Annotated in this window: 250 protein-coding genes, 1 tRNA gene, 4 pseudogenes and 3 riboswitches; of the genes and pseudogenes, 207 read left to right on the forward strand and 48 right to left on the reverse strand. The window is 43.9% G+C overall.

Annotated elements, in window-relative coordinates:
• Positions 1-144: 144 nt before the first annotated feature.
• From rpoD to BV11031_RS05350, 4 genes are all read left to right on the forward strand, one after another.
• Entirely contained in the window at positions 145-1260 is a 1116-nt protein-coding gene (gene rpoD / locus BV11031_RS05330; RefSeq protein WP_010330690.1) for an RNA polymerase sigma factor RpoD, read from the forward strand.
• A 327-nt stretch (positions 1261-1587) separates the two neighbouring features.
• A complete protein-coding gene (gene cccA, locus BV11031_RS05340) occupies positions 1588-1950 on the forward strand; it encodes a cytochrome c550 (protein ID WP_010330689.1) in 363 nt (120 codons plus the stop codon).
• Positions 1951-2194: 244 nt separating this feature from the next.
• Positions 2195-2845, forward strand: coding sequence for a tRNA (adenine(22)-N(1))-methyltransferase TrmK (gene trmK, locus BV11031_RS05345; RefSeq protein ID WP_010330688.1), 651 nt, complete (start codon positions 2195-2197; stop codon positions 2843-2845).
• Complete coding sequence (locus BV11031_RS05350) at positions 2838-3959, forward strand: Nif3-like dinuclear metal center hexameric protein (protein WP_010330686.1); 1122 nt, start codon at positions 2838-2840, stop codon at positions 3957-3959. The genes trmK and BV11031_RS05350 overlap by 8 nt, the downstream gene beginning before the upstream one ends.
• 22 nt (positions 3960-3981) lie before the next feature.
• Here the strand turns inward: BV11031_RS05350 and BV11031_RS05355 are convergent, their stop codons facing one another.
• Both BV11031_RS05355 and BV11031_RS05360 read right to left on the reverse strand, forming a co-directional pair.
• Entirely contained in the window at positions 3982-4926 is a 945-nt protein-coding gene (locus BV11031_RS05355; RefSeq protein ID WP_010330685.1) for a 4-hydroxy-3-methylbut-2-enyl diphosphate reductase, read from the reverse strand.
• Between the two features lie 122 nt (positions 4927-5048).
• Positions 5049-5774, reverse strand: a complete 726-nt coding sequence (locus tag BV11031_RS05360; protein WP_010330684.1) for a YqfQ family protein — start codon at positions 5772-5774, stop codon at positions 5049-5051.
• Between the two features lie 167 nt (positions 5775-5941).
• Here BV11031_RS05360 and cshB point away from each other — a divergent pair, with 167 nt between their 5' ends.
• A complete protein-coding gene (gene cshB, locus BV11031_RS05365; protein WP_010330683.1) occupies positions 5942-7258 on the forward strand; it encodes a DEAD-box ATP-dependent RNA helicase CshB in 1317 nt (438 codons plus the stop codon).
• A 9-nt stretch (positions 7259-7267) separates the two neighbouring features.
• Entirely contained in the window at positions 7268-8161 is an 894-nt protein-coding gene (locus BV11031_RS05370; protein WP_010330681.1) for a deoxyribonuclease IV, read from the forward strand.
• Between the two features lie 26 nt (positions 8162-8187).
• Here BV11031_RS05370 and BV11031_RS05375 read toward each other — a convergent pair whose 3' ends face one another.
• A complete protein-coding gene (locus BV11031_RS05375; RefSeq protein ID WP_010330680.1) occupies positions 8188-8442 on the reverse strand; it encodes a DUF2624 domain-containing protein in 255 nt (84 codons plus the stop codon).
• 113 nt (positions 8443-8555) lie between these two features.
• On the opposite strand from BV11031_RS05375, the gene BV11031_RS05380 reads away from it, so the two are divergent.
• On the forward strand, positions 8556-9359 hold the full coding sequence (locus tag BV11031_RS05380; RefSeq protein WP_010330679.1) for a YitT family protein: 804 nt from the start codon (positions 8556-8558) through the stop codon (positions 9357-9359).
• Between the two features lie 135 nt (positions 9360-9494).
• The gene (gene zur, locus BV11031_RS05385; protein WP_010330678.1) at positions 9495-9932 is read left to right on the forward strand and encodes a zinc uptake transcriptional repressor Zur; all 438 of its coding nucleotides are present in this window, start codon (positions 9495-9497) and stop codon (positions 9930-9932) included.
• A gap of 38 nt (positions 9933-9970) precedes the next feature.
• Here the strand turns inward: zur and BV11031_RS05390 are convergent, their stop codons facing one another.
• Positions 9971-10552: a nucleotidase gene (locus BV11031_RS05390; RefSeq protein WP_010330677.1), complete on the reverse strand. Its 582-nt coding sequence runs from the start codon at positions 10550-10552 to the stop codon at positions 9971-9973.
• A 132-nt stretch (positions 10553-10684) separates the two neighbouring features.
• Here BV11031_RS05390 and BV11031_RS05395 point away from each other — a divergent pair, with 132 nt between their 5' ends.
• Entirely contained in the window at positions 10685-11071 is a 387-nt protein-coding gene (locus BV11031_RS05395) for a DUF308 domain-containing protein (protein ID WP_121642917.1), read from the forward strand.
• A 24-nt stretch (positions 11072-11095) separates the two neighbouring features.
• Here the strand turns inward: BV11031_RS05395 and ispG are convergent, their stop codons facing one another.
• From ispG to BV11031_RS05410, 3 genes are all read right to left on the reverse strand, one after another.
• Positions 11096-12229 carry a flavodoxin-dependent (E)-4-hydroxy-3-methylbut-2-enyl-diphosphate synthase gene (gene ispG, locus BV11031_RS05400; RefSeq protein WP_129550695.1) on the reverse strand — a complete coding sequence of 378 codons (1134 nt, stop codon included), beginning with the start codon at positions 12227-12229 and terminating at the stop codon, positions 11096-11098.
• A 121-nt stretch (positions 12230-12350) separates the two neighbouring features.
• Positions 12351-12650 (reverse strand): LysM peptidoglycan-binding domain-containing protein, encoded by a 300-nt coding sequence (locus BV11031_RS05405; protein ID WP_010328214.1) that lies wholly within the window; start codon positions 12648-12650, stop codon positions 12351-12353.
• Between the two features lie 94 nt (positions 12651-12744).
• Positions 12745-13506: a DUF1189 domain-containing protein gene (locus BV11031_RS05410; RefSeq protein WP_010328215.1), complete on the reverse strand. Its 762-nt coding sequence runs from the start codon at positions 13504-13506 to the stop codon at positions 12745-12747.
• Positions 13507-13615: 109 nt separating this feature from the next.
• Between BV11031_RS05410 and BV11031_RS05415 the strand changes: the two genes are divergently transcribed.
• The 9 genes from BV11031_RS05415 (at position 13616) to pstB (BV11031_RS05455) (ending at position 23102) form a co-directional block, all read left to right on the forward strand.
• A complete protein-coding gene (locus BV11031_RS05415; protein WP_010328216.1) occupies positions 13616-14098 on the forward strand; it encodes a DUF456 domain-containing protein in 483 nt (160 codons plus the stop codon).
• A 180-nt stretch (positions 14099-14278) separates the two neighbouring features.
• The gene (gene sodA / locus BV11031_RS05420) at positions 14279-14887 is read left to right on the forward strand and encodes a superoxide dismutase SodA (RefSeq protein WP_010328217.1); all 609 of its coding nucleotides are present in this window, start codon (positions 14279-14281) and stop codon (positions 14885-14887) included.
• Between the two features lie 106 nt (positions 14888-14993).
• A complete protein-coding gene (locus BV11031_RS05425; protein WP_121642915.1) occupies positions 14994-16286 on the forward strand; it encodes an MFS transporter in 1293 nt (430 codons plus the stop codon).
• 113 nt (positions 16287-16399) lie between these two features.
• Positions 16400-18541, forward strand: coding sequence for a penicillin-binding protein 2A (pbpA, locus tag BV11031_RS05430; protein WP_010328218.1), 2142 nt, complete (start codon positions 16400-16402; stop codon positions 18539-18541).
• Between the two features lie 153 nt (positions 18542-18694).
• Positions 18695-19597, forward strand: a complete 903-nt coding sequence (locus BV11031_RS05435; protein ID WP_010328219.1) for a phosphate ABC transporter substrate-binding protein — start codon at positions 18695-18697, stop codon at positions 19595-19597.
• Between the two features lie 68 nt (positions 19598-19665).
• Positions 19666-20595 carry a phosphate ABC transporter permease subunit PstC gene (gene pstC / locus BV11031_RS05440; RefSeq protein WP_010328220.1) on the forward strand — a complete coding sequence of 310 codons (930 nt, stop codon included), beginning with the start codon at positions 19666-19668 and terminating at the stop codon, positions 20593-20595.
• A complete protein-coding gene (pstA, locus tag BV11031_RS05445) occupies positions 20595-21479 on the forward strand; it encodes a phosphate ABC transporter permease PstA (protein WP_010328221.1) in 885 nt (294 codons plus the stop codon). The genes pstC and pstA overlap by 1 nt, the downstream gene beginning before the upstream one ends.
• A gap of 20 nt (positions 21480-21499) precedes the next feature.
• Positions 21500-22309: a phosphate ABC transporter ATP-binding protein PstB gene (gene pstB, locus BV11031_RS05450; protein WP_129550696.1), complete on the forward strand. Its 810-nt coding sequence runs from the start codon at positions 21500-21502 to the stop codon at positions 22307-22309.
• 10 nt (positions 22310-22319) lie between these two features.
• Positions 22320-23102 carry a phosphate ABC transporter ATP-binding protein PstB gene (pstB, locus tag BV11031_RS05455; protein ID WP_026014432.1) on the forward strand — a complete coding sequence of 261 codons (783 nt, stop codon included), beginning with the start codon at positions 22320-22322 and terminating at the stop codon, positions 23100-23102.
• 29 nt (positions 23103-23131) lie between these two features.
• Here the strand turns inward: pstB (BV11031_RS05455) and BV11031_RS05460 are convergent, their stop codons facing one another.
• Together BV11031_RS05460 and BV11031_RS05465 are read right to left on the reverse strand one after the other, a co-directional pair.
• Positions 23132-23596, reverse strand: a complete 465-nt coding sequence (locus tag BV11031_RS05460) for an MltG/YceG/YrrL family protein (RefSeq protein WP_010328225.1) — start codon at positions 23594-23596, stop codon at positions 23132-23134.
• A complete protein-coding gene (locus BV11031_RS05465; RefSeq protein ID WP_003226272.1) occupies positions 23593-23946 on the reverse strand; it encodes a hypothetical protein in 354 nt (117 codons plus the stop codon). Before BV11031_RS05465 ends, BV11031_RS05460 begins: the two co-directional genes overlap by 4 nt.
• A 179-nt stretch (positions 23947-24125) precedes the next feature.
• On the opposite strand from BV11031_RS05465, the gene BV11031_RS05470 reads away from it, so the two are divergent.
• The 12 genes and pseudogenes from BV11031_RS05470 (at position 24126) to BV11031_RS05525 (ending at position 34388) form a co-directional block, all read left to right on the forward strand.
• On the forward strand, positions 24126-24596 hold the full coding sequence (locus tag BV11031_RS05470; protein ID WP_010328226.1) for a hypothetical protein: 471 nt from the start codon (positions 24126-24128) through the stop codon (positions 24594-24596).
• Positions 24593-25672 carry a glycosyltransferase family 4 protein gene (locus BV11031_RS05475; RefSeq protein WP_010328227.1) on the forward strand — a complete coding sequence of 360 codons (1080 nt, stop codon included), beginning with the start codon at positions 24593-24595 and terminating at the stop codon, positions 25670-25672. Before BV11031_RS05470 ends, BV11031_RS05475 begins: the two co-directional genes overlap by 4 nt.
• Before the next feature lie 83 nt (positions 25673-25755).
• On the forward strand, positions 25756-25905 hold the full coding sequence (gene rpmG / locus BV11031_RS05480) for a 50S ribosomal protein L33 (protein WP_003153056.1): 150 nt from the start codon (positions 25756-25758) through the stop codon (positions 25903-25905).
• A gap of 84 nt (positions 25906-25989) precedes the next feature.
• The gene (locus tag BV11031_RS05485; RefSeq protein WP_010328228.1) at positions 25990-26553 is read left to right on the forward strand and encodes a 5-formyltetrahydrofolate cyclo-ligase; all 564 of its coding nucleotides are present in this window, start codon (positions 25990-25992) and stop codon (positions 26551-26553) included.
• Between the two features lie 66 nt (positions 26554-26619).
• On the forward strand, positions 26620-26793 hold the full coding sequence (locus BV11031_RS05490) for a hypothetical protein (protein WP_010328229.1): 174 nt from the start codon (positions 26620-26622) through the stop codon (positions 26791-26793).
• A gap of 89 nt (positions 26794-26882) precedes the next feature.
• Positions 26883-28406: a rhomboid protease YqgP gene (gene yqgP / locus BV11031_RS05495; protein WP_010328230.1), complete on the forward strand. Its 1524-nt coding sequence runs from the start codon at positions 26883-26885 to the stop codon at positions 28404-28406.
• 108 nt (positions 28407-28514) lie between these two features.
• Positions 28515-28728 (forward strand): annotated as a pseudogene (locus BV11031_RS05500) (YqgQ family protein).
• A 10-nt stretch (positions 28729-28738) separates the two neighbouring features.
• The gene (gene glcK, locus BV11031_RS05505) at positions 28739-29704 is read left to right on the forward strand and encodes a glucose kinase GlcK (RefSeq protein WP_010328232.1); all 966 of its coding nucleotides are present in this window, start codon (positions 28739-28741) and stop codon (positions 29702-29704) included.
• Positions 29705-29818: 114 nt separating this feature from the next.
• Positions 29819-31735 carry an LTA synthase family protein gene (locus BV11031_RS05510; RefSeq protein ID WP_010328233.1) on the forward strand — a complete coding sequence of 639 codons (1917 nt, stop codon included), beginning with the start codon at positions 29819-29821 and terminating at the stop codon, positions 31733-31735.
• Between the two features lie 81 nt (positions 31736-31816).
• Positions 31817-32947, forward strand: coding sequence for a M14 family metallopeptidase (locus tag BV11031_RS05515; RefSeq protein WP_082246284.1), 1131 nt, complete (start codon positions 31817-31819; stop codon positions 32945-32947).
• 68 nt (positions 32948-33015) lie between these two features.
• On the forward strand, positions 33016-34071 hold the full coding sequence (locus tag BV11031_RS05520; RefSeq protein WP_010328235.1) for a YqgU-like beta propeller domain-containing protein: 1056 nt from the start codon (positions 33016-33018) through the stop codon (positions 34069-34071).
• A gap of 2 nt (positions 34072-34073) precedes the next feature.
• Complete coding sequence (locus tag BV11031_RS05525; protein WP_010328236.1) at positions 34074-34388, forward strand: MTH1187 family thiamine-binding protein; 315 nt, start codon at positions 34074-34076, stop codon at positions 34386-34388.
• A 31-nt stretch (positions 34389-34419) separates the two neighbouring features.
• Here the strand turns inward: BV11031_RS05525 and BV11031_RS05530 are convergent, their stop codons facing one another.
• On the reverse strand, positions 34420-34593 hold the full coding sequence (locus BV11031_RS05530) for a DUF2759 domain-containing protein (RefSeq protein WP_010328237.1): 174 nt from the start codon (positions 34591-34593) through the stop codon (positions 34420-34422).
• 156 nt (positions 34594-34749) lie between these two features.
• Here BV11031_RS05530 and BV11031_RS05535 point away from each other — a divergent pair, with 156 nt between their 5' ends.
• On the forward strand, positions 34750-35385 hold the full coding sequence (locus BV11031_RS05535) for an MBL fold metallo-hydrolase (RefSeq protein WP_010328238.1): 636 nt from the start codon (positions 34750-34752) through the stop codon (positions 35383-35385).
• Between the two features lie 36 nt (positions 35386-35421).
• Here the strand turns inward: BV11031_RS05535 and BV11031_RS05540 are convergent, their stop codons facing one another.
• Positions 35422-35667, reverse strand: a complete 246-nt coding sequence (locus BV11031_RS05540) for a DUF2626 domain-containing protein (protein WP_003226300.1) — start codon at positions 35665-35667, stop codon at positions 35422-35424.
• 229 nt (positions 35668-35896) lie between these two features.
• Between BV11031_RS05540 and mgsR the strand changes: the two genes are divergently transcribed.
• A complete protein-coding gene (gene mgsR, locus BV11031_RS05545) occupies positions 35897-36274 on the forward strand; it encodes a transcriptional regulator MgsR (RefSeq protein WP_010328239.1) in 378 nt (125 codons plus the stop codon).
• A gap of 66 nt (positions 36275-36340) precedes the next feature.
• Here the strand turns inward: mgsR and BV11031_RS05550 are convergent.
• A tRNA-Gln gene (locus BV11031_RS05550) sits at positions 36341-36411 on the reverse strand.
• Between the two features lie 89 nt (positions 36412-36500).
• Here BV11031_RS05550 and BV11031_RS05555 point away from each other — a divergent pair.
• Positions 36501-37337 carry an STAS domain-containing protein gene (locus BV11031_RS05555; RefSeq protein ID WP_010328240.1) on the forward strand — a complete coding sequence of 279 codons (837 nt, stop codon included), beginning with the start codon at positions 36501-36503 and terminating at the stop codon, positions 37335-37337.
• 58 nt (positions 37338-37395) lie between these two features.
• Here BV11031_RS05555 and BV11031_RS05560 read toward each other — a convergent pair whose 3' ends face one another.
• Positions 37396-38724 carry a hemolysin family protein gene (locus BV11031_RS05560; RefSeq protein WP_026014433.1) on the reverse strand — a complete coding sequence of 443 codons (1329 nt, stop codon included), beginning with the start codon at positions 38722-38724 and terminating at the stop codon, positions 37396-37398.
• 145 nt (positions 38725-38869) lie between these two features.
• Here BV11031_RS05560 and BV11031_RS05565 point away from each other — a divergent pair, with 145 nt between their 5' ends.
• Together BV11031_RS05565 and BV11031_RS05570 are read left to right on the forward strand one after the other, a co-directional pair.
• Entirely contained in the window at positions 38870-39823 is a 954-nt protein-coding gene (locus BV11031_RS05565) for a magnesium transporter CorA (RefSeq protein ID WP_010328242.1), read from the forward strand.
• A gap of 64 nt (positions 39824-39887) precedes the next feature.
• Complete coding sequence (locus BV11031_RS05570) at positions 39888-40298, forward strand: CBS domain-containing protein (protein WP_010328018.1); 411 nt, start codon at positions 39888-39890, stop codon at positions 40296-40298.
• Positions 40299-40442: 144 nt separating this feature from the next.
• Here the strand turns inward: BV11031_RS05570 and BV11031_RS05575 are convergent, their stop codons facing one another.
• On the reverse strand, positions 40443-41795 hold the full coding sequence (locus tag BV11031_RS05575) for an IS1182 family transposase (RefSeq protein WP_129550697.1): 1353 nt from the start codon (positions 41793-41795) through the stop codon (positions 40443-40445).
• A gap of 296 nt (positions 41796-42091) precedes the next feature.
• Here BV11031_RS05575 and comGA point away from each other — a divergent pair, with 296 nt between their 5' ends.
• From comGA to BV11031_RS05620, 8 genes are all read left to right on the forward strand, one after another.
• The gene (gene comGA, locus BV11031_RS05585) at positions 42092-43162 is read left to right on the forward strand and encodes a competence protein ComGA (RefSeq protein ID WP_010328244.1); all 1071 of its coding nucleotides are present in this window, start codon (positions 42092-42094) and stop codon (positions 43160-43162) included.
• Positions 43149-44186, forward strand: coding sequence for a competence type IV pilus assembly protein ComGB (gene comGB, locus BV11031_RS05590; RefSeq protein WP_010328245.1), 1038 nt, complete (start codon positions 43149-43151; stop codon positions 44184-44186). The genes comGA and comGB overlap by 14 nt, the downstream gene beginning before the upstream one ends.
• Positions 44187-44199: 13 nt before the next feature.
• Positions 44200-44496 (forward strand): comG operon protein ComGC, encoded by a 297-nt coding sequence (gene comGC, locus BV11031_RS05595; RefSeq protein WP_010328246.1) that lies wholly within the window; start codon positions 44200-44202, stop codon positions 44494-44496.
• Positions 44486-44914: a competence type IV pilus minor pilin ComGD gene (gene comGD / locus BV11031_RS05600; RefSeq protein ID WP_010328247.1), complete on the forward strand. Its 429-nt coding sequence runs from the start codon at positions 44486-44488 to the stop codon at positions 44912-44914. The genes comGC and comGD overlap by 11 nt, the downstream gene beginning before the upstream one ends.
• Positions 44898-45245 (forward strand): competence type IV pilus minor pilin ComGE, encoded by a 348-nt coding sequence (comGE, locus tag BV11031_RS05605; protein WP_010328248.1) that lies wholly within the window; start codon positions 44898-44900, stop codon positions 45243-45245. The genes comGD and comGE overlap by 17 nt, the downstream gene beginning before the upstream one ends.
• 25 nt (positions 45246-45270) lie before the next feature.
• Positions 45271-45654, forward strand: coding sequence for a competence type IV pilus minor pilin ComGF (gene comGF / locus BV11031_RS05610; protein WP_026014434.1), 384 nt, complete (start codon positions 45271-45273; stop codon positions 45652-45654).
• Positions 45655-46029 (forward strand): competence type IV pilus minor pilin ComGG, encoded by a 375-nt coding sequence (gene comGG, locus BV11031_RS05615; protein ID WP_010328250.1) that lies wholly within the window; start codon positions 45655-45657, stop codon positions 46027-46029. It begins immediately after the preceding gene.
• 71 nt (positions 46030-46100) lie between these two features.
• Positions 46101-46280: a YqzE family protein gene (locus tag BV11031_RS05620; RefSeq protein ID WP_010328251.1), complete on the forward strand. Its 180-nt coding sequence runs from the start codon at positions 46101-46103 to the stop codon at positions 46278-46280.
• A 43-nt stretch (positions 46281-46323) separates the two neighbouring features.
• On the opposite strand, the gene BV11031_RS05625 is transcribed toward BV11031_RS05620, so the two are convergent.
• Complete coding sequence (locus BV11031_RS05625) at positions 46324-46650, reverse strand: YqzG/YhdC family protein (RefSeq protein ID WP_026014435.1); 327 nt, start codon at positions 46648-46650, stop codon at positions 46324-46326.
• A 268-nt stretch (positions 46651-46918) separates the two neighbouring features.
• Here BV11031_RS05625 and tapA point away from each other — a divergent pair, with 268 nt between their 5' ends.
• The 4 genes from tapA to BV11031_RS05645 all read left to right on the forward strand — a co-directional run bounded on the left by tapA (position 46919) and on the right by BV11031_RS05645 (position 50578).
• On the forward strand, positions 46919-47683 hold the full coding sequence (gene tapA, locus BV11031_RS05630) for an amyloid fiber anchoring/assembly protein TapA (RefSeq protein WP_010328253.1): 765 nt from the start codon (positions 46919-46921) through the stop codon (positions 47681-47683).
• Positions 47667-48239 carry a signal peptidase I SipW gene (sipW, locus tag BV11031_RS05635; RefSeq protein WP_082246288.1) on the forward strand — a complete coding sequence of 191 codons (573 nt, stop codon included), beginning with the start codon at positions 47667-47669 and terminating at the stop codon, positions 48237-48239. The genes tapA and sipW overlap by 17 nt, the downstream gene beginning before the upstream one ends.
• 62 nt (positions 48240-48301) lie before the next feature.
• Positions 48302-49087 (forward strand): biofilm matrix protein TasA, encoded by a 786-nt coding sequence (gene tasA / locus BV11031_RS05640; protein WP_010328256.1) that lies wholly within the window; start codon positions 48302-48304, stop codon positions 49085-49087.
• A gap of 138 nt (positions 49088-49225) precedes the next feature.
• Positions 49226-50578, forward strand: a complete 1353-nt coding sequence (locus BV11031_RS05645; RefSeq protein ID WP_129550698.1) for an IS1182 family transposase — start codon at positions 49226-49228, stop codon at positions 50576-50578.
• A gap of 179 nt (positions 50579-50757) precedes the next feature.
• On the opposite strand, the gene sinR is transcribed toward BV11031_RS05645, so the two are convergent.
• From sinR to BV11031_RS05665, 4 genes are all read right to left on the reverse strand, one after another.
• Entirely contained in the window at positions 50758-51093 is a 336-nt protein-coding gene (sinR, locus tag BV11031_RS05650) for a transcriptional regulator SinR (RefSeq protein ID WP_003226345.1), read from the reverse strand.
• A gap of 33 nt (positions 51094-51126) precedes the next feature.
• The gene (sinI, locus tag BV11031_RS05655; protein ID WP_010328257.1) at positions 51127-51300 is read right to left on the reverse strand and encodes an anti-repressor SinI; all 174 of its coding nucleotides are present in this window, start codon (positions 51298-51300) and stop codon (positions 51127-51129) included.
• A 182-nt stretch (positions 51301-51482) separates the two neighbouring features.
• The gene (locus BV11031_RS05660; protein ID WP_010328258.1) at positions 51483-52277 is read right to left on the reverse strand and encodes a YqhG family protein; all 795 of its coding nucleotides are present in this window, start codon (positions 52275-52277) and stop codon (positions 51483-51485) included.
• Between the two features lie 20 nt (positions 52278-52297).
• Positions 52298-53971: a DEAD/DEAH box helicase gene (locus BV11031_RS05665; protein ID WP_010328259.1), complete on the reverse strand. Its 1674-nt coding sequence runs from the start codon at positions 53969-53971 to the stop codon at positions 52298-52300.
• A 168-nt stretch (positions 53972-54139) separates the two neighbouring features.
• A riboswitch (glycine riboswitch) is annotated at positions 54140-54241 on the forward strand.
• A 172-nt stretch (positions 54242-54413) separates the two neighbouring features.
• Here BV11031_RS05665 and gcvT point away from each other — a divergent pair.
• The 3 genes from gcvT to gcvPB are packed head-to-tail and all read left to right on the forward strand — an operon-like array spanning position 54414 to position 58338.
• Positions 54414-55502 (forward strand): glycine cleavage system aminomethyltransferase GcvT, encoded by a 1089-nt coding sequence (gcvT, locus tag BV11031_RS05670; protein ID WP_010328260.1) that lies wholly within the window; start codon positions 54414-54416, stop codon positions 55500-55502.
• A gap of 30 nt (positions 55503-55532) precedes the next feature.
• Positions 55533-56879 carry an aminomethyl-transferring glycine dehydrogenase subunit GcvPA gene (gcvPA, locus tag BV11031_RS05675; protein ID WP_010328261.1) on the forward strand — a complete coding sequence of 449 codons (1347 nt, stop codon included), beginning with the start codon at positions 55533-55535 and terminating at the stop codon, positions 56877-56879.
• The gene (gene gcvPB / locus BV11031_RS05680; protein ID WP_010328262.1) at positions 56872-58338 is read left to right on the forward strand and encodes an aminomethyl-transferring glycine dehydrogenase subunit GcvPB; all 1467 of its coding nucleotides are present in this window, start codon (positions 56872-56874) and stop codon (positions 58336-58338) included. The genes gcvPA and gcvPB overlap by 8 nt, the downstream gene beginning before the upstream one ends.
• A 423-nt stretch (positions 58339-58761) precedes the next feature.
• Here the strand turns inward: gcvPB and ntdR are convergent, their stop codons facing one another.
• Positions 58762-59751 carry an NTD biosynthesis operon transcriptional regulator NtdR gene (ntdR, locus tag BV11031_RS05685; protein WP_010328263.1) on the reverse strand — a complete coding sequence of 330 codons (990 nt, stop codon included), beginning with the start codon at positions 59749-59751 and terminating at the stop codon, positions 58762-58764.
• Positions 59752-59854: 103 nt separating this feature from the next.
• On the opposite strand from ntdR, the gene ntdA reads away from it, so the two are divergent.
• The 4 genes from ntdA to BV11031_RS05705 all read left to right on the forward strand — a co-directional run bounded on the left by ntdA (position 59855) and on the right by BV11031_RS05705 (position 64342).
• Positions 59855-61180, forward strand: coding sequence for a 3-dehydro-glucose-6-phosphate--glutamate transaminase (gene ntdA / locus BV11031_RS05690; protein ID WP_010328264.1), 1326 nt, complete (start codon positions 59855-59857; stop codon positions 61178-61180).
• A complete protein-coding gene (gene ntdB, locus BV11031_RS05695; protein ID WP_010328265.1) occupies positions 61152-61997 on the forward strand; it encodes a kanosamine-6-phosphate phosphatase in 846 nt (281 codons plus the stop codon). Before ntdA ends, ntdB begins: the two co-directional genes overlap by 29 nt.
• A 16-nt stretch (positions 61998-62013) precedes the next feature.
• Entirely contained in the window at positions 62014-63054 is a 1041-nt protein-coding gene (ntdC, locus tag BV11031_RS05700; RefSeq protein WP_010328266.1) for a glucose-6-phosphate 3-dehydrogenase NdtC, read from the forward strand.
• A gap of 82 nt (positions 63055-63136) precedes the next feature.
• On the forward strand, positions 63137-64342 hold the full coding sequence (locus tag BV11031_RS05705; protein WP_010328267.1) for an MFS transporter: 1206 nt from the start codon (positions 63137-63139) through the stop codon (positions 64340-64342).
• Positions 64343-64787: 445 nt separating this feature from the next.
• Here the strand turns inward: BV11031_RS05705 and BV11031_RS05710 are convergent, their stop codons facing one another.
• Complete coding sequence (locus tag BV11031_RS05710; RefSeq protein WP_010328268.1) at positions 64788-65168, reverse strand: rhodanese-like domain-containing protein; 381 nt, start codon at positions 65166-65168, stop codon at positions 64788-64790.
• A 189-nt stretch (positions 65169-65357) separates the two neighbouring features.
• Between BV11031_RS05710 and lipM the strand changes: the two genes are divergently transcribed.
• The 3 genes from lipM to BV11031_RS05725 all read left to right on the forward strand — a co-directional run bounded on the left by lipM (position 65358) and on the right by BV11031_RS05725 (position 67723).
• The gene (gene lipM / locus BV11031_RS05715; protein ID WP_010328269.1) at positions 65358-66194 is read left to right on the forward strand and encodes an octanoyltransferase LipM; all 837 of its coding nucleotides are present in this window, start codon (positions 65358-65360) and stop codon (positions 66192-66194) included.
• A gap of 99 nt (positions 66195-66293) precedes the next feature.
• A complete protein-coding gene (mntR, locus tag BV11031_RS05720; protein ID WP_010328270.1) occupies positions 66294-66722 on the forward strand; it encodes a transcriptional regulator MntR in 429 nt (142 codons plus the stop codon).
• A gap of 125 nt (positions 66723-66847) precedes the next feature.
• Positions 66848-67723, forward strand: a complete 876-nt coding sequence (locus BV11031_RS05725) for a patatin-like phospholipase family protein (RefSeq protein ID WP_010328271.1) — start codon at positions 66848-66850, stop codon at positions 67721-67723.
• On the opposite strand, the gene BV11031_RS05730 is transcribed toward BV11031_RS05725, so the two are convergent.
• Positions 67720-68115, reverse strand: coding sequence for an SA1362 family protein (locus BV11031_RS05730; RefSeq protein ID WP_100740138.1), 396 nt, complete (start codon positions 68113-68115; stop codon positions 67720-67722). The two genes, BV11031_RS05725 and BV11031_RS05730, sit on opposite strands and share 4 nt — an antisense overlap.
• 39 nt (positions 68116-68154) lie before the next feature.
• Positions 68155-69111: a DUF1385 domain-containing protein gene (locus tag BV11031_RS05735; RefSeq protein ID WP_010328273.1), complete on the reverse strand. Its 957-nt coding sequence runs from the start codon at positions 69109-69111 to the stop codon at positions 68155-68157.
• A gap of 224 nt (positions 69112-69335) precedes the next feature.
• Between BV11031_RS05735 and BV11031_RS05740 the strand changes: the two genes are divergently transcribed.
• From BV11031_RS05740 to spo0A, 27 genes are all read left to right on the forward strand, one after another.
• Complete coding sequence (locus BV11031_RS05740; protein WP_082022592.1) at positions 69336-69875, forward strand: YqhR family membrane protein; 540 nt, start codon at positions 69336-69338, stop codon at positions 69873-69875.
• Positions 69876-69963: 88 nt separating this feature from the next.
• Entirely contained in the window at positions 69964-70404 is a 441-nt protein-coding gene (gene aroQ, locus BV11031_RS05745; protein ID WP_010328275.1) for a type II 3-dehydroquinate dehydratase, read from the forward strand.
• A 2-nt stretch (positions 70405-70406) separates the two neighbouring features.
• The gene (gene papA / locus BV11031_RS05750; RefSeq protein WP_010328276.1) at positions 70407-71468 is read left to right on the forward strand and encodes an aminopeptidase PapA; all 1062 of its coding nucleotides are present in this window, start codon (positions 70407-70409) and stop codon (positions 71466-71468) included.
• Between the two features lie 24 nt (positions 71469-71492).
• Complete coding sequence (gene efp / locus BV11031_RS05755; protein ID WP_010328277.1) at positions 71493-72050, forward strand: elongation factor P; 558 nt, start codon at positions 71493-71495, stop codon at positions 72048-72050.
• A gap of 144 nt (positions 72051-72194) precedes the next feature.
• A complete protein-coding gene (locus BV11031_RS05760; RefSeq protein WP_010328278.1) occupies positions 72195-72476 on the forward strand; it encodes a YqhV family protein in 282 nt (93 codons plus the stop codon).
• Between the two features lie 75 nt (positions 72477-72551).
• Positions 72552-73475, forward strand: coding sequence for a stage III sporulation protein AA (gene spoIIIAA / locus BV11031_RS05765; RefSeq protein WP_010328279.1), 924 nt, complete (start codon positions 72552-72554; stop codon positions 73473-73475).
• Positions 73469-73984 (forward strand): stage III sporulation protein SpoIIIAB, encoded by a 516-nt coding sequence (gene spoIIIAB / locus BV11031_RS05770; RefSeq protein ID WP_129550699.1) that lies wholly within the window; start codon positions 73469-73471, stop codon positions 73982-73984. The genes spoIIIAA and spoIIIAB overlap by 7 nt, the downstream gene beginning before the upstream one ends.
• A gap of 22 nt (positions 73985-74006) precedes the next feature.
• The gene (gene spoIIIAC / locus BV11031_RS05775) at positions 74007-74213 is read left to right on the forward strand and encodes a stage III sporulation protein AC (protein WP_003153142.1); all 207 of its coding nucleotides are present in this window, start codon (positions 74007-74009) and stop codon (positions 74211-74213) included.
• Positions 74214-74219: 6 nt separating this feature from the next.
• Positions 74220-74621, forward strand: coding sequence for a stage III sporulation protein AD (gene spoIIIAD, locus BV11031_RS05780; RefSeq protein ID WP_003230228.1), 402 nt, complete (start codon positions 74220-74222; stop codon positions 74619-74621).
• 18 nt (positions 74622-74639) lie between these two features.
• Entirely contained in the window at positions 74640-75839 is a 1200-nt protein-coding gene (spoIIIAE, locus tag BV11031_RS05785; protein ID WP_010328280.1) for a stage III sporulation protein AE, read from the forward strand.
• A gap of 13 nt (positions 75840-75852) precedes the next feature.
• Positions 75853-76473, forward strand: a complete 621-nt coding sequence (gene spoIIIAF, locus BV11031_RS05790) for a stage III sporulation protein AF (RefSeq protein ID WP_010328281.1) — start codon at positions 75853-75855, stop codon at positions 76471-76473.
• The gene (spoIIIAG, locus tag BV11031_RS05795) at positions 76466-77155 is read left to right on the forward strand and encodes a stage III sporulation protein AG (protein WP_010328282.1); all 690 of its coding nucleotides are present in this window, start codon (positions 76466-76468) and stop codon (positions 77153-77155) included. Before spoIIIAF ends, spoIIIAG begins: the two co-directional genes overlap by 8 nt.
• Positions 77156-77818 (forward strand): stage III sporulation ratchet engulfment protein SpoIIIAH, encoded by a 663-nt coding sequence (gene spoIIIAH, locus BV11031_RS05800; protein ID WP_010328283.1) that lies wholly within the window; start codon positions 77156-77158, stop codon positions 77816-77818.
• 155 nt (positions 77819-77973) lie between these two features.
• On the forward strand, positions 77974-78456 hold the full coding sequence (accB, locus tag BV11031_RS05805; protein WP_010328284.1) for an acetyl-CoA carboxylase biotin carboxyl carrier protein: 483 nt from the start codon (positions 77974-77976) through the stop codon (positions 78454-78456).
• A gap of 11 nt (positions 78457-78467) precedes the next feature.
• The gene (gene accC, locus BV11031_RS05810) at positions 78468-79820 is read left to right on the forward strand and encodes an acetyl-CoA carboxylase biotin carboxylase subunit (RefSeq protein WP_010328285.1); all 1353 of its coding nucleotides are present in this window, start codon (positions 78468-78470) and stop codon (positions 79818-79820) included.
• Between the two features lie 20 nt (positions 79821-79840).
• A complete protein-coding gene (yqhY, locus tag BV11031_RS05815) occupies positions 79841-80248 on the forward strand; it encodes a fatty acid biosynthesis protein YqhY (protein WP_010328286.1) in 408 nt (135 codons plus the stop codon).
• Between the two features lie 263 nt (positions 80249-80511).
• Positions 80512-80907, forward strand: a complete 396-nt coding sequence (nusB, locus tag BV11031_RS05820; protein ID WP_010328288.1) for a transcription antitermination factor NusB — start codon at positions 80512-80514, stop codon at positions 80905-80907.
• 11 nt (positions 80908-80918) lie between these two features.
• The gene (gene folD, locus BV11031_RS05825; protein ID WP_010328289.1) at positions 80919-81770 is read left to right on the forward strand and encodes a bifunctional methylenetetrahydrofolate dehydrogenase/methenyltetrahydrofolate cyclohydrolase FolD; all 852 of its coding nucleotides are present in this window, start codon (positions 80919-80921) and stop codon (positions 81768-81770) included.
• A gap of 137 nt (positions 81771-81907) precedes the next feature.
• Complete coding sequence (xseA, locus tag BV11031_RS05830; RefSeq protein ID WP_129550700.1) at positions 81908-83254, forward strand: exodeoxyribonuclease VII large subunit; 1347 nt, start codon at positions 81908-81910, stop codon at positions 83252-83254.
• Complete coding sequence (locus tag BV11031_RS05835; RefSeq protein WP_003226409.1) at positions 83251-83505, forward strand: exodeoxyribonuclease VII small subunit; 255 nt, start codon at positions 83251-83253, stop codon at positions 83503-83505. Before xseA ends, BV11031_RS05835 begins: the two co-directional genes overlap by 4 nt.
• Positions 83495-84385, forward strand: coding sequence for a polyprenyl synthetase family protein (locus BV11031_RS05840; RefSeq protein ID WP_010328291.1), 891 nt, complete (start codon positions 83495-83497; stop codon positions 84383-84385). The genes BV11031_RS05835 and BV11031_RS05840 overlap by 11 nt, the downstream gene beginning before the upstream one ends.
• Before the next feature lie 180 nt (positions 84386-84565).
• Positions 84566-86467 (forward strand): 1-deoxy-D-xylulose-5-phosphate synthase, encoded by a 1902-nt coding sequence (dxs, locus tag BV11031_RS05845; RefSeq protein WP_010328292.1) that lies wholly within the window; start codon positions 84566-84568, stop codon positions 86465-86467.
• Positions 86464-87309 carry a TlyA family RNA methyltransferase gene (locus BV11031_RS05850; protein WP_010328293.1) on the forward strand — a complete coding sequence of 282 codons (846 nt, stop codon included), beginning with the start codon at positions 86464-86466 and terminating at the stop codon, positions 87307-87309. The genes dxs and BV11031_RS05850 overlap by 4 nt, the downstream gene beginning before the upstream one ends.
• 96 nt (positions 87310-87405) lie before the next feature.
• Positions 87406-87855 carry an arginine repressor ArgR gene (gene argR / locus BV11031_RS05855; RefSeq protein ID WP_010328294.1) on the forward strand — a complete coding sequence of 150 codons (450 nt, stop codon included), beginning with the start codon at positions 87406-87408 and terminating at the stop codon, positions 87853-87855.
• 34 nt (positions 87856-87889) lie between these two features.
• Complete coding sequence (recN, locus tag BV11031_RS05860; protein WP_010328295.1) at positions 87890-89620, forward strand: DNA repair protein RecN; 1731 nt, start codon at positions 87890-87892, stop codon at positions 89618-89620.
• 174 nt (positions 89621-89794) lie between these two features.
• Positions 89795-91075 carry a SpoIVB peptidase gene (gene spoIVB / locus BV11031_RS05865; RefSeq protein WP_010328296.1) on the forward strand — a complete coding sequence of 427 codons (1281 nt, stop codon included), beginning with the start codon at positions 89795-89797 and terminating at the stop codon, positions 91073-91075.
• Between the two features lie 274 nt (positions 91076-91349).
• Positions 91350-92153, forward strand: coding sequence for a sporulation transcription factor Spo0A (spo0A, locus tag BV11031_RS05870; protein ID WP_010328297.1), 804 nt, complete (start codon positions 91350-91352; stop codon positions 92151-92153).
• A gap of 529 nt (positions 92154-92682) precedes the next feature.
• Here spo0A and BV11031_RS05880 read toward each other — a convergent pair.
• The gene (locus BV11031_RS05880; protein ID WP_010328300.1) at positions 92683-93801 is read right to left on the reverse strand and encodes an NADH-dependent flavin oxidoreductase; all 1119 of its coding nucleotides are present in this window, start codon (positions 93799-93801) and stop codon (positions 92683-92685) included.
• A gap of 467 nt (positions 93802-94268) precedes the next feature.
• Here BV11031_RS05880 and BV11031_RS05885 point away from each other — a divergent pair, with 467 nt between their 5' ends.
• From BV11031_RS05885 to prpB, 7 genes are all read left to right on the forward strand, one after another.
• Positions 94269-95000: a glycerophosphodiester phosphodiesterase gene (locus BV11031_RS05885; protein ID WP_010328301.1), complete on the forward strand. Its 732-nt coding sequence runs from the start codon at positions 94269-94271 to the stop codon at positions 94998-95000.
• A 128-nt stretch (positions 95001-95128) separates the two neighbouring features.
• Positions 95129-96310, forward strand: a complete 1182-nt coding sequence (locus tag BV11031_RS05890; RefSeq protein WP_010328302.1) for an acetyl-CoA C-acetyltransferase — start codon at positions 95129-95131, stop codon at positions 96308-96310.
• Positions 96311-96335: 25 nt separating this feature from the next.
• Positions 96336-97196, forward strand: a complete 861-nt coding sequence (locus BV11031_RS05895) for a 3-hydroxybutyryl-CoA dehydrogenase (protein WP_010328303.1) — start codon at positions 96336-96338, stop codon at positions 97194-97196.
• Positions 97197-97223: 27 nt separating this feature from the next.
• On the forward strand, positions 97224-98363 hold the full coding sequence (locus BV11031_RS05900; RefSeq protein WP_010328304.1) for an acyl-CoA dehydrogenase: 1140 nt from the start codon (positions 97224-97226) through the stop codon (positions 98361-98363).
• 35 nt (positions 98364-98398) lie between these two features.
• Entirely contained in the window at positions 98399-99517 is a 1119-nt protein-coding gene (gene mmgD / locus BV11031_RS05905) for a citrate synthase (protein ID WP_010328305.1), read from the forward strand.
• 21 nt (positions 99518-99538) lie between these two features.
• Positions 99539-100957 carry a bifunctional 2-methylcitrate dehydratase/aconitate hydratase gene (locus BV11031_RS05910; RefSeq protein WP_082246285.1) on the forward strand — a complete coding sequence of 473 codons (1419 nt, stop codon included), beginning with the start codon at positions 99539-99541 and terminating at the stop codon, positions 100955-100957.
• Positions 100958-100972: 15 nt separating this feature from the next.
• Positions 100973-101878 (forward strand): methylisocitrate lyase, encoded by a 906-nt coding sequence (gene prpB / locus BV11031_RS05915; protein WP_010328307.1) that lies wholly within the window; start codon positions 100973-100975, stop codon positions 101876-101878.
• Between the two features lie 46 nt (positions 101879-101924).
• On the opposite strand, the gene BV11031_RS05920 is transcribed toward prpB, so the two are convergent.
• A complete protein-coding gene (locus tag BV11031_RS05920; RefSeq protein ID WP_010328308.1) occupies positions 101925-102158 on the reverse strand; it encodes a DUF2627 domain-containing protein in 234 nt (77 codons plus the stop codon).
• A gap of 151 nt (positions 102159-102309) precedes the next feature.
• Here BV11031_RS05920 and BV11031_RS05925 point away from each other — a divergent pair, with 151 nt between their 5' ends.
• The 8 genes from BV11031_RS05925 (at position 102310) to BV11031_RS05960 (ending at position 112383) form a co-directional block, all read left to right on the forward strand.
• Positions 102310-104388, forward strand: a complete 2079-nt coding sequence (locus tag BV11031_RS05925) for a sigma-54 interaction domain-containing protein (RefSeq protein WP_010328309.1) — start codon at positions 102310-102312, stop codon at positions 104386-104388.
• Positions 104389-104512: 124 nt separating this feature from the next.
• Positions 104513-105412, forward strand: coding sequence for a phosphate butyryltransferase (gene yqiS / locus BV11031_RS05930; RefSeq protein WP_010328310.1), 900 nt, complete (start codon positions 104513-104515; stop codon positions 105410-105412).
• A gap of 11 nt (positions 105413-105423) precedes the next feature.
• Entirely contained in the window at positions 105424-106518 is a 1095-nt protein-coding gene (gene bcd, locus BV11031_RS05935; RefSeq protein WP_010328311.1) for a branched-chain amino acid dehydrogenase, read from the forward strand.
• An 18-nt stretch (positions 106519-106536) separates the two neighbouring features.
• Entirely contained in the window at positions 106537-107628 is a 1092-nt protein-coding gene (gene buk, locus BV11031_RS05940; RefSeq protein ID WP_026014438.1) for a butyrate kinase, read from the forward strand.
• Positions 107629-107648: 20 nt separating this feature from the next.
• The gene (gene lpdA / locus BV11031_RS05945) at positions 107649-109073 is read left to right on the forward strand and encodes a dihydrolipoyl dehydrogenase (RefSeq protein ID WP_010328313.1); all 1425 of its coding nucleotides are present in this window, start codon (positions 107649-107651) and stop codon (positions 109071-109073) included.
• A 21-nt stretch (positions 109074-109094) separates the two neighbouring features.
• On the forward strand, positions 109095-110087 hold the full coding sequence (gene bfmBAA, locus BV11031_RS05950; RefSeq protein ID WP_010328314.1) for a 3-methyl-2-oxobutanoate dehydrogenase subunit alpha: 993 nt from the start codon (positions 109095-109097) through the stop codon (positions 110085-110087).
• 13 nt (positions 110088-110100) lie between these two features.
• Positions 110101-111084, forward strand: coding sequence for a 3-methyl-2-oxobutanoate dehydrogenase subunit beta (gene bfmBAB, locus BV11031_RS05955; protein WP_010328315.1), 984 nt, complete (start codon positions 110101-110103; stop codon positions 111082-111084).
• A 21-nt stretch (positions 111085-111105) separates the two neighbouring features.
• Complete coding sequence (locus BV11031_RS05960; protein WP_129550701.1) at positions 111106-112383, forward strand: dihydrolipoamide acetyltransferase family protein; 1278 nt, start codon at positions 111106-111108, stop codon at positions 112381-112383.
• 57 nt (positions 112384-112440) lie between these two features.
• On the opposite strand, the gene BV11031_RS05965 is transcribed toward BV11031_RS05960, so the two are convergent.
• From BV11031_RS05965 to BV11031_RS05975, 3 genes are all read right to left on the reverse strand, one after another.
• Entirely contained in the window at positions 112441-113280 is an 840-nt protein-coding gene (locus tag BV11031_RS05965) for a MerR family transcriptional regulator (RefSeq protein WP_010328316.1), read from the reverse strand.
• A 72-nt stretch (positions 113281-113352) separates the two neighbouring features.
• Positions 113353-114522, reverse strand: coding sequence for a multidrug efflux MFS transporter Bmr (gene bmr, locus BV11031_RS05970; protein ID WP_010328317.1), 1170 nt, complete (start codon positions 114520-114522; stop codon positions 113353-113355).
• A gap of 101 nt (positions 114523-114623) precedes the next feature.
• The gene (locus BV11031_RS05975) at positions 114624-115517 is read right to left on the reverse strand and encodes a YegS/Rv2252/BmrU family lipid kinase (protein WP_010328318.1); all 894 of its coding nucleotides are present in this window, start codon (positions 115515-115517) and stop codon (positions 114624-114626) included.
• A gap of 159 nt (positions 115518-115676) precedes the next feature.
• Here BV11031_RS05975 and brxB point away from each other — a divergent pair, with 159 nt between their 5' ends.
• The 6 genes from brxB to BV11031_RS06005 all read left to right on the forward strand — a co-directional run bounded on the left by brxB (position 115677) and on the right by BV11031_RS06005 (position 120226).
• Positions 115677-116114, forward strand: coding sequence for a bacilliredoxin BrxB (gene brxB / locus BV11031_RS05980; protein WP_010328319.1), 438 nt, complete (start codon positions 115677-115679; stop codon positions 116112-116114).
• A 267-nt stretch (positions 116115-116381) separates the two neighbouring features.
• Positions 116382-117149 (forward strand): arginine ABC transporter substrate-binding protein ArtP, encoded by a 768-nt coding sequence (gene artP / locus BV11031_RS05985; protein WP_010328320.1) that lies wholly within the window; start codon positions 116382-116384, stop codon positions 117147-117149.
• Positions 117150-117227: 78 nt separating this feature from the next.
• Positions 117228-117887, forward strand: coding sequence for an arginine ABC transporter permease ArtQ (gene artQ, locus BV11031_RS05990; RefSeq protein ID WP_010328321.1), 660 nt, complete (start codon positions 117228-117230; stop codon positions 117885-117887).
• Positions 117880-118602, forward strand: coding sequence for an arginine ABC transporter ATP-binding protein ArtM (gene artM, locus BV11031_RS05995; RefSeq protein ID WP_010328322.1), 723 nt, complete (start codon positions 117880-117882; stop codon positions 118600-118602). The genes artQ and artM overlap by 8 nt, the downstream gene beginning before the upstream one ends.
• A gap of 73 nt (positions 118603-118675) precedes the next feature.
• On the forward strand, positions 118676-119644 hold the full coding sequence (locus BV11031_RS06000; protein ID WP_010328323.1) for an aromatic acid exporter family protein: 969 nt from the start codon (positions 118676-118678) through the stop codon (positions 119642-119644).
• 51 nt (positions 119645-119695) lie between these two features.
• Complete coding sequence (locus BV11031_RS06005) at positions 119696-120226, forward strand: L,D-transpeptidase (RefSeq protein WP_010328324.1); 531 nt, start codon at positions 119696-119698, stop codon at positions 120224-120226.
• Between the two features lie 20 nt (positions 120227-120246).
• On the opposite strand, the gene prli42 is transcribed toward BV11031_RS06005, so the two are convergent.
• A complete protein-coding gene (prli42, locus tag BV11031_RS22640; protein ID WP_003226489.1) occupies positions 120247-120339 on the reverse strand; it encodes a stressosome-associated protein Prli42 in 93 nt (30 codons plus the stop codon).
• A gap of 89 nt (positions 120340-120428) precedes the next feature.
• On the opposite strand from prli42, the gene mce reads away from it, so the two are divergent.
• Genes mce through BV11031_RS06020 form a run of 3 tightly spaced genes read left to right on the forward strand, consistent with a single transcriptional unit; the run spans position 120429 to position 123500 of the window.
• On the forward strand, positions 120429-120851 hold the full coding sequence (gene mce, locus BV11031_RS06010; protein ID WP_026014439.1) for a methylmalonyl-CoA epimerase: 423 nt from the start codon (positions 120429-120431) through the stop codon (positions 120849-120851).
• Entirely contained in the window at positions 120844-122367 is a 1524-nt protein-coding gene (locus BV11031_RS06015) for an acyl-CoA carboxylase subunit beta (RefSeq protein WP_082246289.1), read from the forward strand. The genes mce and BV11031_RS06015 overlap by 8 nt, the downstream gene beginning before the upstream one ends.
• A gap of 17 nt (positions 122368-122384) precedes the next feature.
• Positions 122385-123500 carry a tripeptidase T gene (locus BV11031_RS06020; protein ID WP_010328327.1) on the forward strand — a complete coding sequence of 372 codons (1116 nt, stop codon included), beginning with the start codon at positions 122385-122387 and terminating at the stop codon, positions 123498-123500.
• Between the two features lie 50 nt (positions 123501-123550).
• Here BV11031_RS06020 and BV11031_RS06025 read toward each other — a convergent pair whose 3' ends face one another.
• From BV11031_RS06025 to mifM, 3 genes are all read right to left on the reverse strand, one after another.
• Complete coding sequence (locus BV11031_RS06025) at positions 123551-124279, reverse strand: YqjF family protein (RefSeq protein ID WP_010328328.1); 729 nt, start codon at positions 124277-124279, stop codon at positions 123551-123553.
• 161 nt (positions 124280-124440) lie between these two features.
• Complete coding sequence (locus tag BV11031_RS06030; protein WP_010328329.1) at positions 124441-125268, reverse strand: membrane protein insertase YidC; 828 nt, start codon at positions 125266-125268, stop codon at positions 124441-124443.
• 29 nt (positions 125269-125297) lie between these two features.
• Positions 125298-125585: a membrane protein insertion/folding monitor MifM gene (gene mifM, locus BV11031_RS06035; protein WP_082022602.1), complete on the reverse strand. Its 288-nt coding sequence runs from the start codon at positions 125583-125585 to the stop codon at positions 125298-125300.
• A gap of 72 nt (positions 125586-125657) precedes the next feature.
• On the opposite strand from mifM, the gene BV11031_RS06040 reads away from it, so the two are divergent.
• Together BV11031_RS06040 and gndA are read left to right on the forward strand one after the other, a co-directional pair.
• Positions 125658-126902: a DNA polymerase IV gene (locus tag BV11031_RS06040; RefSeq protein WP_010328331.1), complete on the forward strand. Its 1245-nt coding sequence runs from the start codon at positions 125658-125660 to the stop codon at positions 126900-126902.
• A gap of 109 nt (positions 126903-127011) precedes the next feature.
• Positions 127012-128421 (forward strand): NADP-dependent phosphogluconate dehydrogenase, encoded by a 1410-nt coding sequence (gndA, locus tag BV11031_RS06045; RefSeq protein ID WP_010328332.1) that lies wholly within the window; start codon positions 127012-127014, stop codon positions 128419-128421.
• 108 nt (positions 128422-128529) lie between these two features.
• On the opposite strand, the gene zwf is transcribed toward gndA, so the two are convergent.
• Positions 128530-129999, reverse strand: a complete 1470-nt coding sequence (gene zwf / locus BV11031_RS06050) for a glucose-6-phosphate dehydrogenase (protein ID WP_010328333.1) — start codon at positions 129997-129999, stop codon at positions 128530-128532.
• Between the two features lie 224 nt (positions 130000-130223).
• Between zwf and rnz the strand changes: the two genes are divergently transcribed.
• A complete protein-coding gene (gene rnz / locus BV11031_RS06055) occupies positions 130224-131147 on the forward strand; it encodes a ribonuclease Z (RefSeq protein WP_010328334.1) in 924 nt (307 codons plus the stop codon).
• Positions 131148-131228: 81 nt separating this feature from the next.
• A complete protein-coding gene (rpmG, locus tag BV11031_RS06060; protein ID WP_003226511.1) occupies positions 131229-131378 on the forward strand; it encodes a 50S ribosomal protein L33 in 150 nt (49 codons plus the stop codon).
• A gap of 45 nt (positions 131379-131423) precedes the next feature.
• Here rpmG (BV11031_RS06060) and BV11031_RS06065 read toward each other — a convergent pair whose 3' ends face one another.
• Together BV11031_RS06065 and namA are read right to left on the reverse strand one after the other, a co-directional pair.
• On the reverse strand, positions 131424-132185 hold the full coding sequence (locus tag BV11031_RS06065) for an alpha/beta fold hydrolase (RefSeq protein ID WP_010328335.1): 762 nt from the start codon (positions 132183-132185) through the stop codon (positions 131424-131426).
• 110 nt (positions 132186-132295) lie between these two features.
• A complete protein-coding gene (gene namA, locus BV11031_RS06070) occupies positions 132296-133312 on the reverse strand; it encodes an NADPH dehydrogenase NamA (RefSeq protein ID WP_010328336.1) in 1017 nt (338 codons plus the stop codon).
• A 171-nt stretch (positions 133313-133483) separates the two neighbouring features.
• Here namA and BV11031_RS06075 point away from each other — a divergent pair, with 171 nt between their 5' ends.
• Positions 133484-135112 (forward strand): M20/M25/M40 family metallo-hydrolase, encoded by a 1629-nt coding sequence (locus BV11031_RS06075; protein WP_010328337.1) that lies wholly within the window; start codon positions 133484-133486, stop codon positions 135110-135112.
• Between the two features lie 274 nt (positions 135113-135386).
• On the opposite strand, the gene proC is transcribed toward BV11031_RS06075, so the two are convergent.
• On the reverse strand, positions 135387-136217 hold the full coding sequence (gene proC, locus BV11031_RS06080; protein ID WP_010328338.1) for a pyrroline-5-carboxylate reductase: 831 nt from the start codon (positions 136215-136217) through the stop codon (positions 135387-135389).
• Between the two features lie 403 nt (positions 136218-136620).
• Between proC and BV11031_RS06085 the strand changes: the two genes are divergently transcribed.
• From BV11031_RS06085 to BV11031_RS06105, 5 genes are all read left to right on the forward strand, one after another.
• Positions 136621-137580 carry an MBL fold metallo-hydrolase gene (locus tag BV11031_RS06085; protein ID WP_010328339.1) on the forward strand — a complete coding sequence of 320 codons (960 nt, stop codon included), beginning with the start codon at positions 136621-136623 and terminating at the stop codon, positions 137578-137580.
• Between the two features lie 5 nt (positions 137581-137585).
• Complete coding sequence (locus BV11031_RS06090; RefSeq protein ID WP_010328340.1) at positions 137586-138365, forward strand: SDR family NAD(P)-dependent oxidoreductase; 780 nt, start codon at positions 137586-137588, stop codon at positions 138363-138365.
• A gap of 76 nt (positions 138366-138441) precedes the next feature.
• Positions 138442-139776: a D-serine ammonia-lyase gene (gene dsdA / locus BV11031_RS06095; RefSeq protein ID WP_010328341.1), complete on the forward strand. Its 1335-nt coding sequence runs from the start codon at positions 138442-138444 to the stop codon at positions 139774-139776.
• A 71-nt stretch (positions 139777-139847) separates the two neighbouring features.
• Positions 139848-140807: a type I pantothenate kinase gene (coaA, locus tag BV11031_RS06100; protein WP_010328342.1), complete on the forward strand. Its 960-nt coding sequence runs from the start codon at positions 139848-139850 to the stop codon at positions 140805-140807.
• 4 nt (positions 140808-140811) lie between these two features.
• Positions 140812-141204 carry a VOC family protein gene (locus tag BV11031_RS06105; protein WP_010328343.1) on the forward strand — a complete coding sequence of 131 codons (393 nt, stop codon included), beginning with the start codon at positions 140812-140814 and terminating at the stop codon, positions 141202-141204.
• 173 nt (positions 141205-141377) lie between these two features.
• Here BV11031_RS06105 and BV11031_RS06110 read toward each other — a convergent pair whose 3' ends face one another.
• Both BV11031_RS06110 and BV11031_RS06115 read right to left on the reverse strand, forming a co-directional pair.
• Positions 141378-142610 (reverse strand): MDR family MFS transporter, encoded by a 1233-nt coding sequence (locus BV11031_RS06110; protein WP_129550702.1) that lies wholly within the window; start codon positions 142608-142610, stop codon positions 141378-141380.
• Positions 142611-143068: 458 nt separating this feature from the next.
• On the reverse strand, positions 143069-143275 hold the full coding sequence (locus BV11031_RS06115) for a YqzH family protein (RefSeq protein ID WP_010328593.1): 207 nt from the start codon (positions 143273-143275) through the stop codon (positions 143069-143071).
• A gap of 168 nt (positions 143276-143443) precedes the next feature.
• Between BV11031_RS06115 and BV11031_RS06120 the strand changes: the two genes are divergently transcribed.
• The 10 genes and pseudogenes from BV11031_RS06120 to ftsW all read left to right on the forward strand — a co-directional run bounded on the left by BV11031_RS06120 (position 143444) and on the right by ftsW (position 150994).
• Positions 143444-144682: a DNA polymerase IV gene (locus tag BV11031_RS06120; RefSeq protein ID WP_082246300.1), complete on the forward strand. Its 1239-nt coding sequence runs from the start codon at positions 143444-143446 to the stop codon at positions 144680-144682.
• Positions 144679-145017, forward strand: coding sequence for a YolD-like family protein (locus tag BV11031_RS06125; protein WP_010328591.1), 339 nt, complete (start codon positions 144679-144681; stop codon positions 145015-145017). The genes BV11031_RS06120 and BV11031_RS06125 overlap by 4 nt, the downstream gene beginning before the upstream one ends.
• 144 nt (positions 145018-145161) lie before the next feature.
• Entirely contained in the window at positions 145162-145632 is a 471-nt protein-coding gene (locus tag BV11031_RS06130; RefSeq protein WP_121642839.1) for a GNAT family N-acetyltransferase, read from the forward strand.
• Between the two features lie 12 nt (positions 145633-145644).
• Positions 145645-145987: pseudogene (locus BV11031_RS06135) on the forward strand (antibiotic biosynthesis monooxygenase family protein).
• A complete protein-coding gene (locus BV11031_RS06140) occupies positions 145980-147011 on the forward strand; it encodes a bifunctional GNAT family N-acetyltransferase/GrpB family protein (RefSeq protein WP_010328206.1) in 1032 nt (343 codons plus the stop codon). Before BV11031_RS06135 ends, BV11031_RS06140 begins: the two are co-directional and overlap by 8 nt.
• On the forward strand, positions 147008-147331 hold the full coding sequence (locus BV11031_RS06145; RefSeq protein WP_129550703.1) for an iron-sulfur cluster biosynthesis family protein: 324 nt from the start codon (positions 147008-147010) through the stop codon (positions 147329-147331). The genes BV11031_RS06140 and BV11031_RS06145 overlap by 4 nt, the downstream gene beginning before the upstream one ends.
• A gap of 13 nt (positions 147332-147344) precedes the next feature.
• Positions 147345-147584, forward strand: coding sequence for a YqkC family protein (locus BV11031_RS06150; RefSeq protein WP_003236767.1), 240 nt, complete (start codon positions 147345-147347; stop codon positions 147582-147584).
• A gap of 453 nt (positions 147585-148037) precedes the next feature.
• Entirely contained in the window at positions 148038-148682 is a 645-nt protein-coding gene (locus BV11031_RS06155; RefSeq protein ID WP_010328205.1) for a helix-turn-helix domain-containing protein, read from the forward strand.
• A 15-nt stretch (positions 148683-148697) separates the two neighbouring features.
• A complete protein-coding gene (gene rodA / locus BV11031_RS06160; protein WP_010328204.1) occupies positions 148698-149855 on the forward strand; it encodes a rod shape-determining protein RodA in 1158 nt (385 codons plus the stop codon).
• Positions 149856-149857: 2 nt separating this feature from the next.
• On the forward strand, positions 149858-150994 hold the full coding sequence (ftsW, locus tag BV11031_RS06165; protein WP_010328203.1) for a putative lipid II flippase FtsW: 1137 nt from the start codon (positions 149858-149860) through the stop codon (positions 150992-150994).
• A gap of 36 nt (positions 150995-151030) precedes the next feature.
• On the opposite strand, the gene BV11031_RS06170 is transcribed toward ftsW, so the two are convergent.
• Positions 151031-151948: an alpha/beta hydrolase gene (locus tag BV11031_RS06170; RefSeq protein ID WP_010328202.1), complete on the reverse strand. Its 918-nt coding sequence runs from the start codon at positions 151946-151948 to the stop codon at positions 151031-151033.
• A 164-nt stretch (positions 151949-152112) separates the two neighbouring features.
• Between BV11031_RS06170 and BV11031_RS06175 the strand changes: the two genes are divergently transcribed.
• Entirely contained in the window at positions 152113-152337 is a 225-nt protein-coding gene (locus BV11031_RS06175) for a YqkE family protein (RefSeq protein ID WP_010328201.1), read from the forward strand.
• A 35-nt stretch (positions 152338-152372) separates the two neighbouring features.
• Here the strand turns inward: BV11031_RS06175 and BV11031_RS06180 are convergent, their stop codons facing one another.
• Together BV11031_RS06180 and mciZ are read right to left on the reverse strand one after the other, a co-directional pair.
• A complete protein-coding gene (locus BV11031_RS06180) occupies positions 152373-153290 on the reverse strand; it encodes an aldo/keto reductase (RefSeq protein ID WP_010328200.1) in 918 nt (305 codons plus the stop codon).
• Positions 153291-153352: 62 nt separating this feature from the next.
• Positions 153353-153475, reverse strand: a complete 123-nt coding sequence (gene mciZ, locus BV11031_RS06185) for a Z-ring formation inhibitor MciZ (RefSeq protein WP_010328199.1) — start codon at positions 153473-153475, stop codon at positions 153353-153355.
• 73 nt (positions 153476-153548) lie between these two features.
• Between mciZ and nudF the strand changes: the two genes are divergently transcribed.
• Both nudF and BV11031_RS06195 read left to right on the forward strand, forming a co-directional pair.
• On the forward strand, positions 153549-154106 hold the full coding sequence (gene nudF, locus BV11031_RS06190) for an ADP-ribose pyrophosphatase (protein WP_010328198.1): 558 nt from the start codon (positions 153549-153551) through the stop codon (positions 154104-154106).
• Positions 154103-155266 carry a TIGR00375 family protein gene (locus BV11031_RS06195; RefSeq protein ID WP_010328197.1) on the forward strand — a complete coding sequence of 388 codons (1164 nt, stop codon included), beginning with the start codon at positions 154103-154105 and terminating at the stop codon, positions 155264-155266. Before nudF ends, BV11031_RS06195 begins: the two co-directional genes overlap by 4 nt.
• Before the next feature lie 8 nt (positions 155267-155274).
• Here BV11031_RS06195 and ansR read toward each other — a convergent pair whose 3' ends face one another.
• On the reverse strand, positions 155275-155625 hold the full coding sequence (gene ansR / locus BV11031_RS06200) for an HTH-type transcriptional regulator AnsR (protein ID WP_010328196.1): 351 nt from the start codon (positions 155623-155625) through the stop codon (positions 155275-155277).
• Positions 155626-155806: 181 nt separating this feature from the next.
• Here ansR and ansA point away from each other — a divergent pair, with 181 nt between their 5' ends.
• The 23 genes from ansA (at position 155807) to lysA (ending at position 175674) form a co-directional block, all read left to right on the forward strand.
• Positions 155807-156799 carry an asparaginase gene (ansA, locus tag BV11031_RS06205; RefSeq protein WP_010328195.1) on the forward strand — a complete coding sequence of 331 codons (993 nt, stop codon included), beginning with the start codon at positions 155807-155809 and terminating at the stop codon, positions 156797-156799.
• A 44-nt stretch (positions 156800-156843) separates the two neighbouring features.
• Entirely contained in the window at positions 156844-158271 is a 1428-nt protein-coding gene (aspA, locus tag BV11031_RS06210) for an aspartate ammonia-lyase (protein ID WP_010328194.1), read from the forward strand.
• A gap of 143 nt (positions 158272-158414) precedes the next feature.
• Positions 158415-159821 (forward strand): Na+/H+ antiporter NhaC, encoded by a 1407-nt coding sequence (gene nhaC / locus BV11031_RS06215; RefSeq protein ID WP_010328193.1) that lies wholly within the window; start codon positions 158415-158417, stop codon positions 159819-159821.
• A gap of 17 nt (positions 159822-159838) precedes the next feature.
• On the forward strand, positions 159839-161167 hold the full coding sequence (locus BV11031_RS06220) for an NAD-dependent malic enzyme (RefSeq protein ID WP_010328192.1): 1329 nt from the start codon (positions 159839-159841) through the stop codon (positions 161165-161167).
• Positions 161168-161260: 93 nt separating this feature from the next.
• Entirely contained in the window at positions 161261-161473 is a 213-nt protein-coding gene (locus BV11031_RS06225; protein WP_010328191.1) for a hypothetical protein, read from the forward strand.
• A gap of 101 nt (positions 161474-161574) precedes the next feature.
• Entirely contained in the window at positions 161575-162219 is a 645-nt protein-coding gene (gene spoIIM / locus BV11031_RS06230) for a stage II sporulation protein M (RefSeq protein WP_010328190.1), read from the forward strand.
• A 112-nt stretch (positions 162220-162331) separates the two neighbouring features.
• Entirely contained in the window at positions 162332-162781 is a 450-nt protein-coding gene (gene fur / locus BV11031_RS06235) for a ferric iron uptake transcriptional regulator (RefSeq protein WP_010328189.1), read from the forward strand.
• A gap of 123 nt (positions 162782-162904) precedes the next feature.
• Positions 162905-163132 (forward strand): YqzK family protein, encoded by a 228-nt coding sequence (locus BV11031_RS06240; RefSeq protein WP_003223970.1) that lies wholly within the window; start codon positions 162905-162907, stop codon positions 163130-163132.
• Between the two features lie 7 nt (positions 163133-163139).
• Entirely contained in the window at positions 163140-164030 is an 891-nt protein-coding gene (xerD, locus tag BV11031_RS06245; protein WP_010328187.1) for a site-specific tyrosine recombinase XerD, read from the forward strand.
• A 160-nt stretch (positions 164031-164190) separates the two neighbouring features.
• Complete coding sequence (gene deoB, locus BV11031_RS06250; protein WP_010328186.1) at positions 164191-165375, forward strand: phosphopentomutase; 1185 nt, start codon at positions 164191-164193, stop codon at positions 165373-165375.
• Between the two features lie 12 nt (positions 165376-165387).
• Positions 165388-166203 carry a purine nucleoside phosphorylase I, inosine and guanosine-specific gene (locus BV11031_RS06255; RefSeq protein ID WP_010328185.1) on the forward strand — a complete coding sequence of 272 codons (816 nt, stop codon included), beginning with the start codon at positions 165388-165390 and terminating at the stop codon, positions 166201-166203.
• Positions 166204-166354: 151 nt separating this feature from the next.
• Positions 166355-167524, forward strand: a complete 1170-nt coding sequence (dacF, locus tag BV11031_RS06260; RefSeq protein ID WP_010328184.1) for a D-alanyl-D-alanine carboxypeptidase DacF — start codon at positions 166355-166357, stop codon at positions 167522-167524.
• 95 nt (positions 167525-167619) lie between these two features.
• Entirely contained in the window at positions 167620-167973 is a 354-nt protein-coding gene (spoIIAA, locus tag BV11031_RS06265) for an anti-sigma F factor antagonist (RefSeq protein ID WP_010328183.1), read from the forward strand.
• The gene (gene spoIIAB, locus BV11031_RS06270; protein ID WP_010328182.1) at positions 167970-168410 is read left to right on the forward strand and encodes an anti-sigma F factor; all 441 of its coding nucleotides are present in this window, start codon (positions 167970-167972) and stop codon (positions 168408-168410) included. Before spoIIAA ends, spoIIAB begins: the two co-directional genes overlap by 4 nt.
• Before the next feature lie 11 nt (positions 168411-168421).
• Complete coding sequence (gene sigF / locus BV11031_RS06275; protein WP_010328181.1) at positions 168422-169189, forward strand: RNA polymerase sporulation sigma factor SigF; 768 nt, start codon at positions 168422-168424, stop codon at positions 169187-169189.
• Positions 169190-169315: 126 nt separating this feature from the next.
• On the forward strand, positions 169316-169936 hold the full coding sequence (gene spoVAA, locus BV11031_RS06280) for a stage V sporulation protein SpoVAA (protein ID WP_010328180.1): 621 nt from the start codon (positions 169316-169318) through the stop codon (positions 169934-169936).
• The gene (gene spoVAB / locus BV11031_RS06285; RefSeq protein WP_003223948.1) at positions 169926-170351 is read left to right on the forward strand and encodes a stage V sporulation protein SpoVAB; all 426 of its coding nucleotides are present in this window, start codon (positions 169926-169928) and stop codon (positions 170349-170351) included. Before spoVAA ends, spoVAB begins: the two co-directional genes overlap by 11 nt.
• A 12-nt stretch (positions 170352-170363) precedes the next feature.
• Positions 170364-170816, forward strand: coding sequence for a stage V sporulation protein AC (spoVAC, locus tag BV11031_RS06290; protein WP_014114265.1), 453 nt, complete (start codon positions 170364-170366; stop codon positions 170814-170816).
• Between the two features lie 12 nt (positions 170817-170828).
• Complete coding sequence (spoVAD, locus tag BV11031_RS06295) at positions 170829-171845, forward strand: stage V sporulation protein AD (protein ID WP_010328178.1); 1017 nt, start codon at positions 170829-170831, stop codon at positions 171843-171845.
• Position 171846: 1 nt separating this feature from the next.
• Entirely contained in the window at positions 171847-172197 is a 351-nt protein-coding gene (gene spoVAE / locus BV11031_RS06300) for a stage V sporulation protein AE (protein ID WP_010328177.1), read from the forward strand.
• A 7-nt stretch (positions 172198-172204) separates the two neighbouring features.
• Positions 172205-172822, forward strand: a complete 618-nt coding sequence (gene spoVAEA / locus BV11031_RS06305) for a stage V sporulation protein SpoVABEA (RefSeq protein WP_010328176.1) — start codon at positions 172205-172207, stop codon at positions 172820-172822.
• Positions 172767-174248 carry a spore germination protein gene (locus tag BV11031_RS06310; RefSeq protein ID WP_010328175.1) on the forward strand — a complete coding sequence of 494 codons (1482 nt, stop codon included), beginning with the start codon at positions 172767-172769 and terminating at the stop codon, positions 174246-174248. Before spoVAEA ends, BV11031_RS06310 begins: the two co-directional genes overlap by 56 nt.
• A 106-nt stretch (positions 174249-174354) precedes the next feature.
• Entirely contained in the window at positions 174355-175674 is a 1320-nt protein-coding gene (lysA, locus tag BV11031_RS06315) for a diaminopimelate decarboxylase (protein WP_010328174.1), read from the forward strand.
• Between the two features lie 158 nt (positions 175675-175832).
• On the opposite strand, the gene BV11031_RS06320 is transcribed toward lysA, so the two are convergent.
• Positions 175833-176705: a DUF1002 domain-containing protein gene (locus BV11031_RS06320; protein ID WP_010328173.1), complete on the reverse strand. Its 873-nt coding sequence runs from the start codon at positions 176703-176705 to the stop codon at positions 175833-175835.
• A gap of 257 nt (positions 176706-176962) precedes the next feature.
• Here BV11031_RS06320 and BV11031_RS06330 point away from each other — a divergent pair, with 257 nt between their 5' ends.
• Both BV11031_RS06330 and BV11031_RS22880 read left to right on the forward strand, forming a co-directional pair.
• Positions 176963-177394 (forward strand): peptidylprolyl isomerase, encoded by a 432-nt coding sequence (locus tag BV11031_RS06330; protein WP_010328172.1) that lies wholly within the window; start codon positions 176963-176965, stop codon positions 177392-177394.
• Positions 177395-177663: 269 nt separating this feature from the next.
• Positions 177664-177870, forward strand: coding sequence for a zinc ribbon domain-containing protein (locus tag BV11031_RS22880; RefSeq protein WP_010328171.1), 207 nt, complete (start codon positions 177664-177666; stop codon positions 177868-177870).
• Here the strand turns inward: BV11031_RS22880 and BV11031_RS06340 are convergent.
• Positions 177816-178033, reverse strand: a pseudogene (locus tag BV11031_RS06340) (hypothetical protein); the annotation flags it as partial. The gene BV11031_RS22880 and the pseudogene BV11031_RS06340 sit on opposite strands and share 55 nt — an antisense overlap.
• A gap of 369 nt (positions 178034-178402) precedes the next feature.
• Between BV11031_RS06340 and sipS the strand changes: the two are divergent.
• The 7 genes from sipS to ribT all read left to right on the forward strand — a co-directional run bounded on the left by sipS (position 178403) and on the right by ribT (position 183868).
• On the forward strand, positions 178403-178957 hold the full coding sequence (sipS, locus tag BV11031_RS06345) for a signal peptidase I sipS (RefSeq protein WP_010328169.1): 555 nt from the start codon (positions 178403-178405) through the stop codon (positions 178955-178957).
• Between the two features lie 232 nt (positions 178958-179189).
• Positions 179190-179534, forward strand: a complete 345-nt coding sequence (locus tag BV11031_RS06350; RefSeq protein ID WP_010328168.1) for a hypothetical protein — start codon at positions 179190-179192, stop codon at positions 179532-179534.
• Between the two features lie 120 nt (positions 179535-179654).
• Positions 179655-179799, forward strand: a riboswitch (FMN riboswitch).
• A gap of 129 nt (positions 179800-179928) precedes the next feature.
• Positions 179929-181014: a bifunctional diaminohydroxyphosphoribosylaminopyrimidine deaminase/5-amino-6-(5-phosphoribosylamino)uracil reductase RibD gene (ribD, locus tag BV11031_RS06355; protein ID WP_010328167.1), complete on the forward strand. Its 1086-nt coding sequence runs from the start codon at positions 179929-179931 to the stop codon at positions 181012-181014.
• A gap of 10 nt (positions 181015-181024) precedes the next feature.
• Entirely contained in the window at positions 181025-181672 is a 648-nt protein-coding gene (gene ribE, locus BV11031_RS06360) for a riboflavin synthase subunit alpha (RefSeq protein WP_010328166.1), read from the forward strand.
• Between the two features lie 14 nt (positions 181673-181686).
• Complete coding sequence (locus BV11031_RS06365; protein ID WP_010328165.1) at positions 181687-182883, forward strand: bifunctional 3,4-dihydroxy-2-butanone-4-phosphate synthase/GTP cyclohydrolase II; 1197 nt, start codon at positions 181687-181689, stop codon at positions 182881-182883.
• A gap of 32 nt (positions 182884-182915) precedes the next feature.
• Complete coding sequence (gene ribH / locus BV11031_RS06370) at positions 182916-183380, forward strand: 6,7-dimethyl-8-ribityllumazine synthase (protein WP_003223915.1); 465 nt, start codon at positions 182916-182918, stop codon at positions 183378-183380.
• Positions 183381-183493: 113 nt separating this feature from the next.
• On the forward strand, positions 183494-183868 hold the full coding sequence (gene ribT / locus BV11031_RS06375; RefSeq protein ID WP_010328161.1) for a GNAT family N-acetyltransferase RibT: 375 nt from the start codon (positions 183494-183496) through the stop codon (positions 183866-183868).
• 13 nt (positions 183869-183881) lie between these two features.
• Here ribT and BV11031_RS06380 read toward each other — a convergent pair whose 3' ends face one another.
• The gene (locus BV11031_RS06380) at positions 183882-184406 is read right to left on the reverse strand and encodes a DUF309 domain-containing protein (protein ID WP_010328160.1); all 525 of its coding nucleotides are present in this window, start codon (positions 184404-184406) and stop codon (positions 183882-183884) included.
• 264 nt (positions 184407-184670) lie between these two features.
• Here BV11031_RS06380 and scpA point away from each other — a divergent pair, with 264 nt between their 5' ends.
• The 15 genes and pseudogenes from scpA (at position 184671) to aroD (ending at position 198554) form a co-directional block, all read left to right on the forward strand.
• The gene (scpA, locus tag BV11031_RS06385; RefSeq protein WP_010328159.1) at positions 184671-185426 is read left to right on the forward strand and encodes a segregation/condensation protein A; all 756 of its coding nucleotides are present in this window, start codon (positions 184671-184673) and stop codon (positions 185424-185426) included.
• Positions 185416-186009 carry an SMC-Scp complex subunit ScpB gene (gene scpB, locus BV11031_RS06390; RefSeq protein WP_010328158.1) on the forward strand — a complete coding sequence of 198 codons (594 nt, stop codon included), beginning with the start codon at positions 185416-185418 and terminating at the stop codon, positions 186007-186009. Before scpA ends, scpB begins: the two co-directional genes overlap by 11 nt.
• A 55-nt stretch (positions 186010-186064) precedes the next feature.
• Positions 186065-186601 (forward strand): YpuI family protein, encoded by a 537-nt coding sequence (locus BV11031_RS06395; RefSeq protein WP_010328157.1) that lies wholly within the window; start codon positions 186065-186067, stop codon positions 186599-186601.
• A 126-nt stretch (positions 186602-186727) separates the two neighbouring features.
• Positions 186728-187875: pseudogene (locus tag BV11031_RS06400) on the forward strand (D-alanyl-D-alanine carboxypeptidase family protein).
• Positions 187863-188453: a spore maturation protein SpmA gene (gene spmA, locus BV11031_RS06405; protein WP_010328154.1), complete on the forward strand. Its 591-nt coding sequence runs from the start codon at positions 187863-187865 to the stop codon at positions 188451-188453. Before BV11031_RS06400 ends, spmA begins: the two are co-directional and overlap by 13 nt.
• Before the next feature lie 4 nt (positions 188454-188457).
• Entirely contained in the window at positions 188458-188994 is a 537-nt protein-coding gene (spmB, locus tag BV11031_RS06410; RefSeq protein ID WP_010328153.1) for a spore maturation protein SpmB, read from the forward strand.
• A gap of 91 nt (positions 188995-189085) precedes the next feature.
• Positions 189086-189820, forward strand: a complete 735-nt coding sequence (rluB, locus tag BV11031_RS06415) for a 23S rRNA pseudouridine(2605) synthase RluB (protein ID WP_010328152.1) — start codon at positions 189086-189088, stop codon at positions 189818-189820.
• Positions 189821-189913: 93 nt separating this feature from the next.
• Positions 189914-190453 carry a thiol-disulfide oxidoreductase ResA gene (resA, locus tag BV11031_RS06420; protein ID WP_010328151.1) on the forward strand — a complete coding sequence of 180 codons (540 nt, stop codon included), beginning with the start codon at positions 189914-189916 and terminating at the stop codon, positions 190451-190453.
• On the forward strand, positions 190450-192060 hold the full coding sequence (gene resB, locus BV11031_RS06425; RefSeq protein ID WP_129550704.1) for a cytochrome c biogenesis protein ResB: 1611 nt from the start codon (positions 190450-190452) through the stop codon (positions 192058-192060). Before resA ends, resB begins: the two co-directional genes overlap by 4 nt.
• Positions 192061-192097: 37 nt before the next feature.
• A complete protein-coding gene (gene resC / locus BV11031_RS06430; protein ID WP_010328407.1) occupies positions 192098-193273 on the forward strand; it encodes a cytochrome c biogenesis protein ResC in 1176 nt (391 codons plus the stop codon).
• An 81-nt stretch (positions 193274-193354) separates the two neighbouring features.
• On the forward strand, positions 193355-194077 hold the full coding sequence (gene resD, locus BV11031_RS06435) for a DNA-binding response regulator ResD (RefSeq protein WP_010328406.1): 723 nt from the start codon (positions 193355-193357) through the stop codon (positions 194075-194077).
• Positions 194074-195843: a sensor histidine kinase ResE gene (gene resE / locus BV11031_RS06440; RefSeq protein WP_010328405.1), complete on the forward strand. Its 1770-nt coding sequence runs from the start codon at positions 194074-194076 to the stop codon at positions 195841-195843. The genes resD and resE overlap by 4 nt, the downstream gene beginning before the upstream one ends.
• Positions 195844-196047: 204 nt before the next feature.
• Entirely contained in the window at positions 196048-196632 is a 585-nt protein-coding gene (gene sigX, locus BV11031_RS06445) for an RNA polymerase sigma factor SigX (protein WP_010328404.1), read from the forward strand.
• Positions 196568-197674, forward strand: a complete 1107-nt coding sequence (locus BV11031_RS06450; protein WP_010328403.1) for a GerMN domain-containing protein — start codon at positions 196568-196570, stop codon at positions 197672-197674. Before sigX ends, BV11031_RS06450 begins: the two co-directional genes overlap by 65 nt.
• A gap of 112 nt (positions 197675-197786) precedes the next feature.
• Positions 197787-198554, forward strand: coding sequence for a type I 3-dehydroquinate dehydratase (aroD, locus tag BV11031_RS06455; protein WP_010328402.1), 768 nt, complete (start codon positions 197787-197789; stop codon positions 198552-198554).
• A gap of 42 nt (positions 198555-198596) precedes the next feature.
• Here the strand turns inward: aroD and serA are convergent, their stop codons facing one another.
• A complete protein-coding gene (gene serA, locus BV11031_RS06460) occupies positions 198597-200174 on the reverse strand; it encodes a phosphoglycerate dehydrogenase (protein WP_010328401.1) in 1578 nt (525 codons plus the stop codon).
• A 206-nt stretch (positions 200175-200380) separates the two neighbouring features.
• Positions 200381-200514, forward strand: a riboswitch (FMN riboswitch).
• Between the two features lie 152 nt (positions 200515-200666).
• Here serA and fmnP point away from each other — a divergent pair.
• Positions 200667-201239 (forward strand): riboflavin transporter FmnP, encoded by a 573-nt coding sequence (fmnP, locus tag BV11031_RS06465; protein ID WP_010328399.1) that lies wholly within the window; start codon positions 200667-200669, stop codon positions 201237-201239.
• 40 nt (positions 201240-201279) lie between these two features.
• On the opposite strand, the gene BV11031_RS06470 is transcribed toward fmnP, so the two are convergent.
• A complete protein-coding gene (locus tag BV11031_RS06470; protein ID WP_003225461.1) occupies positions 201280-201528 on the reverse strand; it encodes a ferredoxin in 249 nt (82 codons plus the stop codon).
• A 265-nt stretch (positions 201529-201793) separates the two neighbouring features.
• Here BV11031_RS06470 and BV11031_RS06475 point away from each other — a divergent pair, with 265 nt between their 5' ends.
• The 17 genes from BV11031_RS06475 (at position 201794) to fni (ending at position 217672) form a co-directional block, all read left to right on the forward strand.
• On the forward strand, positions 201794-202852 hold the full coding sequence (locus BV11031_RS06475; RefSeq protein ID WP_010328398.1) for a YpbB family protein: 1059 nt from the start codon (positions 201794-201796) through the stop codon (positions 202850-202852).
• Entirely contained in the window at positions 202845-204335 is a 1491-nt protein-coding gene (locus BV11031_RS06480; protein WP_129550705.1) for a RecQ family ATP-dependent DNA helicase, read from the forward strand. The genes BV11031_RS06475 and BV11031_RS06480 overlap by 8 nt, the downstream gene beginning before the upstream one ends.
• Positions 204336-204361: 26 nt before the next feature.
• Positions 204362-204964: a CPBP family intramembrane glutamic endopeptidase gene (locus tag BV11031_RS06485; RefSeq protein ID WP_129550706.1), complete on the forward strand. Its 603-nt coding sequence runs from the start codon at positions 204362-204364 to the stop codon at positions 204962-204964.
• A complete protein-coding gene (locus tag BV11031_RS06490) occupies positions 204915-205643 on the forward strand; it encodes a LysM peptidoglycan-binding domain-containing protein (protein ID WP_129550707.1) in 729 nt (242 codons plus the stop codon). The genes BV11031_RS06485 and BV11031_RS06490 overlap by 50 nt, the downstream gene beginning before the upstream one ends.
• Before the next feature lie 66 nt (positions 205644-205709).
• Positions 205710-206153 (forward strand): YpbF family protein, encoded by a 444-nt coding sequence (locus BV11031_RS06495; RefSeq protein WP_010330483.1) that lies wholly within the window; start codon positions 205710-205712, stop codon positions 206151-206153.
• A gap of 84 nt (positions 206154-206237) precedes the next feature.
• Complete coding sequence (locus tag BV11031_RS06500) at positions 206238-207017, forward strand: metallophosphoesterase (protein WP_010330484.1); 780 nt, start codon at positions 206238-206240, stop codon at positions 207015-207017.
• Between the two features lie 158 nt (positions 207018-207175).
• Positions 207176-207760: a genetic competence negative regulator gene (locus BV11031_RS06505; RefSeq protein WP_010330485.1), complete on the forward strand. Its 585-nt coding sequence runs from the start codon at positions 207176-207178 to the stop codon at positions 207758-207760.
• A gap of 157 nt (positions 207761-207917) precedes the next feature.
• On the forward strand, positions 207918-209192 hold the full coding sequence (gene gudB, locus BV11031_RS06510) for an NAD-specific glutamate dehydrogenase (protein WP_010330486.1): 1275 nt from the start codon (positions 207918-207920) through the stop codon (positions 209190-209192).
• A 109-nt stretch (positions 209193-209301) separates the two neighbouring features.
• Positions 209302-210276, forward strand: a complete 975-nt coding sequence (locus BV11031_RS06515; RefSeq protein ID WP_010330487.1) for a YpdA family putative bacillithiol disulfide reductase — start codon at positions 209302-209304, stop codon at positions 210274-210276.
• Positions 210277-210394: 118 nt separating this feature from the next.
• Positions 210395-211051, forward strand: a complete 657-nt coding sequence (gene prsW, locus BV11031_RS06520; RefSeq protein WP_010330488.1) for a glutamic-type intramembrane protease PrsW — start codon at positions 210395-210397, stop codon at positions 211049-211051.
• Positions 211052-211202: 151 nt separating this feature from the next.
• Positions 211203-212114, forward strand: coding sequence for a spore cortex-lytic enzyme (gene sleB, locus BV11031_RS06525; RefSeq protein ID WP_010330489.1), 912 nt, complete (start codon positions 211203-211205; stop codon positions 212112-212114).
• Between the two features lie 36 nt (positions 212115-212150).
• The gene (gene ypeB, locus BV11031_RS06530; RefSeq protein WP_010330490.1) at positions 212151-213503 is read left to right on the forward strand and encodes a germination protein YpeB; all 1353 of its coding nucleotides are present in this window, start codon (positions 212151-212153) and stop codon (positions 213501-213503) included.
• Between the two features lie 94 nt (positions 213504-213597).
• Entirely contained in the window at positions 213598-214251 is a 654-nt protein-coding gene (locus BV11031_RS06535; RefSeq protein WP_010330491.1) for a cyclic di-GMP receptor DgrA, read from the forward strand.
• A 44-nt stretch (positions 214252-214295) separates the two neighbouring features.
• Positions 214296-214472, forward strand: a complete 177-nt coding sequence (locus BV11031_RS06540; RefSeq protein ID WP_010330492.1) for a YpfB family protein — start codon at positions 214296-214298, stop codon at positions 214470-214472.
• Positions 214473-214551: 79 nt separating this feature from the next.
• The gene (gene cmk, locus BV11031_RS06545; RefSeq protein ID WP_010330493.1) at positions 214552-215229 is read left to right on the forward strand and encodes a (d)CMP kinase; all 678 of its coding nucleotides are present in this window, start codon (positions 214552-214554) and stop codon (positions 215227-215229) included.
• Between the two features lie 232 nt (positions 215230-215461).
• On the forward strand, positions 215462-216610 hold the full coding sequence (gene rpsA, locus BV11031_RS06550; RefSeq protein WP_010330494.1) for a 30S ribosomal protein S1: 1149 nt from the start codon (positions 215462-215464) through the stop codon (positions 216608-216610).
• Positions 216611-216622: 12 nt separating this feature from the next.
• Positions 216623-217672, forward strand: coding sequence for a type 2 isopentenyl-diphosphate Delta-isomerase (fni, locus tag BV11031_RS06555; protein ID WP_010330495.1), 1050 nt, complete (start codon positions 216623-216625; stop codon positions 217670-217672).
• A gap of 42 nt (positions 217673-217714) precedes the next feature.
• Here fni and BV11031_RS06560 read toward each other — a convergent pair whose 3' ends face one another.
• Positions 217715-217846: a YpzI family protein gene (locus BV11031_RS06560; RefSeq protein ID WP_010330496.1), complete on the reverse strand. Its 132-nt coding sequence runs from the start codon at positions 217844-217846 to the stop codon at positions 217715-217717.
• A gap of 77 nt (positions 217847-217923) precedes the next feature.
• Here BV11031_RS06560 and BV11031_RS06565 point away from each other — a divergent pair, with 77 nt between their 5' ends.
• From BV11031_RS06565 to mtrB, 11 genes are all read left to right on the forward strand, one after another.
• Positions 217924-218523 (forward strand): YphA family membrane protein, encoded by a 600-nt coding sequence (locus tag BV11031_RS06565; RefSeq protein ID WP_010330497.1) that lies wholly within the window; start codon positions 217924-217926, stop codon positions 218521-218523.
• The gene (locus BV11031_RS06570) at positions 218520-219413 is read left to right on the forward strand and encodes a YIEGIA family protein (RefSeq protein ID WP_121642802.1); all 894 of its coding nucleotides are present in this window, start codon (positions 218520-218522) and stop codon (positions 219411-219413) included. Before BV11031_RS06565 ends, BV11031_RS06570 begins: the two co-directional genes overlap by 4 nt.
• Entirely contained in the window at positions 219410-219604 is a 195-nt protein-coding gene (locus BV11031_RS06575; RefSeq protein WP_010330498.1) for a capping complex subunit for YIEGIA, read from the forward strand. The genes BV11031_RS06570 and BV11031_RS06575 overlap by 4 nt, the downstream gene beginning before the upstream one ends.
• Before the next feature lie 153 nt (positions 219605-219757).
• Positions 219758-221068 (forward strand): ribosome biogenesis GTPase Der, encoded by a 1311-nt coding sequence (der, locus tag BV11031_RS06580; RefSeq protein WP_010330499.1) that lies wholly within the window; start codon positions 219758-219760, stop codon positions 221066-221068.
• Positions 221069-221085: 17 nt separating this feature from the next.
• On the forward strand, positions 221086-222123 hold the full coding sequence (locus tag BV11031_RS06585) for an NAD(P)H-dependent glycerol-3-phosphate dehydrogenase (protein ID WP_010330500.1): 1038 nt from the start codon (positions 221086-221088) through the stop codon (positions 222121-222123).
• Between the two features lie 338 nt (positions 222124-222461).
• Positions 222462-222665 carry a DUF2768 domain-containing protein gene (locus BV11031_RS06590; RefSeq protein WP_010330501.1) on the forward strand — a complete coding sequence of 68 codons (204 nt, stop codon included), beginning with the start codon at positions 222462-222464 and terminating at the stop codon, positions 222663-222665.
• A 21-nt stretch (positions 222666-222686) separates the two neighbouring features.
• On the forward strand, positions 222687-223421 hold the full coding sequence (locus BV11031_RS06595; RefSeq protein WP_010330502.1) for a YphF family lipoprotein: 735 nt from the start codon (positions 222687-222689) through the stop codon (positions 223419-223421).
• 182 nt (positions 223422-223603) lie between these two features.
• Positions 223604-225082: a stage IV sporulation protein A gene (gene spoIVA, locus BV11031_RS06600; RefSeq protein WP_010330503.1), complete on the forward strand. Its 1479-nt coding sequence runs from the start codon at positions 223604-223606 to the stop codon at positions 225080-225082.
• Positions 225083-225455: 373 nt separating this feature from the next.
• The gene (gene hbs, locus BV11031_RS06605; RefSeq protein ID WP_003153447.1) at positions 225456-225734 is read left to right on the forward strand and encodes a non-specific DNA-binding protein Hbs; all 279 of its coding nucleotides are present in this window, start codon (positions 225456-225458) and stop codon (positions 225732-225734) included.
• A 187-nt stretch (positions 225735-225921) separates the two neighbouring features.
• On the forward strand, positions 225922-226494 hold the full coding sequence (gene folE, locus BV11031_RS06610; protein ID WP_010330504.1) for a GTP cyclohydrolase I FolE: 573 nt from the start codon (positions 225922-225924) through the stop codon (positions 226492-226494).
• 21 nt (positions 226495-226515) lie between these two features.
• Positions 226516-226743: a trp RNA-binding attenuation protein MtrB gene (gene mtrB, locus BV11031_RS06615; protein WP_010330505.1), complete on the forward strand. Its 228-nt coding sequence runs from the start codon at positions 226516-226518 to the stop codon at positions 226741-226743.
• Positions 226744-226862: the final 119 nt, after the last annotated feature.

The raw sequence follows: 226862 nt of genomic DNA on the forward strand, positions 1-226862 counted from the left end.
GAGCAAATAGATCGCTTGACCTCATCATGAATTGTCATTTCATTATTCGCACATTATTAAAGGCAGAGAATACGCCTGAATGGACCGAATAAGAATCATACCGCTTATAGAATTCGTTGCAAGCTTTGGAAGGAGGGATCCATAATGGCTGATAAACAAACCCACGAGACAGAATTAACATTCGATCAAGTAAAAGAGCAATTAACAGAGTCTGGTAAAAAACGTGGCGTTTTGACATATGAAGAAATTGCCGAGCGTATGTCCAGCTTTGAAATTGAATCAGACCAAATGGATGAGTATTATCAATTTTTAGGTGAACAAGGTGTTGAATTAATTAGTGAGAATGAAGAAACAGAAGATCCTAATATTCAGCAGCTTGCCAAAGCCGAAGAAGAATTTGACCTTAATGACCTAAGTGTACCCCCTGGTGTCAAAATCAATGACCCAGTTCGGATGTATCTAAAGGAAATCGGCCGGGTTAACCTTCTATCTGCAAAAGAAGAAATCGCCTTCGCTCAAAAGATTGAAGAGGGTGACGAAGAATCTAAACGCAGATTGGCTGAAGCGAACCTGCGGCTTGTTGTCAGTATCGCAAAACGGTATGTCGGACGCGGAATGCTTTTCCTTGACTTAATTCAGGAAGGCAATATGGGTCTGATGAAAGCCGTTGAAAAATTTGATTACCGCAAAGGTTATAAATTCAGTACGTATGCTACGTGGTGGATCAGACAGGCGATTACACGCGCCATTGCCGACCAGGCGAGAACGATCCGGATTCCCGTTCATATGGTTGAAACCATTAATAAATTAATCCGTGTGCAGCGTCAATTACTGCAAGATTTAGGCAGAGAACCAACACCTGAAGAAATTGCGGAAGATATGGATTTAACACCTGAAAAAGTACGCGAAATCTTAAAGATCGCACAAGAGCCGGTATCGCTGGAAACACCGATCGGTGAAGAGGATGACTCACATCTTGGTGATTTTATTGAAGACCAAGAAGCAACTTCACCTTCAGACCATGCCGCATATGAGCTGTTGAAAGAGCAGCTGGAAGATGTGCTTGATACGTTAACTGATCGTGAAGAAAATGTATTGCGTCTTCGATTCGGTCTTGATGACGGCCGTACAAGAACATTAGAAGAGGTCGGCAAGGTATTTGGAGTAACGAGAGAGCGTATTCGACAAATCGAAGCTAAAGCGTTGCGGAAACTAAGACATCCTAGCAGAAGTAAACGTTTGAAAGATTTCCTCGAATAAGATGGAACGGGTCTTGCAGATCCGTTCTTTTTTTATCAAAAAGATATATGGATAATATGCCTTTATTTTACTGAAAATTGATGTCATTTGCAAATGAACATTGTGAGGAAAAAATTCAAAATATGAATCCATATTTTCTATTGTAAGCGTATACAATAAATTATACAATAGAATAAAAAGGATATCAGAGAAATAGACATGCTTCTATTTAATTTTGTATAAAGTGTGAATTAAAAACTTTTGCAGAGCAATCCATTTACTTTTTGTTAAAATAAGTTAGAATTAGAAGTGTTTACATAGGGGAAGGAACAAAAAGGGGGAAGGGAAATGAAATGGAATCCGCTTATTCCATTTTTACTGATCGCTGTTTTAGGTATTGGTCTGACTTTCTTTTTAGCAGTAAAAGGGCTTGATGATTCCAGAGAGATTGCAAGCGGAGGAGAAAGCAAATCTGCTGAAAAAGAACATGCAAACGCTTCACCTGAGGATATTTACAAGGCAAACTGTATCACGTGCCACGGTGAAAATTATGAAGGTGTTTCAGGCCCGAGCTTAAAAGGGATAGGCGATAAGAAAGATGTCGCTGAGATAAAAACCAAGATCGAAAAAGGCGGTAACGGAATGCCATCCGGTCTTGTTCCGCCCGATAAGCTGGATGATATGGCAGAGTGGGTATCTAAAATTAAATAAAAGATCTATTTTTCTCCTTATAGTTCTCAGGCCGCCGAGATGTTCTCGACAGCCTTTTATTTTTTTATGTGCCGCATCAAAAGAAAACAACTGAAAATCATTCACTCAGCTTGGATTCCGGGCTGATTTTTTATATGATAGAAAAGGAAAAAATGATTGAGAAAAGTTGTGATGACAAGTGAACGAATTAAAATTATCGAAACGATTGCAAACAGTAGCCGAGTACATACCGCATGGGGCGGTGATGGCCGATATCGGGTCTGATCATGCTTACCTTCCTTGTTATGCGGTGCTGAATCATAAAGCCAGCGGGGCAATTGCCGGAGAAATAACAAACGGCCCGTTTTTGTCCGCCAAGCGGCAGGTTGAAAAATCAGGCCTAGCCTCGCACATTTCTGTAAGGCAGGGAGACGGCCTGGAAGTGATTAAAAAAGGTGAAGCCGATGCGATTACGATTGCCGGAATGGGCGGATCTTTGATCGCGCAGATCTTAGAGGCGGGTAAAGACAAATTAACGGGAAAAGAACGGCTTATTTTACAGCCGAATATTCATGCTGTTCATATCAGGGAGTGGCTTTATCAGGAAGGGTATGCGCTGATAGATGAGGTGATCCTTGAAGAAGATGGAAAGTGCTATGAGGTGCTTGTCGCCGATGCGGGTGACCGGGATGCGGCTTATGGCGGTATTTCTTTATCAGCCGGAATGCTCGTCGGCCCTTTCTTGGCTAAAGAAAAGAATGCTGTCTTTTTGAAAAAATGGACACAAGAGCTTCAGCACACACAAGGCATTTATGAGCAGATCAGCCGAGCTGCAGCAACAGAGCAAAATAAACAAAAATTAAAGGAGCTCGCCGATCGAATGGAGCTGCTAAAGGAGGTTATTAATCATGGATAAAACTGTAAATGGGCAGCGGGTCATCCAGCTGTTTGAACAATTTTCCCCGAAAGCCTATGCAGTTGAAGGCGATAAAATCGGCTTGCAAATCGGCACCTTAAACAAACCGATTAAAAATGTGATGGTTACGCTTGATGTGTTGGAGAGCGTTATAAATGAAGCCATTGAAAAAGAGGTTGATTTGATTATTGCTCACCATCCTCCTATTTTCAGGCCGCTAAAACATATATCAACAGACCAGCCGGCCGGAAGGTTAATTGAAAAGTGTTTGAAGCATGATATCGCTGTTTACGCAGCTCATACAAATTTAGACGTTGCGGACGGCGGCGTGAATGATTTGCTTGCTGAAGCATTAGAGCTGAGAGAGACGGAGGTACTGGCGCCTACTTATACTGATCCTCTGAAAAAGCTGGCCGTATATGTGCCGAAGGAATATGAAGAGCAGGTCAGAGCGGCGCTCGGAAACGCGGGAGCCGGCCATATCGGCGAATACAGCCATTGTGCGTTTTCGTCTGAGGGAATCGGCAGCTTTAAGCCATTGGACGGCGCTGAGCCTTTTATCGGTGAGGTAGGAGAGCTTGAGCTTGTTCATGAAGTTAGGCTGGAGACTGTGTTTCCTAAAAGCATCGAAAAAGCTGTTATAAAAGCAATGATAAAAAGCCATCCATATGAAGAAGTCGCTTACGATATCTATCCTGTCGAGCAGTCTCCTGCTGAAAAAGGGCTTGGCCGTGTCGGAACACTTAAAAATGAGATGACGCTTAAGGAATTCGCTTTATTCGTGAAAAACAAGCTTGACGTCAATGGCGTCAGAATGGTGGGTGAAGCGGACAGCATGGTGAAGAAGGTGGCTGTTCTTGGCGGAGATGGCAACAAGTATATTCATCATGCGAAACGAAAGGGCGCCGATGTTTACGTCACAGGAGATTTATACTTCCATGTGGCTCATGATGCGATGATGCTTGGCCTGAATGTTGTTGATCCGGGCCATTACGCGGAAAAAGTTATGAAAGAAGGCGTCACGAGAAAACTAACATCAATGTGCAAAGATCAAAAGCTGAACGTGAATATCTTTGTTTCTGAAACAGATACAAATCCATTTGCATTTCTATAAAAAAACTGAGGCTTATTCAGCCTCAGTTTTTTGCTTTTACTTTCGGGAGTATTTTTTTGAGCGGTATATTGTGTTCAGTTGTCCAAGTTGATGGATCTTCATGATCAAACTGCTCCAGAAAGCGAATGACTTCTTTTGTAATCGGCGTTGGTGTTGAAGCCCCCGCAGTAACGGCGACGGTATGAACGCCTTTCAGCCATTCGAGCTTTAATTCGCTCAAATCGCCGATTCGGTATGCTTTTGTGCCGGCTATTTCCTCCGACACTTGAGCGAGCCTATTTGAATTGTTGCTTTTCGGGTCGCCGACAACGATTGTTAGGTCCGCTTTCTTCGCCTGTTCTGATACAGCTTCCTGCCGCACCTGGGTAGCCAGGCAAATCTCTTGGTGATATTCGACATGAGGATATTTCTCTTTGACAAGCTCCATAATGTCGTGAACATCCCATTGAGACATTGTTGTTTGATTGGTCACGATCAATTTTTCTGCTTGGATATCAAGATTTTTCACATCTTCTTCGGTTTCAACTAAGTGAACGATCTCAGGCGCTACACCAACCGCTCCTTCAGGCTCTGGATGCCCTTTTTTGCCGACATAGATGACGTGATAACCTTTGTCTTTCATATCTAGAATTAAATTGTGGGTTTTCGTCACATCCGGACATGTAGCATCAATTGCGACTAATCCTCTTTCTTCGGCGATTTTTCTGACCTCAGGAGAAACACCGTGAGCAGTGAAAATCACAGTGCCTTTGTCAACCTGTTTCAGGATATCCAGACGATTAGAGCCGTCTAATGTAAAGATTCCTTCCTCTTCAAACGCATCAGTGACGTGTTTATTATGAACAATCATCCCGAGGATATAGATGGGTCTTGGCAAGCTCTTATCAAGTGACGCGTTTTTGGCAATGACCATAGCATCAACAACGCCATAGCAATAGCCGCGCGGTGATATTTTAATTACGTCCATTTTTGGTTATCCTCCAATACTGAAGTGAGTAAAAGCAATATAAAAAGCCGTAATCAAACGGCTCTATTCTTGCATTCTTCTGATCTCATTATAGCCAATCTTACTTCAGATATCAAAGAATGTTAAATATATAATCTCGGCTTTGAACTGCCTGATCTTCTCTTTGAAGAAGGAGGGGCAGTTTTATTTTTCTTCGGGGCAGATGTTTTTGATTCTTGCTCTTCACTGTCAGGTTTTTTAGATTTCATGGGGAGAGAAGAACCTTTTTGCTTTGATTTTTTGTCATCGTCTGAGGTCTTTCCTTCAGCCTTGTTCTCTGTTTCTGAGATATCTTCCGCATCTGTTTGTTTTTCATGATCCTCGTTGCTCTCTGTATCATCACTTTTACTTAATTGGCTGTACAGCTTCATCATTGCCGGCAGGTTACGGACTAACGGGCCGTACTGCTGGATCATAGGGGTGACTTGCTGCGCCATGCCAAGCACTTTTTGCACATTCCCGAGCATACTGGATAAAGATGAAGGGTTGGCGATATTTTGAATCCCTTGGAGACCTGCTCCTCCGCTCGCTGCTGCGCCTGCTCCAGGAACTCCGGCGCTGCCAGCGCCTCCTCCGCCGGGCAAAAACCTTGACAGCATTCCTTTTAAGCCCCCGCCTGCACCTGCACTATTTCTCGTCCCGGCATTTGCCTGAGGAAGAAATGGTCCTGATTGCTGAAAACCTTGCTGCTGTCCAAATGAAGGTCTGCGCATATTAGGCGGTCTCCTGCCCATCATTTGCTGATTTGGCATGGGGCGGGGCGGTCCGGGCTGTTGATAATTTCTCATCGGCTGCTGTGGTGAAAACATACTTGTACCTCCTTTCAGCTCTCTCTGCTATTAGAATATGCATGTGCTTCGGTATTTGCTTAACATAACCGAATAAAACAAAAGCCTTGCAACCGTGGTGTTTTTAAGCGAAATCGGGTATAATGTAATGATGGATACATAATGTCCGCTTTAAGGAGCTGGGAAAAATGAAAGAAACGAAATTTGAACTATATGAATTGAAACCGTTTATTATAGATGCAGTACATCGCCTTGGTTTTTACGAACCGACAGATATTCAGAAAAGGCTGATTCCTGCAGTGTTAAAAAAAGAAAGTGTCATCGGCCAGTCACAGACGGGAACCGGAAAGACGCACGCTTATTTACTGCCTTTATTAAACAAAATCGATCCTGCGAAAGATGTCGTTCAGGTTGTCGTCACCGCTCCGACAAGAGAGCTTGCCAACCAGATTCATCAGGAAGCGCTTAAAATTACCCAAGGTGAAGAAGGCGCCCAGATTCGCTCGAAATGTTTTATCGGAGGCACAGATAAACAGAAATCGATTGATAAACTGAAGACACAGCCGCACCTTGTCGTCGGTACACCCGGCCGGATTGCCGATTTAATCAAAGAACAGGCGTTAAGTGTTCATAAAGCGGAATCGCTCGTCATTGATGAAGCGGATTTGATGCTGGACATGGGGTTCATTGCAGATGTGGATTACATTGGTTCCCGCATGCCTGAGGATTTGCAGATGCTTGTGTTCTCAGCGACCATTCCGGAAAAGCTGAAACCATTTTTGAAAAAGTATATGGAAAATCCGAAATACGCCCACGTGGAGCCAAAACAGGTGACTGCCGCGAAAATCGAGCATATTCTCATTCCCTCGAAACATCGTGACAAGGACAAGCTCCTTTTTGACATCATGTCCCATTTGAATCCTTACCTGGGCATTGTGTTTGCCAATACGAAAAACACGGCTGACCATATTGCTCAATATCTGACTGGCAAGGGCATGAAAATCGGCCTGCTGCATGGCGGATTAACGCCTCGTGAGCGGAAAAAAGTCATGAAACAGATTAATGATTTGGAATTCACTTATGTCATAGCAACTGACCTTGCTGCAAGAGGCATCGATATTAAAGGTGTCAGCCATGTGATCAACTATGAGCTGCCGGAGGACCTTGATTTCTATGTCCACCGTGTGGGCAGAACCGCTCGTGCCGGCTCATCAGGACAAGCGATGACCATTTACGAGATTTCTGATGAGGATGCATTAGCCAGACTTGAGAAAATGGGCATCGAATTTGATTATTTAGAGCTTGAAAAGGGCGAGTGGAAAAAAGGCGATGACCGCCAGCGCCGCAAGAAGCGCAAAAAAACGCCGAACGAAGCGGATGAAATGGCGCAGCGTCTCGTGAAAAAACCGAAGAAGGTAAAGCCTGGATATAAAAAGAAAATGAGCTATGAGATGGAGAAAATCAAGAAAAAACAGAGAAGAAACCAATCTAAAAAAAGAAAGTAGGGGAACCTGTTGTTGAGAATAGGCTCACACGTCTCTATGAGCGGGAAACATATGCTTCTGGCTGCAAGCCAGGAAGCTGCCTCTTATGGGGCGAACACGTTTATGATCTATACTGGCGCACCGCAAAATACGCGCCGAAAGAAAATTGAAGACTTAAATATAGAAGCTGGCCGGGCACACATGCAAGAAAACGGCATTGACGAGATTATCGTACATGCGCCTTATATTATTAATATTGGCAACACGACAAATCCGTCCACTTTTGAGCTGGGTGTCGATTTTCTTCGTTCTGAAATTGAACGGACAGCGGCCATCGGAGCGAAACAGATTGTCCTTCACCCAGGCGCTCACGTAGGAGCGGGAGCTGAGGCAGGCATCAAAAAAATTATTGAAGGATTAAACGAAGTAATTGATCCGAATCAAAATGTCCAGATTGCATTAGAAACAATGGCAGGAAAAGGATCAGAGTGCGGCAGAAGCTTTGAGGAGCTTGCACAGATTATCGATGGCGTTACACACAATGAGCTTCTGTCGGTATGCTTTGACACGTGCCATACACATGATGCCGGATATCAGATTGTTGAAGACTTTGACGGCGTGCTAAATGAGTTCGATAAAATCGTCGGCATTGACCGTATAAAAGTGCTTCATATTAATGACAGCAAAAATGTCAAAGGCGCGAGAAAAGACCGCCATGAAAACATCGGCTTTGGTGAAATCGGATTTGAGGCACTGCAGTATGTGGTTCACCATGAGCAGTTAAAAGACATTCCAAAAATCCTTGAAACACCGTATGTCGGTGAAGATAAAAAGAATAAGAAGCCGCCATACCGCTTTGAGATTGACATGCTGAAAGAAAAACAATTTGATGACAATTTGCTCGAAAAAATTTTACAGCAATAAAAAATGGGGGATAGGTCCCCCATTTTTTAGCTTGTGAATTGTTTGAATAGTTCATTAACGGTTTGAGCTGTTTCTTTTGATGTAATGGCCTCTACCTGTTTCAGCAGCCGCATTCGTTCATTCTCATTAAAAATGTTCACATTTTTCCCGTATAACAGGTTTGCTACTTCAATGGCTTGCGGTCTTGTCAAACTGATTCCGTATTGTTTTGAGTACTTCAGCAAATCGTCAGCAGTAGCCTGATTAAGGCGCTGCAAAATAATTCTTTGAAATAAAATCATCGATCGTTCCACCTCCAGACTTAATGTATGGCCAATCATCAAAATGTGTCAGTGTTTAGTGGTAAAATAGATTTATAATTATTTAATATCATTATTTCAGGAAAGGAGATTTTATGACCCCAACCAAACAACATAAGAGAGAAACATTTTCCCGCTTTATGTTCAGGGTCTTCATGATTCTGGCAGGAGCTGCATCTGCGGCTGTTAGCATTGAATTATTTTTAATCCCCAACAATTTTATTGATGGCGGAATTATTGGTGTATCACTTATTTTAGACTACCTCTTTATGTCAACGCCCGTTCTGAATTTCGCTATATTTGTTGTCATTTTAAATATTCCTTTTATGATCTTCGGGTATAAATATATCGGTAAGACCTTCCTTGTCTCAACGATGATTGGAATTGTCGGGCTTGCCGTTATTGAATCCTCGCTTCACCATGTGGAAGCCATTACAACTCAGCCTATTTTGGCAACTGTGTTCGGAGGTCTTTTACTCGGCTTTGGTGTCGGGCTCGTTATTCGAAACGGAGGTTCAATGGACGGCACAGAAATTCTTGGGATTTTGCTGACGAAAAAACTGCCCTTTTCAGTAGGTGAGTTCGTTATGCTCATCAATGTATTCATTTTCATTTGGGCTGGTTTTGTGTTCGGCCCTGAGCAAGCGATGTACTCTTTCATGACTTACTATATTGCGATGAAAACCATTGATGCCGTGATTCAGGGGCTTGATGAAACAAAAGCTGTCATTATTGTGTCAGATCAGTATGACGAAATTTCCGACGCGATTTTGCACCGTCTTGGTCGAGGAACAACAAAGCTGAAGGCCATTGTGTTTGAAGTAGATCATAACGCCTTCATCACCATTATGAATACTCATGAAACGAGAGGCGGAAAATTCAAAAACGCAATTCACTAGGCTTTCATTTACTTTTATTCATTTTATGGGTATAATTTTATCTGTGGTAAAGAAAATGGCTTGCTGGTCAGACAGCTGCCATTTTCTTTTTCATACATGTGATACGTTCTTAAGCAAAGAAAAGGGGGACCCTTCATGAACGTACAAGAAGCGTTGAACCTACTGAAAGAAAACGGATATAAATATACAAATAAACGGGAAGATATGCTGCAGCTTTTTGCTGATTCAGACAAGTATCTTACCGCTAAAAACGTACTGTCCGCATTAAATGATGATTATCCCGGCTTAAGCTTTGATACAATCTACAGAAATCTTTCTTTATATGAAGAACTAGGTATTTTGGAAACAACTGAGCTGTCCGGTGAAAAGCTCTTCCGATTTAAATGTTCGTTTACCCATCATCACCATCACTTTATTTGTCTTGCCTGCGGCAAAACAAAGGAAATTGAGTCATGTCCAATGGACAAGCTTTATGATGATTTGGATGGCTATCAGGTCAGCGGGCATAAATTTGAGATTTACGGCACCTGCCCTGGTTGTACAGCGGAAAACCAAGAAAACACAACTGTGTAATTGTATAGATATGAAAAAAGGGGCCAAGGGCTCCTTTTTCAGTTATTGACACGTATCAAATGATGCTTGTTTTTGTTTATCCATTGAACGGCTTCTAGCCAGTTGCTCACTCTGATGATATTCGAATCAATGGGAAGCTGATTATAAGGGGAATTGAATAAAATCACCGGAATCCCGGCTTCTTTCGCGATCATCATTGCGTTTCCGTGATGATCCTCAAAAAACAAGTCGATGTTGTGATTTTTGACTGCATCCACTTTATGATGGCCGCCAACGAGTTCGATGTGGTCGTAATGAATGTTTTGTCTGTCAAACCATTCATAGGTAATAGTAGTGAGATGAGTTCGTCTGGCTGTAATAAAAATAAGCTTGTGTTCCTCTTTAAGGAGATCAAGTGACTGTTTTGCGTGCTGCGCAAGCATTGCTTCCTTATATATCATCGCTTCATTGTGATTCATCCAATCCCAAAATTCTTCCTGCGTAATATGTAACAGCTTTGTCAAATCATAATCCGTCATATCGTCTAATGAAATGGAAAGATTAAACGAGCGGTTCAAATAAGGGACGAATGTATCCTGAGCTGTTATTGTGCCGTCAATATCTATTCCTAAGCGTAACATGCCCACACTCCTTCAGTTTCATCCTTTCAAGTGTAACATAAACAATTAACATTACCAGAAAAGTTTAGCAAACATGAAACGGGTAAATTGGTTCAAACTATAAAAGCTCCTTTAATAAAACAGAAGGGGGAATTGAAGGTGGCAGATTACGAAAAACGTGACAACAACAGCTACTATGTTGATCATGGTTCTGAAGGCACAAATATTACCCGCGACAATGATGGTTTTTTTGAGGAAACGGCTGCTGAAATCGCAGAACCTTACCGTGCTAGTGATCGAAACAATGATCGAGACAATAACCGCAGCGGCGGCAATGTTAATGAAGGACGGGGAATGGGATATATTGCGTTAGCCTTGTCCATTATTTCTTTGTTTGTACTGCCTGTTTTATTGGGAGCTGCCGGTATTATTGTCGGCTATATCGCAAGAAGAAGAGGTGCCCAGGGCCTGGGAGCTTGGGCGATGGGTATCGGTGTCGTCTCGTTAGTGCTGGGAATATTTATTATTCCGTTTTTTTAACATAAAAAGCTTGACGGGTTCCCGTCAAGCTTTTTGTGTCTCTTCTTTTAATTTTGCTTTTTCAGCTTTAAGCTTTGCGTAGTGTTCCTCAGCTAGAATGTCGATTTCTTTCTTAAGTTCCTCTACCATTGTTTCCTCTGGAACTTTACGAACAATCTTTCCTTTCCGGAACAACAGCCCTTCTCCGCGTGCGCCGGCAATCCCGATATCGGCTTCTCTTGCTTCACCAGGTCCGTTTACAGCACAGCCCAGAACAGCAACTTTGATCGGTGCTTTAATCTTGGAAATATACTCTTCCACTTCGTTGGCGATGCTGATGAGGTCAATCTCAATACGGCCGCAAGTTGGACATGAAATGAGTGTGGCAGCATTGGAGGCTAAGCCGAAAGATTTCAGAAGCTCCCTTGCTACTTTTACCTCTTCCACAGGATCTGCGCTTAATGAAATACGCAAAGTGTTTCCGATGCCCTTGCTTAAAATTGCGCCGAGTCCTGCTGCGCTCTTTACTGTTCCGGCAAACAGCGTTCCCGATTCGGTAATCCCGAGGTGCAGCGGGTAATCAAATGCTTTTGACGCTTTTTCATAAGCCTCGATCGCAAGGTTGACGTCCGATGCCTTCATGCTGACGATAATATCGTGGAAGTCAAGATCTTCAAGAATTTTAATGTGATGAAGTGCGCTTTCTACCATTCCGTCGGCAGTCGGGTAACCGTATTTTTCTAAAATCCGCTTTTCAAGTGAACCAGCGTTTACTCCGATTCTGATCGGAATCCCTTTTTCTTTCGCCGCTTTAACGACCGCTTCGACTTTTTCACGGCGGCCGATGTTGCCAGGGTTGATTCGGATTTTATCGGCGCCGCCTTCAATGGCTTTTAACGCAAGTTTATAATCGAAATGGATGTCTACAACGAGCGGAATGGTAATCCGTTTTTTAATATCTGCAATGGCGTTTGCCGCCCGTTCATCCGGACATGCTACCCGAACGACTTGGCATCCGGCTTCAGCCAAACGGTTAATCTCCGCAACCGTTGCTTCTACATCATGTGTTTTTGTTGTTGTCATGCTTTGGATGACAACTTCATTGTTGCCGCCTATTGTTAAAGGTCCCACTTTTACGGGACGCGTTTTTGTACGATGTGTGATTTCACTCACTTGCAATCGCTCCTTAATTGTAGTTGCCGCTTCTAGATGTAACAATTCTAGTATGGTGTATGTGAATTTATTTTACAAATTACATTGTAACAGTGTCTTCGCCAAACTGACAAGAAATTAACGTTAATTAAGGGTAGACAGGGAATTTGTACGCTGTTCCGGCTTGAATGGCGTTGGCCCTCACATTCGGATTCAGTGCTTCAAAATCCTTTACAATGTCGTCTGGCGAACCTGCTTGTCCGACAATTGACATAACCGTGTCACCCGGCTGTACCTTAACCGTTTTATAAACGGGTCCTTGTGCAGCCGTTTTTGCTGATGCTTCATAGACAGGAAGGTCCTGAATGGGTATTGTTCCAATTTTAAGATCATAAAAAAGAATAAAAAGGATAAAAACAATGCTGCATACAAAGGTAAGACGCTTCATCACTTTTCCTCCCGCATACGAAATTTTATACCATAGTATGCTTGTCCGTTTAGATTCATGACAAAAGAAAAGAGACTGCGAATGCAGTCTCGGATTATAAAGCAGCTTTTTTGGATGGAATCTCTTTCAATACGAGAAACAGGATGACAAAGTTGACAAACCAGTTCAGTAAAAATTCACTTGGGACGGTCGCTTCTAATGCACGCATGATCGTAAAGAATACGGTCGAAAGGGTGATGGAATAGGCGGAAAGCTTCCAGAGCTGATGGTAGGACAGTTGCTTTCTCTGCGAATTCTTAATGATGACTCCGATAAGCGCCAAGAATGATACTTCAATACATTTTCCTGCGGCAGTTACGAGGAAAATGAGAGCTGAGAGAACAACAACGATCATGGTTTTATTTTGGTTTAAACCTGTAATGACATCTTTCTTCTTTAACTCTGACGGCATCATAGAGTAAGGCATCTCCTGGGCTTGTCCGTCAATGGCCAAAACAAATTTGTTCTGGAGGATGCCGATCGCGTTTTGCTTTGCTTCAATTTGCTTGGTGCCGTAGGCGTCGGTCGGATCAAATACGATAACGAAACCATTTGCCTGTGATTCCGTGGCTTTTTTCGTATCCGTTTGAAGTTTGCCGTTTGAAATTGTGAAATCAGGGAAATCTTTGTTTAACACGGTTTTAAAGGCATTCATTGATTTGACGGTCCCTGAGCTTACATAATAAGCGGTAGGAATTGCAAAAAGGACAGAAAGTAAAAATACATAAAGAATCGCTTTTCCGATTCCTTGAAATCTTGTTTTTGCAATATCACGGGGAGAGTATGTACTTTTGATGAAAAGCTGAAATACATTCACTATCTTCACTTCCTAGCTATACTAATATATGTTGCTTATTGTATCGTTGCCTGCGTGTGAATACAAGGAAGACATAAAGAAGACAGGTGTAAAAGGGAGGAAGGATGCTATGGATATGTTGTATTGGTTGTTGATTGCGGCGGTATTTATCATCGCCTTTATTGGCCTGATGTATCCCATTATTCCGAGTGTCATATTTATCGTTGCCGGATTTGTATTGTATGGATTTTTGTTTTCTTTCAGTCCGTATTCTTATATGTTCTGGCTCGTGGAAGCTGTTTTTGCCGCAGTATTATTCGCCGCGGATTATGTGTCTAATTTGCTTGGAGTAAAAAGATTCGGCGGAAGCAAAGCTGCCATATGGGGAAGCACGATCGGTTTATTAATTGGGCCATTCATCATTCCGGTTGCAGGGATCATATTGGGCCCGTTTATCGGGGCTGTTTGTGCAGAACTTATCGTCCACCAAAAGGACGTCAAGTCAGCGTTTAAAATCGGTCTCGGCTCACTCATCGGCTTTTTAACAGGCGTTATTGCAAAGGGCATGATACAGCTGTTGATGATCGGATATTTTTTATGGACGGTTCTATAAGAATGGCGGGCGGATGTTTAATGGGGCGAATTATCGGTTAAAGTGAAATATATCCGCTGAAATGAGCCAAGATGTGAGCTTTTTCATTGCTTACGCAGCATTCTTTTGTTACATTGAATGAAGAAAGGCTCGCTGTGAAGCGGCATTTCAGTACATATATATATTAAAGGAGGAATTATCATGGCTTACGAACTTCCAGAATTACCTTATGCGTACGATGCTTTAGAACCGCATATCGACAAGGAAACTATGACTATTCACCATACGAAACACCACAACACATACGTTACAAATTTAAACAAAGCGGTTGAAGGAAACACTGCTCTTGCTAACAAATCAGTTGAAGAGCTTGTTGCAGATCTTAATTCTGTTCCTGAAAACATCCGCACTGCAGTCCGCAACAACGGCGGCGGACACGCGAACCACAAATTATTCTGGACACTTTTATCTCCAAACGGCGGAGGCGAGCCGACTGGCGCGCTTGCTGATGAGATCAACAGTGTATTTGGAAGCTTTGACAAATTCAAAGAGCAATTCGCAGCTGCGGCAGCTGGACGCTTCGGTTCTGGCTGGGCATGGCTTGTTATGAACAACGGCAAACTTGAAATCACAAGCACGCCAAACCAAGATTCTCCGCTTTCTGAAGGCAAAACGCCTATCTTAGGCCTTGATGTTTGGGAGCATGCATACTACCTTAACTATCAAAACCGCCGTCCTGATTACATTTCAGCATTCTGGAATGTTGTAAACTGGGACGAAGTGGCTCGTCTATATAGCGAAGCAAAATAATGACACTAGCAAGGTCCTCAATAGAGGGCCTTGTTTTTTTATGTCTTCTTTTTACATATCTCGGTTTGAGAGAGACAGACTAAGGGATAGTAAAGGGGAGTCAGTAATGAGCAAACTAAAAAAAGTGATTGGCGATGTAGACGTAAACAAAGGGTTACTTTTTCTATTGACCATTGGCGGGCTTTACTCACTGGGAATTGCCCTGTCCAATACATTTGTTAATGTGTATCTCTGGAAGCAGTCAGGGAAGTTTATTGATTTGGCGATATATAATTTATCCATTGTGACAATGCAGCCGATAACCTTTTATTTGGCTGGACGGTTAGCCAAAAAAATAGACAGGGTGTTCATTTTAAGATTCGGCGTCATTTTTTTAGCTGCCTTTTATTTAAGTGTGCTTTTAGCCGGAGAAACAGCAGCCAGCCGGCTTGTGCTGATTGGCGCAGTGCTCGGAGTGGGCTATGGCTTTTATTGGCTTGCGTTTAACGTGCTGACCTTTGAAATCACAGAGCCGGATACGCGAGACTTTTTCAACGGATTTATGGGCATTCTGTCTTCCTCTGCAGGAATGATCGGTCCGATTGTAGCGGGATTTGTCATCTCAAGGCTTGAAAATAATACGGGTTACACAGTGATTTTCAGCCTCTCTCTCAGTTTGTTTGCATTGGCTGTTGTGATGAGCTTTTTTTTAAAACGAAGAGAATCAAAGGGCCGATTTATGCTTAGCAAAGTGTTTGGAGAGCGCCATAGCAATATGAATTGGCGCAGAATTACAAATGCGCATTTTTTTCAAGGCTTGAGAGAAGGCATTTTCATTTTTTTAATCAGTGTTTTTGTATTTATTGAAACAAATAGCGAACTGGCCCTTGGCACATTCGGCCTTGTCAACTCAGCTGTCTCTTTCTTTGCCTATTACTTTGCGTCCAGGCTGATTAAGAAAAAGGCCAGGAAAAAATCGATTTTGCTGGGCGGTCTTATTCTGTATGGAGCGCTGTTTTTGATTCTGTTTCATATGAGCTTTACGACATTATTGACATACGGCGTTTTTATTGCGATTGGCTATCCTCTTTTGCTCGTGCCATATGTATCACTTACATATGATGTGATAGGCCGGGCGAGACATGCCAGAAAAGCAAGAATCGAATATATCGTGCTGAGGGAATTGTTTTTAAACGCCGGCAGGATCGTCTCCATTTTATCTTTTCTCCTGATCGTGGCCCTTCTGAAGGAGGACGTGGGAATTCCTTTGTCACTCGCGATCTTGGGCATAGGACATCCGCTGATTTATTATTTTGTCAAGGACATCCGTTTTAAGGATAAAGAAGAGGAAAATCAAACGATGGAAGAAGACGGCCAAAAACGGGTCACGGAACCGAATCTTTTAAAAGGCGAAAGATAATTTTTTGTCAAAAAGGGGTTATCTGTAGAAAAAAGTCGAAAAAACCTTTAAAATGAAAATTGGCACTCTTACTTGAGTGTCTTTTCTTTCTGTAAATAGAAAAAGGTGATGTTATGAGGAGAAATCAACCAAAAAAACAAAATCATAAAGAGAAAAAGAAGTCGCTTCCGATCCGGCTGAATATTTTATTCTTAGCTGCCTTCGTTATCTTTACCTGGATCATTGTGGAACTGGGCATCAAGCAGATCGTGCAAGGCGATGACTACAAAAATCAAGCCAATAAGCAGGAACAAAGTGAAGTCAGCTCGGCGGTGCCGCGCGGGAAAATTTATGATCGCAACTTTAATGCCATCGTGACAAATAAGGCTTTAAATGCAATCACATACACCAGATCTAAATCAACCTCGCAAGAGCAGCGGTTAAAGATCGCAAAAAAGCTGTCCGAGATGATTAAAGTCGATACGAAAAAAGTAACAGAACGGGATAAGAAGGATTATTGGATTTTGACTAGGCCAAATGAAGCCAAAAAGCTGATTACCTCTAAAGAAAGACAGCAGGCAGAAGACAAAAAATTATCCGATGACGATTTATATCAGCTTCAGCTGAAACGGATTACCGATAAGCAGATGAATGACCTGACGGATAAAGACATGCAGATCCTCGCCATCAAAAGACAGATGGATTCAGGATACGCATTGACTCCTCAATATATCAAAAATGAAGATGTGTCAGCGAAGGAAATGGCAGTGGTGAGTGAACATTTAGACGAACTGCCGGGTGTGGATGTCACGTCCGATTGGGAACGTGAATATCCGTATAAAAATCTTCTTCGCTCAGTGCTCGGAAGTGTTTCCAGCTCTGATGAAGGCTTGCCGTCCAACTTGCTCGACCATTACCTGTCGCTTGGCTACAGCCGAAATGACAGAGTCGGGAAAAGCTATTTGGAATACCAATACGAAAGCCTTCTGCAAGGACAAAAAGCTAAAGTCGAAAACATCACAGATGCAAACGGCAATGTCACGGGAACAAAAACCGTTTCTGAAGGCAAAGCCGGTAAGGATCTCGTGCTTACAATTGATATTGATTTGCAAAAATCCGTTGAAAAAATCATTGAGAAGAATTTAAAATCAGCTAAAACAAGAGCAAGCACTCAATTGTTAGACCGCGCTTTCGTTGTCATGATGGATCCAAGAAACGGTGAAGTGCTGACAATGGCGGGCAAGCAGATTAAACAAGAAAATGGAACATACAAGTTTGATGATTATGCTTTGGGAAATATGACTTCATCCTATGCCATGGGGTCAGCTGTTAAAGGTGCAACCGTACTAACGGGTCTTCAAACCGGCGCGATTAACTTAAATACGGTTTTTCAAGATGAGCCGTTATATATCGGTCAAGATAAAAATGGCAAAAAATCATGGAAGAATTTAGGTTCGGTTAATATTCAAAGAGCGTTAGAGCAGTCTTCCAACGTATTTATGTTTAAAACTGCGATCGCAATCGGTAAAGGCGAGTATAAACCGCATCAAGCTTTACCAATAGATACTGCGGCCTTTGATACATTCCGTAATCACTTTAGCCAATTTGGATTGGGTGTCAAAACGGGAATTGATCTTCCGAATGAAATGACGGGCTATAAAGGAACAAACAGACTAACAGGATTCTTGCTTGACTATGCGATCGGCCAGTATGATACGTATACACCGCTGGAACTGGCGCAATACGTATCAACGATTGCAAACGGCGGCTATCGCTTGAAGCCTCAGCTTGTAAAAGAAGTCAGGGAACCCAATGCTGAAAAAGGGATTGGGGCAGTTGTCCAATCTGTTCAGCCTGAAGTGCTGAATAAAATTGACATGAAAAGCGAGTACATTAAAGAGGTACAAGCTGGGTTCAGACGAGTGATGACAAAAGGGACAGCAGCCAGCCAATTTGCTTCAGCATCCTATCAGCCTGCCGGCAAAACAGGAACAGCGCAGTCCTTCTATGATGGGCCTGATAAATCAAAAACAGGTACTGGGACTTATAATACGACACTTGTCGCTTATGCCCCGGCTGATAATCCAGAAATAGCGATCTCTGTCGTAGTGCCTTGGGCTTATATAGATTATGGCGCTAAATATACCATTACAAATGATATCGGCAGAGAAGTATTGGATAAATATTTTGAGCTGAAGTCGAAGCAGGACAAAGAAGATACTCAGCAAAAGAATAAAGACAAAATTGAAGAAAACGCAACGTCTTCTAATCACTAAAAGGAACGCTCACATTCTGTGGGCGTTTTTTTTATACAAAAAAACGCATTGATTTACAAAACCTTAACATTCAATACAAACCCTTTTTACACAGAACCTTTACTCTATACGTGTAGGACAAATTACACATTATACGCAGGGGGAATTCAGGAAATGAAAAAAAACAAATGGGTGCTTATGCTTCTGATGGCTGCTTTTATGATGGTCGCAGCTGCATGCGGAAATGCAGGAGAAAGTGAAAAATCAAATAGCGATTCTTCAAAAGGAGAAGAAAAGGCATCAGGATCTTTAACCATTTCTGGTTCATCGGCTATGCAGCCATTAGTACTCGCTGCCGCAGAAAAGTTTATGGAAGAAAACCCTGATGCAGATATACAAGTACAAGCTGGCGGTTCTGGAACAGGGCTTTCTCAAGTTTCTGAAGGAGCTGTTCAGATCGGAAATTCAGACGTTTTTGCTGAAGAAAAAGAAGGAATCGATGCAAAAGCGCTTGTCGATCATCAAGTCGCAGTAGTTGGTATGGCAGCAGCTGTACACCCTGATGCTGGTGTGAAAGACATTTCAAAGGATGAATTGAAAAAAATCTTCACTGGCAAAATCAAAAACTGGAAAGAGCTTGGCGGCAAAGACCAAAAGATCACACTTGTAAACCGTCCTGATTCTTCTGGTACACGTGCTACATTTGTGAAATATGCGCTTGACGGAGAAGAGCCTGCAGAAGGCATTACTGAAGATTCATCTAACACAGTGAAAAAAATCATTGCTGATACTCCTGGAGCGATTGGGTATCTTGCATTCTCATATTTAACAGATGACAAAGTCACAGCACTATCTATTGACGGCGTAAAACCTGAAGCGAAAAATGTTGCGGCTGGCGAGTATCCGATCTGGGCTTACCAGCATTCTTACACAAAAGGTGAAGCGACAGATTTGGCTAAAGAATTTCTTGATTATTTAAAGAGTGAAGACATTCAAAAAAGCATTGTTACTGACCAAGGGTACATCCCGGTTACTGATATGAAAGTGACACGCGATGCCGAAGGGAAGCAAAGCTGATCTTAATAAAAAGAGGAGTGCGGTGACAGCCGTTTCTCCTCTTAACACATTCATAGGAGTGTAAAACAATGATAAACGATAGAGAAAATATGTCTGTGAGCGAGCGTTTAATCAGCTCAAGGCAAAATCGGCAATTGGATGAAGTTCGGGGAAGAATGATTGTGACAGCTTGTGCCCTTATTATGATTGCGGCATCTGTTGCGATCACCATTTTCCTCGGCGTTAAGGGGCTGCAATCTTTTCTGGTAAATGGTGTAAGCCCAATTGAATTCTTAACGAGCCTAAATTGGAACCCTACGGATACGAATCCGAAATATGGAGTGCTGCCATTTATTTTTGGATCATTTGCAGTAACGATTCTTTCTGCACTCATTGCTGCGCCGCTCGGCATTGCAGGTGCGATTTTTATGACGGAAATTGCGCCGAATTGGGGAAAGAAAGTGCTCCAGCCGGTGATTGAGCTTTTAGTCGGCATTCCATCTGTTGTTTATGGATTCATAGGTCTTACAGTGTTAGTGCCGTTTATCGCTCAGTTCAAATCGAGCGGAACAGGGCACAGTTTATTGGCGGGAACGATTGTCCTTTCGATTATGATTCTGCCGACCATCACATCGATCTCAGCTGATGCGATGGCTTCTCTTCCAAAGAGTTTAAGAGAAGGTTCTTACGCGCTTGGTGCGACAAGATGGCAGACGATCAGAAAAGTACTTGTGCCCGCAGCTTTTCCGACATTAATGACGGCTGTTGTGCTTGGTATGGCACGGGCATTCGGAGAAGCTTTGGCTGTTCAGATGGTCATTGGAAATACAAGAGTATTGCCGGAAAGCCTGTTTGACACTGCAGGAACACTGACAACGATCATCACGTTAAATATGGGCCATACCACGTACGGCAGCGTTGAAAACAATACGCTGTGGTCAATGGGGCTGGTGCTTCTGGCGATGTCATTCTTGTTCATCCTGCTTATTCGCTACTTGTCATCTAGGAGGAAAGTGTAATGAACCGCAAAATAACAGATAAACTGGCTACCGGAATGTTTGGTTTGTGCGCAGCCATTATCACAGCCATTCTAGCAGGCTTGTTTTCCTATATTATTATAAACGGTGTTTCCCAGATCAGCTTTGACTTTATTACGACAAAATCAAGCGCCATAGCAGCTGGAGGAGGAATACGCGACCAGCTGTTTAACTCCTTTTATATTTTGTTTATCACGATGCTGATTACAATCCCGCTCGGTGTGGGCGGCGGAGTGTTCATGGCTGAGTACGCGCCTAATAACAAGGTGACTGATTTTATCAGAACATGTATAGAGGTGCTTTCATCACTTCCGTCAATTGTGATTGGGATGTTTGGATTACTGATGTTTGTTAACTTAACAGGCTGGGGATATACGATCATAGGCGGGGCGCTTGCGTTAACTGTTTTTAACCTTCCTGTCATGGTGCGAGTGACAGAAGACGCAATTCGTTCAGTCCCTAAAGATCTGAAGGAAGCCTCTCTCGCTTTAGGTGTATCACGTTGGCATACCGTAAAAACGGTTTTAATTCCGAGTGCAATCCCTTCTATCATTACAGGAGCGATTTTAGCGTCAGGAAGGGTATTCGGAGAAGCTGCGGCATTATTATTTACAGCCGGTCTGACAACACCGCGCCTTAATTTTACAGAATGGAACCCGTTTTCTGAAACATCGCCATTTAATATTTTCAGGCCCGCTGAAACACTTGCCGTTCACATTTGGAACGTAAATACGCAAGGAATCATTCCGGATGCTGAAGCGATTGCCAACGGAGGTTCTGCGGTGCTGGTCATTTCTGTTCTTGTGTTTAATCTCGCAGCGAGATGGCTTGGCACGATGATCTACAAAAAGCTTACGGCAAATTAGAACGGAAAGAGGCGAAAAACATGTCTGAACAAATGGTAAAAGAAAAGCCTGAACGTGCTGTTTTCGTTCCAAAACAGAACCACGTGATCGAAGTGAAAGATCTGTCTATTTTTTACGGAACGAAACAAGCGGTTCACCATGTGAATATGGATATTGAAAAGCATGCGGTCACCGCTTTGATTGGGCCGTCAGGATGCGGAAAGTCTACTTTTTTGAGAAACATTAACCGAATGAATGACTTAATTCCTTCGGCAAGAGCTGAAGGCGAAATCCTTTATGAAGGATTAAATATACTGGGTGGCAATATTAACGTTGTCAGCTTAAGAAGAGAAATCGGAATGGTTTTTCAAAAACCGAATCCTTTTCCGAAATCGATCTATGCGAATATCACACACGCATTGAAATATGCCGGAGAGCGGAATAAAGCTGTTTTAGATGAGATTGTGGAAGAAAGCTTAACAAAAGCAGCGCTCTGGGATGAGGTGAAGGATCGTTTGCATTCGTCTGCACTCTCATTATCAGGAGGCCAGCAGCAGCGTTTATGTATCGCGAGAACGCTTGCGATGAAGCCGGCTGTTCTTCTGCTGGATGAACCAGCTTCAGCGCTAGATCCGATTTCAAATGCAAAAATAGAAGAATTAATAACACAACTGAAAAGGGAATACTCAATTATTATTGTCACGCACAATATGCAGCAGGCGCTGCGGGTTTCTGACCGGACAGCATTCTTTTTAAACGGAGAGCTTGTCGAATACGGACAGACTGAGCAAATTTTTACTAGTCCGAAGCAGCAAAAGACAGAGGATTATATTAACGGGAAATTCGGATAGGAGGGCGGCAATGAGTATTGCTACCAAAGCTGTAATGAAACAGGAAGTCTATCAAGTCAATGGAATGGACTTATGGTATGGACAGCATCATGCCTTGAAAAATATCAATTTGAGCATTTATGAAAACGAGGTCACGGCGATTATCGGGCCGTCAGGATGCGGGAAATCGACCTTCATTAAAACATTGAATTTGATGATTCAAATGACGCCGAATGTAAAGCTTGCAGGGGAGCTTCATTATAATGGCACCAATATTTTAAAGGATAAAGTGGATATCGTCGATTTACGAAAAAATATCGGCATGGTATTCCAAAAAGGAAACCCGTTTCCGCAATCGATCTTTGATAATGTCGCTTACGGACCGAGAGTCCACGGCACTAAAAATAAAAAGAAGCTTCAAGACATTGTGGAAAAGTCATTAAAAGATGTGGCGTTATGGGATGAGGTGAAGGATCGTTTGCATTCATCTGCACTCTCGTTATCAGGAGGCCAGCAGCAGCGTCTTTGTATCGCCAGAGCGCTTGCGACAAATCCTGATATTTTGCTGATGGATGAACCGACATCTGCATTAGATCCAATTTCAACAAGAAAGATTGAAGAACTCATTCTTGAGCTGAAACATCAATATACCATTGTCATCGTTACGCATAACATGCAGCAGGCAGCAAGGGTTTCTGATCAAACAGCTTTTTTCTATATGGGTGAGCTTGTTGAATGTGACAATACCAATCAAATGTTTTCTAATCCGCAGGATCAAAGAACTTTTGATTACATCACAGGGAAGTTTGGATAAAAAAAACAGGCTGACAGTCAGCCTGTTTTTTATCGTGTTAACGTTTTTACGATCTTTTTGAAACTCATGTCTGATTTCACTTTAAATTCGCCTGCGCGAATTTCTTTGTGATACCCGGCATCAATGACATAGTCGTTAAAATCTTGAGCCGAGGAGATAATGCCTTCTTTTTCAAGAATAGCAGATACATCAGCGGTGCTCATGCCGTCTTTAATGTTGAGCTTGTACGTTTTTACTTTGTTTGTTTTCGTTTCTGGGCTGCTGTCGTCGTTCAAGGATTTCTCTTTTGAATCAAGAAGTTTTTGATATTCATCACGGTTAACAGAAACCATTTTTTTAGAATCAAGGTAATTGTTCACGTCTTGTTCGGTTACTGTTTTATGTTCTTTTACAGCGGCCGCCTGGTCTTCGTCTGTCAGATAAAAAACAGCTGCAAGAACGGCTGTCGCTAAAATAATGCCGCCAGCAAATGCCTGAATGCCCCGTTTTGTCATACGAGCACCTTCTCGTTATCTTTGATAATCGTATTGACGTCTTCCACTGATACATGTTCAGCTTTAGCGATCGCCTCAGCGGACATGCCGTTATTATATTTTGAAAGTATTTGTTTAGCGATCTTTTGATTGATATCGCTATGCTTTGATTTGCGGATGACAAGGTTTGTTTCCAGCAATTCTTCCTCAAGCACTGTCATTTTCTTTTTGAGCTTGTAAATTTCCTGCATCGCAGAAAGCTGCAGTGTTTCGAGCTCTTGCTCTACATCTTTCATCGGATCTCTTTGAGAATATGAGAATGCAATTAGCGCTATACTGACGATAAACAACGCAATAATAGCAATTTCCACGTTTCATCACCTTCTATTCTTTTTTTATCCTTCTTTTTTATACCATAAAACCAATCGTTTCTAAAGGTATTCGCAAAAAAAACGAGATTTTGTCGACAAATCTTTCTTTGCTTCCACTCTATGTAATGGTTTAATAGGAACACCGAGTGAACGAGAGGAAAGGAGAATGTCAGCAGTCCATGGATAAATACCCATTTCCCTATAATATACGACATAAGCTTTCTTTTTTTAGGGACACATTCGACATGACCATTCAAAACGCTCATACCTTGACTGTAAGCTGGGCACTCTCAGAAGAAACAATGCAGCTGGCTGAAGCTGTGCTTTTCGAAAGTCCGCAGGATATGATAAAAGAATTGCGCATCGTTCTCAAAAGGAAAGATATCGAAGCTGTCAGAACAATACGCACAGCGTATCATAAAGGGGAGTGGACGCTTGGACAGGCGGCTGGTGATGCTGTTTATCGGGCTGAGTATAGAATCGTTAACTCAATGAATGTCTCTCTCAAACTCGCCGATACAGGGGACATCTATCTTGCGGAAAATGGAGTTAGTAACCTGAACAGCTTTCAGACTCAGAATGCGGATATCAGGTGGGAGAAGCAATTTTCTGCTTATACCTGTTATGGGAAAGGGGAAGAAGAACAATGAACGTTCTCATGCTGGCTCTCGAACATCCTCAAGAGCCGAAAAGCGGGATTGGTGTCCATTTAAACCGACTCATCTCCTATTTAAAACCGTATATCAACATAACCGTTTGCACGCCAAAAAGGCAGATGTTTTCATATGCGCAGTTTGAAGATTTCATAGCTGATGCGAATTTTACAATGATTCAACATGTGTTATCCTGCAATGAACGTGTCGACTTGATTCATGCCCATGACGACATGACAGCCCCTGCCGCACATGATTTGAAACAACGGCTCGGCCTCCCTCTTGCAGTGACGATCCACGGTCTAGAAAGCGAAAGAAAAAAGGTGTGCCAAGAAGCGCCGCATCCATACAGACTGCAGATCGAACGTCTCCTGATAGAAGCTGCTGATGAACTGATTGTATTGAGCTCTTTTATGAAACGCTCGCTTGATAATGTAACTCGTAAAAAAATAACCGTTATTCCAAGCCCTGCATCTATGGAGGAGGAAAAGGGAGAAATTCAGCGAAGCATGATGAAAGGAAGGTTTTTATTTTCATTTGGCAGGTTTGTTCCAGAAAAAGGATTTGCTCAGCTGTTAAAGGTGTTTGCTCTCCTAAGGCGGCGTCAGCCTGACCTTCATTTGGTGCTGGCTGGGGAGGGGCCGTCTCGCTCCTCCTGTGAAAAATTGGCTTCAGCATTGAACTTGGAACGTGTCCTATTCTTGCCTGTTCTGCACAGAAGAGACATCAGAGCGTTTCTGTCTCACTGTGAAATGGCTGTTTTCCCTAGTGTTTATGAGCCGTTTGGACTTGCCGCACAGGAAAGCATGGAACAAGGTGTGCTGACTGCCGTTTCTCCGTCGGGCGGTTTTTGTGACTTTGCCCTTCACGGCAAAACGGCATACACCATTGATTTCACGCGCACGCAGGAAGCGGCTGACCTGCTGGACAGGTTATTAAAAGACCGGGAAAGAGCCCGCCGGATCAAAGAAGCAGGCAGAGAACAAGTACTCAAACAACACCATCCCCGGCTCCTTATGACATCATATTTACAGCTTTATGAGCGTATCATGAATAATTCAGTAATTCATTGAAAAACAGCCTAGCATTCCGTCCATTATAGTGGTATTATATATAAGTCTGAATAAGTAAATGATTTTAGTTTGGAGGGAAAATAATGCGCGTTAATATTACTTTGGCTTGCACTGAATGTGGTGAGCGTAACTATATTTCTAAAAAGAACAAACGCAACAATCCAGACCGCGTTGAATTTAAAAAATATTGCCCGCGTGATAAAAAATCTACGTTACACCGTGAAACAAAATAACAGCCTAGCTGTTTGAGGTGTGAGAAAAAAGCCAGAGCTTTGAAAAAGGTTCTGGCTTTTTTTCTATTCCGAGGGGGATGAGAGATGAAATCACAATTAAGGAAAAAGACGATAGAGGCACTATCTGCTGTATCAAGTGAAGAACTTATTCAAAAAACAGCACGTATGTACAAGCATTTGTTTTCACTGCCGGAGTGGCAAAATGCCAGCACCATTGCCGTCACCATCTCCAGAGAGCTGGAAATACCGACGCGTCCAGTCATTGAGCAGGCTTGGAAAGAAGGAAAACAAGTTTGTATTCCAAAATGCGACCCTGGTACGAAAAAAATGCAATTCCGCACATATCAGACCGATGATCAGCTCGAAACCGTTTACGCCGGACTTCTTGAGCCGATGATTGAAAAAACAAAAGCAGTGAAACCATCACAAATTGACTTGATAATCGTTCCGGGTGTTTGTTTCGATACTGACGGGTTTAGGATCGGCTTTGGCGGCGGCTATTATGACCGTTTTTTAAGCGATTATAAAGGGAAGACAGTCTCTTTGCTCTTGAAGTGCCAGCTGTTTGCGCATGTTCCCCGTCAACCGCATGACATCCCGGTACATAAGCTGATAACAGAAGATCAGATCATTTCTTGTTTTTCATAACTTTCCTGCTCCTTATTCAAGAATAAATAAGAAAGAATGACAAACCCTATTGGCAGGAGGGATATGATGAAAAAACTTTTGATTTATGCCATTTTCGCTTTTTCAGCTGTCATGTTTTATCAAAACCGCTATCGTCTTATGAATACCGTACTAAGCCAGCCGAGAATCAGGCGGTCTTTTATCCATTTCTTTTTAAGAATTCCGTTTATCCGCAATAAATTTATCCAGCAAGCTTTCTGAAATCCCGTGAAAAACGGGATTTTTTGCTTTCAGTAGGCGTTCGGAGCCGCCAGCTGTTATAATGAAAAAAAACCATTGGAGCGGTACACATGTATTTACTGGAGTATACATATTGGAAAATCGCGGCGCACTTTGTGAAAAACGGGTATGGCGTCATACAAGCCGGTGAGTCAGATGAAATATGGCTGGAAGCACCGGACAAGTCCTCTTATGATCTGGTTCGCCTTTATAAACATGATATTGATTTTCGTGAGGAAATGGCGAGGGACATAGAAGAGCAGGCTGAACGAGTAGAACGAATCAGAACGTCAGTGGGCAAACGTCGGATGAAGCTGCTGAATGTATTTTTTTCAGCGGAAGCCCCTGTCGATGACTGGGAAGAGATCGCCGAAAAGCCTTTTGAGATGGGGCCTGTATCAGTTGAGCCGGCGATCGTGAGGGGAACCATGCTTCGTGATGATCTTCAAGCTGTTTTTCCATCATATCGAGCAGAAGAATATACAGAAGCCCGCGCTTCGTTCGAAGATGCGAAAATGGCGAGAGAGCGTTTTCTTTCGCTGATTCTGAAACAAGAAGAACAAAGAAAAAATGAAGCAGCGGTGTTTCAAAACGGAAAACCGTTCTTTACTTATTTATTCATCGCGCTTCAGGTCTTGATGTTTTTCTTGCTTGAAATAAAGGGAGGCAGCACAAATACAGAGACGCTTGTCGCTTTTGGAGCAAAAGAAAACAGCCTGATTGCAGCGGGTGAATGGTGGCGGCTCTTGACGCCGATTGTGCTTCACATTGGCATTGTGCATTTAGCGTTTAATACGCTGGCTTTATGGTCGGTCGGCACAGAGGTTGAGCGGATGTACGGATCGGGCAGATTTCTCCTGATTTATCTGGCGGCAGGCATTACGGGTTCGATCGCAAGCTTTGTGTTCAGCCCGTATCCTTCCGCTGGCGCTTCAGGAGCCATATTCGGATGCTTAGGAGCACTGCTGTATGTAGCTTTGTCAAATCGGAAAATGTTTTTTAGAACCATTGGAACCAATATTATTGTCATTATTATCATCAATTTGGGCTTTGGTTTTGCGGTTTCTCATATTGACAATTCGGGGCATATCGGCGGCTTGATTGGCGGCTTTTTCGCAGCTGCCGCATTAGGATTGCCCCAAGCCGGAGCATTGGGAAGAAGACTATTGTCAGCGGTTTTCTTGGTTGCTTTGGCGGCTGGGTTTTTATATTACGGATTGCATTCGCCTTCCCATCAGGAGTCAGCGCTGATTCAGCAGGCAAACGAGCTGTATCAGGAAGGGAAGTATAAAGAAGTAACGGAATTGCTGAATGGAGAAGCGGAACAAAAAGATGCCTCGGCCGATTTATTGAAAATTCTGGCTGTTTCTGACATTCATATCGGCGAATATGATCAGGCCACTTCCCTGTTGGAAAGAGCAGTGAAAAAAGAACCTAAAGACCATGCCTCTTATTACTACTTAGCCTTGCTGTATGCGGAAAAAAATGAGCTTGGTCAAGCGGAAAAGGCTATCGAGTCGGCTATAAAACTGAAGCCGAAGGAGCAGCGATACAAAGAGATGCAGCAGCATATTGAGAACAATAAAGTATCATAAGGAATGGCATATATGCCAAAGAGGGAGGCTGGCTCATTGTCAGCGTTTTCTTCTTGACTGGCTCATCTATATGAATACGCTTATGATAGTTAAGAATGGTGAGGAAAAATGAATACATTTTATGATGTGCAGCAGCTGTTAAAAACGTTTGGCCACATTGTTTATTTTGGAGACAGAGAGCTTGAAATAGAGTTTATGCTGGATGAATTAAAGGAATTATACATGAACCACATGATTGAGAAGGAGCAGTGGGCCAAAGCGGCATCTGTCCTTCGAAAAGAATTGGAACAAGCAAAACGGAAAAGATTTATGTAAAGGCTAAGGTGATAAAAATGGACGAGATATGGTTTGCAGGCATTGATCTGGGAGGAACAACAATTAAACTAGCTTTGATTAACCAATATGGTGAAATACAGCATAAGTGGGAAGTCCCGACTGATAAAACCGGTGACACCATAACTGTTACAATTGCAAAAACAATCGACAGCAAGCTGGATGAGCTGCAAAAGCCAAAGCATATCATCAAATACATCGGAATGGGCGCACCAGGTCCTGTAGATATGGCGGCAGGAGTCGTTTATGAAACGGTAAATCTCGGATGGAAAAACTACGCTTTAAAGAACCACCTGGAGACAGAGACCGGTATTCCGGCTGTCATAGAAAATGATGCGAATATTGCTGCGCTCGGGGAAATGTGGAAGGGAGCGGGTGACGGCGCAAAAGACGTCATTCTCGTGACGCTTGGCACAGGAGTTGGCGGCGGCATCATTGTAAATGGTGAAATTGTACATGGCATAAATGGCGCAGGCGGGGAAATCGGTCATATTTGCAGCATTCCTGAAGGCGGAGCGCCTTGCAACTGCGGGAAAATGGGCTGTATCGAAACGATAGCGTCGGCAACCGGGATTGTAAGAATTGCAAAAGAGAAAATAGCAAATGCTAAAAAGACGACACGTTTACAAGCTACTGAACACTTGTCAGCGCGAGATGTATTTGAAGCGGCGGGTGAACATGACGAAATTGCCCTTGAAGTCGTTGAGTATGTAGCCAAGCACCTTGGTTTGGTGCTTGGAAATTTGGCAAGCTCGCTTAATCCATCAAAAATCGTTCTTGGCGGCGGTGTTTCGAGAGCCGGTGAAATGCTGAGGTCAAAAGTCGAGAAAACATTCCGCAAATGTGCGTTTCCACGGGCAGCCGAAGCGGCTGATATTTCTATTGCCACACTTGGGAATGATGCCGGCGTCATCGGCGGGGCTTGGATCGCTAAAAACGAATGGCTGAAACACCAAAATTGTTAAACTTGTGTAAATGAAATTGATTTTTTGTTGTGCTCAGGTTAAGATTTAATTTGATGTGTTAATGAGAATGTTAGGAATAGACTGATTTTTGAGCGTGCTGCATAGGAGGTTGAAATGCGAAAAACGTTTTTTTCGAAGATTTCATTTATGCTGATTGCCATTTTATTGATGTGGCTGAAAACGTATGCTGTTTACAAAACCAGTTTTCATATTAAAATCGACAATCTAACGCAGGAATTTATTCTGTTTATCAATCCATTAAGCTTTTTACTGCTCATTTTTGGCTTCAGCCTGTTTTTAAAAGGTAAAATCAGAAATCGTTACATTATTGCGATGAGCTGTCTTGTCACATTTGTATTGCTGGCGAATATGGTTTTTTACCGTTTTTACAATGATTTCTTAACGATCCCTGTTCTTTTTCAAACGAGCAATATGGGTGATCTCGGAAGCAGCATCGGAACACTTCTAGAGCCGACAGACCTCCTATTGGCGGTAGATATTGCAGTTTTAATATGGCTTCACTCCCGGCAAAAAGCTTTTCGATCGGACATTCCCTCCACGAAAAATGAACGTGCGGCATATTTTCTGTTTGTTGCTTCTGTTTATTTCTTCAATTTGGGCTTGTCTGAAGCGGAAAGACCTCAGCTGTTGACACGTTCATTTGACAGGGAAATGCTTGTTAAAAACATCAGTTTGTTTAACTTTCATGTTTACGACGGTGTTCTTCAATCAAAGCAGTCGGCCCAAAGAGCTTTAGCTGACAGCAACAGCCTCACGGAAATTGAAAACTATGTAACCGCTAATGCGAAAGATGCCAACAAAAGCTTATTCGGCGCTGCAAAAGGAAGGAACGTCATTCTTGTATCCTTAGAATCAACGCAAAGCTTTGTGGTTAATGAAAAGGTGAATGGGCAAGAAATTACCCCTTTTCTGAATGACTTTATCAAACAGAGCTACAACTTTAGTAATGTTTACCACCAAACCGGCCAAGGGAAAACATCGGATTCTGAATTTATCGTGGATAATTCACTGTATCCGCTTGGACGAGGCGCCGTGTTTTTTACAAATGCAGGCAACGAATACAGGGCCGCGCCTGAGATTTTGAAAAACAGCGGTTACTATTCAGCTGTCCTTCACGCTAATAATAAAAGCTTTTGGAATCGGGATTTAATGTACGAATCGCTTGGATATGATTCGTTTTTAGATATCAACTCTTACGATGTGACTGACAAAAATTCAGTTGGCTGGGGACTGAAGGATAAAGAATTTTTTGAGCAGTCTTCAGAGCTGATGAAAAATCTGCCTCAGCCGTTTTATTCGAGGCTGATTACACTGACAAACCACTTCCCGTTTGATCTTGATGAAGAGGACAAATTGATTGATGAATATGATTCAAGCAGCAAGACGCTAAATAAATACTTCCCTACTGTACGTTATCAAGATGAGGCGCTGAAACGGTTTATCGATAAGCTGAAAGAAGACGGGTTATACGACAACTCTATTATTGTATTATACGGTGACCATTACGGAATATCGGAAAACCACAATGAAGCGATGGGGCAATTTTTAGGGAAAGAGATTACACCATTTGAAGAAGTGCAGCTCCAAAAGGTGCCGCTTGTCATTCATATTCCCGGCATTACCGATAAAAAGCCGCAAACCATTGAAACAGTGGGCGGACAGATTGATATCAGGCCGACGCTGATGAATCTTTTAGGGATTGAAACGAAAGATCAAATTCAATTTGGAAACGATTTGCTTTCACAGGAAAAACTGGACTTTACCGTACTCCGAGACGGGAGCTTTATCACGGATCAGGTTGTATACACTGACGGTGTTTGTTATGACAAAGAGACCGGTAAGCCGCTAAAAGAGGCAAAACAGTGTGAAGCATTTGCTGATAAAGCGAAACAGGAGCTATCACTTTCTGATGAAATCATCTATGGGGATTTGTTGCGATTTTACGATCAGAAAAGGCTGTACAATTCGTCAAAACGTAAAGAAAAACAAATGCTTGATCAGGCATCGTAATTACAATGTCTCCCCCATCAAAGTGGCGGGAGGCTTTCTTTTTTTAAATACGCTGTCATATAGTAACAAAAAAGGGGGATGATGATGGCGTTTATTACGGTGAAACCTGAGATCAAGCACAATTTGGCCAGAGTGGCGAGAGAGCTGAAGATAGACGAGGAACTGCTGAAAAGTGCAAATCGTTCCGCACAGAAGCACCAATTGTATTGTCCTGGTTATATAATTCAAGAAAATCACGATAAGGAACTTCAAACCATTCAGGAGATCAAGAACTTTTTACAGCCTCGGCAGCTTGATCTTTCTGATAACTGGATCAAACAAGAAAAAATCTATGATGGTGCAGCGGTTGAAAAGGAAGTAAAGAAGATCATTCATGTGTTTCCTTTTGTTTCGTGCAGGGAAATCGGCCGTTCTGTACTTGGCAGACCAATCTGGGAGCTGAAGGCTGGCGGGGAGCATGCGGAAAAAAAGGTTCATATGAACGCCTCATTTCATGCGAATGAATGGATCACCACATCTGTCCTGCTGAAATGGTTTAAGGAATACTGCATGTCATTATGCTGCAACTCGCCTTTCTTTGGTTTTTCTCCTATGAAGCTGTTCAGCAGCACTTCTTTGTCTCTCGTTCCTCTTGTCAATCCGGATGGCGTTGATTTAGTCTTGAATGGATCAGAAGGCATGGGAACCAGAAAAGAGGAGCTCGAACGGCTAAATGGCCATCGCCCGAATTTTAATGAATGGAAGGCAAACATAAACGGGGTTGATTTAAATAAACAATTTCCGTCATTATGGGAAATTGAGAAACACCGCAAGCCGACAGCACCCAGCTACCGCGATTACCCGGGAACCACTCCGCTTACGGAACCGGAATCCACTGCGATGTACCGTCTGGTAACGGAGAATCCGCCTGACAGACTGCTGGCTCTCCATACTCAGGGAGAAGAAATTTATTGGGGTTACAAAGGCCTTGAGCCTGAAGAATCTGCTGCAGTCATAAAGGATTTTGAGAAGGTAAGCGGGAACATTTATAAAGGGATAAGAGATATAGACAGCTATGCGGGGTTTCGCGATTGGTTTATTCACCATTATTTTAAAGAAGGGTATACGGTGGAACTTGGAAAAGGTCAAAACCCTTTGCCGTTTCAGCAGTTATCACATATTTATCACGCGACAAGCGGCATTTTGTGGAGGTCGCTATGTTTTCATGAATAACTGAAAACTTTTTCTTTTTTCTGCCGCAGCAAATATGCGACAATAAAGATGATCGGAGGGGAAGGCTGATGAGATCAGTTTGTTTCATGCTGCTGTCGGCTTTGCTGTTTAGTTTAATGGCATGCGAACCATCTCATCAGCAGCAAAAACAGGCATCGGCGGCAAAAGATGAGGAAAAAGATATTATTCCGCTTTCCGCGGAAAAAGCGGATGGAGCAGAGGGCTGGCTTACGAACAGCACAATTTTATATACCGCGTCCGATCCGACGAAAACAGAGCTTTTTTCGTACAGCATCTTTACCGGCAAAGAGAAAAAGCTTTATCGGACAGATGGACAAATCGTTGATGTTCAAATAAATTCAAGGAAGCAGATGATTCTTCTCCAAATTACGCACAGCCATAAGACAGCAGTGGTATTGCTTAATGCAAAAGGTGAGACGCTTTACCAAAAAGAATATGAAACATATGAGCTCGAGACTGCTTGGAATCAGTATGATCCATATCAAATGATGATTACGGTATTCTCTGAAAACTGGGACTTTCATACATATCAGGTGAATGCCAAAAAAGACGATTCTACCTTAAGTCCGGTACAGGTTCCGTTTATTCATTGGACATCCAAAAGCACATTTGATTATGTAAGAGAGGGAAGAGACGATAAGTCAGGGTCTTTATACTCGTTTGATACGGCCTCGAAAACGGAACAGAAGCTCGGGGATGACGTTCTTTTCTTTGATTCTTTTCATCAAATGAGTTTTACTGTCAAATCAGCTTCCGGACAAAAAGGGACGTATCATTTTACTACGCCGCAATCAAAATCGCCAGTTACAGTGGAATTGCCGCTTCAAACGAAATATACAAGTTTGGCTCCGATGGAATATGATTATGATGAAACAAAAGGCCTGTTTTATACGTTTAAAAGAAGCGGCGACGCATATAAGCTCGCAGCTGTCAATGTGTCATCAGGAAAGGCAAAAGATATGTTCTCTCTGCAGGAAATGGAGCCGATTCAAATTTCTCCGAATGGAAAATATGCGTTATACGGCTTTCATTTTGAGCAGATCATTTCATTAAAATCACATAAAATGAAGCAACTCATTATTGATCAAAAGGAGATGGAATAACAATGGCTATCGCAGATGTAACCATTATCCCAATCGGAACGGAAACACCTAGTGTGAGTGCTTACGTGGCCGATGTGCAAAAGATTTTAGAAGGATATCAAGCAAAAGGGAAAATCAAATATCAGCTGACACCGATGAATACGCTGATCGAGGGAGAACTTAGTGACCTTTTCACAGTCATTCAGGAAATTCACGAAGCCCCATTTCAAAAAGGGCTGCACAGAGTGGCGACAAACATCCGAATTGATGACAGGCGTGACAAAAAAACAACGCTTGAAAGCAAAATAGAAAGTGTCAATAAACATTTACAGCAATAAAAACAAACCTGTATCCGATTGGATACAGGTTTTAATGTGCTGTTGGATAGCCGCTGTTTATCACGGTCATCACGGTAAACCAACCAAAGACAAATAAGGTGGCTCCGGCCAATAAAAAACCAAGTATGTTTTTATTTTTAACAGAACGCAAGACTCCCCATAAAGCGAAAAGAGTGACAAGGCCGAAAATCACGACTAGTAACATTACGCAGCCCCCTTTTACATTGAAAAACCTGCAATTCTTTCCATTTTTATTCTACCTGTTTTTTATAGGTTTGTCGATAGCGTTTTCATTGCGATTGTTTGAATCTTTTTTCAAAAACCCTCATAATAGGAGCATAAAAAGAAAGAGGTGATGATAGTGAAATGGAGACGAATGCCAGTTGGGCCGATTCAAGCGAACGCATATTTTCTCATCAATGATGATCAATGCCTGATTTTTGATCCGGGCGGCGAAGGAAATAAAATCAATCAATACATAAAAGAAAAAGGGCTGACGCCTTTAGCCATTTTGCTTACACATGCCCATTTTGACCATATTGGGGCGCTTGATGAAGTGAGAGAAAAGTGGAATATTCCTGTATATCTGCATCAAAATGAGAAGAATTGGCTTACGGATGCCTCTTTAAACGGCTCCGGCATGCTGCGGGGAATAGAAGTCACAGCTAAACCTGCAGATCATTTCATTGAAGGGGACGGTGAGCTGAACATCGGGCCGTTTCATTTGGAAACATTATTTACACCGGGACACTCACCAGGCAGTGTTTCTTACTATGCGAAGGATGCTGACTTGGTGATCTCCGGAGATGTCCTGTTTCAAGGCGGGATAGGGCGTACGGATTTAATAGGAGGCGATCAAGAGACGCTGCTGACGTCCATTCATGAAAAACTGCTTACGCTGCCGGAGCACACGCTGGTGTTAAGCGGTCATGGCCCTGAAACAGACGTGCAGACTGAGCAGGATCAAAATCCGTTTTTAAATGGATTTTCATTGTAAAAAAGAGACAAACCGATAAGGTTTGTCTCTTTGCATTTAATGGCCTCCTCCGCCGGGCACCATAATAAAAATCGAGTAATATGTAAAGCCGGCAAAGAAAATCGTTAAATAAGCACCAAAAATATAGATATACATGCGTTCAGTTAAGTTCAGATACGATAGAAATACAAATAAGATCGTCTGTCCAAAAAATAATAGGGAAGCATCTTTCATATCACCCAAATAAAACATGACTGCAAAAATTCCCGTCCAAAATCCTAACACCCGGAACATGCGATTCATTTTTATCCCCTCCCGAATCCCTCTGACTGTTATTATAATAGATCACACCTAGAAATGTAAACATTTTCATTATTGTTATACAAATGGAATTTGTTCCTTTGATTGTGTTTTCTATTATATGAATGGTTTTTAAAAAATAATTCAAAAAAAAGTTCTTTTAATGGTTTAAATAAAAAATGATCCGGGTAGTTATTCTACAAAGAGATGGTTAACTGAGGAGGAAAAAGAAATGGAACAAATCATTTTTTACTCATATCCAAGCTGCACGTCATGCCGAAAAACAAAACATTGGCTTAAAGCACATCAAGTCGAATTTAATGAACGGCACTTATTCAGAGAAACACCGACAGTAGAAGAATTAAAGTACATTTTATCGTTAACGACAGAAGGTATTGATGAAATTTTAGCGACAAGAAGCCAGACCTTCAAAAATTTAAATCTAAACATCGAAGAGATGACCGTAAATGAGGTGCTGGAACTTTTAATCGAGAAGCCGAAGCTTTTGCGACGTCCGATTCTTGTAGACAACAAAAAGCTGGTGATCGGGTATAATCCGGGAGAACTGTTGAAGTTATCGAAGAAGAAAACGGTTCATCAATCTGCATGATGAAAAACCGAAGATCCGCTGATTTATTTGAATCAGCTTATCTTCGGTTTTTCACCTGTTCAGAAACTGGGCTAGCTGGATTCGAACCAACGATCACGGAGTCAAAGTCCATTGCCTTACCGCTTGGCTATAGCCCATCGAATGTAAACATAGTATGTGTAGAGAAAGACGCATTATACATATGAAACATCATTTTTCAAAAAAAAACAGGAGGTAGCTCATTAAGATGATAGCTCTTGATCAGCATGTAACAGAGCACAAAGAAGATATTATCAAACAATGGCTGGAAACTTGCGCATCAAAAGGAAGTTGGCTGCAGTCCGCTAAGGATCAAAAAAAGTTAGAACAAAAGTTAAAAGACCAGCATGAATCATTAGTGACCATCGTGGCGAAATCCCTTAGAAAAGAAGACGTAAAGGATGAGCTCAATCGATGGTCTCTTCAATGCGCCAGAGACCGAGTTGTTCATGAAGTAAGTGTAACAGAAAGTGTCGGCCAGTTTAACGCCTTCAGGCACATCATGTTTGAATGGATCCAGACGTTCAGCGAAGCCTTTTCTCAAGAAATCGGTATTCAGGATATTTATGAGTGGAGCCGGATCTTGAATCAAACCATTGATGAGATCATCGAAGTGTTTACTGGAGAATATTCACAAGTTACAATGATACAATTAAACGCGCAAAAAGAAATGATTAATGAATTGAGTGCGCCGATAATGCCGATCTCTGACGGGATAGGGATTCTTCCGCTTGTCGGTGAAATTGATACGTACAGAGCGAGGACGATTTTGGAGTCGGTGCTGCAGCAATGCTCAGCGTTAAAACTTTCCTATTTATTTTTAGATATTTCGGGCGTTCCCATCGTTGATACAATGGTGGCTTATCAAATTTTCAAAGTGATTGACAGCACCAAACTGCTCGGAATTGAGACGATTATTTCAGGAATCAGGCCGGAGATTGCCCAGACTGTGGTAAAGCTTGGTCTTGATTTTTCGAATGTGAAAACCGAGCAAAGTCTTGCTAAAGCCCTGGCGAATAAAGGATTTAAAATAGAAGAATCATGATGTCCTGAACCATCATGATCATGTTCATTCTGGAAAAAGCTGAACAGCCTCCCTTGGGCTATTCAGCTTTTTTAACTTCTATAAATAAAATGTGATGGTTGTCGATGTCTTTCACCTTAAAAGTGTAGCCATCATATTCAATCACACTTTCAGCCTCGGCGTCTATATTTCGGGTCAGAAACCAGCCGCCCAACGTGTCCACTTCTGCTTCTGATAAATCTGTTCCAAGCAGGTTGTTTACATCGCTGATTAATAATTTTGCATTTAATAAATAGTGATTCTTTCCGAGCTCGCGGATATGAGGCACCTCATCCGCGTCAAATTCATCGCGAATTTCTCCTACAATTTCTTCGATTATGTCCTCGACAGTGACCAAACCGGAAGTCCCGCCGTACTCATCAATAAGAATCGCCATATGGGTGCGTTCCTTTTGCATTTTCAGCAGTAATTTATAAACCGGAATTGTCTCAATAACATGGATAACGGGCTGAATGAAAGGTTCAATTTGCTGCTTGTTGAGTGAAAAATTTGCCGTCAGCATTGTAAACAGCACTTCTTTCATATTGATGACGCCAATGACGTTATCTTTATCCTCTCTTACCACGGGGTACCGTGTATATTTCGTTTCCTTTACTGTTTCTTGCAGACTTGGGATTGCATCTTCATCAAGTGACAAACTAACCATTTCATTTCGCGGAACCATGATTTCCTTTGCCATTCGTTTATCAAAGGTGAAGATGTTATCCACGTATTTTAATTCACTTTTTCTGATTTCGCCGCTTTTATAGCTTTCAGCCAAAAGAACCCGCAGTTCTTCCTCTGTATACGCCAGTTCATGCTCTGATGCCGGCTTCAGCCCAAACAACCCTGTAATCAATCTGGCAGAGTGGTTCAGCAGCCAAATGAATGGAAACATGATTTTATAAAACCAAATCAGCGGTTTGGCGAGCATTAAGGTAATGCTCTCTGCTTTTTGAATGGCGAAACTCTTTGGCGCCAGCTCCCCGATGACGACATTTAAATACGTCACCGCTAAAAAGGCAATGACAAGGGAAAGAAGGTGGGTGAGCGATTCATTTAACCCCGCTTTATGAAAAAGGGGGCGAAGCAGGGTTTGCACGGTCGGTTCCCCCAGCCAACCCAGTCCTAAAGCTGCCACTGTAATGCCCAGCTGGCAGGCAGATAAATATTCATCAAGGTGAGTGATGACGTGCCTTGCCGCTTTAGCACCTTTTTTTCCCTTTGCGACAAGCTGGTCAATTCTGGATCGCCGCACTTTTACAATGGAAAATTCTGCGGCGACAAAAAATCCTGTTAACAAAATGAGAATAGCGACTGCTAGTAAACTGATAAATTCCAAAATAGCTGCCTTCTCTAAGGAAGGCATGCACCTCCCTTTTTCCGATGTCTTTTTAGATCCATACCACCGGAAAATGCACACAAAACATGTGTGTGGAAGCGGCTGACTGGTTTAGTGATGCCTATCTTGGGCAATTAAAGAATAAAAGAATAAAAGTTTGGAGGAGCTTGTCATGAAGGCACATACGGGAAAGGATTGGTTTTGGTACCAAATGGGGCCTCAGGAAAGAGATAAGGCAAGAGATCTGATCCACTTTTCTCACTGGCCTCAATGTGAAAAGTGGTTTGAAAATAATCACCATGTCAACTTTTTGCGCGTAGACACAAATGAAACGGAAAATGAAGCGGTATTTGGCTCAATTGTATATGATCAGGGGGTGGATGAGGAAAACGACCATACCGTTTTTCACTTTTATATTACCAGGCAATATTTTTTTACAATAAACTTTGATTTTTCGATTTTGAAGGGGATTAAGGGAAAACAAGTAGTCCAGCAAATGGAAAGAGCGGACAATGCCATAGAGGGATTTTTAATCCTTCTTGGTGAATTAATGAATGCCTATCTAATCGGTATAGATGAATTTGAAGTAAAGCTGAGAAAGCTTAGATGGCAAATCAAAGACGACAATAGTAAAAGCATTTTAAACCGCGTTCATCTCCTGCACCATGAGCTGATGACCTGGAAAAACTTAATTCTAAGCGCCAAAAAAATCGAAATGGCGTTGAAGGAAACCTTTTTGCCGCATAATAAAGGAGAAAAGGATTATCAGCGGGTACACCTGAAAATTGACAGGGGGGTTACATACATTAGGGAATTTGAAAAGGAGCTTAATAGTTTGCTGCATTCAGAGGAAGTCATTACCTCTCACAGAGGAAATGAAATTGTAAAAGCGCTGACCATCTTTACGACGCTTTTTACGCCGGTTACAGGACTGGGGGCTCTCTGGGGAATGAACTTTTCGGTGATGCCAGAGCTGAATTGGAAGTACGGATATCTTATTTCCCTCCTATTGATTATCACGTCTACGGTCTTGATCTACCTGTATTTGATGAAGAAAGGCTGGACGGGAGATATGCTGCAGGAGGGGAAGAAGAAAAAGAAATCTCGAAAAAGGCGGACATTGTAGGAGATGTTTCATTTTTTGTGCAGCGGATAAACAATAAATAGAACACGGTAAAGGAGGAATGGAAATGAAAATAAGAGACATCATGACAAAGAATGTGGAATGCTGTGAACCAACCGCTTCAATCATGGAACTAGCGAAACAGATGAGAGACTCCAATGTCGGTTCTATTCCAATCTGTGAAAATGGCACACTTAAGGGGATTGTTTCTGATCGCGATATTGTGACGAGATGCTTAGCTGAAAATCAGGTGGATGCAAAAGCGAGTGACATCATGAGCGCTGACACCGTATCCGGCCATCCCGATATGTCTGCTGAAGAAGCGAGTCAGCTTATGGCAGAGCACCAAATCCGCCGTTTACCGATTCTTGAAAACGAACGAATTGCCGGTATTGTGGCATTAGGCGATCTTTCCGTTGAGAAGGATACTGATCAAAAAGCCGGAGAAGCATTAAGTGAAATTTCTAAACCAGCATAACGAAAGATGAAGTGAAGCAGACATGATCACCATGTCTGCTCAGCTTGTAGAGAAAACGACGTTTTTTCTACAAGCTTTTTTGTTTTCTACTGTTTCTTTAGTTGTTCAGCGGATTTCAAAAACTGAAAAAGAGCTCCCACATACCTAGCCCTGCTTGGCTAGGTATGTGGCAATCTTCTTCATGTTCTGGCATGCGGCTGTGAGGAGAACTTGTTCACTCACATTCCGTTTTCCCCTCAACCTGCAATAGCGAAGCCCATGCAGCTGTTTTGAATCTGCAAAGCTTCGCTCTATTTTTTCTTTTCTTTTTTTATAGAGGTTTTTTCCTGAAACAGATAAGCGATTTTGTCTGATCTTTTCTTTGTGGTCCTCCCATACATGCCGGGTGATGACCTTTTGGCGGTTCTTTGATCTTGTGCATTGTTCAAGCAATGGGCACGCGAAACAGGTTTCAGGATTTGATTTATATGACCGGTAGCCTTTTCGGTCAGTTGTTGAGTATGTAAGTGTTTGCTGGTTCGGGCAAATGTATCTGTCTTGTTCACTGTCATAATGAAACTTCCATTTTGGAAACAAGCCTCTAGTAGGGTGATATCGTCTATGCGCAATAACGCCAAAAATATGGCGGTCAGCTAATCCTTTACAGATCGGAGTCGTCAAATAACCAGAATCAAGAGCGACGGCTTCTACTTCAAAATCAAATCGTGCAATTTGGTGATCTAATCGGTCAAGATAGGGCACAGAATCATGGACATTTCCAGGCGTGACATAGGCGTCGGTGATAATGTTATGTTTCATATCCGTTGTTCGGTGATCTAAGTAAAAGAAACCCTCCGGTTTGTTTTCACGATACATATATCCACTTTCAGGGTCAGTTGTACTGTGGCGGATCTCTTTTTCAGCTTTCACCTCCTCTTTGGCTGGTAATGGCTTTTTTCCGTGCTCCTCCCGATCTTCTTGAATGGCTTCATTTAAATCTTTGATATAGTTTTGTGTATCCTGTTCAATCGTTTTTCTTGTGTATTTGTGCTTGTTGGCATTGGCTTTCAGATGAGTTGAATCAGTGAAAAGGACACGTCCGCCCACCATATCATGATTGATGGCCTGAAGAACGATCTCATCAAAAATGTCTTGGAAAATCGTTGTATCTTTAAAGCGTGTGCGTCTGTTCCAGCTGATGGTGGAGTGGTGCGGAACTGGGTCATTGATATTCAGGCCCAAAAACCATCTGTACTTCATATTGTAGTAAATTTCTTTTTCAAGCTGTCTTTCTGAACGGATACCGTAGAGGTAGCCGATAAACATCATTTTGAATAAAATCAGCGGATCGAGTGAGGGGCGGCCTTTGTTTTCGCTGTAGTAAGGCTTAACCTTTTCAATGATAAAAGAGAAGTCTATGTGTTTATCGATTTTTCGAAGCAAATGATCCTCTTCGACGAGTTGGTCAAGCAGAACAAATTCGGCTGCGTTTTGAGAAGAATTTCTTGTGTGGAACATAAGAAAGACACCATCCTTTTTAGTCTTTCTTTTATTTTATTACACGTGAATGGATATTTTAAGGAAAAATAAAGGCTGTCGAGATTTTCTCGACAGCCTGAGCAGACATGATCACCATGTCTGCTTTTTTATTGAGAAAATAATAAAACCAATGCGGTATATTCAGCTGAAACAATCTTTTTTGCCAGCAGGAATTGATTTTTCTACATATAACATCCCGGGAAAATCACTTTTTCTCCATTTGATTACCAGTCTTTATTTTTCTACAATACGCATGGAAAGGAGAGGGAATCAAATTGGATTCAATAGAAATGATAAGCAGAACCTTAATTGAAGAGGCGTATTCAACAAAGGCTTCTGACATTCACATTGTGCCGAGGGAGCGGGACGCCGTCATTCATTTCCGGGTAGATCATGCCTTGTTGAAAAAAAGGAACATGAAAAAAGAAGAGTGTGTAAGACTGATTTCGCATTTTAAATTTCTCTCGGCGATGGACATAGGGGAAAGACGAAAACCGCAAAATGGTTCGCTGACGTTAAAGCTAGAGGAGGGACATGTTCATTTAAGAATGTCGACACTCCCCACAATTAATGAAGAAAGCCTCGTGATCAGAGTGATGCCTCAATACAATATCCCTTCGATCGATAAACTGTCATTATTTCCGAAGACGGGAGCCACTTTACTCTCATTTTTAAAACATTCACACGGCATGCTCATTTTTACAGGGCCAACTGGTTCAGGGAAGACGACAACATTATACTCTCTCGTTCAATATGCAAAAAAACATTTTAATCGAAATATCGTCACACTGGAAGACCCTGTTGAAACAAGGGATGAGGATGTTCTGCAGGTGCAGGTGAATGAAAAAGCGGGTGTGACATATTCGGCAGGTCTGAAGGCTATTTTGCGCCATGACCCGGATATGATTATTTTAGGTGAGATCAGAGACGCGGAAACAGCTGAAATCGCAGTACGGGCAGCGATGACGGGGCATTTGGTGCTGACGAGCCTTCATACGAGAGATGCGAAGGGCGCGATTTACAGGCTGCTTGAATTCGGCATTAATATGAATGAAATCGAACAGACTGTCATTGCGGTAGCGGCTCAGCGTTTGGTTGATTTAACTTGCCCGTTTTGTGAAAACGGATGTTCATCGTTGTATTGCCGCCAGTCACGAAACACCAGAAGAGCAAGCGTTTATGAACTGCTTTACGGAAAAAACCTTCAGCAATGCATTCAGGAGGCAAAAGGAAATCATGCAAATTACCAATATCAAACACTGCGTCAAATTATTAGAAAAGGAATTGCACTCGGCTACTTGACCACAAATAACTATGACCGGTGGGTTTATCATGAAACAGATTAGAAAAACTTGGCCGTTAAAGGATCAAGCCTTGTTATTGAAGCGGCTTGGTGAAATGATGGCGGGCGGATATACGCTTATGGATGGATTACGCCTGATGAAACTTCAGTTGAATAAGAGGCAGGCGGCCGCCTTGGCTGACGTGGTCACTCGTTTGAGGGAAGGGGCTCCGTTTTATCAAGTATTAAAGAGTTTGTCATTTCATAAGGAAGCTATAGGCATTTGTTATTTTGCTGTAACACATGGTGAATTGCCTTCTGCCATGATCCAGAGCGGAGAGCTTCTGGAACGAAAACTGGCACAGGCAGACGAGCTGAAAAGGGTGCTGCGCTATCCGCTTTTCCTCATCTTTACAGTCGCTGTCATGTTTTATATGTTACAGTCCATCATCATTCCTCAGTTTTCCGACATTTATCAATCGATGAATATGAAAACCTCACGTTTTACTGATATGCTTTTCGCTTTTTTTCAGCATATTGATCTGTTGGTCATTCTGACGGCTTTTTTTGCAGCAGGTATCGGGCTTTATTATTGGGTTGTGTTTAAGAAAAAACCGCCTGCTCGGCAAATGCTTATTTGTGTCAGGATCCCTTTCGTTGGAAACCTAATCAGGCTGTTTAACAGCTACTTTTTTTCTTTGCAGCTAAGCAGCCTTTTACAATCAGGCCTCTCCATTTATGACAGCCTAAATGCATTTAAACAACAAACGTTTCTCCCTTTTTACCGCTGCGAGGCTGAGCAAGTGATTGAACGGTTAAAAGCTGGTGAATCAATTGAAGCCGCTATTTGTGACAGCCCTTTTTATGAAAAGGATTTTTCAAAGGTCATATCTCACGGCCAGCTGAGCGGCCGCCTGGATCGGGAGCTTTTCACATACAGCCAGTTCATATTGCAGCGGCTGGAACACAAGGCGCAAAAATGGACAGGCATCCTTCAGCCTGTGATTTATGGGTTTGTTGCTGCGATGATCTTATTTGTGTATTTGTCTATGCTCTTGCCTATGTATCAGATGATGAATCAAATATGAAAGGAAGAGGCCGATGAATGAGAAAGGATTTACACTTGTTGAAATGCTAATTGTGCTCTTTATTATTTCAATCTTGCTTTTAATTACGATACCGAACGTCACGAAACATAATCAAACCATTCAGAAAAAAGGGTGCGAGGGCCTGCAAAATATGATTAAGGCGCAAATGACTGCATTTGAGCTCGACCATGAAGGGCAAACTCCGAGCCTTGTTGATTTACAGTCAGAGGGCTATGTGAAAAAGGATGCAGTTTGTCCAAATGGGAAACACATTATCATCACTGGCGGAGAAGTTAAGGTTGAACATTAAATTAAAGGAGGAGGGATTTACTCTTTTAGAAAGTTTGCTTGTGTTAAGTCTCGCCTCTATCCTCTTAATTGCGGTGTTTACCGCACTTCCTCCTGTTTATGGGAATACAGCCGTTCGTCAGGCGGCATGGCAGCTGAAAAGTGATATTTTGCTTGCGCAGCAGACTGCAATGTCCAGTCATCAAAGAACAAAAATTCTCGTTCACAGAAAAGAGTATCAGTTAGTCACGGATGAAACGGTGATTGAAAGATCCTATCCGACAGGACTTTCTATAGAGCTGCTGACACTCAAAGACCGTTTGGAATTTAATGAGAAAGGGCATCCGAATACAGGCGGGAAATTACGCGTAAAAGGACATGCCGCTTATGACATCACAGTTTATTTAGGGAGCGGAAGAGTTAATGTGGAGAGAAAATAAGGGTTTTTCTACAATAGAAACAATGTCTGCGCTAAGCCTGTGGCTGTTTTTATTGCTGACAGTCGTGCCCTTGTGGAGCAAACTGATAGCTGATGAAGATATGGCGAAATCACGAGAGATCGGGTATCAGATCATGAATGAAAGCATAAGCGAATATATGATGACTGGTGAAGGAACTGCTTCAAAAACAGTTGCGAAACACAATAATATCTATGCGCTGAAGTGGGAGGAGGAGGGGGATTATCAAACCGTATGCATCTCAGCAGCAGCTTATAAAGAAAAACCATTTTGCCTCAGCATTATGCGAACAGACTGGCTTTACGCTTCTTAACGTACTATTTTCGCTTTCCGTCTTTTTGCTCTTATCAGGATCGTTAGCTATGATCTTTCATCTGTTTTTGTTGCGCCAGCAGGAACATGAGGGTTTCACAGAGCAAGAATGGATGATTTCGGTGGAGCAAATGATGAACGAGTGCAAGCAGTCACCCGCAGTCAAGACAGCCGAGCGTGGGAGCGTGTTGATCTGTACCACTTCTTCTGGGCAAGATATCCGTTTTGAAGCCTATCACTCCATGATACGAAAAAGGGTGGATGGCAAAGGGCATGTTCCGATTCTAGATCATATCACAGCGATGAAAGCTGAGATTGAAAACGGGATTGTTTTGATGAAAGTTGAAAGTGAGAATCAAGAAGTGTATCAAACTGCATTTCCCGTTTACCCGTATTTAGGAGGAGGGTGAATGTATCGCACGAGAGGTTTTATATATCCCGCTGTTCTTTTTATATCCGCACTTGTGCTTCTGGTCGTGAACTTTACTGCTGCTCAGTATATTTCGCGCTGCATGTTTGAAAAGGAAACAAAAGAGTTATATATAGGAGAAAATTTACTTCAGAATGGTGCGCTATTGTCCATAAGGCATATCCTTGGGCAACGGAAAGGCCAAAAGGGTTCACAGCAGTTTACATATGGGCAGGTGTCTTATGACATTTATGAGACATCGATAAAAGAGCAAAAAGAAATTAACTTAAAAGCCATGACAGAGTCAGGAACCGAAAGAACTGCACAACTAGTGTTTGATCAAAAACAGAAACAACTGCTGAGCTGGACGGAATGAAGCAAAGAAAGGAGGTATAAAAAAAGTCCTGTGAGCCAACACTCATAATAATTGAATGATGAGGTGATCACGTGAAAACGAATGATTATGTCAAATACATGACTCAACAACTTGTCAAATATATAGATACCCCAAAAGATGAGCGAAAAGAACGAAAAGATGTACGGAAAGAAACAAAAATACCTGCTTCACAGCAGTGGTTCGGTATTTTCCCCTATGGTTTCAAGTTATGGCTAAAGCGAAAAAAATAATTGCACAGATATAGTGAATAAGGTCCTTCTTAAATGGAGGACCTTATTGATATTCTTCTAATATGGCAATTTTATGAACCTTTTGGCTATACGGATTGAATGAAATTGTGACAAATACGCCAAATTCCTTTGATCCTTCCTTTAGGGTTAAATGGTATTGCTTCACTGCCTCATCTTTTCTTTTGCGGTCCCATACTTTTTGTTTGAACAGTACCTGTGCGAGCGGGTACCTTTTTTTTGCTTCTTTCACTGCAAGCTCTTCCCATTTAGATATGTGGCGGGCGGCCATAAGCGGCATTTCTTCTGCGTGAGCGGCAGAGGTGCCGAAAACGAGAAGAGAAAGACAAATCACACACGGTTTGATCATTATGCTGTCACCCTTTCCTTGTTTATGTTTTCCAAATCATAATTGGATATGCATCTGCTTTCTCACAAAGCAATCCCAAAAATTTCAAAAATATAAAAAGATGAGCAATACTGAGTAAGACTTTGTAAGATGGCGAAAATATTCGTTTAAACGAACAAAATGGTCGATTTTGGTGTTTTTCAAACCATTAAACGTTGAATATACTTTATGTATAGTTCTTTAAAAAGAACAAATATCATATTACGTTACAGTGTTCTACAGGAGGTAAGAGATGTTTCGATTGTTCCGCAATCAGCTAAAAGCGATGACGAAACTGAAAGTGCTGCTTTTTTTTCAGCTTTCAGTCATTTTCAGTCTGACTGCCGCGATTTGCTTACAAATTTCCGGTGACACAAGCGCTGCTTTTCATGATACAGAAACATTAAATATGTCACTTCAAACGTGTAAAGACTTTCAGCATACAGATAAAAACTGTCATTACGATAAACGCTGGGACCAAAGTGATTTGCACCTGTCAGATCAAACGAATACGAAAGGCACTGTATGCTCACCTGTCACTTTATTTGCTAAGTTCGAAAATACAGGTGAGAAACTGAAGAAATCAAAATGGAAGTGGGAGCTTCATAAGCTGGAAAACGCCCGCAAGCCATTAAAGGATGGAAACGTGATCGAAAAAGGGTTCATTTCCAAGCAAATTGGCGATTCACTATATAAAATCGAAACGAAGAAAAAAATGAAACCCGGCATGTATGTATTTAAAGTATATAAACCGGCCGGATATCCTGCAGACGGCAGTACTTTTGAGTGGTCGGAGCCAATGACGCTTGCAAGGTGCGATGAAAAACCGACAGTCCCGAAAAAAGAAACGAAGCCTGCCGTCAAAAAGGCGAAGGAAACATCACAAAAGGATATGCAAGAAAAAACAAATGAAGAGGACGGACCTCAAGAAGCGGTAACAACGAAAGATAAAGATACTCAATCAGTTGAGAAGGAAAGCGGGGAAGAGGATGAAAAAAGCAATGAAGATGATCAGTAATATTCTCTACGTGATCATCTTTACTCTCATTATTGTACTTACGCTTGTCGTGATATCAACTCGTTCATCCGGGGGAGAACCGGCAGTGTTTGGATACACGCTGAAATCAGTTCTCTCGGGTTCAATGGAGCCCGAGTTCAACACAGGTTCTTTAATATTGGTCAAAGAAATCACCGATGTGAAAGAGCTTCAAAAGGGTGACGTCATTACATTTATGCAGGATGAACATACGGCGGTCACCCACAGGATTGTTGATGTGACGAAGCAAGGAGACCATTTGTTGTTTAAAACAAAAGGGGACAATAACGCCGCAGCTGATTCAGCGCTTGTATCGGACGAAAATGTCCGAGCGCAATATACGGGTTTTCAGCTCCCATATGCCGGCTATATGCTTCATTTTGCCAGCCAGCCAATCGGAACAGCTGTTTTACTGATTGTTCCCGGCGTGATGCTGCTGGTGTACGCTTTTGTGACGATCACTAGCGCCTTTAGAGAAATTGAAAGAAAGACAAAAGCTTTGGAAACAGATACAAAGGACAGCACGATGTCCACTTAACTTCAGTTGTAAACCTGGAAACAGGTTTCGATATAAATCATTCAATAAAAGGGGAGTTTGCCATGGGCATGAAAAAGAAATTAAGTTTAGGAGTTGCTTCCGCAGCACTAGGATTAGCTTTAGTGGGAGGAGGAACATGGGCAGCTTTTAATGACATTAAATCAACGGATGCTACTTTTGCGTCAGGTACACTTGATTTATCTGCTAAGGAAAATTCAGCAAGTGTCAATTTATCAAATTTAAAGCCGGGAGACAAATTGACGAAAGACTTCCAATTTGAAAATAACGGCACACTTGCGATTAAAGAAGTATTAATGGCGCTGAATTACGGTGAATTTAAAGCAAACGGCGGCAGCAATACATCAGCAGAAGATTTTCTAAGCCAGTTTGAAGTAACAGTATTGACAGTAGGAAAAGAGGGCGGCAATGGATACCCTAAAAATATTATCTTAGATGATGCCAACCTCAAGGACTTGTATTTGATGTCTGCTAAAAATGATGCAAAGGCTGCTGAAAAAATCAAAAAACAAATTGACCCTAAATTTTTACATGCAAGCGGTAAAGTCAATGTAGCCACAATTGACGGTACAACCGCTCCAGAATATGATGGTGTTCCAAAGACACCGATTGATTTTGATCAGGTTCAAATGGAGATCCAATTTAAAGATGATAAAACAAAAGACGAAAACGGCCTAATGGTTCAAAATAAATACCAAGGCAACTCAGTACAGCTTCAATTCTCGTTTGAAGCAACACAGTGGAACGGTTTGACAGTCAAAAAGGAACATACTGAAAAAGACGGTTACATTAAAGAAAATGAAAAAGCGCACAGTGAGGATAAAAATTAATAACATCGTGAAGGCCCAGTATTAATATACTGGGCCTTCAGGCTGTCGAGAAAATCTCGACAGCCTTTATTTTTCCTTAAAATATCCATTCTTCTGTAATAAAATAAAAGAAAGACTAAAAAGGACGGTGTCTTTCTCATGTTCCACACAAGAAATTCTTCTCAAAACGCAGCTGAATTTGTTCTGCTTGACCAACTCGTCGAAGAGGATCACCTGCTTCGAAAAATTGATAAACACATTGACTTCTCTTTTATCATTGAAAAGGTTAAGCCTTACTACAGCGAAAACAAAGGCCGCCCCTCACTCGATCCGCTGATTTTATTCAAAATGATGTTTATCGGCTACCTCTACGGTATCCGTTCAGAAAGACAGCTTGAAAAAGAAATTTATTACAATATGGCGTACAGATGGTTTTTGGGCCTGAATATCAATGACCCAGTTCCGCACCACTCCACCATCAGCTGGAACAGACGCACACGCTTTAAAGATACAACGATTTTCCAAGACATTTTTGATGAGGTCGTTCTTCAGGCCATCAATCATGATATGGTGGGCGGACGTGTCCTTTTCACTGATTCAACTCATCTGAAAGCCAATGCCAACAAGCACAAATACACAAGAAAAACGATTGAACAGGATACACAAAACTATATCAAAGATTTAAATGAAGCCATTCAAGAAGATCGAGAGGAGCACGGAAAAAAGCCATTACCGGCCAAAGAGGAGGTGAAAGCTGAAAAAGAGATCCGCCACAGTACCACTGATCCGGAAAGTGGTTATATGTATCGCGAAAACAAACCGGAGGGTTTCTTTTACTTAGATCACCGAACAACGGATATGAAACATAACATTATCACCGACGCCTATGTTACGCCTGGAAATGTCCATGATTCTGTGCCTTATCTTGACCGATTAGATCACCAAATTGCACGATTTGATTTTGAAGTAGAAGCCGTCGCTCTTGATTCTGGTTATTTGACGACTCCGATCTGTAAAGGGTTAGCTGACCGCCATATTTTTGGCGTTATTGCGCATAGACGATATCACCCTACTAGAGGCTTGTTTCCAAAATGGAAGTTTCATTATGACAGTGAAAAAGACAGATACATTTGCCCGAACCAGCAAACACTTACATACTCAACAACTGACCGAAAAGGCTACCGGTCATATAAATCAAATCCTGAAACCTGTTCCGCGTGCCCATTGCTTGAACAATGCACAAGATCAAAGCACCGCCAAAAGGTCATCACCCGGCATGTATGGGAGGACCACAAAGAAAAGGTCAGACAAAATCGCTTATCTGTTTCAGGAAAAACCCTCTATAAAAAAAGAAAAGAAAAAATAGAGCGAAGCTTTGCAGATTCAAAACAGCTGCATGGGCTTCGCTATTGCAGGTTGAGGGGAAAACGGAATGTGAGTGAACAAGTTCTCCTCACAGCCGCATGCCAGAACATGAAGAAGATTGCCACATACCTAGCTAAGCAGAGCTAGGTATGTGGGAGCTCTTTTTCAGTTTTTGAAATCCGCTGAACAACTAAAGAAACAGCAGAAAACAAAAAAGGCTTGTAGAAAAAACGTCGTTTTCTCTACAAGCTGAAGGCCCAGTATTAATATACTGGGCCTTCTTGATGTGTATTGACAAAAGAGGAGTCAGTGCCTCTGCTCAGGCACTACTCCTCTTTTTGGGATTTTCTCCATTTTTGATAATCTAAAAATTCACGAAATTGTTTTTTCGATACCCCGGATGTCATTGCATCGCGAACTAATTTCTCCCATTCACTATCTAATTGACCATCGTATTCGGTTTCATGTTTCTCATCGAGCAAAGTATGAACCGAGACGTCCAGAACAGCGGAGACTTTTTCGAGAAATTGAATGGAGGGGTTCGTTTGTAGATTTCGTTCTATTGAGCTTAAATAAGACTTCGCTACCCCAGCTTTTTCAGCTAGTTCTGATAGTGAGTAGCCTTTTTCTTTACGGTATTGTTTAATACGCTGGCCAATCAATGTCATCACCTTCCTTGTGATATTATAGCACATTCAGAAAGGATTTATGGTATGACTTCTGGCTGCCGGACCAGGATGAGCAGACTTTTTGTTTAAAAGTAAATATTTTCGTATTTCTTCCGGGCTGATATTTGCCTCTTTGGCTTTCATCATCAATTCAACCCATTCTTGATCTAATTCGAAGTGCTCTTGTTTTGCATTTTTCATGCAGTTTCTCCTCCTAAAATACTTGTTTATGTATTTCAGCCAGCCCGGCCATGACTCTTGTGTGCCTTCAGCGTCTCTGGAAGTCATTTGCCATTGAAATTACCAGAATTTTTTTCCAATACACCTTTATTATAATCGCATTTTTTCAAAAAAAACGAGAACGATGTCGAATGGCAAAAAAGTTAGCTTGAAATATTATTTTGCAAATAAAATAAACCGCCATTTTCAATTTCTATTGATATCTTCGGTTGATACAGGGATTTTAGCGCCTGTTTTTCTAGATGATACTCTTCTGGTTTTTCTTCTGTATGCTCATAAAACTTATCAAGCAATGACAAGTCATTCTCCCACCTGTTCACCGCCTGTTCTGCCCAGTCTGACGGCTCCTGCATAGCGGATTTGGCAATATAGTTTTCCATCCGCTTAAGGCCGCTTGCCGGTTTGATGATAGGTGATATGGTGAAGCAATAGTCACAGATGTGAGACGTCAGTGAAAGCTGTGTGAGCTTGCTTTGAAAATGTTCAATGATGGTTCCAGAGACTAGGTGAAGACCTAGTGACAATAGCTTATCCTTTTTCATGTCGGACTGGTATGAAATCGTGACATTTATACTAAGCCAAGGCTGAAGTGGGACTTTAGCTCCAGCTGACTCAATTTTCTCATACATTCTGGTAAATCTCCCATTTTGTTTAACAGCTTTGAACATTTGAAAAAGGCGGGGGGCCCCAAAATAAATAAATTCGCCATCTAGGTCTTTTGGTGCAGTTTCTTTATCTGTTATAAAAGTGATTTTCATCGGTTTCGGATCGCCGCCTGTCTTCTCGCGCCAGTGCCAGTAGAAAGGGCGGTTCATGATCTGTTTGTCCATTTCAACGGTAAGCTGCACTGTCATATAGCCGGAACCTTGATCGACGATCGGGCAGCTGTTTCCCTGGAAAAAACGAAGCAGAAAATCGTGAACCTCTTGCTGTCTCACTTATAAAACCTCCTTACAGGCTAAGATCCTCTTTTTTCAGCAGGCTGCTGTTTTTTATAAGACAAAAATGAGGTTAAGTTGTCCATTTTGATTTTCATTTCTTCTTCTGTTGCGGAATGGTACAAGATGTCGTGCAGGTGTTCTTCGAAATTGTTTACTTGAATTTTCGTTAATATATCGTCAAGTTCACCGACCACTTTTTCAAATAAATGAATTTTTTCATATAGCAGCTTTAAAATATGTTCTTCCACCGTATGTTTTGTCGCCATGTTGTAAATATGCACGTCACGCTCCTGACCGAGCCTGTGAATTCTTCCGATTCTCTGCTCAAGGCGCATCGGATTCCATGGCAGGTCATAGTTGATCATGTGATTGCAAAATTGCAGGTTAATTCCTTCTCCGCCGGCTTCAGTTGCAATCAGAACCTGGACCTTTCCTCGAAAAAGATCCTTCATCCAGTCTTTTTTCCCGCGCTTAAATCCGCCTCTGAAGGGCACGGAGCTGATGCCGTTTTGCTGAAGGAACCATTGGAGGTAAATCTGGGTTGCCCGATATTCTGTAAAAATAATGACCTTATCGTCTATCTTCTTGATCAGATCAACGACTTGCAGCGCTTTAGAGTTTTGTGTGACTTGGTTGATGCGGTCTATTAAAACCGAAATGGTGTTTTCATCAATCGCCGGTGCTTGTTTTTCTTTTTGATCGAGCATTTTTTTCAGCGTCATATATACCGCTTCTCTGCTTGAACAGCACTCTCTTTGCAATGTCATAATCGAGAACATGCTGGCCGGTTTATTGATGCCCTCCTTCAGACTGGAAATTTCATCGTAAAGCGCTTGTTCTGATGGAGAAAATTCAATCGGCACTGTTTCAACATGCCGCTGTTTCCAAGTCAGTCCAGTATCACGCCGCCTGTTTCGGATCATGACTTTATTTACAAGATCTTTTAAATGCTCATGCGCTTCTAAACTGGATTTCTTATTGGCGAACTCTTCTTGAAAGTGATTTTGACTGCCTAAATGGCCGGGTTTTAATAAGGACACCAAATTGAAAATTTCTTCGATACGGTTTTGAATTGGCGTCGCTGTAAGAAGCAGGCAATATTTTTTTACGAGATTCCGGACAAATTCATAGTTCTTCGTTTTGCTATTTTTCAGTTTGTGTGCCTCGTCAATAATAACGAGATCATATGGAATAGACAGCACGATTTCCCGGTGGGGCGAACGCTTTGCGGTATCGATTGATGAGACGACAATATCGCTCTGCTCCCACACGTAGCTTTTCTTTTGTTCAACGGCTGGGATCAAAAATTTTTCCTGAAGCTCTTTGACCCACTGCGACACAAGGGACGCGGGCACAAGGATCAAAATTTTCTTGGCTAATCCGCGAATCATATATTCTTTTAGAATCAGTCCCGCTTCAACTGTTTTCCCGAGACCCACCTCATCTGCTAAAATCGCTTTTCCGTTCATTTTTTCAACCACTTTTTGCGCAACCTCAAGCTGGTGCGGGAGCGGTGTAAAGGAAGGCAGGTATAAAGGAGCCCGTAAGCCTTTAAATTCAGGTATAGCTAATGTTTCCTGGATTTCTGCAGAGAGCTTGTACAGTTCCCAGTTCGCCCAAGGGCCATCATGTTGAAGCCTTTCCGCGAATTCTTCAGGCCATTTTGTATCGTAGATCAATTCTGCGTCCATTGCTTTGAAACCGCCTTTCTTATTCTTCGATTCTTAAAATGAACAATATCAGAAAAATCTGCCCAAATTGGTGTTGCCCAGCATATAGTGATGGTGGTAGGATATGAGTATGTATTTGATGTAAGATATTGCTATAGTATGTCCATAACAGCATGAAAATATGAGCGAATGACAGCAAGGGGAGAGACCTGACCGAGAATCTCGGGATTCAGGCGCCGAAGGAGCAAACTGCGGAGTGAATCTCTCAGGCAAAAGAACTCTTGCTCGACGCAACTCTGGAGAGTGTTTGCGCAGATACGCAAACCACCAAAGGGGACGTCTTTGCGTATGCAAAGTAAACTTTCAGGTGCCAGGACAGAGAACCTTCATTTTACATGAGGTGTTTCTCTGTCCTTTTTTCTATGTTTTTTTAGCTGCGCCGTTGAAAAAGGGGAGGAATTCGATGCTGAAAAGAACGCCGTTATTTGACCTGTATAAAAAATATGGAGGGAAAACGATTGATTTCGGAGGCTGGGAGCTGCCTGTTCAATTTTCTTCTATCAAAAAGGAACACGAAGCTGTCCGAACTGCAGCCGGGCTGTTTGATGTCTCTCATATGGGAGAAATCGAAGTGTCAGGAAATGACAGTCTGCCTTTTTTGCAAAGGCTGATGACCAATGATATTTCCGCGTTAACACCGGGCCGGGCACAATACACAGCAATGTGCTATTCCGACGGCGGAACCGTCGATGATTTACTTGTCTATCAAAAAGGTGAGAACCATTATTTGCTGGTCATTAATGCTTCTAATATAGATAAAGATTTGGCTTGGATGAAAGAACATGCCGCAGGTGATGTGCAGATTGATCATTTGTCTGATCAGATCGCGCTCTTAGCTCTACAGGGGCCAAAAGCAGAAACAATCTTAAAAACGCTGACGTCTTCAGATTTATCTGCATTACAGCCGTTTGCGTTTATTGATGAGGCTGATATCATCGGCTGCAAAGCGCTTATTTCGCGCACCGGTTATACGGGTGAGGACGGATTTGAAATTTACTGCCGCACGGATGACGCTGTGGAGATATGGGAGAAAATCATTGATGCAGGAGAAGCATACGGACTAATTCCATGCGGTCTGGGCGCACGTGATACGCTCCGGTTTGAAGCGAAGCTCCCCCTTTACGGCCAGGAGCTGACCCGGGATATTACACCGATTGAAGCAGGTATAGGCTTTGCCGTAAAGCACAAAAAACAGTCTGACTTTTTTGGCAAGTCAGTATTGAGTGAACAGAAAGAAAAAGGAGCGAAGCGAAAGCTTGTCGGACTCGAAATGATTGAAAAAGGGATACCGCGGCACGGATATGAAGTGTTCCATAATGGCAAGTCCGTCGGAAAGGTGACAACCGGCACGCAGTCACCGACATTAGGGAAAAACGTCGGCCTTGCCTTAATTGCTGCGGAAGCGAGTGAAATCGGGACTATAGTTGAGGTAGAGATTCGCAAAAAATTAGTGAAAGCAAAGGTTGTTAAAACACCATTTTATAAACGCTAATATTTTTTCTTTGGGGAGAGGAGTCCACACATGAAGCACCGTTATTTGCCCGCAACAGAAAAGGATAAACAGGAAATGCTTGCCGCGATCGGCGTAAGCGGCGTCGATGAACTATTTGCTGATATACCGGAAAACGTCAAATATAAAAAAGAGTATCAAATCAAAAAAGCGAAATCAGAAACCGAGCTCACAAGAGAGCTGGCAAAGCTGGCCTCTAAAAATAGCGATACCGTACAACACGCCTCTTTTTTGGGAGCGGGTGTATATGACCACTATCAGCCTGTGATCGTGGATCATGTTATTTCACGCTCTGAGTTTTATACGGCGTATACGCCGTATCAGCCGGAAATTTCGCAAGGGGAGCTTCAGGCCATTTTCGAATTCCAAACGATGATCTGTGAGCTGACAGGAATGGATATTGCCAACTCCTCTATGTATGACGGCGGAACAGCCTTGGCAGAAGCGGCAATGCTTGCTTCCGGCCATACGAAAAAGAAAAAAATCGTTGTGTCAAAAACCGTGCATCCAGAATCGAGAGAAGTGCTGAAAACGTACGCAAAAGGCCAGTATATTGAAGTTGTTGAAGTTCCCAGTGCGGATGGTGTCACAGATCTTGACGCTTTGCGCCAAACCGTTTGCGAGGATACAGCCGCAGTGATCGTTCAGTACCCGAATTTTTTTGGACGGATCGAGCCATTAAAGGATATTGAGCCTATCGCTCATCAAGGGAAATCCATGTTCATTGTGTCAGCCAACCCGCTTGCGTTAGGCCTCCTCACTCCGCCGGGCAAGTTTCAGGCTGATATTGTCGTCGGCGATGCGCAGCCTTTCGGCATTCCTTCAGCATACGGCGGCCCGCATTGCGGCTTTTTCGCCGTCACGAAAAAGTTAATGAGAAAGGTGCCGGGCCGTCTCGTCGGACAAACGGAAGACGAAAACGGCAAAAGAGGATTTGTGCTTACATTACAAGCCAGAGAACAGCATATCCGCCGGGATAAAGCGACATCAAATATATGCTCGAATCAAGCTTTAAATGCACTGGCAGCTTCTGTCGCCATGACAGCTCTCGGGAAAAACGGCGTAAAAGAAATCGCCCGCCAAAATATCCTAAAAGCCAACTATGCAAAGCAAGAAGCGAAAAAAGCGGGCCTCCTCATTATATTTGACGGCCCGATGTTTAATGAATTTGTCATCAAACTGGATGAACCGGTGAAAGCTGTGAACCAGCGTTTGCTGACAAAAGGCATCATCGGCGGATATGATCTTGGGCTGACGTATTCAGGGATGGACTGTCAAATGCTGATTGCTGTAACGGAGCTGAGAACAAAAGAAGAAATTGACGCACTCATTCAGGAATTGGGGGATCGCCATGAATAATCAGGATCAGGCACTTATTTTTGAGCTTTCCAGAGAAGGCCGTATCGGCTACAGCCTGCCAGAGCTCGATGTACCGGAAATCGAATTGGAGGACCTCTTATCAGACACCTACATCCGTGACGTGGACGCAGAGCTGCCTGAGGTGTCCGAACTGGATATCATGCGCCATTATACAGCGTTGTCCAAACGCAATCACGGGGTGGATTCGGGCTTTTACCCGCTTGGTTCCTGCACAATGAAATACAATCCGAAAATCAATGAAAAGATCGCGCGAATTCCCGGTTTTGCTGCAATTCATCCTCTTCAAGATGAAGATACGGTGCAAGGCGCTTTAGAGCTTTTATATGATTTAAGCGAGCACCTCGAGGACATTACGGGAATGGATGAGGTCACACTTCAGCCCGCTGCCGGGGCGCATGGCGAATGGACGGGGCTGATGATGATCCGCGCCTATCATGAAGCGCGCGGGGATTTCAAGCGGACGAAGGTCATTGTTCCTGATTCCGCGCACGGGACAAATCCTGCTTCAGCGACAGTAGCCGGCTTTGAAACGGTTACGGTGAAATCGAATGAAAATGGGCTTGTCGATCTGGAAGATTTAAAAAGAGCGGTGAATGAAGAAACTGCTGCTCTGATGCTGACGAATCCGAATACGCTTGGCCTGTTTGAGGAGCAGATCACCGAGATGGCGGAAATTGTTCACCAAGCGGGCGGAAAACTGTACTATGACGGCGCCAATTTAAATGCGGTTCTAAGCAAAGCGAGACCGGGAGATATGGGATTTGACGTGGTGCATCTCAACCTGCATAAAACATTCACTGGCCCTCATGGCGGCGGCGGCCCCGGTTCAGGCCCTGTCGGTGTAAAAAAAGAGCTGATTCCTTATTTGCCAAAGCCCGTTTTAATCAAAAAGGAAGGGCGCTTTACATTTGATGATGACCGTCCACACTCGATCGGCCGCGTGAAGCCGTATTACGGCAACTTCGGGATCAATGTCAGAGCTTATACGTATATCCGCTCCATGGGGCCTGACGGCTTACAGGCTGTTACTGAGAACGCCGTGTTAAACGCCAACTATATGATGAGAAAGCTCGCGCCTTATTACGATCTTCCGTTTGACCGTCATTGCAAGCATGAATTTGTATTGTCAGGCAAGCGGCAAAAAAAGCTGGGCGTGCGTACGCTTGACATAGCAAAACGGCTGCTTGACTTCGGCTATCATCCGCCTACGATTTATTTCCCGCTTAATGTTGAAGAATGCATCATGATTGAGCCGACAGAGACGGAATCAAAGGAAACGCTTGATGCGTTTATCGACGCTATGATTCAAATCGCAAGAGAAGCGGAGGAGAATCCTGAGCGCGTTCAAGAGGCGCCGCATACGACAATTGTAAAAAGAATGGATGAAACAAAAGCGGCGAGACACCCGGTGCTCAGGTATGAGGGGGCAAAGAGATAAATAACAACAGCTGCTTAATAGATTGTATGTGGGTTCAATTCGGTCATTAAACTGGTTTTTAAGGTGTTTTTGTATTTCTTCGCCTCTTTTGGCGTGCAACTGGTGAGCATGAAAAATCCTTCATCCGTTCAATGAGAACGTTTGAAGGATTTTTTAATGCAGCTGTCACTCTATCCAAAGGAATCTTTACCAATCCATCGTTAGCCCTCTTAAGAAATTTTTTTGAAAAGGGGTTCATTGCATGAGATTTGAAGTGATGCTGCCAGTGGGCGTAATGAAAGGCGAAGAAATCTTTGCGGCTTTGGTATGGGAGCATGGATAAGAATTCAAAAAAACAGGATTTCTGATTGAAAAAGAGGTTGAGTAGAATAACCTCTTTTTCTAGACAAAAATATAAAATGATAACGAAGCGAAAATCTATCGTTAAGTTGACTCTCTGATCATAAGTTTTGTTGGTAGTTTAATAATTTTTCTGTTTAAAGAAGTGTTACCCGAAATATTCTCGATGAGTTTCAACACAGCCTGTTGACCTAATTCTATTATCGGAATATCAATCGTAGTTATGGTCGGAGTGACGACTTGGCAGATCAGTTGGTTGTCAAAACCAATGACAGCTAAGTCTTCTGGGACATGAAAGCCGCTTTTTATCGCCTGTTTAATAATCCCTGCGGCGACTTGATCATTCCCTGTAAATATTGCTGAGGGCCTGTCTTTTAAATCTTTTATCTTATCAAAAACGCGAAAGCCATCCTCGATATTAAACAATTCGCCGAATATCCATTCATTTTTATGATGTAAATTGTAATCTTGTAGAGCTTTCAAATAACCCTCTTTCCTCTGACGTTGAGCTTCGCTATATGGAGTATCAAAACAAAATCCAATTTTTTTATGTCCTCTTTCAATTAAATGTGCTACTCCCATGTATGCGGCTTCAAATTCATCATACCCAATGATCGTTATGTCCGCGGAGTGATGATACTCATTACATAATAAGATAGGCCCATACTTCAGGAAAGGGGAAATCTTCTCCCATTCATTTTCTAACGTTCCAAGAATAATACCGTCAACTTCTTTGTGTTTCAATAACTCTAATAGCTCTAGTTCTGTCTGTTGGTCATAAAAGGTTTGAAATACAATGACCTTGTAATGTTTAGACAGCGCTTCATGAGAGACCCCTTTTATTAATTGAGTGAAAAATGGATGGTCGATACTCGGAACCGATAAAGCGATCGTTTGCGTCTTATTTCTTCTGAAATTCCGTGCTAAATAATTGGGCGTGTAGTCAAGTTCGTTAATCGTTTTTAAGATCATGTCTCTTTTTTCTTTCGACACATAAGGATGATTATTCAATACTCTAGATACTGTGGTTTTAGACACATTGCACAATTTTGCTATCTCATCGATTGTAGGCATATTTTCCCTTCCTTAAAAAAGTTATTGACATGTTATCGGTTTCAGAAATTAGGATAAATTTGTATCAAATTTTCCAGATTACAAATCATTGGAGGTACTGTTCATGCAAAAACAGGTTAAAGTTACAGGTAAAAGTAAAGAAAACATGTTGCTGCTAAAACATTTAAAAGGTGACGTGCAAGGAAAAGAACTTGTTATTGAAGACAGTATTGTAAACGAGCGCTGGAGACACGTATTAAAAGAAAATACAGATATTGAAAATGATCTTTTCAACTACCAAAAACATCGTGAAATAAGAAATGTCCCTTTTTTGCCTGTTGATAGATTAATAACCAATGATGAAGTGGATGATATTTTAAAAACGTTAACTAAAGTTTTGCCAACTGGAAAATTTACAAGTGGTTCCTATGTAGACCAATTCGAAAAGGTTTTATCTACATATTTACATAAAAGGTATGTAATTGCAACTAGCAGCGGAACCGATGCGATCATGATAGGATTATTGGCTTTAGGGTTAAACCGGGGGGATGAAGTAATCATGCCGGCTAATAGCTTTTCAGCTACTGAAAATGCTGTATTAGCTTTGGGAGGCGTTCCTGTCTATGCGGATATTAACCCGCAAACATTCTGCATCGATCCTAACAAAATTGAGGAAGCAATAACTCCTTATACAAAGTTTATTCTGCCTGTGCACTTATACGGAAAACATTCAGAAATGGAGCATATCCGTCAAATAGCAAATCGTTATCAATTGAAAGTTATTGAGGATGCTTGCCAAGGGATTGGACTGACAGACTTAGGAAAGTATGCAGACATTACTACATTAAGCTTTAATCCATATAAGAATGTTGGTGTATGTGGCAAGGCTGGGGCGATAGCGACTGATAATGAAGAGCTCGCTGAAAAATGCATTCAATTTAGTTATCATGGTTTTGAAGTAAATGTGAAAAATAAGAAAGCCATCAATTTTGGTTTTAATTCAAAAATGGACAATATACAGGCAGCGATTGGTTTAGAGAGAATAAAGTATCTCTCATTAAACAACTTCAAAAGACTATTCTTGGCGGATAGATACATGACTCAATTAGCAGAATTACAGAATAAAGGCCTTATTGAATTGCCCGAATTAAGTGAAGATCATGTGTGGCATCTGTTTCCTATAAAGGTAAGAACAGAAGATAGGACAAACATTATGACTACATTAAATGATGATTTTGGTGTTCAAACAGATGTGTATTATCCAGTACTGTCTCATATGCAAAAAACTCCTTTAGTGCAGGACAAGTATGCAAAACTCCAATTGGTTCATACGGAAAAGGCTCATCGTCAGGTACTGCACTTGCCTTTATATCCGTCATTTACATTAGAAGAACAAGACAGAGTGTTGGAGGGACTGTTTGATGTTATTAAGCAAGAAATCGGAGTATAAAACGTTATCCAAGGTTGAACATCCTAAGTACATTGTTTTTTGTGATTTTGATGAAACGTATTTTCCGCATACAATCGATGAACAGAAACAACAACACATATATGAACTCGAAGACTATCTAGAACAAAAAAGCAAAGATGGAGAACTGTTAATCGGATGGGTTACTGGGAGTAGTATAGAGTCTATTCTCGATAAAATGGGACGGGGAAAATTTAGATATTTCCCGCATTTTATAGCTAGTGATCTGGGTACAGAAATTACGTACTTTTCAGAGCATAACTTCGGACAGCAAGATAATGAGTGGAACAGTCGTATAAATGAATCGTTTAGTAAAGAAAAGATTGAGATGCTTGTGAAACAGTTACGTGAAAATGAGAACATTTTTTTGGATCCACAAACTCAATTAGGAAAGTCACGGTATAAGCATAATTTTTATTATCAGGAACAAGATGAAATAAACGACAAGAAAAACCTGTCGGCCATTGAAAAGATCTGCGAGGAATACGGTGTTTCAGTTAATATAAATCGGTGTAATCCCTTAGCAGGTGATCCTGAAGGCAGCTATGATGTAGATTTTATACCCATGAGAACAGGAAAACACGAGATTGTAAAGTTTATGTTAGAGAAATACAACCTAAATGCCGAAAATGCGATCGCATTTGGAGATAGTGGAAATGACGTTCGTATGCTACAGGCGGTAGGGAATGGCTATCTCTTAAAGAATGCAACACAAGAAGCCAAAAACTTGCACCACCTTATATCTGATAGTGAGTACTCAAAAGGCATTACAAATACCTTGAAAAAATTAATTGGATAATGAGGAGGAAATAGATATGAAGAAGATTGGAATCATAGGTGCAGGTGGTATTGCAAGAGCGCATGCAACGGCTTTATCTACAATAAAAAATGCAGAATTAGCAGGGGTGTATGATATAAATCAACAACAGGCGGCAAGCTTTGTTAAAACGTTCGGTGGGAAGACATATGAACATGTAGATGAACTAATTGATGTCTCAGAAGGTATCATTGTAGCATCCCCAAACTTTTGCCATAAAGAACATGCTTTGCAAGCATTAGCAAAACATAAGCATGTATTGTGTGAAAAGCCTATGGCCATTTCTCTTGAGGAAGCAAGCATAATGAAAGATACTGCTGAAAGGTTAGACGTCAGAGCTTGTATGGGATTTAATTATAGATATTTGCCTTACGTAAATATCTTAAAAAGTTTAATCATCAATAATGAATTAGGCAATATCCTGTCCATAAAAGTACATTTCAAGAAAAATAGTGCAATTAGACGCAAGAAGTTTACTTGGAGAGATGACGCTAATAGTAAGAAGACTAGTGGATCATTGGGGGATCTGGGTATTCATCTTATCGACATGGTATGGTATTTGTTTGAGAGTGATTTCATCCCAGAATCAGTAAGAGCAAAGATGAACACAAATGTAAAAACAAAAGAAGAAAAACAGGTACTTGTAGATGACTATGCGGAAATTTATGGTCAACTGAAAAACAAGGTATTTGTCAATATCATCACATCAAAAAGCTCTGTACCTGAAGACTGTGGTTTTAGCATCGAGGTAGTGGGGCACAAAAAAGAGTTTAAATACCACACAGGTAATCCTCACGTTTACAAGCTCATTGATGGCTTGTACGCGGTAGACTGCCCAGTGCCGCAAAGTTTGTTAAATGATCCGCCAAACGAATTTTATGGTTGGGCTGATTCTTTTAGAAGCGAGTTAATCAATTGGATTGAATCAACTCAGAAAGATTGGGTTGAGATTCCTTCTTTTATCGATGGTTTTAGATCTCAGGAAGTATTGGAAATGTTCTTTGAGAAAGATAGCAACTTTCAAAAAATGTCTGTTTAGCAGTCAATTAGTGATTCAAAAAGGTAAGCTACTAAAAAAGCAGGAATTCATTTTCCTGCTTTTTCATATAGGGGTGTAAGGAATGGTAAGAGGGACATACTTATTTGGATATGCTTTCTTTTTTACAGTGGGCATTATCCATATCTCAACAGGGAGTTTGACACCATTTTTATTAGAGTCTTTTAACAAGACAACAGACGACATTTCGGTCATCATTTTCTTTCAGTTTACCGGTTTCCTAAGCGGCGTATTAATGGCACCGTTAATGATTAAGAAATACAGTCACTTTAGGACACTGACGTTCGCTTTAACCATCATGCTTGTGGCGTTAAGTCTCTTTTTTCTAACCAAAGATTGGTATTATATTGTTGTAATGGCTTTTCTTTTAGGATATGGGGCAGGTACATTAGAAACAACAGTTGGTTCCTTTGTCATTGCTAATTTTGCAAGTAATGCAGAAAAAATGAGTAAGTTGGAAGTCCTTTTCGGATTAGGCGCTTTATCTTTTCCATTATTCATTAATTCCTTCATCAATATTAATAACTGGTATGTACCATATTACTGCATATTCACCTTTTTGTTTGTCCTATTAGCAGGGTGGTTAATGTTCTTATCTAAGAACAGAAAGTACACTAAGAACGCTAACCAGCAAGTGTCCCTGCCAGATGCAGGAGCCTTTCAATACTTTATAGGAGATAGAAAAAAATCAAAGCAGTTAGGCTTTTTTGTATTTTTTGCTTTCCTATATGCTGGAATTGAAACGAATTTTGCCAACTTTTTACCTTCCATCATGATAAACCAAGACAATGCACAAATTAGCCTTATAAGTGTCTCCTTTTTCTGGGTGGGGATCATCATAGGAAGAATCCTGATTGGTTTAGTAAGCAGAAGGCTTGATTTTTCGAAGTATCTTCTATTTAGTTGCAGTTGTTTAATTGTTTTGTTGATTGCCTTCTCTTATATAAGCAACCCAATCATTCAATTGGGTGGTACATTTTTGATTGGTCTGTGTATAGCGGGCATATTTCCCATTGCATTAACACTAGCCTCAATCATGATTCAAAAGTACGTTGACGAAGTGACAAGTTTATTTATTGCTTCGGCAAGTTTCGGAGGAGCGATCATTTCTTTCTTAATCGGATGGAGTTTAAATCAGGATACGATCTTATTAACCATGGGGATATTTACAACGATGGCGATGATTTTAGTAGGCATATCTGTAAAGATTAGGAGAACGAAAAGAGAAGACCCTATTTCAATTGAAAGCAAAGCTTCAAAAACACAGTAACAAACGTGTAAATGAAAGATACCTTCAAAAACACAGTAACAAACGTGTAAATGAAAGATACGAATAGTCCTATCGTAAGTAAGAAGAGGATGTAGTGTCCTCTCTGGCTGTCGAGTGTTTTCTCGGCAGTATGAAATGTATCTAAAAAAAGGCGCTGGAGTTGCTTGAGGGGAATGATCAGCGTTTTTTTGCCATACTTTTTTGTAAAGATCAGGCGAAAAATCTCTGTGATGGCCATTTCTAAAAGGGCACTTAATCGGGATGTAATGGGCAGTGGCAGTGTTAACTAGTGTTCTGTCCTTTGAGTCTTTTCATGTGGGCAGTAAAAAAATCCTTCAAACGTTCTTGTTGAACGAAAGAAGGATTTTTTAATGCTCAGGCGAAAAAAATATAAGAAAAGGAAAAGCGAAAAATACCTTAAAAGCCAATAGGCAGCTGTTTAGCTTTATTTCTTTGCTTTAATCTTTCCGCCCCATTTTTTAAAGCCGCCTTTTAGGTTGTAAATTTCAGTGCAGCCGTTTTTGCGCAGGGTTTGTGCCGCGCGTCCGCTGCGGACGCTGTTTTGGCAGTACAGATAAACAGGCTTGTCCGGACGGATTTCATTTTTTCTCTGTTTCAGCTGGGAGAGCGGAATGTTGCGGGCGCCTAAAATATGCCCGCCCTCAAACTCATTGGGCTCACGAACATCAATCAGCTGCGCTTTTCGGTAACCCGCGCGGAATTCTTCTTCCGTAAGTGTTTTCATAATTCGCTGCTGATAGACATATGAAGCAATCATATACACGAGAAACGCAGCAAAAATAATCAAAACGATCATATTAGACAATGTGGTTCTACTCCTTTAGCATATAAAATCAAAACCCTGTTCATAAAACAAGGTGATAGAGCCGTTTTCGACAAGTTCTATTATAGTAAAGCATAGCGCGATTGTCATCCATAATGGAACGAAAATATTTTTCATTTTCCCGGCAGTTTGATAAACTGATTCTATTAAAACGGTAAGGAAGGTCTCAAAATGGAAAAAGAAACGTGGCGGTTTATAGACTCAGGCAATGCAAATCCTGCATTTAATATGGCGCTTGATGAAGCGCTTTTATATTGGCACAGCGAAAAAAAAATACCCCCGGTTATCCGTTTTTACGGCTGGAATCCGGCGACTCTTTCTGTAGGGTATTTTCAAAATATTAAAAAGGAAATTAATTTTGAAGCAGTACATAAGTATAATCTTGGATTCGTCAGACGCCCAACCGGCGGAAGAGGTGTGCTGCACGATCAAGAATTGACATACAGCGTGATTGTTTCAGAAGAACACCCCGAAATGCCGGCGACGGTCACTGAGGCATACCGAGTCATTTCAGAAGGCATCCTCCAAGGCTTTAGAAATCTCGGTCTGGACGCTTACTTTGCCATCCCGAGAACTGAAAAAGAAAAAGAAAGCTTAAAAAATCCGCGGTCATCTGTTTGTTTTGACGCGCCTTCGTGGTATGAGCTTGTCGTCGAGGGACGCAAGGTGGCGGGAAGCGCGCAAACAAGACAAAAAGGCGTGATCCTTCAGCATGGCTCTATTCTCCTTGATTTGGATGAGGACAAGCTGTTTGATCTGTTTTTGTATCCGAGTGAAAGAGTCAGAGAGCGGATGCAGCGCAATTTCAAAAATAAAGCTGTTGCCATTAACGAACTCACTGAAAAGCGGGTAACGATGGACGAGGCCCGTAAAGCCTTTAAAGAAGGGTTTGAAACAGGCCTTAACATTCATTTGGAGCCATACGAACTGTCTCAGGAAGAGCTTGATTTTGTACAACACTTGGCAGAAACAAAGTACGCTTCAGATGAATGGAATTACAAGCGGTAAACAGGGCTTTTGACCCGCGAAGCGTCCTTGTTTTTTCAAGTTCATTAGTGTAAACTTGTAATGGTTTATAAAGTTAAGGTGCTTTTTGGGAGGGTTTTGATGACAACACCAAGTATGGAAGATTATATTGAACAGATTTATATGCTGATTGAAGAAAAAGGATATGCGCGGGTTTCCGATATTGCGGAAGCATTGGCAGTCCACCCCTCCTCTGTAACGAAAATGGTTCAAAAACTAGATAAAGACGAATATTTAATTTATGAAAAATATCGCGGTCTCGTGTTAACGTCTAAAGGGAAAAAAATAGGCAAACGGCTGGTTTACAGACATGAATTGCTTGAGCAGTTTTTAAGAATCATTGGTGTTGAAGAAGAGAAAATATATAACGATGTCGAAGGAATCGAACATCACTTAAGCTGGAACAGCATTGATCGCATCGGGGATCTTGTTCAATATTTTGAAGAAGATGATGCCCGCAAAAAACATCTGAAATCAATCCAAAAGAAAACAGAAGACCATAATCAGTAAAAAGGCGGCCTCGAAGGAGGCCGTCTTTTTTGATGCGCTGCGCCGCGCGTCATTCGTTGGTCTATTTCTTCGCGTGTTTTCTTAAAATGGTAATAAACGATCGGATGGAGGGGGAGGGAAATGAGATGTATATTGACTGTGTATTTTCCGGCGGAGGAGTAAAAGGCATTGCCCTTGCAGGCGCTTATGAAGCGCTTGAGGAAAAAGGCTTTCGCTTTAAAAGGCTTGCGGGTACAAGCGCGGGCGCAATTATTGCCGCTTTCATTGCATCTGGTTACACCAGTAAGGAAATCAACGCGTTAATTGAAGAAGTGGACGGAGAGAAACTGCTGGATCAGCGGTACTCATTTCTCCCCTTAAAAATGCTCCAATGGGTGTCCATTTACTGGCGCCTTGGCTTATATAAAGGAGATACGTTAGAAAAGTGGATTGCTGATTTGTTAAGAGCGAAAGGCATACGGGTTTTCGGTGATTTGCAGAAAGGGTCTCTTCGCCTTATCGCTTCTGATCTGACAAACGGCACCATGATCATTTTGCCGGACGATTTGGTCCGTTACGGGCTAAATCCCGATATGTTTCCGGTGGCCAGAGCGGTAAGAATGAGCTGCAGCATACCGTATTTTTTTGAGCCGATAAAATTAAAAACGGATACAGACACCGCCACGGTTGTTGACGGAGGGGTGTTAAGCAACTTTCCCATCTGGCTGTTTTCAAAGGAAAGAAAGCGCCCTGTGATTGGTGTAACACTTGCGCCGCGGGAAAGGGAGCGTCCGAGAAAAAATATCCGCAACGCTTTCGAACTGTTCGGCGCCCTGTTTGAAACGATGAAGGATGCGCATGACGCAAGGCACATTGCGTCACGCTATGAACAAAACATCATATTTCTCCCGGTTGACGACGTAATGGCAACCGATTTTCAATTAACACAACAAAAAAAACTAGCCCTGATTGAGCTAGGTAAAAGACGGACAGAGCAGTTTTTAAAACAGTGGACCTACTAAAAAAGCGCTCTGTTTTTCTTTTTGTTTTTTTTCCCTTCTATAACAGTTAGCTGAGTCTGGCTTTTTTTCTTGAGAATCATCGGCTTAGGCTTGCTGGCGCTCGGAACGCTTCGCAGGTGGCTGACACGTCCCTTATGTCCGGCGCGGTGTTTCGCTTTTTGTTCTTTCATCCGGCGCCGGGATTGTTTCGCCGCTTTTTTGAAGGCCGCTCCTTCGCTGCCCGCATTTCGTTTCATTACATATTTTACAATAAAGTAAATAATGATGCCTGCCACGATGATGGTTACCGCCATTTTTGCCATTTCTCCGGGATCGGTTATCAGCACATAGAGAAAACCGAACGCACCCAGCGCAATTAATACAGCAATAATAGGTTGTACACGATGATTCATAACTGTCCACCTCCGAAAGTAATAGCAGGGCAACGGATATTAGATGACGTTGTGAGAAGGCTTTTGATTTTGTTCAGACATTTCTTCGAGTCTGAGAAGCTCGTTAAAGCTTTCGATGGCAACTTCAACCTGGTCATCCGCAGGTTCTTTTGTTGTTAACAGCTGAAGCCAGAGACCCGGGTACCCAAGCCATTTCAGTCCGGCAATATCACGCACTTTGTTTGTCAGCTGCAGAACTTCAAAGGATATGCCGAGTACGACCGGTATCAGTGCGACACGATCTATTACACGCAGCCAAAGCGGATCTGTCGGAACAAGCAAATAGACAAACATGCCGACAATAATTGTAAATAAAATAAAGCTTGATCCGCAGCGGTAATGAAGCCGAGATTGGTTTTGAACATTCTCTACTGTAATTGGCAAATTCTGTTCATAACAGTTTATGACTTTATGTTCGGCTCCATGATATTGAAACACTCTTTTAATGAGCGGTGTCATGGATAAAAAATAAATATAACCGAGCAGCAAAATCAACTTAAACAGGCTTTCAACCGCGATTTGCGCTGTGTCTGATGAAAAAATCGGCCTTGTCAGTTCAGCTAAAAAAACAGGAACCAATGTAAATACGAATTTACTGAACAAAAATGATAAGACGCCGATAACCGCGAGGCTGAGATACATAGACAGCCCGGAGGCTTTTTTTTCTTCCTGCTCAAGTGTCTCGTCTTCAGATGGATCAAGCCCGTAACGTTCGCTAGAAAAATTCAAATGCTTGGTGCCGTTTGCGCTCGCTTCAATAATGGCCGCGATCCCTCGTAAAAACGGAATCTTTTTCACGATGTTCAGTTTCGGGTTGCGTTTGCGGGGAAGCTTAAAAAAGTCGATGCTTCCATCCGTTCTTCTGATTGCTGTAACGTAATGATGCTTTCCGCCAAACATAACGCCTTCTACAACTGCCTGCCCGCCGTAAGCGGGAGGAATTTTATGTTTTGACATATTATCAACCTGCCTATTTCTTTAGGATTGCTAACCATTTCCTTTCACTCTATTGTACAGGAAACAGCGCTAAACCTCTAGATTGACAGGCTGAAAAATTGTCATAGCCATGCTTTTCTACAAGCATTATACCCGTTAATTTCAAATTTTACTCGCAGCTGTTAAAAAGTGTGAGCTTTTTTATTGACATTTCATTTTTTGGGCACACTTTAACTGGAGGTGCCATGATGACAAGCGAAAAAAACACAGAACAACATGAACAATCGAATGAGAAGCAGGGGCCGCCTGTTCCGATGGCCGGAAGGGTGGCGGCAACAGGTTTTTTCGGAGGCGTATTATGGAGTTTTATCGCTTATATTGCGTATTTGTTTCATTTTTCTGAAGTCAGCCCGAATATGATTTTACAGCCGTTTGTACTCGGAGAGTGGAAAAAACATGGACTGGGAACAGTAGTCAGCATCATTTTAATCGGCATTCTATCAATCGGTGCAGCATTTCTATATTTTCTTCTTTTGAAACGGCTGAAAACAATGTGGCCGGGCATTTTATACGGCTTGCTGCTTTGGCTGCTCGTGTTTTTTGTTTTCAATCCCATTTTTCCTGATGTTCGCGCGGTGACCGAACTGAAAGCAGATACAGTTATGACGACCATTTGCATCTATTTGCTTTACGGGCTGTTTGTCGGTTATTCCATCTCATTTGAATACAATGAGCTGAATTCGGAAAAGCTTGCACGTGCGCTGGGAACAGCGCATAGAGAATAGTGTATTATCCCTTTTCATTATGATAAAATGTTCACGAGAAGTGAACATTTTTTTACATGGGAAACCCTCGCGAAAAGGAGAGATTTATGTGCCTCATTTTTTGATTTTAAACGGGCCGAATGTCAATCGGCTGGGGGAGCGTGAGCCGGAGGTATTCGGCCGCCGGACACTGACCGACATTGAAACAGATCTTTTTCGATTTGCTGAAGCTTTACATATCCAGCTCACTTTCTTCCAGTCTAATCACGAAGGTGATTTGATAGATGCCATCCATGAGGCAGCGGAGCAATACGACGGCATTGTTCTGAACTCTGGCGCGCTGTGCCATTACAGCTATGCAATCAGGGATGCTGTCTCGAGCATCGGCCTTCCTGTGGTTGAGGTGCATGTATCAAACTTATATGCAAGGGAGGAATTCAGACATCAGTCGGTCATTGCTCCAGTTGCGAAAGGACAGATTGTCGGACTTGGAGCTGAAGGCTATAAGCTTGCGATTCGCTACTTATTAAGCCAGCAAGGGGGAGAATAAAGATGAAACTAGAGAAATTAAGAGACCAGTTAGGACAGCTCGGGATTGACGGAATGCTGATTACAAGCAGCACGAATGTACGCTATATGACAGGATTTACAGGTTCGGCGGGCCTCGCTGTGATATCAGGTGACAGGGCAGCGTTTATTACGGATTTTCGTTATACAGAGCAGGCGAAGGTTCAGGTAAAGGGCTTTGAAATCATTGAGCATGGCGGAAGCCTGATTCAGACCACCGCCGACACGGTTGAAGCGTTCGGCATCAAGCGCCTTGGCTTTGAGCAAAACAGCATGACATACGGCACATATGCGTCGTACAGCGCGGTTATCAGCGAGGCTGAATTAGTGCCCGTGGCTGAATCTGTGGAAAAGTTGCGCTTGATTAAGTCTAGTGAAGAGATTAAGATATTAGAGGAAGCTGCGAAGATTGCAGATGATGCCTTTAAACATATCTTGACGTTTATGAAACCCGGCATTTCTGAAATCGCTGTTGCCAATGAGCTGGAGTTTTATATGAGAAGCCAGGGAGCTGACAGCTCTTCTTTTGATATGATTGTCGCCTCGGGCCTTCGGTCAAGCCTTCCGCATGGTGTGGCCAGTGACAAACTGATTGAAAGCGGAGACCTTGTTACGCTTGATTTTGGTGCTTATTATAAAGGATATTGTTCTGATATGACCCGAACGGTCGCTGTAGGTCAGCCCAGTGATCGGTTAAAGGAGATTTATCAGGTCGTATTTGATGCTCAGACATTAGGCGTCGCACATATGAAGCCGGGAATGACAGGGAAAGAAGCCGACGCCCTCACAAGGGATCACATTGCGGCAAAAGGCTACGGTAAATATTTCGGCCATTCAACCGGACACGGACTCGGCATGGAAGTGCATGAATCGCCGGGATTGTCCGTCAGATCTTCAGCTATCCTTGAACCGGGCATGGTGGTCACAGTGGAGCCGGGCATTTACATACCAGAAACAGGCGGTGTCCGCATAGAAGATGACATCGTGATTACAGAAAACGGCAACCGGACAATCACCCATTCCCCAAAAGAACTTATTATTTTGTGATTGGAATATAGGAGGACATTAAACATGATTTCAGTTAACGATTTCCGTACAGGATTAACAATCGAAGTAGACGGCGGCATTTGGCGCGTCGTTGACTTCCAGCACGTAAAACCTGGTAAAGGCGCGGCGTTTGTCCGCTCTAAACTCCGCAACCTTCGCACTGGCGCGATTCAGGAAAAAACATTCCGCGCAGGTGAAAAAGTAGCGAAGGCGCAAATTGAAACAAAAACAATGCAATACCTATATGCAAACGGAGATCAGCATGTATTTATGGATACTTCTTCTTATGAGCAGCTTGAACTAAGCGAGACTCAAATCGAAGAGGAATTAAAATACCTGCTTGAAAACATGTCTGTGCATATTATGATGTACCAAGATGAGACGCTCGGTATCGAACTTCCAAACACAGTTGAACTGAAAGTTGTTGAAACTGAACCTGGCATTAAAGGTGATACAGCATCTGGCGGTACAAAACCTGCGAAAACGGAAACCGGCCTTATTGTAAACGTGCCGTTCTTTGTGAATGAAGGCGACACACTTGTTGTCAACACATCTGACGGTTCATACGTTTCAAGAGCATAGACGAAAAAAACGGAGTCTGTTCCCAAATGGGAGCAGGCTTTTTTTGTGCCCAAAAACAGAATCTTTCTTTTATACGAAAATGACAAGACTACTTCCGCAAGCTAGAGCATATCATATAAAAAAATGGGAGGTTGGAAGTGTGCTATGAAATTTTTGCTTGGAAATATCAATTCTACTGTTTTAACAATGGCCGGGTTGCGAGTTTTATCCTCTATGATTGAGCTGACGGCAGCGATTATCATGCTTGTGACAAATGATGTCCGGAAGGCGGTTGTGGTTAACAGCATTCTCGCTATTGTCGGTCCGCTGATTTTTATCATCACTATGACTGTCGGAATCTACCAAATTGCCGGGCAGCTGTCGTATGCAAAGCTGATTCTGATTTTCACCGGTGTGATTTTGATTCTGGCGGGTGTTCATAAATAAAGAGAGGCTTGTCATAAAGTCTGCCTCACATCATACATTTTAAAGAAGCCAATCGGCAGAAAGGAGGAGGCTCTGTTGAATGAAATCGCTGAGGTTCTCCCTGAATCCATGAAAAACGCCCTTTCTGAAATGCCGGAACATCAATGGCTGGAAATCGAAGAAATCAGAATTCGGGTCAACCGCCCTGTTGAATTGATTCGGAAAGGACAACCTGTTTTTTTGTCCTATTCGGGCACGGCTGAGGATGCCCATCTGATCCTCAGCCGGCTTAGCAACTATAGTATGTATACGCTCGAAGAAGAGCTGAAGAAAGGGTATGTCACGATCAGAGGCGGCCACAGAGTCGGATTGGCAGGCAGAGTCATTACGGAAAACGGAGGTGTGAAAGGCCTCCGTGACATCGCATCTTTTAATATACGAATTGCCCGGCAAAAACTGGGGATTGCGGAGCCGCTGCTTCCATACTTATTTCAAGACAGCTGGCTGAATACGCTGATTATCGGTCCGCCGCAAACTGGTAAAACGACACTTCTACGAGATCTTGCGAGACTCTCGAGCACCGGCAAAAACGGCATGTCACCCGCAAAAACAGGAATCGTCGATGAACGTTCAGAAATTGCCGGATGTCTGCGCGGCATTCCCCAGCATCAATTCGGACAGAGGATTGACGTGTTAGACGCCTGTCCAAAGGCTGAGGGTCTGATGATGATGATTCGGTCTATGAGCCCTGAGGTGATCATCGTTGATGAAATTGGACGTATAGAAGATACAGATGCCCTTCTTGAGGCGCTGCATGCAGGGGTTTCAGTCATCGTATCGGCGCATGGCTGGAGTATATCTGATCTGATGAAGCGCCCTTCATTAAAGCGTTTGTGGGAAGAAAGAGCCTTTGACCGCTATTTGGAATTATCGAGAGCGAAGGGGCCGGGCACAATAAGCCGCATTTACGATAAAGATGGGAATGTGCTGTCTGGCACGATGGGCGTGAAGACATGCTGAAGCTGCTGGGCGCTGTATTCATTGTGGTGGCGACAACATGGACAGGTTTTGAGATGGCGAAAATGTATACGGAACGGCCTCGTCAAATCCGCCAGCTGCGTGCGGCGCTCCAATCCCTCGAGGCTGAAATCATGTACGGCCATACGCCGCTTCATCTCGCTTCACAGCAGATTGCCAAGCAGCTGGCACAGCCTGTTTCGGCTCTTTTCACCACATTCAGTAATCAGCTGGACAAGGGAAGCGATTCCGCAAAAATGGCGTGGGAGCAAAGCTTAAAGAAGGTGTGGGACAGCATGTCTTTGAAAAAAAGCGAATATGAAGTGTTGAAGCAATTTGGCGAGACGCTCGGGATTCATGACCAAATCTCGCAGCAAAAGCATATCAAGCTGGCCCTTACACACTTGGAAGCCTCCGAAGCGGATGCTGAGCAGGCACAGGCGAAAAATGAAAAGATGATAAAAAGTTTGGGCTTTTTAGCGGGCTTGTTACTCATTCTTCTATTGATGTAAACGTGAGGGGAGCAAAAATAAAATGGGAGTAGACGTGAATGTGATATTTCAAATCGCCGGAGTGGGAATCGTGGTGGCTTTTTTGCACACGATTTTGGATCAGATGGGCAAAAAAGAATACGCCCAATGGGTGACACTGTTAGGTTTTATCTATATTTTATTTATGGTCGCCACCATTGTAGATGACCTATTTAAAAAGATAAAAGCTGTGTTTTTATTCCAAGGATAGGGGGGCTTGCAGATTGACATCGTTCAAATTGTAGGTTTAGGGCTGATCGCCACCTTCCTTTCTTTGATTGTGAAAGAACAAAAGCCGACTTTTGCGTTTTTAATCGTCGTGTTTGCTGGCTGTGCCATTTTTCTTTATTTGGTAGACCAAATCTACGACATTATTCGAATGATAGAAAAAATTGCAATCAATGCAAACGTCAACATGGTTTATGTTGAAACCATTTTAAAGATTATCGGAATCGCCTATATCGCTGAATTCGGAGCGCAGCTCACAAAAGACGCCGGTCAGGGGGCCATCGCTTCGAAAATAGAATTAGCGGGGAAAATTTTAATTCTTGTGATGGCTGTGCCTATTTTAACCGTCATTATTGAAACGATTCTCGGACTTATACCTTCTATGTCATAACCGAAAGGAGGCGGTAGATTGAAGCGTTTCCACTGGGCTTTGGTTCTGGCCGTGCTGATCATAGCGGGCCGTGCAGAAATGGTACAAGCAGCCGATAATGCTGATCAAGCGGAAGAACATGCTGAAACGGCTGAGCAATTAGCGGAAAGGACAGCGGCTACGCTTGAAACAGACAAGATCGGTGATTTTTGGAATGACATTATGACAGAATATGGCGGACTGCTGCCGGAAAGCCAAAAAGGCAGCTTACTAGAGTTTATCAATGGTGATAAATCATTTTCACCGCAAGAGTGGCTGAAAGCTCTCTTTTCCTATTTGTTTCATGAAGTGCTGGCTAATGGCAAGCTGCTGGGCACATTAATTTTACTCACCATTTTTTGCGTCATCCTGCAGCTTCTGCAAAATGCGTTTCAACAAAGCACCGTCAGCAAGGTCGCCTACTCAATTGTATACATGGTGCTGATTATCCTTGCACTGAACAGTTTTCATGTGGCAATCAATTATGCCACAGAAGCCATTCAGACGATGACGAGCTTTATATTGGCGCTTATTCCGCTCCTCCTGGCGCTTTTGGCTTCCTCAGGCGGAGCTGTATCTGCAGCCTTCTTTCATCCTGTTATCCTTTTTCTAATGAATACGAGCGGTCTATTAATTCAGAATATCGTCATGCCGCTGATTTTCTTATCAGCGATTCTAAGCATTGTCAGTACCATGACTGAACAATACAAAGTTACGCAGCTGGCCAATCTGCTCAGAAATATCGCCATCGGGGCGCTTGCTGTCTTTCTCACCATCTTTCTCGGCGTCATCTCTGTTCAGGGAGCCTCAGCTGCAGTGACAGACGGCATTACACTCAGGACGGCTAAATTTATAACCGGAAACTTTATTCCTGTTCTTGGCCGAATGTTTACAGACGCGACAGATACAGTGATCAGCGCTTCCTTATTGCTGAAAAACACAGTAGGGATTCTCGGTGTTGCTATATTGATTTGTATAGCGGCCTTTCCGGCAATCAAAGTGCTTTCCCTCGCTTTTATTTATAAGCTGGCAGCCGCGATTCTTCAGCCGCTTGGAGGCGGGCCCGTCATTACTTGCCTCGATGTCATCAGCAAAAGCGTCATTTATATTTTTGCAGCTCTCGCCATTGTGTCCCTCATGTTTTTTTTAAGCCTAACGGTCATCATCACAGCCGGAAACCTCACGATGATGATGAAATAAAGGAGGCTGGCGGATGAGTTTTCTAACTGAATGGCTTACCACCATCGTGTTGTTTATCCTATTTGCTATTGTGATTGATATGCTGCTGCCAAGCTCCAGCATGCAAAAGTACGCAAAAATGGTAGTCAGCCTGCTTTTAATTGTCGTCATGCTTACGCCGATCTTTAAGCTTTTCAACACAGATCCTGCAGTCATCTTTGAATACCTCACAAAAAACGGGCAGTCAGAGTCCGCCGACATAAAAAATCAAATCGATTCAAAAAAAATAGAAATACAAGCTTCTCAGCGTGCATATATTTTAGAAGAAATGGCTGTCCAACTAAAAAAGAAAGCGGAGGAGAGATTCAGTCATGATGAATTCAAAGTAGACCACATCAAACTCACGGCAGGAGAAAAGGTAGATTCAGAAGAGGATATTCAAACAATCAGCGTGTATATGGCCCCGTCTTCTGAAAACACGGTCCAAACGGTCGCGCCTGTTCGCATTGACACAGATCATGCGTACGTGACAAAAGAAGCAGCCGAACAAAAAGAAGCAAAACAAATCCAGTCGCAGCTTGCGGACATTTGGGAAATCGGAAGTGAGAAAATTACGGTTCATATGGAAGGCGGGGAGAGTGTCGGCAATGAATAAAAGCGGATTATGGAATGTATTGAAAAAGCAGTTTCTTCCGGGGCAGACGAAGGGCGGCGAAAAGCCGAAGCTGACCAAATATCATTACTTTCTGTTCGTTTTTGTTCTCGGAGTTTCTTTCATGCTCGTCAGCCAGCTGTTTTCTTCGCCGGAGAAAACGGAAAACGCCAAACCGATAACGGCAGTATCATCACAGGATACCGGAGCCGGCAAAGAGAAAGCAGCCGAAGTGTTTAAAGCCTCAAAATCTGATAAACCGAAAGACTCCATCGACGATTATGAAAAAGAATACGAAAATCAGCTGAAAGAAATTCTTGAAACGATCATTGGTGTAGATGATGTCTCGGTTGTTGTGAATGTTGACGCAACGTCGCTGAAAGTATATGAAAAAAACAAATCAAACAAAAATACAACCACTGAAGAAACCGATAAAGAAGGCGGAACAAGAAGCGTCACAGACCAAACATCGGAAGAAGAAATCGTGATGATCAAAAACGGCGATAAAGAAACGCCCGTTGTCGTCCAAACGAAGAAACCTGATATACGCGGTGTACTCGTTGTTGCTCAAGGAGTGGACAACGTTCAAATAAAACAAACGATTATTGAAGCGGTGACACGAGTCCTGGATGTTCCAAGCCACCGGGTTGCGGTTGCCCCTAAAAAAATAAAGGAGGATTCATAAATGCTCAAAAAACAAACGGTTTGGCTATTAACAATGCTCAGTCTTGTCGTGGTGTTAAGCGTCTACTATATCATGTCTCCAGAAAGCAAAAATGCCGTGCAAATGAAAAGTGAACAAAGCGCGTCTGACGCAGGGGAGGTCGCGACTGAAAAAGCGCCTGCCAAGGAAGAAACGAAGGAAAAAAGCGGACCGGAAACTGAAACAGAACCGGATAAAGAAGATGGAACAAAAGGAACGAAAGATTCATCAGCAGACAAGGAAACATCCGCTGAAGCCAGTGAAAAAGGAACTGTTGTAACAGAAACAGCCGATGATGATCTGTTTACTACGTACCGTCTGGATTTAGAAGATGCCAGAAGCAAGGAAAGAGAAGAGCTGAATGCCATTGTGTCAAGCGATGATGCGACAGCAAAGGAAAAGAGCGAAGCCTATGATAAAATGACGGCTCTCAGTGAAGTGGAAGGGACAGAAAAACAGCTGGAAACCCTGATTAAAACACAAGGTTACAAAGACGCGCTCGTCAATGCTGAAGGAGATAAAATCAACATTACAGTCAAATCAGACAAACACTCAAACTCTAAGGCGATCGCCATCATAGACCTTGTGGCAAAAGAAATCAAAACAATGAAAGACGTCGCCGTCACATTCGAGCCATCCAAGTAAATAAGATGAAAAACACGCCCGCTTATCAAGCGGGCTTTTTGTTGCCATTCATATTAGAGTTGAATTCAAAAGTCCGCTCCTGTAAGATAAACATAGTATGTACTTTTAGTAGTAACCTATAAAAAAAGAAATTTCTTACATAGGAGTGCGATTGAATGTTAAATAGTAAAGAAATCCACGAGCTGATTAAAGCGATTGACGAGTCTTCAATTGATGAATTCGTATATGAAAATGAAGGTGTATCTTTAAAACTGAAAAAACATGAAGCGGGCACTGTTCAAGTGATGCAGCAGGCGCCGGCAGCACCAGTGCAGGCACAGGCTCCGCAGGCAGTTCAGCCGCAAGCGCAGCAAGCAGCGCCGGCACCTGCCCAAGAAGCGCCAAAGCAGGATGAAAATCTGCATAAGATCACTTCACCAATGGTAGGAACGTTTTATGCTTCTTCATCACCGGAAGCTGGCCCGTATGTAACGGCTGGTTCAAAAGTAAATGAAGGCACAGTTGTCTGCATTGTAGAAGCGATGAAGCTTTTCAACGAAATCGAAGCGGAAGTAAACGGTGAAATCGTTGAAGTATTAGTAGAAAACGGCCAGCTGGTCGAATACGGACAACCTCTATTTCTTGTAAAAGCAGAGTAAGGAGACATAACATGATTAAAAAGCTATTAATCGCTAACCGAGGAGAAATTGCTGTCAGAATCATCAGAGCCTGCAAAGAGCTTGGAATTGAGACTGTCGCTGTTTATTCAGAAGCTGATAAAGATGCCCTTCATGTTCAAATGGCTGATGAAGCTTTTTGTATTGGACCAAAAGCATCAAAAGACAGCTATTTAAACGTTACAAATATTGTGAGTGTTGCGAAGCTGACAGGCACGGACGCTATTCATCCGGGATATGGATTCTTAGCTGAAAATGCTGATTTCGCTGAATTGTGTGAAGAAGTTAACGTCACATTTGTTGGTCCGAGCGCCGAAGCCATTTCAAAAATGGGAACAAAAGACGTTGCGCGGGAAACGATGAAACAGGCCGGCGTTCCGATCGTACCGGGTTCACAAGGAATTATAGAAAATGTGGAAGAAGCGGTTTCGCTTGCTAATGAAATTGGGTATCCTGTAATTATAAAAGCCACCGCAGGCGGAGGCGGAAAAGGAATCAGGGTTGCCCGCACCGAAGAGGAACTGATCAAAGGCATTAAGATCACACAGCAGGAAGCTGCAACAGCATTTGGAAATCCAGGTGTTTACATCGAAAAATACATAGAAGATTTTCGTCATGTTGAAATCCAAGTGCTTGCCGACAACTATGGAAATACCATCCATTTAGGTGAGCGTGACTGCTCGATTCAAAGACGCCTGCAAAAGCTTTTGGAAGAAACGCCGTCTCCGGCGCTCGATTCAGAAATCAGGGAGCAGATGGGAGATGCAGCGGTTAAGGCTGCAAAAGCAGTTGGCTATACAGGCGCGGGAACAGTTGAATTTATTTATGACTACAACGAACAGCGCTACTACTTCATGGAAATGAACACGAGAATCCAGGTGGAACACCCAGTCACAGAAATGGTGACGGGCACTGACTTGATTAAGGAACAAATCAAAGTGGCATCAGGAATGGAACTGAGCCTCACGCAAGAAGATGTGGAATTTCAAGGCTGGGCGATCGAATGCCGAATCAACGCTGAAAACCCAAGTAAAAATTTCATGCCGTCACCTGGTGAAATTAAAATGTACCTGCCTCCAGGCGGTCTTGGTGTCCGTGTCGATTCAGCTGCTTACCCGGGCTATTCCATCCCTCCGTACTATGACAGCATGATTGCGAAAGTGATCACGTATGGAAAAACGAGAGATGAAGCGATTGCCCGCATGAAGCGCGCATTGAGCGAATTCGTCATCGAAGGCGTTGAGACAACAATCCCGTTCCACTTAAAACTGCTTGAACATGAAACATTTGTTAGCGGAGAGTTTAATACGAAATTTTTAGAAACATATGATGTAATGGGCTCATAATTTTTACGGAGGTGAATTGAATGAAAGACAACAGCTTGCTTAAAATGAATCAAGAAGATACGCATTTGGGTAAGGTTGAGATTGCACCTGAAGTCATCGAGGTCATTGCCGGTATAGCAGCTTCAGAAGTTGACGGTGTTGCCGAAATGCGGGGAAACTTTGCGACAGGTGTCGTCGAACGCTTCGGTAAAGTGAATCATGGCAAAGGTGTCAAAGTCGACTTGGCGGATGACGGCATTACGATCGATGTATATTGCGTCGTCACATTTGGCGTTTCGATTCCGAAAGTTGCAGCGTCCGTTCAGGAAAACATTCGTCAAACCTTATTAAATATGACGTCTCTTTCGATTAACGAAATCAATATTCACATCGTCGGCATTCAATTTGACACAAAAGCCCAGGAAGTCCAAATCGACGAAGAAATGTAAATGGCTTTACAAGAAACCAAGGGGAGGGCGGCCCTTTGGTTTTTTTACACGTTACCCTATATTTCAAAGCATGAAGAAAGCCGGCTCAAGGCAGCCGAGTTTCTTCATGAACGTGAAATCCGAATGATCATATCAAGGTGTGTGAAAATATTCGGCAATAGGGTGAAAAACCTTGATTTCAATATGCGGATACGAAAAAAATATGTTATGATCTCTTTATGGCTTAACGACAAGCGGATAAAGAGGATCAAAGGAGAAAGAAAATGAAAAGAAGAACAGCAAGAGAAAAAGCTTTGCAGGCACTATTTCAAATTGATGTCAGCGATATTGCAGTAAATGAAGCCATAGAACACGCATTGGATGAAGAAAAAACAGATCCTTTCTTTGAACAGCTTGTTCACGGGGTATTGGAACACCAAGTCCAGCTGGATGAAATGATCTCCAAGCATCTGGTGAATTGGAAGCTCGATCGGATTGCCAATGTAGACCGCGCGATTTTGCGCCTGGGAGCATACGAAATGGCATATGCCGAAGACATTCCGGTGAATGTCTCCATGAACGAAGCGATTGAGCTGGCAAAACGGTTTGGTGATGACAAAGCGACAAAGTTTGTAAACGGGGTTCTTTCTAACATTAAATCTGATATTGAACAATCATAGGAGGAAAGAAAATGACTGCAACAATCATCGACGGAAAAGAAACGGCTAGAGAAAAACGCGAACAATTGGCAAAAGAGGTAGAAGAGCTTAAAAAGCAAGGCGTCACTCCTGGGCTGGCGGTTATTTTGATTGGAGATGATCCTGCTTCTCACTCTTACGTGCGCGGAAAGAAAAAAGCAGCTGAAACAATGGGAATGAATTTTAAGCTTGATCAATTTGACAGCAGCCTCACAGAAGCTGAACTGCTTTCCATTATCGATCAATACAATCAAGACCCTGAGTTTCACGGCATTCTCGTTCAGCTTCCGCTTCCAGACCATATTTCTGAAAAAGCGGTGATCGAGCGAATCTCTCCTGATAAAGATGTAGACGGATTCCATCCGTTAAACGTAGGGAAAATGCTGCTTGGCGAAGATACGTTTCTTCCTTGCACGCCTCATGGGATTGTTGAGCTTTTGAAGAAAACCAAAATCGATCTTTCCGGTAAAGAGGTTGTTGTAGTCGGCCGAAGCAATATTGTCGGCAAACCTGTCGGCCAGCTATTATTAAATGAGAACGCGACAGTTACTTACTGTCACTCACGAACAGAAAATATGACCGAACATACGAAAAAAGCGGACATCCTTGTGGTGGCAGTCGGCAGAGCCAATTTCATCAGTGCAGACCAGATCAAAGAGGGCGCTGTTGTCATTGACGTAGGTGTTAACCGTCTGGAAAGCGGCAAGCTTTGCGGAGACGTTGAATTTGAAGGGGCAAAGGAAAAAGCGTCCTTCATCACGCCGGTGCCGGGCGGAGTAGGTCCGATGACCATCACGATGCTAGCACATAATACTGTTAAATCTGCGAAACGTACGTTATCATAGATAATTGGAGATATTCACAGCCGGCAACGTTTGCCCGCCGTGAATATGAGCACGATACCCGCTTCTTCAGGCTCCTAAAGCCAGGGCGGGTTTTCTTTAGTTATGGTGCAGGAATGCTTATGAGAGGAGTTTGAGACATGGGTGAAACAGCGTATGTTACCGTCTCAGCGCTGACAAAGTATATAAAACGAAAATTCGATGTAGATCCTCACCTTGAAAATATTTGGATTAAAGGCGAATTATCGAATGTAAAAATTCACACTAGAGGCCACATTTATTTCACATTGAAAGACGAAAACGCCAGAATGCAGTCGGTGATGTTCGCGAGACAGAGCGAGCGTCTGCCATTTAAACCTGAAAATGGCATGAAGGTGCTGGTCAGAGGGGGAATTTCCGTATATGAACCGAGCGGAAACTACCAATTATATGCAAAAGAAATGCAGCCTGACGGGGTCGGAGCGCTTTATTTAGCGTACGAAGAATTAAAAAAGAAGCTTGCCGGAGAAGGTTTATTTGACGACCGCTACAAAAAACAAATCCCCGCATTTCCAGCCACAATCGGGGTTGTGACATCTCCAACGGGTGCCGCTGTCAGAGACGTTATTACAACTCTAAAAAGAAGATATCCCCTTGTAAAAGTCATTGTTCTTCCAGCGCTCGTACAAGGCGAAAATGCGAGCAGATCCATCGTTACGCGCATTGAAGAGGCAAATGAAAAAGAGGTTTGCGACGTATTAATTGTCGGGAGAGGCGGCGGTTCGATAGAAGAACTGTGGGCGTTTAATGAAGAAATTGTAGCACGCGCGATCTTTGCTTCTAACATTCCGGTTATATCAGCAGTCGGGCATGAAACGGACTTTACGATCAGTGATTTTGTCGCTGATGTCAGAGCCGCAACGCCGACAGGGGCAGCTGAGATTGCCGTCCCGCATACCACTGATTTAATCGAACGCATAAAAACAGCTGAAGTCAGAATGACAAGAGCGATGCAGCAGCATCTCGGCCAGAAAAAAGAACGGATTCAAACGCTGCAATCCTCGTATGCCTTCCGTTTTCCAAAGCGTTTGTATGCGCAAAAAGAGCAGCAGTTTGACCTTGCCTATCAGCAGTTTCAATCACAGCTAACCGCTCTTTTAGATCGAAAAAGCAGACAGCTGGAACGTGAAACATACAGATTAGAGGCACTGCATCCTCATGAACAGCTGAAGCAAGCGAGAACAAAGTATAAGGAACAAACAAATCAGCTGAGAAAAAATATGAATATCCAAATGAATCAGCTGCATTCCCAATTTCAAACTGTACTAGGCAAGCTGAATGCGTTAAGCCCTCTTCAAGTGATGGAAAGAGGATACAGCTTAGCGTATAAAGAAGACGAACTCATTAAAAGTGTCAGTCAGATAGAAGAGAAGGACCAGCTTGAGGTCAAGCTAAAGGATGGCGTGCTGACCTGTGAAGTATTAGAAAAGAGAGGGGAAGAAAAATGACAGACGTGAAAAAAAATGAAAACATGACATTTGAAGAAGCGATGAAAGGGCTTGAGAGCATTGTGTCCAAGCTTGAAGAGGGCGATGTGCCTTTAGAGCAAGCGATTAACTATTTCCAAGAGGGCATGGCTCTTTCAAAAATGTGCCACGAAAAGCTGCAAAAAGTCGAAAAACAGATGGACTTCATTCTAAAAGAAGACGGCGAACTGGCACCTTTTAGTGTTCAGGAGGAAGACGAAGGTGACAAATAAATTAACGAGTTTTCTGGCGGAGCGGAAAAAAACCATTGAAAATCAGCTTTCTGTCTATACAGAAAAGCTCGATATGCCGGACTCATTAAAAAAATCTATGCTGTATTCCCTTGAGGCTGGCGGAAAACGGCTGCGGCCTCTCATTGTACTGGCCGTTTTAAACGCATATGGGAAAAATGAAAAGGACGGCATTCCGGTTGGCTGTGCTGTCGAAATGATTCACACGTATTCGTTAATTCACGATGATCTTCCTTGCATGGATGATGATGATTTGCGCCGCGGGAAGCCGACAAACCATAAAGTGTTCGGAGAAGCGACTGCAGTATTAGCAGGTGACGGGCTGCTCACGGAAAGCTTCAAGCTGATCACCTCCCACGTATCAGACGAGGTGTCAGCAGAAAAGCGTCTTCGGCTTGTGAATGAACTGATTTCAGCGGCGGGCACTGAAGGCATGGTTGGGGGACAAGTAGCTGATATGGAGGCGGAAAACCGCCAAGTCACATTAGAAGAACTTGAATCCATTCATGAGCGGAAAACCGCCAAGCTCCTCGGTTTTTGTGTAACCGCGGGTGCGATTTTGGCGGATGCGCCGGAGGAAGATATTGAAACACTGCGTACCTTCAGCAGTCACATTGGAATCGGTTTTCAAATCAGAGACGATATTTTAGATTTAGAAGGCAGTGAAGAGAAAATCGGCAAACGTGTCGGTTCGGATACAACAAACGAAAAATCGACTTACCCGTCACTTCTGTCATTGGAAGGGGCCAAACATAAATTGGATGTTCACATCAATGAGGCGAAGCGTTTAATCAGTGGACTTTCTCTTCAAAAAGAGCTTTTATTTGAGCTTTGTGATTTAATTGCGGCAAGAGATCACTAAACCGATCCTGATTTGAAGCGGCTGCACGAGATATGGTAAAATGTAAGCAGTTTAAATGAAAAATGAAATGGAAGAGCGCGTTTGTCTTTTTTTATGTTTGAGAACTGGTCATTGTCCGGCTCGGCATGAGGAAGACATGTATCATTGCAGAAATTCATGCTGAAAGTGAGTTGATCCGCTTTGGATCTTTTATCAATACAGGACCCGTCATTTTTAAAAAACAAGTCCATTGATGAATTAGAAAAATTAAGTGATGAAATCCGTCAATTTTTAATTACAACGTTATCCGCTTCCGGCGGTCACATCGGCCCAAACTTAGGTGTCGTAGAACTTACTGTTGCGCTGCATAAAGAATTTAACAGCCCGAAAGATAAATTTTTGTGGGACGTTGGCCATCAGTCGTATGTCCACAAGCTGCTGACGGGGCGCGGAAAAGAATTTGCCACGCTTCGCCAGTACAAAGGGCTCTGCGGATTCCCAAAGCGGAGTGAAAGCGAGCATGATGTTTGGGAAACCGGGCACAGCTCAACCTCCTTGTCAGGGGCGATGGGAATGGCGGCTGCCCGTGATATTAAAGGAACGGATGAATTTATTATTCCGATCATTGGCGACGGCGCACTGACCGGCGGAATGGCGCTTGAAGCGCTGAACCACATCGGCGACGAGAAAAAAGACATGATTGTCATCCTAAATGATAATGAAATGAGTATTGCCCCGAATGTGGGTGCTATTCACTCTATGCTTGGGCGGCTGCGAACTGCTGGTAAATACCAGTGGGTGAAAGATGAGCTCGAATACTTGTTTAAAAAGATTCCGGCAGTTGGGGGCAAACTTGCCGCCACGGCGGAACGAGTGAAAGACAGCCTGAAATACATGCTCGTCTCGGGGATGTTTTTTGAAGAGCTTGGCTTTACGTATTTAGGCCCGGTGGACGGACATTCTTATCATGAGTTGATTGAGAATCTTCAATACGCGAAAAAAACGAAAGGCCCTGTTCTCCTGCATGTCATCACGAAAAAAGGGAAGGGGTACAAACCGGCTGAGACCGATACAATCGGAACATGGCACGGTACCGGCCCATATAAAATCAATACCGGTGACTTTGTAAAACCGAAAGCAGCAGCCCCTTCATGGAGCGGTCTTGTCAGCGGCACTGTACAGCGAATGGCGCGAGAGGACGGACGCATTGTCGCCATTACACCGGCTATGCCTGTTGGCTCAAAGCTTGAAGGTTTCGCAAACGAATTCCCTGATCGCATGTTCGACGTAGGAATCGCCGAACAGCATGCGGCAACGATGGCCGCAGCTATGGCTATGCAGGGGATGAAGCCGTTTTTGGCGATTTATTCAACCTTCCTGCAAAGGGCGTATGACCAAGTGGTTCATGACATATGCCGCCAAAACGCCAATGTGTTTATCGGAATTGACCGAGCAGGGCTTGTGGGTGCTGACGGAGAGACACATCAAGGTGTGTTTGATATTGCGTTTATGCGCCACATTCCAAACATGGTCTTAATGATGCCGAAAGATGAAAATGAAGGACAGCATATGGTTCATACAGCACTCAGCTATGACGAAGGCCCGATTGCGATGCGTTTTCCGCGCGGAAACGGTCTCGGCGTCAAAATGGATGAACAGCTGAAAACGATTCCGATCGGCACGTGGGAAGTGCTGCGACCGGGGAACGATGCCGTCATCTTAACATTTGGAACAACAATCGAAATGGCGCTTGAAGCAGCTGAAGAGCTGCAAAAAGAAGGCCTTTCCGTGCGCGTTGTGAATGCCCGTTATATTAAGCCGATTGATGAAAAGATGATGAAGGATATCCTAAAAGAAGGCTTGCCGATTTTAACGATTGAAGAAGCGGTCTTAGAAGGCGGATTCGGAAGCTCGATTTTAGAATTCGCTCATGATCAAGGTGAATTTCTTACACCGATCGACAGAATGGGTATCCCGGATCGGTTTATTGAACACGGCAGCGTAACTGCGCTTCTTGAAGAAATAGGATTGACAAAACAGCAGGCGGCAAACCGCATTCGATTACTGATGCCGCCGAAGACACACAAAGGAATTGGATCATGACGTCAAAGAAAGAACGATTAGATGTTTTACTAGTAGAAAGAGGGCTGGCGGATACGCGGGAAAAAGCCAAGAGAGCCATTATGGCGGGGATCGTCTATTCAAACGAAAACCGCTTGGACAAGCCGGGAGAAAAAATTGACCGCGATCTTCCGCTAACCGTCAAAGGAAACCCGCTGAAATATGTGAGCAGAGGCGGCTTAAAGCTTGAAAAAGCGCTAAAGGAGTTTCCCGTCTCTGTTAAGGATAAAATCATGATTGATATCGGCTCCTCCACCGGCGGTTTTACGGACTGCGCGTTGCAAAACGGTGCTAAACAGTCATACGCGGTGGATGTAGGCTACAATCAGCTTGCGTGGAAGCTTAGACAGGATGAACGGGTTGTCGTGATGGAACGGACAAACTTCCGTTTCGCCACACCGGCAGACTTTACAAAGGGCATGCCCGAGTTCGCCACGATTGATGTGTCCTTTATTTCACTGCGGCTCATCCTGCCTGTCCTTAAAACATTACTTGTGCCCGGCAGTGACTGCATGGCTCTTGTTAAGCCGCAGTTTGAAGCAGGACGGGAATCCGTCGGCAAAAAAGGGATTGTCAGAGATCCTAAAGTGCATGCTGATGTTCTCAAGCGTATGGTCAGTTTCTCTGCTGCAGAAGGTTATATCTGCAAAGGCCTGTCATTTTCTCCGATCACGGGAGGAGACGGCAACATTGAATTTCTCCTTCATTTGCATTGGCCGGGAGAGGGACAGGAAGGACAGGAGCTGTCAGAAGAGGAGATCAATCGCATTGTAGAAGAGGCACATAAGACGTTAAAAGAAAAAAAAGCAGATGTACCGGAATAATAGGGCGCTATTATTCCTTTTTTCTGCATTCATGTACATTTTGTAGAGAATCATATAACATAAAAGAACAGATAAGCTGGAAATAGAGGTGCTTACATGAACAAAGGCCAGAGGCATATTAAAATCAGAGAGATCATTACAAGCAATGAAATCGAAACGCAGGACGAATTGGTCGACATGCTGAAGCAGGATGGATACAAAGTGACGCAAGCCACGGTTTCACGCGATATTAAAGAGCTTCACCTTGTAAAAGTGCCTACGAACAATGGCACTTACAAATACAGTCTTCCGGCAGACCAGCGGTTTAATCCGCTGTCCAAGCTGAAGCGGGCGCTGATGGACGCATTTGTGAAAATAGACTCAGCAAGCCATATGATCGTGCTGAAAACAATGCCCGGCAACGCCCAGGCAATCGGGGCACTGATGGATAATTTGGACTGGGATGAAATAATGGGAACCATTTGCGGAGATGACACGATTTTAATGATTTGCCGGACTCCTGAAGACACAGACGGCGTAAAAAACAGGCTGCTTGAGCTGCTGTAACAGAAATCTAACAAGATAAGAGGTGTAATGCTGTTTGTTAGCTGAACTATCCATTAAAAACTTTGCCATTATTGAGGAACTGACGGTTTCTTTTGAACGAGGGCTCACGGTTTTAACAGGAGAAACCGGAGCCGGCAAGTCCATCATCATAGATGCCATTTCTCTATTAGTCGGAGGCCGCGGCTCATCTGAATTTGTCAGATATGGAGAGGCAAAAGCCGAGCTTGAAGGCTTGTTTCTATTGGAGAGCGGCCATCCTGTTTTTGAAGTATGCGCTGAGCAGGGAATTGACGTTTCAGACGAAATGATCATCATGAGGAGGGACATCAGCACGAGCGGAAAAAGCGTTTGCCGCATTAATGGCAAGCTTGTTACGATTGCCTCGCTAAGAGAGATCGGCAGGCTTTTATTAGATATTCACGGGCAGCACGATAACCAGCTGTTAATGGAAGACGAAAATCATCTCCAGCTGTTGGACAAGTTTGCCGGAGCCGAAGCGGAAAGCGCGCTTCAAGCGTATCAGGAAGGGTATCAACGATATATGAAGCTGCTTAAAAAGCTAAAGCAGCTTTCTGAAAGCGAACAGGAAATGGCCCACCGTCTTGATCTCATTCAATTTCAGCTTGAAGAAATTGAATCGGCCAAGCTCGAGCTTAATGAAGATGAACAGCTTCAGGAAGAGCGCCAGCAATTTTCAAATTTTGAAAAGATCTATGAATCGCTGCAAAATGCATATAATGCGCTTCGAAGCGAGCAGGGCGGACTGGATTGGGTCGGAATGGCTTCAGCGCAGCTTGAAGATATATCCGATATTAACGAACCGCTGAAAAAGCTGTCTGAAAATGTGTCGAACTCCTACTATCTTTTGGAGGACGCTACATTTCAGATGAGAAATATGCTGGATGAGCTTGAATATGATCCGGAACGCCTGAATGATATTGAGACGCGTCTTAATGAAATCAAACAGCTGAAACGAAAATACGGTGCGTCTGTTGAGGATATTTTGGAATACGCTTCTAAAATTGAAGAAGAGATTGACCAAATAGAAAATAGAGACAGCCACCTTCAAAGTGTGAAGAAGGAGCTTGATTCAGTCGGCAAAGATGTCGCAGTGGAAGCGGAAAATGTTTCAAAAATCCGCAAAACATGGGCGAAAAAGCTGGCTGATGAGATTCATCGGGAATTAAAAAGCCTCTATATGGAAAAAACAACTTTTGATACGGAATTTAAGGTCAGAACAGCGCCCCGAAATGAAGAGGCGCCAATTGTAAACGGCCAGCCTGTCCAACTGACTGAACAAGGGATTGATTTGGTGAAGTTTTTAATTTCAACCAATACAGGCGAACCGCTCAAATCTCTTTCGAAAGTCGCTTCCGGAGGAGAGCTGTCACGAGTGATGCTTGCTATGAAAAGCATTTTTTCCTCCCAACAGGATGTGACGTCGATTATATTCGATGAGGTTGATACCGGAGTAAGCGGCAGAGTCGCACAGGCAATCGCTGAGAAGATCCATAAAGTATCAATAGGCTCGCAAGTGCTGTGCATTACACATTTGCCTCAGGTGGCCGCCATGGCCGATACGCACCTTTATATTGCGAAGGAGTTAAAAGACGGCAGAACGACAACACATGTCAAGCCGCTGTCTAAGCAGGAAAAGGTAACAGAAATCGGACGCATGATTGCCGGCGTCGAAGTAACAGACGTAACGAAACGCCATGCAAAAGAACTTTTAAGACAAGCGGATCAAGTCAAAACAACCGGGTAGGCTGCGCGAAAAGCGCAGCTTATTTTTTTCGAGCACATCCATTCGTTCATCAGTATATCCAATGTTTTTCTTTATATGACAGTTATAAATAAGCCGTCAAAAGGCAAAATTAAATGATGTAGCAGCAAGTCATAAAGAAGGTGTGGGATAGGAGCGAGGAGAGTGAAGTAGTAAATGCCCGATAACATCAGAAAAGCAGTAGGTTTAATTCTCCTTGTTTCGTTATTAAGTGTAGGTTTGTGCAAACCGCTAAAAGAGTATTTACTGATTCCAACGCAAATGAGAGTATTTGAAACCCAAACACAAGCGATTGAAACGGGTTTATCGGTAAACGCTCATTCACAAGAATCTTCAGAAGCGTTTACAGTAAAGAAAGACCCGCATGAAATCAAGGTGACAGGCAAAAAATCAGGTGAATCAGAGTTAGTATACGATCTTGCAGGATTTCCAATCAAAAAAACAAAAGTACAAGTTCTTCCTGATTTAAAAGTCATACCTGGCGGACAATCGATCGGTGTTAAACTTCATTCCGTCGGTGTTCTTGTCGTCGGATTTCATCAAATCAACACGAGTGAAGGCAAAAAATCGCCGGGAGAAACGGCCGGTATTGAAGCGGGCGACATCATTATTGAAATGAATGGACAGAAAATTGAAAAAATGAATGATGTAGCCCCATATATCCAGCATGCCGGAAAAACTGGAGAATCGTTAGATTTGCTCATTAAACGTGATAAACAGAAAATCAAAACAAAGCTCATTCCGGAAAAAGATGATGCAGAAGGTAAGTACAGAATTGGGTTATATATCAGGGATTCTGCCGCTGGCATCGGTACAATGACTTTTTATGAACCAAAGTCAAAAAAATACGGAGCACTTGGCCATGTGATTTCCGATATGGACACAAAGAAACCGATTGTCGTGGAGAATGGAGAAATCGTTAAATCAACTGTAACATCAATTGAAAAAGGGACAGGCGGAAATCCGGGAGAAAAACTGGCGCGATTTTCCTCAGAACGCAAAACGATCGGGGATATTAACAGAAACAGCCCGTTTGGGATATTCGGCACACTTCATCAGCCGATTCAAAACAACATTTCAGATCGAGCACTGCCGGTTGCGTTTTCTACTGAAGTCAAAAAAGGGCCGGCTGAAATTTTAACGGTCATTAATAATGACAAGGTAGAAAAATTTGATATTGAAATCATCAGCACAACCCCGCAAAAATTCCCGGCGACAAAAGGGATGGTCTTAAAAATAACTGATCCAAGGCTGTTGAAAGAAACTGGCGGCATCGTCCAGGGGATGAGCGGAAGCCCGATCATCCAAAATGGAAAAGTAATCGGCGCTGTTACCCATGTGTTTGTAAATGACCCGACAAGCGGATATGGCGTTCATATAGAATGGATGCTGTCAGAAGCAGGAATCGATATTGACGGAAAAGAAAAAGCAAGCTGACTGCCGGAATTCCGGCAGTTTTTTTGTTTTGACCCCTCTTCACTTCTCAGAATACATAAGGTAAAATATACAAAAGAAGATTTTTCGACAAATTCACGTTTCCTTGTTTGTCAAATTTCATTTTTAGTCGAAAAACGGAGAAAAACATAGAATTACAAAGATATGCCACTAATATTGGTGATTATGATTTTTTTAGAGGGTATATAGCGGTTTTGTCGAATGTAAACATGTAGCAAGGGTGAATCCTGTTAACTACATTTGGGGAGGAAGAAACGTGGAGAAAATTAAAGTTTGTGTTGCTGACGATAATCGAGAGCTGGTAAGCCTGTTGAGTGAATATATAGAAGGACAGGAAGACATGGAAGTCATCGGTGTTGCTTATAACGGACAGGAATGCCTGTCGTTGTTTAAAGAAAAAGATCCCGATGTGCTCGTATTGGATATTATTATGCCGCATTTGGACGGACTTGCGGTTATAGAGCGGCTGCGGGAATCAGACCTGAAAAAACAGCCGAATGTCATTATGCTGACAGCCTTTGGGCAGGAAGATGTCACGAAAAAGGCCGTCGATTTAGGCGCGTCCTACTTTATTCTGAAACCGTTTGATATGGAAAACCTTGTCGGGCATATCCGCCAGGTCAGCGGGAATGCAAGCAGCGTGACGCATCGCGCGCCGTCATCACAAAGCAGCATTATACGCAGCGCCCAGCCAGAACCAAAGAAGAAAAATCTCGACGCGAGCATCACAAGCATTATCCATGAAATCGGCGTCCCAGCACATATTAAGGGCTATCTCTATCTGCGCGAAGCCATCTCAATGGTATACAATGACATTGAATTGCTCGGCAGCATTACTAAAGTTCTCTATCCGGACATCGCCAAAAAATTCAACACAACCGCAAGCCGTGTAGAAAGAGCAATCCGCCATGCGATTGAAGTCGCATGGAGCAGAGGGAACATTGATTCGATTTCCTCGTTGTTCGGCTATACAGTCAGCATGACAAAAGCCAAACCTACCAACTCAGAGTTCATTGCGATGGTTGCGGATAAGCTGAGATTAGAGCATAAGGCTTCTTAGGCATGAGAATAGTAGCGGATGATTAAATCAAACGTCTTTTATTTATTGGTTTGCGCTGATAAATAAGAGGCGTTTTGTTTTGGGGAAATATCGTCATGATAGGAAGGATTTTTTTCCGCAAGGAGTGATGCATGTGTTTGAAAAGTATGGCTTGTTGATTGCACTATTTATTCTTGCGCTTTGCGTCAATTCGAACATCATTATAGAATCACGCATACTAGGCACCTTGATCGACTTTATCTCATTTACAGCCATAATTTCTTGTGTTTTCTGTGCTTGGAGAATTAAAACCAAACAATCAGAAGCAAATTGAAACCTTTTCCCTGTAAAATCGTAAGTAAGGAAGCATACATGAGCAAAGGAGACGTACGAATGAAAAAGAAAAAAGCAAGAAAGCGTGACGGGCTTCTCCTAGATTTGCTTCCTGAAGCAGCTGGCGAGCTTCTTCTCTTGCTATTTAGATGTTTACATAAACTATTGATTTAAAGTTGAAAAAGACTGCCGAAATCGTTTCGGCAGTCTCCGCACATTAATCTTTATAGGGCACCCAGCCAGGCGTGTTCACAATCGCTTGCCATAGCGGTTCAGGCAAATGGTATTTTTCTTTATCTGTGCCTTTAATTACGGTTTCGATTTGTTTTTCCCGGCCCTCTTTTACTTTCACAGTCCAGTCAGGGTCAACTAAAATTTCTCGTCCCATTGCGACAAGCGGAATACCGTTTTCGATGACGGCCAGTGCGTCATCTGCGGAATGGATGGAACCGACGGCAATCAGCGGCACTTTGTTGCCGACACGTTCATTCAATAAGTCCATGCGTGTGCGAGTCGGATCTGCACCGCGGCGCGCTTTTGAGTTCACGTCCATCAGTGAGATGTGAAGGTAATCCAACTCTTTATCCGCTAAAGCATCAACAAGCGTGAAGGTTTCTGTCATTGTTAATCCTGGTGTCTCAGGTTCTTCCGGAGACAGGCGGTAGCCGACTAAAAACGCACCCTTCGCATGTTCTGCAGCAGCTTTTTTCACTTCATCGACAATAGCGAGCGGGAAGGCTAACCGTTTTTCATCGCTTCCTCCCCAGCGGTCTGTACGCTGATTGGTTTTCGGAGAATAAAACTGCTGAATCAAGTAGCCGTTCGCGCCGTGAATTTCGACACCGTCAAAGCCGGCTTCAATGGCGCGTCTTGTCGCTTCTCCAAATGCCTTTACAATGTTTTCTGTTTCTTCTTCTGTTAAGGCGCGGGCAATTTGCTTGCCGTTATCAAATACGTCACTTGGCGCAACAACATCTTGTTGCGGAACGAGCTCAGACGGGCATTCAATGCCGCCGTGGTGAATTTGGACAACGGCTTTAGCGCCTTGCGACTGAATGGCTTGCGCTAATTTTTTTAAACCAGAGATGTTGGAGTCGTCATGGATGGCCGGCTGCCCGGGAAATGCTTTTCCGTCCGGCGTGACGTTGGCGCAGGCTGTAATCACCATTCCCATCTCTTTTGAGCGTGGGATGATGTAGTCAAGTTCTGCTTCAGAGATCGAACCGTCTTCATTAGAAGCGTAATGCGTCATTGGTGCCACTGTGATCCGGTTGTCGATTGTAACGCCGCTTTTAAACGTAAATGGTTCAAACAGCGGTTTATACGTAGGGTTCATATGATCATCTTCTTTCGTTTGGATTCGCACATATTCTAGCCTATATGTGAAAATTAATGCAATTGATTTGCTTTACCGGCTGAATATCTTGAGTATAGCTTGATATTTTCTCCGCTTTTTTTCGAGCTTCTTGAAGATTGACAACAAAATCGCTTGCTCAAAGGAAGAGCGTGAATTTTTATGGAACATCACTTAAGAAGATTACGCCTCGCTACTCACCCGTCAAACGATTCGCACCTCTCATTCTTCACATGTTTAATGTGTTTTTCATATAGACACTTCCTCATAGACACGACTGTTTTCTTTAAAAAACATGGAATCCTCATGCTGATTTTTCGCGTAATATTGGCAAAAGGCCGCAGAAGCATTTTCGGTGAGGTTGATGAGATGGGCCTTTATCCTAGAGTGGTAGCGTTACAAACTGTATAATGGAGAAAACAGGAAACTTTAAGGGTTGAGGTGGAACGATGACAAAGATTTTTGCCCATCGGGGGGCATCTGGTCAATTTCCCGAAAATACAATGCTTGCATTTGAAAAAGGAATGGAAGCCGGAGCGGATGGAATTGAGCTTGATGTGCAGCTCACAAAAGATGGGCGTATTATTGTGATCCATGATGAAAGACTGGATCGGACGACATCGCTCAAAGGATTCGTCAAGGATACAACGTATGATGTGCTAAAGACTGCGAATGCGGCTGCTGGTCACGGCCGAACATACAGTGATGCCCAAGTGCCGCTGCTAGAAGACGTTCTCTCGTGGGCGGAAAAAAAGGATTTCCTCATTAACATTGAATTAAAAAACAGTGTGATCCGCTATGAAGGCATGGAAGAAAAGTTGCTGGAGTCAGTGAAGCGATTCAAAATAGAGGAAAGAGTGATCCTGTCCACATTTAACCATGAAAGCTTGGCGCTATGCGGACGGCTCGCTCCCCATATTGAACGGGCGGTATTGACTTCAGATGTGCTTTATCAGGCTGACCGGTATATCACATCGATTCCGGCTTCCGGCTATCACCCGAAGCTGAACAGCCCGGGGGCGGCGGATGAAGTAGTGAAGAAAATGAGGAACAGTTCGATCAAGGTAAGGCCATATACAGTCAATCGGCCGGAAGATATGAAGCGTCTCTTTGATGCGGGGGCAGACGGCATTTTCACCGATTTTCCTGCAAAGGCTTTGGCATTGCTAAAAGATAAATAGTTGTTATAGAAGGAGGCTGTTGGCGCAGTCTTCTTTTTTTCATTCATTCAAGATCGTTACAAAGCATACATTCATAGAAGACAACTAGAAATTGTAAGCGCTGTCTATCTTCTGAATGAGGTGAAACCATGAGGAAAACAGTCATTGTAAGTGCCGCAAGAACACCATTTGGCAAGTTCGGCGGGGCATTAAAAGAAGTAAAGGCAGCTGAGCTTGGGGGCATTGCGATGAAGGAGGCGTTACATCGCGCTGGAGTATCTGGAGATGAGGTGGAAGGAACTGTGATGGGCATGGTTGTCCAAGCCGGCTCAGGGCAGATTCCTTCCCGCCAAGCTGCCCGTCTGGCTGGAATGCCTTGGAGTGTGCCGTCAGAAACGCTAAATAAAGTCTGCGCATCCGGACTGCGCGCTGTCACCTTATGTGATCAAATGATTCGGGCGCAAGATGCGGATATTCTTGTTGCCGGGGGAATGGAAAGCATGAGCAATATTCCGTATGCCGTTCCCGCCGGGCGCTGGGGAGCGCGGATGGGTGATGGCGAGCTTAGGGACTTAATGGTTTATGACGGGTTAACATGCGCGTTTGACAAGGTGCACATGGCTGTTCACGGAAATACAGCTGCCAAGGAATATAGAATCTCACGAGAGGAGCAGGATGAATGGGCGTTAAGAAGTCATGCGCAGGCCGCTAAGGCAGCTGATAAAGGAAAGTTCCATGATGAAATCGTTCCCGTCAGCTGGACCAACAGAAAAGGAAAAACAGGCGTTGTTGACCAAGATGAAGCGATTCGCCGTGACACGAGCCTGGATCAGCTTGCGGCACTTTCTCCGATTTATACAAATGACGGTTCCATCACAGCCGGCAATGCGCCCGGGGTCAATGACGGAGCCGGCGCGTTTGTGCTGATGTCTGAGGACAAAGCTGCAGAGCTTGGCGCCCGGCCGCTGGCTACTATTCTTGGTTTTTCGACAATGGGAATGCAAGCGCATGAGCTAGCCGCAGCACCCGGGTTTGCGATCAATAAGCTCTTGAAAAAGAACGGTTTAACCGTCCAAGATATTGACTTGTTTGAAGTAAATGAAGCGTTTGCTTCTGTTGTTTTGACATGTGAAAAAATCGTCGGTTTCGATCTTGAAAAAGTCAATGTGAACGGCGGTGCGATCGCGCTCGGCCACCCGATCGGCGCAAGCGGTGCGAGAATTCTCATGACGCTTGTTTATGAATTAAAGCGCCGGGGAGGGGGGCTGGGAGTTGCCGCCATTTGCAGCGGTGCGGCTCAGGGAGACGCCGTATTAGTGCAGGTTCATTAAAACAATGACGAAAAAGGGGATTTAAATGGAGATGAAACATATCATGGTGGCCGGTGTGGGACAGATGGGAAGCGGGATCGCTCAAACAGCTGCCGACGCAGGCTTTTATGTGCGGATATACGATGTGTACCCGGAGGCTGCGGAGGCAGGATTGAAGCGGTTGAAAAAACAGCTGGCCCGAGATGCTGAGAAAGGGAGAAAGACCGAAGCGGAAGTGAAGGATGTTTTCAGCCGCATTTCGCTCTCTCGAACGCTTGAGGAGGCAAAGCATACGGACATTGTCATTGAGGCTATCGCTGAAAACATGGCCGCGAAAACTGAGCTGTTTAAGAGACTTGATCACATATGCCCGCCTCATGCGATTTTGGCCAGCAATACATCTTCCTTGCCTATTACAGAAATCGCTGCTGTGACAAACCGGCCTGAACGAGTCATTGGCATGCATTTTATGAATCCCGTCCCTGTGATGAAGCTGGTTGAAGTGATTCGCGGATTGGCTACGTCGGTAGAAACCGCCTCAGAAGTGATGGGATTAGCAGAAAAGATGGGGAAAACACCGGTAGAAGTCAATGATTTTCCGGGTTTTGTATCCAACCGCGTGCTTCTTCCAATGATTAATGAAGCCATTTATTGCGTGTATGAGGGGGTGGCGAAGCCGGAGGCGATAGACGAGGTGATGAAGCTAGGCATGAATCATCCGATGGGCCCGCTTGCATTAGCGGATTTTATCGGGCTTGATACGTGTTTATCAATTATGGAAGTTCTTTATTCCGGCCTTGGCGATTCCAAATACCGTCCTTGTCCGCTGCTCCGCAAATATGTCAAAGCGGGCTGGCTTGGCAAAAAGAGCGGACGCGGCTTTTATCAATATGAGGAGAGTTCCTAAAGCTCATTTCATCCGGGGGTGGCCGAGTTGCATGAAACGCAAGAGCAGGTCATGATGCGAAAAATGGTGCGTGATTTTGCCCGCAAAGAAATTGCGCCCGCTGCGAAAATCATGGAGGAAACAGACGAATTTCCGTTTCAACTGATCAAAAAAATGGGTGAACACGGCCTGATGGGCATACCGGTGCCTGAACGATACGGCGGCGCTGGGGCGGATATTATTTCTTATATTTTGGCGATTCATGAGATTTCTAAAATCAGTGCGGCTGTCGGTGTCATTCTTTCCGTGCATACCTCGGTCGGCACAAATCCGATTCTGTCCTTCGGCAACGAAGAACAGAAGATGAAATATATACCGAAGCTCGCTTCAGGAGAACATTTGGGCGCATTTGCACTGACGGAGCCTCACTCAGGGTCGGATGCTGGAAGCCTCCGCACGACAGCCAACAAAAAGAATGGCAAATACCTATTAAATGGATCGAAAATCTTCATTACGAACGGCGGAGCCGCCGATATCTATATCACTTTTGCATTAACAGCTCCAGATCAAGGCAGGCACGGGATTTCAGCTTTTATCGTTGAAAAAAACACACCCGGTTTTACCGTTGGAAAAAAAGAAAGAAAGCTAGGGCTCTATGGATCGAATACTACGGAACTGAAGTTTGATCATGCGGAAGTGCCGGAAGAAAATTTGCTTGGGAAAGAGGGGGATGGCTTTCACATTGCCATGGCAAATTTAAATGTCGGCCGGATCGGCATTGCGGCACAGGCGCTTGGGATTGCAGAGGCGGCTCTTGAGCATGCGGTTAGTTACGCGAAACAGAGAATGCAATTTGGAAGGCCGATCGCCGCCAATCAAGGCATATCATTTAAGCTGGCTGACATGGCGACAAGGGCAGAGGCGGCAAGGCATCTTGTCTACCGCGCGGCAGACCTTCATCACCGCGGCTTGGCCTGCGGAAAAGAAGCGTCTATGGCTAAACAGTTTGCTTCGGATACCGCTGTGAAGGCGGCGTTAGACGCCGTGCAAATTTACGGGGGATACGGTTATATGAAGGATTACCCGGTCGAGCGGCTGCTTCGTGATGCAAAGGTGACGCAAATCTATGAAGGGACAAACGAGATTCAAAGACTGATTATTTCCAAGTATCTTCTTGGCGGAAATTGATAGACAAAAAACGCAAAACGGAGGTTGAAGATGATATGGAGGAGAAACAAGATTATTCTCCGGGTTTGGACGGTGTGATCGCGGCGGAAACTCAAATTTCTTATCTTGACACGCGGTCCAGCCAGATTTTGATACGAGGCTATGATTTAATCGTTCTTTCTAAAACTAAAAGCTATTTGGAGCTTGTTCATTTATTGCTGGAGGGCAGGCTGCCGGAAGAAAATGAAATGGAAACACTGAAAAAAAACATAAACAGCGCATCCAACCTGCCGGCAAATCATTTCCGTCTGCTTGAGCTGCTCCCTAAGCATACTCATCCGATGGATAGCCTGCGAACCGGACTGTCTGCTCTTTCCGGATATGACCGGCAAATAGATGATCGGTCTCTTTCTGCGAACAAAGAACGCGCCTATCAGCTTCTCGGGAAAATGCCTGCCCTCACTGCTGCCAGCTACAGAATCATCAATAAGAAAGAGCCGATTCTCCCGCTTCAAACCTTATCCTACAGTGCGAATTTCCTCTACATGATGACAGGGAAAATGCCGTCCTCACTGGAAGAACGCATTTTTGACCGGTCCCTCGTCCTGTACAGTGAACATGAGATGCCGAATTCAACCTTTGCCGCGAGAGTCATCGCTTCTACACATTCAGATCTTTATGGCGCCTTAACAGGAGCTGTCGCCTCCCTGAAAGGAAATCTTCACGGCGGAGCAAACGAAGCCGTGATGCATATGCTTTTGGAGGCGGAAACACCGGCCGATTTTGAGAAGCTTCTGCAAACAAAATTGAAAAGAAAAGAAAGAATCATGGGCTTCGGCCACCGGGTGTATATGAAAAAAATGGACCCGAGAGCACTCATGATGAAAGAGGCGCTTCAGCAATTATGCGATAAAGCTGGTGACGATCGTTTATATGAGATGTGTGAAGCAGGCGAGCGGCTGATGGAGAAGGAAAAAGGGCTTTACCCGAATTTGGATTACTACGCTGCCCCGGTGTATTGGATGCTTGGCATACCAATACCTTTGTATACGCCTGTCTTTTTCAGTGCGAGAACGTCCGGTTTATGCGCTCACGTGATCGAGCAGCATGCCAATAACCGTCTCTTCCGTCCACGTGTCAGTTATTTGGGCCCGCGGCATGAGGCTGAATCTTAATTCATGAAAGGAACTGATAGAATGCTGAAAACGGATCATGTCATTGAAGAAATCACAGACTATGTGCTAGAGAAAGAGATTACGAGCTCCGAGGCGTACACAACAGCGGGACATGTGCTGCTGGATACGCTCGGCTGCGGGATTTTGGCGCTCCGGTATCCTGAATGTGCCAAACTGCTCGGCCCGATTGTGCCCGGAACAATTGTGCCGAATGGAAGCAAAGTGCCGGGAACGTCATATGTGCTCGATCCGGTGAGAGCATCGTTTAATATCGGCTGTATGATCCGCTGGCTTGATTACAACGATACATGGCTGGCGGCGGAGTGGGGGCATCCGTCCGATAATTTGGGAGGAATCCTTGCCGTTGCCGATTATGTATCGAGAGTAAGATTGTCTGAAGGAAAAGAGCCTTTAACGGTACGTGACGTACTTGAAATGATGATCAAAGCACACGAAATTCAAGGCGTGCTTGCATTAGAAAACAGCTTAAACCGAGTTGGGCTTGATCATGTGCTGTTTGTCAAAGTCGCGACAGCTGCTGTTGCGGCAAAGCTTTTGGGCGGCGGAAGAAAAGAAATCAAAAATGCGCTTTCGAATGCATGGATTGACAATGCAGCCTTGAGGACATACCGGCATTCACCGAATACCGGTTCGCGCAAATCGTGGGCTGCAGGAGATGCAACGAGCCGAGGTGTTCATTTGGCGCTGATGGCGTTAAAAGGGGAAATGGGCTATCCGACAGCTTTGAGCGCACCAGAATGGGGATTCCAAGACGTTTTATTCAATAAACAAGAGATCAAACTCGCTCGTCCGCTCGACGCTTACGTCATGGAAAACGTGTTATTTAAAGTGTCTTATCCTGCGGAATTTCACGCCCAGACAGCCGCAGAGTGCGCTGTCATACTTCATCCTCAGATAAAAGGCCGGATTGATGACATTGACCGTGTTGTCATCAGAACGCACGAATCCGCTATCCGAATCATTGATAAGAAGGGCCCGCTTCACAATCCGGCGGATCGCGATCACTGCCTCCAATACATCACAGCGATCGGTTTGCTTTTTGGTGATATCACCGCGCGGCATTATGAAGCTGAAACAGCGAGCGATCCGAGAATAGATAAACTGCGGGACAAAATGGAAGTGACTGAACATAAAACATATACCGAGGATTACCTGAAACCCGACAAGCGCTCCATCTCAAATGCCGTTCAAGTATATTTTAAAGACGGAACAAGCACGGAAATGGTGGAATGTGAATTTCCGCTCGGCCATCGTTTTCGAAGAGACGAAGCAGTTCCGAAGCTTTTAGAAAAGTTTTCTGCCAATCTCAAATCCCATTTCTCTGAGAAACAGCATAAACACATTTATGGGCGCTGTGCCAGCTATGAGACATTGCAAACAATGCGCGTAAATGAATTTGTAGATATGTTCTGCATGTAAAAGGAGGTTTGCGTCATGTCGTGGATCGTCAATAAGCAATCGTCACAAGAAGAGCTTGCCGGGCGTTTCAACAAGCTGATGTCAGCGCCGGACATTCTGCAAATTCCCGGCGCTCATGACGGAATGGCCGCTTTGCTTGCGAAAGAGGCTGGGTTTTCCGCTATTTATTTGTCCGGTGCTGCATATACAGCCAGCAGGGGGCTGCCTGATTTAGGGCTTATCACATCGGCAGAGATGGCTGAACGGGCCAAAGATCTTGTGCGTGCAGCTGACCTGCCTCTGCTTGTGGATATCGATACGGGATTTGGCGGTGTGTTAAATGCCGCCCGAACCGCCCGCGAGATGTTTGAAGCCAGGGTAGCCGCCGTTCAAATCGAAGACCAGCAGCTTCCGAAAAAATGCGGTCATTTAAATGGCAAACAGCTTGTTCCGATAAAGGAAATGGCGCAAAAAATAAAAGCGATCAAACAAGCGGCACCCGCCCTTGTCGTTGTTGCCCGTACTGATGCCAGGGCGCAGGAAGGGCTAGATGCCGCAATAAAACGGTCAGAGGCTTACATGGAGGCCGGAGCGGATGCGATTTTTCCGGAAGCGCTTCAGGAGGAGAGCGAATTCCGTCAGTTTGCTGAGCGCATCTCTGTTCCGCTCCTTGCGAATATGACCGAGTTTGGGAAAACGCCGTATTATCACGCCGATGAATTCGAAGATATGGGGTTTGGCATGGTGATTTACCCTGTCACATCGCTGCGAGCGGCGGCAAAAGCTTATGAGCGGATGTTTGATTTGATAAAGGAACGCGGCTCACAAAAAGAAGGGCTTCATCATATGCAGACACGAAAAGAACTGTATGATACGATTTCCTATTATGACTATGAAGCATTAGATAAAACGATTGCCAAGACCGTTTTGCCTGACGAATAGTTTCGATCAAAAAAGCCGGAGTGTTCTCCGGCTTTTTTTGCAGCTATCATTTTCTGAATCGCGGGCTGACTTGATTGCGTTTTCTGTCTCTGTATAAAACGAACCCGGCCAGCACAAAAAGGCCAAATGCAAAAAAGATGAATCCTGACAAGCCTTGGAGCCAAAGAACTGCAAAAGGCTTTACAGTGTGGCCGAAAAGTGTATCCCTCATCAGTTTAATGCCTAGGGCGGAAATGGCGCCGGGGGTGACTAATATCAAAAGCGCAAGAAGTCGGCTCATCCTCAGAAAACCCCTTTATCTTTCATTTTCTTTATTGTCCAGCGGGAAAAATATTTTGTCAAGAGAAGAAAACGTGGTAACATAGGGTTGTGCAAATTATTGCAACGGAATAAATAGGTGTGCAAAATTTTTCATACAAAGGGGTAGCGGGATGCAAAAGGTACTGATTGTAGGTGCCGGCAAAAGGGGAACGGCGTTATTACATATTTTGATTAAAACAGCCATCATAGAGATCGTTGCCGTAGTTGACAAAAACCCAGAGGCACCGGGATTGAAAGAAGCAGAACAGTATGGGATCGCCGTTTCATCTGATTGGAAACCTTACATACAACAAAAACCGGATATCGTTATTCATACGACCGGCAATCAAGCCGTGTTGGACGAACTCCTTAAGGAAAAGCATAAAGAGACCATTGTCATGCCGGGAAAAATGGCGTACATCGTTTTTCAGCTGATGGAAGAAAAGCAGCACCTGATTCAAATGCTGAAAGAGCAAACATACAAACACGACCGAATTTTTAATTCCACTCATGACGGGATGATTTTTATTGATATCAATGAAGAAATCATTCTCTTTAACCATATGGCTGAAAAAATGGTCGGGAAAAGACGTGAGGAAGTCATCGGGCGTCCGATAAAAGAAGTGATTCCGAGCACGAAGATGCCGCGGATTTTAAAAACAAGAGTGCCTGAATACAATCAAACGCAGCTTTTGGGAGATCATTTGCAAATTGTAACGACGAGGCTGCCGATTATTGATGAAGGCGGACGTTTGCTCGGGGCGCTTTGTGTATTTAAAGACATTACCGACGCGGTAGAACTGGCAGAGGAAGTGACAAATTTAAAGCAGGTCCGTACGATGCTGGAGGCGATTATTCAATCCTCCGATGAGGCGATTTCTGTTGTTGATGAAAATGGCATCGGCCTCTTGATCAATAAAGCGTATACGAAAATGACGGGGCTTTCCGAAAAAGAAGTCATCGGAAAGCCTGCCAACACTGACATTTCTGAAGGTGAAAGCATGCATTTAAAGGTGCTTGAAACGAGACGCCCTGTGCGCGGTGTCAGAATGAAGGTCGGTCCGAACGAAAAAGAGGTCATCGTCAATGTAGCGCCCGTGATTGTAGACGGGATTTTGAAAGGCAGCGTCGGTGTGATTCATGACGTGTCCGAAATTAAAATGCTGACAGCCGAGCTGAACCGCGCCAGACAAATCATCCGCACGCTTGAGGCGAAATACACGTTTGATGACATTATCGGCAAAAGCGAGCAAATGCTGGTTGCGCTTGAGCAGGCGAAGCTCGGGGCGAAAACGCCGGCGACCATTTTGCTGCGCGGGGAATCCGGAACAGGAAAAGAACTGTTTGCCCATGCCATCCATAATGAAAGCGACCGGAAATACAATAAATTTATTCGTGTGAATTGTGCAGCCCTTTCTGAAAACCTGCTCGAATCAGAATTGTTCGGCTATGAGGATGGTGCGTTTTCAGGAGCCAAACGCGGCGGAAAAAAGGGGTTATTCGAAGAAGCGAATAACGGCAGTATTTTTTTAGATGAAATCGGCGAGCTGACACAAAATATGCAGGCGAAACTGCTTCGTGTCCTTCAAGAGAAGGAAATCGTCAGAGTGGGCGGCACGAAAGCGGTCCCTGTCAATGTCAGAGTGATTGCGGCGACAAATGTAAATATCGAAATGGCGATGGCGGATGGTGCATTCCGCGAAGATCTGTATTACCGCATCAACCGCTACCCCATCTCCATTCCGCCTTTGCGGCAGCGCCTGGAAGACATTGAGGAACTCAGCGTCAGGCTCATCCAAAAGATTAACCGCGATTACGGCAGGAATGTAAAGGGGCTCTCGCAGCAAGCCTTGCGTGCCTTATCCGCTTACCATTGGCCGGGGAATGTCCGCGAGCTTGAAAATGTCCTTGGACGAGCCATGATTTTTCTGAATCCGCATATGGAATGGATCGAAAAAGATCACTTGCCTACATTTGAAGTTGAACAAAAAGAAAAGGACCCAGAACAGGGTGCAAGTTTTGATTTTCCGGATATTGAAGGCGAAAAGCTATCTGTCGCAGTAGAAAAATTTGAAGCGCATTTGATTCAGCAAACGCTCGAAAAACATCATTATAACCGGACAAAAACAGCGAAAGCCCTCGGAGTCAGCATACGGAATTTATATTACAAAATGGATAAATACGGCCTTGCAAATGAGGGCATGCAATAATTTGCAGAATAAACGCAAACATCTGCACGAATTTTTCAAAGCATCCGTTATGACAGCATGGCGAAGAGCTGGCATGGAACTTGCATAATAAAAGGCGGAGTCGAAACAAGAAGGGTGGTAACAGATGAAGCTGAGACATTTGATCGAAAAAGCGTCGATGTACAAAAACAAGACCATTGCGGTTGCTCACGCTGAGGATGAGGAAGTGATCAGGGCTGTAAAGCTGGCAGCCGAGCACCTATCTGCCCGTTTTTTGTTAGTGGGCGACAGCAAAAAACTAAACGATTTGACATCGTCTATGCAAGGGCGTCAAATAGAGATCGTTCATGCCGATACGCCTGAGGAATCGGCAAAATTAGCGGTTCGTGCTGTGCATCACAAAACAGCGGATGTGTTAATGAAAGGGGATGTGCCGACTTCTGTTTTGCTTAAAGCGGTACTGAACAGACAGGAGGGGCTTCGGTCATCCAACATCCTTTCTCACGTCGCTGTGTTTGATATACCGGACTTTGACAGGCTGATGTTTGTGACAGATTCGGCAATGAACATCGCTCCAACACTGGAAGAGCTTCGGCAGATCCTGCAAAATGCGGTTCATGTAGCCCGTGCAATAGGGAACAATATGCCAAAAGCAGCTGCTCTGGCAGCGGTCGAAACGGTGAACCCGAAAATGGAAGCGACAGTGAATGCAGCTGCTCTTGCTCAAATGTGCAAAAGAGGCCAGATCAAAGGCTGTATTGTTGATGGGCCATTCGCTTTGGATAATGCAGTGTCGCAAATTGCCGCGGCCCAGAAAAAGATTTCAGGAGACGTAGCGGGCAGCGCTGATATCCTTCTCGTCCCAACAATTGAGGCTGGAAATATTTTGTATAAATCACTGATTTATTTTGCGAAGGCCAGCGTGGCGGCTGTCATTACAGGAGCAAAAGCGCCGATTGCCTTAACGAGCAGAGCGGACTCCGCTGAAAATAAACTGTATTCCATTGCGCTGGCGATATGCGCATCTGAAGAATACACACATTAGGAGGAACGAACATGGAACTTTTTAAATATATGGAGAAATACGATTACGAACAATTGGTATTCTGCCAAGATGAACAATCCGGCTTAAAAGCGATTATCGCGATTCATGATACAACGCTTGGTCCGGCGCTTGGCGGAACGAGAATGTGGACATATGAAAATGAAGAAGCGGCGATTGAAGACGCGCTCAGACTGGCAAGAGGCATGACGTATAAAAATGCGGCGGCAGGCTTAAACCTGGGCGGCGGAAAAACAGTGATTATCGGTGATCCGCGCAAAGACAAAAATGAAGAAATGTTCCGCGCGTTTGGCCGCTATATTCAAGGGCTGAACGGCAGATACATTACAGCTGAAGATGTAGGTACAACGGTTGAGGATATGGACATCATTCATGATGAAACAGACTATGTCACAGGAATTTCTCCTGCTTTCGGATCTTCAGGAAATCCATCCCCCGTTACGGCTTACGGGGTGTACAGAGGGATGAAAGCCGCAGCTAAAGCTGCTTTCGGAACCGACTCTCTTGAAGGCAAAACCATCGCTGTACAGGGTGTAGGGAACGTAGCCTATAACCTATGCCGTCACCTTCATAAAGAAGGAGCAAACTTAATCGTGACGGATATCAATAAACAATCCGTACAGCGCGCAGTTGCAGATTTTGGCGCCCGTGCGGTTGATCCGGAAGAGATTTATTCACAAGACTGTGATATTTATGCGCCGTGTGCACTCGGTGCGACAATTAACGATGGCACCATTAAACAGCTGAAGGCAAAAGTTATCGCTGGTGCGGCTAATAACCAATTAAAAGAAACGCGCCATGGCGATCAAATTCACGAAATGGGCATCGTTTACGCGCCGGATTATGTCATTAACGCGGGCGGCGTGATCAATGTGGCAGATGAGCTTTACGGCTATAATGCAGAACGAGCATTGAAGAAAGTTGAAGGCATTTACGGCAATATTGAGCGTGTACTTGAGATTTCTCAGCGCGACGGCATTCCGACGTATTTGGCGGCTGACCGCTTGGCAGAGGAACGGATTGAACGCATGCGCCGCTCAAGAAGCCAGTTTTTGCAAAACGGTCACAGTGTATTAAGCAGACGTTAAGACATTGATCTGGAGGTTATGAAAGTGTTACATGATGAAAAACGCATTCTCACCATTAATCCAGGCTCAACTTCAACGAAAATCGGTGTTTTTCATAACGAACGAGGCATTTTTGAAAAAACATTGAGACACAACATAGAAGAGCTGCAGCGATTTGACCATATTATTGATCAGTATGAATTTCGCAAAAAACAGATTCTTGAAACGCTCCATGAACAGGGGATCAACATATCAAAGTTTGATGCAGTTTGCGCCAGAGGCGGTCTTCTCCGGCCGATTGAAGGCGGAACATATGAAGTGAATGATGACATGATTGAGGACTTGAAAAGCGGCTACGCCGGCCAGCATGCTTCGAATCTCGGCGGCATTATCGCGCGGGAAATCGCTGAAGGCCTGAATATCCCTTCATATATCGTTGATCCTGTTGTTGTAGATGAAATGTCAGTGCTTGCCAAAATCTCAGGCATGCCTGAGATTGAACGGAAAAGCATTTTTCATGCGTTAAATCAAAAAGCTGTCGCCCGTAAAGCGGCAGCCTCTCTCGGCAAACGCTATGAGAACATGAAAATGATTGTCACCCATATGGGCGGCGGGATTACAATTGGCGTCCATGACCGCGGGCGGGTGGTCGATGTCAATAACGGCCTTCACGGAGAGGGGCCATTCAGCCCTGAACGCGCAGGGACAGTGCCTGCGGGAGATCTCGTCGATTTATGTTATTCAGGACAGTATACAAAAGAAGAAATCATGAAAAAACTGGTGGGCACCGGCGGGCTTTTGGGCTATCTTGGTACAAATGACGCAGTAAGAGTGGAACAGATGATTCAGGGGGGCGATGAAAAAGCCCGCTTCATTTTTGATGCCATGGCGTATCAGGTAGCGAAGGAAATCGGGGCAGCCAGCGCGGCATTAAAAGGCGAAGTGGAAGCGATTGTGCTGACGGGCGGCTTGGCATACGGCAAAAGCTTTGTTTCCAGTATCAGCTCATACATAGATTGGATTTCAGACGTTTTAGTCTATCCGGGAGAAAATGAACTGCAGTCTCTGGCTCAAGGGGCGCTCAGGGTATTGCTGGGCGAAGAGCAATCCAAACAATATCGTATTGAATAGACAGACAGGAGTGAGTCACCATGGCAACTGAGTATGACGTAGTCATTTTGGGCGGCGGTACCGGCGGTTATGTTGCGGCGATTAGAGCCGCTCAGCTTGGCTTAAAGACAGCCGTTGTGGAAAAGGAAAAACTCGGGGGAACATGTCTGCATAAAGGCTGTATCCCGAGTAAAGCGCTGCTTAGAAGCGCAGAGGTATACCGGACAGCTCGTGAATCCGATCAATTCGGAGTAGAAACGGCAGGCGTGTCCCTCAACTTTGAAAAAGTGCAGCGGCGCAAGCAAGCTGTTGTTGATAAGCTGGCGGCCGGTGTGAATCATTTAATGAAAAAAGGAAAAATCGACGTGTTCAACGGATATGGCCGTATCCTCGGACCGTCAATCTTCTCTCCGCTGCCGGGAACGATTTCTGTTGAGCGGGGAAATGGCGAAGAAAATGACATGCTGATTCCGAAACAAGTCATCATTGCAACAGGATCAAGACCGAGAATGCTTCCGGGTTTGGAAGCGGACGGAAAGTCTGTATTGACATCGGATGAGGCGCTCCAAATGGAGGAGCTGCCAAAATCGATCATCATCGTCGGCGGCGGCGTGATCGGGATCGAATGGGCGTCTATGCTTCATGATTTTGGTGTGGAGGTAGCGGTTATTGAATATGCGGATCGCATATTGCCGACTGAAGATCAAGACATTTCAAAAGAAATGGAAAGTCTTCTTAAGAAAAAAGGCATTCAGTTCGTCACAGGGGCAAAAGTGCTGCCTGACACAATGACAAAAACGGCGGGGAACATCAGCATACAAGCGGAAAAAGACGGAGAAACCGTCACTTACTCTGCTGAAAAAATGCTTGTTTCCATTGGCAGACAGGCAAATATCGAAGGCATCGGCATTGAAAATACTGATATTGTCACTGAAAATGGCGTTATTTCAGTCAATGAAAGCTGCCAAACGAAGGAATCTCATATTTATGCAATCGGGGACGTAATCGGAGGTCTGCAATTAGCTCACGTCGCATCGCATGAAGGAATCATTGCTGTTGAGCATATTGCTGGACTCAATCCGCATCCGCTTGATCCAACGCTTGTACCGAAGTGCATCTACTCAAGCCCTGAAGCTGCCAGTGTGGGTTTAACCGAAGAAGAAGCGAAGGCGAACGGGCATAATGTCAAGATCGGCAAGTTCCCATTTATGGCAATTGGAAAAGCGCTTGTATACGGAGAAAGCGATGGATTTGTAAAAATCGTAGCGGATCGTGACACGGATGATATTCTCGGCGTGCATATGATCGGCCCGCACGTCACCGACATGATTTCAGAAGCGGGTCTTGCTAAAGTGCTGGACGCAACGCCGTGGGAGGTCGGGCAAACAATTCACCCGCACCCGACGCTTTCTGAAGCGATTGGAGAAGCAGCGCTTGCCGCAGACGGCAAAGCCATTCATTTTTAAAAGCATAAAGGAGGGGCTTGAATGAGTACAAACCGACATCAAGCACTAGGGCTGACTGATCAGGAAGCCGTTGATATGTATAGAACCATGCTGTTAGCAAGAAAAATCGATGAAAGAATGTGGCTGTTAAACCGTTCTGGAAAAATTCCATTCGTAATCTCTTGTCAAGGACAGGAAGCAGCGCAGGTAGGGGCGGCTTTTGCTCTTGACCGTGAAATGGATTATGTACTGCCGTACTACAGAGACATGGGTGTTGTGCTCGCATTTGGCATGACAGCAAAAGACTTAATGATGTCCGGGTTTGCCAAAGCAGCAGATCCGAATTCAGGAGGGCGCCAAATGCCGGGACATTTCGGCCAAAAGGAAAACCGGATCGTGACAGGATCTTCTCCAGTTACAACGCAAGTGCCGCACGCGGTCGGCATTGCGCTTGCGGGGCGTATGGAGAAAAAGGATGTCGCGGCCTTTGTTACATTTGGTGAAGGCTCTTCAAATCAAGGCGATTTCCATGAAGGGGCAAACTTTGCCGCTGTCCATAAGTTGCCGGTTATTTTCATGTGTGAAAATAACAAATACGCAATCTCTGTGCCTTACGATAAGCAAGTCGCATGTGAGAACATTTCCGACCGTGCCGTAGGCTATGGAATGCCTGGCGTAACCGTGAATGGAAATGATCCGCTTGAAGTTTATCAAGCGGTCAAAGAAGCACGCGAACGGGCGCGCAGAGGAGAAGGCCCGACATTAATTGAAACCATTTCTTACCGCCTTACACCTCACTCCAGTGATGACGATGACAGCAGCTACAGAGGCCGTGAAGAAGTAGAGGAAGCGAAAAAAAGTGATCCCCTGCTCACATATCAAGCTTACTTAAAGGAAACAGGCCTGCTGTCTGATGAGACAGAACAAACCATGCTGGATGAAATGATGGCAATCATAAACGAAGCGACAGATGAAGCGGAGAATGCCCCTTATGCAGCTCCTGAGTCAGCGCTTGATTATGTGTATGCGAAGTAGGGAGGAAGAACAAATGTCAGTAATGTCATATATTGATGCGATCAATTTGGCGATGAAAGAAGAAATGGAACGAGATCCTCGCGTTTTCGTTCTTGGGGAAGATGTAGGGAGAAAAGGCGGTGTATTTAAAGCGACAGCCGGCCTCTATGAACAATTCGGGGAAGAGCGTGTGATGGATACGCCGCTTGCTGAATCCGCGATTGCCGGAGTCGGCATTGGGGCGGCTATGTACGGAATGAGACCAATTGCTGAAATGCAGTTTGCTGATTTTATTATGCCGGCGGTCAACCAAATTATTTCCGAAGCGGCCAAAATCCGCTACCGCAGCAATAATGACTGGAGCTGCCCGATTGTCGTCAGAGCGCCATACGGCGGAGGCGTACACGGGGCCCTTTATCATTCTCAGTCGGTCGAAGCGATTTTCGCCAATCAGCCCGGACTGAAAATTGTCATGCCTTCAACGCCATATGACGCGAAAGGCCTTTTAAAAGCCGCGGTTCGTGATGAAGATCCGGTGCTGTTTTTTGAGCATAAACGCGCGTACCGCCTGATAAAAGGTGAGGTTCCGGCAGATGATTATGTCCTGCCAATCGGCAAGGCTGATGTGAAACGGGAAGGCGACGATATCACAGTGATCACTTATGGCCTGTGTGTCCACTTCGCGTTACAGGCTGCAGAACGTCTCGAAAAAGATGGCATTTCAGTGCATGTGGTGGATTTAAGAACGGTTTATCCGCTTGATCAAGAAGCAATCATCGAAGCCGCATCGAAAACCGGTAAGGTCCTATTGGTTACAGAAGATACAAAAGAAGGCAGCATCATGAGTGAGGTGGCCGCCATTATATCCGAGCATTGCCTGTTCGACTTAGACGCGCCGATTAAACGGCTTGCAGGTCCTGATATTCCGGCTATGCCTTATGCGCCGACAATGGAAAAATACTTTATGGTCAACCCTGACAAAGTGGAAGCGGCGATGAGAGAGTTAGCGGAGTTTTAAAGACGTAAGGAGGATACAATCATGGCAATTGAACAAATGACGATGCCGCAGCTTGGAGAAAGCGTGACGGAAGGGACGATCAGCAAATGGCTTGTCGCCCCCGGTGATAAAGTAAACAAATACGATCCGATCGCGGAAGTCATGACAGATAAGGTGAATGCAGAGGTTCCGTCTTCTTTTACCGGTACGATAACAGAGCTTGTGGGTGAAGAAGGCCAGACCCTGCAAGTCGGAGAAATCATTTGTAAAATCGAAACAGAAGGCGCGGATCCGTCTGAAAAAAAACAAGAGCAGCCAGAGGCACCAGAAGCTGATGAAACACCTGTTGCAGAAAGCCGACCCGAAGCGGATGATCAGCCCAATAAAAAGCGCTATTCGCCAGCTGTACTCCGTTTGGCAGGAGAACACGGCATTGATCTTGATCAGGTAACAGGAACAGGTGCCGGCGGCCGCATTACGCGAAAAGATATTCAGCGCATCATTGAAACAGGCGGCGGCGTGCAAGAACGGACTGAGGAGCCGAAAACAGCAGCTCCTGCACAAGAGTCTGCACCACAACCGGAGCCGAAGGAAGAGGTTTCTTATCCTGCGTCTGCAGCTGGAGATAGGGAAATCCCTGTCACAGCCGTAAGAAAAGCAATTGCTTCCAATATGAAACGCAGCAAGACAGAAATTCCGCATGCTTGGACGATGATGGAAGTTGACGTCACAAATATGGTGGCATATCGCAACAGTGTAAAAGATTCATTCAAGAAGACAGAAGGGTTTAATTTAACGTTCTTCGCCTTTTTCGTCAAAGCGGTTGCCCAGGCATTAAAAGAATTTCCGCAAATGAATAGCATGTGGGCGGGCGACAAAATCATCCAGAAAAAAGATATCAATATTTCAATCGCGGTTGCCACAGAGGATTCTTTATTTGTACCGGTGATTAAAAACGCTGATGAAAAAACAATTAAAGGCATTGCGAGAGAAATAACGGATCTTGCCAAAAAAGTAAGAGACGGAAAGCTCTCAGCAGATGATATGCAGGGGGGAACGTTTACTGTCAACAACACAGGTTCGTTTGGATCTGTTCAGTCGATGGGCATTATCAACTACCCTCAAGCTGCGATTCTTCAAGTGGAATCCATTGTCAAGCGTCCGGTTGTCATGGAGCATGGCATGATTGCTGTCAGAGACATGGTCAATCTATGCCTGTCCTTAGATCACAGAGTGCTTGACGGCCTTGTATGCGGACGATTCCTCGGACGCGTGAAACAAATTTTAGAATCGATTGACGAGAAGACATCTGTTTATTAAATAAGCAGAAAGAGCATTTTTTGAAAATATGTTTCAAAAAATGCTCTTTTTTTTGCATCATGATTCAGCAATTCTGATTTTCATTTCGAGCAGGTATTCTTCTTGTTTTTTCGGTGAATAATGAATCGGTATGAGTAATTCGTAAACTTCACTGCCAACAGTTAAGTGGCGGTCTGCGATATACTTGATAAGCTTTTGTAAGTTGAGAAAATAATGCTCAGGTGAAAAATGATACGCGATACAAACATATCTGCCTTTAGGGATCGTTGTGATTTCCATATCCGGCGTAATGGCGGAAATTTGTTTATTTGTCAATACAGGCGTAAAGATATGGCGGTACGTGATTTCATCAATGCTGGTGTACGGGTGAAACGAGAAAGTGGCACCGTAGCTATTGTTCGCAAATCCATCTGCTGATTCGATAAATGTTTTTAATTTGCTGTAGGAGGCGTTGAGCACGTTTTCTGGTCCGACTCCCTCTGCCTCTGTCTGAATGATGCGGGTTTCTTCTTCATCTAACATAAACACCTCGCCGAGCGCGGGATATTCCATCTGCCGTTTCATCCGCTTTTTCACCATTGAAATGGTTTGCTCCAATGCCGATAAAAAGTCTAATTTCTCCCTGATTTGCTTCTCCTGTTCTGTATAAAAAGCAAACAGTTCTTCCATCTCTAAGTCTTGTGCCTTTTTCATCTCTTCTAAAGGTGTGCCGATATATTTCAGAGATTTGATCAGGTCCAGATGATACAGCTGGGAATCTGAATAATAACGGTAGCTGGTATCCGGGTCAACATAGGCTGGTTTAAATAAATCAATTTTATCGTAATAACGGAGCGCTTTAATCGACACGTTTGCCAGTTTTGAAACCTCTCCAATTGAGTAATACGATTCCTTCATGCCATCACTCCTTCTATGATCATTATAATGAAGAAGCGCACCCTTTGCAGTATACAAAGAATACGCTTCTGATCACGTGCTGGCTTTAATATGTGCAGGCGCTTTCCAAGCAATGGTTAGCGCAATGCCTATGGCTAAAGTGACCGTTGCAAAGTAGAATGGATAGTTTACATCAATATCGAACAGCATTCCGCCGATAATAGGCCCAAATACATTGCCGATACTTGTAAACATTGAGTTCATACCGCCGGCAAATCCCTGTTCATTCCCCGCAATCTTTGACAGATAAGTCGTTACAGCCGGTCTCATGAGGTCAAATCCGACAAATACGGTGATCGTAACTAGCAGAATTGCAACATAAGAATTCACGATTGTCAGCAAGAAGACCAGACTCGTAGAGAGAATTAAGCTATACCGGATTAAATGGATTTCGCCAAACCACCTTGTAAAACGGTCAAATAAAACGACTTGCGTAATGGCGCCTACAATCGCACCCCCTGTAATCATAATGGCGATGTCGCTGGCCGTAAATCCGTATTTATGATCAACAAATAACGCAAATAACGATTCAAATGACGCTAAACCAAAAGATGAAATCAAGATAATGAGAAAAGCAATGAAATACATGGGGGCAAAAATTCGTTTGAAGCCTGTTTTTTGCCCTGTTATTTCCTGATTCTCAGGATTTCGCTCGGGCTCGCGCAGCGTGAGCATTGATAAAATGGCTGCCAGCAACGCAAAGGCTGCCGCAAAGAAAAAAGGCAGCCGGGAATGGATTTCCGCTAAAAATCCCCCGATGCCGGGCCCGATGATAAAGCCTGTTGAAATGGCGGCTGACATATAACCGAGCGCTTTCGGCCGTGTTTTAATGGTTGTGATATCTGCGATAAAAGCCGTGACGCCGGGCATAATAAAGGCAGCGCTGATCCCGCCAAGCATACGGGAGATAAATAACATCTCGACTGTTTTTCCGATGCCAAATAAAAACTCCGACACACTAAAGAACAACAGGCCGATTACGATCATGATTTTACGTCCGAAGCGATCAACCCATCGTCCGCCTATTGGTGAAACGATGAGCTGTGTCACGGCGAAGCAAGCAACCATATAACCGACGGCGGTTCCTGATAAATGCAATTCATTCATAATGGTAGGCGTTACCGGAATCACAAGCCCAATCCCCAAAAATGCAATAAATAAATTGGTCAATAATATGGTTAAGGTGATATTTTGTTTTTTCATGTGACTTCCCCTTTTTCACAAGTGTATCCCCTATACTTTAAAGCCTCCTCTTAGGGGAGAGTCAACGGGTTTGCAGCATCTTTCTTAACAGCGCTCGATCCTTATTCACTGCACGGGACCAGCATATCAATGTGCTGCGGCAGGACTTGAATCACCGCGGGTGTATAAGTATAGACTTCACCATCTGTATCCGCCTTTTGAGCGGTGTCTGTTTCAATTTCGATACGGGAGGCTTGGATATAGGACAGCTCTCCGGCAAACCGGTCAATTGTGCCCTGTTCCATGCTCATCAGCTCCCGCAATGCCGAGAGGTTGGTGCTGCGACAAATGAGGATATCGAGTAAGCCATCATCTATACTGGCATCTGGCAGGGGAATACGATTCGTTCCAATGTATTGCCCGTTCATGACAAGCAGCATAACGGCTTCTTCTTTCATTTCTTTTCCATCAATTTTTAGTGTCATCGGAAACGGTTCGGCTGATGACACAGTTCGCAATGCACTTGTAAAATAGCTGATTTTCCCCAATAATGCTTTGGCCGTTTCGTTAATTTGATTCGACGTTTCTGTAATCAGGCCGATCCCCCAGAAATTTAAAAAATAACGGTCGTTCATTTGACATACATCTATGCTTGTTTTTTGTCCTGATACAAGTGCTTCCGCCGCCTTTCCAAGATTTTGAGGGATGCCCAGCACTCTTGAAAAGTCATTGCACGTGCCGCCGGGCAAAATTCCGACAGCGGGCTTTCTTTCTAACGCGCTAATGCTGTTAATGCATTGATGGACTGTGCCGTCGCCCCCGAGAATAAAGACGGTGTCGACAGAATCATCAATGGATTGGCAAAAATGATACGCATCATCCTTTTTCTTTGTTTGTCTAATCATCACCTCGTCTAAAGATTGTGATAAGACCGGCACCACAGCTCCTAAAGCTTTTTCTATATGTTTGTTGCCGGCATTTCCGTTATGAATCAGTAACGCTTTCCGGTGGCTCATATAAAACTGCTCCTTTATTTTACATCTTGTTATATCATCCCCTTTTTCTGTAAGCTGTAAACGAAAGCAAAAAAAGTGTACGGCCAAGCAATGTGATTTGCCGATATGGACGATTCCTTGCTATCATAAGAACAGATGATGAAAAAGGAGAGGTCTTCATTGAACATGGATTTTAATTTATTTATGAATGATATTGTCCGCCAAGCGAGACAAGAAATTACAGCCGCCGGATACACTGAGCTGAAAACAGCTGAAGAGGTGGACGAGGCACTTGAGAAAAAAGGAACGACGTTAGTCATGGTAAACTCTGTTTGCGGATGTGCCGGAGGAATTGCAAGACCGGCCGCCTACCATTCCGTTCACTATGATAAAAGACCTGATCAGCTCGTTACCGTCTTTGCCGGACAGGATAAAGAAGCGACAGCGCGAGCGCGTGATTATTTTGAAGGATATCCGCCATCTTCCCCATCCTTTGCGATTTTGAAAGACGGAAAAATCATGAAAATGGTCGAGCGCCATGAAATTGAAGGCCATGAGCCGATGGCAGTTGTGGCAAAGCTGCAAGAAGCCTTTGAAGAATATTGTGAAGAAGTATAAGACGAACAACCCGGGTGCCTAAGTGGCTCGGGTTTTTTTATGCATAAAATTCCCTGAAGATATGAATAATTATTAAGGGATTATTCAATTAGATTGTACAGTGAATCTATTTTCCTTAAGTAATATCAAAAAGATATCGTTGGAAAAATAAGCTTAAAGATAATTTTTAAAAATACTATTGCATAAAAATAAGAAACTGTTTAAAATACAAATTAACGAATAAATATTCAAATGCACTAAAAGTAATGAATATGGGGGAAATGGATCATGAAAAAATGGCTCTTATTACTTGTAGCTGCCTGCATCACTTTAGCGCTATCCGCTTGCGGTTCAAGCAATTCAGGTTCAGAAGGCGGCAAGAAAAAATTAGTTATGGGTACTTCGGCGGATTACAAACCGTTTGAATATAAAGAAGGCGATCAAATTGTCGGCTTTGATGTAGATTTGGCAAAAGCGCTGGCGAAAAAGACGGGCTACGAAATTGAAGTGCAGGATATGGACTTCAACAGCTTAATCACAGCACTGAAATCAAAACAGGTGGATCTGGTTCTGTCAGGAATGACACCGACGCCTGATCGAAAAAAACAAGTTGGTTTTTCCGATGTGTACTACACAGCGAACCATATGATTGTCAGCAAAAAAGACAGCGGCATTCAATCTCTGAAAGACCTGAAAGGAAAAACAGTCGGTGTTCAGCTGGGCTCCATCCAAGAAGAGAAGGGGAAAGAGCTTTCTCCGGAATATGGTTTTAAAACAGAAGACCGCAATAGAATTTCTGACTTGGTGCAGGAAATCAAATCTGACCGCTTTGATGCCGCGATTATCGAAGACATTGTGGCAGAAGGGTATTTCAAGTCAAATGACGATCTGCAAGGCTTCGTCATTCCTGATGCGAAAGCGGAGGAAGCCGGTTCAGCGATCGCTTTCAGAAAGGACAGTGAACTGACAGACAAATTCAATAAAGCGCTCAAGGAAATGGAAGATAACGGGGAGCTTGAAAAATTGAAGAAAAAATGGTTCACTGGTGAAAAGTAAGAAAGGCGGCTCAACTTTTTCGTTGAGCCTTTTTATTGAATAGGAAATCTTTTTCCGTAAGAAAAGGAGACAAAGACTATGAATTTGGATTTTTCAGCAACGATCCCCCAAATTCCTTTTATACTAGAAGGCTTGGCAATCACTTTGAAAATTGTCATCGTATCTGCCATTATCGGACTTATACTCGGTATTGTGCTAAGCTTATGCAAGATCAGCACGTTCCGCCCGCTGGTCTGGATCGCTGATTTTTATACATCAGTGTTCCGCGGCACGCCTTTAGTGCTGCAGCTTATGATTGTCTATTTCGGGCTTCCCCAGCTGCTCGGTTTTCAAATTGACCAGTTTTGGGCTGCGGTTGTCGCATTGTCATTAAATTCCGCCGCTTATGTATCGGAAATTATCAGAGCCGGAATCAACGCCATTGATAAAGGCCAAAGAGAAGCTGCTGTCGCACTGGGGGTTCCGTATAGCAAAATGATGAAGGACCTCCTGTTGCCGCAGGCTTTTAAAAATATATCACCTGCTATTTTGAATGAACTAATTACATTAACAAAAGAATCGGCGATCGTCACTGTTATCGGGCTTGGTGATGTTATGAGACGCGCATATCAAGCTGGCGCGGCCACTTACAATTACCTTGAGCCGCTCATTATCGCCGGTTTGATTTATTATGTGCTTGTCCTGATTTTAACGTTTATCGGCAAGGCTGTAGAAAGGAAGCTGACATCCAATGATTAAGGTTGAAAAGCTGTCAAAATCATTTGGGAAACTTGAAGTACTAAAAGACATTTCAACAACAATCTCTGAAGGGGAGGTTGTTGCCGTGATCGGTCCATCAGGCTCAGGGAAATCAACGTTCCTTCGCTGTTTAAACCTGTTGGAAAAGCCAAACGGCGGAACCATTACCATTAAAGACAAGGAGATCACGAAGCCGAAAACCAACACATTAAAGGTCCGGGAAAACATCGGGATGGTTTTTCAGCATTTTCATCTCTTTCCGCACAAAACGGTTCTCGAAAATATTATGTACGCGCCTGTCAATGTCAAAAAAGAATCAAAACAGGCTGCACAGCAAAAAGCCGAAGGGCTGCTCCGCAAAGTCGGTTTGTTTGAAAAGCGAAATGATTATCCAAACCGTTTGTCTGGCGGGCAAAAACAGCGTGTCGCCATCGCCCGGGCCCTTGCGATGAATCCGGACATCATGCTGTTTGACGAACCGACCTCTGCACTTGATCCCGAGATGGTCAAAGAAGTGCTCCAGGTGATGAAAGAACTGGTTGAAACCGGCATGACCATGGTGATTGTCACGCATGAAATGGGCTTCGCAAAAGAAGTGGCAGACCGCGTGCTGTTTATGGATCAAGGAATGATTGTCGAAGACGGCAATCCGAAAGAATTTTTTCTATCGCCAAAATCCAAAAGAGCACAGGACTTTTTAGAAAAAATATTATAGAATATAGAAAAAAGAAGAAGGCTGATCGCTTCTTCTTTTTTATTGAAGAAACAAATAGAAATGGGAGTACGACATGTTTAAAATTGGTTACCGCACAATAAAGACCGCGCTTGGAACAGCTTTGGCTATTTATATAAGCCAGCTTTTGCAATTGCAAAACTTCGCCTCAGCAGGAATCATCACCATTTTGTGCATTCAAATCACACAAAAACGGTCGCTCCAGGCATCGTGGGCCCGCTTTGCGGCATGCTGTCTGGCAATTCTTTTTTCGTATCTCTTTTTTGAGCTGATTGGCTATCACCCGTTTGTGATCGGAGCGCTTCTCTTGATATTCATCCCGATAACAGTCCTGTTAAAAATTAATGAGGGTATCGTTACAAGTTCGGTTATTATTCTTCATCTATATATGTCCGGCGGCATAACACTTGCCTTCATTTGGAATGAGGTTCAATTAATTACGGTTGGGATCGGCGTCGCTCTTTTGATGAACTTGTATATGCCAAGCCTTGACCGAAAACTGATTGCCTATCGCAAAAAGATAGAGGATAACTTTGCCGTCATTTTCGAGGAAATAGAGCGGTATTTGTTAACTGGTGAGCAAGATTGGACCGGAAAAGAAATTCCGGAAACGCATCAGCTTATCACGGAAGCTAAAAACCTGGCATACCGAGATGTGCAAAACCACATTTTGCGCTACGAAAATCAGCATTATCATTATTTTAAAATGAGAGAAAAGCAATTTGAAATTATTGAACGCCTTCTTCCTAAAGTGACTTCTATCTCCATTACGGTGGAGCAGGGAAAAATGATCGCAGCATTTATTCACGATTTGCGGGAAGCGATACACCCGGGAAATACGGCGTATAAATTTCTGAAAAGACTTGCTGACATGAGAAAAGAATTTGAGGAGATGCCGCTTCCGGCGACAAGAGAGGAATTTGAAGCGAGAGCAGCTCTCTTCCATCTTCTCGGAGAAATGGAACAATACTTAGTGATTAAAAGTTATTTTAAAGGAATAAAAGCGCAAAAATCACTCGCATGATTCGCATGAGCTCTTCCTTCATTGGTCAACCTAATGAAAAAGGAGGGGCTTATGCGTTTTTTTTTATGGTCGATTTTAATGATGATATCTCCGATTTGGCCGCTCGGCGATAATCCGCTGCCGGGTGATCCATATGTCATTGTCAACAAGAGAACAAATGAACTTGCTGTTATCCTCGACAACCACGTAGAAGGCGTGTACAGCGTGGCGACCGGAAAAACAGACGATTTAACGCCTGAAGGAGAATTTTCGATAACGGTAAAAGCGGCGAATCCTTACTACAGAAAGAAAAATATTGAAGGGGGGTCTCCTGATAACCCGCTTGGGGCAAGATGGATTGGATTTGACGCGAAAGGGACAGACGGGAGGATTTACGGAATTCATGGGACAAACCGGGAAGAATCAGTTGGAAAATTTGTGTCCAACGGCTGTATACGTATGCATAACGATGAGGTCGTTCATCTGTTTCAAACGATACCGGTGGGTACAAGAGTATTGATTACGGACGACGCCCGCTCTTTTGAAGAGATTGCCATTGAGCATAAAGCTCTGATAAAAAAGCAGGATGTTCCTATTCAATAAGGCTGCCTGCTTTTTTATCATTATAAAAACATGACGATTCCTGAGAGTACAGTTGAAAGAATAAAAACTCCCAAAATCACGATCAAAACGCTTTTCATCAGTTTTTGAGACATGATTTCACTCCTTAGACAATCTGTCTATATTTTATCGTGTTTTGAGTGGGCGGACAAGTGATATCTATTGGCGGAAAGCAGGGATGAAAATGAACAGGCTTGACCATATTGGGATAGCCGTTTTTTCGATAGAAGAAGCGCGGCACTTTTATGAAGAAGTATTGGGGCTTGCGTTTCTTCATCAAGAAACGGTGGAAGAGCAAAAGGTGAATGTTGCTTTTTTTCAAGCGGGAAGTATCAAGCTGGAACTGATTGAGCCGCTGACATCTGACAGCCCCGTCCGTTTCTTTTTGGAGAAGAAAGGACAGGGGCTGCATCATGTTGCGTTTTTGTGCACGAGTTTATCTGACCGGCTTCAAGCATTGTCTGACCGGCAAGTTCAATTGATCGACAGGTATCCAAGACAGGGCGCGAACGGGAAAAAGATTGCGTTTCTTTCTCCGCGGGTAACAAACGGCGTTCTTGTAGAGCTTTGCGAGCCGAAGGGAGGCCAAACTGATGAACATGAATGAGCACATTGATGATTTATACACGAGGCGGAGGCAGGCCGAACAAGGCGGAGGAGATGAAAAGCTTACCCGGCAGCGGCTAAAGGGAAAGCTCACCGCTCGGGAAAGGATTGCGTTTCTGCTTGATCAAGACAGCTTTATCGAATTGCATCCCTTTATGGAAAGTCAAGTGTTAACAAGAGAACAGCGTATGTTAGGGGATGGAGTCGTAACAGGGTACGGCACAATTGCCGGCCGGTCTATATATGTATTTGCGCAAGACTTTACAGTGTTCGGCGGGGCGCTTGGCGAAATTCATGCCAAAAAAATCTGCGCACTGATGGATCTCGCGGCAAAAAATAAGGCGCCGATTATCGGGCTGAATGACTCAGGTGGTGCGAGAATTCAAGAGGGTGTGGTATCATTAGATGGATACGGTCACATATTTTACCGAAATGTCTTATATTCCGGAGTCATTCCGCAAATCTCGGTTATATTAGGGCCGTGCGCTGGAGGCGCTGTATACTCTCCGGCACTCACAGATTTTATCTTTATGGCTGAACACACCGGCCAGATGTTTATTACCGGGCCAAAGGTGATAGAAAAAGTGACAGGAGAACAGGTTGATGCGGAGAGCTTAGGCGGAGCGGGAATACATAATGCCGTCAGCGGAAACGCCCACTTCTCCGGACATACGGAGAAGGAGGTTTTGACAGGGGTGAAAAAACTGCTGTCTTATTTGCCGCTGAAAGGTCAGACAACAGTGCCGCTGCCTGAGAAAGATGCCCTAAGGCCACTATTAAACCGTCTCGTGCCCGCTGACACGACAAAGCCGTATGATGTGCGGACGGTGATGAAGGAGCTGGCTGATCCGCAGTCTTTTTTTGAGATTCAGCCGTTTTTTGCGAAAAATATTGTCATTGGGTTTGCAAGGCTAGGTGAAAAAACGATCGGCATCGTTGCGAGCCAGCCGAAGCATCTGGCGGGAAGCCTGACGATTGATGCTGCTGATAAAGCGGCGAGGTTCGTCCGTTTTTGTGATGCATTTGATATCCCGCTGCTAACTGTCGAGGATGTTCCGGGATTTCTGCCCGGTGTTCAGCAGGAGCATAACGGAATTATCCGGCACGGAGCAAAGTTATTGTTTGCCTTTGCAGAAGCAACCGTCCCAAAAGTCACACTCATTATCAGAAAAGCGTACGGCGGCGCCTATGTGGCCATGAACAGTAAAGCGATCGGAGCGGATCTTGTGTTTGCATGGCCGAATGCTGAAATCGCAGTGATGGGGCCAGAAGGCGCGGCATCGATTTTGTATGAAAAAGAGATAAAAGCTTCAGCCGACCCGCAAAAGACAAAACGCGAAAAAACAGCTGAATACAAAAAGCAAAACGCCGGCCCATACAAAGCGGCGGCCTGCGGAATGGTCGATGACATCATTTTGCCGGAAGAATCTAGAAAAAAGCTGATTCAAGCTTTTCACATGCTTGCACATAAGACAGAAGAGAGACCGAAAAAAAAGCACGGTAACATACCGCTTTGACATGGAGGGACTTACAAATGGTGAATGAAAAACGCCTGCTGGAAGAATTTTTAGAACTTGTCCAAATTGACTCAGAAACAAAACATGAAGCAGAAATCTGCAAAGTGCTGAAACAAAAATTTTCTGATTTAGGTGTGGACGTTAAAGAAGACGATACAATGGATATCACTGGCCATGGAGCCGGCAACCTGATTTGCACATTAAAAGGGACAAAACAAACAGATACGATCTACTTTACATCCCATATGGACACAGTTGTACCAGGAAACGGCGTAAAACCGGTTGTAGAGAACGGTTATGTCAAAACAGACGGCACGACGATTTTAGGCGCTGATGATAAAGCGGGGCTGGCTGCAATGTTTGAAGCGATTAAAGTGCTGAAAGAAGAAAACATGGAGCATGGCACGATTGAATTCATCATCACAGTAGGCGAGGAGTCAGGACTGATCGGAGCGAAGGCGCTTGACCGTTCTATGATCACGGCATCCTACGGCTATGCCCTTGACTCAGACGGAAAAGTCGGAAATATCATTGTAGCCGCGCCGACACAGGCGAAGGTTAGAGCGGCCATTTTCGGAAAAACCGCACACGCCGGGGTTGAGCCTGAAAAAGGCATTTCAGCGATTACAATCGCTAGCAAAGCCATTTCGAAAATGCCATTGGGCCGCATTGATGAAGAAACAACAGCAAACATCGGCCGGTTTGAAGGCGGCACACAAACTAACATTGTGTGCGACGAAGTCCATATTCTAGCTGAAGCACGTTCTTTAGTTCCTGAGAAGATGGAAGCTCAGGTTCAAAAAATGAAAGCTGCTTTTGAAGAAGCCGCTGCTGATATGGGCGGACGCGCAGAAGTCGAAATTGAAGTCATGTATCCAGGCTTCAAATATCAAGACGGTGACCAAGTGGTTGAAATCGCGAAAAAAGCGGCAGCAAACATCGGACGTCCGAGCGAGCTGCAAACGAGCGGCGGCGGAAGCGACGCGAACGTGATTGCAGGTCACGGCATCCCGACGGTCAACCTTGCTGTCGGTTATGAGCAGATTCATACAAAAGATGAAAAAATGCCGATCGAAGAACTTGTAAAAACGGCGGAAATGGTTGTTGCCATTATTGAAGAGGTGGCGAAATAATGTTAAAAAACCCGAGTGCGGCTCGTTTCGCATCGGGTTTTTTCTTGTTTTCAGCGCCATTGCCTGAGCGGCCAAAATAACACGTCCTGCTTTTTAGCGTAATGAAGCAATGGATCTGACGCTGGCAATGTGATGTTGTGGGCATCAGCCACCGTATTGATGGAAAACGCGGCCTCGGCATTTTGTAGCAGCCAAGGATGATGATAAATGTCTTCGTAAAAGAGCTTGTTTCGATAAGTGGTGTAAAGTCTGTATCGTTCCGTCAGCCAATAATCGAGTGAATCCTTTTCCGCTGTAAAAGGGGCTGAAATGGGCCGGTATGCGGCGCGGAATTCGGCTTTTTCGTCGTCTCTCCGCTTGCTGACATAGTCAATGCCATCACCGTTTTTTTCAGCTTTCATATCCGCGTAAAAATAGGGCAAATGAAAGAACGTGCGAGCGCCCAGGACCGCCAGCCGATGATCGGCATCCAGGCTGAAAAAGTAAATGCCGGGTTTGCCTTTATACGTGACATAGGTGCGGAGGTTAAGCTCAGGAAATGCACGCGCACCGGGAATGGGAGGAAGGTAACGCGCTCTTAGGTTCGTGAGCATAAAGGGAAGCATGCTGATCCAAGCTTGTCCGTTATATGTATCTAATTCTAAAACTGGCGGTACTAAAGCACGAAGGATAGAAACATCAACAGGCCAGTGGGCAAATAAGACATCATTCCATGTTTGTCTCATGATCCAGCTTCCCTCGGGCACAGATATATTTTTTTGCTGAAAGCGTTCCGTCACGTATATCCTCCTTTCAGTTGGATGTGAGTAAAGGTATTCCCTATTTCTTACTTTTTAAACGATACGGCTGTTTTTTAGGATGGCCATTTTGGCCTCAGCCATGACAGAAAAGGGTGCGACGAAACAAAAAACAACCCCGGCTTTCGCTCGGGGTTGTTCCATTATTTCACCGGCTCAGTAAGAGCGGCGGATTTTTTGGTTTTATGGTGTGTCATCTGAAGGACAACGTTTTGCACGGTCAAAAACAGCCCGCTAGTGAACCAGTACAGCGGAAGAGCTGCCGGAACATTAAGCGAGAAAATCGTCATCATCACAGGGAAGATGAACACCATCAGTTTGGCTGATTGCTGCGCTGCTGGATTTTGCGGGACAGCCGAATATTTCGCGCTCAGTTTTTGAGCGACATAAGCCTGAACAAAGTACATAACACCCGCACTAAGTGACACGAGAATGTCAGATTGTCCTAAACTGAACCATAAAAACGAGTGTGAAGCGATTTCAGGTGTAGAGCGAATCGCATAATAAAACCCGATCATAATCGGAAATTGAATCAGCATCGGGAGACATCCCATCGCAAGCGGATTGATATTGTGCGTCTGGTACAGCTTCATCATGTCCGTTTGCAGTTCTTTTTGCTTTTCGGGGTCCTTCGTCTTTTTCAGTTTAGCCTGAATGCTGTCAACCTGAGGTTTAATAACGGCCATTTTCTCTTGGAACAAACGCTGTTTTTTAAACTGATTGACAAACAAAGGAAGCACAATAACACGTACAATGATGGTGACGAGAATAATTGAAAGTCCGTATTCTCCGTGAAACAGCCCGGCAACCCCTTTAAGCAGAGCGGAAAACGGTTCGATTAAATAGTCGTGGAAAAAACCGACGTTGCTGAGGCCTCCCACCTGATTCGTCGCCGCAAACGCTGCATTTCCCGAGCACAATACGATCAAAAAGATGCCTACTGCCAAAAGTTTTTGATATGTTTTTACCAATTTGTTCTCCTCCTTTTTATAAATGCGGTTTATAAAAGAAGGGAACCGGCGTCTTCATCATCGTTCACAGGGGAATTCATGCGGAAGACTTTACGTATCCAAGTTGTAATGCGATGGTATATAATAATAAGAAAGTCTGTTCGATTAATGTGAAAGACCGTCTGATGTTCATCTGTTCGTTTTGATTTCCATTGCTCGCCGGCACGGCACTCCCGTAAAAGAAACGCAATCCCGATTGCCGTTAGAGCCGGAAGAATAATTGTGAAAAAATCGACTAAGAATAAAACGTCATTTATCGATTCCACAAACATTGTCATCACATCCATTCAATACCTTCATTTTACTATATGTACAAGCGGTTGTCTAATGAATGAAAAGGAGTTTTGTTTATGCGGGGAAAGGGCCGAATTATTTTCCATATTGATATGAATAGCTTCTATGCTTCGGTGGAAATGGCATATGATCCGGCCCTTCGTGGGAAGCCGGTCGCAGTTGCCGGAAACGTAAAGGAGCGAAAGGGCATCGTGGTGACATGCAGCTACGAAGCAAGGGCGCGAGGCGTCAAAACAACGATGCCGGTTTGGGAAGCGAAGCGCAATTGCCCTGAGCTTATCGTTCTTCCGCCGAACTTTGACCGCTATAGAAATTCTTCAAGAGCGATGTTTAACATTCTCCGTGAATATACTGACCTGGTGGAGCCTGTCTCTATCGATGAAGGCTATATGGACATGACCGATACGGCATACAGCAGCCGCGCTTTGGAGACAGCAACAGAAATCCAAAGCAGGCTGCAAAAAGAACTGTTGCTTCCGTCAAGCATAGGAATCGCGCCGAATAAATTTCTCGCTAAGATGGCGTCTGATATGAAAAAACCGCTTGGCATCACGATTTTAAGAAAGAGACAAGTGCCTGATATCCTTTGGCCGCTTCCTGTTGGAGAGATGCACGGGGTTGGCAAAAAGACAGCGGAAAAGCTGAAGGGGCTGGGCATTCATACGATTGAAGAGTTAGCTGCAGCTGATGAACATTCGCTGAAACGCCTGCTTGGCATCAACGGCCCGCGCCTTAAACAGAAAGCAAATGGCATTCACCATGCGCCAGTTGACCCAGAGCGTATTTACGAATTTAAGAGCGTCGGAAACTCATCGACCCTTTCACATGATTCCAGTGATGAAGAAGAGTTATTAGGCGTTTTCCGTAAGCTTGCCGCTTCCGTGAGTGACCGCTTACAGCGCAAGGAGGTCATGGCTTCAAAGCTTTTTATTATGATTAGATATGCAGATTGGAAAACCATCACCAGAAGCATCACGCTGAAAAATCCGATCGATCAAAAACAAGACATTATGAAAGAAGCGGAGCACCTCTTTTTTAAACATTGGAATAAAAATCCTGTCAGGCTGCTAGGCATTACCGGAACGGATTTAGTGGAAAAAGAGCAGGCCTATAAGCAGCTTGATTTGTTCAGCTTTAGTGAAGACGCCAAGGAAGAGCCCATTCAGCAGATGATGGAAAAGCTGAATGAAAAGTACGGATCTAAGCTGATCAGAAAAGGAGCAAGGATAAAGAAAGAGGAGAGCAAAACGAAGGGAACAAGCTTTAATAAAGATTTTTTTCAGGATGAAAAGAAAAGGTGAATAGCTTGAAAAAAAGGGTGAAAGTATGGTAATTTCTTTATTATAAATATCATTTTATTTTAATTTAAATTTTAAAATGATTAAACGTTTGAAGAAGGGACGTTAGAATATGTCAAAACAACAAATCGGCGTTATCGGACTTGCGGTCATGGGTAAAAATCTGGCTTTAAATATCGAAAGCCGGGGATTTTCTGTTTCTGTTTACAACAGATCAAGCAGTAAAACTGAGGAGTTTTTGCAGGAGGCAAAAGGAAAAAATGTTGTTGGCACATACAGCATTGAAGAGTTTGTACAATCCTTGGAAACACCGCGCAAAATCTTATTAATGGTGAAAGCGGGAACTGCAACAGATGCGACAATTCAATCTCTTCTTCCTCATCTAGAGAAGGATGATATTTTAATTGACGGCGGTAATACATATTATAAAGATACACAGCGCCGTAACAAAGAACTTGCAGAAAGCGGCATTCATTTTATCGGAACAGGCGTTTCTGGCGGTGAAGAAGGAGCGCTTAAAGGGCCTTCTATCATGCCTGGAGGACAAAAAGAAGCACATGAGCTTGTGAAGCCGATTCTTGAAGCGATTTCTGCAAAAGTTGACGGAGAACCTTGTACGACATATATCGGTCCAGACGGTGCCGGCCATTATGTGAAAATGGTGCATAACGGAATTGAATACGGAGATATGCAGCTGATCTCTGAATCTTACTTCATTTTGAAACAGGTGCTCGGCCTTTCAGCGGATGAGCTCCATGAAGTTTTCGCTGAGTGGAATAAAGGCGAGCTTGACAGCTACCTGATTGAGATTACGGCTGACATCTTTACGAAAAAAGACGAAGAGACAGGCAAACCGCTTGTTGATGTCATTCTCGATAAAGCAGGACAAAAAGGAACAGGAAAATGGACAAGCCAAAGCGCGCTTGACTTAGGTGTTCCGCTTCCGATTATTACTGAGTCTGTATTCGCGCGCTTTATCTCAGCTATGAAGGAAGAGCGTGTGAAAGCGAGCGGCCTTCTTTCAGGACCTGAAGTGAAGCCTGTTACAGACAATAAAGAAGAACTGATTGAAGCAGTCAGAAAAGCGCTGTTCATGAGTAAAATCTGTTCTTACGCGCAAGGATTTGCTCAAATGAAAGCAGCTTCTGAAGAATACAACTGGGATCTGAAATACGGCGAAATCGCTATGATCTTCCGCGGCGGCTGCATCATCCGCGCTGCATTCCTTCAGAAGATCAAAGAAGCTTACGATCGCGAACCTGAGCTCGATAACCTGCTTCTTGACAGCTACTTCAAAAATATTGTAGAAAGCTACCAAGGAGCGCTTCGCCAAGTGATTTCACTTGCAGTTGCCCAAGGTGTACCGGTGCCATCATTCTCAAGCGCATTAGCTTACTATGACAGCTACCGCACAGCTGTACTCCCTGCAAACTTAATTCAAGCGCAGCGTGACTACTTTGGCGCCCATACTTATGAGCGTACAGATAAAGAAGGTATTTTCCATACTGAATGGATGAAGTAATAGAAGACCCCGAAGCCCTTAGGGCTTCGGGGTTTTTTGTTATTGAATGAGCGTTGACAGCCGCAAAAAAGCCGAAAATGCGCTACAGCATTTTCGGCTTTTTCTGTATTATATATTCCACCAGTGCAAGCCGTCTTTCGCCAAAAGATCATCTGATTCTTTCGGTCCCATAGAGCCTGACTCATAGTTTGGAGATAGGGTCTTGTTTGCTGCCCATGTTTCAGAAATGGCATCGACAAAACTCCAAGACAAGGCAACTTCATCCCAGTGTGCAAAGTTTGTGGCATCGCCAAGAAGACAGTCGTGAATCAATTTTTCATATGCTTCAGGGGTGTTCATCTCATCATTGCAATTGCTGCAGTAATCCAGCTTGATTGGCTGCGCGTGTGCTGCTCCGCCAAGCTTTTTAGCATTCAAGTAAAGCGTAATGCCTTCGTCAGGCTGAATATGGATGACGAGCAAGTTCGGATTCATGTTGTTTTCATTGCCGTAGTACAGGTTCATCGGAATGTCCTTAAATTGAACGACGATTTTTGTGGACTTTTCTTTCATTCGTTTTCCGGTGCGGATATAGAATGGAACACCAGCCCATCTGAAGTTGTCGATCAAGAGCTTTCCTGAAACAAAGGTTTCTGTATTGGAGTCAGGAGCGACATTATCTTCATCCGTATAAGCGGGAACCGCCACACCGTCAATCTCACCGGCTTGATATTGCCCGCGCACAAAATACTCATCGACTTCGTCTTTTGCAATAGGGCGCAGTGCTCTCAGCACCTTCACCTTTTCGCTGCGGATTTCTTCTGTGTTCAATTTGATCGGCGGCTCCATTGCAAGAAGGGCAACCATCTGCATGATATGGTTTTGCACCATGTCGCGCAGAGCGCCTGATTTTTCGTAATATCTCGCCCGGTCTTCGACGCCGAGTGATTCACTTGATGTGATTTGAATATTTGAGATGTAGCGGTTTGTCCAAAGCGGTTCGAAAATCGCATTCGCAAACCGGATCACTTCAATGTTCTGAACCATTTGTTTGCCTAGGTAATGGTCAATTCTGTAAATTTGATCTTCAGTAAACGCTTCGCGGATTTCTTTGTTCAGCGCTTGTGCGCTTGGCAGATCATGGCCAAACGGCTTTTCAATGACCAGGCGGGACCAGCCTGTTGTTGCTGTCACACCTTCTGATTTTAATGTTTTTGCAATTGTCCCGAAGAATTCAGGAGCCATTGCCAAGTAGAACATTCTGTTGTTCGGAATTTGATATGTATCTTCCAGCTGGTTAAGCAATACGTTAAGCTCTTGATAAGAGCCAGGGTTTGTCACGTCGAACGGGTGATAGTAAAAATGAGACGTGAAATCATCTATATGTTTATCCGCAGATGAGGAAATGGATGTTTTAACAGTTTCGCGAAGATCCTCATTAGACCAAGGTCTTCTTCCAACTCCTACTACTGCAAACTCTTCTCCGATTTGTCCGTTTTGATATAAACGGTGGATAGACGGATACAGTTTTCGTTTTGCTAAATCTCCCGTTGCGCCGAATATGACAATTACTGCTTTTGGTTGTTGGTTTGTTTTCACTAAAAGTACCTCACTTTATTCGAAGCTTTATTTTAGTACACCCCGTATATTTCCTTCATTTTAAATCTAAAATTCAACGAAAGCAAACATTTAAGCCCTTTTTTTGCAGAATGCTTTAAAATATCTCTAGAACAAAAGGATTGTTCCTTTCAAGGGCAAGATTCACATTTTGCGCATGATCCTGTATTCTTGTAGGTAACTAGTTCTAGTAGGAGGAAGGAAATGTGGAATTACTTTTTTTAGGGACGGGAGCCGGCATTCCCGCTAAGGCGAGAAACGTAACGTCGGTCGCATTGAAAATGCTTGAAGAAAGGCGTTCGGTATGGCTGTTTGACTGCGGGGAAGCCACACAGCACCAAATTTTACATACTACGATTAAACCTCGAAAAATCGAAAAAATTTTCATTACCCATATGCACGGTGACCATGTATACGGGCTTCCGGGGCTTCTGGGGAGCCGTTCCTTTCAAGGCGGAGAAGACGAGCTGACGGTATATGGACCTAAAGGGATTAAGGCGTTTATTGAAACAAGCCTTGCCGTCACAAAAACCCATCTGACATATCCGCTTGTGATCCGGGAAATCGAGGAAGGGATCGTGTTTGAAGACGATCAGTTTGTAGTCACAGCGGTATCGGTTATTCACGGAGTGGAGGCCTTCGGATACCGCGTCCAGGAAAAAGACGTGCCAGGCTCCTTGAAGGCGGATGTATTAAAGGAAATGAACATCCCGCCCGGTCCTGTGTATCAAAAAATCAAAAATGGCGAAACGATAACACTAGAAGACGGGCGCACCATCAATGGGAATGATTTTCTGGAGCCTCCGAAGAAAGGGAGGGCTGTAGTCTTTTCCGGAGATACGAGAGTAAGTGACAAGCTAAAGGCGCTTGCACGGGATTGTGATGTGCTTGTTCATGAAGCGACCTTTGCTAAGGAAGATCGGAAGCTTGCTTATGATTATTTTCACAGTACAACGGAACAAGCGGCCATTACAGCGAAAGAAGCAGGGGCAAAGAAGCTCATTTTAACCCATATCAGCGCCAGATATCAGGGAGATTCCTCGCTGGAGCTTCAGAAAGAAGCGGCTGACGTTTTCCCGAACAGCGTGGCGGCGTATGATTTCTTAGAGGTACACGTCCCGCGGGGCTGATGCCAAGCGTTCTTATTTGACAATTTGTGATGATGTTGTATAATAAAACGTAATCATTACGCTTTATAAGGAGATGTTCATATGAGAGTCAATGTTACTTTAGCCTGTACTGAAACGGGAGACCGGAATTACATCACAACAAAAAACAAACGCACCAACCCAGACCGTTTAGAGCTGAAAAAATATTCACCGCGTTTAAAGAAATATACCCTTCATCGTGAAACAAAGTAATCATAAAAGAAGACCGGGCGTTACATACCCGGTCTTCTTTTTATGTTAATTGACTGCCTGAAAAAGCGGTACAGCCTGCTGGCATGCTGCACACCATACATCATAAATAGCCAAATGAACGATATGGGGTTCGTCATGATGGATGTTGTGTGAGCTGTTTTTCGCTTGAATCCAGCCGCTTTGATGAGATAGAGTCAATATGCTCCTATGCATGTTTAGCCAATCCTGTTCAGTAGTGAATTGCGTAGTCCGTTCGCCTGATGACAACACGAGGAGGGGCATGTTTTCCAAATGGACTTGCCGTTGTTTGAGAATCTGCAGGCTTCCTAAAAATTCTGCATGTGTGCCCTCAGTCATCATCTTGCTTGTATCTGCTTTGTGCATTTCTTCAGGAATAAAGGAGGAGTTTGCACAATCCCCTAAAGCTGGATCAAGGAGAACCATGCCGATAATATCGGGCTTGTTTTTGCAAGCCCACAATCCGGTGATGATAGCTCCGTATGAATGTGAAACAGCCAGATAAGGAGGTTTTACATCTGCTGCATGAAGCAAACTCTCCAATTCTTTTACCTTTTGGTCAGCTGTTCGCTTAGCGCTGCTTCGCCCGCTTTTTCCTATTCCCGCCCGATCATATGTAAAAATGCCAAATTCATCATCAATATCCGCTATTAATGGATTCCACGTCTCAGAAGACGTACCGTAGCCGGCCTCAAAGACAATCGTTACACCGCTTGATCCTCTTCGGAATTTTGTATGAAACGCGCATCCGTCAATTGTATATGTCTTTTCCATCCAAGCTGAGCTCATTGGAGTCATCTCCTCTAATTGGTTCTACTAGGGAGACGGAGAACCTGAGCTGATCGTTTCTCTAAAAAATAAAAAAAGAGATATCCGTTTGAGGATATCTCTTTTGGACATTACCAGCCTCTCTCATATTGAACAGGGGCCGGAATCTCTGTATTAAGCTGTTTCGCCGCTGTTCTTGCAAAGAAAGGATCTCGCAAAAGCTCTCTGCCGATAAAGATAAGGTCGGCACGCCCGTTTTGCAGAATTTCTTCAGCCATAGAACCGTCTGTAATCATGCCAACAGCACCAGTTGCCATGTCGGCCTGTTCACGGATTTTCTCAGCGAAGCTGACTTGATAGCCGGGGAATACGTTAATGTCAGCGTGAACAAGGGCGCCTGAGCTGCAGTCAATTAAGTCCACACCCTGTTCCTTCATCCATTTTGCAAACCCGATGTGATCGGCGATGTCTAAGCCTTTGTCTGTATAGTCAGAAGCGGATACACGGACAAATAAAGGGCCGTCCCATACTTGTTTGACTTCATCAATGATCTCTCTTAAGAAACGGTAACGGTTTTCTGGAGAGCCGCCGTATTCATCTGTTCGATGGTTGGAAAGCGGAGATAAAAATTCGTGAATGAGGTATCCGTGCGCCGCATGAATTTCAATCACATCGAAGCCGGCTTCTTTTGCGCGGACAGCCGCTTGTTTGAACTCCTGCACCGTTTCTTTTATTTTTTCTGCTGACATTTCTACAGGTGTTGCTGATTGTTCGTCAAACGCAATGGCCGATGGAGCGAAAATATCCCCTTCAAGCTCTGCTTTACGTCCGGCATGGGCAAGCTGAATGCCGATTTTTGATCCTTGTTCTTTGACTTGCTCAGTCAGTTTGGCAAAGCCTTCAATGTGGTCGTCGCTCCAAATCCCCAAGTCTTGGTCTGTGATCCGTCCTTGAGGGTTAACCGCTGATGCCTCCACAATAATCAGCCCAACCTGGCCAATTGCGCGCGATATGTAATGCGCCATGTGGAACGGCGTCAATTTTCCGTCCTTTTCATGAGAAGAATACATGCACATTGGCGACATGACGATGCGGTTTTTTAATGTCATATCTTTAATTGTTATCGGTGTGAATAATGTTCTGGCCATTTCTTTCGCCTCCCGTAAGGTTTTTAGAGGTTGATTATATCAAGTGATTTCTTTCCCGTCATATAAACTGCTCAAAAGATCCGTTTTGTTACATATTTCGGTATAATAGACAGGGAATCATCTTATTTTTCAGGCTAGAAGCGTTTTTATACAAAGGAGGGGCGGAGATCGATGAATTGGCAGACGAAAGACGAATTGCTGACCCTTTTAACTTCTCTTGTGCAATACGAAAGCATCACCGGTTCGAAGGGAGAGGCAGCACTTGCAGAATATCTTTATTTTATTTTGAAAGACAAGCCTTATTTTCAAACACATCCTGAGGATGTAACACTTCATCCGATGGATGACGGCAGATCCTTTCTAACGGCTCTTGTCAAAAAGAAGAATGTCAAAAAGACAGTGCTTTTGCTGAGCCATTTTGATGTCGTGGACATAGAGGACTACGGAGAGTTCAAGCATATGGCATGTAAGCCCGCTGAGCTTTTGAGCTCTTTTTTAGAGAAAAAAGAGCTCCTTCCGGAACATGTGCGAACAGACGCTGAAAGCGGCGACTGGCTGTTTGGAAGAGGGACGATGGATATGAAAGCGGGGCTCGCTGTTCAGCTGTCGATGCTGGAGCGGGCGATGGACGGCCAGTTTGAAGGAAATCTGCTGTTGATTACGGTTCCTGACGAGGAAGCAAATTCGAAAGGCATGATTGAAGCTGTTCCTGTACTGAAGGAAATGGAGAAAAAGCATGATATCACATTAACAGCTTGCCTGAATGCCGAACCGATGTTTGAAAAATTTCCCGGCGACCAGCAGCAATATTTTTACTCCGGAAGCATTGGCAAGGTACTTGCGGGGTTTTTCTGCAAGGGGATTGAAACTCATGTCGGAGAGCCGTTTTCAGGCGTAAACGCAAATTTAATGGTATCTGAGTTGAACCGCTTGCTTGAATTGAATGCTGATTATTGCGAGAAGGTTGAAGGTGAAGTCACTCCGCCGCCGGTAAATTTAATGCAAAAGGACTTGAAAGAGGCGTATTCTGTTCAGACACCACATACAGCTGTCACGTTATTTAATGTGCTGTCCATGAAACGATCGGCCAGTGAACTGCATCAGATGCTGCTGAAAACCGCGGAGCAGGCGGCGAGAGAAATCACCGCGAATATTCGGAAGAAAACACAGGATTTCCAGCAATTTGAGTCGTTTACTCCGGTGGAACGCACCGTCTCTGTTTTGACTTTTGATGAGCTGGTCACACGTGCGAAAAAGCGTGTCGGAAACTCGGAAACAGAGCGGGTGTTGAATTATGCCTTTGCCAACAGGGGAGATCTTGGGGACAGGGATTTTTCAACGAAAATGGTGTCTGAGCTTGCTTCGCTTTGTAAGGAAGATGCGCCGCTCATTGTTCTGTTCTACAGCCCGCCATTTTATCCTTCGGTTTCTTCAAAGGACGATCCATTGATCAGGAATACAGCTGATCAGCTTACCCATTATGCAGCTGACAGATTCGGCATTGCGTTGCGGGAGGTTCAGTATTTTCCCGGACTTTCAGACTTAAGCTATCTGCAGCTCGAAAAGCAGGAAGTTGACGCGTATACAAGCAATATGCCGCTCTTTAATAGGGGATATACACTGCCAAGCCGCAAAGATCAGGCATTATATGTCCCGGTTTTAAATGTCGGTCCGGCTGGAAAAGATCCGCACAAATGGACGGAAAGGCTGTATCTGCCTTATTCCTTTGAAGTGCTTCCAGATTTGCTTTCATTTACGATTTCCGCGCTATTACAACCATCAGAAGCTGCTCGCTTTTAGGGGAAATAAAAGACAGGAGGCTTTGAGCCTTCTGTCTCTCAGCGTGTCGACAACCCCTCGCATTCGTTGTCAGTCCTGCGCGTTGGTGCCCAGCTGAGAAAAGATGAGCGGCTAAAAGCTGAGCATTCTGCGAAAGTCTGCTTCGATGCTCGTCCTCTCTAGACTTCAAGGATTTTCAATCACGCTGAAAAGGTGAAAAATCCTAAAACGGAGGTCGTTTTAGGATTTTGTCAATAATCTGAGACAGGAAGATGTGATCCTCCTGTCTTTGTGCTTACTTCTCTATTGCAGCACCGGAAAACTGCTCTTTGATCTCTGCACTGCGTTTAGCGGTTTCTTCAATACAGTGAATAATCGCTTCTTCAAAGCGGGAGTCCTGTAAAGCGCGAAGGCCTGCTTCAGTTGTGCCTCCCGGACTTGTGATTTCCTTGCGCAGCATTGCGGGCTGTTTACCGCTTTTAAGGAGCATTTCTGTTGCCCCTGCCATAGTCTGCAAAATGAGAGCTTTTGCCGTTTCCTTATCCAAACCTACTTTTTGCGCCGCTTTTTCCATTGCCTCGATATAACGGTACACGTAGGCCGGCCCGCTGCCGGCGATCGCCGTGACAGCGTCAAGGTGCCGTTCCTCAACCAGTGTGGCATCCCCGACTGTTTCCAATAGCGTTTTTGCGGCAATGATATCGTCCTGGTTTGCTTCAGGGCTTACAGAAAATCCGGTTGCTGACTTTTGGATGGCTGCGGATGTATTAGGCATGACGCGAATGACCGCAAGCTTGCTGCCAAAATAGTGCTGAATGGTTTCGATGGTAAGGCCTGCAAGCACTGAAATCACGAGCTGGTCTTTGATATACGAGCGGATGCTGCCGATGCTTTCCGCCGCGTCCTTCGGTTTAAAAGCAAGGAAGAGAATATCGGTTTGAGCGAAAAACTCATTTTTATCCCTGCATGGACGCACGCCATACAATTCCTTTAATTCAGTCAGACGCTCGTCATTTGAGCGGTTTGTGATATAAATATGTTCTGGTTTTGTGATGCCGCTTTGCAAAATGCCTTTCATCATTGCTTCTGCCATGGACCCGGCGCCGACAAATCCTATCTTTTTCATTGATATCCTCCTTTTATCAGAACAACAAAAAACCTTTTCATCACGTAAAGGACGAAAAGGTTCGCGGTACCACCCTCATTAGCACAGATTGTGCTCAGCTCAAATCCCATAACGCGGGAAACGTTTAGGGTTGCCTAACCGCGACTTGAGGACAGGTTCTACAAACAAGCGGGCTGCAATACCTTTCAGCCGGGGGTATCGCTCTCTTTGGCTATTGCCTTGTATACGATTCCTCGTCATAGCGTTCCAATGGTTCTCGTTTTAGTTTGTTGTTCATTATGCAATGGCGGACAAGCTCATGTCAATAGCTTTTTCAAAAAGAGACGTTCTCATTCGGCAATAATGACACAAGACTAAGAAAAAGCTAAAATATGAATAATGAATGAAGACAAGGAGCAAAAGGATGACAACTCTAGATATCATTCCCATTCGCGTCCCGACGCCGTTTGCTGTCGGCGATGTTATCGTTTACCTCGTAAAAGGTGACGCGCTGACACTTATTGATGCCGGGCCGAATACAAAAGAGGCTGTGAGAGCGCTTCAAGCGCAACTTGCCGCTGTAAATGTGAAAATGTCAGATATTGAGCAGATTGTACTGACTCACCATCATGCTGATCATGCCGGCTTGCTTGATGTTTTTTCTAATGAAATCGAAGTGATTGGGCATCCGTTCAACGAACCTTATATCAGCCGAGATCAAGCTTTTATGGATTGGCAAAAATGCTTTTTTCAAAAGCTGCTGCCTGAATTAGGCGTCCCATTTGATGCGGAAAAGGCGGAAAAGCTGCTACGGTCGGCGTACGCCTTTTCTTGTACGAGATCCCTGACGAAAACAGTCAGAGAAGGGATGGGCATTGATGGGCTTGAGGGCTGGACTGTTTTGGAAATGCCAGGGCATGCCGAGTCGCATATCGTTCTTTTCCATGAAAAAAGCGGGAGAATGCTTGGTGGCGATCTTCTGCTGGCCAACAGCTCGTCTAATCCAATATTGGAAGCGCCGAAAACAGGGGACATAAGATCAAAGCCTTTAGTCGATTATCAGCGGTCCTTGCGAAGGCTGTCTGAACTTGATCCAACAATCGTTTTTCCCGGTCATGGCGAGACGATCACCAGCGTACAGGCGCTGATTGAGAAGCGTTTTGACAAGCAGAGGAACAGGACGGAGGATGTGCGGCGTATGCTGGACGAAAAGCCCATGACTGTTTTTCAGGTCTGTCAGCAGCTTTTTCCTGCTGTGTTTGAAAAGGAATTATTTTTAACGGTGTCAGAAACGGCAGGGCATCTGGATGTGTTGGCTGCAGAAGAATCCATCACGTCATATTGGGAAGGAAATACTGCATACTTTAGAACGATGAAGAGGTGAAAGGGATGAAGCAAATAGCGGGAAAGCGGATATGGATCACCGGCGCTTCAGGAGGGCTCGGTGAAAGAATCGCATACTTATGCGCGGCTGAAGGAGCCCATGTCTTGCTGTCGGCAAGACGCGAGGATCGTTTGATAGAAATCAAAAGGAAGATAACTGAAGAGTGGAGCGGACAGTGTGAGATTCTCCCTCTGGATGTCGGCCGCTTAGAGGATATCACCCGTGTGCGAGATCAAATTGGCTCGGTTGATGTACTGATCAACAATGCGGGATTCGGTATATTTGAAACGGTTTTAGACTCGACACTGGAGGATATGAAAGCGATGTTTGATGTGAATGTCTTCGGACTGATCGCCTGTACAAAAGCGGTGCTTCCGCAAATGCTTGAGCAAAACAAAGGCCATATCATCAATATCGCTTCCCAAGCGGGGAAAATTGCAACACCAAAGTCGAGCCTTTATTCCGCAACAAAACATGCCGTGCTCGGCTACTCAAACGCTTTGCGGATGGAGCTTTCGGAAACCGGCATTAATGTGACAACAGTCAATCCGGGACCGATTCAGACGGACTTTTTTTCCATTGCTGATAAAGGCGGGGACTATGTCAAAAATCTCGGCCGATGGATGCTTGACCCTGATGACGTGGCAGCTCAAATTACCGCTGCTATTTTTACGAACAAACGGGAGATTAATCTTCCGCGTTTAATGAATGCCGGCACCAAGCTGTATCAGCTGTTTCCTGCCCTTGTTGAAAAGCTGGCAGGACGTGTGCTTACGAAAAAATAACAGTGGAACTGCCTGGGGTGTGCTGGCTGTTGGTATATGCACAGGCCATTTTTTAGAGGAAGGGAGAAATCATTGGATGCCAATTCATCAAGAAGCCCTTCATGTTCTGTTTAAAGATCCGTTCATTCAGAAATTGATGGAGGCAGAGCCTGTATTCTGGGAAAATCCGGGCAAGAAAGAGAGCCCGTTATTGCATGCAGATGAGTGGGAAACTGAGATAGCGGAGGCGGAAAAAAGGCTGCGGCGATTTGCCCCTTATATTGCCGAGGTGTTTCCTGAGACGAAAGATGCCAAAGGAATGATCGAGTCTCGGCTTTTTGACATGTTGCATATGAAGAAACATCTCGAAGCGGCATATCAGCAGCCATTTCCGGGAAGATGGCTTCTAAAGTGCGACCATGAGCTCCCGATTTCAGGATCAATTAAAGCGCGGGGCGGGATTTATGAAGTATTAAAACATGCTGAAATGCTGGCGCTTCAAGAAGGACTGCTTCGGGAAACCGATGATTACCGCATCTTACAGGAAGAGCGGTTCGCCGCGTTTTTCTCCCGATATTCGATTGCTGTCGGATCGACAGGAAACCTTGGATTAAGCATCGGCATCATCGGTGTCGCACTTGGGTTTCGCGTGACAGTCCATATGTCCGCCGATGCTAAGCAGTGGAAAAAGGATCTGCTTCGCCAAAAGGGTGTTACTGTCATAGAATATGAATCTGATTACAGTGAAGCGGTGAAAGAAGGGAGACGGCAGGCGGCGCAAGATCCATTTTGTTATTTTATTGATGATGAACATTCCCGTCAGCTGTTTTTAGGATATGCTGTTGCCGCCAGCCGATTAAAAACACAGCTTGACTGTATAAATGTACAACCAAGTCTGGAGACCCCGCTGTTTGTGTACCTGCCGTGCGGTGTCGGCGGAGGGCCGGGCGGTGTGGCACTTGGGCTTAAGCTTTTATATGGCGACCATGTTCATGTGTTTTTCGCTGAACCGACTCATTCACCTTGTATGTTGTTGGGGCTTTATTCCGGCCTTCACGAGAAGATTTCTGTTCAAGATATCGGCCTCGATAATCGGACGGCTGCTGACGGGCTTGCTGTAGGGAGGCCGTCAGGATTTGTCGGACAGCTGATTGAACCGCTGCTGAGCGGCTGTTATACCGTAGAGGACGATACGCTTTATGCCTTGCTTCATCTGCTAGCTGTATCTGAAAATAACGATTTAGAGCCCTCTGCTCTTGCCGGCATGTTCGGGCCCGTTCAGCTTTTTTCGACAGAAGAAGGAAGGCGTTATAGCCAGAAATATAACATGGAACATGCTGTCCATGTCGTCTGGGGAACGGGAGGAAGCATGGTTCCAAAAGAAGAGATGTCCGCGTATAATCGAATCGGTGCGGATTTGCTGAAAAAATAAGCAGACAGTGAAAGGGTTTTCCGTTACAATCTTTGTAAGGGTTTTAACCTACAGAGAGTCAGGTGTAAACAGTGAAAAATAAAGAGCTTAACTTACATACATTATATACACAGCACAATCGTGAGTCTTGGTCTGGTTTTGGGGGACATTTGTCGATTGCTGTATCAGAAGAAGAGGCAAAAGCTGTGGAAGGGCTGAATGATTATTTATCTGTTGAAGAAGTGGAAACGATTTATATCCCGCTTGTTCGCCTCCTTCATTTGCATGTTGAGTCTGCCGCTAAACGCAATCAGCATGTCAATGTTTTTTTGAAGCATCCTCATTCAGCCAAAATTCCGTTTATGATCGGCATTGCCGGCAGTGTGGCAGTCGGAAAAAGCACGACGGCGCGAATTTTGCAGAAGCTTCTTTCGCGTTTGCCGGGAAGCCCTAAAGTGAGCCTTATCACGACAGATGGTTTTTTATTTCCTACAGCCGAGCTGAAGAAGCGAAATATGCTGTCACGAAAAGGGTTTCCTGAGAGCTATGACGTAAAGGCGCTGCTCGAATTTTTGAATGACTTAAAATCAGGAAAAGACAGCGTAAAGGCTCCGGTGTATTCCCATCTCACCTATGACCGGGAAGAAGGCGTGTTCGAGGTTGTGGAACAGGCCGATATTGTGATTATTGAAGGGATTAATGTTCTTCAGTCGCCCACCTTGGAGGATGACCGGGAAGATCCGCGTATTTTTGTCTCCGATTTCTTTGATTTTTCGATTTATGTGGACGCGGACGAAAGCCGGATTTTCACATGGTATTTAGAACGTTTTCGTCTGCTTCGGGAAACTGCGTTTCAAAATCCCGATTCTTATTTTCATAAATTTAAAGACTTGTCTGATCAAGAGGCTGACGAGATGGCAGCCTCGATTTGGGAGAGTGTTAACCGGCCGAACTTATATGAAAATATCTTGCCGACTAAATTCAGGTCGGATCTCATTTTGCGTAAGGGAGACGGGCATAAGGTTGAAGAAGTGCTGGTAAGGCGGGTGTGATATCGTGCATCATATCGAACTGTATGTCTCTGATTTGGAAGCCTCTAGGCGATTTTGGGGATGGTTCCTAACCGAAATTGGCTATAAAGAGTATCAAAAATGGAGCTCAGGCATCAGCTGGAAGAAAGATCGTTTTTACCTTGTGATTGTGCAGGCGAAAGAGCCATTTCTAGAGCCGGAATACCACAGGTGCCGCGTCGGGCTGAACCATCTCGCATTTCATGCTGAATCCAAGCTGCAAGTCGACCTGATGACCGAAAAACTGGCGGCAAAAGGCTATCGTGTGTTGTACCGAGACCGGCATCCTTTTGCCGGAGGAGACGGGCATTATGCAGTTTATTGTGAGGATCCGGACAGGATTAAGGTAGAGCTCGTTGCCCCAAGCGGTCAATCATAGGGTGTTAAGCTTTTTCTCAATGCGGTCAAGCTGCGCTTTTCGGTTCTTCGCATACTTGAAGCTTATAACCTGCAAACATAATAAATACGAAAAGATGAACATCAAATGGCCTATATGCATGTTCATCACTTCATCGTTGCGGGAGAGATTGGTTTTCTCCCGCGTTTTTTTAGTTAAAGCGGCTTTTCCAGGCCGGAACGGTGTTTTGTGATTTCCGTTTTCATCTGCCGATAGGCGAACGCTAAAAATGGCAGGCCGAGCAGGGTAATGCCGCTCAAGACAGAAAAAATAAAAATCGGCCGTCCGGCGCCAAACAGATCTATACACAACCCTCCAATCCAGGGGCCAATAACGTTTCCGAGCTGTGAAAAACCGATTGCCCCGAAATAAGTGCCTTTTAATCCTGGTTTTGCAATCTGGTCTACAAACAAGTCCATCATAGAGAATAGAAGCACTTCACCAATTGTAAATGTGACCACAATCATCACTAGTGAGGAAACACCGTGTGATATGGTGAAAATGGCCATGCTGATACTCACCATCACATTACCGAGCATCAGGGAGCAAAGCGGCGAAAAACGCTTTGCAAAATGGACGATGGGAAATTGCGTCGCCAGCACAACGATTGCGTTTAACGTGAGCATCACCCCATACAGCTTCGTTCCATTGCTGATCAAGGGGTTCTGCGCCATATACCGCGGGAATGTGGAACTGAATTGTGAGTAGCCGAAGGTGCATAGCGTAATGCCAACCAAAGCAATTGTAAAAAGATGATCTTTTTGCGTCACCATAAACGCTTCCCGCACGCTCATATGCCGGGATTGGCCTAATGCTGACGAGGATGGATGTTTTTTAAATTGGACAGCAAGTATAAGGCCGTATAATCCGTAAATCACTGCGGGGACCAAAAAGGGTCCGGTCGATTGCGATGAGCCGAAATACAGGCCGAGCACCGGTCCGAAGACCACGCCGATATTAATAGCCGCATAGCGTAAATTAAAAACAAGCAATCTCGTTTTTTCTTCTGTCATATCAGACAGCAAAGCCTTTGAAGCGGGCTCGAACAGTGATTTGCAAAGACCGTTTAATGCGTTTACCACAAAAAACATCCAGAGATGAGATGCCGCCGCGAACCCTGCAAATACCAGCATCCAGCCGAAAATGGACACGAGCATCATGTTTTTTCTGCCGAATTTGTCCGAGATATATCCGCCGTAAAAGCTCGCAAGGATGCCCACTGATGAGCTTGCGGCGATAACAAGTCCGGCATAAGAAGCTGATGTGCCTTGGACGGCTGTTAAATAAATCGCTAAAAAAGGAATGCTCATCGATGTTGCCATTCGGCCGAAAATGGTTCCGATGATAATTGTCCAGCTGATGGGGTGGATATCTTTCCATTTCTTCATGAATCGTATTCTCTCCTGTATGTAAGATCATTTTCTATCATATATGAAAAAATTTCCTTATCCAATGGAACATTCAAAATATTTTCTTTTTCATATGAAAACATATCTTATCGCTGTCGGAGTGTACATCGTTGAAGTGGCGGCTGAAGCGTTGAGAAGGAACATGCCAATATATCCGATGCTTAGTTATGGTAGTGAAAGCACATTATGTAATGTAATTGATGCTGCAATACGTGAGCATTTCAAAGCTTAGGCAGGCTGTGGAACTAAACGGGTGTCTGGTTAATAGGAAAGGCGATGGCGTTGATGCAGGTGACACTGGATAGACCCTTTCTCCGTGATGGCAAAACGATTGTTTGTTATCACGGCGGTGTTTTCAAAGAAAAGCCGCATAGCGGCTGAAAGAGCGGATAGTCCAATTCGGGGCGCTGTGCACCTCTGTTTCTTTTCGCCCATGGTTAAGAGAACAGCCCTTGGTTTGTGACATAGTCATAAATGATATCTTCTATATGCGCATGCAGATCCTCATCGGGCTCTTCATTCTGTCTCTCTTCCAAGGCTGCTTTCAGGCTTTGTTTTTCATACGGGCTTAATGGATCTATGGCAACATTTCGGCCGTATTGGCGCAGTGCCTGTCCCATCATTTTCTCGACAAATTTCTCCATTATGACTCTCCTATCTTTATGCTTCGCTTTTATTCTACTAAATGTTTTTCTTCTCTCACACCCTTGGATCATATTTTCTGTCAGACAAGAATCATTTACCAGTATAAACCGAACGTACTTTCGCATATAATAGAAAAACGAACATAAGTTCTTTTTTTAGAGGTGTGTATGATGAAAGAAAAAGTGATTTTTCTCGTTGACATGCAATCGTTTTATGCATCTGTAGAGAAAGCGGAAAATCCACATTTGAAAAATAGGCCCGTCATTGTGTCGGGTGATCCCGAAAAAAGGGGAGGAGTCGTATTGGCTGCCTGCCCGCTGGCAAAACAAACGGGGGTCGCGAATGCATCGCGTTTGTGGGAGGCGCAGGAAAAGTGCCCTGAAGCTATTGTGCTCCGGCCCCGTATGCAGCGGTATATTGATGTATCACTCCAAATTACGGCGATTCTAGAGGAATATACAGACCTTGTGGAACCGTATTCCATTGATGAGCAATTCATGGACATTACAGGCAGCCAGAAGCTGTTTGGGGCGCCGGAGGAGATCGCGAAAAGCATTCAGGGCAGAATCATGCGGGAGATCGGCGTTTATGCGCGGGTCGGAATCGGCTCTAATAAAGCGCTGGCCAAAATCGCGTGCGACAATTTTGCCAAAAAGAATAAGAACGGTATTTTTACCTTAACGAAAGAAAATATGAAAACCGACATGTGGCCGCTTCCGGTGGGCAGCATGTTTGGCGTTGGGAGCCGAATGAAGCATCACTTAAACCGGATGGGCATCAGCACGATCGGCGGGCTCGCGTCTTTTCCGCTCGAACTTTTAAAAAAGAAATGGGGCATTAACGGCCACGTGCTGTGGATGACAGCGAACGGGATCGACTATTCTCCTGTGTCAACTTCATCTCTGGACGGGCAAAAGGCGATAGGCCATGGAATGACTCTCCCGAGAGACTACGAACACTTTGACAAAGAAATCAAGGTCGTGCTGCTGGAACTGAGTGAAGAAGTGTGCAGGCGAAGCCGAAACGCCGGGGCAATGGGGCAGACGGTGTCAGTAAGCTGCCGGGGTGCTGATTTTGATTGGCCGACGGGCTTCAACCGGCAAGTGAAGCTGGCGGAGCCGACAAATTCTACCCAGGATGTATATGAGGCCGTATGCCGGCTGTTTCTTACGTTTTGGGACGGGAAGCCTGTCCGCCGCCTCGGGGTCAATTTGTCTCAGCTCTCCTCTGATGACATATGGCAGCTCAATTTATTTCAGGATGATGCAAAGAAAATGAGCCTTGGCTATGTGATGGATGGCATTAAAAGCCGGTTCGGCGATACAGCCATCATCAGGGCGGCGTCACTGACAGCGGCAGGCCAGGCATTTGAACGCGCGGCTAAAATAGGAGGGCATTATAAATGAACGACCATTTAAAAAGAGGCAACATGCTGTGGGAAGGGAGCAGGATGTTTCTGCCGGAACATAAACAAAGCCTGCTTGAGAGAAAGCGCCATAAACAAAAGCTGCAAAAGCCGATCCTTGATTCTGATAAGCTGGAGGAAATGAATCAAACGCTTTGCGCCGCGATGGAGTTTGCTCAGAATGTCACTGTCAGCTGCTTCCAGGACGGTGAAATCGTCCGCCGCACCGGGAAAATCTGCCGGTATGAAGAGTTTGAAAAAACAGTATGGGTAAAAGCAGACGAGGATCAGATTTATAAGCTGAAACTTGATCAGGTGCTTGATATTGTGCTGTAAAGTTTCTCCCCCCTGCACTGGGGGGAGAAATATGTTGCAGAAAAGAAGGCATTTACAATTCCAGTCAGGCAAAATATAATTTTTATATTGCAGAAAAAAAGAGCTGACATTCGTTTTGCCAGACGGAGGGAGATCAAATCGTAAATGGATATTCGAACAATTACGTCTTCAGATTATGAAATGGTAACGTCTGTAATGAATGAATGGTGGGGCGGCCGGCAGCTGAAAGAAAAATTGCCGAGACTATTTTTTGAGCATTTTCAGGACACAAGCTTTATTACATCTGAACAGAACAGTATGACAGGATTTTTAATCGGGTTTCAATCGCAATCGGATCCTGAAACGGCATACATCCATTTCTCCGGTGTGCACCCTGATTTCAGAAAAATGCAAATAGGGAAACAATTATATGATGTCTTTATTGAAACGGTAAAACAAAGAGGCTGCACCCGGATCAAGTGCGTCACTTCACCGGTGAATAAGGTATCAATCGCGTATCACACAAAGTTGGGCTTTGACATTGAAAAGGGCACCAAAACGGTAAATGGCGTTTCAGTGTTTGCAAACTACGATGGCCCGGGCCAAGACAAGGTCCTGTTTGTCAAAAACATATGAGGGGGAAATAGGATGGATTTTTTATCAAAAACCCCTGAGCCTCCTTATTATGCTGTCGTTTTTTCGTCTGTCAAAAGCGAAAGTGACACAGAATATGCGGAAACAGCAGAGCGGATGGTATCGCTGGCGGCGGATCAGCCCGGATTTTTAGGCGTCGAAAGCGTTCGGGAAGCGAATGGAAGGGGCATAACGGTTTCCTATTGGGACAGTATGGACGCCATAAATCGCTGGAAGCATCACACTGAACATCAAGCGGCAAAAGAAAAAGGAAAGAGCGTTTGGTACGCGTCGTATGCAGTCCGCGTCGCAAAGGTTGAGAGGCAGCGGCTATTTTCAGGAGAACAGAAATGATTGAATTTCTTCAGCATAAGAAAGACAGCGCAGCGCGTGAGATTATTGCCGTACAGCAGCCCGCCTACATCAAAGAAGCGGAGCTAATCGGTTTTGGCGGTATTCCCGCCTTACAAGAGAAGGTCAAGGATATTCAAGCATCTCATGAACAGTTTGCGGGATATCGGAAAGACAGCAAACTGATCGGCGTCATTTCATATGAGAAAAACATGCATCATCTCACCATTTGCAGGCTGGTTGTGCATCCCGGCAGTTTCAGAAACGGGATTGGACGAGCACTTCTGCGATTTGTCATCGAGCAAAACGAAGACGCTGAGCTGATTGAAGTGGCAACAGCCGAGAACAATACACCGGCCGTGTCACTGTACACAAAGGCAGGGTTTCAAAAGATTGAAACGGTGAGAGCAGCGGAGGGTCTGGTGCTGTCGGTCTTTCATTTGTATCCGAAAAGAAAAGTTGAAGTGGTTCTCTACAATGAAAAATGGGCGGAACTTTTCAGTGAAGAAAAAGAACGGCTGAAGCTTGTGTTCGGACCTGAGATCATCGGTGTTCATCATATCGGAAGCACATCGATCCCGAACATGGCGGCAAAGCCAATCATTGATATTCTGATTGAAGTAAGATGTATTGAAGCTGTAAGCCAATATGATACACAAATGAAGGCTATCGGCTATACACCGAAAGGAGAAAACGGCATAGCTGGCAGGCGTTATTTCCAAAAGGGCGGAAATAAACGCACCCACCACGTCCATATATATGAAAAGGGAAACCCTGCTGTTGAAAGGCATATGCTGTTCAGAGATTATCTCAGAGCCCATCCAAAAATAGCGGCCGAATACGCTGTTCTCAAAAAACGACTGGCGGCCCATTATCCGGATCGTATCGATCAGTACATACAAGAGAAACATGATTGGATGAAGGCTGCAGAAGAACATGCGAAGCGATGGAAAGAAGGCAGAAACAATGCGGATGGAAGCGTTGTATGCTACAATAGCGAAAATGATGGAAACGGGGGTCTCACCTTATGAACATACATGTGACAGATGCAGCGAAACAGACACTGCAGCAGGCGTTTGACGCCAACCCAGGGAAAAAAGCCCAGCTTCGTTACGATGCAGAAGGATGCGGCTGCGCGGTAAGCGGTGTACCGACAATTTGGCTGGCAAACGAATTAACGGGACAGTGCGAGCAGCTGGAAACGAACGGCATCCCGCTTTATATCCAATCGTCGCAAAAAGTGTTTTTTGACGATCAAATGACGATCGATTACAATGAAAAAGCCAAAACACTGGCGCTGAAAAGCCCGGCTGAAATGCTCAGCCCCAGAATGAGCATATTAGTAAAGTAGGGAGACACGAAACGTGGAACAAAAGCTGAAGTCAATGAAGAACACAGCACAGAATAAAACGTGGGTATCCTTCCTGAACCAAAACCATCCCTATACCTTGCTCCACTGGTCAATTGGAGGAGCAGAGTCAATCAAGAAAGATGTTTGGCTGCTGCAGGATGAAATGACCTTCGAAACGCAGGAGTTTACAACAATAGATCTTGCAATTGAATGGATCAGAGAAAATATGGATGGCATTACCGACGTTTTATGAAATGGAAAAGCGAAAGAGCCGAAGAGGCCTTTCGCTTTTTATTATGGAAAAGAAAAACCTAAGGTTCCAAGACGCTTCCAAAGTGGTATATTCCGCTGAGGTGCCAACATCAATCGTTTTAGCACAAGCAACTTGGGAGTAGAGTTGTGGAAAAGAGATGCGAGATGATCGAAGAAACAGCGTGAAAAGTCCTCCGTTAATAAACGCGCAATACAAAGTATGGGAGTCCCATAAAAAACGGAGATGGTTTGACGTCAAAAACAGGGGTTGATTTGCGTTATGGCAGAAAGCGATTTTTGTTTAACTGTCAACAGGATCAGAATAGAAAACACTTAATTTTAAAGCTTCTATGGTTCTTCGTTGACATTTTGACAACGAATCTATATCATTATACCGTCTTAGTCTTTAGGCTGATAGATTGATACGTTTTTAGTGTGAAAGGAGAACAGAATGGTGGATGAACAAAAGCAAAATCAGTTAGGAGCGCTGCTGAAAGAGCATTTGCGAAAAAGATCTTTATCATTAAGAGAATTGAGCGAACGCACACAAATTGATAAAGCGACCATTTCGAGAATCATCAATGGCAAAAGAAAAGCAAACCTAAACCATTTACAAAGGTTTTCAGACAGTCTTGGCGTTTCTTTTGATGAGCTGATGACAGCGGCGGGTTATCAAATGGAGAAGAAGCAGGAGAACGGCCGTCTGGATATTCACTCATCAATTGATGAAATTGAAGATGTTTTGCAAACCTCAAATGTCTATGGGCGGTCTTTTACAGCGGAAGAGCTGAGAAGCAAACTGAATGAGTACCAGCAATATTCTCAGACAGAAGAAGGGAAGCGTACGATTCAGGACGAGTTTGAAGATAAAGTCGAGAAAGTCAGCGGCATTGGCCCTTTCCTGACCCGTTTGCAGGACATGTATTGCAGATTTACCTCAGGGCGCGGAACGCCACGTGAATTGCTGCTGATAGGCGGTGCTTTGCTGTATTTCATTATTCCTGTTGATGTTATACCCGATTATATTTTTCCGATCGGATATATCGATGACGCCGCAGCGATTCAACTCGTCTTCAATCAATTGTCACCTAAATCATAATGGAGCACGTTAAAGATGAAAAGAAAACAAACCAACATTGACATCAGTCTTCTGCTTATTTTACTTTGTCTGTTTTTCATCAGTTTGCTGGCCGTTTACAGCGGGTCGGGGCAGTATGAAACAGAAGACCCTTTTTATTTTGCCAAGCGTCAGGTTATTTGGTATCTTGTCGGGTTTGGCATCATGGCCGGAACAGCCTATATCGATTACGAGCTGCTTGACCGATTGGCGCTTCGGTTATTTGTGGGAACCGTTTTTCTTCTCATTCTCGTTCATTTTTTTGGAACATATAAAAATGGTTCACAGAGGTGGCTCAGCTTCGGGGTGTTAGAAATCCAGCCCACAGAATTTATGAAGATTATTTTAATTCTTCTGTTGGCTTCGGTACTCAATCAATATCACCATAAAAGGTTCTCCTTCACAGAGAGCCTCATTCCGACGGGTAAAATCATGGTGTACACAGTGATACCATTTTTCTTCATATTGATTCAGCCTGATTTAGGCTCTGCATTGGTGATATTGTCGATTGCATTCACGTTAATGCTGGTCTCGGGGATTTCGGGCAGAATGATCATGTTCCTGTCACTTGGGTTTATAGCATTGATCACCTTGTTGACGTTTTTACATAATTATTATTTTGACATATTTTCAAAAATCATAAAACCTCATCAGCTTGACAGGATATACGGCTGGCTCAGCCCTCATGAACATGCGTCCACATATGGCTACCAGCTGACACAGTCGTTATTGGCAATAGGATCGGGTCAGCTGACCGGGAGCGGTTTCACTCAAGGAGTCCAAGTTCAAGGAGGGAAAATTCCGGAGGCTCATACCGATTTTATATTCGCTGTCATTGGTGAAGAGTTCGGTTTTATGGGTGCCGTAACAGTAATCTGTCTGTACTTTCTGATGATCTACAGAATTATCAGGATTGCGATGCGGTCCAACAGTCTGTTTGGTGTTTATATATCTGCGGGGGTTGCGGGTTTAATTCTATTTCAAGTATTTCAAAATATCGGAATGACGATTGGGTTAATGCCTGTTACAGGGCTCGCTCTTCCGTTTATCAGCTATGGCGGCAGCGCGCTGTTGACCAATATGATTGCTTTAGGTCTCGTTTTTAGTGTGAATATCAGATCTAAGCATTATATGTTCGGCAGGGGGTGGGATTGATAGTGGCAAAGATTCTTTCCCATCTAAAGAAGCTTGATTATGTGTTAATCGCAGCGGTTCTGTTCTTATCCTCATTTGGTTTGCTGATGGTTTACAGCGCCGGCTATCCCCTCGGTTATATAAAGTATGACAATGGCAGCTACTTTTTTATGAAACAGCTGCAATGGCTGCTCATCGGTTTCATCTTTTTTGGCGCTGCCGCCTTTTTCCCTTACAAAGCCTACGGCAAAGTCATCCGGTTTTTAGTGAAGTTTGCGTTTTTGCTGCTGATTCTCGTTTTGTTGCCGATGATAGGGGTGGAGAAAAACAATTCCCAAAGATGGATTCATGTCGGTTCGCTCATCATTCAGCCGTCTGAAGCCGTAAAGCTTGTGATGGTTATTTATTTTGCCTGCGTGTATGCAAAAAAGCAGCGGTACATCGCTAATTTCAGAAAGGGCGTCATGCCTCCGCTTCTCATTTTGGCGGCTGTGTTCTTTCTGATTCTAAAACAGCCGGACTTGGGCACCGCCGTTTCAATTCTGTTAAGCTGCGGAGCTATTTTGTTGTGCGCCGGCATCAGAAAACGGCATTTATTGCTTCTCGGGACAATGGCCGGAACCGGTATTGCATACTTTGCTATAACGGCGCCGTACCGGATGAGAAGACTGACATCGTTCAGCAATCCTTTTCAGGATGAAAACGGAGATGGCTATCAGCTCATCAATTCCTACCTTGCCATTGATTCGGGCGGGTTTTGGGGAAATGGATTGGGGAAGAGTGTTCAAAAGCTGGGATTTCTTCCTGAAGCCCATACGGACTTTATTATGGCGGTTGTTATCGAGGAACTCGGTGCTGTTGGGCTGTTGATGATGATTGGGGCCTACCTGTTAATGATGTTCAGAGGCGTTCGGATCGCTGTTCAAATCAATGACCCGTTTGGAAAACTGCTGGCAATCGGCCTGACCTTTCAGATCATGATTCAAGCGTTATTTAATCTGGGCGCAGTTTTCGGCCTTCTCCCCATTACCGGAATTCCTCTTCCGTTTGTCAGCTATGGCGGTTCTTCGTTACTATTTATGCTGATTTCAGCCGGGATATTGGTCAATCTCTCATCCCATGTTAAGCGCCGTAAAAAACGTGAGGCCTATCTGTTATAGAAAGGCCTCACGTTTGTTTGGAAAACAAGGGCAGGTCTAAGGGTTCAGTATGTTTATTTTCTCTAAAAATTCCTGTACCGCTTTTCGGTACGCATCCCTGTTTTTGGTATACGACATGGCATGTTCACCGTTATCGGCAATATACAGTGCTTTCGGTCCGGGTTTCTTTTCATAAAGCCGCTCGGTTGAAGAAACCGGAATATAATCATCATCTTTACTGTGAATAAAGAGGACCGGTTTTTTGATTTTTTCAATGACAGCAAGCGGAGATACTTCGCGTGCGCGATAGCCGCCTCTCAGCTTCAAAAAGAAGTCGGCGATGGACAGCAGCGGCCAAGACGGGAGCCTGTATTCCACTTTCAGCCGATAGGCGAGCTGTTCATCAAAACGTGCGAACGGACAATCGGCAATATAAAAATCAGCGCCATCCTCACAGTGGTCACCAGCGTAAAGCAGGGCAGTCGCAGCACCCATTGATTCCCCGTGAACGCCGATCAATCCGTGATGGCCTGTTTTATTTTTGACCCAGCTGACAACCTCGCTGAGATCATCCTTTTCATAAAAGCCGTAGCTAGTCGTCTTTCCGCCGCTTTGTCCGTGCCGGCGATGATCATAAACAACCACATTCCAGCCGAGATCGAGAAATAAATGCATATATTTAAGAGAATTCAGCATATTCATCGTCACCCCGTGGCAGATAATGATGGTATTTGGGGTGTTATGCAAAGAGACATGGTATCCTTTTATATCATATCCGTAAGCGGATGGAATCACAAAAGAGGTTTTCTCCATTTGTTCAAAGGATTCAAACACATCATGTCCATCGTCTGTCTCTCTTTTGATAATGTCTTCATCTGTCTTCTTTTTGATAAACAGAATGACATTCGAAAAAACAATCCCAATCGCAATAACAGCAGTGAAGAGAGCGCCAATAGACAAAAGGATTTTCTTCAAAATAACCACAGCACCTTTCAACTATATACAGGAAATTGATACTTGAACTCATTATACCTAAACAGTGCTGTGCTGATCAAAGAGTTTTCAGAAGAGAGTCCGCTTGTTCAAACTATATGCTCCGTGATAAACTGGCTTCAAAATAAAACATGGGGGAAGCCTGCATGAAAAAACAAAAGTCAGCTGAAAAACACCAGTTAAAAGATGGCCTTCAATCCGACATCAAATCAAAGCTTATGGAGATGAAGAGCCAATTGAAGGAAGAGGATGAAAAGAGGCAGGAAAGAGAAAAAGCAGAGCAGATCAGAAAGAAAAAAGAGATCGAAAAAAACAAAAGCTTTGAAGAGCTCCTGGAAGAAAGCCAAATGGATTGGCATCAATATAAATAAACCAGCACCCATACAAGGTGCTGGTTTTTCTGTTATCAGCGGTGCGCTTCGTAAACGTCTTGTTTTGTATGAGATTGCAGCGATTTAATTTCCTCTTCGCTTAAACGCCGTGCGTTTGCAGCGTGAACGTTTTCCCGTAACTGCTCAATCTTACTGGCGCCTGTAATCACTGATGCGACAGCCGGCTGTGCTAACAGATACTGCAGCGACTTTTCTGTCATGGTAAGATCGGAAGCAACATCCTCTATTGCCTTGCGGGCATTTGTCAGTTCTTCGAAGGAGTAGGACAAATACCCGTTTTGTTTGATGCTGTCCGCCGCTTGTTCAAGCGGTTTTTCAGTTAAAAGCCCTTTGGCAACCGGACCTCTGGTGACTACGCTGATTTGATGTTCCTCTAAAAGCGGAAGCCATTCCTCGGGGCGTCTGTCAAACAGGCTGAACTGCATCATAATGCTGACGATGTTTGATTTTTTCACATATTCTTTTATCACATTCGGGCGAATGGAAGAAATGCCATAGTAACGGATGACACCTTCTTGCTTTAATTCTTCAAACGCTTCGATCGTTTCATCAATGTTGTCCTCCATCGTGCCGCCATGAAGCTGATAGAGATCAATATAATCAGTTTTCAGCCGTGAAAGGCTCTTTTTTACGGCTTCTTTTATGTAAGCTTTTGATGGGTCCCAATACCAGCCTTCGCTTTCGTCATTCCAGCGGTTTCCCGCTTTCGTTGCCAAAATAATATCCTGGCGTCTGTTTTGGATCGCATCACCGACGATTTCTTCGTTGCGTCCGCGGTCATACAAATCCGCTGTATCCAAATAGTTGATGCCAAGCTCGATCGCTTCATCCAGGATGGACAGGGCTTTGTTTTTTTCGGTTCCAAGAGACATACAGCCGAGTCCGACTTCGCTAACTTCTAAATCAGATGTACCTAATTTGTGTTTTCTCATGTGCACACTCCTTTTTTAGGCTTTGTATTGACCGTAATATAAAGGAGCCAAAGTTTCAACTTTTATGGCTTAGAGACCCAATCTTTCACGTATTGGAATGTGCGTCCGTACTCCTTTAGCTTCGCCCGAATCTCCCACGTTTTTCCGACTAAGACAACACCTTTAGGCATGCGGTAGACTTTCACGAAGAAGCCCCCTTTTCTCTAGTATGATAAAATGTATGGGGCATGATATAGAGACAGAACGGGAGATGAAGAAATGAAGTCATTAGAAGAAAAAACAATTGCCAAAGAACAGATCTTTTCAGGCAAAGTCATTGATCTTTATGTAGAGGACGTCGAGCTGCCAAACGGCAAAGCGAGTAAACGTGAAATTGTGAAACACCCTGGAGCTGTAGCCATATTAGCTGTCACAGATGAAGGGAAAATCATCTTGGTCAAACAATTCCGTAAGCCGCTTGAACGGACGATCGTTGAAATTCCGGCTGGAAAGCTTGAAAAAGGAGAGGAACCTGAGTATACGGCACTTCGGGAGTTAGAAGAAGAAACGGGTTATACAGCGAAGAAGCTGACAAAAATCACAGCGTTTTATACATCGCCCGGCTTTGCCGATGAAATCGTCCACGTGTTTCTTGCCGAAGAGCTTTCTATTCTTGAAGAAAAACGGGAGCTTGATGAGGACGAGTTTGTTGAAGTGATGGAGGTGACGCTTGAAGAGGCGCTGAAGCTGGTTGAATCGCGTGAAGTATATGATGCAAAAACAGCCTATGCGATTCAGTATCTTCAGCTGAAAGAAGCGCTCCAAGCACAAAAATGAAAAAGATTTACGCGGATTTGCACATTCATATCGGCCGGACCTTTACAGGAAGGGCTGTCAAAATAACAGGCGCCAAAACATTGACGCTGGACCGAATTTTGGTAGAAGCCAGTGAACATAAAGGGATAGAACTTCTTGGCATTATCGACTGTCATTCTCCGGAAGTCATGTTAGAGCTTGAGGAAGGCATTTCATCTGGGACGTACCGCGAGCTGCCCGGCGGGGGAATTCGTTACCGCAGCACGACTCTTTTATTGGGAAGCGAGCTGGAGATTTATGATGAAGCCTGCAGCGGGCCGATCCATGTGCTCGTGTTTATGCCGACGCTGGCTGATATGAAGCGGTTCTCAAATTGGCTGTCAGCGCGGCTGAAAAACATTCATTTAAGCTCACAGCGGATCTATGAAACGGGCTTGAATCTGCAAAAAAAAGTGAAGGAAATGGGCGGGCTTTTTATTCCTGCCCATATTTTTACACCGCATAAAAGCTTATATGGTAAAGGGGTTGCATCAAGCCTAACCGAGGTTTTTGATCCCTCAATGATAGATGCGGTGGAGCTTGGATTAAGCTGTGATACAGACATGGCTTCACACGTATCTGAATTAAATCAGTATCCTTTTTTAACAAATTCTGATGCGCATTCGTTAGGGAAAATCGGCAGAGAATATAATGAACTATATGTGCAGTCAGCTGATTTTACCGAATTTGCTCTTGCATTAAGGGGACAAGGTGACAGGAAAATTACGTCGAATTACGGCTTGGACCCGCTATTGGGAAAATATTATCAAACGGCTTGCGAAGCATGCGGAGAACCTGCTGTGAGCGGGGAAACGGTGTGCGCAAATTGCGGAAACGCCAAGTTTACCAAAGGGGTTAGCGAAAGATTGCGTGAATTGAGTGATCAGACTGAAGTTCGCGTCTCGCGTCCGCGATATGTTCACCAGATCCCGTTGCAATTTGTTCCGGGTGTCGGTCCGAAAACACTGGACAAACTAAAAAAAGCCTTCGGAACAGAGATGGCTGTTCTTCATGAGGCAACAGAAGAAGATTTGGCTCGCATTGTCCCGCAGAAAACCGCGGCGCTTATTGTAAAAGCGAGATCCGGTAAGCTGGAGTTGAAAGCCGGAGGAGGAGGAACCTACGGTAAAATTAAACCGTGAGTGAAAGATTAACCCATTTCCTCCTGTACTTTTCTCTTCGTCCGGATAAAGGTGATCAGCTGGATGATTTCGTCTTCACTCAGCGGCTTGCCATCAACAGAAATCGTTAAGTCAAGGCTGCTCCACGTGGTCAATTCAATGGTCTTTGGAGCAGTCTGCTTTTGTTTCTCGCGGCCCAAAAGTTCATCGCAGGTTGTGTCAAAGAGGTCAGCCAGCATGGCAAGCGCCTCAAGCGAAGGCCGCCGATAGCCTGACTCATAGCCGGCATATGTGCTTTTTGCGATACCCAGAAGGTCAGCTGTATATTGAAGCGACCAATTTTTCTTTTTTCTCAATTCAGTTAAACGATCTAGATTCATGAACTTCCGCTCCTTTTTCACCTTGAGCTGATTATATCATATAGGTATTAGGAAGTGTACGCGAATTGAATAATAATGTCTTGCGTATTTTATTTTCCGTGTCTATAATTGCATTAAAAGTATGCGAAAAGCGAATACCTTCTCGCAACCCATCTTTAGATACAGTGAAGAGGTGCATGGTATGAAAAAAAAATTATTGATGTTGACGACTGGGGGAACGATTGCTTCAGTTGAAGGGGAAAATGGGCTGGCTCCCGGAGTTAAGGCTGATGAATTATTAAGTTACGTATCAAAACTTGATAACGATTACACGATGGAAACGCAGTCGCTTATGAATATAGACAGTACCAATATGCAGCCTGAATACTGGGTGGAAATAGCAGAAGCCGTGAAGGAAAATTATGATGCCTATGACGGATTTGTTATTACCCACGGCACAGATACAATGGCCTATACATCCGCCGCATTATCATATATGCTGCAGCATGCCGATAAACCGATTGTGATCACTGGCTCGCAAATTCCAATCACGTTCCAAAAAACGGATGCCAAAAAAAATATCACAGATGCCATACGCTTTGCCTGTGAAGGTGTGGGCGGCGTTTATGTTGTGTTTGACGGCAGAGTCATTCAAGGAACGCGTGCGATCAAATTAAGAACGAAAAGCTACGACGCGTTTGAAAGCATCAATTACCCATATATCGCTTTTATCAATGAAGACGGGATCGAATACAACAAACAAGTAACGGACCCAGAGAACGACACCTTCTCAGTTGATACTTCACTATGCACAGATGTATGTCTGCTGAAGCTGCATCCGGGCTTAAAGCCTGAAATGTTCGATGCCCTAAAAAGCATCTACAAAGGAATCGTCATTGAGAGTTATGGCAGCGGAGGCGTGCCGTTTGAAGGCAGAGATATTTTGTCGAAAGTGAATGAGCTGATCGAAAGCGGAATCGTCGTCGTGATCACAACTCAATGTCTGGAAGAAGGAGAAGACATGAGCATTTACGAAGTCGGCCGCAGAGTCAACCAAGACTTAATTATCCGATCCAGAAATATGAATACAGAAGCAATCGTGCCGAAATTAATGTGGGCACTCGGCCAGTCTGCGGATCTATCTGTCGTCAAGAGGATTATGGAAACGCCGATTGCTGATGACGTTGTCCTTTAAATGGCAAAAACGATAACCACCATAGAGAAAGTAGGTTAAAGATTATGTTAAACGGCCAAAAAGAATACCGCGTGGAAAAAGACTTCCTTGGGGAAAAACAAATTAAAGCGGATGTTTATTACGGGATTCAGACGCTCCGTGCTTCTGAAAACTTTCCGATTACGGGATACAAGATCCATGAAGAAATGATTAATGCGCTGGCGATCGTCAAAAAAGCCGCGGCTCTTGCCAACATGGATGTGAAACGGCTGTATGAAGGAATTGGCCAAGCTATCGTACAAGCCGCTGACGAGATTCTGGAAGGCAGATGGCACGAGCAGTTTATCGTCGATCCGATTCAGGGCGGTGCCGGAACTTCTATGAATATGAATGCGAATGAGGTGATCGGAAACCGGGCGCTTGAAATCATGGGACATCAAAAGGGCGATTATATCCATTTAAGCCCAAACACACATGTGAATATGTCTCAGTCAACGAACGATGTGTTCCCGACTGCTATCCATATTTCCACTTTAAAGCTTTTAGAAAAACTGCTGAATACGATGGAAGACATGCATTATGTGTTTAAACAAAAAGCACAGGAATTTGATTCTGTTATTAAAATGGGGCGAACACACCTTCAAGATGCTGTTCCGATCCGTCTTGGCCAGGAATTCGAAGCGTACAGCCGTGTTCTGGAACGTGATATCAAACGAATCAAGCAATCACGCCAGCACCTGTATGAGGTCAACATGGGCGCGACGGCTGTCGGTACCGGCCTGAACGCAGATCCTGAATATATCAAGCAGGTTGTGAAACACCTTGCTGATATCAGCGGGCTTCCTCTTGTCGGCGCTGATCATCTTGTTGATGCGACACAAAATACGGATGCCTATACAGAGGTGTCGGCAGCATTAAAGGTCTGCATGATGAACATGTCAAAGATCGCAAACGACCTTCGCTTAATGGCATCAGGCCCGCGCGCCGGACTTGCGGAAATTTCTCTGCCTGCACGTCAGCCGGGGTCTTCCATTATGCCGGGAAAAGTCAATCCGGTTATGGCCGAGCTGATCAACCAAATTGCGTTCCAAGTTATTGGAAACGACAATACAATCTGCCTTGCATCAGAAGCCGGCCAGCTTGAATTGAACGTGATGGAGCCCGTGCTTGTCTTTAATTTGCTTCAATCCATCAGCATCATGAACAACGGGTTCCGCTCGTTCACTGACAATTGCTTAAAAGGCATCGAGGCCAACGAAAAACGCTTGAAACAATACGTGGAAAAAAGCGCAGGCGTCATCACTGCAGTCAATCCGCATCTTGGTTATGAAGCGGCAGCCCGAATTGCCCGGGAAGCCATTATGACAGGCCAATCGGTCCGTGACCTTTGCCTGCAGCATGATGTGCTGACAGAAGAAGAATTGGATATCATTTTAAATCCATACGAGATGACAAAACCAGGGATCGCAGGGAAAGAACTATTAGAAAAATAAAATTTAAACAATATACAGCTTATTCATCGGCGGATCGGCTGGTGAATAAGCTGTTTACAACATAGGGATGAGGAAGTATAGTATACGTGTGCTGTACTATTTATTGAAAGCGTTTTAGCTTTTTACATGAAGGGGGACTTCTTTTGAAGGATGTAAGACTGCCAACATTATTCGAAATTATTATTGTACTAGGATCATTTTTAGCACTTGTCATGTCGTTTACAGTTTTTTTAGACTTGCCGATACAGCTCGCGCTTTTCATTTCCTGGTTTATCGCAATGATTCTCGGAATCAGACTTGGTTATTCTTATAAAGATATGCAAAATGCCATTCTATATGGTATATCAAACGGTCTTGAAGCCGTTCTGATTCTTGTTTCAGTAGGAGCGCTTATTGGAACATGGATCGCCGGTGGGATTGTACCGACTCTGATTTACTATGGTTTAGAATTTATTCACCCTAGTATCTTTTTGCTTGCAACGTTAATTATTTGTTCCATTATGTCTGTAGCAACAGGAACATCATGGGGAACAGTCGGAACTGCCGGCATTGCCATGATCGCTATTGGAGAAGGTTTAGGCCTTCCGCTTCCTCTTGTAGCGGGCGCTATTCTTTCAGGCGCTTATTTCGGAGACAAGCTGTCTCCTCTTTCAGACAGCACAGTTCTTGCATCCTCACTATCGAAAGTGGATGTCTTAGACCACGTCAGGGCTATGCTCTTTTTATCCGTCCCAGCGTATGTCATTACAGCAATTTTATTTACCATTACGGGCTTTATGTACGGCGGGAAAAATATTGATCTTGATAAAGTTGAATTCTTGAAATCATCTTTGCAAAATACGTTTGACATTCATATTTGGATGCTGATCCCGGCTATTGTCGTTATTGTCTTACTGGCGATGAAAAAGCCATCAATGCCGGTCATCGTAATCGGCGCTTTGCTAGGCGCTATTTGGGCGGTTGTTTTCCAAGGCATGAATCCAGCGGACGCGGTTGCAACTGCCTACAACGGATTCTCGATTAAAACAGATGTTGAATTCTTGAACGGCCTGTTAAATCGCGGAGGCATTGTCGGAATGCTCGGTTCGCTTGTCGTCATTATCTTTGGTCTCGGATTCGGCGGGCTGCTTGAAAAGCTTGGCGTCTTAAGAGTGATCGTCTCTATGTTTGAAAAGAAATTAACATCACCGGGCAACGTCACTGTTTCTACGCTGATTGTAGCGTTTTTAGCAAACATCTTCGGCTGTGCGATGTATGTATCTCTTATTTTGACACCGAAGATTATGGAAAACAGCTACGATCGATTGAATCTCGACAGAAGGGTGCTGTCTCGTAACTCGGAGGTGGGGGGAACCTTAACTTCAGGTATGGTTCCTTGGTCTGATAACGGTATTTACATGGCTGGTATTTTAGGAGTTTCAACCTTCGCCTATCTGCCGTTTATGTGGCTCAGTTTTGTTGCAATAGGTCTTGCTATTATCTATGGTTATACAGGAAAATTTATATGGTATACGAAAAACAATACAGCTAAAGCCGAAAAACTAGGCTAATAGGGGAGGATCACTGAATGATAGCGAAACACATGATTCGAACACTGATGATCGAAACGCCTTCGGTTCCCGGAAACCTTGGAAGGGTGGCTTCGGCAATCGGCCTTCTGGGCGGGGATATTGGTGAAGTGGAGACAGTGAAAGTCGGTCCCAATTACACAATGCGGAATATTACCGTTCAAGTGGAGAATGAAGAACAGCTTCAGGAAGTGATCGCGGCTGTACAGGGCTTGGGAGAAGGGATCAGGCTTCACACCGTATCTGATGAAGTCCTGTCCGCACATGAAGGCGGAAAAATCCAAATGAAAAGCAAAATGCCAATACGCTCACTGGCAGAGCTTGGGCGTGTCTATACACCAGGTGTTGCAGACGTGTGCAGACTGATTGAAAAAGAACCTGAAAAAGCGTCTATTTATACTACGATCAGCAATTCTGTCGCAATTGTAACGGATGGAACGGCAATTCTGGGCCTTGGCAATATCGGCTCTGTGGCAGGCATGCCTGTCATGGAAGGAAAGGCTGCTCTGTTTGATCAGCTGGCGGGTATCAGCGGCATTCCGATTTTGCTTGATACGAGTGATCCTGAAGAAATCATCAAAACGGTAAAGCATATTTCTCCGGGCTTTAACGGCATCTTGCTTGAGGATATCGGCTCGCCGCATTGCTTCGAAATCGAGGACCGCCTAAAAGAGGAGCTGAACATCCCTGTTATGCACGATGATCAGCACGGTACAGCTGTTGTAACGCTGGCAGCTGCCATCTCGGCATGCAGGAGTGCAGGTGTTGACCTGAAAGAAGCGAAGGTTGGGCAAATCGGACTGGGCGCAGCAGGCGTCGCTATCTGCCGGATGTTTATGGCCTATGGCGTAAAAGCTGTGTACGGAACAGACAAATCAGAGGAAGCGATGAACCGTCTAGAACAGTATGGCGGACAGGCAGTTGCCGGCATCGAGGAGCTCATGGAAACATGTGACATTATCATTGCCACAACGGGAGTTCCCGGGTTAATTAAACCAGCATTTGTACGGTCTGGCCAGGTGATTTTGGCATTATCGAATCCGAAGCCGGAAATTGAGCCGGAGGCCGCGCTGCAGGCCGGCGCCGCATATGCAGCTGATGGCCGTTCTGTTAATAATGTGCTTGGCTTCCCGGGTATTTTCAGAGGAGCGCTCAACGCAAAAAGCAAGGAGATCAATCATGATATGCTTGTCGCAGCAGCAGAGGCCATCGCAGCCTGCACGAAGCAAGGCGATGTGGTCCCGCAGCCGCTTGATTCAAAAGTCCATCATGAGGTAGCAGCCGCAGTCGAGCGCGCGGCCCTTACAGCAGTGAAATCAATAAAGTAAAACAGCAGCACCTGTTACGCCAGGTGCTGTTTTTTCTCATTTTGAGTTCATTTTGCTATAATATGTGTGGAAACAAATAAGGGAGTGATCATTATGGCAAAAAGCCGAGCGAAAAAGAAGCGGGAGCATCTGCTGAGAAACGGCGGACGTAACGTCTTATTATCAAGAGGCAGCACACCATCGTTCAGCACACATGAAAGAAAGACAAAAAGCAAAAAAGACATGTTGAATAAACAAAATAAGAATCCTTATGATCATACAGCGGTTGATGATAAGGATTTTTTTGTGCCCGAAAAAGCCGCCTAGCATTCGTCTCTATCGTTTCTTTTTTGAAAAAGGGCATGTTTTTCCGTTTCTTTCATACAATCTATTAAATCAAATCACTAGAACGGGCGGGAGGAAACGGAATGCGAAAAATCTCTTATAAGGATATGTTTCTCAGACATGTCAAAGATCATCTCTCTCTTTATATATTTGTCTCAGTCCTATTTTTCATGGGTGTCATATTTGGCGCGATTATTGTCAACAGCATGACCATCAGCCAGAAAGAAGATTTATATTACTATTTAAGCCAATTTTTCGGCCAGCTTTCAGAGGATAAACAGGCAAGGTCATCTGATATGTTTTGGCAAAGTATCTTTCATAATGTAAAATATTTAGGACTCATGTGGATATTAGGAATTTCCGTCATTGGGATGCCGATTATATTCATCATGATCTTTCTGAAAGGAATCGTCGTCGGCTTTACTGTCGGATTCCTCGTCAATCAAATGGGAATCAGCGGTTTTTTCTTATCCTTTGTTTCCGTTTTACCGCAAAATGTGCTGCTGATTCCTGCTTATCTCATTATGGGCACGTGTGCGATTGCGTTTTCTCTAAAGTTAATCAGGCAGCTGTTTGTTAAACGGAGTCTGCATGATGCGCCGATTCAGTGGTTCGGCCGGTATGCTTTCGTGCTTCTGGTCATTTTGTTTTTAGCGCTGATCTCATCACTTTTTGAAGCCTATTTATCACCTGTTTTAATGGAAAAGCTCACATCGAGACTTTTTTAAAATGATTATTAAAAGAAAAACATTTTATTTATCAGTTTATAATAATTATAGTTGGAACTCTGTGCGTATTTTGTTATAATGAGTCATGGAATGCGGCGTAGGAGGGAAAGACATGGAAAACCGTATTGATCGAATTAAGAAACAGCTGCACTCATCCAGCTACAAACTTACGCCTCAGCGTGAAGCGACAGTAAGAGTGCTGCTTGAAAACGAAGAAGACCATTTAAGCGCAGAAGATGTATACCTCCTCGTAAAAGAGAAATCTCCTGAGATCGGTCTCGCAACAGTATACCGTACGCTTGAATTATTAACTGAATTAAAAGTCGTTGATAAAATTAACTTTGGTGACGGCGTGTCCCGTTACGACCTTCGGAAAGAGGGCGCAGCTCACTTTCATCATCACTTAGTGTGCATGGAGTGCGGAGCCGTTGATGAAATTGAAGAAGATCTGCTTGAAGACGTGGAAGAAATCATTGAACGTGATTGGAAATTTAAGATTAAAGATCATAGATTGACGTTTCACGGCATTTGCCACCGCTGTAACGGAACGGAAACTGAATAGACGGTGCCGAGCGCGAACCTTTTCTCATGGGGAAAGGGTTTTTTGCTGTTTCTATGTATAAAACCTTTCTGATTTGGCATATGGTTTAAATAACTGGAACCATAGGAAAGGATCGATTAGGACATGGGAAGATTCCTAAAAACAGCCCTCGATGCATTAAAAGTTTTCATCCTGTTTACCGGTTTTACCGCTCTGTTCTATTATGCTATGATATGGGTGAATCAAGAGTATGAAAACTATCATCGGTACGATAAACCGGAAGGCTCCGCTGTAAAAGTTGTTGAAATGGATCAGGATGAAAAAGGCGGATGGTTCGACCGGTTGATCTTTTTTTACCAAAACGGGGAGTAGATCAAGAGTGAAAGATCAAATCAAGGATTTCATCCACTACGTCATGGTAGAGAGAGGGCTTTCTCACAACACGGTGGTATCCTATGAACGGGACCTGAAAAGCTATTCTCTCTATTTAACAGAAACCCTTCATCTTACTGATTGGAATCACGTAACCCGCATACATATTATCCAATATTTAAAGCATTTGAAGGACGCGGGGAAATCCGGCAAGACATCAGCGAGGCATTTGGCATCCATTCGCTCTTTTCACCAATTTCTGCTCAGGGAAAAGGTGACGGACAAGGATCCTTCCGTTCATATCGAGACACAAAAGACCGAACGGGCGCTTCCGAAGGTGCTCGCGCTCAATGAAGTCGAGCGATTATTGGACACGCCTAAGCTGACGAGCCCTTTTGGCTATCGGGATAAAGCGATGCTGGAGCTGCTTTATGCGACAGGCATACGAGTCAGTGAAATGATAGAATTGAAAACGGCAGATGTTCATTTATCCATGGGTTTTGTCCGCTGCTTCGGGAAAGGAAGAAAAGAACGGATTGTGCCAATTGGTGAAGCCGCCGCTTCCGCGATTGAGGAATATATGACGAAAGCCAGGGGGAAACTACTAAAGAACAAAGTGTCTGATGCTCTCTTTTTGAATCATCACGGCAAGCAAATCAGCCGTCAAGGATTTTGGAAAAACCTAAAGAAAATCGCGCTTGAAGCCGGAATTGAAAAAGAGCTGACCCCGCATACTCTCAGGCATTCCTTTGCGACCCATCTGCTTGAGAATGGAGCTGATTTAAGAGCGGTGCAGGAAATGCTCGGCCATGCGGATATATCCACGACGCAAATTTATACGCATGTGACGAAAACAAGGCTGAAGGATGTGTACAAGCAGTTTCATCCGCGCGCCTAGCCGCAGGTGGCTGCGGCTTTTTTGTTTAACGGGACAGAAAATATTGAAGTTTCTCATTATTTCCAAATGCATTGTCAATGGGAATGAAAACGGTTTATACTTGAGTTGTCAGACCTCTTGGCGATACAATAGACGTATAGAAAAAAAGGAGGCTTTCAAGATGCCTGCATACAAATATAATCGTGTGTTTTTAATTGTAATGGACTCAGTCGGAATCGGCGAAGCGCCGGATGCCGCAGACTTTAATGACGAAGGCGCCAATACGCTCGGGCATATAGCCGAGCATATGAATGGATTACATATGCCGAATATGGCAAAACTCGGCCTTGGTCTCATCGGAGATATCAAAGGTGTTGAAAAAACAGAACATCCGCTTGCGTATTATGGAAAAATGCAAGAAGCGTCCAACGGCAAAGATACCATGACAGGCCATTGGGAGATCATGGGACTATACATTGATAAACCGTTTAAAGTGTTTCCGGAAGGGTTTCCTGATGAACTGCTTCAGGAGCTGGAAAAGAGATCTGGACGCAAAATTATCGGGAACAAGCCGGCTTCCGGCACAGCAATTTTGGATGAACTTGGCCAAGAACACATGGAAACAGGGGCTTTAATTGTTTACACATCTGCTGACTCTGTTTTGCAGATTGCCGCTCACGAAGAGGTTGTGCCGCTTGAAGAGCTGTACCGCATTTGTGAAACGGCAAGAGAGCTTACGCTTGATCCGAAGTATATGGTAGGCCGCATTATCGCACGGCCGTTCGTCGGAGAGCCTGGACAATTCAAACGGACGCCAAACCGCCATGACTATGCACTTAAGCCGTTTGACCGCACTGTCATGAATGAATTGAAAGACAGCGGCTTAGATGTCATCTCAATCGGAAAAATCTCTGATATTTATGACGGAGAAGGCATTACTTCTTCCCGGAGAACGGTTTCCAATATGGACGGAATGGACAAGGTGATTGATACGCTGGGAGAGGACTTTACTGGTCTGAGCTTTGCGAATCTTGTTGATTTCGACGCCTTATTCGGACACCGCCGCGACCCGGAAGGCTACGGACGCGCGCTTGAAGAATTTGATGCGCGGCTTCCGGAAGTGTTTGAGAAAATGAAAGAAGATGATTTGCTAATCATCACAGCCGACCACGGCAATGATCCGATTCATCACGGAACCGACCATACACGCGAGTTTGTGCCGATTCTCGCTTACAGCAAAAAACATGAGAATGCGCAAATGCTGCCGCTTGCAGACACATTTGCTGATATCGGCGCTACGATCGCTGATAACTTTCAAACGAATCAACCGAAATACGGGAAAAGCTTTTTATCTTTATTACAATAGGGGGACTGTTTCTTGAAAAACAGAATCGAACGCGCAGCCGCTTTTATTAAACAAAACCTGCCGGAATCTCCGAAGATCGGCCTTATTTTAGGATCTGGTCTTGGCATTTTGGCGGATGAAATCGAAAATCCAATCAAGCTGAAATATGAAGACATACCTGAATTCCCGGTATCTACTGTTGAAGGACATGCCGGACAGCTTGTGCTTGGCACCCTTGAAGGAGTTTCCGTCATTGCGATGCAGGGCCGTTTTCATTTTTATGAAGGCTATTCAATGGAGAAAGTCACTTTCCCTGTACGTGTGACGAAAGCGCTCGGCGTGGAAGCTTTGATCGTGACAAACGCCGCTGGCGGTGTCAACACTGAATTCCGAGCGGGAGACTTAATGATCATTACCGATCATATCAACTTTATGGGAACAAATCCGTTAATCGGTCCAAACGAAGCCGATTTCGGCGTCAGATTTCCAGATATGTCGTCAGCCTATGACAAAGATCTATCAGGCCTGGCTGAAAAGATTGCGAAAGACCTTAACATTCCGATCCAAAAAGGCGTGTATACCGCTGTGACAGGACCTTCTTACGAAACACCGGCAGAAGTCCGTTTTTTAAGAACAATGGGCTCTGACGCAGTCGGCATGTCTACTGTTCCGGAAGTGATTGTGGCAAACCACGCCGGAATGCGTGTCCTTGGCATTTCCTGCATATCTAACGCGGCAGCCGGAATTCTGGATCAGCCTTTAAGCCATGATGAAGTAATGGAAGAGACTGAAAAAGTAAAAGCAGGATTTTTACAGCTTGTGAAAGCGGTAGTCTCGAAGTACGAATAAAAAGGATACAAAGATCAAAAGACAGCTGTGTTTAATATACGCAGCTGTCTTTTTCTATGCCCAAAAAATACGAAACATTTTCCATCAGTGGCGTATAAATCCATCCCGCTTGGAAAAAATAAAAAGGATTATGAAATGGAGGGCTTTTGAGATGAAACGTCTTTTATCCACTTTGTTGATTGGTATCATGCTGCTTACATTTGCACCGTCTGCATTTGCAAAACAAGACGGAAAAGGCACTTCAGAGCTTGCTCATGAAGCGAAGTCTGCGGTGCTGATAGAACGTGACACGGGAAAAGTGCTTTACAACAAGAACAGCAATGAGAGACTGGCGCCTGCAAGCATGACGAAAATTATGACGATGCTTTTAATTATGGAAGCTTTAGATGAAGGCAAAATCAAAATGAGTGATAAGGTCCGTACGAGCGAGCATGCCGCTTCAATGGGCGGCTCACAGATTTTCCTTGAGCCGGGTGAGGAAATGACGGTCAAAGAAATGCTGAAAGGCATCGCAATCGCATCGGGAAATGACGCTTCTGTAGCGATGGCAGAATTCATTTCCGGCTCAGAAGAAGAATTTGTGAAGAAAATGAACAAAAAGGCAAAAGAGCTGGGTTTGAAAAACACAACCTTTAAAAATCCGACCGGGCTGACCGAAGAGGGCCATTATAGTTCTGCTTATGACATGGCAATCATGGCTAAGGAATTATTGAAATATGAATCAATCACGAAATTCACCGGCACGTATGAGGATTACCTGCGCGAAAATACAGATAAAAAGTTTTGGCTTGTGAATACGAATCGGCTGATTAAGTTTTATCCCGGCGTAGACGGTGTAAAAACAGGCTATACAGGTGAAGCGAAATATTGTCTGACAGCTTCGGCTAAAAAAGGAAACATGCGGGCCATTGCGGTTGTGTTCGGGGCGAGCACACCTAAAGATAGAAACGCTCAAGTGACAAAGATGCTTGATTTCGCTTTTAGTCAATATGAAACGCATCCTTTATATAAACGGAATGAAACAGTAGCAAAAGTGAAGGTCAAAAAAGGAAAACAAACTTTTATCGAACTCACGACTTCTGAGCCGATTTCAATATTGACGAAAAAAGGCGAGGATATGAAACATGTAAAAAAAGAAATTAAATTGAATGACAATGTAAGCGCTCCTATTCAAAAAGGCCAAGAGCTTGGCACACTCGTTCTGAAAAAGGATGGAGAAGTGCTCGCTGAAAGTCCCGTTGCTGCAAAAGAAGATATGAAGAAAGCCGGGTTCTTAACGTTCTTAAAGCGGACAATGGGAGACTGGACAAAATTTAAGTAATTATGCCGAATGATCACTAGTTTTGTCACGGTGAAGGAATTCATTCCATCAAAATCGAAACACTCATTATCCGATCATATCAAGGAGGAATGAGCATGAGCCTTGGAATTGACATGCATGTCAAAGAATCTGTGCTTTGTATTCGATTAACAGGCGAACTCGATCACCATACGGCTGAAACCCTGAAACAAAAAGTGACTCAAGCATTAGAAAAGGATGATATTCGTCATATTGTGCTGAATTTGGAGGACCTTTCCTTTATGGACAGTTCGGGGCTTGGTGTCATTTTAGGAAGATATAAGCAAATTAAGCAAATTGGCGGGGAAATGGTCGTTTGCGCGATCTCTCCTGCAGTGAAGCGGCTGTTTGATATGTCGGGACTGTTTAAAATTATCCGATTTGAACAATCCGAGCAGCAGGCGCTGCTGACGCTGGGGGTGGCATCATGAAAAATGAAATGCATCTTGAATTTTCTGCCCTCAGCCAGAATGAGTCGTTCGCCCGCGTGACAGTTGCTTCGTTTATTGCCCAGCTTGACCCGACAATGGACGAACTGACCGAAATCAAAACAGTCGTGTCAGAAGCTGTGACCAATGCCATTATCCACGGATATGAAGAGAACTGTGACGGAAAAGTTTATATTTCAGTGACGCTGGAAGATCATGTCGTATATATGACCATTCGCGATGAAGGCAGGGGCATTACAGATCTTGAAGAAGCCCGCCAGCCTTTATTCACGACGAAGCCTGAGCTTGAACGCTCTGGAATGGGCTTTACCATTATGGAAAATTTCATGGATGATGTCAGGATCGATTCATCGCCTGAGATGGGCACAACGATTCGCTTAACAAAGCACTTATCAAAAAGCAAAGCGCTTTGTAATTAAGGAGATTTGTTATGGATGTGGAGGTTAAGAAAAACGGCAAAAACGCTCAGCTGAAGGATCATGAAGTAAAGGAATTAATCAAACAAAGCCAAAATGGCGACCAGCAGGCAAGAGACCTCCTCATAGAAAAAAACATGCGTCTTGTTTGGTCTGTCGTACAGCGGTTTTTAAACAGAGGATATGAACCTGACGATCTTTTCCAGATCGGCTGCATCGGGTTGTTAAAATCTGTTGACAAATTTGATTTAACCTATGATGTGCGTTTTTCAACGTATGCAGTGCCGATGATTATCGGGGAAATCCAGCGTTTTATCCGTGATGACGGAACGGTAAAGGTGTCAAGGTCATTAAAAGAGCTCGGAAACAAAATCCGGCGCGCAAAAGATGAGCTTTCAAAAACACTGGGCAGAGTGCCGACAGTGCAGGAGATCGCCGACCATTTGGAGATTGAACCAGAAGATGTTGTACTCGCCCAAGAGGCGGTAAGGGCTCCGTCTTCAATTCACGAAACCGTTTATGAGAATGACGGAGATCCGATAACCCTGCTTGATCAAATCGCTGACAACTCAGAAGAAAAATGGTTTGACAAAATTGCGCTGAAAGAAGCAATCAGCGATTTGGAAGAAAGGGAAAAATTAATCGTCTATCTCAGATATTATAAAGACCAGACACAGTCCGAGGTGGCTGAGCGGCTTGGGATTTCTCAAGTTCAGGTTTCCAGGCTGGAAAAGAAAATATTAAAACAGATCAAGGTTCAAATGGATCATCCGGATAGCTAGCCTTCCATGCAGGCTGGCTTTTTTTTGTGCAAAAGCGTGGTAATTTATGGTCTTTACAAGCGGATGAATGAGAACAAAATCGAACCACATACTACATATATAACCACCGAAAGATGGTGATCGATGATGGAACGACGTATATTTATCCGACTTCGCCACAGGGTGATGGCCCATCCGGGAGATATCATCACGGTCGGAGATGCCGCGCAAATTGAAGGACAGCATCAGCTGAAAAAGAAACTGTCGGCTATGCCGCTTTATCAGGTGAGCGAAAAAGATAAAAATATCGTAATTCTGGATATCATACAAGTCCTCAAAGCCATTCATTTACAAGATCCGGCCCTTGATGTTCAAACAGTAGGCGGAGCAGAAACCATTGTTGAAATTCAGTATCGGAAACGGCATTTATCAACGGTTCTGTTTATCGGTGTCTGGCTGCTTCTGTTTATCGGATCGTGTCTTGCCATTATGAACTTTCATGAGGATGTCAGCATGAGAGATGTTCATATTGCACTATATGAAATCATAACCGGAGAGAGGAATGACTATCCATACTTGCTTCAAATCCCATACAGCATCGGTTTGGGACTGGGGATGATCGTGTTTTTTAACCACATCTTTAAAAAGCGCCTTAATGAAGAGCCCAGCCCGCTGGAGGTTGAGATGTTTAACTATCAGCTTGATCTCGATCAATATGTGGCCATGCATGAGAATCAAGAAACAATAAAGGATTTGCATGATCGTTAGTGTATTGTTCATTATTTTTGTCGGGCTCGGCGGAGGCATCACGGTGGGGGCTGGCTTCGTTGCTTTTTTAACCGTAATGGGAATCATCCCGAGGCTGATGCAGCTTACCAAAACGATGAGATTTGTACAGGCTTATGAAGCGGCTGTTATTCTTGGCGCGGTATGCGGGGGATGGGAGACGCTTCATATGAACCATCTATTTTTAACAAAATGGATTGCTGTACCGGTCGGGCTGCTGGCGGGTGTATTTGTCGGGATGCTTGCAGCTGCCCTTACAGAGGTTTTAAATGTGCTGCCGATTTTAGCAAAACGAATCGGTCTCAGAAGTAAAATCATTATTCTATTAATGGCGATCGTGATTGGGAAAATCGCGGGGTCTTTATTTCACTGGCTGTATTTTATTGATCATTCATAAGGAGGTTTCAAGATGACAAACATAAAAGAAAACTACAAATCAAAAGTAAAAACATATCAGCCTAAGCCGCCTTACGTTTGGAACTGTGTCAAAGCCTTTCTGGTAGGCGGTCTGATCTGTGCGATCGGGCAAGGTCTGCAGAATTTCTATATCCATTTTTTTGATTTTAATGAAAAAACAGCGGGAAATCCAACGGCAGCCACACTGATATTAATTTCAGCCCTATTAACCGGGTTTGGCATCTATGACAGAATCGGACAGTTTGCAGGCGCCGGTTCAGCTGTCCCGGTCACAGGTTTTGCCAACAGCATGGCAAGCGCGGCGCTGGAATATAAAAGCGAAGGGTTCGTGCTTGGAGTAGCGACAAATATGTTTAAACTGGCAGGGAATGTCATCGTTTTCGGTGTTGTGGCTGCTTACATCGTCGGAATGATTCGGTTTGCTTTTGAGAAACTGATGTCATAGGAGGAAAAGAAAATGAAATTAACCGGAAAGCAAACCTGGGTATTCGAACATCCCTTATTTGTCAACTCGGCGGGAACAGCAGCCGGACCAAAGGAAAAGGATGGGCCGCTCGGCTCTTTGTATGATAAAACCTATGACGAGATGCACTGTAATCAAAAAAGCTGGGAAATGGCAGAACGCCAGCTGATGGAGGATGCGATTACTTCAGCGCTTCAAAAAAATGATCTCACAAAAGATGATATTGATCTATTGTTGGCAGGCGACTTGCTGAATCAAAATGTAACGGCCAACTATGTGGCAAGACACTTGAACATCCCGTTTCTTTGTATGTTTGGCGCCTGTTCAACATCAATGGAAACAGTGGCTGTCGCATCAGCCCTAGTTGACGGCGGGTTCGCCAAGAGGGCGCTTGCTGCCACCAGCAGTCATAATGCCACCGCGGAAAGACAGTTTCGTTATCCGACGGAATACGGAGGCCAAAAACCGGACACAGCCACTTCAACTGTTACAGGAAGCGGAGCTGTGGTCATCAGCCAGACACCGGGTGATATCCAAATCACAAGCGCGACTGTCGGAAAGGTCTCCGACTTAGGAATTACCGATCCATTTGATATGGGATCAGCCATGGCTCCGGCTGCAGCTGATACGATTAAGCAGCACTTTAAAGATCTCAATCGCACAGCGGATGACTATGATCTGATCCTGACAGGTGACCTATCTGGTGTCGGATCTCCCATCGTAAAAGACATCTTAAAAGAAGATGGCTATCCGGTCGGCACAAAGCATGATGATTGCGGGCTTTTGGTTTACACGCCGGATCAGCAGGTCTTTGCCGGAGGAAGCGGCTGCGCTTGTTCAGCGCTTGTTGCTTACTCTCATATTTTTAAGCAGCTGAGAGAAGGAAAATTAAACCGTGTATTCGTCGTGGCGACCGGAGCGCTGTTAAGCCCGACAATGATCCAGCAAAAAGAAACCATCCCGACCATCGCCCACGGGGTTGTATTTGAGCGTGCAGGAGGTGCATCTTAATATGGACTACCTTTTGGCTTTTGTTTGCGGCGGGGCCATCTGTATTGTCGGGCAGCTGCTCTTGGACATTTTTAAATTGACACCCGCCCACGTCATGACATCTTTTGTGGTGACTGGCGCGATTTTAGATGGCTTCGGTATTTACGATAAATTTATTGAATTTGCAGGAGGAGGCGCCACCGTTCCGATCGTCAGTTTCGGTCACAGTCTTCTGCACGGTGCCATGCATCAGGCGCATATACACGGATTTATCGGAATCGGCATGGGGATTTTTGAACTGACGTCCGCCGGTATCTCAGCCGCTATTCTCTTCGCCTTTATCGTAGCCGTTATTTTTAAACCGAAAGGATAATGCCGACATGACGACAAAACGCAAGGTCATACTGGTAACAGACGGGGATGTGTATGCCGCTAAAACAATTGAATACGCCGCAAATAAAGTGGGGGGACGATGTATTTCACAATCAAAAGGCAACCCTTCTATTCGCAGCGGCGCGGAGCTTGTCAAGCTGATCACCTCAGCACCGTATGATCCCGTATTTGTCATGTTTGACGACTCGGGCCTTCAAGGAGAGGGGCCGGGAGAAGCCGCTCTCAGCTATGTCGCCACCCATCCGTCAATTGAAGTGCTCGGAGTGATTGCGGTCGCATCAAAAACCCATCAGGCTGAGTGGACCAGGGTTGACGTAAGCATTGACCGCAATGGAGAAATAACTGAATACGGTGTAGATAAAATCGGAGAGCAGGAATTTGATGAACACAGAATGAACGGAGATACAGTCTATTGCCTTGATAAACTTGATCTCCCGCTTATTGTCGGTATCGGGGATATTGGCAAAATGGGCAGAAAAGACGATATCTCAAAAGGGTCGCCAATCACCATGAAAGCGGTCGAGTTTATTTTAGAAAGGAGCGGGTATCATGCCGGACCAAAAGCAAGAGAAAATCAAGGTTTATCGGAATCCAGACAAAAATGAAGCATACTTCAAAAACCGTGTCGGGATGGGAACAAGCTACGATGTAGGGGTTCGCAAGCTCACCATTTTAGACAAAGAAATTCATCTTTACTATCTGAATGGATTATGTGATACGGCCTTTATCATTCATTTAATGCGAGAGCTCGTAGCCATTAACAATCGTGATGAGGACCCGGATCAGCTGGTTGATATTGTCGAAAACAGGCTTCTTAACGCCCAGGTCGAAAAAGTAAAAACGCTGGATGAAACGACTGACCAGGTGCTGTCCGGATTAGTCGCAGTCATTGTTGAAGACACAGGCTTCGCGTTTATTATTGATGTCAGAAGCTATCCGGGCAGAAATCCGGAAGAACCTGATACGGAAAAGGTGGTCAGGGGAGCAAGAGACGGATTTGTTGAAAATATCGTCGTCAATACAGCCCTTCTCAGAAGGCGGATCAGAGACGAACGGCTTCGCATCAAGATGACAAAGGTCGGCGAGCGATCTAAAACGGATATGAGCATTATTTATATAGAAGATATTGCAGATCCAGATCTGGTTGACATCGTGGAGAAAGAAATTGCTGCCATTGACGTTGACGGCTTAACGATGGCTGACAAAACAGTAGAGGAATTCATCATTAAACAAGGCTACAACCCGTATCCGCTCGTCCGCTATACGGAAAGACCCGATGTGGCTGCCAACCACGTGCTTGAAGGCCATGTCGTCATCATGGTTGATACATCGCCGAGTGTGATTATCACACCGACGACTTTATTTCACCATGTCCAGCATGCTGAAGAGTACAGGCAAGCGCCTGCGGTCGGTACTTTTTTACGATGGGTAAGATTTATCGGCATCATTGCATCCACTCTCCTTCTCCCGATCTGGTTTCTCTTTGTGCTGCAGCCGGATCTTTTGCCAGAGAATATGAAATTTATCGGTTTAAATAAAGATACGCATATCCCGATCATCCTGCAAATATTCTTAGCTGACTTAGGAATCGAGTTTCTCAGAATGGCGGCCATTCATACACCGACAGCTCTGTCGACAGCAATGGGTATCATCGCTGCTGTGCTGATCGGACAAATTGCTATTGAAGTCGGCCTGTTTTCGCCAGAGGTGATTTTGTACGTCTCACTCGCGGCCATCGGAACCTTTGCAACGCCTAGTTATGAATTAAGCTTGGCAAACAAAATGGGCCGACTTGCCCTCATGATACTTGTTGCCATATTCCATGTAAAAGGGCTCGTTATCGGATTCACAGTGCTCATTATCGCCATGGCCAGCATCAAATCACTTCAGACACCGTACTTATGGCCGCTGATTCCCTTTAATGGCAAGGCGTTATGGCAGATACTGATCCGCACAGCAAAACCTGGCGCGAAAGTAAGACCTAGTATCGTTCACCCGAGAAATCGCTTAAGACAGCCTACCAATTCATAATCGCATTGAAACTGACTGAAGAGTATGATAATGTATGTCTTAATTATGAAGGGACAGTCCATAAAACTGTCCTTTTCATCCATAAGCGGAGAAAGAGGGAATGACATTGTTCTTACATGGCACAAGCAGGCAAAATCAACATGGGCATTTAGAAATCGGAGGTGTGGACGCTCTTTATTTAGCGGAAAAATATGGAACGCCTCTTTATGTATATGATGTGGCTTTAATACGTGAGCGTGCTAAAAGCTTTAAGCAGGCATTTATTGCTGCAGGGCTGAAAGCTCAGGTAGCGTATGCGAGCAAAGCGTTCTCATCCGTCGCGATGATTCAGCTCGCAGAGGAAGAGGGGCTCTCTTTAGATGTCGTGTCTGGCGGAGAGCTTTATACAGCTGTTGCGGCCGGCTTTCCGGCAGAACGCATTCACTTTCATGGGAATAACAAGAGCAGGGAAGAACTGCGGATGGCACTTGAACACCGCATCGGCTGCATTGTGGTGGATAATTTCTATGAAATTTCGCTTCTGGAAGACCTATGTAAAGAAACGGGCCACTCCGTTGATGTCCTTCTTCGGATTACGCCGGGGGTAGAAGCGCATACGCATGATTACATTACAACCGGTCAGGAAGATTCAAAGTTCGGTTTCGACCTTCATAACGGACAAACTGAACGGGCAATTGCGCAAGTGTTACAATCAGAACACATTCAGCTTCTGGGTGTCCATTGCCATATTGGCTCACAAATTTTTGATACGGCTGGTTTTGTGTTAGCGGCGGAAAAAATCTTCAAAAAACTGGACGAGTGGAGGGACTCTTACTCGTTTGTATCCAAGGTGTTGAATCTTGGTGGAGGTTTTGGCATCCGTTATACAAAAGACGATGAACCGCTTCACGCTACTGAATACGTTGAAAGCATTATCGAAGCTGTGAAAGAAAATGCTGCCCGATACGGTTTTCACATTCCGGAAATATGGATTGAACCGGGCCGTTCTCTCGTAGGAGACGCAGGCACAACCCTTTATACGGTTGGCTCTCAAAAAGAAGTGCCGGGTGTCCGCCAATATGTAGCTGTAGACGGAGGCATGAACGACAATATTCGTCCTGCACTCTATCAGGCTAAATATGAAGCTGCGACAGCCAACCGTATCGGAGAGGCGCACGACAATACGGTCTCGATTGCCGGAAAGTGCTGTGAAAGCGGTGATATGCTGATTTGGGATATTGACCTGCCAGAAGTAAAAGAAGGCGATTTGCTTGCCGTTTTTTGTACAGGCGCTTACGGATATAGCATGGCCAACAATTACAATCGAATCCCGAGACCTGCTGTTGTATTTGTAGAAAATGGTGAGGACCATCTGGTCGTAAAGAGAGAAACATACGAGGATATTGTCAAACTTGACCTGCCCTTTAAAACGAGTGTCAAGCAATAAAAGCGCCGATTCCTCGGCGCTTATACTAAAGAGAAGGTGGGGATTTTTGAAGATTGAAAATCAAAAATCCTCATCTTCTTATTTTTTTGAGGCCTCAAATGCAAAAAAGGCTGTCGAGGTTTTCTCGACAGCCTAAGCGCCGACATCGCGGCGCTTTTTTATTTGAAAATAGAAACAATTGCATTCCAGATCGATACGAAGAAATCAATGACTTTCTGGATGAAGTTTTTGCCCTCATCTGATTCTATGAACTTCGTTATCTTATCTTTTGCTTTATCAAGCTGGTCACCGACCTGCCCCCAGTCGATGTCAACATTTTTCATTTTATTGAATAGGGAGACAAGCTGATCCTTTTGGCTGTCTGTAAGTGTGACGTTTAAGTCAGAAGCCGCTTCGTCCACTTGTTTTTCAATGTCAGCCTTATTGTCAGGCACACCGTTTTTGGCAAACTCTTCTTTGATTTTTGCAATCAGTGCAGCCGCATTTTCCTTACCGATTTTGTCTCCGAGCTCAGATGTCGTGACAAGCTCTTGATTGGCTACTTGCTTAACATCCTCTGAGATCGCTTCATCAGACGAAACCTCATACGCTTTAATCAATCCAGTTAAAGCCGCAGTCCCGGATACTTCAAACGGGGCTGTCACATACACCTTTGCATCTTTCACACCGGCTGTCATCAGCGCATTTAGATACATTTCATCTGTGATGCCGCTGATATTATGGGTCTCAACATTCAGCCCAGAGCCTTTTTTGGCAATGGTTATCGACGATGAAGAAATCGCTCTGGATCCGATTTGAGCGCTTGGGATATATTTTCCTAAATATTCATGTTCTTCCTTATTGGTCACCGTTACCGTTGTGGCATTGTCAGGGACATTCATTTCGTTAAGCACTTTTTGTTTATCAGATTCTGACAAATCAGCACCCAGTGTGACAATGACATCTCCGACTGCGGCATCCGCGAGACTGATTTTCGGAACCATCAGCAGCAAAACGGCCGCTGCTAGCATTCCAATCCATATTTTTTTCAAAGCAGTTTGACCTCCTTCAATTTCACAAGCAGCTGGATAGAGCTGCTTTGCGAGGACCTGAATCATGATGAAAAATACAGTTCCGTTAGGTAAGACGGAGATAAAGAGACCCAGGTTTCATTTTTATTTTTTGCAAAGACGGTTAATTCGTTTTCCCCCGAAAGGTGTGGTATAATAGCCGCGACAAGGAGAGACAGGCTATACCCTATCATACATAATCTCCTTTGAAAATTAAAATAAAGAAAGTGGGCATACAATTGAAAACAGGTTACTTTTTATTAGAAGACGGCAACAAAATTGAATTTGAACTTTACCCTGAAGCTGCATCAGGCACTGTCGCAAACTTTGAAAAGCTTGCGAATGAAGGCTTCTATGACGGTCTTACATTTCACCGAGTGATTCCTGGCTTCGTCAGCCAAGGAGGCTGCCCGAACGGAACTGGCACAGGCGGTCCAGGATACACAATCAAATGTGAAACAGAAGGAAACCCGCACACACATGAAGCGGGCTCTCTTTCTATGGCACATGCTGGAAAAGACACTGGCGGCAGCCAATTTTTCATCGTTCATGAACCTCAGCCTCATTTGAACGGTGTTCACACTGTATTCGGCAAAGTAACAAGCGGATTAGAGTTCGCGAAAAACATGTCTAACGGCGACGTTATGAAAGAAGTTCGTGTAGAAGGCTAATAGGCAGATGGGAAAGCTTCCTCGATTGGGGGAGCTTTTTTTATTGGCGAAAATGTTCCACTAGAGCATCGCCTGACGAAAATGTATCATTGCTAATACTTTATCTTGTATATGCCGCAAAAGCGGATTGATTCTTCAATCATTCCGACACTCGCCTTCATCTCATCTGTAAAAATTAAGAAAACTTTAAAGTAACATCGTTCATTGGAAATGGGATTTTGTAGTAAAATGAATCAAAACAAACGTGATGTTAAAAAGGAGCTTGGCGTATGAACAACAAAGGCTGTATAAAATGCGGAAGTACTGAAGCGGGACAAAAAGAAATCGCCACAACCGGCACGGGATTGTCGAAATTGTTTGACGTTCAGAATAACCGTTTTCTCGTGGTGTACTGTAAGAATTGCGGATATTCAGAGTTATATAACAAAGAATCCTCAACAGCCGGCAACATATTGGATTTGTTTTTTGGAGGCTGATCCATGTTTTCGAGCTTTGATGATTTCAAACATATGTTGAAATCAAAACGGGATGCCGGTTATGTTACCTATGAAATAGGCTGCCGCAAACATTCCAGTATCCTTCGTGACGTGAATTGGGTATCATGGATTTGACGATCAATGGAACGCAGTAAATGAACAGACCGCCCGTCATGTCATGACTTAAATCCTATCTAAAGATTTAGCATACGAGATCTCTCTATCTTTCGAGCCCATCGTTTTTGGATTAAGCGATTATTTCTTTCATTACTTTTCGGATGATCCTGTGTATGTTACGAACGCTGATGTTGATGTTCAGTCCGGTGATGTTAGATGAAGCAGTTGGAGTCCTATTACCCAAGCGACATTTGATGCAGGGGTGGTTGTGGTTGACAAGAAAAAGATAGGCTTGATTTGGGTAGAAGATGAAGATTAATAGAGAGTGTAAAATCATGTCAATGGTCCTGATGGGATTTCTTTTCGATTCGTGGTAACATTAACTTGCAGACCGTTGTTTATTGGAGGAAATCAGTTGAAATCAGAACATGTTTCAAAGAAAAAAACAATGTTAGAATGGGCAAAAGCAATTGTGATTGCGGTTGTTCTCGCTTTGCTCACCCGCCATTTTATTTTTGCGCCGTATGTCGTAGATGGCGAGTCCATGGACCCCACCCTTCATGACCATGAAAGGGTATTTGTCAATATGACAGTCAAGTACATAGGTGAGTTTAAGAGAGGGGATATCATCGTGCTAAACGGAGATGACGTCCACTATGTCAAGCGGCTGATCGGTTTGCCCGGTGATACAGTCCAAATGAAGAACGACCAGCTCTACATCAATGGAAAAAAGGTGGCCGAGCCTTATTTGACAGCCAATAAAAAAAGAGCAAAGCAAAACGGTTTTGACTATTTGACCGATGATTTCGGACCGGTTAAAGTGCCTGATGACAAGTATTTTGTCATGGGTGATAACCGGCGGAATTCAATGGACAGCCGAAACGGGCTTGGACTCTTCACAAAAAAACAAATTGCGGGTACGTCTAAGTTTGTTTTCTTCCCGTTTAACGAAATACGCAAAACAAAGTAGAATCAAGCAGCTCCTGAACAGGGGACTGCTTTTTTTTATCTTTTTTTCATCCATCCCCCAAAACCAGAACATAAATTCGTATACCTATAGAAAAGAAATTGCAGAAAGGTGAAACATATTCCCGTTATGCATCGTTATATTAATAATTTACGAGAAATTACAGTTTTTTATTCATGAAAAAGAGGAATAACTCATATGAATGAATAGATTCATATTGGCTGGAGGTCTAATAATGGGAAGAATAAAAACGAAGATTACCATTCTGTTAGTGCTTTTGCTTTTACTTGCAGGCGGTTATATGTACATAAATGGCGTTGAGCTGAAGGATGTCCCGACAGCAATTGGACAAACCTTGTCCTCGGAAGAAGAGGAATACACCATTCAGGAGTATAAAGTGACGAAAATTGATGGCTCTGAGTATCAAGGAGAAGCCGAAAACGGCACGAAAATCATCTTCAACGGGAAAAAGTTACATCAGGATTTGTCTGATATAAAAGAAGGTGACAAGATTAAGGCATACTTCAGCAAATCAAAGCGGATCGATGGATTAATCAAGGTTGCCAAAGTGAATGATTAACAAAGCATCACCTTTCAGTTTGAAGGGTGATGCTTTGTTTTTCTCAAATTGTAAGTTTATTTCATTGCGTACTGTCATAAGGATCGCTATAATAGCCAATAAGGACAAATGAATAAAGATTGTATCCTTCGGGGCAGGGTGGAAATCCCGACCGGCGGTGGTAAAGCGAATGCGCTTTAGAGCCCGTGACCCGTGTGCATATGCACGCGGTGGATTCAGTTTAAGCTGAAGCCGACAGTGAAAGTCTGGATGGGAGAAGGATGATGAGCCGCTATGCAAAACATTCAAAAATGCATAGTGTTATTTCCTATTGCGTAAAATACCTAAAGCCCCGGATTTTTCATAAATTCGGGGCTTTTTTGACGGTAAATCATAACAGAGGGGAGGGAAACAAATGGAAGAGTCTTATATGGAGCTGGCATTAGATCTTGCGAAGCAAGGCGAAGGACAGACCGAATCCAATCCGCTCGTCGGCGCTGTTGTGGTAAAGGACGGACAAATTGTCGGGATGGGTGCCCATTTAAAATATGGTGAAGCTCATGCAGAAGTCCATGCGATCCAGATGGCCGGCTCCCATGCAAAGGGTGCTGATATTTACGTGACACTCGAGCCTTGCAGCCATTACGGAAAAACACCGCCATGTGCAGAATTGATTATCAACTCTGGCATCAAACGCGCGTTTGTGTCGATGAGAGACCCTAACCCGCTTGTCGCTGGAAGAGGGATCAGCATGATGGAAGAAGCCGGTATTGAAGTCAAGGAAGGCATCTTGGCTGATCAGGCGGAGAAGCTGAATGAAAAATTTCTGCACTTTATGAGGACAGGCCTCCCTTACGTCACACTAAAAGCTGCCGCCAGTCTTGATGGAAAGACAGCCACCAGCACGGGCGACAGCAAATGGATCACGTCAGAGGCTGCCAGACAGGATGCTCAGCAATACAGGAAAACACACCAAAGCATATTGGTCGGAGTTGGGACGGTGAAAGCCGACGATCCGAGTTTAACCTGCAGGCTGCCGAATGTGTTGAAACAGCCGGTACGGGTGATACTTGATACCGAACTCTCGATCCCTGAGAATGCCCGAGTGATTTGCGATCAGGCAGCGCAGACATGGATTTTCACAACGGCACGCGCAGACGAGGAAAAGAAAAAACGGCTTTCAGACTTCGGAGTGAACGTATTTACGCTTGAAACTGAGCGCATTCAAATTCCCGATATCCTGCACATCCTTGCTGAAGAAGGCATCATGTCGGTGTATGTGGAAGGCGGTTCAGCTGTTCACGGAAGCTTTGTCAAAGAAGGCTGTTTTCAAGAAATCATCTTCTATTTTGCCCCTAAACTAATCGGAGGAACGCATGCTCCCGGCTTAATCTCCGGTGAAGGTTTTCAATCAATGAAAGATGTCCCCTTATTACAATTCACTGATATAACCCAAATCGGCCGTGATATCAAATTGACGGCAAAACCGATAAACGAGTAGGATGGTGACCATGTTTACAGGAATTATAGAAGAAACAGGCACAATCGAATCCATGAAAAAAGCAGGGCATTCAATGGCCTTGACAATCAAATGCTCAAAGATACTGGAGGATGTTCATCTGGGCGACAGCATTGCGGTGAACGGCATTTGCCTGACTGTCACCGATTTTACAAAAAACCAATTCACAGTAGATGTAATGCCTGAAACAGTCAAAGCGACATCACTGAATGAATTATCAAAAGGAAGCAAAGTAAACCTGGAAAGAGCGATGGCGGCAAACGGCCGATTCGGAGGCCATTTTGTCTCAGGACATGTCGACGGAACTGCCGAAATTACACGAATTGAAGAGAAAAGCAACGCTGTTTACTATGATTTAAAGATGGACCCGTCTTTAACAAAAACATTGGTTTTAAAGGGGTCCATCACCGTGGATGGCGTAAGTTTGACCATATTCGGCCTGGCAAAGGATACAGTGACGATTTCTTTAATACCGCATACCATCAGCGAAACGATTTTTTCAGATAAAACCATTGGTTCTACAGTGAATATCGAATGCGATATGATCGGAAAATATATGTACCGATTTCTGCATAAAGCCAGTGAAAATAAGACCCAACAAACCATTACAAAAGCCTTCTTAAGCGAAAACGGCTTTTAGAGAGGAAGATTCGCATGTTTCATCCAATAGAAGAAGCACTAGACGCTTTAAAAAAAGGCGAAGTCATCATCGTTGTAGATGATGAAGACAGAGAAAATGAAGGAGACTTTGTCGCTCTTGCCGAGCATGCAACACCCGAAGTCATTAACTTCATGGCAACACACGGAAGAGGATTGATTTGCACGCCGCTTAGTGAGGACATCGCAGACAAGCTTGATCTGCACCCAATGGTTGAGCATAATACAGATTCTCACCATACTGCATTTACGGTAAGCATTGACCACCGCAAAACGAAAACAGGTATCAGTGCCCAAGAAAGATCTTTTACCGTTCAAGCATTGCTGGACAGCAAATCCGTGCCGTCTGATTTCCAGCGTCCGGGGCACATTTTTCCGCTTATTGCGAAAAAAGGGGGAGTGCTGAAAAGAGCAGGCCATACAGAAGCCGCTGTTGACCTTGCTGAAGCCTGCGGATCTCAAGGAGCCGGAGTCATCTGTGAGATTATGAATGAAGACGGAACGATGGCAAGAGTGCCTGAGCTCATTGAAATAGCGAAAAAGCATCAATTAAAAATGATCACCATTAAAGATTTGATTCAATACCGTTACAACCTGACATCACTTGTCGAGCGCGAAGTCGACATTACGCTGCCCACTGATTTTGGCACATTCAAGGTTTACGGATACACAAACGAGGTAGACGGAAAAGAGCATGTCGCATTTGTAATGGGCGATGTGCCGTTCGGTGAAGAACCGGTATTAGTCCGGGTGCATTCGGAATGTCTCACAGGCGACGTATTTGGATCTCATCGCTGTGACTGCGGCCCGCAGCTGCACGCCGCCTTGACGCAAATTGCCGCTGAAGGGCGGGGAGTGCTCTTGTATTTGCGCCAAGAAGGCCGAGGCATCGGTTTGATCAATAAATTAAAAGCTTATAAGCTTCAGGAAGAAGGCTATGATACCGTAGAAGCCAACGAAGCGCTCGGATTCTTGCCTGACCTTCGCAACTATGGCATCGGAGCACAAATGTTACGCGACCTCGGTGTGCGGAATATGAAGCTTTTGACGAATAACCCGCGAAAAATCGCCGGCCTTGAAGGCTATGGACTCAGCATTTCAGAAAGAGTGCCGCTTCAAATGGAGGCAAAAGAGCACAACAAAAAATATTTGCAAACCAAAATGAACAAACTGGGTCATTTACTTCATTTTTAATCACAAATATCACAAAAAAGGATGGGAATCATATGAATATCATACAAGGAAATTTAGTAGGTACAGGTCTGAAAATCGGAATCGTAGTAGGAAGATTTAATGATTTTATTACAAGCAAGCTGCTAAGTGGTGCAGAAGATGCGTTACTCAGACACGGCGTAGACACAAATGATATCGATGTGGCTTGGGTTCCAGGCGCATTTGAAATTCCATTTGCCGCAAAAAAAATGGCCGAAACAAAAAAATATGACGCGATTATTACATTGGGCACTGTCATCAGAGGCGCGACGACACATTACGATTATGTCTGCAATGAAGCCGCAAAAGGCATCGCGCAAGCAGCAAACACGACGGGCGTACCGGTCATCTTTGGGATTGTGACAACAGAAAACATCGAACAGGCGATTGAGCGTGCCGGCACGAAAGCGGGAAACAAAGGTGTAGATTGCGCTGTTTCTGCCATAGAAATGGCAAATTTAAACCGTTCATTTGAATAATTTGTTGAAAACAGTTTAAAAATATGGCGAAAATGATATAATGTGAGAAAACGGATCACCTATTCGTATCCGTTAATAGCCAGACTGGACATTTTGGATATAGAGGGGTTTTTATGTTAATTCGTTATAAAAAATCGTTTGAAAAGATTGCGATGGGGCTTCTTTCGTTCATGCCGAGTGAAAAAGACCTTAAGCAGCTTCAGCAGACAATTAAGGACTACGAAACGGATACAGACCGCCAGCTCTTTCTTTGGAAAGAGGACGAGGATATTGTCGGAGCAATCGGAGTCGAAAAAAAGGATTCTGAGGTTGAGATCCGGCATATCAGTGTGAATCCTTCTCATCGCCATCAAGGAATCGGAAAACAGATGATGGATGCTTTAAAGCATTTATTCAAAACGCAGGTACTGGTTCCGAATGAATTAACGCAAAGCTTTTTCGAACGTTGTCAAGATCAGCAGGATCAAGACATTTCATACAATAATTAAGCAGAGGCTGTCATTAGCCCCTGCTTTTTTTTCTCCGCTCTATCTCTTTTTCACGCTCAAGGATGACGTCTGTCCGATCCCGCAACCGGTGTTTGTCGATTAGAAAAGCATCGGTGAGTGTGCTCGGCTGCCCCCATGTGCACTTTTTTTTCTTGCATTCAATGCGGCATGCTTCCTCTAGCTTCTCATCTTTGATCGGCAGCATGATGCTTTTGTAGGGAGACCCCATTTCAATTTGTTCGTCAACCGTCTGCATAAGCTCAAGTAAACGGCTATGATCAAGTCCCAAGTCTTCAACCGCTTGTTTTTCGGCTTGAAGAATCCGGATGCTGTTCGCCATCAGTCGTTTGGCACCGGCTATATTCTGCCTTCTATGATGATACAAAGCAACCGCAAGCTGAATAAAGCCGACCCAATACATTTTTCGTTTATTTGGAGGATCTTCCTTCCAATATTCTTCTAAAATTTCATGGCATTCAAAATAATCCCGTGTTGCGTGAAACTCAACGAGATAATCGATATAAGCTTTCGGGTACACGATGTTTCCTCCTTTAATCTGCTTTAAGTGTAACATAGGAAGAATAAAAGAAAAAAGAACGCTCATCCCAGATCGCTTCTTCTTTATTACGACAAATAAGGGAACACGACTTTCCTCACACCTCCATTGTTGTTTTGAATATTCTGTACAAATTGCTTCAAAACAGGAAATGAAATAGTATTGGACGAGAGCTTTTTGGTGCCTTATACTAAAGGATAGCCAGTTTATCCGGCAATGAGAGTGATACTTGAAAATGGTGAGATGATGGAAGAATATCAAGTGAAAATCGATACGTTTGAGGGCCCATTGGACCTGCTGCTTCATTTAATCAATCGTCTTGAAATTGACATATATGATATACCTGTGGCGAAGATCACTGAACAATATTTATTATATGTACATACGATGCGTGTGCTTGAGCTCGATATTGCCAGCGAGTATTTGGTCATGGCTGCCACGCTGCTCAGCATCAAAAGCAGAATGCTGCTCCCGAAGCAAGAGGAGGAGCTTTTTGATGATGAATTGCTTGAAGAAGAAGATCCGCGGGAAGAATTGATTGAAAAGCTGATTGAGTATAGAAAATATAAAGATGCGGCGAAGGATTTAAAAGAACGGGAAGAAGAAAGACAAAAATCGTTCACGAAACCGCCGAGTGATTTGAGCGAATATGCAAAAGAAGTCAAACAGTCTGAGCATAAGCTCTCCGTCACGGTTTATGATATGATCGGGGCTTTTCAAAAAGTGCTGAAACGCAAAAAAATAACAAGGCCGATGGAAACAACAATTACCAGACAGGAAATACCAATCGAAGACAGAATGAACGAAATCGTGCACAGCCTGAAATCAAGAGGAACGAGAGTCAACTTTATGGAGCTGTTTCCTTATGAGCAAAAAGACCATTTGGTTGTGACTTTTCTGGCGGTTCTCGAACTGATGAAGAATCAGCTGGTACTCATAGAACAGGAGCACAATTTTTCAGATATTTACATTACGGGGAGTGAATCCATTCATGGGGCTTGATATCGTGAATTGGAAAGCTATAGTGGAAGCCCTTCTTTACGCGGCAGGCGATGAAGGGCTCACAAAAAAGCAGCTGTTAACAGTGCTTGAAATCGAAGAGCCTGAACTGAACACCATCATGGCGGATGTGGCGGACGAATACCGCGGGGATACAAGAGGCATTGAACTGATTGAATATGCAGATACGTACATGCTCTCTACGAAAAAAGCCTTTGCGCCGTACTTGAAAAAACTGATAGAAGTGCCGTCAAAGGGCCTTTCTCAAGCTTCACTAGAAGTACTGGCCATTGTATCTTATAAACAGCCGATTACGAGAGCGGAAATTGAAGAAATCAGAGGCGTGAAATCAGAACGGATTTTACACAGCCTCGTCGCGAAGGCGCTATTGTGTGAAGTCGGACGGGCTGACGGTCCGGGACGGGCCATTTTATACGGCACCACGCCGACTTTTCTTGAACAATTCGGCCTGAAAACGCTGGACGAGCTTCCGCCGCTGCCTGAAAATGCGGAAGAAGACGTTCTTCAAGAAGAAGCTGATTTATTTTTTGAAAACTTTAACCAAACCTTCGAAGATATAAAATAGAAGTTTAATGAATCGCGTTTTTTCATCATCATAAGATATAAGGAAAGAAGCTATTATGAAAGAAGCAAAATGTGAGAGACAAAGACATGAGGGGAAGATACCAAACGAAATGGGACATTCGATTGTGCGAGCGCAGACTCAAAAAACAGGCGAATTCTTATCAATGGTTGTCAATACCGTTAACGATTACCTAAATCAAACTACGCTTGCCTCCTTGCAGGCTGAATTGCCTATTGAGAAAGGATACTGCTGTGATCTGCTGAGCACTCTGAGAAGAATGACAGTATTTTGTGAAGGTGGCGCTGAAGCGTGCCGCCGTCTCCTGATGCAGGAGCCTTTTCAAGAAGCCAGAGCGGAAAAAACACTTTACAATGTATATCACCAATGCATTGAAGAGTTCTTTATGCCCAAAAAAGACACGTGGTGTGAAAATAGCCGGGCGTCTTATACCGGAGTCAGCGCAATTGAGTTTTACCATGCCGTTCCTGCGTCGCTAGAGCAATTATTATTGCCGCTGAGCGCAGCCTTTTTGAAAATGAGAGAAGAGCTGGCTCATTACGAAGCGTCCGGATCAAGCATGGCGCCAATTTAGATAACGTTTACTCTCCCTTTTTCAGGGAGGGTTTTTTTATGTTTGCCGGAAGATCTATAATTGATATTCATAACTGATGGACATGCGCATAAACTTGTACAAACCACCACAAGGACGTGAGCAAACATGCGCATTTTCAAAAAAGCAGTATTCATGGTCATGATTTCTTTTCTTCTTGTAAATGTAAATGTGAACCCAGCACATGCTGCTATAGATGTCAGTGCAAAAAGCGCGATAGTGATTGATGGAGCGTCAGGCAGAGTGTTGTTTGCCAAGGGCGAGCATGAAAGAAGGCGGATTGCGAGCATTACAAAAATCATGACGGCTGTGCTCGCTATCGAATCAGGCAAAATGGATGAAACGGTGACGGTTTCGGCAAATGCTGTCAGAACGGAAGGCTCTGCTATTTATTTAAGAGAAGGGCAAAAAGTGAAATTAAAAGATCTTGTGTACGGCTTAATGCTGAGATCAGGAAACGACGCCGCTGTTGCGATTGCTGAGCATGTGGGGGGAGCCTCGATGGATTTGTTTATATGATGAATCAAAAAGCTGAGCAGCTTGGTATGGAGAATACCCGTTTCCAAAACCCGCATGGATTGGACGACCACAAAAACCATTATTCATCAGCCTATGATATGGCCATTTTAACCAAATACGCTATGAAACTGAAAGACTATCAAAAAATTTCAGGCACAAAAATATACAAAGCAGAAACAATGGAAAGCGTTTGGAAAAACAAAAACAAACTGCTTACGATGCTTTACCGGTACAGCACAGGAGGAAAAACAGGCTATACAAAACTCGCAAAACGGACACTGGTCTCGACAGCTTCAAAGGACGGCATTGACCTGATAGCCGTTACCATCAATGATCCTGATGATTGGGATGATCATATGAAAATGTTTAACTATGTGTTTGATCATTTTCAAACCTATTTAATCGCGAAAAAAGGGGACATTCCAAAGCTGAATGGCACATTTTATGAGTCTAAGGCTTTTATCAAGCGGGACATCACCTATTTGCTAACCGAAGAGGAGAAAGAAGATGTCAACATTCAAACCACGCTGCTTAAACCGAAAAAAGCCTGGGAAAAAGACGCCTCAAAGATTCCAGACATCGTAGGGCACATGAAAATCATGTTTAACGATGAAACCATTGCAAAAGTGCCGATCTATTATGAAAATGAACGACATCAAAAACCAAAGAAACAATTTTTTGAAACGTTCAAATCAATCTTTCTGAATGCGGCTGGCGGGGCAAAATGGTCAATATAATATGGGTCAGCTTAACTGTGATCGGACTTGTTTTTGCGATGTGCAACGGAACCTTGCAAGATGTAAATGAAGCTGTGTTTAAGGGGGCAAAAGAAGCCGTGACGATCTCATTCGGGCTGATGAGCGTGCTTGTTTTCTGGCTGGGCTTAATGAAAATAGCCGAGCAGTCAGGGCTTTTGGATATTTTCAGCCGAATGTGCAGGCCATTTATATCTAAGCTGTTCCCGGATATACCTCCGGATCACCCGGCGATGGGCTACATTTTATCTAATCTCATGGCGAACTTCTTCGGCCTCGGGAATGCGGCAACCCCTCTTGGCATTAAAGCAATGGAGCAAATGAAAAAGCTGAATGGAAACCGAACGGAAGCAAGCCGGTCGATGATTACTTTTTTAGCTGTCAATACGTCCTGCATCACCCTCATTCCGACAACCGTAATCGCTGTCCGAATGGCCTATTCCTCCAAAACGCCGACAGATATTGTCGGGCCAAGTATTTTGGCGACACTCATCTCTGGAATCGGTGCCATTATGATTGACCGGTATTTTTATTACCGCCGCAAAAAGAAGGGAAGGTGAGCGGATGGAAATCATTAATTGGCTGTCATTAGCAATGATTCCGATCATTATTGCCGGCGTTCTTCTTTATGGAACAATGAAAAAGGTTCCCACCTATGAATCGTTTGTCGAAGGCGGAAAAGAAGGGATAGAGATCGCCTTTTCCATTATCCCATATTTAGTAGGAATGCTTGTCGCCATTACTGTTTTCAGGTCATCTGGCGCGCTTGATTTTATCATGGACCTTTTAAAACCGTTATTCTCCGCTATCGGCATCCCTGCTGAAGTGGTTCCGCTTGCCTTGATTCGCCCCATCTCCGGTACGGCTGCACTCGGTATGACAACCGATTTAATTGCAGTATACGGGCCCGACTCCTTCATCGGCAGACTGGCATCCGTTATGCAGGGGTCAACGGATACAACGCTTTACGTCCTGACAGTGTATTTTGGAGCCGTTGGCATTAAAAAAATGGGTGATGCATTAAAGGTGGGACTTCTTGCTGATTTGATCGGCGTAGTTGCATCTATCATCATCGTTACGTTATTATTTGGGAGCGCCTGAAAACGGCGTTTTTTTAGATTGGGCGCTTACAGTCTGAAAAAGCTTGTTTGTTCAGGTTGAAAAAAGTAAGATAATACTTGAGGTGAAAGACATGGAAAGACTGCAAAAAGTGATTGCTCATGCCGGATTTGCATCGCGCAGAAAGGCAGAAGAGCTGATTAAAGAAGGAAAAGTAAAGGTGAACGGCAAAGTAGTAACAGAGCTGGGTGTTAAGGTCACCGGTTCTGATCAGATTGAGGTAAACGGGTTAAAGGTTGAACGCGAAGAGCCGGTTTACTTTCTCTTATATAAACCAAGAGGCGTTATTTCCGCAGCCCAGGATGACAAAGGGCGCAAAGTCGTGACGGACTTTTTTAAAGAAGTCCCGCAGCGCATTTATCCGATCGGACGTCTGGATTATGATACGAGCGGTCTTTTGCTTTTAACCAATGACGGCGAATTTGCCAATAAGCTGATGCACCCTAAGTATGAAATAGACAAAACATACGTGGCGAAGGTGAAAGGCATTCCCCCTAAAGAGCTGCTCAGAAAGCTGGAGCGCGGAATTATGCTGGAGGAAGGCAAAACGGCGCCTGCTAAAGCGAAGCTTCTGTCTTTGGATAAGAGAAAGCAGACAAGCATTATTCAGCTGACGATTCATGAAGGACGCAACAGACAAGTGCGGCGCATGTTTGAAGCGATCGGGCATGAGGTAATCAAGCTGAAGCGTGAAGAATACGCGTTTTTAAACCTGCGAGGCCTGCACACGGGAGATGCCAGAGAGCTTACGCCGCATGAAGTCAAAAGACTCAGAGCGCTGGCGGAGCACGGTAAAAACGCTTTCTAAATTTCACATAACCTTCAAAAAGTGAGAAATGTGAAATGAATGTGCAATGATATAATTGAATGGACCTGCAATAGGGGAAGGGGGCAGTGGACAATGAAGAGAAATAGGCGTTTATTCATTCGGACCGGCATCCTTCTCATTTTAATCTGCGCGCTTGGCTATACGATTTACAATGCCGTATTTGCCGGCAAAGAGAGCATATCCGAAGGGTCCGACGCACCTAATTTTGTCCTTGAAGATACGAATGGGAAGCGTATAGAGCTCAGTGATTTAAAAGGGAAAGGTGTTTTTTTAAATTTCTGGGGTACATGGTGTGAACCGTGCAAAAAAGAATTTCCTTATATGGCGAACCAGTATAAGCATTTTAAAGACAAAGGCATCGAAGTTGTCGCGGTAAATGTTGGGGAGTCAAAGATAGCAGTACATAATTTTATAAAATCCTACGGAGTCAATTTCCCGGTTGTTCTGGATACAGATCGCCAAGTGCTTGATGCCTATGACGTATCTCCGCTTCCGACAACCTTTTTAATCAATCCGGAAGGAAAAGTTGTCAAGGTGGTGACCGGCACTATGACAGAAAGCATGATCCATGATTATATGAATCTGATAAAACCCGGAGAGACTTCGGGATGAAGCGAGTCAAATGTGAATGCGGACATGTAAACCCGGTCGGAACCGTTCTATGTGAATCTTGCGGAAGAGCTCTTCAGAACACGCAGCCTCCGCTTGCTGATATGAGATATGACGGAAGCGCAAGGCGTTCACAAACCTATAATAAAACGATCATCGATAAAATTTGGAATTTCTTTTCTTCGGTTAAGGTTGGAATATGGCTTATCGTCATCACCCTTGCCGCATCAGCGTTCGGCACCATTTTTCCCCAAGAAGCCTATTTGCCTCCGGGCGCACAGGCTGATACTTATTACAAAGAGCAGTATGGCACGTTCGGCCAGCTTTATTATTTGCTCGGGTTTCATCATTTATATGGCTCTTGGTGGTATTTGCTGCTCATTGCCTCGATCGGCATTTCACTCGTGATTTGCAGCCTTGACCGGGTCATTCCGTTGTACAGGGCATTAAAAAAACAGGGTGTCAGAAGGAGTCCTGCTTTTTTGAGAAGGCAGCGCCTATTCAGTGAAACAGACACTGTATTGGATGGGAAAGCAAAAGAAAAGATTGTAGCGCTCTTAAAGAAGAAGCATTATAGAATCAGAGAACAAGAGAGCAGCATTCTTGCCGAAAAAGGACGTTTTTCCCGCTGGGGTCCGTATGTCAACCACATTGGATTAATTATCTTTCTGATTGGTGCGATGCTGAGATTTGTGCCCGGCATGTACGTTGACGAGACGCTTTGGATCAGAGAAGGCGAAACAGCAGCAATTCCGGGGACAGACGGAAAATATTATTTGAAAAACAATCAATTCAGTGTAGAGACCTATAACAGCAAAACAGAAAAAAAAGTATTCGCAGATGCCATTGACAGAGTCGGGGACGGGAAAGTGGCAAAGAACTTTCAAACAGATGCCGTACTTTACAAGAGAGAAGGAAAAATTGTTTATGGCGAGAAACCGAAGCTGAAAAAAGTAACAGAAGAGGACATCCGCGTCAATGAGCCGCTGCGTTTTGATTCTTTTTCCGTTTACCAGGTGGATTATAAAGAGAATCAGCTTGATCAAATGGTATTCCAGCTGATAGACAAAAAAACAAAAAAATCCTTTGGAAGCTTGAAGATCAACCTTCTGGATCCAGATTCGGTTTATGATCTTGGCAACGGTTACAAAGTTGAAATTGCCAGCTACCTGCCAGACTTCTATTTTAATCAGGATGGAGAGCCGAGCACAAAAACAAAAATCCCTAACAACCCGGCTTTTGTCTTTAATATCATAACGCCGGACAAACCGAAGGGTGAAAAAAGCTTTGTCGCCATCCAAGAAACAATCGAAGGCTCTGGCAGCAATAAATACAAGCTGAAATTTGACCATGTCGAAACGAAAAACATTACCGGACTCACAGTCAGAAAGGATTTGACGCTCTGGGTGCTTGCGGTCGGCGGAGCCATTTTTATGATCGGTGTCATTCAAGGGATGTACTGGCAGCACCGAAGAATCTGGCTGCACTCACAGGACGGCGCAGTCATGGTGGCAGGGCATACGAATAAAAACTGGTATGGCTTAAAGAAGGACTTAGCATTTGTATTGGCCGATTCCGGACTGACTGAACCGGCGGACCAAAAAGAATGAATCAAAACACAGAAATAGGCGAAAAGGGAGTGATGTCATGGCGGAGCTGAGCGGAAATTTTCTTTATGCGGCCTTTCTTGTGTATTTAATCGCTGTCCCGATTTTCGGCGGGGCCATACGCGGGAATAAAGATAAAAAGGGCAAGCCGAACCGATGGGCCAACATTGGAATCACTCTTTCTATCATCGGTTTTCTCTGCCATCTGGGATATTTCATCACGAGGTGGGCTGCGAGCGGCCATGCGCCTGTCAGCAATATGTTTGAATTCACCACCGCCTTTGGCATGATGCTCGTTTTAGCGTTTGTTATTCTTTATTTTATCTATAGATTGCCTTCACTAGGCTTGTTTACGCTGTCCATCGCTTTATTGCTGATTGCATACGCCAGCATGTTTCCGACGGATATCTCGCCCTTAATTCCGTCACTGCAGAGCAATTGGCTGTATATTCACGTAACAACAGCCGCGCTTGGGCAAGCTATACTTGCGATCAGCTTTGTCGCAGGGGTCATCTTTCTTTTGAAGCACGTAGATCAGACAAAACGAAGCAAAAAAACCTTCTGGCTCGAGACGATTATGTTTATATTGGTCACAACCCTCGCGTTTATTGTGGTCACATCAGCATTTCGTTTTGCAGGCTATGAGGCGGAGTTCAACTGGGTGGATAAAAATAAAGAAAAAAGCGTGATGGTGTACGAAATGCCTGCGCTTGTCGGCCCGCATCAAGGAGAGCTCTTGACCGAGGGGAAAATGGATCCGCTTGTGGAGCTTCCTGCTCTTTTCTCAGGCAGAAAGGTGAACACTGTCATTTGGTCATTTGGAGCAGGGTTCATTTTGTACGGCGCTCTTCGTCTGATCTTTAGAAAAAGAATCAGCGCCCTATTACATCCGCTGGTGAAAAACGTCAATCTTGACCTGGTGGATGAAATTGGCTACAGGGCCGTTTCAATCGGGTTTCCGATCTTTACGCTCGGCGCGCTGATCTTTGCGATGATTTGGGCTCAGCTCGCTTGGACCAGATTTTGGGGCTGGGACCCTAAGGAAGTATGGGCGCTGATCACGTTTTTGTTCTACGCCGCGTATTTGCATGTAAGACTGTCAAGAGGCTGGCACGGTGAGAAGTCAGCATGGCTGGCCGTAATCGGTTTTGCTATTATTATGTTTAATTTAATATTCGTAAATCTTGTGCTTGCCGGACTTCATTCTTATGCATAGTCCTTAGAAAGCGACACAGTTCTCAAACTTTCTCACGATTTGATAAAATGAAAGTAACAGAAGGAAAGCAGGGGGAAAACGATGAACCAAACGAACGAAACCAAAATACTAGTAGTTGATGACGAAGCCAGAATTCGCCGCCTTTTAAGAATGTATCTTGAACGTGAAAATTATGTCATAGACGAAGCGGAAAATGGTGATGAAGCCATTGCCAAAGGGCTTGAAGCCAATTATGACTTAATTTTGCTTGATCTAATGATGCCGGGTACTGACGGAATTGAAGTGTGCCGGCAAGTTCGTGAAAAAAAAGCGACACCAATTATCATGCTGACTGCAAAAGGAGAAGAAGCAAACAGGGTGCAGGGATTTGAAGCGGGAACAGATGATTATATTGTCAAGCCGTTCAGTCCGAGAGAAGTCGTGCTGCGGGTAAAAGCCCTTTTGAGAAGAGCATCCCAAACCTCTTATCTCAATGCCAATACACCGACGAAAAATGTGATCGTGTTTTCACATCTGTCCATTGACCATGATGCTCACCGCGTAACGGCTGATGGAACAGAAGTAAGCCTGACGCCGAAAGAGTATGAGCTTCTATACTTCTTAGCGAAAACGCCTGACAAAGTGTATGATCGGGAAAAGCTTCTGAAAGAAGTGTGGCAATATGAGTTTTTTGGTGATCTGCGGACAGTAGACACCCATGTCAAACGCCTGAGAGAGAAGCTGAATAAGGTTTCTCCGGAAGCCGCGAAAAAAATTGTCACCGTATGGGGTGTAGGCTATAAATTTGAGGTTGGCGCTGAATGAAATTTTGGAAAAGCGTAGTAGGCAAGCTGTGGTTTACGATCCTTTCACTCGTCTTGATCGTATTATTCATTTTGACGGTTCTCTTGCTTGAATTTATTGAAAATTACCATGTGGAAGAAGCCGAGAATGATTTAACACAGCTTGCGAATAAAGTTGCTGTCATCATAGAAAATCACGAGGACCAGGCACTGGCAAGATCAATCACTTGGGAGCTCGCTGATAACTTAACAAGCATTGCTATCATTCAGGATGAGAAAAAGTACTGGTATTCCCCGAATGATAAAAACCGCCTATCATCCATAACGGTTGAGCAAATACAACATGACAAAGCCTTAAATAAAGCTCTCCAAGATAACAAAAAAGTAAGCAAACGAACGGGGCTGAGCGATACAGACACGGATAATGAACGTCTGATTGTAGGTGTCCCATATGAAAAAGACGGAAAGAAAGGCATGGTCTTTTTATCACAGTCTTTGCTTGCGGTGAAAGATACAACAAAACACACGACCCGCTATATTTTTCTGGCCGCAGGGATTGCGATTGTACTCACCACGTTTTTCGCTTTCTTCTTATCAAGCAGGGTCACATATCCGCTTCGAAAAATGAGAGAGGGCGCACAGGACTTGGCGAAGGGCAAGTTCGATACCAAAATACCGATTTTAACCCAGGATGAAATCGGTGAACTGGCAACTGCTTTTAATCAAATGGGGCGGCAGCTTAACTTTCATATTAATGCGCTTAATCAAGAAAAAGAGCAGCTTTCTAACATTTTGAGCAGTATGGCTGACGGAGTGATTACCATTAATATTGACGGTGCGATTCTTGTGACAAATCCGCCTGCTGAACGTTTTCTTCAGGCTTGGTATTATGAGCAAAACATGAATATCAAAGAAGGGGATAATCTTCCGCCTGAAGCAAAAGAACTGTTCCAAAACGCTGTCAGCACTGAAAAAGAGCAAATGATAGAAATGACGCTGCAAGGCAGGTCATGGGTGCTTTTGATGTCGCCGCTTTACGCGGAGTCGCATGTCAGAGGAGCGGTTGCCGTGCTGCGCGATATGACGGAAGAACGCCGCCTTGATAAGCTGCGTGAGGATTTTATCGCAAATGTCAGTCATGAGTTGAGAACACCGATTTCTATGCTTCAGGGATACAGTGAAGCGATTGTCGATGACATTGCAAGCTCTGAAGAAGACCGAAAAGAAATTGCTCAAATCATATATGACGAATCGCTGCGAATGGGTCGCTTAGTCAATGATCTGCTTGATTTAGCCCGAATGGAGTCAGGCCATACAGGCTTGCATTATGAACATATCAATGTGAATGAATTTTTAGAGAAGATCATAAGGAAATTTTCCGGCGTTGCGAAAGAAAAAAATATTGCTTTACATCAAGACGTTTCTCTCACAGAAGAGGAAATGATGTTTGACGAAGACAAGATGGAGCAGGTATTTACCAATTTGATAGATAACGCGCTGCGGCATACCTCATCCGGCGGCAGTGTTTCTATTGAGGTCCATTCTGTAAAGGATGGATTGAAAATTGATATCAAAGACTCTGGATCCGGTATACCGGAAGAAGATCTGCCATTTATCTTTGAGCGGTTCTATAAGGCAGATAAAGCGCGGACAAGAGGCAGAGCAGGAACCGGGCTTGGGCTGGCTATTGTGAAAAATATCGTGGAAGCCCACAACGGATCAATAACAGTGCACAGCAGAATAGATAAAGGAACGACATTTACATTTTATATTCCGACAAAAGCATAAAATAGAGTCTGAATTTGCCGAAGAATCTTGTTCCATAAGAAACACCCGCTGACCTTAGCGGGTGTTTTTTTAAAGCCAATATGAACAAAATTTTAAGGATATGTTAATATAAATTCCCTTCCAAATTCCAGTTTCTCGTAATATAGTTGTAATGTAACTTTTCAAGCTATTAATACGACAAAAAAGTGAACGGAGGGGTTTCAAATGGAAGAAACCTTTCAATTGTTATATGATACATATCATCAAGATTTGTACCAATTTTTATTTTATATTGTAAAGGATAAAAACCAGGCAGAAGATCTTCTGCAGGAGGTTTATATCCGGGTCTTACATTCTTATCATACGTTTGAAGGAAGAAGCAGTGAAAAAACATGGCTTTTGTCGATCGCACGCCATGTTGCGATCGACTGGTTCCGTAAACAGCAGACGATCAGACAGCGTATACTCGGCACGTTTGATTGGGATACACAGGATGTCAGAGATCAGCAGTTGCTTCCGGACGAGCTTGCGGTTCAACACGAAAATGTCCGGGAAATTTATACTGCGCTTGATCAATGCACGATCGACCAAAGAGCTGTGATTATCTTGCGGTTTATTCAGGGGTATTCAATTCAGGAAACAGCCAACGCTCTGCGCTTCTCGGAAAGCAAAGTCAAAACGACCCAACACAGAGGGCTCAAAGTACTTCGGAAACATATGGAGCTTTTGAGGGAGGAGCTAATGGATGATGAAGTCAGATTGGAACGAAGAACAGATAAAGGAGTTGTTAAGTCAACTTCCGGCAGTTAAAGACCATCGTTCGCCTCAAGATATTTATAAGCGGCTGACGATGGCAAAAACCAAAAAAAAGCCCGCTGTTAGGTGGATTGGCCCCGCGTGCGCCACTGCAATTGCGGTTTATATCGCCTTCATTATTTCTCCTCAATTCTTTGATCAGGCACAACCTCAACAAAAAGAAGCGTCCCAAGAGAACGCTGTGACGAAAACTGAGACAGCAGACAGCCCAAAGGCTGCATCATCCCTGGATCAGACATCGTGTGTTGTTTCTGAAAAGGAACAGAAAAATTACATCACTGTTGCGATTGCCGATGCCGATACATCCGCAATCATACCTCTCAGCATCAAAAAAACAAACGCAGACCAAACGATACAGGATATGTTGTTTGAAAGCAGTGAGCTGGGTATCCTTGACCATGCCATTACGATCCCATCCTTCATAGATGAAGTGGAGGTAAAAGAAAACCCAAACAAGAAGGAATTAAGTATACGAGTCCATCAGCCTATCGGAGATTTTGCTGTAAAAGACGATACACTGTTAAAAAAACTGCTGAAAGAATCCTTAAAATGGAGCCCTTATGAAAATATCAAATTTTTATCGGAGCAAAACAAGAGTGGCATCCGTATTGGCTCATATGGCACTTTTACTGAAATTGCAATTACAAAACAGTCAAAAAGAGCTTACTACTTGTATCAAAATAAACAAGGACAAGACTTTCTCGTTCCATCGGAAAAAACATTTGATACCGTAAAAGAAGCGATAAAGGAAATGGAATCGGACATCCAACAAGAGGCAACACCTCTTTTTCAAGCGGGAACTGTCAAATCTGTAACGAAGAAACAGAAGCACTTATATATCCACTTCTCAAAAGACTCAGCAGTTGACAATTCTATTGCCGGTATTTTAATGCTTGAGGGACTTCTTTTAACAGCAAAGGAGTTTGGTTTTACAGATGTGACCTTTACGGAAACCAGAACAAAAAAAATCGGCAAATATGACGTATCAGATGCCATTCCGGTACCTGCTGCTCCAAATCCGATTTCCTTAGACTAATTAGGGCCTTTTCAGGCTCTTCTTTTGGTTGCCTTGCATGTAATAGAAATGTTCAAAAAATAGTTGTCCGTGTATAATAAAACAAGGTAAAGATTGAAAGGATTTGAGCCGAGTGAACGTGTTAACAATCAAAGGAGTTTCCATTGGAGAAGGATTGCCGAAAATCATCGTTCCGCTGATGGGAAAAACGGAGAAACAAATTTTGAACGAAGCAGAAGCTGTAAAATTACTGGAGCCGGACATTGTGGAGTGGAGAGTCGACGTATTTGAAAAAGCAAATGACAGAGAAGCCGTCACAAAGATGATTTCTAAGCTTCGGGAGTCTTTAGCGGACAAGCTGTTTTTATTTACATTCAGAACCCATAAAGAAGGCGGGAGCATGGAGATGGATGAAAGCTCCTATATTGCCTTGCTAGAAGCAGCAGTCCGGACAAAAGGCATTGACCTTATTGACATTGAATTATATTCGGGAGATACAAATGTGAAAGCGTTAGTAACGCTGGCAGAAGAACATAATGTCTATGTGGTGATGTCAAATCATGATTTTGAGAAAACGCCTGCGAAAGATGAGATTCTATCGAGACTTCGAAAAATGCAGGATCTAGGGGCGCATATTCCAAAAATGGCTGTCATGCCGAATGGTACAGGAGATCTCTTAACGTTGCTTGATGCGACGTATACGATGAAAACAAAATATGCAAACCGTCCATTCATTACAATGTCTATGGCTGCAACAGGACTGATCAGCAGACTGAGCGGCGAGGTTTTTGGATCAGCCTGTACTTTTGGCGCCGGAGAAGAAGCGTCGGCACCTGGTCAAATACCTGTTTCTGAGCTGAGGAGTGTCTTAGGCATTTTGCACAAACGCATACGAGAATAAAAAATAAAAAACTCAAGCCCATTACAGCTTGAGTTTTTTTGATTATGGAAGATCAATGAGCTTAACAGACACAATATCAGGAACTTCTGTTAGTTCTTTCACGATCTTATCTTCCAAATGTCTGTCAAAGGAAAGCATCATGATGGCTTCTCCGCCTTTTTCTTTACGGCCAACCTGCATGGTTGCAATGTTAATATCGTTATCTCCGAGAATTCGTCCTACTCGGCCGATGACACCTGTTGTATCCTGATGCTGGATATATACCAAGTGACCTGTTGGATAAAAATCGATATTAAAGCCGTTGATCTCGACAATACGCTCTCCAAAATGAGGGATATACGTAGCCGTCACAGTAAAGGTGTTGCGGTCTCCTGTTACTTTTACGCTGATGCAGTTATCGTATCCAGATTCAGAAGAGGAAATTTTTTCACTGAAGCTGATGCCGCGTTCTTTTGCGACACCGCCGGCATTGACTTCGTTAACAGTTGAGTCAACGCGCGGTTTCAAAAAGCCTGACAGAAGGCTTTTTGTAATGAACGATGTTTCAAGTTTAGCAATTGTGCCTTCATATTGAATGGCAACATCCTTAACCGGCTCTCTCATGCATTGGGATACTAGGCTGCCTATTTTTCCAGCGATTTGATGGTAAGGCTTAATCTTAGTGAATTCATCTTTTGTCATGGCTGGCAGGTTGATAGCAGACATGACAGGAAGACCTTTTGCGAACTGGAGAACTTCTTCTGACACTTGAGCCGCGACATTCAGCTGCGCTTCTTTCGTCGATGCCCCTAAGTGAGGAGTGGCAATGACTAATGGATGATCAACAAGTTTATTGTCAACAGGCGGTTCAACTTCAAAGACGTCAAGCGCCGCTCCGGCAACGTGCCCGCTTTCCAAAGCCTCAAGAAGTGCAGCTTCATCAATAATACCGCCTCGTGCACAGTTAATTAAGCGGACACCTTTTTTCGTTTTTGCAATGGTTTCTTTATTCAATAAGCCTTTTGTTTCTTTTGTTAAAGGCGTGTGAACAGTAATAATATCCGCACTTTCAAGCACTTCTTCAAATGTACGGCTGTTTACGCCAATTTTTTTCGCTCTCTCTTCAGTTAAGAAAGGGTCAAAAACATGAACGGTCATTCCGAACGCTCTCGCACGCTGTGCGATTTCGCTTCCGATTCGGCCTAATCCTACAATTCCAAGCGTTTTCCCATAAAGCTCGGCACCGACATAAGCCGTGCGGTTCCACTCTCTTGATTTCACAGAGATATTAGCCTGAGGAATGTGCCTCATTAAAGAAGAGATCATCGCAAATGTATGCTCAGCTGTCGAAATGGTGTTGCCGTTTGGAGCGTTAATCACGATTACCCCATGTTTAGTCGCTTCATCAATATCGATATTATCTACACCGACACCGGCTCTTCCGACAATTTTTAAAGAAGTCATTTTGTTGAAAAGGTCTTCTGTTACTTTTGTCGCGCTTCGCACCAAAAGAGCATCAAAAGTATGTAATTCATCCTCTGCATCTGCTGCGTTTTTTTGAACGATTTCAATAAAATCTGATTCAATAAGCGGCTGTAAGCCGTCGTTGCTCATTTTGTCTGAGACCAATACTCGAAACATCGTTAGATTTCCTCCTAAATTGACAAACTAAATATCTGATAATTTAACATATTCTCAATAGAGTGTCAACGTGTATTGACGCAGTAAAGGATAAAAGGAAAGCCTGAAAATCAATGTTTTCAGAGCTTTCGAGAATTATATATAATTTGAAGCAATTCTCTATACAGCCAACCAGTTATCGTTTATAATGGAACTAAATTCATATGATCAATCTTCGGGGCAGGGTGAAATTCCCTACCGGCGGTGATGAGCCCATGGCTCTAAGCCCGCGAGCTGTTTTACAGCAGGATTCGGTGAAATTCCGGAGCCGACAGTACAGTCTGGATGGGAGAAGATGGAGGTTCATAAGCGTTTTGAATTTGTTTTCAAACGTTTCTTTGCCTAGCCTAATTTTCGAAAACCCCGCTTTTTTTGATGAAGCGGTTTTTTTATTGGCTGGAAAAAGAACCTTTCCGTTTTCGAGTAAGATGTGATCGAAAAGGAGAGAGTGAAGTGAAAGTAAAAAAATTAGTAGTGGTCAGTATGCTGAGCAGTATTGCATTTGTTTTGATGCTGTTAAATTTCCCGTTTCCGGGGCTTCCGGATTATTTAAAAATTGATTTTAGCGATGTGCCCGCTATTATTGCCATTTTGATTTATGGACCTTTGGCAGGAATTACAGTAGAGGCGATAAAAAACGTTCTCCAATATATTATTCAGGGAAGCATGGCCGGGGTTCCTGTCGGGCAAATTGCGAATTTTATCGCAGGAACACTTTTTATCTTGCCGACTGCTTTCTTATTTAAAAAGCTGAACTCAGCAAAGGGGCTGGCTGTCAGTCTGCTTCTGGGAACTGCAGCGATGACCATTTTGATGAGTATTTTAAATTATGTACTGATTCTTCCTGCGTACACGTGGTTTTTACATTCACCGGCATTATCCGACAGCGCGCTGAAAACGGCGGTCGTCGCTGGTATCCTGCCGTTTAACATCATAAAAGGCATTGTGATTACGATTGTATTCTCACTTATTTTCATCAAGCTGAAGCCATGGATTGAACAGCAGCGAAGCGTGCATATCCATTAAAAAGTAAAAAAGCTCCCGCAGGGGAGCTTTTTCCATACTTCTATTCAAATTTAAGCGGGTCGCCTTCAAATGGCTCATCCGCCACTTTGATGGAATCAGTAGGGCATCCTTCAAATGCATCAATCATATCTTCTTCCAGTACCTCAGGAACTTCGACAACGCCTTTGTTTTCATCAAGCGTTACGAACGCGATGCCTTCATCATCGTAATCGTAAATGTCCGGTGCAGCAGCTCCGCAAGCGCCGCATGCAATACATGTATCTTTGTCTACGATTGTGTACTTTGCCATGAATAAAACCTCCCAGATTGTTCTTGGTGGAACAAATGGATCAATCTTTATATATAATCAATTTAACACCTATTCCTCTTACTTATTGTAATGATGTTGCTGCCACATTTCAACAGAAAAATGATTGAGAATGCTTATCACATAAGGGGTTATCTACATAACATCCCCCTTGATGATGACTTTAAACGTCGATTTCTGTTTAAAATCTGTTAAAATAAAGAGAGCAAATCATCGATTTTTGTCAGGAAGAATGTGGGTGGATAGGTTGTCATTAAATTATTTCGATATTATGGTTCTCGATTGCCTTTGCAAAATAAACGGAGAACGGTCAGGAAGCGCTGTTTTTCACTTATTTAAAGGCAAAAGATCGTCACAAACCATACAAGATGCCGGCTTATTTCAGACAGCAAAATATTTTGGAATGGCACCGAAATGTTCGAGAAGCGATATTTCAGCGTCGCTCACCAAGCTTGAACAGCATTCATATCTCGAACCATTGGCTGAAACAGATACATATAAAGTGACAGCCAGCGGCGCAGCTTCATTGAGGCACGCATTCAGTGAACGGCCTTGGCCCGTTCATTGTCACGGCGCTTATTACCAGCAGGCTGCCGGCGTACTTTGGAAAAGGCTTTCTCTGCTGGTGCAGGTCTTATCAAATAAACAACAGGGGAGCAGGCAGTATATCCCTGTCACAAAGGATTATAAGACACTTCAATGGGTAAAGAAATACTTCTCCAGGCATACGGATCATATAGAGATGGCAAGCAGCCTTTTTGCCATGCTGGAGGCGCATTTGCGTCAGATTGATGACAAAGCGGCGCAAATTTTTGTCTACTCTTTAACCTCGCACGATAGGATTGGCTTGACGAGCAGACAGCTTGCTGACACGCTGAATGAAGATGAATGGTATGTTTATATCTTGTTTTGGGCTTCGGTACATTATTTTATTCATTTACTACCGGAGTGTGAACATTCTCTGTTAAAGGATATCCTCTCTGATGTGCATGTGGAGAATGCTCTGACAGAGTCCACAAGGAAAACATGGCAGATGGTCAAACAAGGGATCCCGATACAGCGAATCGCCGACATCAGAAAGCTGAAAACAGCGACGATCGAAGACCATATTGTTGAAATTTCTCTCCACGAGCCTGCGTTTCACATAGATGACTATGTATCAGCGGAAGACCAGCTTGAAATTGCAGAGTTTTCAAAGCGGATACGGACAAATAAAATCAAACAAATTCGCGACGGCCTACAGCAGCGGTTCAGCTATTTTCAAATCAGACTGGCATTGACAAAGCAGGTGCAGCAATATGACTAATTTACAGCAAACGTTACATCAGTTTTTTGGTTTTACTTCCTTTAAAAAAGGGCAGGAGGACATTATTAGAAGCATACTTAGCGGGAGGGATACCATTGCGATGCTGCCGACTGGGGGTGGAAAATCGCTTTGCTACCAGCTGCCTGGCTATATGCTTAACGGCATGGTGTTAATCGTTTCTCCACTGCTTTCTTTGATGGAGGATCAGGTGCAGCAGCTGAAGGCGCGGGGCGAAAAGCGTGCGGCGGCTTTGAACAGCATGCTTAGCAAGCAGGAGAGACAATTTGTTTTAGATCATATTCACCGCTATAAATTTTTGTACTTATCTCCAGAGGCTTTGCAGTCGCCTTATGTATTGGAAAAATTAAAAAGCGTCCCGATCAGCCTATTCGTTATTGATGAGGCGCATTGCATATCTGAATGGGGGCATGACTTCAGGCCTGATTATTCAAAGCTGGGACAGCTGAGAAAACAACTTGGGCACCCGCCGGTTCTGGCATTGACTGCTACAGCTACAAAGGATACATTGCAAGATGTCATGAACCTGCTTGAGCTGCAACATGCTGAACAACATCTCAACTCAGTCAATCGGCCAAACATCTCGCTCAGGGTTGAACAAGCGGCGCATACTGCCGAAAAAATAGATAGGGTCATTCAGCTGGTTGAAAACCTTCAAGGTCCGGGAATTGTTTATTGTCCGACAAGGAAATGGGCTGAGGAATTAGCGGGTGAAATTAAAAGCAAAACAAGCAGCAGAGCCGACTTTTACCATGGCGGTATGGAGTCTGGCGACAGAATTTTAATCCAACAGCAGTTTATTCATAACCAGCTTGATGTGATATGTTGTACAAATGCGTTTGGTATGGGTGTCGATAAACCTGATATCAGATATGTGATTCATTTTCATCTCCCTCAGACGGCTGAAGCATTCATGCAGGAAATTGGCAGAGCGGGACGTGATGGAAAACCGAGTGTCAGCATTTTGTTGCGGGCGCCAGGGGATTTTGAATTGCAGGAGCAGATTATCCAAATGGAGAGTGTCACAGCTGAAGAAATCGCCAATGTGATCCGTGTGCTTGAAAAGATGGAGGAGCGGGATGAGAGACGGCTGCGGGATCTAGTAATGCAGTATGGTATCGGAGAGACCCAAAGCCGTATGATGATACACCTCTTTAAGCAGGGCAAAACATCAATTGAACTGATGAAGCAAGAGATTTCATATCGCATGGAACTGAAGCTAGAAAAAATGCGCCGTGTATCTTTTCTGCTTCAACGTGATGGCTGTATAAGACAATCGTTGTTAACCTATTTTGATGAATCATATGAGCCTGATGATGGAAACCTCCAATGCTGTTCACATTGCGGTTTTGATCTATCATTGTATGAACAAAAAGGAGAACGGAATAAAATGGCGCCATTGGACAGCTGGAGTTTGGAATTGCAACGGATATTCAGCTTGGAGACTGTAGGTGAACGGAACTGAAACAGCAAAAGGATCTCATTCAGCAAATGTCAGACCGTGATATGCTGAAGCAGTTATATGTAACGCAGTTTTTGATCCTCATCGCCGCAGCTGCAGCAGGATTGTTCTTTTTTGAGGATGTCAGAGACGTACAAAAGCTCTGGGATATTCGCGACATGCGCATCATATGGTATGGTGTTTCCATTGCTGTTATTGTGATTTTAGCCGATATGGCGGTGATGAAATGGTGCCCGGCCCATCTATATGATGACGGGGGAATCAATAAAAAAATATTCAGTAAGAGGTCGATCCCTCATATTATATTTTTAACGCTTCTGATTGCTTTCGCGGAAGAAATGTTATTCAGAGGAGTGCTGCAGACTCATATCGGTTTATGGGCGGCCAGTCTTATATTTGCCGTTCTTCATTTTCGGTATTTGTCAAAATGGCTGTTATTTATCATGGTGACAGCAATCAGCTTTTTGCTCGGACTGATGTATGAATGGACCGGTAACTTATTTGTTCCGGTGACGGCGCATTTTATCATTGATGCCGTGTTTGCCTGCCAGATTCGTTTTGAACATGTGAGGAGGGATAAACATGACGAACATGTCGAGAGTAGAGAGAAGAAAAGCCCAGAATCGTTATGAAGATCAAAACGCCGCATTGGCGGACGATTTTTTCGATGATGATGAAGAAAGCCTTCCGACAAGACAATCTGTAAAAAATCAGAGAGAACAGAAAAAAAAGCAAGGGAAAACAAAAACGCCATTATTCACTGTACTCGCTGTATTATTTGTTTTTGTGCCGGTTATTGTTTTGGTGAGCTTATTTTATCTAAAAAGCCACCCGGATCATCGTGATGATTATGAAGATGTTTTTATCGACAGCAGCCAAAGCAAATACGAGGTTGTGCCGAAATCAGAGGGCAAAAAAGACAACGAAGAAAAGACCAAAGACACTGCACTGCAGCAAGCGTCCAAAAAAAAGCCTGAGATGGCAAAGGCTAAAGAGCCGGCAAACACAGCAACTGCTAAAAAGCAGCCTGCCGCTGAGGAAAAAAAAGACTCGGTAAATCAAGAGGAAGCAACGGCTGCTTCCTCTTCCCGACAAACAGCAGCACGAGAAGAACAGCAGCAGGCTGAACCAGTTCAAACTGAGGCGAAACGGGTGGTCAAGCACACCGTCCAAAAAAAAGAAACGCTGTACCGCATTTCCATGAAGTATTATAAAAACCGGTCGGGAGAAGAAAAAATCCGTGTGTATAATCATCTTAATGGAAATGATGTTTACACTGGACAAGTATTGGACATCCCCCTTGATGGATGAATAAGGCATCTTTTTTATGTTCCGCTCATATTATGTAGCAATGAAAAAGGACAAGGTGTGAAGCGGATGGAATCTTTATGGAATCAGCTTGACCAGTTTACAGACGCGCCGACCAAACAGATGCTCCAAGCGCTGGTGAAACGAAAACAAAAATTTGAACAATATGCAGCGCAATGCCGCAGATGGCGATGGACGTCCCTCATTTGCTTAGGGTTATTATGTCTTATGATTATGATCAAAAGCCCTGCGCCTCAGCTCGTTCTTCAAGAAATGCTCAGCCGTACCTTTTATTTATTTTGGATGATGGCAACCGCTTTTGCATACTGCACTTCATATTATTTTAAGAAAAAGGAAGATAAAGCTGAGGGTGATTTCCATAAACTGAGATGCGAAATTATTCAGAAAAGCACTGATCTTTGGCCGCAGCCGGATAAATGGAAGGCGAGAGAGTCTGTTTTTCAAATGATGAAGCACAAATATGACATTAATCTATATTTTGAAAGTAAATAAATCGGGGCGTTTTCTTAAACGATAGAAACGTCTTTTTTTATTGTCCGTCTTATTGATAAGTTCTAAAAAGAATGGAGAGTTTTTATGAAGCTATCAGTGAAAATTGCCGGTGTGCTAACTGTTGCCGCAGCGGCTATGACGGCAAAAATGTATTCAACAGCTAAAGGAAACCATTTGAAAACACATACATTTTCTTTATCGAAAATGAAGGGTAAGCCGCCTCTCACAATATTCTTTATTTCGGACATTCATAAACGTCTCATCGATCAAGATCTTATACAAAAAGCGCGCAGTCATGCCCCGCACCTGGTTATCATCGGCGGTGATTTAGCCGAGGGTGGTGTGCCTAGTACAAGAATTGAGGAAAACATCAAAAGGCTTGTGATCTTTGGGGTCCCTGTCTTGTTTGTGTGGGGAAATAATGATTATGAAATCAGGCAGCATAGGCTGTATTCTATATTCAAAGCGCACGGTGTCATCAGCTTGAGGAATGAATCAGTTTCGTTTTCGCACAGTGGACATACGATTGGGATTGCCGGAGTTGATGATATCAAGATGGAGATGGATCATTATGAGGAAGCCATTAAAGCGCTTGACAAAAGCCAACTGAATATTCTCGTTTGCCATAACCCGGAAATCCATGAACAAATCCACGAAACCGACGGTATTGATGCGATATTTAGCGGACATACCCATGGCGGTCAGATTAGATTTGGGAAATTCGGGCCATATGAACTTGGAAAAACAGGTTGTGTTAAACAATCGAAGTATCTGATCAGCAACGGATATGGCACCACAAAAGTGCCTTTTCGTTTAGGCGCTAAGCCGGAAACACATATTGTAACTCTTTGTGCGCCGGAATAACTTATTGGAAGCAAAACGCCATAAGGCAATAAAAACTGCATTGTGCTTGTCTTACTAGTGAACTCAGTGTAAACTGATAACAATTAAGAACCTATGACTCATCATCTCATATAATGTGTTATATGATTTGTGTGCAAGTAGAGGCAGGAGGGAACGTTATGCGGCTTGAGCGTCTGAATTATAATAAGATTAAAATCTTTTTAACCCTCGATGATTTGACAGACCGGGGATTGACAAAAGAAGACCTCTGGAAGGACTCATTTAAAGTCCACCAGTTATTTAAAGATATGATGAATGAGGCGAATACAGAGCTCGGCTTTGAAGCGAATGGACCGATTGCAGTGGAAGTGTATTCTCTCCAAGCACAAGGGATGGTTGTGATCGTAACAAAGAACCAAGAAGCCGATTCTGAAGACGATGAGTATGATGATGATTACATCGAAATGCAAGTCAAGCTTGACGAAAGCGCGGACATCATTTATCAATTCCATTCCTTTGAGGATATCATCCAGCTTTCAGACAGCTTACAGCGAATCGGTATCATAGGGGGGACTGTCTATCACTATGAGGGACAGTACTTTTTAAGCCTTGAAGACCTGGGGTCACATCCAGCTGAGGGGGTTGTGTCGGTCCTGGCTGAATACGGCAATCCGACAACTTTAACGATTTATCGCTTGCAAGAGTATGGTAAGCTCATTATGGACGGCAATGCCGTTGAAACGATACAGACTCATTTTTTATAAAAATGCCACGGAAAACTGCTGATTTCACAGCAGTTTTTTTTCGTTAAAAAACATGGAAAAACGTAACGTTTATTCTATGCACAGATCATATGAAGGTGTATACTATTCTCTGAAAGGGAGCATGTGAGAAACAGAAGATTCTAGGAGGTTAACTCAAATGGCAGCCGATCGAAACACCGGTCATACAGAAGAGGACAAACTTGATGTATTAAAATCAACCCAAACCGTTATACATAAGGCTCTGGAAAAATTGGGATATCCCGAAGAAGTCTACGAACTGTTAAAGGAGCCGATGAGATTATTAACGGTAAAAATACCTGTTCGTATGGACGACGGATCAGTAAAGATTTTTACAGGTTATCGTGCGCAGCACAATGACTCTGTCGGTCCGACAAAAGGCGGGATACGTTTTCACCCGAACGTAACAGAAAAAGAGGTGAAGGCGCTTTCTATTTGGATGAGTTTAAAATGCGGCATAATTGATCTTCCATATGGCGGTGGTAAAGGCGGGATTGTTTGTGATCCAAGGGATATGTCGTTTAGAGAGCTGGAGCGTCTGAGCAGAGGGTATGTCAGAGCTATCAGCCAAATCGTCGGCCCGACGAAAGACGTGCCGGCACCGGATGTATTTACAAACTCACAAATCATGGCTTGGATGATGGATGAGTATTCAAGAATTGATGAATTTAATTCGCCTGGATTTATTACGGGCAAGCCGCTTGTGCTTGGAGGATCTCACGGGAGAGAATCTGCGACAGCAAAAGGTGTGACGATCTGTATTAAAGAAGCGGCAAAGAAAAAAGGCATCGATATTCATGGTGCGCGTGTCGTTGTTCAAGGATTCGGTAACGCCGGAAGCTATTTAGCGAAATTTATGCATGATGCGGGAGCAAAAGTTGTCGGCATCTCAGATGCGTATGGTGGTCTTTATGATCCGGAAGGCCTCGATATCGATTACTTACTCGACCGCCGGGACAGCTTCGGTACCGTAACAAAGCTTTTCAACGATACCATTACGAACCAAGAGCTGCTGGAGCTGGATTGTGATATCCTTGTTCCTGCTGCGATTGAAAATCAAATTACAGAAGAAAATGCCCATCATATTCAGGCTAAAATTGTCGTCGAAGCGGCAAACGGGCCAACAACGCTTGAAGGAACCAAAATTCTTTCAGACCGGGACATTCTGCTTGTTCCAGACGTACTGGCAAGTGCCGGCGGCGTAACGGTTTCATATTTTGAATGGGTTCAGAATAACCAAGGCTTCTACTGGAGTGAAGAAGAGGTAGAAGAAAAATTAGAAAAAATGATGGTTAAATCATTTAATAATATTTACGAAATGGCTAAAAACCGAAGAATTGACATGAGGCTCGCTGCTTACATGGTCGGCGTTCGCAAAATGGCTGAAGCTTCGCGTTTTAGAGGCTGGATATAAGTTGATGATTTGCATAAAAATAAAAAATCTCCTATGATAAAATAGGAGTTTTTTTTATTCGGAAATAGAAAAATATGAAGTGAAATGCCAATCGCAGGAGTTGACGGAAATGATTCAAGAAAAAGCAATAATTATAGGCGGAGGGCCTTGCGGACTATCTGCCGCCATTCACCTAAAACAAATTGGCATTGATGCCCTCGTCATCGAAAAAGGCAATGTCGTTAACAGCATTTACAATTATCCGACGCATCAAACCTTTTTTAGCTCAAGTGAAAAACTTGAAATTGGAGACGTGGCATTTATTACGGAAAACAGAAAGCCTGTCAGAATTCAGGCTTTATCGTATTACCGGGAAGTCGTCAAACGGAAAAACATCCGTGTAAATGCGTTTGAAATGGTGCACAAAGTCACGAAAGCGGAAAACAATTCATTTGTTATAGAGACATCAAAAGGGACTTACACGACACCATATTGTATTATTGCAACAGGCTATTATGATCATCCAAACTATATGAACGTACCCGGAGAGAATTTGCCAAAAGTATTCCATTATTTTAAAGAAGGCCATCCGTACTTTGATAAAGATGTGGTCGTCATCGGCGGAAAAAATTCAAGTGTAGACGCTGCGCTTGAACTTGTGAAATCTGGAGCGCGTGTCACAGTTTTATACAGGGGCAATGAGTATTCGTCAAGCATTAAGCCATGGATTCTGCCTGAGTTTGAATCGCTCGTCAGAAACGGAACAATTCGCATGGAATTTGGCGCTTGTGTCGAAAAAATCAACGAGGATGAAGTGATATTCCGCTCCGGTGAGAAGGAACTCATGACCATTAAAAATGATTTTGTATTTGCCATGACAGGCTATCATCCCGATCATCAATTTCTTGAAAAAATGGGTGTTGAAATTGATCAGGAAACAGGACGTCCATTTTTTAATGAAGAAACGATGGAAACAAACGTTGAAGGCATTTTTATTGCCGGGGTCATTGCCGCCGGAAACAATGCAAATGAAATATTTATTGAAAACGGCAGATTTCACGGGGGACATATCGCAGCGGAAATCGCAAAAAGAGAAAATCTGTAAAGAGGAGAGCATATGATAAATTCGTATGCTCTTTTTGTTTTTTTAAGGTCAGACAGATGTAAATTCATAAACAACATGGTAGGATAGACTTAGGAATATAAAGGAAAGAGGTTGCCTGATGTTTGCAATCATCTCTGCAGGAATTGCTCCCGGCATCGCGCTGTTAAGTTATTTTTATTTAAAAGATCAGTATGATAATGAACCTGTACATATGGTGCTCCGGTCGTTTTTTTTAGGAGTTGTTCTTGTATTTCCCACGATGTTTATCCAGTACGTGCTTGAAAAAGAGAATGTGGGAGGCGGAAGCTTTTTCGTATCTTTTTTGTCTTCAGGATTTTTGGAGGAATCATTAAAATGGTTTATCTTGATGGTCAGTGTATACCCGCACGCCCATTTCGATGAGCATTATGACGGGATTGTGTACGGGGCCAGTGTATCGCTCGGTTTTGCGACTCTGGAAAATATTCTTTACTTAATCGGCCACGGTGTGGAGCATGCGTTTGTCAGGGCGCTGCTTCCTGTTTCTTGCCATGCCTTAATAGGCGTTATTATGGGATTTTATCTTGGGAAAGCCCGTTTTTCCGCACATAAAGCGCGTGTGAAGTGGCTTATTCTTTCTTTAGCATTACCGTCACTTTTACATGGATCGTATGATTTCATTCTAATAGCACTAAGCAATTGGATTTATTACATGTTTCCATTTATGTTATTTTTATGGTGGTTTGGTTTGCGCAAAGCGAAAAAAGCCCGTTCCGTCAATATGATGCAAGTATAGAGCCGCACAGAAGCTGTGCGGCTTTTTTTGTGTGCGATTTATTAAATGAGATTTTATGTTCTGAGGGATAACAAGGAAAGAGTGTATAAAAATAACCTCGTTACAGAAAATACGATTACACTCAAAAATTTGCTGTAGGAGGCTTGAAAAGATGAAGTCCAAAGGATCGATTATGGCATGTCTCATCCTTTTTTCCTTTACAATAACGACGTTTATTAATACTGAAACCATCTCTGCCTTTTCCAATCAGGTTATTCAGAGAGGGGCAACAGGGGACGATGTGATCGAACTCCAGGCGCGCCTTCAATATAACGGGTACTATAACGGAAAAATTGATGGGGTTTATGGATGGGGAACATACTGGGCAGTACGTAACTTTCAGGATCAATTCGGGCTAAACGAGGTTGACGGCCTTGTCGGGGCTAAAACAAAGCAAACCTTGATATCTAAATCTAAATACTATCGTGAATATGTCATGGAACAGCTTCGCAAAGGGAATACATTCACGCATTACGGAAAAATTGCGCTGAAGTATCAGACGAAACCGTCAAAAGCAGCAACACAAAAAGCAAGACAGCAAGCAGAAGCGCGGCAGAAACAGCCTGCGGAAAAAACAACGCAGCAGCCTCAAGCAAATAAGCAGCAAAACAACACACCTGCAAAAACAAGAAAACAGGACGCGGTCGCAGCTAACATGCCTGGCGGATTTTCCAACAATGATATTAGGCTGCTTTCTCAAGCGGTTTACGGGGAAGCACGAGGAGAACCGTATGAGGGTCAGGTTGCAGTCGCAGCAGTTATTTTGAACCGTTTGAACAGCCCGTTATTTCCCAATTCAGTAGCTGGCATTATTTTCGAACCGCTTGCTTTTACAGCGGTGGCAGACGGACAGATTTATATGCAGCCGAATGAAACAGCAAGAGAAGCGGTGCTGGATGCCATTAACGGCTGGGATCCAACTGAGGAAGCCCTGTATTACTTTAATCCGGATACAGCGACCAGCGCATGGATTTGGGGACGCCCGCAGATTAAAAGAATCGGAAAACACATTTTCTGTGAGTAGCAGGACATAAGAAAGCATAAAAATGAGGTGTGATAAATGATCAGAGGTATTTTAATCGCGTTGCTCGGTATTGCGATAGTCGGTACAAGCTACTGGGGTTACAAAGAGCACCAGGAAAAAGACGCAGTTCTTCTTCATGCTGAAAATAACTATCAGCGGGCGTTTCATGAACTTACCTATCAGATGGATCAGCTTCATGATAAAATCGGAACAACACTCGCCATGAACAGCCAAAAATCCCTGTCACCTGCATTGATAGATGTGTGGAGGATTACATCTGAAGCCCATAACAGTGTCAGTCAGCTGCCGCTTACATTAATGCCGTTTAACAAGACAGAAGAGTTACTATCAAAGATCGGCGATTTCAGTTATAAGACGTCAGTTAGAGATTTGGAGCAAAAACCGCTGGATAAAAAAGAGTATACATCACTAAATAAGTTATATCAGCAATCCGAGGATATTCAAAATGAATTGCGTCATGTTCAGCACCTTGTCATGAGCAAAAACCTTCGCTGGATGGATGTGGAAATGGCACTGGCTTCTGACGAAAAACAAAGCGATAATACGATTATCAACAGCTTTAAAACCGTCGAAAAAAACGTTGGTGCATTCTCCACTGGCACTGACCTTGGCCCGAGTTTCACTAGCACCAAAAAAGAAGAGAAGGGTTTCAGCCATCTGAAGGGAAAACAAATTTCCGAACAGGAAGCAAAGCAAATTGCTGAGCGCTTTGCCCCGGATGACAATTATTCAATTAAAGTGGCAAAGAGCGGAAAAAAAACAAATCGCGATGTATATAGCGTAAGCATGAAAGACCCAGACCATAAAGCAGCGATTTATATGGATATTACGAGAAAGGGCGGGCATCCGGTCTATTTGATCCAAAACAGAAAAGTGAAAGACCAGAAATTCAGTTTGAATGATGGGTCGAACCGAGCGCTCGCCTTTTTAAAGAAAAATGGCTATGAAACAGATAACTTGGAAATTGATGAAAGTGCCCAATATGATAAAATCGGCGTATTTTCATATGTTCCTGTTGAAAATAAAATCCGGATGTACCCGGAAGCCATTCGTATGAAAGTGGCTTTGGATGACGGTGAGGTAGTCGGCTTTTCAGCAAGAGACTTCCTAACATCCCATAGAAAAAGAAATATACCTAAGCCGGCCATTACTGAAGCAGAAGCAAAATCAAAATTAAATAAAAATGTACAAGTAAGAGAAACGAGGCTTGCTTTAATTACAAATGAAACGGGCCAAGAAGTGTTATGCTATGAAATGCTCGGAACGATTGAAAATGACACATTCAGAATGTATATAAATGCCAGTGACGGTTCGGAAGAAAAGGTTGAAAAACTAAAAAATGCCGAACCTATATATAAAGACCTATAAAAAACAGGAGGAAAGGACTAAATGTCTTTTCCTTTTTTTCATTACGTGCTTTAATAAAAATGTGAGCATATTGAATAACGAAAGAGTGAAGCCAATGATAGAAATTGGGGAAAATGTACAATTAGAATATATAGAAGAAAACGAATTGAAAAAAGCGAAGAGCAAAGCTGTAAGCATCGACAACAATGAACTTTTGATCGCGTACCCTGTCGATGTCGTTACAGGGCGAACGGTGATTTTGCATAATGATATGGAGGTAACGGTAGAGTTTGTGGGCAAAGATGAAGTTCCTTACCGCTTTACAAGCCGTATAAAAGGTAAAGTGAAGGACAAACTTCAAATGATCTGTCTTGAAGTGCCTCCCCGTGAAAAAATGAAACGGATTCAGCGCCGCCAGTATGTGAGAACTGATGCGGTATTGGATGTGCAAATTCAGCCGGCGGATGAGGAAGAGTTCAGCACACTTTCCTATAATATCAGCGCAGGCGGCATCGCGTTAATTTTGGCTGATGGCCGTTCCTTCCAATCCGGGGAATCACTGCGCTTGATTATCAGTCTTTCTGAAGATGAAAACACGCGTCAAATAGAAACAGATGCCATTGTCAGACGAGTCTTTGATGATCCGAAATCAGGGAAACATAAAATCACCCTTGAATATAATGGAATCTCAGCGAGTGACCAGCAGTTCCTGCTTCAATATTGCATCCGGCGCCAGTTAAATAAGAGAAGAAAGGCACGGATGGAATAAACAGCGGCAAACACTTCCATACTATTTGTGATGGAGGTGCTCCGATGAAAACATTTGAACGGCTGCTGATCAAATTATTATTCATACAGGTTATCATTTTACTTGGTGTTCAGTTCCTTTTTCACTATGAGCATATTGAGCCTTATGTATCAAAAGTGATTCAATATGAAGGGGTGGATAAAATGGAGGAGAACAAAAGGGTTGAAACCTTCAAACAGTAATTATTCATCAATTTTCCACCCTTTTTCATAAAGTTCATGATACAATCCATAGAGGAGAAAAGAGCAAGGAGAGGGAATTATGGAAAAGAAATTATCGATTGCGATTGACGGCCCGGCAGCTGCGGGGAAAAGCACCGTTGCCAAAATTGTGGCAGAGAAAAAATCGTACATATATATTGATACAGGAGCGATGTATCGGGCGATAACGTACACGGCTTTACAAGAAAACATTGACCTGGCAAATGAAGAAAAACTCGCAGAGCTGCTAAAGCGGACAAACATTGAACTGGTGACAACAGAAGAAGGGCAAAAAGTGCTTGTTAACGGCACCGATGTAACTGATGCGATCCGAACAGACGAAGTCAGCAACCAAGTTTCTATAGCAGCTAAACACAGAAGCGTCAGGGAAGAAATGGTGAAGCGCCAGCAGCAGCTTGGAGAAAAAGGCGGCGTTGTCATGGATGGACGAGATATTGGGACTCATGTGCTGCCGAATGCCGAAGTAAAAATCTTTCTTCTGGCTTCTGTTGAAGAGAGAGCGAAACGCCGTTATGAAGAAAACGTGAAAAAAGGCTACGATGTCAACTATGAAACATTGATTGAGGAAATTGCAAGAAGAGACAAGCTTGATTCAGAGCGCGAAGTATCTCCACTGCGCAAAGCAGAAGACGCGCTTGAAATCGACACGACATCTCTTTCCATTCAAGAGGTAGCTGATAAAATCCTTAAGGCAGCGGAGCAAAAGTCCCGCCCCTGATGATGGCGAATGCCACTTTTTTTGATTTTTTCAACGAAGAAAGAATGTTATTGCTTGACAAACCTGTTCTTTTATTAGAAGTTAATACTAATAAAACTTTTTATTGATCATTCAAAAAACTTTTTTGGATGATTCTTTAATACATATTCGGCTAAAAGCGGACATGTTATATGTTCAGCTTTCAAACCGTTTTAATTAAGCTGTGTAGGTTTGGACCAAGGAGGTTATTCAAATGACAGAGGAAATGAATCAAATTGATGTTCAAGTGCCAGAGGTTGGAGAGGTAGTTAAAGGGATTGTGACAAAGGTAGAGGATAAGCATGTGGATGTTGAAATTATCAATGTCAAACAGTCCGGCATTATTCCAATCAGTGAATTATCAAGTCTTCATGTAGAGAAAGCATCGGATGTTGTAAAAGTAGACGACGAGCTTGACCTGAAAGTAACAAAAGTGGAAGACGATGCTTTGATTTTATCTAAACGTGCTGTTGATGCCGACCGCGCTTGGGAAGACCTTGTGAAAAAATTTGAAACAAAAGAAGTGTTTGAAGCTGAAGTAAAAGATGTCGTGAAAGGCGGCCTTGTTGTTGATATCGGCGTTCGCGGTTTTATTCCGGCATCACTTGTTGAAGCGCATTTCGTTGAGGATTTTACTGATTATAAAGGAAAAACACTGTCACTGCTCGTTGTAGAGCTTGACCGTGATAAAAACCGCGTGATCCTTTCACACCGTGCCGTTGTTGAAAGTGAACAATCAAATAAAAAACAAGAACTTCTTCAGTCTCTCGAAGTTGGAAGTGTACTTGATGGCAAAGTGCAACGCCTGACTGATTTTGGCGCGTTTGTTGATATCGGCGGTATCGACGGACTTGTACACATTTCACAGCTTTCCCACTCCCATGTGGAAAAGCCGTCTGACGTTGTTGAAGAAGGACAGGATGTAAAAGTGAAAGTATTATCGGTTGACCGTGATAATGAACGTATTTCTTTATCTATCAAAGATACACTGCCTGGACCGTGGAGCCAAATCGGCGAGAAAGTGAAATCAGGCGATGTGCTCGAAGGAACTGTGCAGCGTCTTGTTAGCTTCGGTGCCTTTGTTGAAATCCTTCCGGGTGTTGAAGGTCTCGTTCATATTTCTCAAATTTCCAATAAACACATCGGCACGCCGCATGAAGTCCTTGAAGAAGGACAGACTGTAAAAGTGAAGGTTCTTGATGTGAATGAAAATGAGGAGCGCATTTCATTAAGTATGCGTGAACTTGAAGAAGCGCCTAAAGCCGATCAGGAAGATTACCGTCAATATCAGGCGAAGGAAGAAACAAGCACTGGCTTCCAGCTTGGAGATCTGATCGGAGATAAGCTGAATAAACTAAAATAATTGGTGATAAACGTGACTCGAGCAGAACGGAAAAGACAACACATCAATCATGCCCTGTCCACCGGACAAAAGCGGGACACAGGTCTTGATGATATTACGTTTGTTCATGCCAGTCTGCCCGATCTTGCATTAGAACAAGTAGATATTTCCACGAAAATCGGCGAACTTTCTAGCAGTTCGCCGATTTTTATCAATGCAATGACTGGCGGCGGCGGACAACTTACATATGAAATTAATAAATCGCTTGCGCGAGCAGCTCGTCAGGCTGGAGTGCCTCTTGCTGTTGGATCGCAAATGTCTGCGTTAAAAGATCCCTCAGAGCGTTTTTCTTATGAAATCGTTCGAAAGGAAAACCCCAACGGACTGATTTTTGCCAACCTGGGAAGCGAGGCGACAGCTGATCAGGCAAGGGAAGCAGTTGACATGATTGAAGCAGACGCGCTGCAGATTCACTTGAATGTGATTCAGGAAATTGTGATGCCTGAAGGAGACAGAAACTTCATCGGCACTCTTGACCGTATTGGACAAATTTGCAGCCAGATCAGTGTGCCAGTCATTGTAAAAGAAGTCGGCTTCGGTATGAGCAAGGAATCAGCAGGGAAGCTGTATGAAGCGGGTGCTGCAGCTGTTGACACCGGCGGTTACGGGGGCACCAATTTCTCGGAAATTGAAAATCTCCGAAGAAAGCGTCAAATCTCTTTTTTTAACTCGTGGGGCATTTCGACAGCCGCAAGTTTGGCGGAAATCCGCTCTGCGTTTCCCGCAAGCGCACTGATTGCGTCCGGAGGCCTGCAGGATGCTCTTGATGTAGCAAAGGCAATAGCGCTTGGGGCCTCTAGCACCGGAATGGCAGGGCACTTTTTGAAAGCGCTGACTGAAAGCGGAGAGGAAGGATTGCTTGAAGAGATTCAGCTGGTCCTTGACGAATTAAAAATGATTATGACCGTGCTGGGCGCCAGAACGATTTTAGATTTGCAAAAGGCGCCTCTTGTGATCAAAGGTGAAACCCATCACTGGCTCACAGAGAGAGGGATTGACCCATCCGGCTATAGTGTGAGATAAATGATAAGAGCCCAAAACCTTATAAGTTTTGGGCTCTTTGTGTTATGATTTTCGCTTTTTAAATTTTCCGTTTTGTTCAAGGCTTGTTGCTCCGTCATAGTGAATGGACTGGTCGCGGTCTGATTCGACTCTGCCAGAAGCTTTCAGTATTTTTTCTTGTCTGTCTTTTCCCATGGTCATGCTCCTTCATGTAAGATGGATTGTTTAAAAAAAGCGCTTGGGCTCCATACTGGGAGTATGGAGGAAGAGAAATGGAACAATTTTATTACTATTGGTCAATGTGGTTTTTGTGGATCCTGACAACCTTTATTTTTGCTAAGACGAAAAGACGGTTTGCCGTCTCTGTCTTTATTTTGACTAATATGATCCTAAGCATACATGACATCACGTTATATTTTTCCCTGAATGCTGCTTATATGATGTTTTTCGTCTGCGGGAGTGTCTATGCAGGGTATTTGGGCATGTACCGTTTCCGCTATATCATGGTCTATCTGACGCTTGTTGCCGGGTATGCGTTTGTGTATCTTTTTGCATTATATGATCCGGTTTGGTTCATCATAAAACCTGAGTGGGTTGCTGTAATTTTACTAGTGCTTTTGACAGCTTCGGTTGAAAGGGATTTCCAGAAGCAGCTTGCTTTATTTATCCTAGGGATGTGTCAAGGCGAACTGGTCTATTCATTCTTGATTCAGAAGTTGGCCATGGCTTTCGCTGTCGGCGGATTTCAATGGCTGAATGCGTGTTCCGGAGGCGTAATATTACTGTTTGGCATAGCCAAATACGAGCAGCTCGCAAGCCAGATTGGTCAAAAAAGCAAAAGATCAAACAAAGGAGCTACCAAAATGTCATGAGTGATTACATCTATCCGATTATTGCAGGGGTCATTGCCGGAGTCGCGACAAGGCTTTATATGCTTAAAACGGATTACCGTCAGTATCCGACCTATGTTCATGGGAAAGTGATTCACATTGCACTAGGGCTGATAGCGGCTGGTTTAGGGGCAATTGTTTTGCCGGCGCTTTTGCAGGAGGAATTTACGGCCATCACATTTTTAACGCTGGCAGCGACCCAATTTAGAGATGTCCGAAACATGGAGCGGAACACGCTGACGCAAATGGATTCATATGAGCTTGTCTCAAGAGGAAGCACATATATTGAGGGCATTGCCATTGCGTTTGAAAGCAGAAATTATATCGTGATCTTTACAGCTCTTTTGACAACCTCCGCATATGTGTTTTTTTCCATTTGGGGTGCTATCATAGCGGCTGTTGTTTGTTTCCTGCTGGCAATGAAATTTATGTCGGGCAGTGTGTTGAAAGATATCGTAACGATCGAGTACATAAAGCCGCACTTTGACGGTCCGGGACTGTTTGTTGATAATATTTATATGATGAATATTGGGCTTCCCGAAAAACAAGAGCTGATTTTAAAGCACGGCATGGGATTTATTTTAACGCCAAAAAACTTTAATTCAGCAGCGACGATTGCCAACTTAGGGCAACGCCAGGCCATTTTATTTGATGTTTCCAATGTGCTCGGGGTTTATCGGGACTCGGGTGAACCGTCTTTGACTCCAATTGCAAAACGCGACCTGAATGACGGGAGAGTGGCGGTCTTTGTTCTGCCGCAAATAAACCACCCTGACACAGCTGTTCAGATTATCAGCAATGTCCCGACTTTAGAAAATGCGATCAGAATGCCGACGGAATTTATCAAGAACCAGGATAAGGTGATAGAATGAGCGAATCTCTCACGAAAATGATTTTGTCTGTGATCACGACAAACCGCAATCGGGCTGCAGGGGGAGCTCCTGTCTTTTTTTGCAATGACCGAAAGGAGATGGAGCTTTTCGCTACAAATCTAGAGGCGATCCTTGATGGAATCGCGCATAAAATTGGAGATGACGTGTATTTGATCGTGAAACATTTTTAAGAATAGTTGTGATCCGAGTAAAAACTGATATAATAAATGAGTTAAGCCCTTCCTCTGAAGGGTTTCTTTTCATAAAAGTGAATGAAATGATTTTAATAACCGGTTGAAAATTTATGTAAAAATGAAAGCGGCTGGATCGAAAGGAAGGGTACTATGGGTAAACCTGTCGTAGCCATTGTCGGGAGACCAAATGTAGGAAAATCCACAATCTTTAATCGGATTGCAGGAGAAAGAATTTCAATAGTAGAAGATACCCCTGGTGTGACAAGGGATCGGATATACAGCTCGGCTGAGTGGCTGAATTATGATTTTAATTTGATTGATACTGGCGGTATTGATATCGGTGATGAGCCGTTCTTAGCGCAAATTCGCCAGCAGGCTGAAATCGCCATGGATGAAGCGGACGTGATCATTTTTATGGTGAACGGACGTGAAGGCGTGACTGCTGCCGATGAAGAAGTTGCGAAAATTTTGTACCGCACGAAAAAGCCAGTTGTTTTGGCAGTCAATAAACTGGATAACACAGAAATGAGAGCGAATATTTATGATTTTTATTCGCTTGGCTTTGGTGAGCCGTACCCTATTTCGGGAACACACGGACTCGGACTGGGTGATTTGCTGGATGCAGCGGCAGAACATTTCAAAAACATTCCAGAGACCAAATATGATGAAGAAGTGGTTCAATTCTGCCTGATCGGACGCCCGAACGTCGGAAAATCGTCACTTGTGAACGCGATGCTCGGCGAGGAACGCGTCATTGTGAGCAACGTGGCAGGAACGACACGAGATGCTGTTGATACGTCATTTACGTACAACCAGCAGGAGTTTGTCATTGTCGATACTGCCGGTATGCGAAAAAAAGGGAAAGTATATGAAACGACTGAAAAGTACAGTGTGCTGCGGGCGCTGAAAGCAATCGACCGCTCAGAAGTCGTTGCGGTTGTGCTGGATGGCGAAGAAGGTATTATTGAACAGGATAAGCGCATCGCCGGTTACGCACACGAAGCGGGCAAAGCTGTCGTAATCGTCGTAAACAAATGGGACGCTGTCGACAAAGATGAAAGCACGATGAAAGAATTCGAAGAAAATATCCGTGACCATTTTCAATTTCTGAGTTATGCGCCAATCCTATTCATGTCAGCCTTAACGAAAAAACGGATTCATACACTGATGCCTGCGATTATCAAAGCGAGTGAAAACCATTCACTGCGCGTTCAAACGAATGTCTTAAATGATGTCATCATGGATGCTGTGGCAATGAACCCGACACCGACTCACAACGGTTCTCGTTTAAAGATTTATTATGCGACGCAAGTGTCGGTAAAACCGCCGAGTTTCGTTGTGTTTGTAAACGATCCGGAGTTAATGCATTTTTCGTACGAACGCTTTTTAGAAAACCGAATCAGAGATGCCTTCGATTTTGAAGGGACACCAATCAAAATATTTGCAAGAGCTAGAAAATAAAAAGGTGTGAAGCAAATATGAAAAGAGTCACGATGCTCGGAGCGGGGAGCTGGGGAACGGCACTGGCTTTAGTGCTAGCCGATAATCATCACGATGTAACCATGTGGGCGCACCGTGCAGATCTGATTGATCAAATCAATGAGCAGCATGAAAATAAGGATTATTTGCCGAACGTCAAACTGCCGGAATCAATAAAGGCAACAACGGACATCAAGAAAGCTGTTTCGGACGCGGATTTCATTATTGTTGCGGTTCCGACAAAAGCGATTCGAGAAGTGCTGGGACAGGCTGTGCCTTTTATTGCGAAAAAAGCAGTTTTTGTTCATGTCAGCAAGGGAATAGAGCCTGATTCGCTCCTGCGCATTTCTGAGATTATGGAAGAAGAGATTCCTGGCGATGTCAGAAAAGATATTGTTGTCCTTTCCGGACCGAGTCATGCGGAAGAAGTGGGGCTGCGCCATCCGACGACCGTTACTTCTTCTTCAAAGAGTATGCGGGCAGCAGAAGAGGTGCAGGATTTATTTATTAATCACAATTTCCGGGTGTACACAAACCCTGACATTATTGGTGTTGAGATCGGCGGAGCTTTAAAAAATATCATTGCGCTTGCCGCAGGAATTACAGACGGTTTAGGGTATGGCGATAATGCCAAAGCTGCCTTGATTACACGCGGCCTTGCCGAAATCGCGAGACTCGGAAAGAAAATGGGCGGGAATCCTCTGACGTTTTCTGGATTGACAGGAGTGGGCGATCTGATTGTGACGTGTACAAGTGTGCATTCCAGAAACTGGCGTGCCGGGAATTTGCTTGGAAAAGGGTACAAGCTCAAAGACGTTCTTGAAGAGATGGGGATGGTAGTCGAAGGCGTCCGCACGACAAAAGCGGCTTACCAGCTTTCGGAGAAATATGATGTGAAGATGCCAATTACAGAAGCACTCCATCAAGTTCTATTTAACGGCCAAAAAGTGGAATCTGCTGTCGAGTCTTTAATGGCGAGAGGGAAAACCCACGAGATGGAGGATCTGGTCAATACGTTTGAAAATCAAGCGAAGTAAAAGTGTCAATCGTATTGTCAGCCGCATATCTTAATTGAACGAAAGCCCGAAAAACAGTAGAACACCCAAGTCTTGGGATCTCCTGAAACATTTTGCTGATTTAGGCAATAGAGGATGCATCTGTATGCCACGTCGCATACTATAGCATCGAAGTCCAAGAGAGTGTTTCATAAACGTTCAGGTGAATATAGTCAATTTGACTGAAGCGAAGGTCCCCCTCTTTGCTTCAGTTTTTTTTGTTCTATCAAAGGATGGAAAATCTGGTTGATCTCTCCCGGCGCTGTATATTAAAATGAAATATAACGCTTACATCATACATATTAGGGAGGCGCAGGTCATTGAGTCTGGCATTGATGAAAATGTGGTTTGCACTTGGGTCCATGGGTCTGATGTTTCTGGCTGTAGCGTCCATCTATTTAAGCCGGTTTAGACTTCGGAACCGTTTTCTGAAGATTGTGGTTTCATCGTTTGCTTTCATGTGTGTGCTCATATCAGGAATGATTGTGCTTGTCGTGGTGTTCAGCGGTCCTGTCAATGAATAAAGCTGTAAAAGGAAGTGCTGTATGGGTAAACTGAAGTGCGCTATGATTTTTGCGGCCGTCGTGTTGTTATCAGGCTGTTTATATCCAAATGAGCGGAAAAGCAGTGTACATGCCATTCCTTATCGGGATCAGTTAAAGCAGGTCCAGTCTGCTGTTGATCAATTTCAAAAGGCAAATGGAGGGCTGCTCCCCATTCAAACCAAAGATATGTCGACACCGCTGTATCAAAAATATCCGATAGACTTTAACCGTTTAGCGCCAAGGTATATGGCTGAACCCCCAAGCACGGCATATGAAAGCGGAGGAGACTATCAATACGTGCTTGTTGACGTAGAGAACGATCCGACTGTTAAATTGATTGATCTGAAAATGGCTGAAAAAATCCGTGAAGTGAAATTGCGTGTGCAAATGTACCGGCAGGAGCATCAATACCCGCCTTATCAGGATGTGCTGTCACGTGATTTATTTACACTCGATGAGAAGAAGCTGGGGGTTGGAAGTTCTCTTACAGTGACAAGCCCAATCTCAGGAAATTCCCTGCCTCTTATGATTGACGGAGACGGAGAAATATATGCCGATTACCGGGCTGAGCTGGCTTCTTGGCTCAAAAATAGCAAAAAAACGTTTCAACCCGGATCTGAAATCCAGGATATCATTTGGCAAGAAACCCCCTTCGTCCCCGCATTTTCTGTGAAATATACGGTAAATGACAAACAGGAACCTGTTTTTTTAGAAAATGACATGAAAAAGGAATGAACCTTTCTCCCTTGCATAGAAATAGGGAGAAAGGTTTTTTTAAACTTTAATAGATTGAGGATGGGAAATTTTCTAAAGATGTCATATTGAAATAGGACAACGTCATACACATATAGTGTCCTGTGTTTGAATGAAAGAGCTTAATAAAATTGATAAGGATAGGAAGTCCGGGAGGGGATCACTTGGAAAAGGTCGATATTTTCAAGGATATCGCTGAACGAACAGGAGGCGATATATACTTAGGAGTCGTAGGTGCTGTCCGTACAGGTAAATCCACGTTCATCAAAAAATTTATGGAGCTTGTGGTGCTCCCGAATATCAGTAACGAAGCAGACCGGGCCCGCGCGCAGGATGAGCTGCCGCAGAGCGCGGCCGGCAAAACGATTATGACTACAGAGCCTAAATTTGTTCCAAATCAGGCGATGTCTGTTCACGTGTCAGACGGACTCGATGTCAATATAAGATTAGTAGATTGTGTTGGCTACACAGTACCCGGCGCCAAAGGGTATGAAGATGAAAACGGGCCGCGGATGATTAACACGCCTTGGTACGAAGAACCGATCCCATTTCATGAGGCTGCCGAAATTGGCACACGAAAAGTCATTCAAGAACATTCGACCATCGGAGTTGTCATTACGACAGACGGCACCATTGGAGATATCGCCAGAAGTGACTATATAGAGGCTGAAGAAAGAGTCATTGAAGAGCTGAAAGAGGTTGGGAAACCCTTTATTATGGTCATCAACTCAGTGAGGCCGTATCATCCGGAAACAGAAGCCATGCGTCAGGATTTAAGCGAAAAATATGATATTCCGGTATTGGCAATGAGCGTGGAAAGCATGCGGGAGTCAGATGTACTGAGCGTGCTCAGAGAGGCCCTCTATGAGTTTCCGGTGCTTGAAGTAAATGTCAATCTCCCAAGCTGGGTAATGGTGCTGAAAGAAAACCATTGGCTGCGTGAAAGCTATCAGGAATCCGTGAAGGAAACTGTTAAGGATATTAAGCGGCTCCGGGATGTAGACCGGGTTGTCGGCCAATTCAGCGAGTTTGAATTCATTGAAAGTGCAGGGCTGGCAGGAATTGAGCTGGGCCAAGGGGTGGCAGAAATCGATTTGTACGCGCCGGACCACTTATATGACCAAATCCTGAAAGAAGTGGTGGGTGTTGAAATCAGAGGCAGAGACCATCTGCTTGAACTCATGCAAGACTTTGCCCATGCAAAAACAGAATATGATCAAGTGTCCGATGCTTTAAAAATGGTCAAACAGACTGGATACGGCATTGCAGCGCCTGCCTTAACTGATATGAGTCTCGATGAGCCGGAAATTATACGGCAGGGCTCACGATTCGGTGTGAGGCTGAAGGCTGTCGCGCCATCGATCCATATGATCAAAGTAGACGTCGAAAGCGAATTCGCGCCAATTATCGGAACGGAAAAACAAAGTGAAGAGCTTGTGCGCTATTTAATGCAGGACTTTGAGGATGACCCGCTCTCCATCTGGAATTCCGATATCTTCGGAAGGTCACTGAGCTCAATTGTGAGAGAAGGGATTCAGGCCAAGCTGTCATTAATGCCTGAAAACGCACGATACAAATTAAAAGAAACGTTAGAAAGAATTATAAACGAAGGCTCTGGCGGTTTAATCGCCATCATCCTGTAATACCGGAAGACCTCTTTATAGAATAGAGGTCTTTTTTCTATGCTCTTAATAATGGAAAAGGATCAAGGAATAGGATGAAAAAAGGAAAAAAAGGAATATTTGTTCGGTAAATCACGTTAAATCCTTGACGAGCAAGGGATTGACGCTTTAAAATGCTTGATATGGCTTTTTATATGTGTTACTCTACATACAGAAATTCTTCACTTTGTTGGACAAACATTCCTCAGAGTGCAGTTTTTCTTAAAAAGCCGTTTAATTGTCTTTCTCTTGCCTGCTCTGATTTTTTTCTGAGTCAGGTTTAGAATCAGACTGAACTGTGAAGAAATGATAATAAACGAACTGAATGAATTCCTTTTGGGAGGAGGTGAAAGGCATGAACAAAACAGAACTTATCAATGCGGTTGCAGAAGCAAGCGAATTGTCTAAAAAAGACGCTACAAAAGCAGTTGACTCTGTTTTTGATACGATCTTAGATGCACTTAAAAACGGTGATAAAATCCAACTGATCGGTTTTGGTAACTTTGAGGTGCGTGAACGTTCTGCACGTAAAGGACGCAACCCTCAAACAGGTGAAGAAATCGAAATTCCAGCAAGCAAAGTACCTGCTTTCAAACCAGGTAAAGCGCTTAAAGACGCAGTTGCCGGAAAATAATCGTGAATATAGATCGTGTATGCATCTAGCTTACATACACTTTATTTCTTCACAGAAAAGCCCCTTTCCAAGGGGCTTTTCATATTTCAAGGGCATGGGCTTCCTGACAGGGCATTCACTTTGCTTTTAGCGGGGCATGTGTGCTAGAATCGAAATTAAATGTATTCATTGGTGGAGGACATAGAACATGAAAGAAGTTAATAAAGAGCAAATCGAACAAGCTGTTCGTCAAATTTTAGAAGCGATCGGAGAAGACCCGAATAGAGAAGGGCTTCTTGATACTCCGAAACGAGTCGCAAAGATGTACGCCGAAGTATTCTCCGGCTTAAATGAAGATCCAAAAGAACATTTCCAGACTATCTTCGGTGAAAACCATGAGGAGCTTGTTCTTGTAAAAGATATCGCGTTTCATTCTATGTGTGAGCATCACCTTGTTCCCTTTTATGGAAAAGCACACGTTGCATATATACCGCGAGGCGGAAAAGTCACAGGGCTCAGTAAATTGGCGCGTGCCGTCGAAGCCGTTGCAAAGCGTCCTCAGCTTCAGGAGCGCATCACTTCTACAATTGCGGAAAGCATCGAAGAAACGCTTGACCCGTATGGCGTAATGGTAGTGGTGGAAGCAGAACACATGTGCATGACGATGCGCGGTGTAAGAAAACCAGGTGCAAAAACTGTCACTTCAGCGGTCAGAGGCATTTTTAAAGATGACGCAGCTGCCCGTGCCGAAGTATTGGAGCATATTAAACGCCAGGACTAATAAAGATAGAGGGTGCTATAAATGAACGAAAAGCATTCAAGTGATTATGTCATCATTAAAGCGGTTGAAGACGGAGTGAACGTGATCGGCCTGACAAGAGGAACCGATACAAAGTTTCACCATTCAGAAAAACTCGACAAGGGAGAAGTGATCATCGCTCAGTTTACAGAGCATACTTCAGCCATTAAAGTCAGAGGAGAGGCACTCATTCAAACCGCATACGGAGAAATGAAAAGCGAAAAAAAATAAGCTGGCTGTCCCCGCTGTTAAAAGCAAATGCTCGCAAACAGCGGGAGGATACAGCCAATTTCTTTTTTTTATGCTATAATAATACCTGCGTAAGTGAATGAAAAGATAAAACTCATACA

Source organism: Bacillus vallismortis (assembly GCF_004116955.1).
Lineage (GTDB): Bacteria > Bacillota > Bacilli > Bacillales > Bacillaceae > Bacillus > Bacillus vallismortis.

Excerpts from the sequence above, each read along its gene's own strand:
- BV11031_RS06125 (WP_010328591.1), top strand. The coding sequence starts at position 144,679 with ATGAACGACCATTTAAAAAGAGGCAACATGCTGTGGGAAGGGAGCAGG.
- BV11031_RS05735 (WP_010328273.1), bottom strand. The coding sequence starts at position 69,111 with ATGTCAAAACATAAAATTCCTCCCGCTTACGGCGGGCAGGCAGTTGTA.
- ntdC (WP_010328266.1), top strand. The coding sequence starts at position 62,014 with ATGAAGAAGATTGGAATCATAGGTGCAGGTGGTATTGCAAGAGCGCAT.
- BV11031_RS05530 (WP_010328237.1), bottom strand. The coding sequence starts at position 34,593 with ATGTTACTAGTCGTGATTTTCGGCCTTGTCACTCTTTTCGCTTTATGG.
- BV11031_RS06485 (WP_129550706.1), top strand. The coding sequence starts at position 204,362 with ATGTCAGACCGTGATATGCTGAAGCAGTTATATGTAACGCAGTTTTTG.
- BV11031_RS05665 (WP_010328259.1), bottom strand. The coding sequence starts at position 53,971 with ATGGACGCAGAATTGATCTACGATACAAAATGGCCTGAAGAATTCGCG.
- spoVAB (WP_003223948.1), top strand. The coding sequence starts at position 169,926 with ATGATCGTTAGTGTATTGTTCATTATTTTTGTCGGGCTCGGCGGAGGC.
- BV11031_RS05485 (WP_010328228.1), top strand. The coding sequence starts at position 25,990 with ATGAAATCACAATTAAGGAAAAAGACGATAGAGGCACTATCTGCTGTA.
- BV11031_RS05725 (WP_010328271.1), top strand. The coding sequence starts at position 66,848 with ATGTATATTGACTGTGTATTTTCCGGCGGAGGAGTAAAAGGCATTGCC.
- dacF (WP_010328184.1), top strand. The coding sequence starts at position 166,355 with ATGAAACGTCTTTTATCCACTTTGTTGATTGGTATCATGCTGCTTACA.
- BV11031_RS05460 (WP_010328225.1), bottom strand. The coding sequence starts at position 23,596 with ATGACAAAACGGGGCATTCAGGCATTTGCTGGCGGCATTATTTTAGCG.
- BV11031_RS05360 (WP_010330684.1), bottom strand. The coding sequence starts at position 5,774 with ATGTTTTCACCACAGCAGCCGATGAGAAATTATCAACAGCCCGGACCG.
- rpoD (WP_010330690.1), top strand. The coding sequence starts at position 145 with ATGGCTGATAAACAAACCCACGAGACAGAATTAACATTCGATCAAGTA.
- BV11031_RS05565 (WP_010328242.1), top strand. The coding sequence starts at position 38,870 with ATGAAGGCACATACGGGAAAGGATTGGTTTTGGTACCAAATGGGGCCT.
- sigF (WP_010328181.1), top strand. The coding sequence starts at position 168,422 with ATGGATGTGGAGGTTAAGAAAAACGGCAAAAACGCTCAGCTGAAGGAT.
- BV11031_RS05885 (WP_010328301.1), top strand. The coding sequence starts at position 94,269 with ATGACAAAGATTTTTGCCCATCGGGGGGCATCTGGTCAATTTCCCGAA.
- BV11031_RS05890 (WP_010328302.1), top strand. The coding sequence starts at position 95,129 with ATGAGGAAAACAGTCATTGTAAGTGCCGCAAGAACACCATTTGGCAAG.
- zur (WP_010330678.1), top strand. The coding sequence starts at position 9,495 with ATGAACGTACAAGAAGCGTTGAACCTACTGAAAGAAAACGGATATAAA.
- spmB (WP_010328153.1), top strand. The coding sequence starts at position 188,458 with ATGGAAATCATTAATTGGCTGTCATTAGCAATGATTCCGATCATTATT.
- resD (WP_010328406.1), top strand. The coding sequence starts at position 193,355 with ATGAACCAAACGAACGAAACCAAAATACTAGTAGTTGATGACGAAGCC.
- BV11031_RS05540 (WP_003226300.1), bottom strand. The coding sequence starts at position 35,667 with ATGAATCGCATGTTCCGGGTGTTAGGATTTTGGACGGGAATTTTTGCA.
- lpdA (WP_010328313.1), top strand. The coding sequence starts at position 107,649 with ATGGCAACTGAGTATGACGTAGTCATTTTGGGCGGCGGTACCGGCGGT.
- yqhY (WP_010328286.1), top strand. The coding sequence starts at position 79,841 with ATGAAAGACAACAGCTTGCTTAAAATGAATCAAGAAGATACGCATTTG.
- buk (WP_026014438.1), top strand. The coding sequence starts at position 106,537 with ATGAAAGTGTTACATGATGAAAAACGCATTCTCACCATTAATCCAGGC.
- spoIIIAH (WP_010328283.1), top strand. The coding sequence starts at position 77,156 with ATGCTCAAAAAACAAACGGTTTGGCTATTAACAATGCTCAGTCTTGTC.
- BV11031_RS05895 (WP_010328303.1), top strand. The coding sequence starts at position 96,336 with ATGGAGATGAAACATATCATGGTGGCCGGTGTGGGACAGATGGGAAGC.
- comGC (WP_010328246.1), top strand. The coding sequence starts at position 44,200 with ATGAATGAGAAAGGATTTACACTTGTTGAAATGCTAATTGTGCTCTTT.
- spoIIM (WP_010328190.1), top strand. The coding sequence starts at position 161,575 with ATGCGAAAAATCTCTTATAAGGATATGTTTCTCAGACATGTCAAAGAT.
- spoIIAB (WP_010328182.1), top strand. The coding sequence starts at position 167,970 with ATGAAAAATGAAATGCATCTTGAATTTTCTGCCCTCAGCCAGAATGAG.
- BV11031_RS05910 (WP_082246285.1), top strand. The coding sequence starts at position 99,539 with ATGCTGAAAACGGATCATGTCATTGAAGAAATCACAGACTATGTGCTA.
- BV11031_RS05350 (WP_010330686.1), top strand. The coding sequence starts at position 2,838 with ATGGATAAAACTGTAAATGGGCAGCGGGTCATCCAGCTGTTTGAACAA.
- ribD (WP_010328167.1), top strand. The coding sequence starts at position 179,929 with ATGGAAGAGTCTTATATGGAGCTGGCATTAGATCTTGCGAAGCAAGGC.
- nudF (WP_010328198.1), top strand. The coding sequence starts at position 153,549 with ATGAAGTCATTAGAAGAAAAAACAATTGCCAAAGAACAGATCTTTTCA.
- BV11031_RS05475 (WP_010328227.1), top strand. The coding sequence starts at position 24,593 with ATGAACGTTCTCATGCTGGCTCTCGAACATCCTCAAGAGCCGAAAAGC.
- gcvPA (WP_010328261.1), top strand. The coding sequence starts at position 55,533 with ATGAAGCACCGTTATTTGCCCGCAACAGAAAAGGATAAACAGGAAATG.
- yqgP (WP_010328230.1), top strand. The coding sequence starts at position 26,883 with ATGTATTTACTGGAGTATACATATTGGAAAATCGCGGCGCACTTTGTG.
- ribH (WP_003223915.1), top strand. The coding sequence starts at position 182,916 with ATGAATATCATACAAGGAAATTTAGTAGGTACAGGTCTGAAAATCGGA.
- mtrB (WP_010330505.1), top strand. The coding sequence starts at position 226,516 with ATGAACGAAAAGCATTCAAGTGATTATGTCATCATTAAAGCGGTTGAA.
- bfmBAA (WP_010328314.1), top strand. The coding sequence starts at position 109,095 with ATGAGTACAAACCGACATCAAGCACTAGGGCTGACTGATCAGGAAGCC.
- BV11031_RS06350 (WP_010328168.1), top strand. The coding sequence starts at position 179,190 with ATGGGAAGAATAAAAACGAAGATTACCATTCTGTTAGTGCTTTTGCTT.
- BV11031_RS06180 (WP_010328200.1), bottom strand. The coding sequence starts at position 153,290 with ATGAGAAAACACAAATTAGGTACATCTGATTTAGAAGTTAGCGAAGTC.
- dsdA (WP_010328341.1), top strand. The coding sequence starts at position 138,442 with ATGCCAATTCATCAAGAAGCCCTTCATGTTCTGTTTAAAGATCCGTTC.
- sinI (WP_010328257.1), bottom strand. The coding sequence starts at position 51,300 with ATGAAAAATGCAAAACAAGAGCACTTCGAATTAGATCAAGAATGGGTT.
- BV11031_RS05415 (WP_010328216.1), top strand. The coding sequence starts at position 13,616 with ATGGATATGTTGTATTGGTTGTTGATTGCGGCGGTATTTATCATCGCC.
- BV11031_RS05575 (WP_129550697.1), bottom strand. The coding sequence starts at position 41,795 with ATGTTCCACACAAGAAATTCTTCTCAAAACGCAGCCGAATTTGTTCTG.
- BV11031_RS06020 (WP_010328327.1), top strand. The coding sequence starts at position 122,385 with ATGGTGAATGAAAAACGCCTGCTGGAAGAATTTTTAGAACTTGTCCAA.
- bcd (WP_010328311.1), top strand. The coding sequence starts at position 105,424 with ATGGAACTTTTTAAATATATGGAGAAATACGATTACGAACAATTGGTA.
- accC (WP_010328285.1), top strand. The coding sequence starts at position 78,468 with ATGATTAAAAAGCTATTAATCGCTAACCGAGGAGAAATTGCTGTCAGA.
- BV11031_RS05645 (WP_129550698.1), top strand. The coding sequence starts at position 49,226 with ATGTTCCACACAAGAAATTCTTCTCAAAACGCAGCTGAATTTGTTCTG.
- lipM (WP_010328269.1), top strand. The coding sequence starts at position 65,358 with ATGGAAAAAGAAACGTGGCGGTTTATAGACTCAGGCAATGCAAATCCT.
- pstA (WP_010328221.1), top strand. The coding sequence starts at position 20,595 with ATGAACCGCAAAATAACAGATAAACTGGCTACCGGAATGTTTGGTTTG.
- BV11031_RS06490 (WP_129550707.1), top strand. The coding sequence starts at position 204,915 with ATGACGAACATGTCGAGAGTAGAGAGAAGAAAAGCCCAGAATCGTTAT.
- pstB (WP_026014432.1), top strand. The coding sequence starts at position 22,320 with ATGAGTATTGCTACCAAAGCTGTAATGAAACAGGAAGTCTATCAAGTC.
- xseA (WP_129550700.1), top strand. The coding sequence starts at position 81,908 with ATGGGTGAAACAGCGTATGTTACCGTCTCAGCGCTGACAAAGTATATA.
- BV11031_RS06090 (WP_010328340.1), top strand. The coding sequence starts at position 137,586 with ATGAAGCAAATAGCGGGAAAGCGGATATGGATCACCGGCGCTTCAGGA.
- BV11031_RS05760 (WP_010328278.1), top strand. The coding sequence starts at position 72,195 with ATGAAATTTTTGCTTGGAAATATCAATTCTACTGTTTTAACAATGGCC.
- mce (WP_026014439.1), top strand. The coding sequence starts at position 120,429 with ATGAACAGGCTTGACCATATTGGGATAGCCGTTTTTTCGATAGAAGAA.
- mntR (WP_010328270.1), top strand. The coding sequence starts at position 66,294 with ATGACAACACCAAGTATGGAAGATTATATTGAACAGATTTATATGCTG.
- BV11031_RS06505 (WP_010330485.1), top strand. The coding sequence starts at position 207,176 with ATGCGGCTTGAGCGTCTGAATTATAATAAGATTAAAATCTTTTTAACC.
- scpB (WP_010328158.1), top strand. The coding sequence starts at position 185,416 with ATGGGGCTTGATATCGTGAATTGGAAAGCTATAGTGGAAGCCCTTCTT.
- artQ (WP_010328321.1), top strand. The coding sequence starts at position 117,228 with ATGAATTTGGATTTTTCAGCAACGATCCCCCAAATTCCTTTTATACTA.
- BV11031_RS05375 (WP_010330680.1), bottom strand. The coding sequence starts at position 8,442 with ATGATTTTATTTCAAAGAATTATTTTGCAGCGCCTTAATCAGGCTACT.
- folE (WP_010330504.1), top strand. The coding sequence starts at position 225,922 with ATGAAAGAAGTTAATAAAGAGCAAATCGAACAAGCTGTTCGTCAAATT.
- cshB (WP_010330683.1), top strand. The coding sequence starts at position 5,942 with ATGAAAGAAACGAAATTTGAACTATATGAATTGAAACCGTTTATTATA.
- resA (WP_010328151.1), top strand. The coding sequence starts at position 189,914 with ATGAAGAGAAATAGGCGTTTATTCATTCGGACCGGCATCCTTCTCATT.
- BV11031_RS05425 (WP_121642915.1), top strand. The coding sequence starts at position 14,994 with ATGAGCAAACTAAAAAAAGTGATTGGCGATGTAGACGTAAACAAAGGG.
- mmgD (WP_010328305.1), top strand. The coding sequence starts at position 98,399 with ATGGAGGAGAAACAAGATTATTCTCCGGGTTTGGACGGTGTGATCGCG.
- sigX (WP_010328404.1), top strand. The coding sequence starts at position 196,048 with ATGGAAGAAACCTTTCAATTGTTATATGATACATATCATCAAGATTTG.
- BV11031_RS06140 (WP_010328206.1), top strand. The coding sequence starts at position 145,980 with ATGATTGAATTTCTTCAGCATAAGAAAGACAGCGCAGCGCGTGAGATT.
- resC (WP_010328407.1), top strand. The coding sequence starts at position 192,098 with ATGGCGGAGCTGAGCGGAAATTTTCTTTATGCGGCCTTTCTTGTGTAT.
- ribE (WP_010328166.1), top strand. The coding sequence starts at position 181,025 with ATGTTTACAGGAATTATAGAAGAAACAGGCACAATCGAATCCATGAAA.
- BV11031_RS06005 (WP_010328324.1), top strand. The coding sequence starts at position 119,696 with ATGCGTTTTTTTTTATGGTCGATTTTAATGATGATATCTCCGATTTGG.
- BV11031_RS06450 (WP_010328403.1), top strand. The coding sequence starts at position 196,568 with ATGATGAAGTCAGATTGGAACGAAGAACAGATAAAGGAGTTGTTAAGT.
- BV11031_RS05510 (WP_010328233.1), top strand. The coding sequence starts at position 29,819 with ATGCGAAAAACGTTTTTTTCGAAGATTTCATTTATGCTGATTGCCATT.
- accB (WP_010328284.1), top strand. The coding sequence starts at position 77,974 with ATGTTAAATAGTAAAGAAATCCACGAGCTGATTAAAGCGATTGACGAG.
- comGE (WP_010328248.1), top strand. The coding sequence starts at position 44,898 with ATGTGGAGAGAAAATAAGGGTTTTTCTACAATAGAAACAATGTCTGCG.
- BV11031_RS06365 (WP_010328165.1), top strand. The coding sequence starts at position 181,687 with ATGTTTCATCCAATAGAAGAAGCACTAGACGCTTTAAAAAAAGGCGAA.
- BV11031_RS06395 (WP_010328157.1), top strand. The coding sequence starts at position 186,065 with ATGAAAGAAGCAAAATGTGAGAGACAAAGACATGAGGGGAAGATACCA.
- nusB (WP_010328288.1), top strand. The coding sequence starts at position 80,512 with ATGAAAAGAAGAACAGCAAGAGAAAAAGCTTTGCAGGCACTATTTCAA.
- BV11031_RS06130 (WP_121642839.1), top strand. The coding sequence starts at position 145,162 with ATGGATATTCGAACAATTACGTCTTCAGATTATGAAATGGTAACGTCT.
- BV11031_RS05435 (WP_010328219.1), top strand. The coding sequence starts at position 18,695 with ATGAAAAAAAACAAATGGGTGCTTATGCTTCTGATGGCTGCTTTTATG.
- gcvT (WP_010328260.1), top strand. The coding sequence starts at position 54,414 with ATGCTGAAAAGAACGCCGTTATTTGACCTGTATAAAAAATATGGAGGG.
- BV11031_RS05740 (WP_082022592.1), top strand. The coding sequence starts at position 69,336 with ATGATGACAAGCGAAAAAAACACAGAACAACATGAACAATCGAATGAG.
- rodA (WP_010328204.1), top strand. The coding sequence starts at position 148,698 with ATGAAAAGAAAACAAACCAACATTGACATCAGTCTTCTGCTTATTTTA.
- spoVAC (WP_014114265.1), top strand. The coding sequence starts at position 170,364 with ATGACAAACATAAAAGAAAACTACAAATCAAAAGTAAAAACATATCAG.
- BV11031_RS05960 (WP_129550701.1), top strand. The coding sequence starts at position 111,106 with ATGGCAATTGAACAAATGACGATGCCGCAGCTTGGAGAAAGCGTGACG.
- prsW (WP_010330488.1), top strand. The coding sequence starts at position 210,395 with ATGTTTGCAATCATCTCTGCAGGAATTGCTCCCGGCATCGCGCTGTTA.
- BV11031_RS06220 (WP_010328192.1), top strand. The coding sequence starts at position 159,839 with ATGATAGCGAAACACATGATTCGAACACTGATGATCGAAACGCCTTCG.
- papA (WP_010328276.1), top strand. The coding sequence starts at position 70,407 with ATGAAACTAGAGAAATTAAGAGACCAGTTAGGACAGCTCGGGATTGAC.
- spoIIAA (WP_010328183.1), top strand. The coding sequence starts at position 167,620 with ATGAGCCTTGGAATTGACATGCATGTCAAAGAATCTGTGCTTTGTATT.
- rpsA (WP_010330494.1), top strand. The coding sequence starts at position 215,462 with ATGACAGAGGAAATGAATCAAATTGATGTTCAAGTGCCAGAGGTTGGA.
- hbs (WP_003153447.1), top strand. The coding sequence starts at position 225,456 with ATGAACAAAACAGAACTTATCAATGCGGTTGCAGAAGCAAGCGAATTG.
- BV11031_RS06040 (WP_010328331.1), top strand. The coding sequence starts at position 125,658 with ATGCGGGGAAAGGGCCGAATTATTTTCCATATTGATATGAATAGCTTC.
- BV11031_RS05355 (WP_010330685.1), bottom strand. The coding sequence starts at position 4,926 with ATGGACGTAATTAAAATATCACCGCGCGGCTATTGCTATGGCGTTGTT.
- proC (WP_010328338.1), bottom strand. The coding sequence starts at position 136,217 with ATGAAAAAGATAGGATTTGTCGGCGCCGGGTCCATGGCAGAAGCAATG.
- gndA (WP_010328332.1), top strand. The coding sequence starts at position 127,012 with ATGTCAAAACAACAAATCGGCGTTATCGGACTTGCGGTCATGGGTAAA.
- BV11031_RS22880 (WP_010328171.1), top strand. The coding sequence starts at position 177,664 with ATGAACAACAAAGGCTGTATAAAATGCGGAAGTACTGAAGCGGGACAA.
- BV11031_RS06310 (WP_010328175.1), top strand. The coding sequence starts at position 172,767 with ATGCCGGACCAAAAGCAAGAGAAAATCAAGGTTTATCGGAATCCAGAC.
- BV11031_RS05880 (WP_010328300.1), bottom strand. The coding sequence starts at position 93,801 with ATGAACCCTACGTATAAACCGCTGTTTGAACCATTTACGTTTAAAAGC.
- spoVAA (WP_010328180.1), top strand. The coding sequence starts at position 169,316 with ATGGAACGACGTATATTTATCCGACTTCGCCACAGGGTGATGGCCCAT.
- BV11031_RS05380 (WP_010330679.1), top strand. The coding sequence starts at position 8,556 with ATGACCCCAACCAAACAACATAAGAGAGAAACATTTTCCCGCTTTATG.
- BV11031_RS06595 (WP_010330502.1), top strand. The coding sequence starts at position 222,687 with ATGGGTAAACTGAAGTGCGCTATGATTTTTGCGGCCGTCGTGTTGTTA.
- cmk (WP_010330493.1), top strand. The coding sequence starts at position 214,552 with ATGGAAAAGAAATTATCGATTGCGATTGACGGCCCGGCAGCTGCGGGG.
- artP (WP_010328320.1), top strand. The coding sequence starts at position 116,382 with ATGAAAAAATGGCTCTTATTACTTGTAGCTGCCTGCATCACTTTAGCG.
- BV11031_RS06470 (WP_003225461.1), bottom strand. The coding sequence starts at position 201,528 with ATGGCAAAGTACACAATCGTAGACAAAGATACATGTATTGCATGCGGC.
- der (WP_010330499.1), top strand. The coding sequence starts at position 219,758 with ATGGGTAAACCTGTCGTAGCCATTGTCGGGAGACCAAATGTAGGAAAA.
- BV11031_RS05490 (WP_010328229.1), top strand. The coding sequence starts at position 26,620 with ATGAAAAAACTTTTGATTTATGCCATTTTCGCTTTTTCAGCTGTCATG.
- BV11031_RS05975 (WP_010328318.1), bottom strand. The coding sequence starts at position 115,517 with ATGAGCCACCGGAAAGCGTTACTGATTCATAACGGAAATGCCGGCAAC.
- BV11031_RS06570 (WP_121642802.1), top strand. The coding sequence starts at position 218,520 with ATGAGTGATTACATCTATCCGATTATTGCAGGGGTCATTGCCGGAGTC.
- BV11031_RS06115 (WP_010328593.1), bottom strand. The coding sequence starts at position 143,275 with ATGGAGAAATTTGTCGAGAAAATGATGGGACAGGCACTGCGCCAATAC.
- BV11031_RS06015 (WP_082246289.1), top strand. The coding sequence starts at position 120,844 with ATGAATGAGCACATTGATGATTTATACACGAGGCGGAGGCAGGCCGAA.
- BV11031_RS05560 (WP_026014433.1), bottom strand. The coding sequence starts at position 38,724 with ATGCCTTCCTTAGAGAAGGCAGCTATTTTGGAATTTATCAGTTTACTA.
- ntdA (WP_010328264.1), top strand. The coding sequence starts at position 59,855 with ATGCAAAAACAGGTTAAAGTTACAGGTAAAAGTAAAGAAAACATGTTG.
- spoIIIAC (WP_003153142.1), top strand. The coding sequence starts at position 74,007 with ATGGGAGTAGACGTGAATGTGATATTTCAAATCGCCGGAGTGGGAATC.
- BV11031_RS06085 (WP_010328339.1), top strand. The coding sequence starts at position 136,621 with ATGACAACTCTAGATATCATTCCCATTCGCGTCCCGACGCCGTTTGCT.
- aspA (WP_010328194.1), top strand. The coding sequence starts at position 156,844 with ATGTTAAACGGCCAAAAAGAATACCGCGTGGAAAAAGACTTCCTTGGG.
- BV11031_RS06000 (WP_010328323.1), top strand. The coding sequence starts at position 118,676 with ATGTTTAAAATTGGTTACCGCACAATAAAGACCGCGCTTGGAACAGCT.
- mgsR (WP_010328239.1), top strand. The coding sequence starts at position 35,897 with ATGGAACAAATCATTTTTTACTCATATCCAAGCTGCACGTCATGCCGA.
- pstB (WP_129550696.1), top strand. The coding sequence starts at position 21,500 with ATGTCTGAACAAATGGTAAAAGAAAAGCCTGAACGTGCTGTTTTCGTT.
- prli42 (WP_003226489.1), bottom strand. The coding sequence starts at position 120,339 with ATGTCTCAAAAACTGATGAAAAGCGTTTTGATCGTGATTTTGGGAGTT.
- BV11031_RS05920 (WP_010328308.1), bottom strand. The coding sequence starts at position 102,158 with ATGAGCCGACTTCTTGCGCTTTTGATATTAGTCACCCCCGGCGCCATT.
- ansR (WP_010328196.1), bottom strand. The coding sequence starts at position 155,625 with ATGAATCTAGATCGTTTAACTGAATTGAGAAAAAAGAAAAATTGGTCG.
- rluB (WP_010328152.1), top strand. The coding sequence starts at position 189,086 with ATGGAAAGACTGCAAAAAGTGATTGCTCATGCCGGATTTGCATCGCGC.
- BV11031_RS05520 (WP_010328235.1), top strand. The coding sequence starts at position 33,016 with ATGAGATCAGTTTGTTTCATGCTGCTGTCGGCTTTGCTGTTTAGTTTA.
- resE (WP_010328405.1), top strand. The coding sequence starts at position 194,074 with ATGAAATTTTGGAAAAGCGTAGTAGGCAAGCTGTGGTTTACGATCCTT.
- ntdR (WP_010328263.1), bottom strand. The coding sequence starts at position 59,751 with ATGCCTACAATCGATGAGATAGCAAAATTGTGCAATGTGTCTAAAACC.
- BV11031_RS05835 (WP_003226409.1), top strand. The coding sequence starts at position 83,251 with ATGACAGACGTGAAAAAAAATGAAAACATGACATTTGAAGAAGCGATG.
- tasA (WP_010328256.1), top strand. The coding sequence starts at position 48,302 with ATGGGCATGAAAAAGAAATTAAGTTTAGGAGTTGCTTCCGCAGCACTA.
- spoVAD (WP_010328178.1), top strand. The coding sequence starts at position 170,829 with ATGAAATTAACCGGAAAGCAAACCTGGGTATTCGAACATCCCTTATTT.
- spoIVB (WP_010328296.1), top strand. The coding sequence starts at position 89,795 with ATGCCCGATAACATCAGAAAAGCAGTAGGTTTAATTCTCCTTGTTTCG.
- BV11031_RS06110 (WP_129550702.1), bottom strand. The coding sequence starts at position 142,610 with ATGAAGAAATGGAAAGATATCCACCCCATCAGCTGGACAATTATCATC.
- rpmG (WP_003153056.1), top strand. The coding sequence starts at position 25,756 with ATGCGCGTTAATATTACTTTGGCTTGCACTGAATGTGGTGAGCGTAAC.
- sipW (WP_082246288.1), top strand. The coding sequence starts at position 47,667 with ATGAAGATGATCAGTAATATTCTCTACGTGATCATCTTTACTCTCATT.
- bmr (WP_010328317.1), bottom strand. The coding sequence starts at position 114,522 with ATGAAAAAACAAAATATCACCTTAACCATATTATTGACCAATTTATTT.
- mifM (WP_082022602.1), bottom strand. The coding sequence starts at position 125,585 with ATGACAATGTTTGTGGAATCGATAAATGACGTTTTATTCTTAGTCGAT.
- BV11031_RS05570 (WP_010328018.1), top strand. The coding sequence starts at position 39,888 with ATGAAAATAAGAGACATCATGACAAAGAATGTGGAATGCTGTGAACCA.
- cccA (WP_010330689.1), top strand. The coding sequence starts at position 1,588 with ATGAAATGGAATCCGCTTATTCCATTTTTACTGATCGCTGTTTTAGGT.
- spoIIIAB (WP_129550699.1), top strand. The coding sequence starts at position 73,469 with ATGCTGAAGCTGCTGGGCGCTGTATTCATTGTGGTGGCGACAACATGG.
- namA (WP_010328336.1), bottom strand. The coding sequence starts at position 133,312 with ATGGCCAGAACATTATTCACACCGATAACAATTAAAGATATGACATTA.
- spoIIIAG (WP_010328282.1), top strand. The coding sequence starts at position 76,466 with ATGAATAAAAGCGGATTATGGAATGTATTGAAAAAGCAGTTTCTTCCG.
- glcK (WP_010328232.1), top strand. The coding sequence starts at position 28,739 with ATGGACGAGATATGGTTTGCAGGCATTGATCTGGGAGGAACAACAATT.
- gcvPB (WP_010328262.1), top strand. The coding sequence starts at position 56,872 with ATGAATAATCAGGATCAGGCACTTATTTTTGAGCTTTCCAGAGAAGGC.
- BV11031_RS06540 (WP_010330492.1), top strand. The coding sequence starts at position 214,296 with ATGAAAACATTTGAACGGCTGCTGATCAAATTATTATTCATACAGGTT.
- prpB (WP_010328307.1), top strand. The coding sequence starts at position 100,973 with ATGTCGTGGATCGTCAATAAGCAATCGTCACAAGAAGAGCTTGCCGGG.
- BV11031_RS05850 (WP_010328293.1), top strand. The coding sequence starts at position 86,464 with ATGACGTCAAAGAAAGAACGATTAGATGTTTTACTAGTAGAAAGAGGG.
- pstC (WP_010328220.1), top strand. The coding sequence starts at position 19,666 with ATGATAAACGATAGAGAAAATATGTCTGTGAGCGAGCGTTTAATCAGC.
- pbpA (WP_010328218.1), top strand. The coding sequence starts at position 16,400 with ATGAGGAGAAATCAACCAAAAAAACAAAATCATAAAGAGAAAAAGAAG.
- trmK (WP_010330688.1), top strand. The coding sequence starts at position 2,195 with ATGGCCGATATCGGGTCTGATCATGCTTACCTTCCTTGTTATGCGGTG.
- BV11031_RS06560 (WP_010330496.1), bottom strand. The coding sequence starts at position 217,846 with ATGGGAAAAGACAGACAAGAAAAAATACTGAAAGCTTCTGGCAGAGTC.
- comGB (WP_010328245.1), top strand. The coding sequence starts at position 43,149 with ATGAAACAGATTAGAAAAACTTGGCCGTTAAAGGATCAAGCCTTGTTA.
- spmA (WP_010328154.1), top strand. The coding sequence starts at position 187,863 with ATGGTCAATATAATATGGGTCAGCTTAACTGTGATCGGACTTGTTTTT.
- folD (WP_010328289.1), top strand. The coding sequence starts at position 80,919 with ATGACTGCAACAATCATCGACGGAAAAGAAACGGCTAGAGAAAAACGC.
- ribT (WP_010328161.1), top strand. The coding sequence starts at position 183,494 with ATGTTAATTCGTTATAAAAAATCGTTTGAAAAGATTGCGATGGGGCTT.
- resB (WP_129550704.1), top strand. The coding sequence starts at position 190,450 with ATGAAGCGAGTCAAATGTGAATGCGGACATGTAAACCCGGTCGGAACC.
- scpA (WP_010328159.1), top strand. The coding sequence starts at position 184,671 with ATGGAAGAATATCAAGTGAAAATCGATACGTTTGAGGGCCCATTGGAC.
- BV11031_RS06480 (WP_129550705.1), top strand. The coding sequence starts at position 202,845 with ATGACTAATTTACAGCAAACGTTACATCAGTTTTTTGGTTTTACTTCC.
- ansA (WP_010328195.1), top strand. The coding sequence starts at position 155,807 with ATGAAAAAAAAATTATTGATGTTGACGACTGGGGGAACGATTGCTTCA.
- BV11031_RS06120 (WP_082246300.1), top strand. The coding sequence starts at position 143,444 with ATGATGAAAGAAAAAGTGATTTTTCTCGTTGACATGCAATCGTTTTAT.
- rpmG (WP_003226511.1), top strand. The coding sequence starts at position 131,229 with ATGAGAGTCAATGTTACTTTAGCCTGTACTGAAACGGGAGACCGGAAT.
- BV11031_RS06500 (WP_010330484.1), top strand. The coding sequence starts at position 206,238 with ATGAAGCTATCAGTGAAAATTGCCGGTGTGCTAACTGTTGCCGCAGCG.
- ntdB (WP_010328265.1), top strand. The coding sequence starts at position 61,152 with ATGTTATTAAGCAAGAAATCGGAGTATAAAACGTTATCCAAGGTTGAA.
- sodA (WP_010328217.1), top strand. The coding sequence starts at position 14,279 with ATGGCTTACGAACTTCCAGAATTACCTTATGCGTACGATGCTTTAGAA.
- BV11031_RS05925 (WP_010328309.1), top strand. The coding sequence starts at position 102,310 with ATGCAAAAGGTACTGATTGTAGGTGCCGGCAAAAGGGGAACGGCGTTA.
- gudB (WP_010330486.1), top strand. The coding sequence starts at position 207,918 with ATGGCAGCCGATCGAAACACCGGTCATACAGAAGAGGACAAACTTGAT.
- BV11031_RS06565 (WP_010330497.1), top strand. The coding sequence starts at position 217,924 with ATGGAACAATTTTATTACTATTGGTCAATGTGGTTTTTGTGGATCCTG.
- spoIIIAF (WP_010328281.1), top strand. The coding sequence starts at position 75,853 with ATGAGTTTTCTAACTGAATGGCTTACCACCATCGTGTTGTTTATCCTA.
- tapA (WP_010328253.1), top strand. The coding sequence starts at position 46,919 with ATGTTTCGATTGTTCCGCAATCAGCTAAAAGCGATGACGAAACTGAAA.
- BV11031_RS05555 (WP_010328240.1), top strand. The coding sequence starts at position 36,501 with ATGATAGCTCTTGATCAGCATGTAACAGAGCACAAAGAAGATATTATC.
- BV11031_RS05525 (WP_010328236.1), top strand. The coding sequence starts at position 34,074 with ATGGCTATCGCAGATGTAACCATTATCCCAATCGGAACGGAAACACCT.
- BV11031_RS06240 (WP_003223970.1), top strand. The coding sequence starts at position 162,905 with ATGGGAAGATTCCTAAAAACAGCCCTCGATGCATTAAAAGTTTTCATC.
- BV11031_RS05515 (WP_082246284.1), top strand. The coding sequence starts at position 31,817 with ATGATGGCGTTTATTACGGTGAAACCTGAGATCAAGCACAATTTGGCC.
- BV11031_RS05965 (WP_010328316.1), bottom strand. The coding sequence starts at position 113,280 with ATGAAGGAATCGTATTACTCAATTGGAGAGGTTTCAAAACTGGCAAAC.
- artM (WP_010328322.1), top strand. The coding sequence starts at position 117,880 with ATGATTAAGGTTGAAAAGCTGTCAAAATCATTTGGGAAACTTGAAGTA.
- BV11031_RS05390 (WP_010330677.1), bottom strand. The coding sequence starts at position 10,552 with ATGTTACGCTTAGGAATAGATATTGACGGCACAATAACAGCTCAGGAT.
- BV11031_RS06585 (WP_010330500.1), top strand. The coding sequence starts at position 221,086 with ATGAAAAGAGTCACGATGCTCGGAGCGGGGAGCTGGGGAACGGCACTG.
- BV11031_RS06175 (WP_010328201.1), top strand. The coding sequence starts at position 152,113 with ATGAAAAAACAAAAGTCAGCTGAAAAACACCAGTTAAAAGATGGCCTT.
- argR (WP_010328294.1), top strand. The coding sequence starts at position 87,406 with ATGAACAAAGGCCAGAGGCATATTAAAATCAGAGAGATCATTACAAGC.
- BV11031_RS06075 (WP_010328337.1), top strand. The coding sequence starts at position 133,484 with ATGAATTGGCAGACGAAAGACGAATTGCTGACCCTTTTAACTTCTCTT.
- BV11031_RS05730 (WP_100740138.1), bottom strand. The coding sequence starts at position 68,115 with ATGAATCATCGTGTACAACCTATTATTGCTGTATTAATTGCGCTGGGT.
- efp (WP_010328277.1), top strand. The coding sequence starts at position 71,493 with ATGATTTCAGTTAACGATTTCCGTACAGGATTAACAATCGAAGTAGAC.
- yqiS (WP_010328310.1), top strand. The coding sequence starts at position 104,513 with ATGAAGCTGAGACATTTGATCGAAAAAGCGTCGATGTACAAAAACAAG.
- serA (WP_010328401.1), bottom strand. The coding sequence starts at position 200,174 with ATGTTTCGAGTATTGGTCTCAGACAAAATGAGCAACGACGGCTTACAG.
- BV11031_RS06225 (WP_010328191.1), top strand. The coding sequence starts at position 161,261 with ATGGCAAAAAGCCGAGCGAAAAAGAAGCGGGAGCATCTGCTGAGAAAC.
- BV11031_RS05405 (WP_010328214.1), bottom strand. The coding sequence starts at position 12,650 with ATGAAGCGTCTTACCTTTGTATGCAGCATTGTTTTTATCCTTTTTATT.
- BV11031_RS06065 (WP_010328335.1), bottom strand. The coding sequence starts at position 132,185 with ATGAGCTCAGCTTGGATGGAAAAGACATATACAATTGACGGATGCGCG.
- comGG (WP_010328250.1), top strand. The coding sequence starts at position 45,655 with ATGTATCGCACGAGAGGTTTTATATATCCCGCTGTTCTTTTTATATCC.
- BV11031_RS05705 (WP_010328267.1), top strand. The coding sequence starts at position 63,137 with ATGGTAAGAGGGACATACTTATTTGGATATGCTTTCTTTTTTACAGTG.
- BV11031_RS06195 (WP_010328197.1), top strand. The coding sequence starts at position 154,103 with ATGAAAAAGATTTACGCGGATTTGCACATTCATATCGGCCGGACCTTT.
- spoVAEA (WP_010328176.1), top strand. The coding sequence starts at position 172,205 with ATGACGACAAAACGCAAGGTCATACTGGTAACAGACGGGGATGTGTAT.
- bfmBAB (WP_010328315.1), top strand. The coding sequence starts at position 110,101 with ATGTCAGTAATGTCATATATTGATGCGATCAATTTGGCGATGAAAGAA.
- BV11031_RS06535 (WP_010330491.1), top strand. The coding sequence starts at position 213,598 with ATGATAGAAATTGGGGAAAATGTACAATTAGAATATATAGAAGAAAAC.
- BV11031_RS06515 (WP_010330487.1), top strand. The coding sequence starts at position 209,302 with ATGATTCAAGAAAAAGCAATAATTATAGGCGGAGGGCCTTGCGGACTA.
- spoVAE (WP_010328177.1), top strand. The coding sequence starts at position 171,847 with ATGGACTACCTTTTGGCTTTTGTTTGCGGCGGGGCCATCTGTATTGTC.
- fur (WP_010328189.1), top strand. The coding sequence starts at position 162,332 with ATGGAAAACCGTATTGATCGAATTAAGAAACAGCTGCACTCATCCAGC.
- deoB (WP_010328186.1), top strand. The coding sequence starts at position 164,191 with ATGCCTGCATACAAATATAATCGTGTGTTTTTAATTGTAATGGACTCA.
- sleB (WP_010330489.1), top strand. The coding sequence starts at position 211,203 with ATGAAGTCCAAAGGATCGATTATGGCATGTCTCATCCTTTTTTCCTTT.
- BV11031_RS06145 (WP_129550703.1), top strand. The coding sequence starts at position 147,008 with ATGAACATACATGTGACAGATGCAGCGAAACAGACACTGCAGCAGGCG.
- BV11031_RS06575 (WP_010330498.1), top strand. The coding sequence starts at position 219,410 with ATGAGCGAATCTCTCACGAAAATGATTTTGTCTGTGATCACGACAAAC.
- BV11031_RS06495 (WP_010330483.1), top strand. The coding sequence starts at position 205,710 with ATGGAATCTTTATGGAATCAGCTTGACCAGTTTACAGACGCGCCGACC.
- ypeB (WP_010330490.1), top strand. The coding sequence starts at position 212,151 with ATGATCAGAGGTATTTTAATCGCGTTGCTCGGTATTGCGATAGTCGGT.
- BV11031_RS05470 (WP_010328226.1), top strand. The coding sequence starts at position 24,126 with ATGGATAAATACCCATTTCCCTATAATATACGACATAAGCTTTCTTTT.